This is a genomic window from Williamsia muralis (assembly GCF_051487485.1).
GTDB lineage: Bacteria > Actinomycetota > Actinomycetes > Mycobacteriales > Mycobacteriaceae > Williamsia > Williamsia muralis_B.
Genome location: NZ_JAHVCV010000004.1, coordinates 169,542 through 400,227, shown reverse-complemented (window position 1 = coordinate 400,227; position 230,686 = coordinate 169,542). Strand labels below are relative to the sequence as shown.

The window sequence follows — 230,686 nt, the reverse complement described above, 5'->3', positions numbered from 1 at the left end:
CGCTCGGTGTTCTGGCGGTTGCTCGCTCCGTAGACCGAGCGTGTGCGGGTTTCCCGAGCCGACCCCAGCCTCGCGTGCGAGTCTCGTTGTTGCGCGGTCTGTAGACCGAGCGTTTGCGAGGTTCCTGAGCAACCCCGCAACCCGGCGTACGATTCTCGTCGTTGCTCGGTCTGTAGCGCGAGCGTCTGCGGGTTTCGCCAGCCGTCTATCGGCCCCGTGCGCGACTCTCGTGGTTGCTCGGTCTGTAGTGCGAGCGTAGGCGGGTTTGCTGAGCGGCCCGCCGGCCTCGCTCGGTGTTCTCGTCGTTGCTCGTCCTGCAGCCCGAGGGTTCTCGAGTTTCCCGAGCCGACCCGCAACCCGGCGTGCGACTCTCGTCGTTCCTCGGTCTGTAGCGCGAGCATCGACGAGTTTCCTGAGCTGCCCCTCGGCCCGTGCGCGACTCTCGTCCTTGCTCGCTCCGCAGACCGAGCGTTCGCGAGTTTCCCGAGCCACCATGTCACTTCGCTCGGTGTCCCGGCCGTTGCTCGGTCTGTAGCGCGAGCGTCTGCGGGTTTCCTGAGCCGACCCGCGGCCCGGTGTACGAAGTTCGTCGTGGCTCGCTCCGCAGACCGAGCGTCTACCAGAACCCCGATCAGCCACCCAGCGGATCAGAGGTCACGTTCAGCCTGGAGTGCTTGCGGCCGTAGATGAGGTAGTAGCAGATCACCACCGACACCCACAGTCCGAAGAAGACGAAGGTGTACCAGTGCAGTCCCCACAGGATGTACATGCACGCCGCGATGGCCAGAACAGGGGTGACGGGATAGAACGGGACCTTGAACGGTCGTTCCAGGTTCGGCTCGCGGCGCCGCAGGATGATCACGCCGAGACTGACGACGGTGAAAGCGGTGAGGGTGCCGATCGACACCATGTCGATCAGGTAATCCAAGGGGATGAAACCGGCCATCAGAGCCACGACGACGGCCACCACAACCGTGTTGTTCACGGGCGTCAACGTCGTGGCGTTTACCCGCGTGAAGAACTTCGGGAGCATGCCGTCGCGGCCCATCGCGAACAGGATGCGGGTCTGTCCGTACAAGGTGACCAAGGTGACCGAGAAGATGGAGATGACGGCGCCCGCCGACAACACAATGGACGGCCAGGTCGACCCGGTCACGTCCTCGAGGATCTGGGCCAGGCCGGCTTCCTGCCCCTTGAACTTGTCCGCCTGTTGCGCACCGACCGCGGCCAGTGCGACCAACACATACACAACGATGACGGTGATCAACGCGGCCATCAGTGCCCGAGGCATGGTGCGCTGCGGGTCCTTCACCTCTTCGCCCGCTGTGGACACGGCGTCGAGTCCGATGAACGAGAAGAAGATGACGCCTGCTGCGGCGGTCACGCCGTGGGCGCCGTTGAGGAAAAACGGGCTCATGTTGTCGGTGTTGAAGGCGGAGAATGCGACCGCTACGAACAGGGCCAGCACCGACAACTTGATGGCCACCATGATCGTGTTGGCACGTGCGGACTCGCTGGCTCCCCGGATGAGCAGAATCGCGCAGAGGCCCACCAGGATGATCGCGGGCAGATTGACCACGCCGGGGTTCTCGTCCCACGGTGCGGCGCTGAGCGCATGCGGGATCGCTGGTAGGTGGAGGTAACCGAGGAGTGCGTTGAGGTACTGACTCCAACCGACGGCGACCGCGGCGGTCGCCACCCCGTACTCGAGCAGCAGACAACCCGCGACAGCCATCGCGACGACCTCGCCGAGCGTGGCGTACGCGTAGGAATACGTCGACCCCGACACCGGCACCGATGACGCCATCTCGGCGTAGCAGATCACCGCGAGACCGGCGGCGATGCCGGCGATGAGGAATGAGATCACCACGGAGGGCCCGGCATCGGGCACCGCGTCGCTCATCACGAAGAAGATGCCGGTGCCGACGGTGGATCCGATACCGAAGCACGCCAGCTGTGTGGTGGTGATGGTGCGCTTGAGGCCGGTGTCCGCTTCTACGAGGTACCCGGTGGGAACGGGTTTTCGCCGGAACAGGGTGGAGACGTTCAGTGGTGCTTCGCCGGCGGAGGCCGGCTCCTTGTTGACATCCATGGTGGGTACCTCAGCCGGGGAAGATGATCGTGGGAACGGTCGCGGCAGCGATGATCTTCGCCGCCGTGGACCCGAGGAATACGCGTTTGACGGAGTCGCGAGGGGTCGTGCCGATGGCGAGGATCTCACCCTGCGGCCAGTCGATGCCGTCGAAGGCCGCGTCCCAGTTGTCGCCGGTGCTCACCGACGTCCGGACGCTGTCGTCGATCACGTTGCGGTGCACCAGCTCTTGCATCGACGCTGCCATCTGCTCGCGCCAGGCCTGCATGACGCCGCGTTCGGCATCGAATCCGACCTCGGGCGGGAACATGTCCGCCGGCCGCACCCCGAACGTCGCCACACGTAGCGGGACGGACAGTCGCCCGGCGAGATCACGTGCCGAGACGACCACGTCTTTGCCTCGTGAGTCGCCGGAGTACGCGCAGGTGACACCGGTGATGGCGGTGCAACGGTAGCCCCTCGGAGCGAGCGCAAGCGGTACGGAGCTGGAGTGCATCAGACGGCTGGTGGTGGCACCGAGCGACATTCGGCCGCCGTCGTCGCCGTGGGTTGTTCCGAGCACGAGGACGTCCGCGTCCAGGTCGTCGAGCGCCGCGTGCAGTGACTTGGAGACCGAGCCTTCACTGACGCGGCGAAAGCTCACGCTGGTGCCCGGTGCGCGGCTCTGTAGGTGAGCTCGGGCGGCGGCCTCGGCGTCGTCGCCGTAACGCTGTGCGTATTCGGCGAACTCGGCATCGACCCGGGCCATCGATGGCGTCTTCCAAGGCTTGGGGGTGGCGATCACCAGTACCAGGCTGGTGCCGAGCGCATCGGCCAGGCCGCACCCGAGCTCGATCGCCTCATCGCCTCCGCGGCCGGGCTGATATCCGACGACAACGGTCACGGCAGGGGCCGCGCTGGGTTCATACGTCCGCCTCTTCCGATGATCTCCACGTTCACCCCCGCAAGAAATGTAACCGACCCCGGCGCACCCTGTCGGAATGTCGGGCGGGCCGTTCTCGCCGACCGACACGCGCCCGGCCGCCAGAAGCAGGACCCGTACGGCGGCCGGGTCTCTAGGATGAACCGGTGCTCAACGCCCGCGCACTGCTGTCCGCCACTCCGGCGGAAGAGCGTGCCCTCATCGCGAAGGACCGTGCTGCACGGGCAGATCTACGCGCGGCGGAGTCGGCCCTGGCCGCGCTGGAGGCGGAACTCGGCGAGCGTGACCCGGTTCGATCGCCGGTGTGGTTCCGGATTCTCGTCGCTGCGGTCGCGTTGGCGGCCGTGGCAGCCATTGCCGGTGGATACCGATACGTCACCGCAGACGGCGGGTTCAGCGATGCCGACTACCAGCAGGCCGCGCGTGAACGCGTCGAGCTGCTGCTGACTCCGGCTGCCGACGATGCCGCCGGACGTAGCCGGAAGATCATCGCCGGGTCCACGGGGACATTCCGGGACGAGTTCGCCCAATCCGCCGATGCGTATACGAGGTTTGTGCAACAGATCGGCGCCCAGGCGACGGGAACCGTTGACGGCGTGGGTGTCTCATCGCGATCGGGTGACCGGGCGACTCTGCTGGTCACGGCTGCCATCGCCACCCGTACCGAGGTCACCGACGATCCCGCCAACACCGAGCCGGGCGGCGGACCGGACGATCGGCGGTTCCGCATCCAGGTGGACGTGGTTCCCGAGAACGGGTCCCTGAAGATCTCGGACCTGGAGTTCTTCCCGTGAGCGTTGATGCGAAGCGCAGTTCGCCCACCGGCGTCTGGGGCGGGCTGGCGGTCGCGGTGCTCGTGATGGTCGTGTGCGCCGGTGCTCTCACCTGGGCCTGGCAGGTCGACGACGACGACGACCTGCTCGCCGCCAATCGCAGCCAGGCGCAGCAACAGGCCGGACCGTTGGTGGCTCAGGTGTTCTCGTTCGCAACCGACACCTACGCGCAGGACCGTGAACGGGCGCGCTCGCTGGTGACCGATGAGTTCGCCGAGCAATATGCGACGTCACTCGATCCGGCGGCGGTGCCCGACTACTCGGTGAGCTGGACTCCGATCGAGACCGGGATCTCCGACGTCGGTACCGATCATGCCGAGCTCGTGGTGTCGGCCGAGGTGGCCCAGACACGCACGGGCACGGAACCGGCAAGGTACGTCAAGGCAGTCGACGTTCGGCTGGAGAAGGTCGGCGGCGACTGGAAACTCGCCAGGGCGGACGAGGTGCTGTGAGCGCGCGGACCACAGCCGGCAGTGGGGAGGAGACGGGCGGGAGCTCCACTCGGCTGCGCTTGGCGCGCGAGCGTGTCGCGGACGCGCGGGCGACCGCTCGCAGCGCTCGGTCTGCAGCGGCGCCCGCATACGCCGCCCGAGACCGACGCCGCCGTGGCCGGCTCGCTCTCGCCGGCGGGTGCGCGGCCGTCGTCGCTGTCGTACTGCTGATCGCAGCGATCGTTCTCGCCGTGCAGCACCGTGCCGCCGAGCAGGACCGTGCCCGCGACTCCGCAGTCCTCGACGACACCCGATCGGCGATTGCGACCCTGCTGACCATCGATCCCGCAGAGCCTCAGCGGTTTCTCGATGAGGCGCTCGCCGTGACGTCCGGTGAACAACATCAGCGGCTCGTGGACGCACGGCCCCAGGTACTCGAACTCGTCGGTCAACTCGAGGCACCCAGTACCGGCCAGGTGCTCGCCGCCGGCATCACCGGTGACGTCGACGACGACACCGCCCGTGTGTATGTGGTTGCCGAGGGCACGAACCCGGCACTGCTCGGTGCCGGTGCGGGACAGAATCGGGTGGCTCTGGTGGTCACCATGAAGGCCGACGACGGCCGCTGGAAGATCGATCGGACACAGCTGCAATGACAGAGCACGACCCGACCGAGCGCGACATGACCGGGCCCGGCCGCACCCCGCCGGCGTCTCGCCCCGAGCACCTGGGGCAGCGAAGAAAAACGATTGCGGCGATTCTGGGTATCGCCCTCATCGTGTTCGTCACCATCGCCGTGGTGGGGTTCATCGGCCCGCAGACACGAGGTGACGAACGCGAGGGACAACGACGCGAGGTCCAAGCCGCCACGTCGGACGCGGTCAGTGCGTTGATGACGTTTACTCCGCAGACGCTCGCCGATCAGCAACAAAGGGTGGGACCGCGGCTCACCGGCAGGCTGCTGCTCGATTTCCGTAGTAGAGGGCCTGCGGTGGTCCTGCCGGCGGCCGTGGACCTCGGTGCCCAGATGTCGGCCCAGGTGATGGCGACGGCGGTGAACCGGATGGACTCCGACAGCGCGCGGGTACTGGTGTTCGTCAACCAGGACATCACCGTGCCGACCGCCGACCCCGCTCAGCAGGTGGTGGCTGTCTCGCGGTGGGCCGACATGCGTAAGGTCGACGGCAATTGGCTGCTCGCCGGGCTGCAACCGGTGGGACCGGGCTGAAGATGTCAAATCAATGTGCATGCCGTATCCAGGATGTGAGGTGGCGATGAGCGCCGCGATCGTGATTGTCGGAGCCGGGCTCGGGGGAGCCCGACTGGTCGAAGATCTCCGTAATGAGGGATACGACGGGGACCTCGTACTGATCGGCCAGGAAGAGCATCCGCCCTACGACCGTCCGCCGCTGTCGAAGTCGGTGCTCATCGGCGACCAGGACCGGGTCGACCTCAAGCCGGCCGAGTTCTACGACGACAAGAAGGTGGACCTGCGCACCGGAACCCGGGTCATCGCAGTCGATCCCACGTCGCACACCGTCACCACCGAACCGGTCGGCGGCGGCGCGCCGGAGACCCTGTCCTACGGCACGCTCGTGCTGGCGACCGGTTTGAACCCGCGCACCCTGCCGTTCGCCCGCGGGAAGGCGGGCGCGCACGTGCTGCGCACGGTCGACGACGCGCTGGCACTGCGTTCGGAGATCGACGGCGCCCGCACCGCGGTGGTGGTCGGTGCCGGCTTCATCGGCTGTGAGGTCGCCGCCAGTCTGCACACCCGAGGTCTCGACGTCACCGTGGTGGAACCGGCCCTCGCGCCCCTCGCGGTTGCGCTGGGTGAGCAGGTGGGCGCGATGGTCGGCCGAATTCACGCCGAACGCGGTGTGAAGATCAAGACCGGGATCGGCGTCTCCGACATCGTCGGCGATGACAAGGTCACCGCCGTCACTCTGGCCGACGGCACCGAACTACCCGCCGACATCGTCGTTCTCGGCATCGGTTCGACGCCGGTGATCGACTACCTCGAAGGTTCGGGTATCGCGTTCGCCGACGGCGGCGACGGTGGGGGCATCGCGTGTGACGAGACCGGACGAACCAGTGCCCCCGACGTGTACGCCATCGGCGATGTTGCCAATTGGCGTGACGCACAGGGCAAACCGTCGCGGGTCGAGCACTGGAACAACGTCATCGAGCAGGCGGCAAAGGTGGCGTACACGATCCTCGGCACCGAAGCCGATAACCCGCGGCCCTTCGTGCCCTACTTCTGGAGCGACCAGTTCGACATCAAGGTCCAGGCACTGGGCCACCCCTCGCCGGGCGACGACGTGCACGTGATCTCCGACGACGGAACCAAGTTCGTGGTCTATTACAGCCGGGACGGGCTGCTCACCGCCGTGGTCGGGGCAGGCAAAGCCGGAGCGGTGATGAAGATGCGTAACAAGCTGCTCGCCCACGCGCCGATCTCGGACGTACTGGAGTGAGTGGACTGAGGTGATGGATGCCGCCGGCACCGCCGAAACCCTCTCGGCCGCAGCGGTGATGGCGGCCATCGACGAGGCCGGGGATCCGGATCGAGCCGCGAGCTCGGCGAAGTTCTTCCGGACGGGGCCGGGTGAATACGGCGAGGGCGACCGCTTTGCCGGCGTTCCCGTCCCACAGCAACGGAAGATCGCCAAGCGATTCCGTGGCCTCGACCGCAGTCAGGTGAATGTCCTGCTGGACAGCGACATTCACGAACACCGGCTCACCGGATTGTTCCTCTTGCGCTCGGGGTTCGAGAAAGCGCAGAGCGACCAGGACCGCCGCGGCTGGGTGGACCTCTATCTGTCCGCGGTGGACCGGGGCCGGGTGAACAACTGGGATCTTGTCGACTCGTCTGCGGAATACATCCTGGGACAATGGCTTCTGCGCTGCGACCGGGAGAGGGGCGAGCAGGACCACACGCTGCTCCTCGGGCTCGCCGCCGAGACAGACCTCTGGCGTCGGCGGGTGGCCGTGCTGGCCACCTTCGCATTCATCAGAGCCGGTGACGGCGCAACGCTTCTCGCGTTGGCCCCCACACTGCTCGACGATCGTCGTGACCTGATCCAGAAAGCGGTCGGTTGGATGTTGCGGGAGACGGGAAAACGCGTCGACCGTCGGCTGCTGATCGACTTCCTCGACCAGCACGCCGCCGAGATGGGCCGTACCGCACTGAGTTACGCCACCGAACACCTCACCGCGCAGGAGCGGGCACACTACCGGTCACTGCGGTGACGCTTCCGGAGGCGTGGGTCAGAACTCGATCTTGAGGGTGTCGGACGTGGGACGGGCCTGACATCCGAGGATGTACCCGTCTTCGATGTCCTCTTCGTCGAGAGCCCCGACGTTCTCCATCGCCACGGTGCCTTCGGTGACCGTGCACGCGCACGACCCGCATTCGCCTTCACGGCAGGAGTACGGAACGTCCAGCCCGGCCGACAACATGATGTCCACCAGGGTCCGGCTACGGGGCCACGACAACTCGTGCACCTCGCCGTCGAGCTCGACCTCCACCGATGCGGCGTCGGCGATCTGTTCCTCGGTGAGTTCTTCGGGCTCGGAGTCTTCGAACGGGTCACCGGAGAGCGAGGAGAACACCTCGGCATGCACCTGGTGGTGCGACATCCCGACCTCGGCAAGGGCCTTGTGCACCACGTCCATGAACGGACCCGGGCCGCACATGTATGCGTTGTAGGCCTTCAGTGGACGCAAGAGTGTTGCCAGCTTCTGCATCGTCGGGAGGCCCTGGACCGTCTCCAGCCAATGCACCACGGTGAGCCGTTCGGGGAACTGTTCTTGCAGCGCACGAAGTTCCGCGGCGAAGATCACGTCGTTCTCGCTGCGGTTGGCGTAACAGAGGTACACGCGCCCGGTGCCCTTGAGCAGAGCGGACTTGAGGATCGACATCACGGGCGTGATCCCGCTGCCTGCGGCGAGGAGCAGGATCGGCGCGCCGAGATCGGCCGGGGTGAACACACCTGAGGGCGGCAGCACCTCGATCTGATCTCCGGCGGACACGTTGTCGCAGACCCAGTTCGACCCGTAGCCATCTGCGGTGCGCTTGACGGTCACCTTGGGCTTCTCCGAGGCGAACGGGCTCGAGGCGAGTGAGTAGCAGCGAGCCACCGATCCCGTCTGATCACTCGGTATGCGCAACGTGAGGAACTGACCCGGCTTGTAGCGGAATCGTTCGGCCGACTCTTCCGGTACGTCGAAGACCAGGGACTTGGCGTCGCCGGTCTCGTCGATCACCTCGGCCACGGTCAGCACAATGCTGCGGGTGCTGTGCGGGGACACGGTCACCGGCCTACCTCCTCGCCTCACGGCATAGCGGACGCCACGGACAAAACTGGAACACGTTCTAGTCGAGATTACCAGTGCGTCCGAGCGGCCCCAACTCGCTCGTGAGGCCCACGCTCAGGATATGGCTACCGCGCGTGAGCAGGTCGCCCAGATCGGAGTCGGGCCGGTCCAGCCACTGCTGGTACGCGGCGAGCGCCACGGCGAGAAGCATCCAGGCGACCGTCTGGGGGCCGTGATCGGAGGCATCTGTGCCGGTGCGCATCGCGACGAACTCGGCGACCACATCACGCCATCCGGTGTACATCAGCATCGAATGCGCCTGCAGGGCCGGAACGCTCAGCAGCAGGTGCATGCGTCGACGGTGATGGTCGAGGTGCTCGTCCGGGATCTCGTTGAAGGCGAGCAGTGCGGTGCGCAGCGCGTCGGCGACGGGCATGTCCGCGGGAAGGTCGGCAAGCAACCTGCGCATGTCCTGCAGGTGCTCGTCGAAGTCACCCCACGCGATCGCGTTCTTGGAGGGGTAGTAGCGAAACAGGGTTCGCCGCGCGATCCCGGCGGCGGCTGCGACGTCGTCGACACTGGTCTCGTCGAACCCGACCTCGGTGAACAGGTCGATCGCGGCGTCGGTGATCTTCGCCTTGGTGGTGCTCGGCCGCCGCCCGATCTGAGCGGTCACGCCGATCGCCGTCCACTGGGCACGGCTTCACCTCCGGTGCGTCTCGCGGTCGCCGGCGTGCGACATCGCCCATGGTAGATGTCGCGCAGCGGCCTGGCCCTGTTGCCTCAAAAGGCTCGCCCCAATGCCTCAAAACGATCTGGCACCTGGTGCCGATCAACTACGATTGCCCCACTTGCCGGGGCATGAAGTGAACGAGCGTTCCCTCACCTCGACGGCGTGGCCGGGGCACATCGATGCCGCTCCGGACAGACGGTGATCAGACGTGAATGACGTTGAGAGGGAACACGATGCGTAGAACAGTATTCGAGACCGAGCACGATCAGCTCAGGGAGACAACCCGCCAGTTCATTGAACGGGAGATCGCACCTCATGCCGAGCAGTGGGAACGGGACGGCCAGGTCGACCGGTCGGCGTATCTCGCCGCCGGCAAGTACGGGCTGATCGGGTTCAATCTGCCGGAGGAGTTCGGTGGTGGCGGGATGGAGGATTTCCGCTTCAACGCCGTCATCGTCGAAGAGCTGGCGAAGTTCGGATCCGCGACGCCTGCATTGAGTCTGCAGAACGATGTGGTCGGGCCCTATATGGCCAAACTGACCAACGACGAACAAAAGCAACGCTGGCTTCCGGGCTTTGCCTCCGGCGAGCTGATCGGCGCCATCGCGATGAGCGAGCCCGGCGCAGGCAGCGACCTCGCCGGCATCAAGACGTCCGCAGTCCTCGACGGCGACCACTGGGTGCTCAACGGCTCCAAGACCTTCATCTCGGCAGGCATCAACTCCGACCTGGTCATCGTTGTCACCAGGACTGATCCGAACGGCGGGCACAAGGGGTTCACCCTGCTGGTCGTCGAACGTGGAATGGCCGGATTCGAACGCGGCCGCAAGCTGGACAAGATGGGCCAGCACGCGCAGGACACCGCCGAACTGCACTTCACCGACGTCCGGGTGCCGGTCGAGAACGTTCTGGGTGAGGTGAACAAGGGTTTCTACCACCTGATGCACAACCTGCCGTCCGAGCGGCTGTCGATAGCCATCGGTGCCATCGCCGGAGCGCGCCAGGTCTTCACCGACACGCTGCAATACACCAAGGACCGCAAGGCCTTCGGGCAGCCGATCGGAACGTTCCAGCACAACCGGTTCGTCCTTGCGGAGATGAGCACCGAGCTCGACATCGCAGAGCAGTACATCGATCGGTGCCTGGCCGCGGTGGTCGCGGGAGAGCTGACGGCGGTGGACGCGGCGAAGGCCAAGTGGTGGACCACAGAACTCGCCAAGCGAGTGATCGACCACTGTGTCCAGCTGCACGGTGGGTACGGCTACATGAACGAATATCCCGTGGCCAAGGCCTATGTCGACTCGCGGATCCAGACGATTTTCGGTGGCACCACCGAGATCATGAAGGACATCATCGGCCGCGACATGGGGCTGTAGTACCTGTCCTTTCGGACGATTTTCGCCGAATTCTCGTGTTGATTCGACTCAACCTCTGGCGTTTGTGCACTGAGTGCCATTATGGTGGTCGTCACACCCACAACAGGAGGTAATCCCCATGACAGCTCAGAATCCTTCGCAGTCGGACGCCACCACCGAGACCGAACTGGTCACCGAATCCCTGGTCGAAGAGGTGTCGATCGACGGCATGTGCGGCGTGTACTGACGTGACTGTCACCGACTTTGGCACGGTCACGGGTCGAGCTCCGGCTTCGCCTTCGTCTCCGTCGGGTCGAGCAACCGCGTTCGATACCGATCGCGCGTGGGTGCTGAACTCGTCGGTGGCACTGCGCCCCGAGCCTTTCGGAGCGCTGTTGTACCACTTCGGCACTCGTAAGCTGTCGTTCCTCAAGAACCTGACGGTGGTCGAGGTCGTGCAGTCGCTCGGTGATCACGCGAGTGCTGACGACGCGCTGGCCGCTGCCGGCATCGGCGATGTCGACCGGCACCTGTACGTCAGTGCGCTTTCTGCGCTGGCTGTTTCGGGAATGATCGTCCCCAACTCCTAAGTCCGGCATGACCGCACGCGTCGCAGCCCGGCGCGTGCGGTCCGGCAAATCCCTGCCGCCGTACGTGTTCTGTGAGGAACCCCCATGACTTCTGTTCTCGATCGCCCCTCGGCATCGCGTCAGCCCGTCGGCCGTCTGGTCGATCAATTCGAAAAAGGTCTCGATGCTCCGATCTGCCTGACGTGGGAGCTGACCTACGCGTGCAACCTGTCGTGTGTGCACTGCCTGTCCTCCTCGGGCAAGCGTGACCCACGGGAACTCGACACCGCGCAGTGTAAGGCCATCATCGACGAGCTGCAGCGCATGCAGGTGTTCTACGTCAACATCGGTGGCGGCGAGCCGACGGTGCGGCCCGACTTCTGGGAATTGGTCGACTACGCCACCGATCACCAAGTGGGAGTGAAGTTCTCCACCAACGGCCTCAAGATCGACAAGAAAGTCGCCCAGCGTCTCGCGGCCAGCGACTACGTCGACGTGCAGATCTCACTCGATGGCGCGACCGCCGAGGTGAACGACGCGGTGCGTGGCCCGGGGTCGTATGCGATGGCGATCAAGGCGCTCGAGAACCTGCACGAGGCGGGCTTCGCCGACGCCAAGATCAGCGTGGTGGTGACACGGCAGAACGTCACCCAGCTCGATGAGTTCAAGGCGCTCGCGGACCGTTACGGCGCAACCCTGCGTATCACCAGGATGCGGCCGTCCGGTCGGGGCGCCGACGTCTGGGACGACCTGCACCCGCTACCCGAGCAGCAGCGCGATCTGTACAACTGGCTCGTCGCACACGGTGAAGGGGTACTGACCGGCGACTCGTTCTTCCATCTGTCCGCGTTCGCCGAGTCGGGCCAGGGCGCGCTGCCCGGCCTGAACCTCTGTGGCGCCGGCCGTGTGGTGTGCCTGATCGACCCCGTCGGTGATGTGTACGCCTGCCCGTTCGCCATCCACGAGAACTTCCTCGCCGGAAACATCCTGTCCGACGGCGGGTTCAAGACCATCTGGCAGCAGTCCGACCTGTTCCTCGAACTCCGCGAACCCCAGAACGCGGGCGCCTGCACCAAGTGCCAGCATTTCGACGCATGCCGCGGAGGATGCATGGCCGCCAAGTTCTTCACGGGTCTGCCGCTGGCCGGACCCGACCCCGAATGTGTTCAGGGTTATGGCGAGGAATTGCTGGCGGGCGACCGCAGCGTGCCCTCGGCCAACAAGGACCACTCGCGTGGTGTGCCGCTGACCCTGATGACCCGCCCGCCCTCGCGTGACTGCGACGAGAACCCGCTGGCCGGATTCACGCCGGCGGCCGCCTCGGCCTGCCACTGAACGGCGCGGCTTCACCCGGAGTTGCCTTCGAGACCGAAGGCGAACTCCCACACCACAACCCGGCAAAGTCGCCGGTGAGCAAAGGAATCAACACCCCATGGTCAATCCCTGGTTCGAGAGTGTCGCCGAAGCCCAGCGGCGAGCGAAGAAGCGACTTCCCAAGTCGGTGTACTCGTCGCTGATCGCCGGAAGTGAGAAGGGCATCACGGTCAACGACAACGTGGATGCGTTTGCCGAACTCGGGTTCGCGCCCCACGTCGTCGGCGCGCACGCCGAGCGGGAACTGTCGACAACCGTGATGGGTCAAGACATCTCGATGCCGGTGATGATCTCGCCGACCGGTGTCCAGGCCGTCGACAAAGAAGGCGAGGTCGCCGTCGCTCGGGCAGCCGCCGCCCGCGGTACCGCCATGGGTCTGTCGAGTTTCGCCTCCAAACCGATCGAAGAAGTCACCGCAGTCAACGACAAGATCTTCTTCCAGGCCTACTGGCTCAACTCTCGCGAGGACATCCTCAAGCGCGCAGAACGGGCCCGGGAGGCCGGCGCGAAAGGTCTGATCGTCACCACCGACTGGTCGTTCTCGATGGGACGTGACTGGGGAAGCCCCGAGATCCCGGAGAAGGTCGATCTCAAGGCCCTGCTGAAACTGGCCCCCGAGATCGCGATGCGACCGCGTTATGCCTGGGACTGGTTCAACAAGGGCAAGCCCATCATCCCCGACCTCACCGCCCCGAACGTGGTGGACAAGGCACAGCAGGCACCGACCTTCTTCGGCGCATACGGCCAGTGGATGCAGACCGCGCCGCCGCGGTGGGAAGACCTGCAGTGGCTGCGCGAGGAGTGGGGCGGGCCGTTCATGGTCAAGGGCATCACCCGAATCGACGACGCCAAACGCGCCGTGGACATCGGGGCCACCGCCATCTCGGTCTCGAACCACGGGGGCAACAATCTCGACGGCACCCCGGCCACCATCCGCATGCTCGGTCCGATCGCCGACGCCGTCGGCAAGGACATCGAGGTACTCCTCGACGGCGGGGTGCGGCGCGGCAGCGACGTCGTCAAGGCCCTCGCCCTCGGTGCCGATGCGGTGATGATCGGCCGCGCCTACCTCTGGGGCCTGGCCGCCAACGGTCAGACCGGTGTCGAGAACGTCCTCGACATCATGCGCGGCGGAATCGACTCGGCTCTGATGGGACTGGGCCGCCGCAGTATTCACGACCTCACCCGCGACGACATCATCATCCCCGAAGGCTTCGAGAAGCGATTCGGCGAGACCACCTCGTAGGGCCCGGCGCCTCCGCGGGTTGATTCGACTAGAACACGTTACAGTTTGTTGTAACGTGGCGTGGTACTCAACCCACGTTCAGATCGACGGAGGCAGTGGCCGATATGGGAGATTTCGACGGCAAGGTCGTCTACATCACGGGCATCGCCCGCGGGCAGGGCCGCAGTCACGCGATCCGATTCGCCGAGGAAGGCGCATCGGTCATCGGGCTCGACGTGTGTGGTGAGGTCACCAAGATCGGTTATCCGGTGGCCACCGCCGAAGACATGGAAGAGACCGTGCGCCAGGTCAAGGCCGCGGGGGGCAATATTCTTGCCCGCCAGCTCGATACCCGTGACCTGGCGGGCCAGCAGCAGCTCGTTGCCGACGGCGTCGCCCAGTTCGGCCGACTCGACTACGTCATCGTCAATGCCGGTGTGCTCACCTGGGGCAGCGTCCACGAGATGACCGAGAGTCAGTTCATGGACGTCATCGATGTCAACGTGAACGGATCCTGGAAGACGCTCAAGGCGACCATCCCGGCGATGCTCGAGGCGGGCAACGGGGGCTCGATCGTGATCATCAGCTCCGTTGCCGGAATCAAGTCGATGCCGATGCAGGCGTCCTACTCGGCGTCCAAACATGCCCTGGTCGGGCTGGCGCACACAACCGCAAAAGAGCTGGGCCGCAGCAAGATCAGGGTCAACACGGTTCACCCCTACGGCGTCGAGACCCCGATGTGCATCGAGGACGCCGATGCCTTCAAGGTGTTCGAGATGCCCGAGTACAAGGCGCACTTCGAGCCGATCCTGCCCGGTATGGCCAAGTCCGGCGACATCACCGACGCGGTGATGTACCTGTGCTCCACACGCGCCAAGTTCATCACCGCCTCCTCCATCGAGGTGGACATGGGCGCCACCAAGGTCTAGTCGGCCACACAGCCGGCGGTTACGCCAACGGCCCACCCCGCACGCGGGGTGGGCCGTCGTTTCGTGCGTGCGGTCGGTCAGTCCTGCCAGAGCGTGGCGGGGTCGGCCGCGGTGCGGGCCGGTGCGGCGGGTGTGTCGGGCACTGTCCGCGAAAAGCGCGGTGCCACAGAGGCTTGCATGACGCCGTCGATCTCCACCAGGGATCCACGACTGGCCAGATGCTTGTTCTGCGGCGCCTCTTCCCAATCGAGTACCGGCGTGGCGCACGCGTCCGTTCCGTCGAAGATCGCGGTCCACTCGTCGCGGGTCTTGGACTTGAACACCTCGGCGAAGCGGATCTTCATGGCCGGCCACTGAGGCATGTCGAGCTGGTCGGGGAGTGTCTTGTCATCGGCGAGTCCCATCCCGTCGAGCAGGAGGGCATAGAACTGAGGCTCGATGGCGCCCACGGCGAAGTACTTTCCATCGGAGGTCTCGTAGACGTCGTAGAACGGGGCGCCGGTGTCGAGCAGGTTGGCTCCGCGCTCATTGCCCCACAGGCCCGTCCCGCGGAACGCCCACATCATCTGGCCGAGCACCGATGCGCCGTCAACCATTGCGGCGTCGATGGTTTGGCCCTTGCCCGACTTCTCGCGCTCCACGAGCGCAGCCAGGATTCCCTGCACGAGGAACATGGATCCGCCGCCGAAATCGCCGAACAGATTGAGCGGTGGGGTGGGCACCTCGTCGGCCCGGCCGACGGCATGCAGCAGGCCGGTCAGCGAGATGTAGTTGATGTCGTGGCCGGCCACCTGCGACAGCGGGCCGTCCTGGCCCCACCCTGTCATCCGTCCGTAGACCACACGGGGATTGACGGCTGCGACATCATCGGGACCGAAACCGAGGCGTTCGGTGACGCCGGGACGGAAGCCTTCGATGACCACATCGGCCCTGGCGATCAAATTCATGATCGCCTCTTTGTCCGTAGGATCTTTCAAGTTCGCCTCGACCACCGTGCGGTTGCGCAGGAGCTGATCGGCGACCTGTCCTTCTTTGGGAAGCTTGCCGGGGCGCTCGATCCGCACGACGTCTGCGCCCAGATCTCCCAGCATCATCGCAGCGTGCGGCCCGGGGCCGATGCCTGCGAACTCGATCACGCGTATTCCGCTCAGCGGTCCGTTCTTTGCCATGTATCGCACCTCATCGTCGAGTGGTCCACCACGCACGCCACCCGGCGGGCGCAGAGCGTCACATCCAAATACTGTCGGGTGCCAAGTAAACCAGGTGCCGAGCGAATGCTCGGGCGGCAAAGCCCTTCGGGGCGAAGCGGCAACGGTCTACCATTGTCCGAATGACACCTTCGGGCGGGCTCGGCTTCCGAAGCTGGACCGAGTTGGATGATCGGTCGGCCACGGTCCTCGTCCCGTTGGGTTCCATCGAACAACATGGGCCACACCTGCCACTCGACACCGATGTGCGGATAGCGACTGCCGTTGCCGATGCCGCAACCGGATCGGGCCCGGAGCCGTGGGCTCAGGGGGTCGACCTGATGGTTGCGCCACCACTCAATTACGGCGCGGCCGGGGAGCACGAGGGATTTCCCGGAACCATCTCCATCGGGCACGAGGTGCTGCACTCGGTGCTTGTCGAGTACGGTCGCAGCGCCTGCCGATGGGCGGCGCGCCTGGTGTTCGTGAACGCTCACGGCGGCAACGGGAGAACGTTGTTGTCGGCGGTGTCGCAACTGCGCACCGAGGGTCGGGAAGTGGCATGGTTCGGATGCGCCTCACCGGGCGCCGACGCTCATGCCGGTTACACGGAAACGTCGCTGTTGCTGCACATCTCGCCGATGGCCGTACGCGTCGAAGAGATGGTCAGCGGCAACGTGACTCCGGTGTCCGAATTGATGGCATCGATGCGCGCAGGGGGAGTGGCAGCTGTGAGTGACAACGGGATACTCGGCGATCCGATGGCGGCTTCGGCCGCCGAAGGGAGGCGAATGCTCAGCGACATGGCCGTACGGCTGGCCGACGCTGTCGGTCGGTGGGAGCCTGACTCGAACGGAATGCTCAGGTGATCGCCGGAAGTCGGCAGGACGAGCGCGAAGACGAAGGTGGCGATCCGGACGGATCGCAGGTCGACGTCCCGGTCGATCCCGATGTCGCGGTCCCGCCGCCCGGATTCCAGGTGCAGCTCGATCCACGCTGCATGATCTCCGACGATCGTCGCCACATCATCGGGGGATCGCCGACCCGGCTCCTGAACCTGTCCGAGTTGGCCGGCGACCTGCTCGACGCCGACGGCCGGCTCACGGTGCACGACCGCACCACCTCGCAACTGGCCAGGAAGTTGCTCGACGCCGGCGTCGGTCACCCACGGCCGATGTTCGGCCCTACCGACACCGACGTCACCGTCGTGGTCCCGGTGCGCGACAACCAGTCCGGAATCGACCGGCTGCTACCGGGTCTGGCCGGGCACAAGGTCATCGTCGTCGACGACGGGTCGGCCGTACCGATCGAGGCGCCAGGCGCCCAGGTGATCCGCCTCGAGCAAAGTCGTGGACCCGCAGCGGCGCGTAACAGGGGAGCCGCCCACGCGGACACCGAGTTGCTCGCCTTCCTCGACTCCGACGTCGTGCCAGAGCATGATTGGCTCACCAAGTTGCTCGGCCACTTCTCGGACCCGAAGGTCGCCCTGGCAGCGCCACGAATCGTCGCGCTCGAGCCGGGCGGCGGCGCCACATCCCGGTACGAAGCCCTGTGTTCTTCCCTCGACATGGGCCGCCGAGAAGGTCCGGTGGCGCCCCGGTCGCGCATTCCTTACGTCCCCAGCGCCGCAATGATCGTGCGCCGCAACTGTTTTCGCGGATTCGACGAGTCGATGGAGGTCGCCGAGGACGTGGACCTGTGCTGGCGGCTGCATGCGGACGGGTGGTCGCTGCGATACGACCCCATCGCAACCGTCGCCCACGACCACCGGCATCGTCTCTCCAAGAGCCTCGACCGCAAGCGGTACTACGGCACCGGCGCGGCGCTGCTTTCGGGCCGCCATCCGGGTATGGGTGCTCCCTTGGCCCTCACTGTTCCCATGGCGGCTGCGATGGCGGCTCTGGTCACGGGGACGGTCTGGGGGGTCATGGCCGCCCTCGCTGTCTTCGGGGTGATCGGCGGGCGGCTGCACCGTCGGGTGTCGTCCATGCCCGATGCCGCCCGCACGGCCGCCAAACTGACAGCGCAGTCGGTGGGATTCGGGGTGTTGCAGTCGGCGTCTGCGATGTGTCGCCACTACTGGCCACTGTCGATTCTCCTTGCCTTGGTGTCCAAGCGTTTTCGGCTGTTGCTGCTCACTGTTGCGGTGGGGGAGGCAGCATACGAGTGGGTCCGGTTGGAGCTGGTGAATCCCGAGCCCGGTGCTCGCGTCGGCTGGTGGCGGTTCATGGTGCTCAAACGGCTCGACGATCTGGCCTATGGCGCAGGTCTGTGGCAGGGGGCGCTCGCCGGCCGCAGCATCGACGCACTCTATCCGCGGATCAGTAATACGGTGTCGACCGAAGCGCGCCCCCGCGTCGCCCCTCGATGACCTGATGAGCGGAGCTGCCGATTTCGGCGCGGACGTCATCGTTGTCGGCGCGGGCAGCAGCGGGAGTGTTGTCGCCGAGCGCCTTTCCCGAGATCCGGATCGGCGGGTCCTGTGGCTCGAGGCCGGGCCCGGTTCACCGGGCTCATCCGCGCTGCGCCTGGATCGACTTCCCATCGGACCGGGTTCGGACCGGGTGGCGCGGTATCGGAGCAGGCAGGGGTTCGACCTACCCCGAGGGCGCGGTGTGGGTGGCTCGTCGGTGGTCAACGGCGGATACTTTCTGCGTTGGCATCGTTCGGATTTCACCGGTTGGTCCGAGGAGATCTGGCCGCTGTCGGTCATCGCCGACACCTACGACCACCTTGATGGTGGCGCGCAGGGCGGCGGCTCGATGCATGTCTCGGCATTTGCCGACGGTGAGATCCGCGGGTATGCCGAGGCATTCGAGAGTCATTGGGAAGCAAAGGGTTTTGCGCGTATCGATGCGCCGTGGACCGATGTGGGAATCAACCGGGTGCGTTCGAATCGCGATGGCCCCCTCCGTCGGTCGGCAGCGCACTGGATGGATGACGATGGCGGCCGGCGTGGCCTGCGTCTGCTCACCGGCGCTGCGGCCACCGAGCTCGTGGTGCGGGGAGGGCGCGTCACGGGAGTCGCCGTCGGTGACGACGTGTTCACTGCTGACGAGGTGATCGTCTGCGCGGGGACCCTGGGAACTGCAGAGCTGCTGATCCGGTCACCGGATGTGCAGATGCAGAGCCTGGATGTGTGGGAGCACCGCGAGGTGCTCGTACGGTTCGCCCCCTCGACATCACCGGTCGCGAAACCCCCGGCGTTGCTGCAGTCTGTGGTGCACACATCCGACGGTGTCGAGTTGCGTTGTTATGGAAGCGACTTCGCCGACTTCATCGACGGGCTGCCGGCAACGGGACCGGCTTTCGGGGCCGCCCCGATGCGCCCGCACCGCGCCGGATCCCTTTCGTGGGATGCGACGCGCGGGCTGCAGGTCGACCTCGGTGAGCTCGACGACGCTGACACGCGCACCCTGGGCGTGTGGGCGGAGCGACTGCGGGCGATGCTCGAAGGTGATCACTTCTCTGCGTCCGTGGAGAAGGGGAGTGCTCTGATCGATCCGGTGCTCAGGACTTCACAGCACGCCTGGGGCACACTGCCGATGGGTGGGGCCACGGACTGGGCCGGAGCAGTGCACGGGGTCGATGGTCTGAGGGTGATCGATGCCTCCATCTTGCCGACGGCCGGCTCGTCCGGGCCGCACGCGACGGTCATGATGGTCGCGACCCGGATCATGGATCTGATCTACTGATTTACCCATGTGAATGTCCGGTTGTCTTCCGTCAACGCCGGTGGCTACGGTAGGGCCATGGACGAATCTCGGTTGACCGTCGTGATCCCGGCCTACAACGAGGCCGAGACTCTCAGGGGTTGCCTCGACAGCTTGGTACCGCAACTGAACCACCTGTACGAGATCGTGGTGGTGGACAACAACTCGACGGATGAAACCGCTTCGCTTGTTGAGGAATTCGCTTCGAAGTATGGCAAGTTCCGGTCGGTGGTGGCCGCCGAACAGGGCGTGATCCACGCCCGCACAGTCGGTTTCGACAATGCCCGGGGGGATGTGATCGCTCGCATCGATGCTGATTCGCGCGTCGGTCCCGGGTGGGCGCAGTCGATCAACAAGTTCTTCGACCAGCACGGTGACGTTTACGAAGCGGGCACCGGGTTGTGCACTTCCTATGATCTGCCGTTCCAGGATCGCTTTCGCCGATCACACATGGGCATCACCGACGATGCGCGGGCCAAGCTGGCGGCGATGTCGGAGCGACAGGGGTCCGAGGGGCCAGATCTTCAGCGGTTGTTCGGGTCGAACATGGCAATGTCAAAAAAGGCGTGGGAGCAGGCGCGCTCGTGCAGTTGCATGCGCTCGGATGTGTTCGAGGATCTTGATCTGACCCTGTGCCTGAAGCGGAACGGTGTCCGGATCGGCCTGATCCCCGGCGCCGACGCAGCAATCTCTGGCCGGCGATACCTCACCTCGCCCCCGGCATACTTCCGGTACTGCCTGCGAGATCAGCGGACCTTCAAGGTGCATGGGTTGCCCAAGGAGCGAGCGAAGGCAGTGGTGCAGATGCTTGTTGTGGCCATGCCCTTTTATCTCATCAACTGGGTGCCCTTTCGGGCGTACGATCCAGCCTCGCAGCGATTCGCGATTCGGAACCTGATCCGTCCGCCACAGACTCGGCTCACTCCCCGCGCCCACCGCTGACCGCCGTCGAGCGTTCGAGGCCCGAAGGACTCACAAGCAGAGCACGCGGTGGGTGATCCCGCCGCGGATCTTGCCCGCCTCGTGAGCGACGTGATAAATCCAGCGACCTGTGTTCATGCGGGTGACCGCCTGCGGCAGAAGGGGATTGCGAAGTGCGAGCGACGTCACCACCAGCGGGAACAGCAGCGGCCGATTGTATTGGGTGAACCCCATCTCGCGGTAGCGGGCATGTATCTGCGCCGCTCCCCGGCCATAGATGTAGATCTGTTTCCACAGCGACCGGTAGGTGCTGCGCAGTCGGTATTCGAGCAAGGCTTCAGGGCTGTGAACAAGCACGTACCCAGCCAGTTGTGCGCGCCATACGTAGTCGTTGTCCTCGGCCGTGTGGACAAAGGTCTCGTCGAAGCCGCCGATTCGGTCGTGGACATCGCGCCACACCCCCATGTTCGCGCCGATGGCGGTCGGATACCAGCCCGGTACCGGCCAACCGTCTTCGGGCAAGGGGATAGGCCGCCACGCACGAACCTGAGGGGAGTTGAGCGCCTCCGTGTCGAGGGATCCTGACACCAGGTCGGCGGCTTCTGCGGTGGCCGCCATGCTGCTGAGCCAGTGCGGACGTACCCGGTCATCACTGTCGACGAACGCGAGGAAGTCACCTCGCGCGGCCACGGCGCCTGCATTGCGCGCACGCGACGCCCCGGGGACCGCAGAACTGTCGACGTAGACGACGTGAAGACCGTCGGGGCTCGCCGGGCCGTCGATGAACTCCCGTAATCCGTCGGTCGACCCGTTGTCGCTGATCACCACCTCCCAGTCGCCTTGATAGTCCTGGGCGGCAAGAGCTTTCACTTGCTCGATCAGGTACGGCATGCCGTTCCTGACCGGGATGATCACCGAGACACATGACGGTCGTCGGCGCTGCGCTCGTTGCGGGGGCATTGTCGCTGACCTCAGATGATGGCGGCGCGGTGCGCCTCGAACGACTCGCGGACGATCTGACAGTATTCGCCGATGTCGGGCATCACTGTGGAGTCGACCGTGATCGACATGGCGATGTGGTCACCCCGGTCGGAGATCGCGTGTGCCAGAGTCGCACCCGAGCCGACCGGCTGCATGGTGAAGCTGTCCACGATGTCCATCCCGCAGAAACTACCGTGTCTCGCGATCCCGGGCAGGTTGGTGATCACCACGTTGAAACGGGGCGGCGCGACAGACTTCTTGCGGCGCGGCCGCCCGGATCCGAGCAGTCGGAGCACCGGTGCGGGCACGATGTCGACGAAACCTGTCGTCTGTTCAGCCAAGCTCTGTTTGACCTTGCTCTTCTTGCGTGCGGTCTCCGCGGCGATCAGCGGTATCCGCACCCGGGGATCCGCTTCGGTGGTCACCAGATCCACCACCACCGGCACGAACTGGTTGGCCGCATCCGCTTCCCGCATTCCCCTCGTGGACACCGGCACCAGAGCAGACAGCGACGATGTCGGGGTCTCGTTCCTGCGGCCGAGATAGTCGTGAACAGCCTGTCCGACAATGGACAACATGAGGTCGTTGACCGTGGCGCCACCCAACGAGGCCTTCATCTCGAGCACATCGTCGCGGTCGAAGAGGATGTGGCCTGCCGTGCGGGGGCCGCGGAAGTCGTGATTGAACCGGGTGACCGGCCACACCGGGTGACCGGCCACACCCGGTGGTGGGGCCGACCACCGCCCGCCTGTGCTCGCCTCCGCTGTCTCGACGCCCGCACGATCCCGATGCCCTCTTTTGCGAACCGGGTCCAGAGCGCGGGTCCACGCCGGAGCTCCCAACGGGTCAGCGCTGCGCGAGAGGCGGTGCCCGTCCCGACGACCCGGCCTTCTGCACGTGTTGCGTCGCTCACGACACCGTCGTCGAACACCTTCTCGCCCAAAGTTGCCGAGGTGACGCCATCGAAGGCGATGTGATGGAACCGGAACACCACAAGACTGCACAGGCCGGCGTGGCCTGGCACGCCGGTGACGTCGGGGATGACGTGCATGAGCCAGGGGGCGTGGGACAGATCCATCGGCGTCTCTCCGAATTGCTCCACGAGGTCGATCGCCGACGCCCACGTGCCGACGTCGCGGTGCACCTGCAGGTGGGCGGCCGCGGAGAAATCCGGATCAGGAACCCAATAGGGGTAACCGATGTCTGCGGGTAGCCGGATCAGCTTGCTGGTGAACAGGTCCGAGATCCAGATCCGTTCGCTGATCCACTCCAGGAGGCGATCCTCGGTGAGCTCGAGCGGTCGGTCGCCAGGGTTGACGACGACCTGGCAGCTGACCACCGTGGCTGTCGCGACTCCGTCCCCGAGATAGAGGTATGCGGCGTCACGCGCGGTGACCTGTTTCATTCGGTGATCTCCGGTGATGTGCAGAGCCGTCCCACGCAATCCCCTGTGGCGCTGCGGGACCGCGATCTGGACGGGCGGGGACGAACAGTGGGTTGGTCGGCCGACAGTCTCAACCGACCTCGGCCTGGTGGGTCTTGAACGATTGCTCGATGATGCGGCAGTACTCGGTGATGTCGGGAAGGGACGCACGATCGGCCGTGATGGACACCGCGAGCTTGTCGGCCCGGTTTGTCATCACGTGAGCCAGTGTCGATCCACTGGCCACGGTCTGGACTCCTAAACCGCCCACCACTTCCAGTCCGAAGATCTTGCGTCGCATCTGGACACCGTTCACGTTGGTCACCACGATGTTGAACGCCGGGGACGTGGAGCCCGACTTCGATTGCCGCCGTGTGAGAACTCCGAGGAGGCGCAGCAATGGTGCGGGCATCGCGTCCACCACCGCGACGTCTGCCCGGGTCGCCTCCTCGGCGATGCGCTTCTTCTCGCGGCTCGTCTCGGCGGAGATCAACCGGACTCGCGTGGTGAGATCGGATTCGGCCGTCTGCAGATCGACCACCATCGGGACGAACTGGTTCGCCGAAGCGGACTCACGCATCGCCCGCGTCGACATCGGCACAAGCGCGGACATCGAGGACTCGGGGCGCTCGCCCACCTGGGTGAGGTAACGATTGGTCGCCTCTCCGATGACGGACAGCATCAGGTCGTTGAGGGTGGCGCCGGGCACCCGGGACCTCAGCTCGAGCACGTCTTGTAGATCGAGCATCACGCCGTCGGCGATCCGTGGCCCGCGGAACGGCGCGTTGAACCGGATGACCGGCCAGATGCGACGCTTCCCGGGCTCTGATGTCTTCGCCTGTTCCCGCGTCCGGCGAATCGTCGTTCCGCAGACACGGGCGAAACGCCAGAAATGACCGGGCAGGCCGATCAGCTCTCTCCGCGCCGCCACCGCACGTGTTTCTTCGGCATCCCCGACAACCCGGCCTGCTGCGCGGATCTCGTCGGTGACCTCCAGGTCGCTGAACATGGTGGCGGTCAGGGTGCTGAACAACATCCCGTCGAACGCGGCGTGGTGGTAGTGGAGCGCCACGAGCGTCGACAATCCGGTTTGATCCGGTGCATCGGGGATGTCGGTGATGACGTGCATCATCCACAGCGGACGGGACGGGTCGAGTGGTGTGGCCGCGATGTCCGCCACCAGGTCTCGGGCCGCGGACCAATCCGCCACGGCATGGAACCGGACGTGGGCCGCGGGGTCGAAATCCGGATCCGGCACCCAGTAAGGCAATCCGATGTCACCGGGTAGCCGCATCAGTTTGCTGGTGAACAGATCCGACACATCGAGGCGTCCGCGTAGCCAATCCACTGCGGCGGTGTGATCGATCGTCAGCGGTAGCCCGTCGGGGTTGGGCATCAGATACGACGACACAATGGTCGACGAGTTCACATCGCCGAGATACAAGTAGGCGGCGTCGCGTCCCGCGATCTGTTTCATCGCGTCGGTTTCTGGGGCATAGGTGTAGATCGTAGGCAACAACACCCCAACTCGGCGGTTTTCGAACAGGCCAGACCGGCCAAGAGGACGGTCAGGTCCGCGAGGCCGCGGCTCGTCGGTACCCGCGCAGTGCCGGGTACGCGAAGATCACGATCGCCCCCACCGCCCAGGCGATCGTCTTGATCAGACTCTCGGCCACCGGTCCACCGATGGCCAACGCACGCATGGTCTCGATGGCGCACGTCATGGGCTGATTGCGGACCAGAGGCTGCAGGATCTCCGGGTAGGCCTCGATCGGAGAGAACCCCGAATTGAAGAACATCATCAAGCTCGTGATGAGCGACATGATGGGCACCAGGGGCAGGTTCGACGCCGAAACCGCCAGTGTCAGAACAATCGTCGAGTACGCCGCACCGTAGAGGAGCGCGACCCCGAAGATGCCGATGGCCGGCAGAACCCCTTGGTTGAAGCGCCATCCGATGGCCAGGCCCGCGGTTGTGAGGATCGCTGTACTGACCAGGATCCGGATCATCTCGACATTGACACGCGACGTCAGATCCGCAGCCCGATGTACCGGTAGTACATACAGGCGCGTCAGCAGTCCTGTTCGCCGTTCGCTGATGAGACGGGTGCCCACGGCGAGCGATCCGAACATCGCCCCGACCAGGACAACCAGGGGCACAGTGCCATAGGCACTGTTCTGACCCGTGGCCTGTCCGACGGCGTCTCCGAGCACAACCTTGAACATGACCATGCTCAGCAAGGGGAACAGCATGCTCTGCATGAGGGTGAGTCGGTCCCGCGTGACGACGAGCAACTGCCGACCGGTGAGGATGCGGGCGTGCCGCAGGAACGCCTTGACACCGCGTTCACTGGCCTCGGGGTGATCGGCAAACGCTGTCGCGAGGTCCTTGCGGTGGTCGCCGGCCGACTCCTGCTCGGCCGCGTCGACGGCAGCAGCAGCGGCGGCGATCTTCTGCACGTCCAGACGAACGGTCTGGGCCTGCTGGAGTTCGGCCGATACGTGGCTGGTGTCCAGAGCGCCCGGATCGGTGAACTGGGTGAGCTGCTGACCCCGGTATGCGGTGGCTCCCGCACGTCCTGAAGGGCGTAGGACTGCTTGCTCGGCGGTCCAGTCCGCGGCTGCGGCCCCAGGGGAGAGGAGTGTCCACGGGCCGACGAATGTCCGGTTGGTGGCAGTGACGGGGGCTTCGTAACCGGTCTGGTCCGCGTCGCCGCGGTCGAGTCGCTCGAAGCGTGTGGTCGGGAGGTCGTCGGGACGGCTTCGGCGTCGTCCGGACGGGGGCTGCTCGGTGCGCCACCAGTGCTGGAGTCCGGCGGCGTCGCCGTCACCCCGGTGTCGGGGGCGACGCGGCACCACCGGTACCTGTGCCTCCTGCGGCGGACGTTTGTCTTCGTTCAACGTCGGCTGCTCCGAATCATCACCCAGGCCCCGCCGATGATGGCGGCGACAACAACCCCTGTGGCCCACAAGATCGAGGGCAACGCGAGACGCAGGGTCACCTCACCGCCGTCGAATCCCCGCATCAGTTCGGTGAATTGTGAGATCGGCTGGTTGCGTGCGAATGGTCTGATCCACTCGGGGAATCGTTCTTCCGGAACAAATCCGGTGGAGAGCATTCCGAGGATCAACTGCGGAAGGGCGAGGGCCTGGCTGGTGGCCTGCGGGTTCCGGGACAGGGCGCCGATCGTGTCGGCGCCGAACGCCAGGATGATGCCGACGACAAGGGCGACGCCGAGGAAGCCTGCGAAATTGAGCAGACCCGACTCCGGTCTCCACCCGATCACCAGCCCCGAGATGATGGCCCAGCACAACGAGATGATGAGCAGTACGACGTTCGCGGCCAGCCTGGCCATGAGTGGTACCAGGATGTTCACCGGCATGCTCCGCAGCCGGTTGCTCAACCCGAGGCTGCCGTCGGTGGCGGCCCGCATGGCAGCGGAGGTGGCCACAAATCCCACGGACTGCAAGCAGATCACCGGCATCAGGAACTGGGCGTAGTCCATCCCGGGGTACAGATCCATGATCGTCCGCAGCGGGACGTAGAAGCAGACGGTCAGCAGTACCGGGGAGACGATGCACAGAAGGAACTGTCCTTCGCGCGCCATCCCTCGGAGCGACCGGTTGGTGAGGGCCAGCCACTGCTGGCCGGCATGCACCGAACGATCGCTCCCGGAGGACACGACCCGATCTGGGGTCAGCGTCGTCATCGGCGGTCCCGGTCTGCCGTGGAACTGTTGGCCGGAGACGACGCGGGGGAGCCGCCGGTCGGCGACTCGGTCAGCTTCAGGAACACGTCGTCCAGCGACGGACGACGGAGGCCGACGTCGGTGAGTTCGATGCGGGCGGCGTCGGTGCGGCGCACGATCTCCACGAGTGTCTGCGTCGCGTTGATCGCGGGCATCGTCAACGAGGTCCGGGACATGTCGATGCGGATCTGGTCCGGTGGAACCATGTCGGCCAAGAGCTGCTTGAGCTTCTTGAGGTCGTCGGGATAACTGGGGATCACCTCGCAGAAGGTGCCACCGACCTCTTCCTTCAACGCAGAAGCCGTGCCCTCGGCGATTACGCGCCCCTTGTCGATGACAACGATCCGGTCACTGAGGAGGTCGGCCTCTTCCAGATACTGAGTGGTCAGCAGCGTGGTGATGCCCTGATCGCGCAGCGACGTCACGATGTTCCAGACATCCTGACGGCTTCGCGGGTCCAGGCCGGTGGTCGGTTCGTCGAGGAAGACCACCTCCGGCCGGACCACCAGACCGCAGGCGATGTCGATACGCCGCCGCATTCCGCCGGAGAACTTACCCACCCGCCTCGACGCAGCCTCCACCAGATTGAACGCCTCGAGGAGTTCATCGGCGCGGCCGTTCGCCTCGCGTTTGCGCAGACCCATCAACCTGCCGAACAAGATGAGGTTCTCGCGTCCGGTGAGAGATTCGTCGAGCGCAGCGAACTGCCCGGTCAGCATGATCGACTTGCGGACCGACGCGCGATCCTTGACCACGTCGAAGCCGGCGATCGAGGCGCTGCCGCCGTCGGGGGTCAGCAGGGTCGCCAGCATGTTGACGGTTGTGGTCTTCCCGGCGCCGTTCGGTCCCAGGAGTCCGAGCACCGTCCCGGTCGGCACCTGGAAACTGATGCCGTCCACGGCGGTGAAATCACCGAATGTCTTGACCAGGTTGTTTGCCACCACAGCGTGCTGAATCCGGCCGCCGCCGAGGGGCTGCTGGCAGGTGGAGGGGGCGCCCGAGGAGGCTCGTACGCCGTCCTGGTCGTCGCTGTTCTGCGTAACTCGGCCCCGCCTCGCCTGCATGTCCGTCCCGTCATCGTCATGGTCGCCATGGCGACGCGATCACACCTGATGATTCGTTACGAACCTATCGCACCCAACGGGCCGTAACGCTACGGCTCGACGCAGCGATATCGTCCGTATGAATGGAATGTTGGGCAATTGGTATTCAATGGTCTGACAATGGCTATGCTTTGGTGACCTGGACGGGGCTATTGCAGGGATCCGACGAATTGCACGAGAAGAACGCATTCGGCGCACGTTTTGAGAGGGAGGGCGTTGTGGTACTGCAGCTCCGCCGTTATGGCAAGGGGCCGTCGGCCCGATCCGACGCACGCGGCTCTCGTAACCGAGAGGATCGCACACTCACGCAGCTCGTGATGGCTGCTGCCGATATCGGCCGTGATCGGCCGGCGGTGGTCGGTCAGGGTTACGCGGTGAACTTCGGCGAACTCAAGGGGCGCGCACAGGGTGCCGCCATCGCGATGGCGAGCGATGCGGTGGATGATTCCGCCCTCACCGTCGCGCTCATGACTTCCGTACCCGGGCTGGCGGTGTCGGGCCCGCGCGGCCTCGCCGATACGCTTGCCGGGATACGCATACAGGCAATGATGGTTCTCGCGGAAGCCGAACTGGTCTGATCCGCTGTCCGCCGGCAGTCTGTGCACCCGATGCGGGGTACGGACCGCCGGCGGTGGTGTGTGTCGACCGTGGTGCACGCGTAACCGAAACTGGAGAAGGGTCCGCTCATGAGCAATCCATTCGATGACGAAGACGGCCGATTCTTTGTGCTGGTCAACGACGAGAATCAGCATTCGCTGTGGCCGACATTCGCCGACATCCCGGCCGGGTGGAACAAGGTCTTCGGCGAGGCATCGCGCGCCGAGTGCCTCGACTACGTGAACGAACACTGGACAGACCTGCGCCCGAAGAGTCTGATCGAGGCCATGGAAGCCGATTCTCAGCAGTAAGTGCCCGGCCGCGGGCCTGCGGGACACACCGCCGTAAAGGTCATGGCGTCTGTCCGAAACACGCGGTGACAATGACACGAATTCGCATCGAATGTTTCATTTTCGATGCGTGCTGCGCGCTTGTTCGCGCAGGTCAGAGGCTGTGCACTCAAAGTGTGTCATAGATCACACCCCGATCTTGTAACAGCTGGAATACTTCTCTTCCCTTACCGCCCGGGTACTGTGAATATTAGCTACGCCGACCCACTTAGGGTCGAGGCAGATGCACAGGGTTGGTGAGCAGATGGCTATTTCAACGATTCGGCCGCAACAGCGGGCTATGGCGCCTTCATCTCAGAGGGTGGACCTGCCTGCCGCGGTGGGCGAGATCACTCGAGTGACCCCCGACCGGGTGGTCGTCCGGTACAGATCGCGTGCGCTGACGTACCGCGACCTCACCGGTGCGATCAATCTCATGATGCCGGTGACCCGCAACCAGTACATGGACGACCGGTCTGCGGTCGTTGCCGCCATCTTCGCGGGCATCCCGGCTCTCGGTGCCGAAACCGACGGCTCGGTTGTCGCCGGAATCGTCGACGATGCACTTGCTCAGATCCGCGGCGACTTCGACGAACTGCACACCGCGACCGCACCGCCCCAGCAGCGCGTCACTGCCGGTCGGACGAGTGAGATCGACCTCCGTGTGATCGCCAGCAGGCTCGCCGGCGGATAGTTCACCCGTCACCGGCCCTCGCGCCGCCCGATATTTGACACCCGGCCCCCTCGGACGCACACCGCGTACGAGGGGGCCGGACTCGTCGGTCCTGGTGACAGCCACCGATCGAACGTCAGCGATGGTGCGCAAGGCCTGGTCTATACTTGACTGCGCTGCCGGAGACGCCCGATGGACTCGCCAGAACCGCGATGTCGAGCTGATCCGGGCCGCCGAAGCGACGGTGTAACGGCTATGACAATCTGGTCGATAGGTCACAGAAAGGCATGCCATTCGAGTGGCAGATATCTGCGACTCGCCTGCGTGGTTACTGTCTAAATGACCACTTGCGGGTTGAATGTGAACAACGAAGACACCGCCATTACATTCGCAGATACAAGTATTCATCGTCACTGAGGCCGAGGCGAGCAAGCGTTCGAGATTGGAGCGGCAAACTTTGAGTGCTGGCCGTTCAGACGTACCAGCAGAAGCGCCCGGCGACCCATTTGAGCTGTCGGCGGCGCAGCGTGGGATCTGGTTCGCCCAGCAAAGTCTGGGCGAGGTCGCGATCAACATCGCCCAGTACGTGGAGCTGGTCGGCCCGGTAGATCTCGATACCCTCACCCGGGCATCGCAGTTCGTCGGCCGCGAGATGGGATCGGGATACCTCGGTCTCGTCGAAACCGACGGCCTGCCCTTGCAGCGTGTGGACGGCAGCATCGACGACACCATCGAGTTCGTCGACCTGGTCGATTCCCCCGACGCCGAGACCGCGGCGCAGACGTGGATGCGCGACGAGTACCGCCGCCCGATTGATCTTCTCCGGGACCGGCTGACCGTCAGCGCCCTGCTGCGCATCAGCACCGACCACTACTACTGGTACATCCGCACCCATCACATCGCGCTCGACGGCTTCGGCGCGATGGCGATGGTGACGCGCATCGCCGAGGTGTACACAGCCCTCGCATCAGGTGCCGAGATCCCGCCCGCCAAGGGTGCGGCCTTGCCCGAAATCATCGCCGATGAACGGCGCTACCGGGAATCGGACCGATTCATCAAGGACCGCGAATACTGGGCGGAGCGAACGGCGGATCTGCCTGCCGCGCTCTCGTTGTCGCAGCAGCGCGCGGTCCCGGGTGAGTTCTCGCGACTCGCCTCGTCCACGCTCCCCGACGACACCGCTGCGCTTCTCGACGAGGCGGCCCGCGACGCGTCGGGCAGTTCGGCTCCCGCGGTCATCGCGGCATTTGCGGCGTACCTCGCGCGGATGACCGACAGCGAAGACGTTGTCCTGAGTCTGCCGGTCTCCGCTCGCAACACGGCCAAGCTCCGGCGGGCCGGGGGAATGGTGTCCAACATCGTTCCGATGCGTCTGACCGTCACACCGTCGACCCCTATCGCCGATCTGGTCCGCACCGTCCAGACCGAGCTGACCGGCGCTCTCCGGCGGCAGTTGTACCGGCACGAAGACATGCGCCGCGACATCGGCCAGGGCACCGGGCAACGCGGCCTGTTCGGGCCGTCGGTGAACCTCATGATGTTCCACCCGGTGTTGCAGCTCGGCGACGTCGTCGGTCATCTGCACGTCCTGACCACCGGACCAGTCGAAGACCTGTCCATGAACCTCTATCCGGGGGTTCAGGGATCGAATCTGCGTGTCGACTTCGAAGCCAACCCGCAGACGTACGCCGACGAGGAACTGCAGCGGCACCACCGCAGGTTCACCGATTTCCTCGCCCAGATGCTGCGGGCCGCCCCTGAGACCCCCGTCGGTGCGCTCAATCTCGGTTCACCGGCCGAGATCGCCGCCACGATGGTCCAGTGGAACTCCACCGAACATCCGGTGGCATCGCACGACCTCTTCGAGATGTGGAAACGGCAACTCGCTGCACGCCCTGACGCGATCGCGGTGGTCGACGGCGATCGCCGCTTCACCTTCGCCGAGTTCGATGCGTGGACGAACAAGCTCGCTCGTCATCTGATCGGCGCCGGTGTCGGACCGGAGGTCCGCGTGGGCGTTGCGCTCCGGCGCTCCGCCGAGATGTTGGCCGCGCTCTACGCCGTCCTCAAGGCCGGCGGCGCCTACGTGCCGATCGACCCCGACCATCCCAGCTCGCGCATCTCCGATGTCCTGCAGACCGCCGAGCCACTCTGTGTCTTCATCGCGGACTCCGATCGTGCCGTCGTAGATCTCGGCTCGATCGCCACGGTGGATCTGCATCACTTGGATCTGGATTCGCTGGCCGACGGCCAGGTCGACGACGCCGAGCGCATCGCGCCGCTGCGTCCTTCCTCGCTGGCGTACGTACTGTTCACCTCGGGGTCCACGGGCAAGCCCAAGGGTGTGGCCGTACCCCATCACAGCGTTGCCAACCAGTTGGATTGGCTCGCAGGGCATTACGAGATCGGGTCGAACGACGTCATCCTACAGAAGACGCCGACCACCTTTGATGTGTCGGTGTGGGAGCTGTTCGCCCCCACGGTCGGTGCCAGACTTGTCATCGCCGAGCCGGACGGCCACCTCGATCCCGAGTACCTTGCCGGTGTGATCGCGTCCGAGGGTGTCACGGCCACCTCGTTCGTTCCTTCCATGCTCCAGCTCTTCCTCGGCGAGATCGGCCGGATCGAGCCCGGCTCACTGCGTTTGCTCCTGGTCGCCGGTGAGGCGTTCCCGGCCAAGCTTGCGGCTCAGTCACACCAGGCGCTGCCTGGTGTGCAGATCGAAAATCTCTACGGCCCAACCGAATTCACTGTGCACGCGACGTATTCGGCGGTCGACGCCGAGTCGGTGCACACCGTGCCGATCGGACGCGCGGTGTGGAATTGCCGAGCATGGGTTCTCGACCGCAGGTTGCGGCCCTGTGTGATCGGTGCCGTCGGTGAGCTGTACCTGTCCGGCGCGCAGGTCGCCCGCGGGTACCTCGGGCGTCCGGACCTGACTGCCGAACGTTTTGTTCCGTGTGTGTTCGGCCCGGACGGATCAGTCATGTACCGGACCGGAGATCTCGTGCGCTGGTCGGCAGACGGGTCACTGGAGTATGTGGGCCGCAGCGACTTCCAGGTCAAGGTCCGCGGCCTCAGGATCGAGCTCGGCGAGATCGAATCCGCTGTGCTGGCTGACGATTCGGTTCGCGAGACCGTGGTCGTGGTGCACCGCAGTACGCATGGTCAGCGTCTTGTCGCGTACGTGGTGGGCAGTGGTGTCGACACCGCGCAGTTGATGAACACCGTGCGGGCCCGGGTACCCGAGTACATGGTTCCCGACGCGATCGTCGAACTCCCGCAGATGCCGCTCGGTGCCAGCGGAAAGATCGACCGAAAAGCACTGCCGGAACCCGACTTCAGTGCTCAGAGTGTGACGTTCCGTCCGCCGACGACCGACAAGGAACGTGCGATCACCGACCTGGTCGCCGACCTGCTGGGTCAGCCCCGTGTCGGACTCGACGACTCGTTCTTCGGTCTCGGCGGCGACAGCATCATGTCGATCCAGTTGGTGTCGCGTGCGCGGGCGATCGGTCTGCACTTCTCGTCGCGAGAGGTGTTCGAGCACAAGACGATCGGTGAACTGGCCGAGGTCGCCCGGGAAGAGAGCTCGACCCTGGTCGCCGAGGAGCTCGACGGCGGCGGGGTGGGCGAGGTCGCCCTGACTCCGATCATGAGCTGGATGGCCCAGGAACCGGCGGCCGTCGGTCCCTACTCGCAGTCGGTTGTGGTCTCCGCTCCAGAGCCTTTCGACGTCGATGTTCTCCGTGCGGCTCTTGCAGGCGTCCGTCGGCACCACGATGTGCTGCGGTCGCGACTGACGTTCGGCGACAACGGGTTACACCATGTGATTGCACCGGCGGACGACTCGTCCGAGGTGCTCGTAGACGAGATCACCGTCGCCGCGTCCAGGGGTTCGTCGGCGTTCGACGATGCGATGGAGTCGGCGGCAACCGCCGCGACCGATGCCCTCGACCCCGAGTCCGGCCGCGTCATGTCCGTCACGGTGGTCGAGGCGCCCTCTGGCGCAGACTCCGAGCGGCGACTGCTGATCGTCCTGCATCACCTCGCGGTCGACGGCGTCTCGTGGCGCATCCTGCTACCCGATCTCGCCACGGCGTGGGCCCAGATCTCCTCGGGGGAGCCGGTTGCGCTCGATCCCGTGGGCACATCGATGCGCCGATGGGCACATGGTCTGAAGGAGCTGGCGGGCGATCCTGCGCTTCTCGACGAACTCGATCACTGGCGGTCGGTGGCGTCGGCAATCGACAACCCCAGCCTGGCGGTTCAGCCCGACCGGGATCTGGTCCGAACACTCAAGCATCGGGAGCTCGTGCTCTCGCCCAAGTTGACCGACACGTTGCTGACCCGGGTGCCCCAGGCATTCCACGGTGGTGTGAACGACGGACTGCTTGCCGCGTTCGCGTTGGCAGCCACCCACTGGCTGCGGGAAAGGGGCGAGTCGGCGACCTCTCTCGTCGTCGCACTGGAAGGCCACGGCCGAGAGGAAGAGCTGCTGCCCGGCGCCGATCTGTCGCGCACGGTCGGCTGGTTCACCACCCTGTATCCGGTGCTTCTGACCACCGCCGGAATCGACGTCGACGACGCGCTTGCAGGTGGGCAATCCGCGGGCAGTCTGGTGAAGGCGGTGAAGGAGCAGCTCGCCACCGTCCCGCGGCGCGGCGTTGGTTACGGATTGCTCCGCTACCTCAACGACCAAGGCGCAGAAGTTCTCTCGGACGCGCCCGACCCTGCGATCACGTTCAACTACCTCGGACGCTTGGCAGGAACCGACGGATCTGGCCCGTGGGTCCCCGACGGCGAGAAGGCCATCCGCGGCACCCGTGGTGCGGCCGTGCCGGTGCGCACGGCTCTCGACGTCAACGCCATGGTGACCGAGTCGGCGTCTGGACCGCAACTGTCGGCAACCATCGACTACCCCGCGTCGGTTCTCGACGACGAGTCGGTGGACCGCCTCATCGAGTTGTGGCACCGTGCTCTGGAATCCATTGCACTGCACTCGGTCTCACCGGGCGCGGGTGGTCTGACACCTTCAGACCTCGAGCTGGTGGACGTGCGGCAGGGTCAGATCGATGAGATAGAGCGGCGATTCGACGACATCGCCGACATCTGGCCGCTCACCCCGTTGCAGAACGGGCTGCTGTTCCACGCCGAATTGGCCGCAGGTGATGTGGATGTCTATGCGGCACAGATGGTCCTGGATCTGACGGGAGTGGATCCCGAACGCATGCGGCGCAGTGCCGAGTCGTTGATCGCGCGACACCCGAACCTGCGCAGTGCATTCATGACCGACTCCGAGGGCGCCGCGGTGGCGGTCATCCCGTCGGAAGCGCCGACACCCTGGACCGACCACGATCTGACCGGACTAAACCCGGCCGACCGTGAGGCCCGGCTGACCGAGCTCACCCACGCCGAGCGCATCATGCCGTTCGCGATGGATCGGCCGCCGCTGATCCGCTTCACGCTGATCCGGCAGAGCGAATCGGTCCACCGGTTCGTGGTGACGCTGCACCACATCCTGCTCGACGGCTGGTCGATGCCGATCTTCATGACTGATCTGTTGGCCATCTATCAGGCCGGCGGCAGTGCGCAGACCCTGATCTCGCCGCGCCCGTACCGAAATTACCTGGCGTGGCTGCAATCTCAGTCGCCGCAGGAGTCGCTGGCTGCATGGTCGCGCGCTCTCGACGGTATCGAGGAACCGACGTTGCTCTTCCCCGGTGCCGACACCCACGGCGCAGGCCAGGTGCCGCGTCAGGTGGACGTCGTGCTCGACGAGACGTTGTCGACGAGGTTGACCGAGTTCGTCCGTGAGTCCGGGGTGACCGTCAACAATGTCCTCCAGACCGCCTGGGCGCTGGTGCTCGCCCGCCTGACCGGCCGCGACGACATCGTCTTCGGGACCACCGTGTCGGGACGGCCTCCGCAGGTCACCGGCATCGAATCGATGCTCGGCCTGTTCATCAACACACTGCCCGTGCGGATCCAGCTCGAGGCGGCCGCCGACCTTGGTGGGCTGATCAAACGTGTTGCGCAGGAACAGGCCGAGCTGCTCGACCATCACACGGTCGGCCTCGCCGAGATCCTGGGCGAGACAGACGTCGATTCGTTGTTCGACACCATGATGGTCTACGAGTCCTACCCACTCGACCGGACTGCGCTGACCGCGGCGGCGGACATCGACGGGATGCGCGTCGACCACGCAGATGTCCTCGACGCCACGCACTACCCGCTGACCCTGATCGCCATGTCCGATCCGGGCCTGCGACTGTCGGCGAAATACCTCCCGGGCATCGTGGAGCGCGAGCAGGCCGAAGCGATCCTGGACATGATGGTCCGGGTGCTCGGACAGGTTGCTGCCGACACCGGCGTGCGTGTCGCCGATGTCGACATCCTCGATGCCGACCAGCGTGCCGAACTGCTGGGTCAGAGCGGTGTCGGGACCACCGGCCTCGCGACGTTGCCTGAGCTCCTCGACGCGGCGGTAGCAGCGGCGGGTGAACGCGATGCCGCGGTCTCTCCGGCCGGGTCGATCACCTACCGCGAGCTGGACGAGCGATCGAATGCCCTTGCGCGTCTTCTGATCTCCCGGGGGATCGGGCCGGAAAAGATCGTCGCTCTCGGCATGGGCCGCTCCATCGACTTCATGGTGGGTCTGTGGGCGGTCGCCAAGACCGGCGCGGGTTACCTGCCGGTGGACATGCGCTACCCGGCCGAACGCATCGAGCACATGCTGCGTGACTCGGCGGCGGTGTACGGCCTATCCACGTCGGCGTGGCGTGCAGAACGTCCCGACACCGTCGAGTGGCTGGAGCTCGACTCGGACGAGGCCATCGCGGTGGTCGCAGAACAGTCGACTGCCGTGTTGAGCGACGGCGAACGCATCGCACCGATCCGCGTGGCCAACACCGCGTACATGATCTACACCTCGGGAACCACGGGAGTGCCCAAGGGTGTGACCGTCACCCACGGTGGTCTGTCGAACCTGCTGCACGAACAAGCGGATCGCTTTGTCCTGACCGAGCACTCGCGCACACTGCACTTCGCGTCGCCGAGCTTCGACGCCTCAGTGCTGGAGGTGCTGCTCGCGCTCGCCAACGGCTCGACCATGGTGATCGCGCCCACCGAGGTGTACGGCGGCGACGAACTGCACGACTTCCTGGCGCAGTACGGGGTGACCCACGGCTTCATCACCCCGGCAGCACTGGCCTCGGTGGATCCGGCCGGGCTCGACGCATTCGAATCGGTGGTCGTCGGCGGCGAGGCGTGCCCGCCTGAGCTGGTCGATCGCTGGGCACCGGGCCGCCGCATGTTCAACGGCTACGGCCCCACCGAGACAACATGTTTCGCTGACATAGCCGGACCCATGCAGCCGGGTGAACGCATCACCATCGGTTCGCCGGTCCGCGGCCTGACGTCGCTGATCCTCGACAACCGCTTGCAGCCGGTTCCCGTCGGAGTCGACGGCGAGCTCTACCTCAGCGGTCCGGCGATGGCGCGTGGGTATCACCGCAGGCCGTCCCTGACCGCTGACCGGTTCATCGCCAACCCCCACGGCGAGCCGGGTGCGCGGATGTACCGCACCGGCGACGTCGTCCGGTGGGTCCGGCGTGACGACCGACTCGAGGTCGAGTACATCGGCCGCAGCGACTTCCAGGTGAAGGTTCGTGGCTTCCGCATCGAGCTGGGTGAGATAGATGCAGCGCTTGCTGCGCATCCGGGAATCGACTTCGCGGCGACCTCGGGCGCCGAACTGCCCTCCGGTGTGACGGCGCTGGTCTCACACGTGCTTGCCTCACAACCGTTGGACGCCAGGGAGGTTCGCGAGTTCGTCGGGCAGCGGTTGCCGTCGCACATGGTGCCGAGCGCAATTGTGTTCCTCGACGAGATCCCGTTGACCCGTTCGGGAAAGCTCGATCGTGCCGCCCTGCCGGAAGCCGACCTCGAGGCGTTGATCGGTGGCGGGGCCGAGCCGTCCACGGACACCGAGCGCGCCCTGGTGGACATCTTCGCCGAGGTCCTGGGGTTGCCCTCGATCGGTGTCGGTGACTCCTTCTTCGATCTCGGTGGTAACTCACTCGTAGCCACCAAGGCGGTCGCCCGCATCAGCAGCCTCGTCGGTCGGCGTGTTGCGGTGCGCGAGATCTTCGAGAACCCCACCGTCGAGTCGCTGGCCGCACGACTCGACCAGACCGACCCGGGTAGTGCGGGCCAGGACGCCACGCCTGCGCTGGTGCCGGGGATCGCCGGCGAACGGCCGCCACTGTCGCTGTCGCAGCAGGCCATGTGGTTGCTCAACCGCATGGATGCAGGTTCGCCCGCGTACAACATCGTGCTGCCCCTCACGCTGAAGGGCGCGCTGGACATCGGCGCGCTGCGCGCCGCGATGGGCGATGTACTCGAACGCCAGCAGTCGCTGCGGACGATCTTCCCGGATACGCCGGACGGTCCGTACCAGCGAGTGCTGCCACTGTCAGAGGCAACAGTCGATCTCGAGCCCGTCGACGTGGCCGACACCGATGCGATGTTCGCTGCCGCAACCGAGTTCGCAGGCAACGGCTTCGACGTCACCACCGAGCCGCCTGTGCGCGCGCGTTTGCTCCGGTCCGGCGACGACCACCTGCTCATCGTGATCGTCCATCACATCGTTGCCGACGGCGCGTCGATGGCACCACTGGCCCGTGACCTGGTCATCGCCTATGCAGCCCGAAGCTCGGGATCCGAACCTCACTTCGACGCACTGCCGTTGCAGTACACCGACTTCGCCGCATGGCAACGCGGTGTCCTCGGTTCGCCTGACGATCCGGCGACAACGGCAGGCAAGCAGCTCGAGTTCTGGCGGTCGGCGCTGGCCGGTGTTCCAGAGGTCATCGAACTGCCACTGGACCGCCCGCGCCCGATGCGCCGGGAGATGCAGGGTGGCGCTGTGCCACTGGAGATCCCGGCGGACATCGTGGGATCCCTCAACGAGCTGGCCCAACGCAACCAGGCGTCGTTGTTCATGGTGGTGCACTCGCTCGTCGCCACACTGCTTGCCCGGCTGTCCAATTCAGACGACATCACGGTCGGTACCCCCGTCGGGGGCCGCGACCACGCCGACCTCGAACCGCTGGTGGGAATGTTCGTCAACACTGTCGTCCTGCGCACCCGGGTCGACGCCGGCGACCGCTTCGACGACCTCTTGTCGCGCGTTCGCACCGCCGATCTGGATGCGTTCGCCAACGACGACATCCCGTTCGAGAACGTTGTCGGTTCCCTCGTGCCCAAGCGGCAGAGCTCGCATTCGCCGTTGTTCCAGGTGCTGCTCTCGTTCGAGAACAACGAAACAGCGCGGGTGGATCTGCCCGGACTGAGCGTCGGTGTCGTCTCGGACATGGCCACCGGTGCGAAGTTCGACCTCACCTTCACCCTCGACGACAAGACCGTCGGTGAAACCGGTGAACGTACCCTGACGGGCCGGATCACCTATGCCAGTGACGTTTTCGATCACGACACCGTTGCGACCATCGCCGAGCGCTTGGTGATCCTCGCTCGCGCCGTCGCAGAGGACTCTGCTGCAGTGATCGGCGATGTGGACATCCTCACCGACGCCGAGCGGCTGGACTCCGAACCCGCTTTCGACTCGGAACCCGAGCCGACGAAGTACACGGCGCGCGACCTCGCAGCGCTCCTCGCTGCGGCTGTCGACATCGACCCCGATGCGGTTGCCGTGGATCACGACGGCACACGGATCACCTACCGCGACTTCAACGAACGCTTCTCGCAGCTGTCGGGGCCGCTGTCCGAGCGGGGTATGGATTCCGATGCCATCGCCTCGGTGGTGCTCAGTGGGCTGGTTCCGACGATCATGCTGGCGCCCGAGGGCTTTGCCACCGTCTTGGACACCGTCATAGCCGACGCCGCGCGGTTGGTGGGCGGCCGCTCGCTCGAGCGTTACCGCACGACCACGGCGCCAGCCGCAGACAGCACGGCCGCGCCGGAGCAGGGTGTGGTCGCCACGCCGCTCACCGAGTGGGACGAGCGTGTTCGCGAACATCCGGGTGCACTTGCCGTGCGCAGCCCCGAGGCGTCGTACACCCGTTTCGAACTCGACCAGAGTGCCAATCGTCTTGCCCGCGAACTGATGTCACGAGGCATCGGTCCCGACGACGTGGTGGGCCTGCTCACCCCACGGTCGGCGAACTGGGTGCTGGGCATGCTCGCCTCCTGGAAGGCGGGCGCGGCATACCTGCCTCTGGACCCGGGCGCGCCTGCTGAACGGGCCGGATCGGTCATCGAGGACACCGGCGCCACGGTGGTGGTCGCCAGTCAGAACGCCATCACGGACGAATTCCGCACCCGGATCGCGGCGACCGGTGCGCTCCTGATCGAACTGGGCGACAGCGCGACCGAGGAGCGGCTGCGGCGACTGGATGCCACAGCGCTACCGGATCGCTGGACCGAACCCGGTGCCGGCAGTCGACTGGGTTACGTCATCACCACGTCTGGTTCGACCGGCAGGCCCAAGCCGACTCTCGTACCCGCGGCCGGACTGCTCAACATGTGGAACTGGTATCGCGGCCAGGTCACGTTCGGCGACGGTGACACCGTCCTGATCGCTTCATCGCCGCGATTCGACATGACGCAGAAGAACATCTGGCTCGCATTGCGGGTCGGTGGTGTCATCCGCCTGGCCACAGAGGGATTCGATCCCGAGGAGATCCTCGGCATCATCGCGTCCGAAAAGATCGACCTGTTCAACGTCGCCCCCAGCGCACTCGAGCTCCTGGTGGAGCTCGACGAGCACCGGGTCGTCACCAGCATTGCCAACGTCACCGCCGGTGGTGAGGTCCTGCCGCCGCGGGCCTACCGAACCTTGCTGGGCACCGACACGCACCTGCTGTCCACATACGGGCCGACCGAGACGGCGGCCACCAGCTCGGCGACGGCCGTCGAGATGGCCGACCACGCACCGAATGTCGGCGACGAGGCCCGCGACATCGGGCCGATCACACTGGGACGTTCCATCCCGAACGTGACCCACAAGGTTCTCGACGGGCGGCTGCGCCCCGTCCCGGTCGGAGTGGTCGGCGAGCTGTACATCGGCGGGATAGCTCCCGCCCGCGGGTACGGCGGCATGTTCGACACCACCGCAGCGCGTTTCGTCGCCGATCCCTACGGCAAACCCGGCGCGCGGATGTACCGCACCGGTGACCTGGTCCGCCGGCTACCGAACGGCGACGCACAGTTCATCGGCCGCAGCGACTTCCAGGTGAAGGTGCGCGGACTGCGTATCGAGCTGGGGGAGATCGAGTCCGCACTGACAGCGATCCCGGGAATCCGGCAGGCCGTGGTGTCCGCCCACGGCGCGTCATCCGACCGCCGACTCGCGGCCCACATCGCAGGCTCTGCCGACCTCGATGCCGGCGAGATCAGGGCCGCCCTCGGCAAGGTGCTGCCCGACTACATGGTCCCCGAGGCCATCGTGATCCTGGATGCGCTGCCGCTGAACCCGAACGGCAAGGTGGACCGAAAGGCTTTGCCCGAACCCGAATTCGGGCAAACCCCCGAAGAGTCGTTCGTCGCGCCGCGCACGCCGCTGGAGGAGATCATCGCCGGGGTGTTCGCCGACGCGGTCGGTGCCGAACGGATCAGCGCAACGGCATCCTTCTTCGAACAGGGCGGCAACTCGCTGAGCGCAGCCCGGCTCGCCACCCGACTCTCCGATGCCCTCGGCACGGCCGTCGGTCTGCGCGACGTCTTCGAGAAGCAGAGTCCCGCAGAACTCGCAGAGTTGATCGAACAGCGCCGCACCGACGGTGTGGTCGCGACCGGCCGAGCGCCGGCCCGATTCGTGAAGCCCGAAGGCCCCACGCCCGAACGCATTCCGTTGTCCTTGGCGCAGCAACGGCTCTGGTTCATCAACCGCTACGACCAGGAGTCGGGCGCCTACAACATCCCGATGACGTTGTTGCTCACCGGAGATCTCGATGTGGAGGCGATGGGCGCCGCCCTCGTCGACCTCGTCGAACGGCAGCAGGTCATCCGGACGATCTACCCCGAGAGCCCCGAGGGACCGGAACAGCGCATCATCCCGATCATGGACGCGCTGCCGCCGTTGCGTCTCGATTCGATTCCGCAGGGCGAGGTGTGGGAGCGACTACAGGCGTTCGCCCGTATCGGTTTCGACGTCACCAAGACCGTCCCGTTCCGGGCGGCTCTCTGGCGGATCGAACCGGAGTCGCCGAAACCGGGTGCGGCCGAAGAACACCTGCTGGTGATCGTCGTGCACCACATCGCCTCGGACGGTCTGTCGATGCGACCTCTGGCCACCGACCTGCTGACCGCCTACCAGGCTCGCCGGGAAGGTCGCGCGCCCGGTTGGGCGCCGCTGGAGGTCCAGTACGCCGACTTCGCGATCTGGCAGCAACAGAACTTCGGCAGCGGTGCCGCGCCGGGAAGTCTGGCGACGACCCAGCTCGATTTCTGGCGGGAGAACCTCGCCGGGCTGCCCGAGGTCATCGGGCTGCCCACCGACCGCCCGCGTGCCAACACCCGTACCGGCGTCGGGGCCAGCCATCTGTTCTTCGTCCCGCCGGGCCTGCACAAGCGGGTCGTGGCGCTCGCCGGTGCCCACGGCCTCTCGAACTTCATGGTCATCCACGCCGCTCTCGCGGTGATGCTCGCCCGTTCCGGCGCGGACAACGACGTCGCCTTGGGTACTCCGATCGGCGGGCGCGGAGCCCCCGAGCTCGACGCGCTGGTCGGCATGTTCGTCAACACACTCGTGTTGCGGACGCAGGTACCGCTGGATCGATCAGTCGCGGACTTCCTGACCGAGGTGCGCACTCGGGACCTCGACGCGTTTGTCCACAGCGATGTGCCCTTCGAGCAGATCGTCGACGCGCTCACACCGCACCGGTCGACGGCCCACACCCCGCTCATCCAGGTCATCTTCGGGCTGAACAACAATGCGCGGCCGATCCTGGACGTGGAAGGCCTCACGGTGACCCCCGGTGCGGTGGACACCGAGTTCAGCAAGTTCGACCTCGCCTTCGAGTTCACCGAGCAGTGGGATGACGACGGGAAACCTGCGGGCATGGCGGGCTTCCTCGGCTACGCCACCGACATCTTCGACGGCTCCACGGCCGCCTCGCTGACCGAACGTCTCGTGCGGGTGCTGGAGGGAATGGTCGCCGATCCCGGTGCGGTACTGGGCGAGATCCCCTTGCTCGACGACAAGGCGATGTCCGACCTGGTGCCGGTCCGAGGTGTCGATCCGGTGCCGCCCGCCACGCTCAGCGAGCTGCTCGACGCCGCGGTGGACCTCAACCCCGACGGGGTCGCGCTCGTCTGCGGCGGACAGAGCATGACCTACCGCGACCTCGACGATCGTTCCAATCGGCTTGCCCGCGAGCTGATCTCGCGTGGTCTGGGACCGGAAGACGTGGTTGCGCTGGGCATCACCCGCAGCATCGAATCGGTGCTCGCGGTCTGGGCGGTGGCTCGTTCGGGTGCCACCTTTGTCCCCGTCGACCCGAATTACCCGGCCGATCGTGTCGAGCACATGCTGACCGATTCGGGTGCGACGATCGGCCTCACCAGGCGGGTCGATGCCGTCAGGTTGCCGCAGACGATTGCCTGGCTCGACATCGACGACCCGGTCCTGCATCGCCATCCGGCCGGCCGTATCAGCGCCGACGAGCGCCGCGCCCCGGTCCTCACGGCCAATTGCGCGTACATCATCTACACCTCGGGTACCACCGGAAAACCCAAGGGTGTCGAGGTGACCCACGGCGGCCTGGCGGCGTTCAACGCCGAGCAGCATCGTCGTTACAACACCGACAGCAACTCGCGCACACTGCATTTCGCCTCGCCGAGCTTCGATGCATCGATCCTCGAGTTGCTGCTGGCAGCCGGGGCCGGCGCCACGATGGTGATCGTGCCTGCCGGTGTCTACGGCGGCGAAGAACTGCGAGAGCTGCTCGCCGACAACCGCGTCACACACGCCTTCATCACCCCGTCCGCGCTGGCGTCGGTGGACCCGACCGAGCTGCCGCACTTCTCCGACGTGGTCGCAGGCGGCGAAGCCGTCCCGAGTGACCTGGTGGACCGTTGGGCTCCCGGCCGTCGCCTCTACAACGGTTACGGTCCGACCGAGACCACGATCATGACGAACATCAGCGATCCGATGGTGCCGGGTGAACCGGTCACCATCGGCGGCCCCGTCGCCGGTGTCGAAGCGCTTGTTCTCGACGGTCGCCTACGTCCTGTCCCCGCCGGCGTGCCGGGGGAGCTGTACATCAGTGGTCCGGGTGTCTCGCGTGCCTACCGCGGTCGACCCGATCTCACCTCGCATCGGTTCGTGGCCAATCCCTATGCCGGCGAAGGCGTCCGGATGTACCGCACCGGCGACGTGGTGCGGTGGGTCGAGGTGGCCAAGCCCGACGGCCGGACCGTTTTCGAGATCGCCTACATGGGTCGATCCGATCAGCAGGTCAAGGTCCGCGGCTTCCGGATCGAACTGGGCGAGATCGACGCGGTACTGGCGGGACACCCGGCAGTGGACTTCGCAGTGACGATCGGTGTGGACGGACCGAGTGGTGACACGGCTCTGGCGGCATACGTCAAACCGACCTCGGGCAGCACCATCGATGCCCGCGACCTGGCCGACTACGCCGGGGGATTCCTGCCGAAGTTCATGGTGCCGTCGTCGATCGTGATCCTCGACGAGGTCCCGCTGACGCCGGTCGGAAAACTGGACAAACGTGCACTTCCCGCACCCGAGTTCCGCGGTGCCACAGGCGAACATCGTGAACCCTCGACTCCGATGGAGCACGCTGTGGCGGCTGCGTTCGCAGACGTCCTGGGAGTGGACACCGTCGGCGCCGACGACTCCTTCTTCGAACTCGGCGGTAATTCGCTGGCCGCCACCCGTGCCATCGCCAGGATCAACGAGATCCTGGGTGTGCGCCTGGGCGTACGGATCCTGTTCGATTCGCCGGTGGTGGCGGATCTCGCCGAAGCGATCGGTGCCTCGCCCGATCTCGACGGCATGCCGATCCGACCGCTCACCCCGCAGAAACGGCCGGACCGGATCCCGCTGTCACTTGCGCAGCAACGGATGTGGTTCGTCAACCGACTCAACCCCGATGCGGCCGACTACAACATCCCGCTCGGTCTGCGGCTGCGGGGCTCTCTCGACGAGAGCTCTCTGACCGCTGCCCTGATGGATGTGATCGAGCGCCAGGAGATCCTGCGTACGGTCTACCCCGACTCGGTGCAGGGCCCGTATCAGAAGATCCTTCCCGTCTCCGAGGCTGTGCCGCAGTTGATCACCCGCACGGTGGGGTCCGAAGACGAGCTGCTCGAGATGTGCGTCGAACTCGCCACCGAGGGATTCGACGTCACCGCGGCGCCACCGTTGCGGGCGATGTTGCTCGAGATCGCCCCCGACGACCATGTGGTGCTGCTGGTCATCCACCACATCGCAGCAGACGGTTCGTCCCTGGTCCCGCTGGCCACCGACCTGATGACCGCGTACACGGCGCGGGTTGCCGGTGCGGCTCCTGCCTTCCGGCCGCTGAGTGTGCAGTACGCCGACTACGCGATCTGGCAACGCGGCGTGATGGGCTCCGAGGACGACCCGGATTCGCTTGCGTCCCGGCAGATCTCGTTCTGGCGTGAGCACCTCGCGGGAATGCCCGAGCTGCTCGACCTGCCGACCGACCGGCCCCGCACCGACAAGCGGTCGGTTGCCGGTGGCGAGGTCACGTTCACCATTCCCGCCGAGCTCCAGGCGCAGCTACAGGCGCTGGCTCGCGAGAACGACACCACCATGTTCATGGTGGTGCACGCCGCGTACTCGATCCTGCTCGCCCGGTTGAGCGGCTCGGACGACGTCGCCGTCGGCACGCCGACCGCCGGCCGGAATGCCTCGGCGGTCGATGGACTGGTCGGCATGTTCGTCAACACGCTCGTGTTGCGCAGCACCGTCGACATGTCTTCGTCTTTCGTGTCCACCCTCGCCGCGGCGAAGTCGGCCGACCTCGCCGCGTTCAACAACGCCGACCTGCCGTTCGAGCAGGTTGTCGAGGCCGTGGCCCCCACCCGTTCGCGCAAGTACGCGCCGCTGGTCCAGGCGATGCTCACCATGCAGAACATCGAGGTGCCGACGGTGACCCTGCCGGGTCTCGAGGTGAGTGGGCTCGACTCACCGATCCGATACGTCAAATCCGATCTGGGCCTGACGGTGTCGGAGAACGTCGGCGCCGACGGCCGCGGCCGCGGGATCGACGCGATCCTCGACTTCGCCGTGGACATCTTCGACGAGTCGACCGTGCAGACGATGGCCGAGCGGTTCCTCGCCGTGCTGACCGCCATCACCGAGGACCCCGAGGTCCCGGTCGGCGACATCGAGATCCTGACCGAAGCCGAGCGTTCGGCGATGGGTGGATCAACATCGGCAGACGAGGCGGCAGGGTTCGGTTCGGCACTGTCGGACCTGAAGGGCAAGTCACTCGCCGAGCTGCTCGCCACCGCAGCGCGGATCAACCCTGATGGCATCGCGTTGTCGCACAACGGGACCGATGTGACCTACGGCGCGTTGCATGCGAAGTCGACCGAACTGGTCGCAACGCTGGCGGCCGTGGGCGTGGGGCCCGAAGCCGCCGTCACGGTCGCTTTGTCCACACTGCTTCCGGGGCTGCTCGAAGGCGCGGCAGCAGAAGGTTTCGCCGAGCAGTTCGCGGGCATGCTCGCCTCGGTGATCGCCGAGTCGGGCTCAGCCGCCGATCAGGGCGAGCCCACGCTGGCACGGTTGTTCGAAGCGCAGGTCGAACGCACCCCCGACGCCAGAGCACTGGTGTTCGAGGACGCGACGCTGAGCTATGCGGAATTCTCCGGACGGGTCAGTGCCCTGGCGCGCCATCTGATCGCGGCCGGGGTGGGTCCGGAAGTGTATGTCGCACTGGCGATGCCGCGTTCGTTCGAGCTCTTGATCGGGATGTACGCCGTCATGGAGGCCGGCGCATCGTACGTGCCGATCGACCTGGCGAACCCGGTCGACCGGATCGCCTACGTGCTCGACAGCAGCAAGCCGAAGATGGTGCTCACCACCTCCGGTACCGGGTTCGAGATCCCCGAGGGGACAGCGGCCGATCCCGACATCCTCGTGATCGACGCCCTCGAACTCGATGGCTACGCCACCGGACCCATCACCGACGAGGAACGGACCGCACCGCTTCGAGGCGACAACACCGCCTACGTCATCTACACCTCGGGATCCACCGGACGTCCCAAGGGCGTGGCGGTCAGCCATCGCTCGATCGTCAACCGCCTACTGTGGATGCAGGCCGAGTACTCCCTGACGGCCGACGACGTGGTGATGCAGAAGACGCCTGCGACCTTCGACGTGTCGGTGTGGGAGTTCTTCTGGCCCTTGCAGGTCGGCGCCACACTTGTCATCGCCATCCCCGACGGCCACCGCGACCCCGAATACCTGCGGCGGCTGATCGCCGAATGTGGCGTCACCACACTGCATTTCGTGCCGTCGATGCTCTCGGTGTTCCTCGCCGAGGCCGACAGCGCCTCGCTGGCGGGTCTCACGCGGGTCTTCGCCAGCGGTGAAGCGCTGCCGCCGGCCACCGCGGCGCGGTTCGCCAAGCTCACCGACGCCGGGCTGCACAACCTCTACGGACCGACCGAGGCAGCAGTCGACGTCACCTATCACCAGTACACAGCCGACGACGTGAACGTGGTCCCCATCGGGCGTCCGGTGGCGAACACCGGCGTGCACGTTCTCGACGCCCGTCTGCGGCCGGTGCCACCGAACGTCTCCGGCGAGCTGTACCTCACCGGTGTCCAGCTGGCCCGCGGCTATGTGGGACGGCCGGATCTGAGCGCAGACCGTTTCGTGGCGGACCCGATGGCCCGCGGCGAGCGGATGTACCGGACGGGCGACCTCGTCCGCAGGCGCACCGACGGCGAACTCGAGTACATCGGCCGTACCGACTTCCAGGTGAAGCTGCGCGGCCTGCGCATCGAGCTGCCCGAGATCGAAGCCGCACTGACCGACCACGAGTCGATCGCCGACGCCGTTGTGGTGGTGGTCGACGTGGCCGACGACAAACACCTCGTCGCCTACGTGGTCGCCGAACCCGGGCAGCCCGTCGACAACACCGACCTGCTGCGGCTACTGCGTGACCGGTTGCCCGCCTACATGGTGCCCAGCGCCATCATGGAATTGGACTCGTTCCCGCTCACCGCCAACGGCAAGCTCGACCGCAAGGCACTGCCCGAGCCCGAGTTCATGGACAGTGCAGCGGAATACATCGCTCCGCGCACGGCGGCCGAAGAAGCCGTCGCCAAGGTCTTCGGCGACATCGCCAAGCGATCACAGGTCAGTGCCACCGACTCGTTCTTCGACATCGGCGGAACCTCGCTGGGCGCCACCCGCGTGGCCGCCCGGGTGCAGGCGGCACTCGGCATCGAGATCAGCGTGCGAGACATCTTCGACCACCCGACGGTCGCCGAGCTGGCAGAGCTGACCACCTCGCGTTCCGGTGGAGCGCAGGCACGGCCCGAGCTGGCCCCGAGGCCGCGCCCCGAGCGGATCCCGCTGTCGCTCGCGCAGTCGCGGATGTGGTTCATCAACCAGTTCGACACCAGCTCGCCCGCATACAATCTGCCGCTCCCTCTGCGGTTGTCCGGCGAACTCGATGTCGACGCACTGCGCACCGCGATCGTCGACGTCGCCGAACGTCACGAGTCGCTGCGCACCACGTTCCCCGACACCGCCGACGGTCCGTACCAGCTCATCCATCCTGTGGACGAGGCGGTCACCGGGATCTTCCACGAGGTGGAGGTGCGGTCGGATCCAGAGGCGATCGCCGATGAACTGAGGCGCCACGCGATCGCCGGGTTCGATGTGACAACCGAACTCCCGATGCGAATCGTGTTGCTGCACATCAGCGAAACCGAACACATCCTGATGCTCGTCGCCCATCACATCGCCGCAGACGGTGCGTCGATGGCTCCGCTCTTCGGCGATCTGGTGCTCGCCTACGAGGCGCGGCGGGCAGGGGAGGCCCCGGACTACACCCCGTTGGCCGTTCAGTACGCGGACTTCTCGATCTGGCAGCGCGAAGTTCTCGGAGACGAAAAGGACGCAGGCTCGGTCGCCGCGGAACAGATCGGCTACTGGCGAAAGACGCTGTCCGGCTTGCCGGAATCGGTGGAACTCCCCACCGACAGGCAACGCCCGGCCATGCAGTCGCTGCGCGGCGCCGCACTGCCGTTCACCGTCGCGCCGTCGGTCAGGGAATCGCTGCAGCGCGTCGCGCGGTCTCACGACGTCAGCATGTTCATGCTGATGCACGCCGCCCTGGCGGTGCTCATCGAGCGGTTGACCGGTGAGGCCGACATCGCCATCGGTACCCCGATCGCCGGTCGAGGCGAAGAAGCCCTCGATCCGCTGGTCGGCATGTTCGTCAACACCGTCGTGCTGCGGGCCGAGGTCGATCCCGAGGTCCGTTTCGTCGATCTGCTGGCGCAGGTCCGAACCGCCGACATCGACGCGATGGCCCACGGCGACATCCCGTTCGAGCGTCTCGTCGAGGTGCTCGACGTCCACCGCTCCACCGCTCACCACCCGCTGTTCCAGATCGCGCTGTCGTTCGACAACAACGAGGCACCAGAACTCACCTTGCCGGGTCTGAAGGTGTCGCCCGTCCGCGCCGACTTCGACGTCGCCAAGTTCGACCTGCAGTTGTCGATCGGCGACAACGACGAGCCGGGTGCGCCGATCAACGCCGTCTTCACCTACGCGACGGACCTTTTCGACGAGTCGTCGATCAACACGTTCGCCGAGCGGTTCGTGCGCATCCTCGAAGCTATCGCCGTCGACCCCGACGTGGTCGTCAGTGACGTCGACGTGTTGAGCGAGACCGAACTCGCCGATCTGACCTCCGTCTGCGGCCCTGAAGGTGTCGAACCGCAGACCCTGCCCGACCTCCTCGCACGAGGGGTCGAGGCCAACCCGGCGGGCGTCGCGGTGTCCTACCGTGGCCAGACGCTCACTTACCAGGCGCTCGACCAGCTCACCAACAGGCTCGCCCGGCGGCTCATCGAACTCGGAGCCGGCCCGGAAACCGTGGTGGCACTCGGTGTCCGCCGGTCGATGAGCTCGATCATCGGCACGTGGGCGATCGCGAAGACCGGCGCGGCGTATCTGCCGATCAACCTCGACTACCCGCTCGAACGGATCATGGAGATGATCCAGGACTCGGGTACGGCCTTCGGTCTGACCGTGCTCGGCGACGACGAGGCGCTGCCCGCCTCCGTCGACTGGTATGACCTCGACGAACTCGACGCGCAGACCGGAGACCGCTCCAAAGCCGTTGTCACCGATGCCGATCGGATGTCACCGCTTCGCATCGACCACCCCGCTTACCTCATCTATACGTCGGGTTCGACCGGAAAGCCGAAGGCCGTGGTGGTGACCCACCACGGGCTCGCCAACCTCGCCACCGACGTGCGCGAGCACTACGACGTCACCACCTCGTCGCGCTTCCTGCACGTGGCCTCACCGAGCTTCGACACATCGGTCGGCGAATTGCTGGCGGCATTCACCGCCGGCGCGACACTGATCGTGTCGCCGCAGGACGTGTTCGGCGGTAGCGAGCTGGCCGAACTGATCCACACCGAACGCATCACCAATGTGGTGATGACCCCGACCGCTCTGATGACCGTCGACCCGGCGGGGCTCGACACGGTGCATTCGGTGGTGGTCGGCGGAGACATCTGTCCGCCAGAGCTCACCGAACGCTGGTCCGGTGCGCTGCGAAATGCCTACGGCCCCACCGAGGCCACGGTCATCGTCACGATCACCGCGCCGTTGTCCGCGGGCTCCAAGGTCACCATCGGGTCGCCGTTGCGTGGCGTGACCACCCGCATCCTCGACTCGCGGTTGCGTGTGGTTCCCCGCGGTGTCGTCGGCGAGCTGTATCTGGCCGGCCCGGGTGTCGCCCGCGGGTACCACGATCGTCCGCAGATCACCGCACAGCGGTTTGTCCCGGATCCGTACGGTGAGCCGGGCTCGCGGCTCTACCGCACCGGCGACCTCGTGCGTTACAGCATGGACCCCGGCAGGAACGGGCACTCGCTCGAATACGTCGGGCGCAGTGACTTCCAGGTGAAGGTGCGCGGGTTCCGTGTGGAGCTGGGCGAGATCGACAAGTTGCTCGATTCGCACCCCGACGTCGATTTCGCGGTCACGGTCGGTACCGCCGGACCCGGTGGCGACACCGTGCTGGCGTCGTACGTCCTGCCCAAGCCCGGACACGAGGTGGATCCGGAAGCGCTCAAACGTAATGTGGGCGAACATCTTCCACAGCACATGGTGCCGTCGGCGGTGACCGTCCTCGACGCCATCCCGCTCACCCCGATCGGCAAACTCGACCGTCGTGCGCTGCCCGAACCCGTCTTCACCGTGGGCGACCGCGTGTTCCGCGCTCCGCGCAATCCGGTGGAGACCACCCTCGCCGAGGTGTTCGCAGAGGTGCTCGATCTGCCCGAGGTGAGCATCGACGAGAGCTTCTTCGACCTCGGTGGCAACTCACTGAGTGCCACCAAGGTCGTCGGCCGCGCAGGGGCCGCCCTGGGCGGGAAGATCGGGGTGCGTGAGCTGTTCGCCGCTCCGACCGTTGCCGAACTCGCCGAGCGACTGGCCTCCGGGACCGGTGTACGTGCCCACCGCCCGCCGCTGGTGGCACGACCACGCCCGGTCCGGATCCCGTTGTCGCTGGCCCAGACCCGCATGTGGTTCCTCAACCGCTTCGACCCGGAATCGGTTGCCTACAACATCCCCGCCGCGGTGACGCTGGTCGGCGATCTCGACGTTGCAGCCCTGCGGCGCGCGATCAACGACGTGGTCGCGCGACACGAATCGCTCCGGACCATCTACCCGGACTCGCCGACCGGACCGCATCAGGTGATCCTGACGGCGGAGCAGGCCGCTCCGGAGATGGAGATGGTCGATGCCACCGAGGACACGCTCTTCGATGAGCTGACCCGGTTCGTGGCACGGGGCTTCGACGTCACCACCACCGTGCCCGTGCGAATCGCGTTGATGCGACTGGACGAACAGCGCCATGTGCTGTCGATGGTTGTGCATCACGTCGCGGCCGACGGTCAGTCGATGGTGCCGTTCGTCGGCGATCTCGCGGTCGCCTACGACGCGCGTTCGGCCGGACGGGCTCCGGAGTGGACGCCGCTGCCGGTGCAGTACGCCGACTACTCCATCTGGCAGCGTGAGTTGCTCGGTGACGAGTCGGATCCGACCAGCGTGCTGGCCACCCAGGTGGAGTTCTGGAAGAAGAACCTCGCGGACATCCCCGACCAGCTGGAGCTGCCCACCGACCGGCCGCGTCCTCCGGTGCAGTCGCTGCGCGGACGCCAGATGTCGTTCTCGATCTCTGCCGAGGCCCATCGCGGCCTGGCCGACCTGGCACGCGCAAGGGGAGCCAGTGCGTTCATGGCCTTCCACGGCGCCTTCGCGCTGCTGCTCGCGCGTCTGAGCGGCAACCCCGACATCACCGTCGGTACGCCGGTGAGCGGAAGGGTCGAGAGCGAGGTCGAAGGTGTCATCGGCATGTTCGTCAACACCCTCGCCATGCGCACCGAGATCGATCTCGGCCGTGGTTTCGGTGCGCTGCTGGACACCGTCCGCGACCGTGACGCCGAAGCGTTCTCCCACGCCGATGTGCCGTTCGAACGCCTCGTCGAGGTTCTCAATCCGGTGCGTTCGACCGCCCACCATCCGATCTTCCAGGTCGGCCTGTCGTTCCAGAACATCGAGCGCGCCAGCCTCGACCTCGCCGGCCTGCGCATCGAACCCGTCGAGATGCCCGAGGGCGTCGCACAATTCGACCTGCATCTGATCCTGTCGGACAACTACGACGACGACGGACTGCCGGCCGGACTCGACGCGGTGTTCACGTACGCCGACGACCTGTTCGACCCGGAGACGGTGAGCGCGATCGCCGACCGCTTCGTCACGTTGATCGACGAGATCATCGACGAGCCGCTCGTTGCCGTCGGTGACCTGCCGATGCTCACCGGTCGACAGCAGCGTGAACTTGTCCGTGGTCGCAACAACACCGCTGTGGTGCTGTCGCCGGGCACGCTCGCGACCCGACTGTCGGAGTCGATGCGAGACAACGCAGAAGACGTCGCGCTCGAGGCCGATGACGGCACCGCGCTGACGTACGGCGACCTGGCTGTTCGGGTGAACGCGTTGGCCCGGATCCTGATCGACCGTGGGGTCGGACCGGAAACCACTGTCGGACTTGCGATGCCGCGGTCGATCGACCTGGTGGTGGCGATGTACGCGGTCACCGTTGCCGGTGGCGCCTACCTGCCCATCGACCCGGACCATCCGCTGGACCGCATCTCCTACATAGTCGACAACGCCCGGCCCGTGCTGATTCTGGTGGCAGGCGAGCGACCGGCGGGGCTGCCCGAGACGACCCAGACGCTCGATGTCTGTGGCCTCGATCTGACCGGAGTCTCCTCGGCGCCGGTGGAAGAGGGCGACCGCCTGGCTCCGCTGCGACCGCACAACACGGCGTACATCATCTACACGTCCGGGTCCACGGGTCGACCCAAAGGCGTTGCGGTGCCTCACGTCGCGATCGTCAACCAACTCGACTGGATCGCCGCGCAGTACCGCCTGGACGCCGATGACGCGGTGCTCCTGCGCACGCAGGTCACCTTCGACCTCTCGGTGTGGGAGTTCTGGTGGGCCGTGACCGCGGGCGCCCGCCTGGTGATCGCCTCGCCGCAGGGACATCGCGACCCGGCGTACCTGGCCGAACTGATCCGGCGAACCGCGATCACCACAGTGACCTTCGTGCCGTCACTGCTGAACGCCTTCCTGCAGGAGGCGCGGGCCGACCAGCTCACCACACTGCGGCACGTCCTGTGTATCGGCGAGGCATTGACCCCGGACGTCGTCTCGCGATTCCGGGTCTTGACTGCCCAAACGTCATCGGGCGTGGAGATCCACAACCTGTACGGGCCCACCGAGGCCGCGGTCAGCATCACCCACCAGGAGGTGCCGTCCGAACTGGGTTCGGCGGTACCGATCGGCCGGCCGGAATGGAACAGCCAGGTCTTCGTGCTCGACAACCGGCTGCATCCGGTACCCGACGGGGTGACCGGCGAGCTGTACCTTGCCGGTGCGCAATTGGCCCGCGGCTACCACCAGCGCAGTGACCTCTCGGCCGAGCGGTTCGTCGCCAACCCGTTCGGCACGCCGGGCAGCCGGATGTACCGCACCGGCGACCTCGCGCGCTGGACCACTGTCGCCGGTGACACCAGGCCGACCCTGACATACATGGGCCGCAGCGACTTCCAGGTGAAGGTTCGCGGGTTCCGCATCGAACTCGGCGAGATCGAACGCGTCCTCACCATGTCGCCACAGGTGGATTCCGCGGTGGTCACCGTCCACAGCGACCCCCACGTCGGTGAGCAGCTGGTGGCGTACCTGGTGCCGTCCGCAGGCGCGGCTCTCGACACCCGCGCGGTGCTGTCGACCGCTGCCGAGGAACTACCCGCGTACATGGTGCCCGCGCTCGTGGTGCCGATCGAGCGGCTCCCGCTCAGTGTGAACGGCAAACTCGACCGTAAAGCGTTGCCGCAGCCCGAGTTCGGATCGTCGGACAACTATCAGCCGCCGAGCAGTCCGGTGGAGGAGATCGTCGCCGGCATCTTCGCCGACGTTGTCGGGGCCACGATGGTCGGTGCCGGGGACAGCTTCTTCTCGCTCGGTGGCAACTCGCTGTCGGCCACCCGTGTGGTCGCGCAGATCAACGCTGCAGTGGGCTCGAACCTGGCTGTGCGCGACCTGTTCACCGAGCCGACCGTCGCCGGACTCGCCCTGCTGGCCGAACGCGCCGACGGGGACCGGGCGCGTCCTGCGCTGCTGGCGACCGAGCGTCCGGCGTTCCTGCCCCTGTCGCCCGCGCAGAGCCGCATGTGGTTCATCAACCAGTTCGACACCAGCTCACCGGCTTACAACATCCCGGCCGTGATCGCGATGTCCGGCGACCTCGACGTGGACGCACTGCGCGAGGCCGTGACCGATGTGATCAGCCGGCACGAGGTGCTGCGTACCCGCTACCCGGATGACGGCGACGGACCGCGCCAGTTGATCCTCGACGTGGACGAATTGCCCTCCGCGGGGCTCTCGTTGGACGTGCGTGAGGTGTCGGGCGACGACGAGTTGCATGCGCAGCTCGGTGTGTTGATCGGCGAGGGGTTCGACGTGACCGCTGCCGTGCCGGTCCGCATCGCACTGCTTCGACGGTCACCGTCCGAGCATGTCCTGGTGGTGGTGATCCACCACATCAGTGGCGACGGCGCATCGATCGCACCGTTGGCGCGTGACGTCATGGTGGCCTACACCGCGCGTACCGGGGGCAGTGAGCCCGGCTGGTCGCCGCTGGCGGTGCAGTACGCCGACTACGCCCTCTGGCAGCACGAGGTACTCGGCGACGAGAACGACCCCGAGAGTCTGGCCGCGCGTCAGATCGACTTCTGGACCCGTCAACTCGACGGCATCCCGGATGTCATCGATCTACCGATCGACCGTCCGCGACCGCCGGTGCAGTCGACCGCTGGTGCGTCGTACGAGTTCTCGCTCGATCCTGAATTGCGCAAGGGCCTCGCGCGCGTGGCATCCGGCCATCACGCCACGATGTTCATGGTCTGTCACGCGGCGCTGGCCGTGCTGCTCGCACGGTCGGGCACCACGGACGACATCGCCGTCGGGACCGCGATCGCCGGGCGCGGCGAGGCCGAACTCGACGACCTCGTGGGCATGTTCGTCAACACACTCGTGCTGCGTACCGAGGTCAGGCCCGGTGAGCCGTTCAGTGAATTGCTAGCCCGGACACGCGCCACCGACATCGCCGCCTTCACACACACGGAGGTGCCGTTCGAGCGTCTGGTCGAGCACCTCGCGCCCGAGCGTGAGACCTCGTACGCGCCGTTGTTCCAGGTGGCTCTGGCGTTCCAGAACAACGAGCGGGCCGAGCTCGAGCTGCCGGGCATGCACGTGTCCGGACTCGAATCACCGATCACGACAACCAAGTTCGATCTCCAACTGACCCTTGCCGACGAGGTCGACGACAACGGCGACACGGGTCTGACGGCGCTGTTCACCTACGCGACCGCGCTGTTCGACCAGTCGACCATCGCCGCGCTGGCCGAGCGTTTCAGCGCGATCGCGACCGCCATCGTCGCCGACGCGGACGTACGGATCGGTGACATCGATCTGCTGACGCCCGCGGAGCGGTCCGAATTGTCGCCGGTCGCCGGCCCGCCGGATGTCCCATCGCGCACCATGATGGAGATCTTCGACGCCGCGGTGCAGAGCAACCCCGACGGTGTGGCGCTCGTGTGCGGCTCCGAATCGCTGACCTACCGTGAACTCGACTTCCGGTCGGGTGTGTACGCCGAACTGCTCGTCGACCGAGGTGTGCGACCCGGGATGCCCGTTGCCCTGGCGATCAGCCGATCGGTGAACTCGATGGTCGCGTTCTGGGCCATCGTCAAGTCGGGCGGCGCGGTGTTGCCGATCGATCCGAACTACCCGGCAGACCGCATCGAGCACATGGTCGCCGACGCCGACGTGACCATCGGTCTGACGACCGACGAGATCGTGGACCGCCTCCCTCAATTGGTCAAGTGGCTACCGGTGTCCGACGAGACCATGGACCGATACGGCCGCCGCACAGTTGAGACCGGCGGGGATGTACCTGCCTCGTTCCCGGCGCACGCGCCCGTCCTCGACGACCTCGCGTACGTGATCTTCACCTCCGGTTCGACGGGCCGACCCAAGGGTGTCGGTGTCACCCATCGGGGTCTGGCCAACCTGTTGGCCGAGATGGGTCCCCGGTTCTCGCTGACCTCGTCGTCACGGGTCCTGCACTTCGCGTCCCCGAGCTTCGACGCATCGATCTTCGAGATCATGATGGCGATCAACGCCGCATCCACACAGGTGATCGCGCCGGCATCGATCTTCGGTGGCGAGGACCTGGCAAGGCTGCTCGCCGAACAGCGGGTCACCCACGCGTTCGTGACACCCGCCGCGCTGGCCACCGTGCCCCCGGACGGTCTCGGAAGTGTCGAGATGATTGCTGTCGCCGGCGACGTCTGCCCGCCCGAACTGGTGCGGCGCTGGGCTCCGGACCGTGCGATGTTCAACCTCTACGGCCCGTCGGAGGCGACCATCTGGTCGACGTCCACGGACGCCATGGACCCGTCCCAGCCGGTCACGATCGGTGGCCCGATCACCGGTGTCCGTGCGCTGGTGGCGGATTCACGCCTGCAGCCCGTGCCGCCGGGTGTCGCCGGTGAGCTCTACGTGTCCGGGTCCGCCGTCGCGCGCGGATACCTCGGCAGGTTCGATCTGACAGCTCAACGTTTTGTGGCCGATCCGTTCGGCGAACCCGGTTCTCGGATGTACCGCACCGGCGATGTCGTCCGGTGGAAGCGGACCGCTGACGAGCGCCTGGAACTGGAGTTCCTCGGCCGGACCGACTACCAGGTGAAGGTCCGCGGCTTCCGCATCGAACTGGGCGAGATCGACTCCGCCCTCGGCGAGCATCCCGACATCGACTTCGCTATCACGATCGGGCACACGCATCCCCACACCGGCCAGACCGTGCTGGTCGCCTACGTGTACCCACGGCCCGGCCGGAGTGTCCAGGCGACCGAGATCAGTGCCCGGCTGGGTGAGCGGTTGCCCTCGCACATGGTCCCGTCATCGATCACCGTGCTCGACTCGGTGCCGCTGACCCCCGCCGGCAAGCTCGATCGACGCGCACTGCCAGAGCCGGTGTTCGACGGCAACTCCGGCGCCTACCGGGCCCCGAGCACTCCGATGGAGCAGCGGCTGGCCGACCTCTTCACCGAGGTACTCGGTGTGGAGCGGATCGGTGTCGACGACTCCTTCTTCGCCCTGGGCGGCGACAGCATCGTCTCCATCCAGCTCGTGTCCAGGGCCCGCGCCGCCGGCATCGTGCTGACACCGCGCGACGTGTTCGATCGGCGCACCGTGGCGGAGCTGGCCGAGGTGGCCAAGCTCGCCGCCGACGCCGAGGTTCGCATGCTGGCCGAACTGCCCGGTGGCGCAGTCGGTCCCGTACCGCTGACCCCGATCATGCGGTGGCTTGTCGACACCCGCCGCCACTACAAGCAGTTCTCGCAGGCGAGCTTCCTCACCCTGCCCGCCGATCCAGGACATGAGCGACTGCTCTCGGCTGTCGGTGCCGTCCTGGACCGCCACGATGCCTTGCGCGCGCGGCTGCTCGTCGACGACACGAACCCGGAATCGTCCAGCCTGGTCGTCCCGCCGGCCGGCACCATCGATCCGGCCACGGTGCTGACCCGCGTGGAGTTCTCCGAGACGCCCGGGACGCCGGAGTTCAAGGCGATGGTCGCAGCCACCACCGCGGCGGCGGTCGACCGCCTCGACCCGACCGCAGGCGTCATGATGCAGGTCGTCTGGTTCGATCCCGTCGACCGCACCGCCACCGGCCGGCTGTACGTGCTCGTCCACCACCTGGTGGTGGACGGCGTGTCGTGGCGGATCCTCCTGCCCGACCTCGCCATCGCCTGGGGGCAGAGCGAGAACGGCGGCACCCCCGACCTCCCAGCTGTGGGAACCTCGTTGCGTGCGTGGGCAACTGCGCTCACCGAGACCGCCACACACCGCGACGACGAGCTCGACCACTGGTCTGCGGTTGTCGCCACCGACGATCCCGCTCTGGGTGATCGCCGGATCGATCCCGACCGCGACACGGCGTCCACGGTCGAACGCCTGGACGTCGAGTTCCCGAACGACGTGACCGAGTCGATGCTGACCGGCGTCACCTCTGCCTACCGGGGCGGTGTCAACGATGCGCTGCTGACGGCACTCGCTCTGGCCGTGCGGCAATGGCGCGCGCGTCGGGGGGTGCACTCGGACACGCTGCTCATCGATCTGGAAGGCCACGGGCGCGAAGAAGAAGCCGTCGGTGGAGCCGACCTGTCTCGCACGGTCGGCTGGTTCACCAGTATGTACCCGCTGGCCATCGACCTCGCCGGCATCGACCAGGGCGACGCGTTCGCCGGTGGCCCTGCTGCGGGCTCGGCCTTCAAGGCCGTCAAGGAGCAACTGCTCGCAGTGCCCGGCAACGGCATCGGATTCGGCGTCCTCGCTCACGGTGGAATGCGTTCGGTTCCCGCGCTCGCCGCCTACGAGGGCGCCCAGATCGGCTTCAACTACCTCGGCCGCGTCAGCGCCGGGAACGACGACACGGACCCGGTCGCAGACGCCAACGGGTGGCAGCGAGCCACCGACGGTGGGGGATCGGTTGCGGGCGCACAGGATCCAGGCATGGTGGTGCCCGCGGTCCTGAGCATCAACGCGGTCACCACCGACCACGCCGACGGTGCCCGGCTATCGGCCTCCTTCGGCTACGCGGGGGAAATCCTCGGCCACGACGATGTCCAGGAACTCGCCGACCTCTGGGTGTCTGCGGCGACCGCGCTCGCCACCCACGAGCGCAGTGGCCGGGCCGGCGGACTGACCCCGTCCGATGTTCCGCTGGTTCAGATCAGCCAGCGTGAGATCGAGGAACTAGAGCGCGATTACCCCGTCGTGCACGACATCTGGCCGCTCTCGCCGCTGCAGATCGGTATGCTCTTCCACGCCGAGGTGGCCGGTCACTACGTCACGGACGTCTACACCGCCCAGGTTGTCCTCGAACTGCGCGGGATCGTCGACGAACAGCGCCTGCGTGCGGCGATGGCTACTCTCGTGCGACGAAACCCCAACCTGCGCGCAGGATTCCGGCACATCGGCGACGGTTCGGTTGTCCAGGTGATCGCCGGTGGTGTCGACATCGCCTGGGAGGTCGTCGATCTCACCGACAATTACCGGACCGACAGCGCAGCCGCCGACCACGAGGTCGACCGGCTGCTCAGGGCTCACCGCAGCGACCGGTTCGACATGGCCGCTCCGCCGCTGATGCGCGCGCTGCTCCTGCGTATCGCCCCGGATGCCGACGGAACCCCTCGCTACCGGATGTCGCTCACCAATCACCACATCCTGCTGGACGGGTGGTCCGGGCCGCTTCTGATGGAACAGCTGTTCACGCTGTACGCCACCGGCGGCGACGACTCCTACCTGCCCCGCACCCGTTCGTACCGCGACTTCCTGGCCTGGCTGGACCAGCGCGACATGGCCACGGCCGTCGGATCGTGGCAACACGCCCTCGACGGCCTCGACTCGGCGACCCTGCTGGTCGATGAGCCGGCCGTGGAAAGCGCCGGAGATCAGATCCCCATCGAGTTGGGACTGGACCTCGGTCGTCGGACCGCCGAAGGGCTCGCGGATCTCTCGCGGGACCGCGGCATCACGATGAACACCTTGGTGCAGGCCGCATGGGGTCTGGTGCTGGCACGCACCCTGGGCAGTGACGACGTGGTGTTCGGTGCCACGGTCTCGGGTCGACCACCCGAGATCCCAGGTGTGGAGTCGATACTCGGACTGTTCATCAACACCATCCCGGTGCGGATCAGGCTCGACGAGAGGGAGACCGTTCTCGCACTTCTCGAACGGATCCAGTCCGAACAGGCAGGCCTCCTCGACGCCCACCACGTCGGGCTGCCCACGATCCAGCGTTCTGCGGGACTGCCGATCCTGTTCGACACGCTCACCGTCTTCGAGTCGTACCCGGTGGACCGCGGCAAGCTCGACGCGCAGTCGGACATCGACGGGATGTCGATCGCGGGCGCACAGATCAACGACGCGTCGCACTACCCGGCAACACTTCTGGCACAGGCGGATCCAGATCTGTCGCTGAAGTTGAAGTACCTGCCGTCCCTGGTGCCGGACGACCGCGCACAGGTGCTGGCCGATCGACTGGTCAGGGTCCTGGACACGTTCGCGCAGGCAAGCCTGACGCCGGTTCGCGAACTCGACCTCCTCGACGCGGACGAACTGCACGCGCAACTGGACACCTGGAACTCCACCCGTAAAGAGATCGCCGACCGCACCGCCATGGAACTGTTCGCCGAGCAGGTGGCGGCAACTCCAGACGCCGTCGCGTTCATCGAGGGCGAGCGGTCGCTGACCTACGCGCAGTTCGACGCTCTCGGCAACAAACGGGCGCGGGCTCTGATCGCCCGTGGTGTCGGACCCGATGCCGTTGTGGCCGTGGCAATGTCGCGCAGCCTCGAGCAGGTCGCGACCGTCTACGGGATCCTCAAGGCGGGTGGCGCCTACCTGCCGCTCGATGTGGAGGCGCCCGACGACCGGTTGCGCACGATCGTCTCGGACGCCGACGTCACCTGCGTGGTGGCCGATTCGGCACAGCTCGGCCGGCTGCGTTCGGCGCTGCCCGGCGTCAACTGCCTGGACCCGACCGTGCCGGATCTGCAGTCCATCGACGACAGCCCGATACGTCCCGGCGAACGCAGGGGCAGGGTGCGTCCACGTTCGCTGGCGTACGTCTTGTTCACCTCCGGATCCACCGGCCGGCCCAAGGGTGTCCAGATCTCCCAGCGGGCATTGGTCAACCAGCTCCAGTGGATGGCGTCCGAACACGGATTCGGAGCGGACGACGTGGTCCTGCTCAAGACGCCGTTCACCTTCGACGCCTCGGTCTGGGAGATGTTCGCGCCCACCATCGTCGGTGCCACCACCGTGATCGCGGGTCCGCAGGCACATCGCGAAGCCGATGAACTGGTGTCGCTGGTACAGCAGCACGACGTGACCGTGGTGCAGTTCGTGCCGTCGGTGCTGGCCGTGTTCGCGGAGTCGGCAGAACCCGGATCGTTGAAGTCGTTGCGCACGGTGTTCAGTGGTGGCGAGGCCCTCCCGGTGTCGCTTGCCCAACGTGTGGCCGACCTCGCCGACGCGCAGGTGGTGAATCTCTACGGGCCCACCGAGGTCACCGTCGATGCCACCTCGCAGGTTGTCGCCGTACCGGGGACGGACCTGAACGGGCACGCAACCCGTGCCGATGCGGCGCCGATCGGCCGGCCTGTCTGGAACACCCGCAGCTTTGTCCTCGACCGGTGGCTTCGGCCCTGCGCGGTGGGTGCGGTGGGTGAGCTGTACCTCGCCGGTGACCAGCTGGCACGCGGGTACCTCGGCCGTCCCGACCTGACTGCCGAACGCTTTGTCCCGAGTGTGTTCGGACCTGCCGGGTCCCTGATGTACCGCACCGGCGACCGGGTGCGGCGCCTCGCGGACGGCACACTCCAGTACCTCGGCCGAGTCGACTTTCAGGTGAAGGTCCGCGGTCTGCGCATCGAGCTCGAAGAGATCGAATCCGCGTTGGCACAGCATGACTCGGTGGCCCAGGCCGCCGTGGTGATGCACGAGGACGGCGGACGGCAGCGTCTGGTCGGGTACGTCACCGGACACGACGCAGATCCACAGGCGGTCCGTGCACACGCCGCTCGCACACTCGCGCCGTACATGGTGCCCGAGGTGATCGTCCCGCTGGAGGAGTTCCCGCGCAGCCGGTCGGGCAAGATCGCACGACGTGAACTGCCACTACCCGAGGCCACTTTGGCTGCGGGCCGGGCACCGTCGACCCCGACCGAGGAAGTGCTCTGCCGCATCGTCGGCGAGCTGGTGGGTGCCGACACGGTGGGTGCCGACGACTCGTTCTTCGAACTCGGCGGCGACAGCATCCTCGCGATGCAGCTCGTCAGCCGGGCGCGGTCGGCCGGAGTTCACTTCACCGCCCGGGATGTGCTGGAGCACCGCACCATCGTCGCGCTCGCTGCTGCGGTGGATCGCGCAGCCGCCTCTGACACTGATGAGACGGCTGCCGCGAGCGTCGAACCCGTTGGCGCGCCCGGTGACCCGACGCTGGCCCCGCTCAGCCCCGCCGCAGCGCGCATGATCGAACGCGGCGGAGACACCCGCAGGTTTGTGATGCCGATGGTGGTCAACCTTCCTACCGACGTCACGGCAGACCAGATCGCGGCCACCATGGGCGCGGTCATCGACACCCACGTCATCCTGCGGTCGCGGCTCGATCGCGACGCCGGGGCACTGCTCATCGGTGCACCAGGATCTGTGGACGTGCACTCGTTGCTGCGCCGCGTGACTCTGGCGGACGACAGCCGTCCGGGTACGCCTGGATACCAGAACGCCTTGCGTGAGGTGTTGTTCGAAGAGATGGACCGGCTCGCTCCTGAGGACGGCGTCATGCTGCGGCTCGCCTGGCTGGATGCGGGACCGGATGCCGCCGGCAGGCTGCTGATCGTTGCGCACCACCTCGTGGTGGATGCGGTGTCGTGGCGAATCCTGGTGGCGGACATCGCCACCGCGGGTTCGCAGGTCTCCGCAGGCGCTCCCGTCGAGCTTCCCGACGCGGGAACGACGTGGCGGGACTGGACTGCCGGCCAGCATGAGCGGGTCGCGGACCGGCGAGGTGAGCTCGAGTACTGGACGTCGATCCTCGACGGTGATGACCCGGATCTGGGCAGTCGCCGGCTCGACCTCGACCGCGACCGGACCGACCTGCTCACCAGGACGTCCATCGAGATCCCGGCCGACATCGTCGAGCCACTGATGAGCGCCACCGGCGACGGGACGACAATGGCCGACCAGCTGGTTGCCGGCCTGTCTGCTGCGGTGGTCGGATGGCGACGGGACCGCGGCATCGAGGTGCCCAGTGCGCTGCTGACCCTCGAGGGTCACGGACGTCAGGAAGACGTGGTGCCGGGTGCGGACCTGTCCCGGACGGTCGGCTGGTTCACGTCGATGTTCCCCGCGAGGATCGACCTGTCCGGCATCGACATGGCCGCGCTGTTCGAACGGCCCGACATCGCCCGCGAGGTGTTGAACCGGACCAGCGAGGCGATGGCGGCGAACCCGGACCGGGGCATCGGTTACGGCATGCTGCGCTATCTGGACCCGGAATCGGCTGCAACCCTGGCCGCGCTGCCCGAGCCCCAGATCGTGTTCAACTACATCGGGACGGTCCCGGGCGGCGACATCGCCGACGAGATCGCGGCGGCGCCGTGGTTCCCGGACGTGCGTGGGCCGCAGTTGGGCAGCACGGACAGCGATGTGATGGCACGAGGGAACCGGATGCCGGCCCAGGCCGAGATCGACATCCAGTCGATGGCCACCGACACACCGGACGGGCCGGTCGTGCGCGCCTTCGTCACGTATATCGCAGATGCCGTCGACCCCGAGGACCTCGACGAGTTGATGGAGCATTGGCTGTTGGCTCTTCGGAGCCTGGCCGGTCGCTGAGCCACGCTCGCTCTGTCGGTAGACCGAGCTTGTGCCGGTATGGCGAGCGCAGTTTGAGCCCCGGTCGGGAAACTCGCGCTAGCTCGGTCTGTAGACCGAGCGTTGGCCAGTACCGCGAGCGCCTTCGATGGCCCGCTCGCGACACTCGCGCGCGCTCGGTCTGCAGCCCGAGCGTGTGCCGGTACTGCGAGCAAGCTCGAGCCCCGCTCGGGAAACTCGCGCTAGCTCGGTCTGTAGACCGAGCGTTGGCCGGTACTGCGAGCGAAGCTTGAACCCCGCTCGTGAAACTCGCGCTAGCTCGGTCTGTAGCCCGAGCTTGTGCCGGTACCGCGAGCGCTTCTGACGGCCCGCTGCCAAAAGTGGGCGTCGCGTCGTTTGCAGGCAGGTACCGCGAGCGCTCCCGGTGGCTTTCTTGTGAAACTTGCGCTAGCTCGGTCTGTAGACCGAGCGTCGGCCGGTACTGCGAGCGAGGCTCAAGGTCCGCTCGGGAATCTCGCGCGCGCTCGGTCTGCAGGCTGAGCTTGTGCCGGTATCGCGAGCGCAGCTCGCGGCCCGCTCGTGAAACTCGCGCGCGCTCGGTCTGCAGCCCGAGCTTGTGCCGTACTGCGAGCGAAGCTCAAGCCCGCTCGATCCAGCGACTGAGTCGATATTTCGCGCGTTCATACGAGCGACAAGCGAAATGCAGGGCAATTACACGTGCATCCTCTAATCTCGTAAAGTGAGTGACGGCGCATTGTTTTGCGCGCCGCTTTTCATGAGATATGTGGCATGTGGAGCATTGAGCAGCCAATTGTCCACCCAGGTCGTCGAGGCGAGGGGGAGCTGTGTCCATTTCAGTGGTCATACCAGCATTCAACGAAGAAGTTTCGATCGGTCGGTGTCTCGATAATCTCGTCGAACAAATCGACGACATCGCAGAGATAGTTGTGGTCAATAACAATTCGACCGATAAAACGGCAGATATAGTCGCCGCTCATCAAGCGACGGTCCAGAAGATACGACTGCTCGACGAGAGTCGCCAGGGAATCGTGCCCGCTCGCAATCGTGGCCTGGCGTCGGCCACGAGCGACGTCATCGCACGGATCGACGCGGACACCATCGTCGCGCCGGGTTGGGCCGCCGCGATCGACAGATTCTTCTCGTCCGCGGGCCCCGAGTTCGGCGCGGCCGTGGGCCCGTTCACCCAGTACGACATGCCTCTTCAAGGGGTGCACCGCGCTCTGATGCGGATCGCGACCACGTCGCGAAACGGCCAGACTGACGAGGTCAAGCAATCGCCTGGCGTGTACGGGGCCAACATGGCGCTTCGGCGCGAGGTGTGGGAGCAGATCGAGTCGTTGACCCACGACGAGCCGGGAATCTGGGAGGATCTGGACATCTCGATCGCGTTGCGGGCTGTCGGTCGGAAGATCGCCGTGGTCGAGGGCATGCGGGTGCAGGTGTCCGGCCGGCGGATGCTGACGAGCCGAAAGTTGTACTGGCAGTTCACCCGGGGCGTTCCCCGCACATGGGAGTTGCACGGCGACCGGTCACGAGCTCGGGCGTCGTGGATCAATGTGTGGATCGCGCGTGCGATGTACCTCGCGTTCTGGGTACCCACCCGTACGTACGATCCGATGACGCGGAAGCACAGCATCAGGCGACTGTTCGCCGACCGAGAAGACCGGCCGATCGCCTGATCCCGAACCGTCCACTCGGGCGCCGGCCGATGGGCAGGCCCCTCACAGAAGGATGTACGCGTGACGACAGCTGTAGACCAGATCGAACAGGAGACCGCAGACATCCTGCGGGCGGAGATCCCGGGGGATCGGGTGGCCGTTCTGGACTACCCCAACCACTTCAATTCCGGTGACCTCCTCATCTATCGCGGACAACTGGCGTACCTCGACCGGCTGGGGATCGACCCCGCATATGTCTGTGCGACCCATACATATGACCGCGCAGCCCTTTCGCGTCGACTGCCGACGGGCCCCCTGTTGTTGCAGGGTGGTGGCAATTTCGGTGATCGATATGACCGATTTCAGCTTTTTCGTGAACGGGTGATAGAGGAGAATCCGAACCGGAAAATCATCCAGATGCCGCAGACGATCGATTTTCTCGACAAGTCTGCGCTGGAGCGTGCGCAGGCCGTTTACTCGCGGCATCCGGATCTGACTCTGATGATCCGCGACAGGGCGGGCTGCGAGATGACCCGCGAATTGTTTCCCGACAATCGGGTGGTCTACTGTCCGGACCTGGCATTCGGAGCCCGTCCATTGCCACCGGTAGGGGAACCGAGCCGCGACGTGGTGATGCTCAAACGCCGGGATCAAGAATCGATGCACGAAAAGGACGATGTGGGCCGGGCGTTCCCGGGCGTGCCGCGGACCGAATGGCATGCATCGGTGGCGGACAACTTCAAGTGGTGGCCTGTCAGCCTGGTGAACTCGGCGATGCACAAGGTGCCGCGGGTCCGGGTGCGGGCCTACCCGTACGCCCGGTGGGCGTTCGATTACCAGTGCGACCTGATCATCCGCAACGCGGTGGACATCCTGTCCGAGGGCAAGGTTGTGGTCACCGACCGACTCCACGCAGCGGTCTTCTCGGTTCTGCTCGACAAGCCGGTGGTGATGGTGGATAACGCCAACAAGAAGATCTCGGCCATCTACCGGGACTATCTCGGATCTGCTCCCGGCACCCATCTCGCCGGGGACTTCGACGAGGCCGCGCGGATCGTCAAAACCCTGCTCTGACGTTCCTCCCGGCCCGAGTCAGTCTGGCGTCAAGGGCACGGTGCCGGATGTGTCCGCGCATATCCCGGGTCGAGGGCAGCGAGGGTGATCCACACCGAACGTGGGCTGCTGGTGACCTCCATGTGGTTGGCCTCAGCGCCCTCGCAACCGTCTTGCACCCACACGTTCTTCACGGTCGCGCCCGGAACCGGATTGAGGAACGAGTGCTCCGGTGGCGTCACCATCGTGTCCTGCTTGGTACCGACCGCCACGTAATCGACCCCGGGACGGGTGTCCCCGCCGGCGGCCAGCTCGCGAAGGAACGGGGAGCCCGCCATCTGCTCGATGTACGAGGGCCCCACCGTTGCGGCGGCAAGCGTGACCACGGGGATACCGAGCATCTCGGCGATCGCACCGAGCTGCTGGTTGATGTTGAAGCTGGTTCCTTGATTGGTGCCGGCAAGGCTGACCAGGGTGCGGACGATGTTGCGCTCAGGACGAAGGGCATCCGAGCCGCCGCCCGTCTTCAGGTACGACCGGGCGACAAGCGCTCCTTGAGAGTGCCCGACCACATCGACCTGCGGCGCCCCGGTCGCTGTGCGGACGCGCGACACGAAATCGCCGAGACTGCGGGCCGACCGCTCGATGGTGTCGCCGCCGACGAGGTCGAGGAGGTTCTGGAGCGTGCCGGGCGCCCTCGTTCCGTAGTTGAGAGCGAAGACGCAATACCCCTCGGCCTTGAGCGCCGGAGAGAGCGTTTTCCATGTGGTGGCCATGTCGGCCCATGTCCCGTGGACCAGGACAACCGGGCGGGGATGTGCCGGGCTGGGGATGCAGGACCAGTCATTGGCGCCCTCCGGTGACTCGTCAGCCGCTGTCGGTGCAGGTGCCGCCGTCGCAGGCGCCGCGAGTGCGGTCAATCCCAGGCACATCACCGCCATGCATACCAGGACGGTTCGTCCCGTGAGCCATCGTCGATCCAGCGTTCGCAGCAAACCTTGCCCCTCATCCGATCACAAACTGTAAACCTCTCGTTGAGAGTTTACGGGATGATGCCGGGGCGCCACCAATCGCCGTGACGTGGTCAGGACGACGCGTACGGAAGTACCCGCGTCTTGTGTTTGGAGAACAGCTGTTTCAGCGAGTACCGGCCCTTGACCGGGTCCCACGCACGTGACGGCAGCCAGAAAATGCGATGGAGCACCCGCATCGTCCGGACGTTGGCCACGGACCTGCGAGCTTGCTCGTGCATGCCGCGCGCCTCATACGTGGCGGGCATGTAGTCGGTGAACTTGCGGTACACCTCCACGCTCGAGAGCATGCGGCGTCCCGAGGCGCTGATGTCCATGCCTGGGATGAACACACTTCGCTGGCCGACCTCGGTCACACACAACGTGATGTCGAGGTCGTCGAAGATGCCGTTCTGATCGAGCAGGATCGGGCGGATCTGTTCCCAGGTCGTTCGGCGGATCGCCATGTTCGCGCCGAACAGCGACGGAAGGTCGCCGCCCTTCTTGTCGGCCGACTTCAGCGCAACCGTCAGCAACTGCCTGTGCACCCATTGCAGGGGCATGTCGTATTGGTCGAAGAAGCCGGTGCCCGCACCGATTGTCTCGTCGGCAGTTGCGAAGAACTCGCGGACCGCGCGGGCCCAACCGGGCTTCGCCCTGGCGTCGGCGTCGATCCTTCCGATGATGTCGCCGGTCGCGCTGTCGAAACCTGCATTGCGCGCGGCGATGACTCCTGGCCGCTTCTCGGTGACAACGCGCAATTGGGCGATGCGATCGGTGAACCCGGCGACGATCTGCGGCGTCTCATCTGTGGAGTTGTTGTCGACGACGATGATCTCGTCGAGCTGGTCCAATTCGGTCATCAGGGACTCGAGTAGCCAACCGATCGAATCGGCTTCGTTGTACGCGGGAATGACCAGCGACAAGGTGGGGGAGGTCATGAATCAGGAGTATTTCACGTCAAACCGGCGGCGGCGTCTGTTCATTCGCGAATGCAAACAAAAAGCAAAGAGCGAAATTGACCGTGACGCTCACTTATTTCGATCTGCGCGAATGTCGGCGGCAACTCTGTCACCTGCAGTGATCAACGTCATAAATAGACAGGGTGCCCGCGCAATCAACAGCCCATCCGACATTTCTGTACGTGTGGCACCCTTAATCCACCTCGCCACCGGCGAGAGAAGAGCGAAAGCGGAGATCCTCGTGAGCGATACGATTTCGGCGTCCGAACGTCCGGCGGAAGCGGGTGTTCCGGCACTCTCCGTCATCGCGAAGACCGCGGCAAGTGAGCCGGATCGAGTGGCCGCGCAATACGGTGGCAGCCTTGTCACCTACGGACGCCTGCACATGATCATCGAAAAATATCGCATTTTGATCGCTGAGCTCGGTCTCGACGACAACGCGGCGGTGTACGCGGCCGTGATGCACACTCTTCCCGGCCTCGGCGTGATCGACGATCCCTATGAGATGGCGGGTGTGGTCACCGCATTGCTCTCGCGCATCGTCGACACGGACCTCACGCCGTCGGTCAACTGATCGCACCTCGCCCGAAAGGCTCGAGCAGGCCGCGATAGACCTTCGGGATCGGCGGTGCGAGCTCGCCTGTGTTCCGGGGTCGCAGACCCATGGTGACCAACGACTGAACCAGTAAGGTGCCCGCGGCGACTCCGTCGACCACAGGAATGCCGATCTTGGCGCTGATCACCTGTGCAAGATCGGCCATACCGGCGCAACCCAGGACGATCGCGTCGCTGCCGTCCGCCTCGGCGGCCGAACGGCACGCGTCCACCAGGATGCCTGCGGTGTCGGGGTTCGTCTCGAGTTCGAGCACCGGGATCTCACACGCGTGGATGCCGCGGCAGCGGCCCGCCAGTCCGTACCGTTCGGCGAGCTCTTCGGCACGACCGATCGTTCTGCCCAGCGTTGTCACCACCGAGAAGGTGCGGCCGAGCAAGGACGCGGCGTGCATAGCGGCTTCGGCGATACCGACCACAGGAACCGAGGCCACTTCGCGGGCTGCATCGAGTCCGGGGTCGCCGAAGCAGGCCAGTACGTAGGCGTCGGCGGGATGCTCGCTGCGCTCACTGCGGGCAATTGCTTCGATCACGCCGGGAACGGACAAGGCCTCGTCGTAGTGCGACTCGATCGAGGCAGGCCCCATCGAGGAGGTGACGCCGACGATCTCGGTTCCCGGCGCCGCCACCGACCGCGCCGCGGCCGCGATCTGCTCGGTCATCGACACGGTCGTATTGGGGTTTATGACGCTGATACGCACGACAACCAGTATTCCTGTCCCGGCACGAGAACCGCCCGGGTGACCGGCTGCAGACGCAGCCGGCCACCCGCTGTCGGAGAAATGATCGGGTTGATCCGGTCAGATGGCCGGTGCCTCGGACGGCTCGTCGGTCCGGGTCCGGGTGCCATAGATCAGCTCGGTGGGAAGCAACTTCATACCCAGCATGTAGATGACGAATCCGATTGCCGCACCGATGAACCAGGTGAAGCTGGCCTGGTAGCTGGTGCCCCAGATGACCACACCGATGGGGACCAGCGCCGCGACGATGGTCGCCACCACTGCAACCGGGTTCACGCCTCCGCGGAAGTAGTACATCGAGTTCTCGTTCATCGTGAACAGGTCATCGACCTCGATCTTCTGCTTCTTGATGAGGTAGAAGTCGGCGATCAGGATCCCGAACAGTGGCCCGATGACCGCACCCAGCGTGTCGAGTGTGTAGTGGATGGCGTCGGGATTGTTGTACAGGTTCCACGGGGTGATGAGGATGGAACCGACCGCCGCGATCATTCCGCCTGCGCGCCAGGTGATCTTGGTCGGTGCCACATTCGAGAAGTCGAATGCGGGGGAGACGAAGTTGGCGACGATGTTGATCCCGATGGTCGCGATGGCGAATGTCAGGACACCCAGGACGGCAGCAGTGGTGTTGTCGATCTTGTCGACGATGTGCACCGGATCGGTGATGATGTTGCCCGCCTCGTCCGTACCGATCACCGTGGCGCCCGCGGACACCGTGCACACCACCAGGATCGAGAAGAACAAGAAGTTGACCGGCAATCCCCAGAAGTTGCCCTTCTTGACCTCGCTGTAGGACTTGCCGTAGCGGGAGAAGTCGCCGAAGTTGAGCATCGGGCCCGAGAAGTACGACACCACAAGGGCAATGGCACTGATCAAAGCGGTGATCGATGCCCACCCGGTTTTGCTGGGGCCGACCGACAGATCGAAACTGACGTTGTCCCAGCCGGCCTTCCAGATGAGGTAACCGGCGAGGATGACCATGACCACGTAGACCGCCGGTCCGCAGAAGTCGATGAACTTACGGATGGTCTCCATGCCGTTCCAGAAGACGATCGCCTGCAGGACCCACATGAGCATGAAGCCGGCCCAGCCGAGCGGTGACAGACCGAGGAAGGCCATGTCGCCACTCTCGCTGTAATTCTCGAGTGAGGGCCAGAACTTGAGAGCGAGGAGACCGAACGCCACCGAGGCGAGATAGGTCTGGATCCCGTACCAGGCCACCGCGATCAGACCGCGGATGATGGCCGGGATGTTGGCGCCGCGGACACCGAAGGCGACGCGGGTTGTCACCGGGTAGGGCACACCCGCCTGCTGGGACGGTTTTGCGACGAGGTTGCAGAGCAGGTTGACGATCACGATGCCGATCACCAGGGCGACCAAGACCTGCCAGGCGGCGATGCCCAGCGCAAAGAGGCTGCCCGCGAAGACATATCCACCGACGCTGTGCACATCGGACATCCAGAACGCGAAGATGTTGTACCAGGTCCACGTCTGGTGGCGCAGTGGCGCGAGATCCTCATTGGTGAGGCGCTGGTCGTAGCCGAGCTTGATGACGCTCTCGCCCGCTGCATTGTTGTGATTGGTCGGTATCTCGGGTTCAGAACCTGGAGTCTTGACGTTTGTCATGGGCGGCATCCTCGAGTCGTTTCGAACCGTTTCGGAGTTCCTTTGCGGCTGAGAAAAACCTAAGTTCGCTGTGTTGCACCCTGATTACGTACGTGACAAATCGCCTGGGACAACGCCAGGGAATGCGATATATTCTGCGAGCGCCGACCAGAAACCCTCTGGTAGAGCGGGGATTGCGGGCTGATCAGCGAGGCGGCGGCTGATCCTCACGAGCCACGTTCAGCTCTGCGGCGGTCTCGATGATCACCGATTCGAGCCGGCGATGGTGGGCCTGTGCGATCGAGATCAAGTCGCCCGCGTCACGCCTGGCCATTGCGTCGATCATCTTTTCGTGGTCGCTATGCAGTTGCAGCTGGGTGGGCCCGGTCGCCCGCTGCATCACTTGGAACGGTTCGGTGATGTCCCACGTGGAGTCGAACATGTTGAGCAGGCGAAGCATGCCGCACGGCGCCGCGAGTGCGCGATGGAACAGACGCGAATGCACGTGGTACGCGCGTCTGTCGCCGGCGATGGTGGCTTCCTGCAGTGCCTCGTGCTGTCTGCGCGCGCGGTCCAGGTCGTCGTCGGTGGCCAGCTCGCATGCTCGGCTCAAGGCGGCCTGCTCGAGGACACCCCGGACGAAGTAGATCTCTTTCAACTCCGTGAGGGTGAGCTGCGCGACGAAGTAGCCCCCGCCGGTCTGATGGCCTACCAGGCCTTCGCCGATCAAGGTCTTGAGCGCCTCTCGCACCGGGATCGCGCTGATACCGAAGAGATCTGCCACCTCACCGACCGGGATGGCGGTACCGGGCGCCGCGCTGCCGTCGAGGATCACCCGCCGCAGATCACCCAGCACACTTGCCTGCGCCGACCCCGAGCGCTCGCCGCTCAGGTACGAGACCAACGGCGGCTGCGACTGGTGTGTGGACACGTTTTCCTCTGTGATGGGTTGCTATCGACTACTGGCTATCGGTGCCGGGGTGAGCCGGCTGTGGCGAAGGCGTCGAGCACCCAGTCTCGCAGGGCCTCGGTGAGCACACGCTGATTGTCCCGTTTCACGATTTCGTGCCCCTCGTCGGGGAAGAGGATCAGATCGGCCTTCTGCCCGTGTGCGCGGGCGGACTCGACGACCTGCTCGGATTCACTGACCGGGACGTTGGTGTCGTGTCGGCCGTGGATCACCAACAGCGGTGCCCGTAGCTCAGAGATGCGATGGATGGGTGACAGGTCGCGCAACAGTTCCCGGTCGGCGTCGGGATGTCCGTACTTTGTGTAGGCGGCCACCGCGATCCATGGTTCGGTGTTCTCGTAGAACGACTGAAGGTCGCTCATCCCGCAGATCGCCACGCCGGCTGCGAACGTCTCGGCGTGGAAGGTCAGACATGCCAACGTGAGGTACCCGCCGTACGACCTTCCTGCACAAGCGATCCGGCCGGGATCGGCATAACCTTCGCGGACGAGGAAGGCCGCGCAGTCGGCGGCATCGTTGATCCCGGCATATCTGCCGTACCGGTCGTCGGCGTGGGCGAACAGCCGGCCGGAACCTCCCGAGCCGCGCACGTTCGCCGCGAGGACGGTGATGCCTGCCTCGAGGAGGGCGGGGAAAAGGAAGCTGTAGTCGGGCCGGGCCTGGGCTTCGGGTCCGCCGTGGAAGTAGATGAGTGCCGGTTGCGCGCCGGAGCCCCCACCCTGACCCGCCCGCCGCGCACGAGCGGCCCTGGATGCCGATTCGTCCGGGTGATAGAGCCAGCCCGACAACGGCATCCCGTCGCGGGCGAAGAACTCGACGTGGTCGGGCTCGTTTGTTCCGCGGCGACCCGTGGTGCTGCCGTCGATGGCATCGGGGTGGTCGAGGGGAGTCCAGTGGGCCTCACGCCAGTTCACCAGGCCCACCTCGGGAGGGACGTCGGGTCCCTGCACGGTCATCGCGATCAAGGAGCCCGTTGTGCTGATCGACAGTTCGCTGACGACCGCACCGGGCAACTCGATCGGTGGGTGCTGCGTGCGGTCTGGCAGTGTCATTACCTGTAACTCGCTGCGTCCCTTGTTGTTCCACAGGATGGCCAGGGTGCTCTGGTCGTAGCTGAGCGCGAACTCGTCCAAGCCGCAGTCCGGCCGCTCGGCGATGACCGCGAATCGGATGCCCTCCCGCGCGGACTCGATACCGAGCAGTCGGGGGAACTTGGCGTCGAAGTCGCTGCGCACCAGGGCCTGCACACTGTCGAGGTCCTTGTGCAGCTTCGGCAGGCCGAGGCCGGGAAAGAGCAGAGACGAGTGCTGGTAGCCCTGGTCGAGGATCACACCCTGGTCGGTCGTCGCCCCGGTGTCGTTGGGGAGCAGTGGGGTGATTGTCGTGGCGTGCGGATCGGACTGCGCCGAACGACGACTGTCTCTGCGCAGCAGCAACATGTCGCGATAACCACGTGGCCCGACCCGCAGCAGGGCGGCGTCCTTCCACGAATCGACCAAGTGCCCACCCACCCGGGCATCGAGGTCGATGACGTACTGCGACAGGGGATCGGCGATGAGAGCATGGGCGGTTCCGTCGGCCTCGGTTGCGGTGAGCTGCACCCGGTTCACGTCCCACCCGATCAGCTCGACCGTGGCGTAGTCATCGGCGGCGGCCACCCGGTGGGCGGCGGTGTCGTGGGGATCGGTGGTCACCACCCACACTTGATGGTGTTCGCCGCCTCCGGGCGCGACCTCGCATGCCAGCCAGTGCCCGTCCGCCGAGTGGATCAGCTTGCGTACAGGCCCGGTGCACGGCAGATCGACCATCCGCAGCGGTCCGGCGCCCGCCCTGCTGAGAGATCGCTGCACTGCCCGCGGGTACCCCGTGCCATCGTCCAGGATGTAGGCGAGCGCCTTTCCTCCCGGCGACACCGACGCACCGTAGCTGTGGCGCTGACGGGTGTTGTCCGAGGTCGTCGCGGCCGACGTGCGCTGCGCAGAGCTGCCTGTGACCGCCGGTGTCACCTCGACCCCGGCGCGCCTGTCATCGACTCCATGCTTTGTAGCCACATCTCCAGCATGGCGACCTGCCACAGTGCGTTGGAGCCCAGGGTGGTGCGAGTCCGATTCGGGGCGGCCAGCAGTGCGGCGATGGCATCGTCTTCGTACAACGCGCGCCGACGCGCCGACTCGGCTCGCAAGGTGTCGTTGACCAGGTCGAGGACTCCGCCGTCCAGGTGGCGGATGCCGGGGACGGGGAAATATCCCTTCGTGCGGTCGATGACCTCAGCAGGCAACAGGGCGCGGCTGGCCTCCTTGAGTACCCCTTTGCCGCCGTGCGCGAGTTTGAGCCCCGGCGGGCACGTGGCCGCGAGTTCGACGAACTCGTGATCGAGGAAGGGGACGCGACCTTCCAGACCCCACGCCATGGTCATCGAGTCGACGCGTTTGACTGGGTCGTCCACCAGCATCACGGTGGTGTCGAGTCGCAGGGCCGCGTCGACGGCGGTGGCGGCACCCGGCGCGTTCTGGTGCTCGGAGGCGAACTGCCAACTGGGGTCGTGATCCAGGCGATAGTCGTTGCGCAACAACGTGTTCAGCTCGTGGTGCGAACGGTCGAAGAACACCGAGGCGTATGCCTTCGTGACATCTTCGCGCGGAGTGTTCTCCAGGGGCGGATACCAGTCGTAGCCGCCGAGGATCTCGTCGGCGCCCTGTCCCGACTGCACCACCTTGATCGACTTGCTGACCTCCTGGGACAACAGGTAGAACGCCACGCAGTCGTGGCTGACCATCGGCTCGCTCATCGCCGCGACGGTGCCCGGAATGGCGGGGAGCAGACGGTCGGTACCGATGTGGATCTTGTGGTGGTCGGTTTTGAACGTGCTCGCGATGAGGTCGGAGTACTCGTATTCGTCGCCGGATTCTCCACCGGCCGAGTCGAATCCGATGCTGAACGTCGCGAGGTCGCGTTGTCCCTGCTCGGCGAGCAGCGCGACGACCAGGGACGAGTCGATACCGCCCGAGAGCAGCACACCGACCGGGACGTCGGCGACCATCCGCCGGCGTACCGCCACCCGCAGGGAGTCGATCAGGGCTTCGCCCCATTGCGTCTCGTTCCAGTCCAGACGATCGGGATGAGGCTCGAAAACCGGTTCCCAGTAACGCTTCTCGGTGGAGGTGCCGTCGGCCCTGATGGTGCGGACTGTGGCGGGCGGCAACTTGCGGACACCGGCATACATGGTGTGCGGCGCGGGCACCACCGAATGGAACGTGAAGTAGTGGTGCAACGCGACGCGGTCGATCGAGGTGTCGACGCCACCGGCTCGCAGCAGTGCCGGGATGGACGATGCGAAGCGCAGCCGAGACGCCGTCTCGCTGATGTACAGGGGTTTGATGCCGAGGCGGTCGCGAGCCAGCGTCAGCTCACCGGTGTCGGTGTTGACGATCGCGAACGCGAACATGCCCTTGAAATGCTGGACGCAGTCGGCGCCCCAGCGGTGGAACGACTTGAGGATCACCTCACTGTCGGCGGTCGAGAAGAAGGAGTAGCCGTGGCCCGCGAGTTCATCACGCAGCTCGCGATAGTTGTAGATGCAGCCGTTGAACACCAGCGACAAACCGAGAGCGGTGTCGACCATGGGTTGTGCACCTCGGCCGGACAGGTCGATGATCTCCAGTCGCCGGTGTCCGAGGGCCACGTTGCGGTGGAGGTAGACACCCTCGCCGTCGGGTCCGCGGGCGGTCATCGTCTCGGTCATGGCTGCGACGGCCGCGAGATCGGGCCGCTCGCCGCCCCAGGTGATCTCCCCGCTGATGCCGCACATGCGCTACCGCCTTTCGGGAGGGGTCTGCGGGCAGGCATGGTCCCGCGACGATCCGCTGAGAATCCACGTGTCCTTGCCGCCTCCGCCACGGGAAGAGTTGACGATCATGCTGCCCGAGGGCGCGACCCTGGTGAGGGCCGCGGGCGCCATGTGAGCCGAGACGTTGCCCTCCCCGTCGGCCCGTAGGTGAACAAATGCACGTAGGTCCACGTGGTGTGGGTAGAGCCCCTGACCGTCGAACGTCGGGTGGGTGGACAACCGGACAACGTCTTGGGCGACAAACCGTTCCGGGTGCCCGATCAGGTCTTTGCGTCGCTCGGCCAGCTCCTGCTCGGTGGCCTCGGGTCCGATCATGACCCCTGAGCCGCCGAGGCCGTCGATCGGTTTGACGACCATCTCGTCCAGGCGGGAGAGCACGTGGTCGCGCTGATCGCGCTCGGCACACAGCCAGGTGGGGATCTGGTCGATCGCCGGCTCCTCACCCAGGTAGTACCGGATCATCGCCGGGACGAATGCGTACACGGCCTTGTCGTCGGCGATCCCGTTTCCGAGAGCGTTGGCGATCGCGAGCGTTCCGGCTCCGAGCGCGCGGAGGAACGGATGCCGCAGGGGTGCACCATCTGATCCTGTCGACGAGAGCAGCATGTCCTCGTCCATGCGGGCGTAGATGACGCTGAGCGGCACGTCCTTGCCGTGGATCCGCGCCACGATCCGGTTACCGTCTCCACGAAGGTCGCCGGTGTCCACCACGGCCAGCCCGGCGCGTTCGGCGATCATCGTGTGTTCGAACCACGCCGAGTCCTCCCACCCGGCGCTCAGGACCACGATCGCGCCGTTCGGGTCGCCGCGCGGTGGACGCGCGGCGACGAGTGTCTCGGCGATCATCTGCGGCATGGTGTCGACCGGCAGGATCTCGTCGGGACACCTGATCTCGCCGAGGAACCGGGTCATCAGGGCACGGTTGGAGATCGCGTAGGCGACGCCCGAGGGCACCCGCAGGTTGTCCTCCAGGACACAGAACTCGCCGGGTCCCGTCGACACCAGATCGGTACCGCAGATGTGGGTCCGAACCTGTTGCCACCGTGGGGCATTGCCGGCGCTGCGGTACCCGGGGGCCCGGTCCAGGATCTCAGGCGGGATCACGCCTTCGGAGATGATCTCCTGGTCGCCGTAGACGTCCAGGAGGAAGGCGTTGAGGGCGAGGGCGCGCTGTCTCAGCCCCTTCGAGACCCGGCCCCAGGTGTCGGCCTCGATGATCCGTGGCACGGCGTCGAGGGAGAAGATCTGTGCCCGGTCCTGGCCGCTGACACGGAAGGTCATCCCGCCCGCGCTCTGCTCGCTTTCCATGTGGTGTTGCCGGTTGCGCAGGGTGACCGGGCCCAGGGTGGTCAGCGTGTCGATGACCCCGCGGTAGGCACCGCGTACGTGGCCGTCGGCGTCGAACACCTCGTCGTAGAGGTCGGGTTGTGGATGGTCGTGGCGGGTGTTGTAGCTGTGGAGCATCGGGTTGGCGGGATCGGCGACGGTCGGCGGGGGTGGGGCAGCGCCGGCGGTCTCGGTGATCAGACTGTCCACGACGTCCGACAGATGTCCACGCCGCCGCAGCGCACGTCGTTGCCTTGCCGACGAGCTGCCGACACCGATCGCCTGGTCGATGAGCTCGGTGACGGTCTCCCAGTCGCCGCAGGACTCCAGTTCCGGCTGCAGCATCGACGCCAGTTCGCGCACCATGTCCTCGGCCGGACGCGGTTTGGCGGCGACCATGTCGACGAGGTCTGCCTCCAAGCCCGATCGCGCAGCCTGCCACAACGCCGCCCGATAGATCGTGGGTGACACCTCGACGCCGGGTTCGCCGTGGGCCATGGCGGTGATCTCGTGTTGCACCAGTGCGCGGAACAGGCCAGCGACGAGTGCGACGGTGTCGACGGAGGGACAGCTGTCGCAGACCCGGAGTTCGAGTGTCGGCTGCCTCGCCGAGGGCCGCACGTCGTAATAGACCATTCCCGGGTCGGTGATGACCCCGGTGTCGATCAGGCGTTGGATCTCGGCGTCGTAGTGAGCGGCGGACTCGAGTCGGAGGAAGGGTCCGGTGGTGGGCCACCGTTGCCAGACGAGTGTGCGTGAGCTGGCATAGCCGGTGTCGGTGCCGTCGGCCCAGAACGGGGAACTCGCGGACAGCGCCAGTAAGGTCGGCACGTAAGGCGACAGTCGCCACGCGACCTGGACCGCCTGGTCGCGATCAGCGACATCGACGTGGACCTGGGTTCCGCAGATGAGCTGTTCCCGGGCGAGGAGTTGGTAGTCGGCCAGCATCTGGCGGTAGCGCGGGGTCTCGGTGACCTGGAGTTCGGTGGGGACCGCCAGTGGCATGGCGCCCGCGGCGACCACCCCGATCCCGAGTTCGCGGGCAGTGTCCGCCAAGACCGCACGATGCTCACGCAGATCGTCACGCAACGACGAGAGCCTGCTGAACACAGCACTGTTCACCTCGATGACGCAGCGTTGCAATTCCTCCACGTAGCCACCCGTATGCGGCAGGGCCTCGAGCAGTTCAGGTGCCCGTGGGGTCAGCCGGCGGGTGCGGAGATCGACGAGGTGGAACTCTTCTTCCACCCCGATATTTCTCGGCTGACCGTTCATTTGAGAAGCCTAAGACCAAATTCGGCAGTCGGCACGGCGACGAAGCGCCCGAGGTGGTCACCCGAGGTTCATGACGGCGTCACCCAGGTGGTGATGGTGCAGTGGACCACTTCGACGCCGTCGCGGTCGGTGATCGTGATGTCCACCGGCACCTCGCATCCCTCGGTCACTGCCGCGAAGTCGACCGGCTCGGACAGCGTCGCGACCGCATGCAGACCGGTGGTGGCCTTGGCGAGGTAGCGACTCTCCATCCCCTTCGGGATCCAGCGGTGCGTGCTGGGCACGGTGGCCTCCATCAGCATCCCCATCGCGACCTCGGCGAGATTGCACGCCGCGATGGCGTGGAACGTGCCGAGGTGATTGTGGACGCCGAACCACTTCGGCGCGACGACCTCGCACCTGCCGGGTTCCATCGTCTTCACGAACGGGACGATGGTCGCGAAGTAGGGGACTCGCACACACATCCCGATCGAGAACAGCACCGAGCCCAGCCGGCCTGCTGGGAGTTTCTGACGGAAACGATGGGTGGGGCTGCTTCGAGGGGGCTGGACGGAAGATGTCATGACGGCATCTTACCGGCGAGTAAGTTAGCGCGGCGCGCAGCTGACCGGGGCGGCGGAGGAACCTGGTTCGCGGCCGTCGAGTGCTTCGCGCGCCTCGTGTCGTCCCACATTGAATGCCGTGGGTCCGTGTTCGTCCGCAAGGTCGCGCTCGATGCCAACCAGGACACATTCGTGAAGGTCGACGGGTAGCCCCAGCAGCGCTTCGGTTGCGTCGGGGGACAGGCTCGCCAGATAGATCAGATCGACCTTGCCGGTTCGCTCGAAGCGGTCGACGTTGGCCTGGGCAATTCGTTCGTCCGGGTTGTAGACCGCAAACGACAAAGCGGCGACCATGGTGAGAAACCCCAGAGCTCTTGGCAATTGGCGGGTGCCGAGTCCGGCGCCGGCGATGATGAGGGCGACGAGGACGGCTCCAAGCCACAGCTCTGTCGCCATCACACCGACGCGCAGCCGGGTGGCGCCGAAGGTGTCCATGTAGAGGTCCATCCGGTGCAGCGCCGAAGCCACGACGGCCAGCGCCGCGATGCAGAGCCCGCCGAGGATCGTCCGCGTCAGTACCCGCCCGACCGACGTGCTGCGGTCCGCGCGTTGCCAGGCGATCGACACCACCAGGATGGTCAGCGCCGTGACGGCGAAGAGTTGCCAGAATCCGGTGCGCGCATAGTCGGCGTACGTCAGACCCGCCGTCTCCTGCACGTAGTCGTCACCGCCGAACATCGCCCGTGCCTGGGTGATCAGGAAGGCGATGTACAAGACGAGCACGGTGCCGGTGGGAACTGCCCACATCCACGGTTCGGCCGACATGCGCGGTGACCGGTCGGCCAGGCGTGGCCGGGCGTAGCGCAGGTAGATCCCGATCGCGGTGGCTCCTCCGATGACAAGACCGAGGACAACACTGGGGCCCACCTCGGTGTCGCCGACGTCCGGCAACACCGTGCTCAGCAACGACTCGAACGTCGCGTCGGCGCCGGCGAACAGGGCGCCGAACACCACCAGCAGCACCACGGTCACCACCGCCACCTGGAGTACGGCCCCCAGATTCTTCACCGGACGGTCCCGTGCGCCGTCGGCGATCCCGCGCCCCAACCACGCGGCGGCCGGGACGAAGGCGACGATCGGCGCGACGACGGCTGCGGCCATCTCGCGAATGGTCCGCGCGCCGACAATAAGCGTCCCCGTGGCCAGGATCGCGAGGGCTGTACAGACTGTGGCCAGCCATTCGGCGCTGCGCCAACCCGAGACGAGCAGTAGTGCAACGATGCAGGTGGCGGTGATCAGCTCGGGCACGGTGGGGCGCTCGGGCGATGCGGCGAAGACGGCCGCCAGCACCGCGACACCGGTCAGCGCGATGCCGATCCCGATCGCGTCGGTCGGCACCAACGCCATCGCCAGTACTGTGGTGACAGTAGCTGCCACAACGACTTTCGTGGGTGCGACCCCAGGCAACGACGTGGACAGGGTGACCCGGCGGACCTTGACCGGTTCCTTGGTGAGCACCACCGATTGGTAAGCCTGCGGAGCATCCGAACTGTCTGTTTTCGGCATGGGTGTAGCACCTCTCGGAGACGTTGGAGCAAAAATGGCGCCGCGATCTGCGGCCTGTGGTGTGTTCGTTCGAGCAGTCGTCAGTCGGCAGGCACGAGCGGTAGGCGGATCCGGATCCGGCATCCCCTCGGATCGTCGACCACACCGATGTCGCCGGCGTGCAGTGTGATCACCCACTGGGCGATGGCAAGGCCCAAACCTGTTCCGCCGTCGCGAGATCCGCCACGGCTGAACCGCTCGAAGATGCGCAGCCGCTCGGCGGGCGCGATACCCGGGCCCTGGTCGGCCACGTCGATGACAACCACCTCGCCGTCGGGCCAGGCACTGACCTCCACGACGCCGCCGGGAGGGGAGTGGCGAGCCGCGTTGTCGAGGAGATTGGCGAGCACCTGATGCAGACGGCCCTCGTCGGCGTGGACGTGGAGTGCCGCCGCGACGTCTATCGCAAACGAGATGTCGCCCGGTGAGCGGAGCCGGCATTCGGCGACGGCGGTCTCGGCGAAGCATGCGAGATCGATGCGCTGGTGGTCGAGCTGGGCGACCCCGCCTTCGATCCGGGACAGGTCCAGCAACTCGGTGATCAGCCGCCCCAGCCGGTCCGTCTGTGAGAGCGCCAGTTCGAGGGTCTCCTGGTCCGGCGTCCGCACGCCGTCGACCATGTTCTCCAGCACCGCGTGCAGTGCGGCGACCGGCGTCCGCAACTCGTGGGCGACATTCCCGATGACCTCACGGCGATACTGGTCCTCGCCGGCGAGGTCATCGGCCATCTGATTGAATGCCGTTGCCAGCGTGCCGATCTCGTCGCGGGACGTCGCTCGGACGCGCGCGGTGTAGTCGCCGCGGGACATCCGGCGCACCGCTCCCGTCATCTCGCGCAGCGGAGACGTCATCCCGTGGGCGAGCACAAACGTGACGACGATCGCGACCAGCAGTGCCATCAGCAGGGCGTACCGGAACTGCCACTGCGCGGTGATCCAGAACGACACGCTGGAGGTGAACAGTGCGCAACCGACCACAACCGCGGTCTTGAACTTGAACGAGTGCAGCGGGTCCAGCGGTCGGGGCAGCATCATGGCGATCCCTCGGTTCCCGACACTTCGCGGACCTCGAGCGCGTAGCCGATGCCGTGCACGGTCCGGATCCGAGACGAACCCACCTTCTTGCGGAGGGAACGAATGTGGCTGTCGACCGTCCGGGTCTCTCCGGCGGCGGGCCAGTGCCAGACCGCGTCGAGCAACTGTTCACGACTGAGCACCGCGCCGGGGTGGCGGACCAGGAACGCCAGGAGGTCGAACTCGGTGCGGGTGAGATGTACCTCTTGCCCTTCGACCGTCACCTGCCGGGCAGCGTCGTCGATGCGCAGACCGTCCCTCACCTCGTCGACCGGATCGGCCGCCGCAGACTGGGCGGCGGAGTCGGTGAACGGGCCGTAGCGTTCGGCACGTCGGAGCAGGGCGCGGGTGCGCGCCACCAGCTCGCGCATCGAGAACGGCTTGGCCAGGTAGTCGTCGGCGCCCACTCCCAGTCCGATGACGAGGTCGGTCTCGCCGGAGCGGGCGGTGAGCATCAGTACCGGGGTCGCCGAATGTGCCTGGATGCGCCGGCAGACCTCGAGGCCGTCCATCCCCGGAAGCATCAGATCGAGGATCACCGCGTCCGGATTGGTGCTGCGATGAGCTTCGATCGCAGCAGGCCCGGTGTCGGCCGTGGTCACCGCGAAGCCCTCCGCGCCCAGGCGGTCCGCGATCGACTGCCGGATCAGCGGCTCGTCGTCGACGACCAGCACCGATGGCGTCTGCGGGTGTGGGGTCATGACTGCGACGGTAGTGCTCCGATGTCCGCACCCTGCGCAGATGTTGTGAAGAGTCTGCGAAGGTTTTGTGCGGAGAATGCGCGGTCGCGGCGGCAGGGTCGTGACCTGGGCCGGGGCAATTTGGACCTGGGCCGGATCTATTGCATACTTGTCGGGTTGCCTTGATCGGCAGCGCGGCCCTGTATGTCTGTCGTCTGAGCGTGCGAACGTCCAGACCAGGTGGCAGGCCCCCGTCGATCAGAGAGCATCACCGGACGAACTAAGCGGTCACGAACTGGTTCGAGCTTCCGTTGTGGTGCACAACAAGCAAGTACGACCCGCGTCCACCTGGACGCACACCGGCACCACGGGTTCTGCGCATGCGCAGAGGTATGTGTAGCGATTGCGACACGCCCGACTGCGTGGACCGGACGGGCCTGCGGAAGCAGGCACTGAACAACGACAGATGAACAGCGTCGATCACCACCGCAAGGTTCTGGTCACGGGGATGCGACTACACAGTTGCGTCGTTCGAGGTGTTCATCTGTGCAGCCGAAATTGACGGAAGAGGACACAGCGTGGCGGGACAAAAGATCCGCATCCGGCTCAAGGCCTACGACCATGAGGCGATCGACGCGTCGGCGCGCAAGATCGTGGAGACCGTGACCCGTACGGGTGCACGTGTGGTCGGCCCTGTGCCGTTGCCCACCGAAAAGAACGTGTATTGCGTCATCCGCTCGCCGCACAAGTACAAGGACTCGCGCGAGCATTTCGAGATGCGTACACACAAGCGACTGATCGACATCCTCGACCCGACGCCGAAGACCGTTGACGCCTTGATGCGTATCGATCTGCCGGCGAGCGTCGACGTCAACATCCAGTGAGTGGCGGGAATCATCAGATGACTCAAAGAAATGTGAAGGGAATCCTGGGCACGAAGCTCGGGATGACCCAGGTCTTCGACGAAGACAACCGGGTGATCCCGGTGACCGTCGTCAAGGCCGGACCCAACGTGGTCACCCAGATCCGCACCGAAGAGACCGACGGTTACACCGCCGTGCAGCTCGCCTACGGTGCCATCGACCCACGCAAGGTCACCAAGCCTGTCGCCGGTCAGTTCGCCAAGGCCGGGGTCACCCCGCGCAGGCACCTGACCGAGATCCGCGTCCACGACGTGTCCGACTACACCGTCGGACAGGAACTGACCGCCGAGATCTTCGCCGACGGAGCACTGGTCGACGTGACCGGGACCTCCAAGGGCAAGGGCTTCGCCGGTGTCATGAAGCGCCACGGCTTCAAGGGCCTGGGCGCCAGCCACGGCGTGCACCGCGTGCACCGCTCGCCGGGATCCATCGGCGGTTGCGCCACCCCCGGTCGCGTGTTCAAGGGCATGCGGATGGCCGGCCGGATGGGCAACGACAAGGTCACCACTCAGAACCTCAAGGTTCACAAGGTGGATGCCGAATCAGGCCTGCTGCTGATCAAGGGAGCAATCCCCGGTCGCAAGGGCGCTGTTGTCATCGTTCGTGACGCAATGAAGGGCGGTGCGTAGCCGATGAGTGTCAACACTGAAAAGCAGCAGACCCGCACGGTTGACGTGAAGGCCTTCGGTGGCAAGACCGACGGCACCGTCGAGTTGCCGGCCGAGATCTTCGATGCTCCGGCGAACATCTCGCTGATGCACCAGGTCGTCGTCGCGCAACAGGGTGCCGCCCGTCAGGGCACGCACTCCACCAAGACTCGTGCCGAGGTTCGCGGTGGTGGCGCAAAGCCGTACCGCCAGAAGGGAACCGGCCGGGCTCGTCAGGGTTCGACCCGGGCGCCGCAGTTCGTCGGTGGTGGAACCGTTCACGGACCACAGCCGCGTGACTACAGCCAGCGCACCCCCAAGAAGATGAAGGCCGCCGCCCTGCGCGGAGCCCTCTCGGACCGGGCCCGCAACGAGCGCATCCACGTGATCACCGAATTGGTCGCCGGACAGGATCCGTCGACCAAGACGGCTCGTCAGTTCCTCGCGGAACTGTCGGATCGCCGCAAGTTCCTGTTGGTCGTCGGACGTGAAGACGTCGCCGCATGGAAGAGCGTGCAGAACCTGCAGCATGTTCTGCCCATCGCACCCGACCAGCTGAACACTTACGACGTGCTCGATGCCGACGAGGTCGTGTTCAGCCGTGAGGCACTCGGCGTCTTCATCGACGGCGCCAAAAAAGATGAGAAGGAGGCCTGAGGAACATGACAGTTCAGGCAAACCCCCGCGACATCATCCTGGCGCCGGTCATCTCCGAGAAGTCCTACGGACTGATCGAGGACAACGTGTACACGTTCTTCGTGCATCCGGAGTCGAACAAGACCCAGATCAAGATCGCCATCGAAGAGATCTTCGGCGTGCAGGTCTCGAGCGTGAACACCGCCAACCGTCAGGGCAAGCGCAAGCGCACCCGCTTCGGCTACGGCAAGCGCAAGGACACCAAGCGCGCGATCGTGACACTGACCGCAGACAGCAAGCCCATCGAGATCTTCGGAGGCCCGGTCGGCTGACGCCGCTCGGACTCCACCGAAGAAGTAGAGGACAAGAAGACTCATGGCTATTCGTAAGTACAAGCCGACGACCCCCGGTCGTCGTGGCGCTTCCGGCGCGGACTTCTCCGAAGTCACTCGTGACACCCCGGAGAAGTCGCTGGTTCGTCCGCTGCATGGTCGCGGTGGACGAAATGCCCACGGCCGCATCACAACCCGTCACAAGGGTGGTGGCCACAAGCGTGCCTACCGTCTGATCGACTTCCGTCGCCACGACAAGGACGGCATCAACGCCAAGGTCGCTCACATCGAGTACGACCCGAACCGCACTGCGCGGATCGCGTTGCTGCACTACGTCGACGGCGAGAAGCGGTACATCATCGCGCCCAAGGGACTCAAGCAGCACGACGTGGTGGAAAGCGGTCCGACCGCCGACATCAAGCCGGGCAACAACCTCCCGATGCGCAACATCCCGACCGGTACCCAGATCCACGCTGTGGAGCTGCGACCCGGTGGCGGCGCCAAGATGGCTCGTAGCGCCGGTGCCTCGATCCAGTTGCTCGGTAAGGAAGGCCCCTACGCCACGCTGCGTATGCCTTCCGGTGAAATCCGTCGTGTCGACGTGCGCTGCCGCGCAACCGTCGGCGAGGTGGGCAACGCCGAGCAGAGCAACATCAACTGGGGCAAGGCCGGCCGTATGCGTTGGAAGGGCAAGCGCCCGACCGTCCGTGGTGTCGTGATGAACCCGGTCGACCACCCGCACGGTGGCGGCGAGGGCAAGACCTCCGGTGGTCGCCACCCGGTCAGCCCGTGGGGTAAGCCCGAGGGCCGTACCCGCAAGAACAAGGCCAGCGACAAGCTGATCGTCCGTCGCCGGCGCACCGGCAAGAACAAGCGATAACAGGAGGGAGTTAGAGAATGCCACGCAGCCTCAAGAAGGGCCCCTTCGTCGACGACCACCTGTTGAGCAAGGTCGACGTTCAGAACGAAAAGGGCACCAAGCAGGTCATCAAGACCTGGTCCCGTCGGTCCACCATCATTCCGGACTTCATCGGTCACACCTTCGCCGTCCACGACGGCCGCAAGCATGTGCCGGTGTTCGTCTCGGAGTCCATGGTCGGTCACAAGCTCGGCGAGTTCGCGCCGACGCGCACCTTCAAGGGACACATCAAAGACGACCGGAAAGCGAAGCGTCGGTAGATGAGTACTGAAACAACCAATCCGACCGCCAAGGCGACCGCGAAGTTCGTGCGTGTCACGCCGATGAAGGCGCGTCGTGTCATCGACCTGGTCCGCGGCAAGAACGTGGACGAGGCCCTCGACATCCTGCAGTTCGCGCCCCAGGCTGCGAGCGAGCCGGTTGCCAAGGTGCTCGCCAGCGCCGTGGCCAACGCGGAGAACAACCTCGACCTCGACCGTCGCACCCTCGTGGTGTCGCAGGCGTTCGCCGACGAGGGTCCGACCATGAAGCGGTTCCGTCCGCGCGCCCAGGGGCGTGCTTTCCGGATCCGTAAGCGGACCAGCCACATCACCGTCGTGGTGGAAAGCATCGCCAGGAGCGACGCGGCCGCCGGCCGCAATCGCCGGAAGGGAGCTCAGTAGTGGGCCAGAAGATCAACCCGCATGGCTTCCGTCTCGGTATCACCACGGACTGGAAGTCCCGGTGGTACGCAGACAAGCAGTATGCGGAATACGTCAAAGAGGATGTCGCCATCCGCAAGCTCCTGGCCACTGGCCTCGAGCGCGCCGGCATCGCCAAGGTGGAGATCGAGCGCACCCGTGACCGGGTTCGCGTCGACATCCACACCGCCCGTCCGGGCATCGTCATCGGTCGCCGCGGCGCCGAGGCCGACCGGATCCGTGGCGACCTGGAGAAGCTGACCGGCAAGCAGGTCCAGCTGAACATCCTCGAGGTCAAGAACGCCGAGTCGGAAGCTCAGCTGGTGGCACAGGGTGTCGCCGAGCAGCTCAGCAACCGCGTGGCTTTCCGCCGGGCGATGCGTAAGGCCATCCAGTCGGCCATGCGTCAGCCCAACGTCAAGGGAATCCGGGTCCAGTGCTCGGGTCGCCTCGGCGGTGCGGAGATGAGCCGCAGCGAGTTCTACCGCGAAGGTCGGGTGCCGCTGCACACGCTGCGCGCAGACATCGACTACGGCCTCTACGAGGCCAAGACAACCTTCGGCCGTATCGGCGTGAAGGTGTGGATCTACAAGGGCGACATCGTCGGTGGCAAGCGCGAGGCACTGTCCTCGTCGGCTGCTCCGGCTGAAGATCGTCGTCCGCGTCGTCCGGCCCGCCCGAAGCGGAGCGGTTCGTCGGGTACCACAGCGACCAGCACCGAAGCTGGACGCGCGGCCACCGCGACCGCAGATGCGCCTGCGGCTGTCGACGCTCCAGCGACAACGCCTGCCCCCGCGCAGGCCGAGAACCAGGAGGGCTGAGGCATGTTGATCCCTCGTCGGGTCAAACACCGCAAGCAGCACCACCCCAGCCTGAAAGGTCAGGCCACGGGCGGCACCAAGGTGACGTTCGGTGACTACGGCATCCAGGCTCTGGAAGCTGCCTACATCACCAACCGTCAGATCGAGTCAGCTCGTATTGCCATCAACCGGCACATCAAGCGTGGCGGCAAGGTGTGGATCAACATCTTCCCCGACCGCCCGCTGACGAAGAAGCCTGCCGAGACCCGCATGGGTTCCGGTAAGGGTTCGCCCGAGTGGTGGGTTGCCCCGGTCAAGCCCGGTCGCATCCTGTTCGAGATGAGCTACCCCAGTGAGGAGACTGCTCGCGAGGCCCTGCGCCGCGCGCAGCACAAGCTCCCGATCAAGACCCGCATCGTGACCAGAGAGGAGCTGTTCTGATGTCAGTCGGAATCGCCGCCGCTGAGCTCCGTGAGCTCAGTGACGAAGAACTGGTCGAACGTTTGCGTGAGTCGAAGGAAGAGCTGTTCAACCTTCGGTTCCAGATGGCCACCGGTCAGCTCGACAACAACCGCCGGCTGCGTACCGTGCGTCGCGAGATCGCGCGCGTGTACACCGTCATGCGGGAGCGCGAGCTCGGCCTGGCCTCAGGACCCGAAGCCGAGAGCGGTGACGACGCATGAGCGAGGACCAAAAAGTGACTGAAACGTCCACCACCGAGGAGCGTGCACGCCGCAAAGAGCGGATCGGATACGTCGTCTCGGACAAGATGCAGAAGACCATCGTGGTCGAGCTGGAAGATCGTGTGAAGCACCCGCTTTACGGCAAGATCATCCGCACCACCAGCAAGGTCAAGGCTCACGACGAGAACGAGACCGCCGGCATCGGCGACCGCGTTCGGCTGATGGAGACCCGCCCGACCAGTGCCACCAAGCGCTGGCGTCTGGTCGAGGTCCTCGAGAAGGCCAAGTAAGCCAAGCAGTTTCACGAAAGCGGCCCGTCCCTTTGTTGGGGCGGGCCGCTTTTGCTGTCAGCCACCGAAAACGTCCCCGTGACCGTGTGCCGAGGGAGTATTGCCCTCCGTGCATGTCGGCGGGGACGATCTTGGTGGCCCGGCGCGAGCTACTTGCCGCCGATCACCACCGGCAGCAGGTTCCACGGGCGATCGGTGAGCCAGTCGATGACATTGGAGAGCCCAGGTGCCTCGTCGGCATCGAGGTCGTCGAGAAGCGGATCCCGTGCGGGGTCGTCTTCGGACACACCGGCATTGGGTGAGGGTTCGTCGCACACGATCATCGTGTTGTCGGCTTCGCCCCATGCCTCCTCGAACTCGTCGAGTGGTACTTCCATGCGGTCGCCGTCGGGATGGCCTGGGTCGCTGAGGTAGACCACACCCTTGTCGGTGTCGATCTCGCTGATCACCACGCAGTGATCACCTCCCTGGTCGCGACCCCTGGCTTCGTCGCTCTCCTCCTGTTCTGGATCCCAGTACTCCCCGGAGTCGACGTACAGCATGACGCCGCGGCCCTCCTCCAGAGCCGTCGCGAGGTCGTCCATCGTGCCCGTCTCGACGGTGGCCGGGATGCCGTTCTGTTCGAGGAGGTCTGCCGCGGCGTAGATGGGCATGCCGTTCTCGATCTCGCCGTCGAGGAAGTAGCCGTTGTCCTGGGCCATCTCGACAAAGGCTTCCTCGCTCTGGATGTCTTCGCCGCTGTACTCCGCGACGATCTGGGCGACACTCGCCGGCACGCAGGTGCCGTTCACGGCTTGCTGGAACCAGTGTTCGGAGTATTCGTCGGCGTTGCCGCCGCCGACCCCGTCAGACGGTTCCGCAGGCTCGTCCGGCGGGGCTGCATCCTGATCGGGCCAGAGTTCGGTCAGCACGGACTCGAGCTCATCGAGTGCGCCGGTGTCGTCGGCCGCCGACGCTGTCGAGCTGTCCTGCGTGCTGTATTCGGCATCGCCTTCACCCATGGCTGTTCCCTTCGATCAGATCCGATGTCGATTGGATCGGAGTGAGGGCTCGAATGTTCCCGTGATGACCAAACCCGGAACGTCGAGCGTCCAGGAAGCTCACAGCCAGGTGCCAGAGTTCTACGAGTTCGCGTTTCTACCTTGTGAGGAGTCGGCCCGTGCACATCCGGGTCGGGCTTCAGGAAGGGAGGACACCATGCAGGTCAAGAAGGCATTGACGCGGACGGTCGCGACGGGAGCGATCGGCCTGGCTTCGCTGGGGGTCGGCGGGACAGTGGCCGAGGCGACAGCAGCGCCGGCGGCGACGTCATCCGCAACGACGCAGGAGGGCCCCACCCGGTCGACCACCTCGTCCCCGGGTGCGGTCAAACGCCCGGATCTTGCGACATTCACCTTCCGTGGGCACGAGGTCACCCCCACCTACGACCGGTTCAAGCGTGGTTGGGGCTTCTGGTTCTTCGGCTTCTGGGTCCCGGTCGTTCTCTGACAACTGATCGGCAGCCTCGGTCGGCGAGACGAAATAATTCGGACCACGGTCCGGTTATGATGATCGTAGCTTCTACCGAGGAGGTAGCCATGCAGTTCGGAATCTTCACCGTCGGCGATGTCACCGTCGACCCCACCACCGGTGTGGAACCCACCGAGAACGACCGGATCAAGGCAATGGTCGCGATCGCCAAGAAGGCCGAAGACGTCGGGCTCGACGTCTTTGCCACCGGTGAGCACCACAACAAGCCGTTCGTGCCATCGTCTCCCACAACGATGCTGGGCTACATCGCAGCCCAGACCAAGACACTTCAGCTCTCGACGTCGACCACACTGATCACCACCAACGATCCGGTGAAGATCGCCGAGGATTTCGCGATGTTGCAGCACCTGGCCGACGGTCGTGTCGATCTGATGCTGGGCCGCGGCAACACAGGCCCGGTCTATCCGTGGTTCGGCAAGGACATTCGGCAGGGCATCCCGCTCGCGATCGAGAATTACCATCTGCTGCACAGACTCTGGACCGAGGAGGTGGTGGACTGGCAGGGCAAGTTCCGCACGCCGCTCACCTCGTTCACCTCCACGCCGCGACCGCTCGACGGCGTCGCCCCATTCGTCTGGCACGGGTCGATCCGTAGCCCGGAGATCGCCGAGCAGGCCGCCTATTACGGGGACGGCTTCTTCGCCAACCACATCTTCTGGCCCAAGGAGCACTTCCAGCAGCTGATCGGCTTCTACCGCGAGCGCTACGAGCACTACGGCCACGGCACCGCGTCTCAGGCCATCGTGGGACTGGGCGGACAGTTCTTCATCCGCCCCAAGTCGCAGGATGCGGTCAACGAGTTCCGGCCGTACTTCGACAACGCGCCGGTCTACGGCCATGGCCCCTCGCTCGAGGAGTTCACCGAGGACACACCACTCACCGTCGGCAGTCCACAGCAGTTCGTGGACAAGACGCTTGGCTTCCGCGAGCACTTCGGCGACTACCAGCGCCAGCTGTTCCTGGTCGACCATGCCGGACTGCCACTGAAGACCGTCCTCGAACAACTCGACCAACTCGGTGAGGTACTGCCGCAACTCCGGGCGGGATTCGCCGAGGGGCGCCCCTCGGACGTTCCGGACGCGCCCACCCACGCATCGCTGGTGGCCGCACGAAGCTTTGCGGTCAATAGGGAAGACACAGCCGAGGTGGGGGTCAGTCGATGAACCGGACTCGTGTGGTTGTGGTGAGTGCCGGAGCCGGCGAACCGTCGTCGACCCGGCTACTCGCCGACCGGCTCGCCGCTTCGGTTGAGTCGCAGCTTGATTCGGCTGTTGTCGACACCGTCGATCTGCGGGGGATCGCGGTGGACATCGCCCGGAGCATGATCGCCGGTTTCCCGGTGGGTGCTGCGGGTCCGGCAGTGAAGGCGGTCGTGGAGGCCGATGCCGTCATCGCCGCGACGCCGGTGTTCAACGCCTCCTACAGCGGATTGTTCAAGTCGTTCTTCGACATCATCGACAAGGACAGTTTTGCCGGGAAGCCAGTGCTGATCGCTGCCACCGGTGGCAGCCCGCGACACTCGATGGTGCTCGATCACGCTGTGCGACCGATGTTCTCGTATCTGCGCGCTGTGGTTGTCCCGACCGGTGTGTACGCCGCGTCCGAGGACTGGGCGGGCACCTCTGGGGACACCGCCACGCTTGCCGACCGGGTGGACCGTGCCGCCGGGGAACTGGTGGCGCTGTTGGGCGGGAGTTCCACGACGGCAGCGCCGGTCGACGGAGATGAAGCCGGGATCGCCAACTTCGCTCGGTTGCTGGGGGAGTCGTCGGGCCGATAGGCCACATGTGGTGATCAGTGCGTGTCACGCCGAGATCTGTCGATCGGCCTCCGTTTTCGTTGCCTGCGCATATGTTGTGCCGGAGCAGTCGGCGAGGTTGTTCCTCACGCGCGGTCCTAGGGGAAATGTTGGGATCGGTAGCGCGGGCAGCAGCCTTTACTTCTCTCATGACGGCGTCAAAGAACGGCGCCGCACAACGAAAGGGAAGACCAATGAAACGAGTCCTCACAGCCACCCTCGGACTGATCGCCAGCGCAACCCTGCTGATGGCCTGCTCGGACGACAGCAGCAGCAACGCAGACAGCAGCCCCGCGGCCAACCCGGTCGCAACCAGCCAGTCGAACGGAACAGAGGTTTCCACCGGCGGCGACACCGAGGTCAAGGTAGAGGGCAAGGATCTCGCCGGCGTGGACCTCAACTCTGTGAGCTGCGTGAAGCAGGCCGGCAAGATCACCGTCGGCAGCGGCTCCACCGGTGGCCAGCAGGGCCTCGGCATCGTGATGACGGATGAGGCCACCCCGAAGGTCGAGTCGCTGGGACTGGTGGTCGACGGCAACGCACTGGCAGTGACCAACGGGATGGGGATGTCAGTCGGTTCGGCGAAGGTCTCGGTAGACGGTGACACGTACACCATCACCGGTGAGGCCGAAGGCGCCGACATGAAGAACCCGACGGCCGGAATGATCAAGAAGGAGTTCAGCATCAAGGTGAGCTGCAGCTGATCTGAGCCGAGGAGAATGCGGCGGACGTGCATCGCACGTCCGCCGCTTTCGTGTGTGGTGCCCGTGTATGCGGTTGCCCGCTGGTCCGCGATCAATATGATGCAGCCATGTCGGTGGCCGGTGATCTGGAGCGTGCGCGCGACCTCGCCTGCGCCGACGACCACGCTGCGGCGCGCGATCTGTTGATGTCGCTGATACCGAGAATCGAACAGCTCGACCGTGACGATCTGATGCTCGAGGTGCTTGCCCAGCTCGGCGCGATCTACCTGACCCGCGGCGCTCACGACGGCGTCGTCGAGTGTGTCCACAGAATCCGCGATTGCGTTCGCATCTATTCGGAGATCCTCGCCGGAAGGATGCCCGAAGCCGCAGCGCAGGTGACGATGTCATTCGACGACATGACACGGATGGTCCACCGCTACGCCGGGCGTGCGGATGTCCTCGACATCGGCCTGGCATCAGCCCGCGGTGACCACGACCAAGCGGCGCGGCAGCTTGTGCATCTGACCGGCAACGCAGTGGGCGAGTCCGAGTCGGACCCGGACCGAGCGTTCAATGTCGCACACGCACGCATCCTCTGCGCCATCGCGCTCGGTGATGTCGACGAGCACGTCGCTGCCGCGCCCCTGTGGGAACTCGGTCTCGAAGAGTTGCACGTCGCGAGACGAATCGCGCCGGAACCTGGCCCGCCCTCGTCGTCCGATGCCTGGAGTCGGCCGGGTTCGGTAGGTGTCGACCGGCTTGCGGTGGACGCTGGGCTCGGTTACGGCAGATTCTGTGTGCAGACCGGACGGCTCGACGAGGCGGGCTCGCATCTTCGGCGTGCGGGTGCGCTTGCCTCACAACGCAGCTGGCCTCTGGCGTCGGCGCGCAGCGAACTCGAACGTGCGGCCCTCGCCTGGGCTCGGTCCGACCATGAGGACACCGAGCGCCTGGCCCAGGCGGCGTACCCGGTGTTGGCCACGTATGCGATCGCGCATGACGTCTCGAGATGCTGGTTGTATCTGGGGCTCACCCGGATGGCCGCGGGCGAACTACAGGCAGCCGACCACTGCTGGGAACAGGCCCAGCGGCACTGGGACGATTTGGGTATACCCCTGCATCGTCACCGGATCATGATGCAGCGCAGTTGGATACCGGTGTTCCGCGGACAATTCGACCGCGCCCGGGAGATGGTCGGGCAGGCCCGGATGCTCCTCGACGCGACCACCCATGCGACCTGGCTGCACCACGCCCGCCTCGATGACCTCATGGGATCGATCTGGCGAGCAGAGGCCCTCGCCGACATGGGATTCGACGGCATAGGTGATCCGCTCGCCGACTGGAATGCGGTGGAGGCGCGCGTTGCGATGTCGGAGGGCATCACCACGGCGGCCGACGGGTCGGCCGGCCATCTCCTGGCCCAGCCCAAGTTCGAACAGGCCGCCGCGTTGAAGATACCCGCGGCGCTTGCGGTCGACAGCGTGCGGCATTCGATGCCTGACGCCGACGCTCGTTCGCGCTGGGCCCAGTCGGTCTCGGCCCCGGTGATGGCCGGCGCATTCGCCGTGGCGTGGGAATGGGACAACACGTCATTGGTCGCCGAGATGATCGAATATGTCAGTGCGCGGGGAACATTCGGCCTCGCCCCGAGAGTGTCCGATGCTGTCGGCGGTGAGTGGGCACTGACCGCGACCGGGGCCACGCCGTTGCACTCCGTCGCCGATGTCGTCGCCGATGCCGATGCCGACATCGACGAGAACCGGGCGGTGGCTGCCGGGGCCACGACCACTGCGGTCACCGGCGGTCTGACCCGGTTGGGTCCGTTGCCCCCGCTGCAGATGGACCGCGGCGCCGGCGCAATCCTGGCAGAGTATCGACGGCTTGCCGCCGAACGCTACGGACGCAAGGTCACGAGTGACGAGCCGATGTGGCCCACGTGGAGATGACCACCGCGCCACCAACCAGATTGGTCCTGCGGTTTGCCGACGTGGGGGTTGCGACATACGCCAGTCTGCGGGTGGTGGGCGAGCCCGCACGCACCGTCACCTGGGTGGTGGAGGAGCCTTTTGTGTTGGCCGCGATCGAGCAGGTGGCCGATGAACTGCCCTCGCCGCGCGACGCCGAGACGATGGTGGATGCCCTTCAGCGGTCACTCCTGTCGGGCCCGTTTGCCGATCCGTCGACCGAGTTGCGTGCCTCATACCATCTCGGACTGCTGTTGCTCTCACAACAGGCATGGTCTCTGTTGCTCGAATGTGTGGCGGCCGTTCGTCCCGTCCTGCATCTCACTCCCACCGCGCGGCTGGCACAGATCCCGTTCGCCCTGCTCGCGTTGCCATCGGTATATCCGACCGCCGACCAGCTGGTGCGTGCCAAGGCCGGCGCCGTGTTGGCCACCGGGGAGGTGCTAGCGCGATTGCCTTGGAAGGCAGACGATCTCACCGCGTACACCGAGGGTTATCGGTTGATGGAACTGGTGGATCTCGTGATGTCGCCCCCGGCGAACATCGTGAACGCCCCGAGGCGCCCGGCGCGCTGGGAGGAGCGCCGCACGTCACCTCCGGTTCTCATCCTCGATCCCCGCGTGCCCGGGCAAACGGCTTCCTCGCCTCTGGGTTCGGTGTTGGGAAGACCGTCGCCGGACAGCCTGGTGTCAGAACACTTCTCAGGCGCACTGGCGCGCCATACCGTGTATCCGCCGGTGTCAGGCCCGGTGGAGTTGTTCAGGCGCCGCGACACGGACCGGAACTGGTTGTCGGTTGTGTTGCAGGACAAGCCGAGCAGGATGCTGTTCGTCGGTCACGCCAGTGCGGCCTCGAGCGAGGTGGGCTACGCCGAGCGGTCGGCGTTGCACCTGTCGTGTACAGCTCTGCAGCCCGGACTGGCGGATCCGGTGGGCAGCCATCGACCGTGGACGGCCGCCGATCTCCTCGCCGATACCGGGCGCTGGCCGATGCCGCCGCGAGTGGCTCTGGTGGCGTGCGCCTCCGGGACCGATCACCGTTTCGACGAGCCGAACGGTTTGGTCGCGGCCATGATCTTGGCCGGGTCAGAGCTGGTGACGGCAACGCTGTGGTCGTTGCCGACAACGGCCGGATATCGAAGCCTTGCCGAAGGCGATGCCGCCATCGATCCCATGGGGGAGTTGATCGCTGCTGTGGACAGCGCTCACGAGAGCGATGACCCGGTGGTGGTACTCGGTCGGTGGCAGCGTGCGCAGATGAGACGCTGGCGATCGGGGGATGTCACTGCGCACCCGGTGTTCTGGGCATCCTTGGTCACCTTCGCAGTGGCCGATCGCGGAGCGTGAGGTCGGCGCCGTGCCGGCTCAACTGCGCGGGACGCAGACCGCGACATGGGAGGAATCATCGGGGCGGTAGTAGGTGTCGATGATGCTGCCGGGCTCGACCTTCGCCACGGAGGTGGCCGGGATGAACGTCACCTCGTGTGCGGGGAACTGGCCACCTTCGGGGCGGTTGACGATCACGTCGAGCTGGACCTGACGGTAGTCCTCGCACACCCGGCCGGTCGGCTTCATGGCCGTCACCACCGCATGTGACTTGACGCCGCGCCGGATGAGGTCGAGTTTGTTTGCCGTGGTCAAGCCCTTACGGATCAGCATGGTGTCGAAAGCTGCTCGCGCTGCGGTCATGTCGTCGGCCAGTGTGACTTCGGACGGTCGCTCCGGGTCGAACCGGACGGCGAGCACCACACCCGGCCTCAGGGTGACACGTGAGCCCTCGGCATCGAATCCGTGATGATTCAGGTGTCCCCGAAAGTGCTGCCCGGACACCGTTTCGACATCGACGATGACTGAGGGTACTGCGGCCCCTGTCGCCAACCCGAGCCCTGTCACCGACCGGCGGCGTTTCCTCGACGGCACGGACTGTTGCGATGCCGATACCCGGTTCGTTGATAGGCATGGACTTCGGTTCGTGGTGGGAGCAACGGCTCGTGCGGGACGACGGTCGCATGTCGCCGACCGACACCAGAGCCGCACCGGCGAGGGCAACGGCCCCCACCACGAACACCGCGGCGCTCGGCAGGAGGAATGCAACGGTCGCGACCAGCGCGACCGTCGCGCATGACGCCACGGTCGCCACTGCGGGTGTCGAGGTCGGACCAATCAGGGGATGGGGTGCTTGTTTCATGGATCAAGGGTCACTGCAGGTGCCGGCTACCGAACCCAACTTGTCGGGCTACGCGGCTCTGGTCGAGCGCACAGTGCCTCGTCTAGCATCACCTGGTGACTACCGGGTACGACGAGGCGACGGAGGTCGCCCTCGCCCGCCCGCGTCGGGCGGTCATCGACGATGCCTGGCGCCGGCTCGGTCCCGGTGTGGAGGTGCTCAGCGGCAGCGACGGTGGCCCTCTGCGCCGGACCGTGAAACGTATTCTCGATCCGCTCGTGTTGCGGCTACGTGCGAATCCTCAGTTCTCGGCCGCGATCCTCACCCCCGACGTGGCGCGCGATCTACATGACGTGATCATTGCGCACGGCGATCAATTGCTCTGCACGGCACAGTGGTTCGAGGTGCTCAAGATGGGTCGCAGGCGGCTGCGCATCACCACCGGTAACGCCCAGGAACTCTATTTCCCGGTCTCGTACGAGCTGGCCGTCACCCGTGGCGCGCCGACGGGGGACGTGGAGGCCGTCGCCGATGCCGTCCTACGTGACGTTCATTCGGATCGGGACCGTACCGCGACCGCAGCTCTGGACAAGCATCTGGCTGCCTCCCAGACCATCTCGATCCTCACACGACAACTGGAGAGGAGCTGGCGCGACGTGCGTCCCGGTGGGGCAATCTCCGGGCCGTTCCTGTCGGGATTGAGCACCGTACTGGCGGAGACGGGCGACCATCGGGCGCGGGCGGCCCGGCAACGGGTGTGGACGGCCCTGGTCGCCGACGACACGCCGTTCAACTTGGGGGCGGGCGCACGGGTCGATCCTTCGGCGTTGCCCTGGCGGCTGGTGGACCTCGGTCTGACATCAACTGAGCCACAACGACGTCCGCATCTGACGGAGAGGTCCTCCGGGGAGCGGCCGCTCGACCGGGCCGTGGTGGACCGTGTCCGCGCCACACTGCGTCGCGCGCTTGACCGCGAAGAGCTCCCCGACATCCCGCTGTTGTGTGCCGAAGAGGTGGACCGTGCGTGTTCCCCCTGGGGTCTGCTGGCAGAGGACATCCAGGCAACTCTTGTCGCCGGCATCGAGGTGGCTGTGGAATTGATGCCGTTGGACGAAAAACACAGCGCCCGATACGGATTGGCGGCGCTGATCCAGGCCCGGCTGCGCAAGGAGGCCTACGTGTTGCACGCCCGCCGGTGCCTTGCCGCAGGCGCCCCGGTTCATCCGCGTCAGCAGCGGGTCGTCGACGACCTACGTGCGTTTCGCCGCCCGTATCTCAGCCGGCTGTGGGCCCGGCTGCACGGCCGTGATGTCTGGCAGGAGTCCTGCGACGATGTCGAGGACATCCGCTCACTGCTCGACGGGGTCGCCCGGTCGGCGAGTCTGGATCAGCGGCAGCGGATCAAGGCCATGCTTGCGAATGTGAGCGGGTCCGAGATCGAGGTGTCCCGGTGAGGGTCGTGCCATGAAAATCGGAGTCGAGTCGGGGCTGTGGACCACCGGCAATGTGGAGCGTGCACTACCGCTGGTGACGGTGCTCGAGGTGAGCGGCGCGGTGATGTCCTGGACGCTCGACGAGCCGAACTCGCCGCAGATCGAGTTCATCGATGCATCGCGTGCCGACTGGCTGTGGCGGGTGGTCGGTGAACGCGGCCATGTCGCGGTCGCGGCGGTCACCGACGGCCCGACCGACTCCGCGGTGGCGATCGAACTCGACGGCATCGACGTGGACACAGAGGCCGTCGAGATCCCCCGACGACTCGCCTTGGGACATTGGTTGCGCAGATGGTGGCCAGCCGGTGTCGGCGATGGCATCACCGCTCTCGACCTGCCTCTGCTCGACGCGGAGATCGCGATCCTCACCTCCGCTGCGGAGGTCTTCTTCACCGACGACACCATCGATTCCGGTGTCGCCGAACTGCTCTCGCCGCACGCGGCGGCGCTCACCGAACATGTGCGTTCGGGCGATCCACGTGTGGTCGAGATGGTGCGTCAATGCGTTGATTTGGTGGAGGAGGTGGGAATCGGCGATCCGGTCCACCGATCCGAATGGGCGGAGCTCTCGGCAGTCACTGCGCACATGGACGCACTCGATACGCCGCCTCGAGGACGTCAGGATGATTACGCCCTGGCAGCGGGAAGTGATTCGGCGCCTCGTACCGATGCGATCGCCACCGGCACCGACACGATTCGCTGGGGTGGTGTGCCTGCGGGCATCTTTGATGCTGCCGAAGACACCGTCAACTGGCACGTGCGAGCCGACCCGGCTGCCGCCGTGATCGTCGCGGCGGCGGTGGTACCCGGCGCCGACCCTGCAGGCATCAATGTGTCGGTACGCGCAGGCAGCGTCGGCGGTTCGGCGGTCCTGGGATCAGATGGCCGGGCACATGTCCCGCTGGTGGACACCGACGGTGAGCCGATGAACGACGACCAGGCGTGGTCTCACGACTGGTCGTCCACGTCGGTCACCGTCGGGGTCCCCGTCGATGAGACACGCGAAATCAGGGACCGGGTGCGGGCATTCGCGCGCCGCCGGCTCGGTGAGCCAGGGCCGGACGCGTTCCTGGCGGAGATCCTGGCCGCAGAGGCCGACTACTGACAGTCGTTCACCGGTCAGCGGCTGGCGACGGTCCGGTAGCGCCACAGCGACAGCGGGACGAACACCAGCAGGATTGCACAACAGGTCGCCAGCGAGTACCCGACGGCATGGTCGGCCACCCATCCTGTGGCCTGCGGGAAGTCCGGGGGAGCGGAGTTGCCGAGCAGATCACGAGCTGCCGTGGCCACCGCGGTGATCGGGTTCCATTCGGCGATCGCCTTGAGCGGTCCGGGCAGGCTCTGAGCCGAGATGAACGCACTCGAAAGGAACGTCGCCGGGAACATCCACACGAAGCCGATACTCTGTGCCACCTCGACGTTGCGGGCCATCAAGCCGGTGAAGGCGCCGACCCATGACATGGCGAAGGCCAGCAGAAGGATCAGACCGAGCGCGAGCAGGGCGTCGGCGAAGCTGCCGCGGATCCGCCAACCGATCACCAGTCCGGTGATGGCCATCACCGCAACACTGACGATGCTGACCACGAGATCGGAGAGGGTTCGGCCGAGGACCACCGCCAGCGACCACATGGGCAGGGTCCTTAACCGATCGACCAAGCCCGACTGCAGATCGCCCGCCAGTCCGACGGTGGTGAAGGCCGAGTTGAAAACGACTGTCTGCGTGAAGATGCCGGCCATCAGGAACTCACGATACGAGGCCCCGCCCAGCGTTGCGCCGAAGACGTACGCGAAGAGGAACACGAACATGAACGGCTGAACGGTCGCGGAGACCAGCAGGGTCGGGACGCGGCGGATGGTGAGCAGGTTGCGTCCGGCCATCACCGAACTGTCGGAGAAGAGTCCGCCACCGGACATCGTCGGTGCGGACTTCGAGGAGGCGGCTCGCGGTGCGCCGGTCTTGGCAGATCGGGCCTCGGTGGTCGCGGTCATGCGGCGTTCTCCTCGGGATCGGGCGTGGGGTTCGACGTGAGGGACAGGAACACGTCGTCGAGCGTCGGTGCTTCCACGGAGAAGTCGTGCACCGTGACACCGGCCTCGGACAGGGCCTGGATGATCGTTGCCGCGCTGGCAGTTCCGTCACTCACGGCAACCTGCCACTCGGTGGAGTGTGCGGTTCCGTGCGGTTCTGAGGATCCGTGCTGGGACAAGACGCGGTGCACCAGATCCCGGTCGATGTCGAGTCCGACCTCCACGGTCAGCAACGTCGACTGGCTCGCGGCCTTCAGCTCGGCGGCCGAGCCCATCGCAACCACTTCGCCGTGATCGATGACGGTGATGGTGTCGGCCAGTGCGTCGGCTTCTTCCAGGTACTGGGTCGTCAGGAGCACCGTGGTGCCGCCGCGCACGAGCTGATTGATCAGAGCCCACATCTCGCGTCGACCGCGCGGGTCGAGTCCGGTCGTCGGCTCGTCCAGGATCACCACACCGGGCTGCGCGATCAGGGCGCCGGCCAGGTCGAGACGGCGACGCATGCCGCCGGAGTAGGTGCGCGCCGGACGGTCGCGCGCGGACTCGAGCCGGAAGTCGTTGATCAGTTCGTCGGCACGGGTGCCGGCTGCACGCTTGGTCATCCCGTAGAGACGCGCGACCATCCGGAGGTTCTCCCAGCCGGTGAGGTTGCCGTCGACGGCCGCGTACTGACCGGATACGCCGATGCTGCGGCGCACCTGTGCCGGATGCGCGAGCGCGTCGATGCCGAGTACGTGGGCCGAGCCTGCGTCCGGCTTGAGCAGGGTGGAGATGATGCGCACGGTGGTGGTCTTGCCCGCGCCGTTGGGACCGAGCAGCGCGTGCACGGTTCCCCGACGCACCTTCAGATCCACACCGCCGAGTGCCTGATGGGATGCGCCGCGGCCGAAGCGGCTCCCGAATGTCTTGAACAGGCCCGACACCTCGATCGCGAACTCGGACCCGTCATTCACCGTGTTCTCGGGCGCCTCAACGCCGGGCCCTTCGTTCACCGGGTGGTCGAGATGCGTCTGCGTCTCCTCATCCATTGATCCACCACTCGCCGTCGCGAGCCGAAGCGGCGACGGCCTTGCGTTCTGGCATGGATCGCTTCAAGCTCGCCGGCGCGATGTCGCGCCAGTTCTGCTCGACGAACTGCAGGCAGTCCTCGCGTCCGGACGGCCCGTGCTGCGAGGTCCACCCGCCGGGGACGGGAGCGAAATCGGGCCACAGCGAATGCTGGCCCTCGTGATTGACCAGCACGCGGAAGGTACCCCGCTCGTCATCGAATGGATTGATCATCATTGGTCCTTTCATCAAGTGTTGCAAGGTGATCGCCGAGTGCCCCGGCGACTGGATGGACGTGATCACCGTCGAGTAGCTGGCTGTGCCGGCAGTAGGCGACGGTGTGCCCGATGTCGCCGGTGACGTGGTGACGCCAGTCATCGACAGCGGGCCGTCCGGGTGGTGGGTCCTCGGACGCGGTGACGAACAGGGCTGCGCCGTCGTACACCCGCGGTGTCCACTCGCGGGCCACCGCAGTGGCAGCGACATAGGCGTCGTACAACGACTCGAGATCGGTGACCGACAGATGCGCCAACGGGCCCTCGGAGGCGCGGATGATCTCGGTCGCCTCGTCGATGCCGATGTCGCCGCCCACATCGCCGGTCAGCTCACCGTCGCCGAAGCCGAACTCCGTCAACAGTTCTCCGACCGACGGTGTTACATCGAGTTCGGGTCGGCCGGGGATCACATACGAATCGAGCAGCATCAATGTCTCGACCTGGTGGCCTTGCTCCCGTAGTTGCACCGCCATCTCATGCGCGATGGAACCGCCCAGCGACCAGCCGATCAGGTGATACGGACCTTCGGGTTGCACGGCCCGGATCTGCTGCAGGTAGTACGCGGCGAGGTCGGGTACCGACCGAAGTCGGGGACCGCCCGACAGCGCCGGGTTCTGCAGCCCGTACAAGGGCCGGTCGGAGTCGAGATGCGGTAGCAGTGCGGTGTAGCTCCACGCGACACCGAGCGCCGGATGCACCGCGAAGAGCGGAGCCCGGGTTCCCTGCGCCCGCAGGCCGATCAGCGGAGCAAGCGCCGGGTCGATACCCGCCGCGGCCCCGGTATCAGCGGGGTCGCTGTCGGCGCCCTGCTCGTCGATCCGTGCCGCGAGCTCCTCCGGGGACGAGTCGCTGAACATCCAGCCGACCGGAACCGTGATACCGGCCTCGTCGCGGAGCGTCGCGATCACCTTGGTGGCCAGGAGCGAGTTGCCCCCGAGATCGAAGAACCCGTCGACGGCGCTGACCGATTCGATATCGAGGGCCTTGGCGAAGGCCTGCGCCACAATGGTTTCCGTTCCCGGCGCCGGTTCGCGTCCGGGCTCGGAGGAGAACTCCGGCTTGGGAAGCGCCTTCTTGTCGAGCTTGCCCACCGGTGTCAGGGGCATCGCGTCGATGACGGTGATCGCCGACGGCACCATGTGACGAGGCAACTTGTGGGCCAGCTTGTCGCGGAGAGCGGCGGTGTCGATGTCCGCACCGTCATCGGCCACCACATAACTGAGCAGCCGGGCGGAATGGCCTGCCTCCTCACCGTTGTCCACGACGGTCACCGAATGCTGTACCTGCTCGAGGCCGGACAAGACGGCGTCGATCTCGCCGAGCTCGATGCGGAACCCGCGCACCTGAACCTGATCGTCACTGCGGCCGACGTACTGCAGTGTGCGCGTTGCCGTCCAGCGCACCACGTCACCGGTGCGGTACATCCGCTCGCCACCGACACCGGTCGGATTGGCAACGAACCGGGCCGATGTGAGGTCGGGGCGCCCGAAGTAACCGCGGGTCACCTGATCCCCGATGAGGTAGAGCTCACCGGCCACCCCCACCGGGGTGGGGTGCAGGCGGGAGTCGAGCACAAGCGCCCGGACGCCGCGATTGGGCGCGCCGATCGTGATCGGGGTGTCGGGCGACATCGGTTCACTGCTGGTGGTGATGATGGTGGTCTCGGTGGGGCCGTACACATTCAGCATCAACCGGTCAGCGGACCAGCGGCGGACGAGATCGCTGCCGAAGGCCTCGCCACCCACCGCGATGGTGCGCAGTCCGCGAACCCGTCGGTGATCCAGGCTCGCCAGTGCCGCGGGGGTGATGAAGGCGTGGGTGACCGCGCCGAGCTCGAGGAAGTCGGCGAGCTGATCGCCACCGAAGACATCGGTCGGGCTGACCACGAGCGCGGAGCGCCCCGAGATGGCCAGCAACATCTCGAGGATCGACGCGTCGAAACTCGGCGATGCGAAATGCAGTACCCGCGAGGCCGATTCGGGCGACATCTTCGCCTTCAGCTCGTCGTGCACGGCCGCCAGACCTCGATGGGGCACCATCACACCCTTGGGCCTCCCGGTGGAACCGGAGGTGTAGATGATGTACGCCAGCTGATCGTGCCGCGTCCCGTGCCCGACCTCGGCCGGGGTGAGAGGCAGTGCGGACATCGAGACGGTCGCCCCCTGAACCGCGGAGTCGTCGAGAACGAACCAGTCCACCGCAGGTGGCATCGACTGTGCGTACTGCTCGATGGTGATACCCACGCGCACCCGGCTGTCGGCGAGCATGTGCTCGATGCGACCTGCCGGGTAGGTGGGGTCAACCGGCAGGAATGCCGCGCCGGTCTTGCTGATGGCGATGGTGGCGATGATCGCGTCCACCGACCGCGGAATCGCCATGGCCACCAACGAATCCGGGCCGAGCCCGCGTCGCAGCAACAGCCTGGCCAGTTTGTTCGATCGGGTGTCGACCTGCCGGTAGCTCACACTCGTGTGAGCGTCGATCAGCGCGGTGCCGTCGGGGTTGTCGTTGACCGCCGCGGTGAACAGCTCCACCAGTGACCTCGGCTTCGGGGCGGGCAGACCACGCACCGGGGCCAGGGTGGCTTCCTCGACGAAATCGGTGACGGGTGTGTCGCCGACGGGCATCGTCGGTGAGTCGGTGACCGCTCGGAGAACACGGATCAATCGCGCCGAGATCGCCTCGGCGGTCCGCTGGTCGTAACGTGCCCGCGCGTAGGTCATCTTGATCCGCGCCTGACCTTCGGCGCCGGGATTGATGCCGGTGACGGTGAACTGCAGGTCGAACTTCACCGACTCCGTGTCGACCTCGGTGACCTGGGCCAGAAGGCCTGCACCTGCGTCGAGGTTTCCGCCGAGGGTGGTCTCGGACCAGTCGTGAACGGACAGGGCGATCTGGAAGAGGGGATGGCGTCCGGGCACACGCTGAGGGTTGACGGCGCTTACGACGTCATCAAACGGTACGTCGACGTGTGCGAGTGCTTCGAGATCGCTCTCGCGGATCGACGACAACAGCTCGGTGAACGACGCGGCGGGATCGAGTGTGCTGCGCAGTGCGAGGGTGTTAACGAACATGCCCACGACTCTTTGCAATTCGGGTTCGAACCGGCCGGCCACCGGGGTGCCGATCAGCACATCGGACCCCGATCCCATGCGGTACATCAGAACCGCGAGCGCGGCGTGCATCAGCATGAACGGGCTGACACCTTCTCGGCGTGCGAGTTCCGCGATGGCGCCGCGCAGGTCGTCGTCGATGGTCAGCACCGTGTGTCCGCCACTGTGTGCGGCGGCAGCATCGAGGCCTGCGGTTGTCTCTCCCTGCGAAGGGATCGTGGAATCGACGGGGGCATCGGCGAGTACACCCCGCCAGTAGTCGATCTGCCGGGCCGCGGCGCTGCCGGGATCGTCGGGTGAACCCACGGTGGTGTGTTGCCACAGGGTGTGGTCGATGTAGCTGACCGGCAACGGGTCGAACTGCGGTGCCTCGTCTGCGCTGCGCGCGCGGTAGGCAAGCATCAGATCACCGAGCAGCGTCGGCAACGACCATCCGTCCGCGGCGATGTGGTGCAGCACCACCACCAGCGTGTGACTCAGCGGTCCGGTACGCAGCAACCGGACGCGAATGGGCGGCTGGTTCGACAGGTCGAAACCCTGTGCGGCGGTGGTCAAGACCAGGCTGTCCAGGTCTGCGGTGTCGTGGTTCTCCACCAGCAACCGGTGACCGATCACCTTCGCTGCGTCGGGCTCGGGCACCTGGGTGGCCTCCCCGTCGACCTCGGGGAACAGCGTCCGCAGACTCTCGTGACGCTCGACCAGATCGATCAGCGCCGAATGCAGTGCTTCGACGGACAATTCGCCGTGGAACTCCACCGCGAAGGGCACGTTGTACGCCGCCGACTCCGGATCGGTGCGGGACAGGAACCACAGGCGCCGCTGAGCCAGCGACAGCGGTGCCGACGTGGCGTGGTCGCGATGGCTCAGCGTCGCTCGCTCACCTCGGTCCGCAACCACGTCGCCTGCCGCAGCGAACCGGGCGAGGTCGGAGACCGTCGGATGGTCGAAGACCACCCTCACCGGCAGTTCGGTACCCAGTGCCCGGTTGATCCGGCTGATCAACTGAGTGGCGGTCAGCGAGGTGCCGCCGAGTTCGAAGAAGTCGTCGTCTGCCCCGATCTGGTCGGCCGGAACACCGAGCACCTCGGCGAACAGCGTGGCAAGCGTCTCCTGGGCATCGCCGGCCACGGGGCGGCGCTCGCTGTCGGTCCCGCCCACCACAGGTTCGGGGAGGGCGGCGCTGTTCAATTTGCCGTTGGGGGTCAGCGGGATCGAGTCGATCGGGGTGATCGAGGCAGGCACCTGATGGCGCGGCAGTCGGGCCTGCAGGTGGCGCCTCACGTCGTCGAGATCCACATCGCCGTCGACGGGGACGACATAGCTCGCCAGCGTGGCACCCTCTCCGCGACCGCGCACCACCGTCACCGCGAAGCGGATGTCGGGTCGTGCGGTGAGTGCGGTGTTGATCTCACCGAGCTCGATCCGGAACCCGCGGAGCTTGACCTGGTTGTCACTGCGTGAGAGGTAGGTGATCACGCCGTCCGGGTCCACCGCCACCACATCGCCTGTGCGGTAGAGCAATCCGCCCGGTTCACCGTAGGGGTTCGCGACGAACCGGGTGGCAGTCAGACCCGCACGCCGGACGTATCCACGTGCGAGACCCGCCCCGCTGAGATACAGCTCGCCGGGTACACCCGCCGGCACCGGTCGCAGTGCGGCATCGAGAACCACTGCGCCCTCACCGCGTACGGGCGTGCCGATCGGGATGGGTCCGCGCGGCAGCGACCGGTTGTCGTCGCCGTTGATCGTGGCCATCACGGACACGACAGTGGTCTCGGTGGGGCCGTAGGCATTGAGGAACGTGCGTCCGGGAGCCCAGGTACGGACGAGGTCGGGACCGCATGCCTCGCCGCCCACAGCCAGCGTGCGGAGATCAGGCAGATCTGCGCTCGGAACGGTGGCTAGGGCCGCGGGTGTGATGAACGCATGCGTGATGCGCTGCGAACGCAGGAACTGCTCGAGTTCGGACCCACCATAGATTCGTGGGGCGATGACCATGGTGGCACCGGCCGAGACGGCCAGCAGCAGTTCGAGCATCGAGGCATCGAAACTCGGGGACGCGAAATGCAAGGTGCGCGACTCGCTGTCGATCCCGTACCGCTCACGTTGTTCGGCCGCCAGCGGTGCCAGACCACGGTGGGTGACCGCCACCCCTTTGGGCACTCCCGTGGAGCCCGACGTGTAGATCACGTACGCGATGTTGTCCGGCTGGGCCCACCTGTGACGGGTGAGTCGACGACCACTCATGGTGTCGACGGCCGCACCGAGTAGGCCGTCCAGGCTGATCCACCGCACACCGACGGGGAGATCATGCGCGGTCGCCTGATCGGTCAGTCCCACAACGGCTTTGCTGTCGGTCACCATGTGTTCGATGCGCTCAGCCGGATAGCCCGGGTCCACCGGCAAGAAAGCAGCGCCGGTCTTGGTGATCGCCCACATCGCGGCCACCGAGGTGGCGCCGCGCTGCAGGGCGATGGGAACGATGTCCTCGGGCCCGATCTCCAGGCTGAGAAGGTAACGGGCCCAACGGTTCGACCATTCGTCGAGTTCCCGGTAGGTGAGCATCTGACGACCGTCGTCGGTCAGCGTGCCCGGACCGGCTTCCGAAGCCGGCCACTGGCCCGCGTCGAAGACGATTGCCGGCGCGTCCGGGTTGCGGCTCACGGCATCGGCGAGCAGATCGGGCAACAGGGTCTGCTGGTCCGACCAGGCGTCGCCCGCCTCGTCGGTTCCAGCGGCTACGCCCTCGGGCCACTCGTCCTCGGTCAGCACATCGAGGTCGCCGATGGTGATCTCGGGGTCTGCGGCGACGCTCTCGAGGACGCGGACGAAGCGCTGCGCCATCGCTTCGATGATCGCTGCCGGGAACTTGTCCCGCGCGTAGGTCAACCGCATCATGTGCCCGGTGACCCGGAGTTCCAGTTCGAAACGCGTTCCTGCGGTGTCGATCTCGGCGATGTCCGCGATCAGCTCACCGAGCTGGAGGGCAGGGCCGGATTCGTCGGCGAACGCCAGGGCGACCCGGACGAGGGGATCCTGCTGGCGGCGGTCGTCGGCGACCGCGGTGGCCAATTGGTCATAGGGGACGTCGGCGTGAGAGAACGCGTCGATGTCGGTGTCGCGAACCCGGTCGATGAGCTCGGTGAACTGCGCACCGGATGTCACCGGCGTGCGCAGCACAACGGTGTTCACGAACATACCGACCAGGTCGGCGAGATCGGGGTGGTCGCGTCCGGCGACCGGGCTGCCGATCACCACATCGGAATCGGCCCCCTCGAGATGGACGTCGGCGTGGGTGCTCAGGCGGTGAAGTAGCGCGGCGAACGCGCTGTGCATCACCATGAACAGGCTGGCGTCACGCGAGCGGGCGACGCCGGACAATCCATCCAGCACCTCGGGGGCGATCTCGAAGTCGACTGTTCCACTGCCGTGTTCACCGGTAGCGGTGTGGGCGAGGATCGACTCCCGGCTCACCCCTGACAGGGTGTCGCGCCACCAGGTCAGCAAACCGCTGATCCGGCTGCTCGGATCCTGGTCGTCTCCGAGTGCAGCCCGCTGCCACTCGGCGAAGTCGCGGAAACGAACGGGCAGCGGGGCCAGGTCGGGTGTTCGTCCCGCGCACCGCGCTTCGTAGGCGATGGCGAGATCGGTTGCGAGGGGACGCAACGACCAGCCATCGGCGGCGATGTGGTGGATCACCATCGTCAGCACGTGGGTGTCGACATCGGTGCGGACGAGTTCGGCCCTGATCGGCGGGGAAGTGCGCAGATCGAACCCTTCGGCGCCCAATGCTGTTTGCCGCTCGGCCAGCTGATCGCCTGCCGATTCGGCAACCGGCAACTCGAACCGCGGGGCTTGGAGCACCTCGACCTGTGGCCTGCCGTCGTCCTCGGGGTAGATGGTGCGCAGCGGTTCATGGCGGGCGACCACGTCGGTGAGTGCGAGTTCGAGCGCCGCCACATTCAGTGCGCCCCGCAAGGTGACGGCGAAAGCGATGTTGTACGCGCCGGATTCGGGTTCGAGTCGATTGAGGAACCAGAGTCGTGAGGCGGCGAGCGCGGGCACGGAGTCACGCCCGAACGCCGGGCGTTCACGGGCGACGAGTTCGGGGAGAGGCGCGGCCGCGTCGTCGCCGGGCTCTGCTGCGCAGGCCCGGGCGAGGCGCGCGATGGTGGGGTTGTCGAAGAGGGTGCGGACCGGGACGCGACGTCCCCGCAAGGCCTCGAGACGCGCGACCACCTGAGTGGCCATCAGCGAGTTGCCGCCCATCTCGAAGAAGTCTTCGCTGCGGCCGATGGTGGCGACGTCGCGGCCGGTCACCTGCGCGAACATGGCGGCGATCTGCTGCTCGAGAAGCCCGCGCGGTCCACCGCCGTTGTCGGTCGGGCTGTCCGCGGAACGCGACGGCTCGGGAAGCGCGCGGTAGTCGATCTTCCCGCTGGGGGTCACCGGCAGCCGATCGATCACCATGATGGACCGCGGCACCATGTGGCCCGGGAGTTGAGCTGACAACCGTTCGCGCAGCGAATCGGCCTGCAAGGTGTGGGCGGTCACCGGGCTGACGTACGACACCAATTCCGTGGTGCCGTCGCGGCCCGGCCGGGCGACCGTGACGGCCTCGGCCACCAGGTCGTCACGAATGAGGGCGGCATCGATCTCGCCGAGCTCGATGCGGAAGCCACGCACCTTGACCTGGCTGTCGGCACGCCCGAGGAACTCCAGTTCACCGGCCGATGTCCACCGCACGAGGTCACCGGTGCGGTACATGCGGTCACCGTCGCGCCCGAATGGGTTGGCCAGGAACGACTCCGACGTGCGCCGTACCCGTCGGTGATATCCGCGCGCCAGGTGTCCGCCGGCGAGGTACAGCTCGCCAACGGCGCCGGTCGGTACCGGCTGAAGCCGTTCGTCCAGGACCAACAGATCCATGCCACGTACCGGCCCGCCGATGCTCAGGGTCTCATCGGGTGCGATCGGGTCGGTGATGGTGGCGGCCACGGTGGCTTCGGTGGGACCGTACGCGTTGAACAGGCGACGACCACGGGCCCATCGTGAGATGACCTCGGGGTTGGGATGCTCGCCGCCGACGATCACCGTGGACAGGGCGGGCAGGGCGTCCGATTCCATGGTGGCCAGCACCGACGGCGTGACAAACGCGTGCGTGACCGACTGGTCGGCCAGCACGTCTTGGAGTTCGTTGCCGCCGAGAACATGTGGGGGCGCGATCACCATGGTCGCGGCCCCGCCGACCGCCATGAGGACCTCGAGAACGGAGGCATCGAAGCTCGGCGATGCGAAATGCAGGGTGACGCTGTCGGTCTCGACACCGAACCGCTGCACCTGTTCGGACGTGAAGTCGACCAGGCCGTGATGGCTGACCACTACACCCTTCGGCACGCCGGTGGTCCCGGAGGTGTAGATGAGATACGCGGGGTTGTCCAGTGTCAGTGGGGCGACCCGGTGGTGTGACCGGACCGGGTTGTCCGGGGCTGTGCGCAGTTGCTCGAGCAGTTCGGGGTGGTCGACCGCGATCGCAGGGGTACCCAGCGGCGCCACCGGCGAATTCCGCACGGTGAGGCACAGTTTCGCCCCGGAATCAGCCAGGATGTGGTCGATGCGCTCGGCCGGATACCGCGGATCCACCGGCACCCAGGCAGCGCCTGTCTTGGCGGTGGCCCACAGCGCGATGATCCATTCGAGCGAACGGGGTACCGCAATGGCCACGAAATCTTCCGGGCCGATGCCCTCCGCGATGAGGAGGTGTGCGAGGGCGTCCGAGCGGGTGTCGAGTTCGACGTAGGTGAGTTCGCGGCCGGCTTCGCGGACCGCGACCGCGTCGGGATTCACCGAGACCGCCTCGGCGAGGATGTCCGGCAGCACCCGCGCGCGACGTGGGGTGGGACCGGTGGCCGGTACAAGCGCCATCTCCTCCGCGCGACCGAGGATGTTGATGTCGCCGATCGGCCGGGTGGGGTCGGCGATCACACCACGGGCGACCTGCTGCAGTCGCTTGCCCAGTGTGCGGATCGTCGCGTGGTCGAACAATTCTGCGGCGTAATCGATCTCGACATCGAGGCCGGCCGGCTCGCCGTTCGCCGCGTACTGCTCGGTGACGGTGAACTGCAGGTCGAACTTGATGACCCCGGCGCTGATCGGTGCGGCCGACACGGTGAGACCCGGCAGTTCGAGGGAGATGTCGGTGTTCTCGTTGAGAGCGATACTCACCTGGAACAGCGGGTGTGCCGGATTGGAACGGTCGGGATTGACTGCCTGCACCACCTGTTCGAACGGGGCATCGGCGTGTGCCAGTGCATCGACCGTGATGGCCTGCAGACGGGATACGAGATCGCCGAAACTGTCCGACTTGCTGATCGATGCGCGCAATACGACGGTGTTGACGAACATGCCGACCAGCTGGTCGAGGGCGTCGTCGCCGCGGCCACCCACCGGTGTGCCCACTGCGACGTCGTCGTCGTTGGCCATCCGGCGCAACAACGTCGCGACCAAAGCGTGGACAACGGTGAACAGCGTCTGCTCACCCGGCGCCTGTGCGGCGGCGAGTAGTCCACGATGCACGTCGGCATCGAGTTCGACGGTGTGGCCGCCGGCGCGCATGGTTGGGTTCGCCGGCCGCGGCCGGTCCGTCGGCAGATCGGTCTGCGCCGGCATGTCCGCGAGTGTGAGCGACCAGTAACGAAGTTGCGCCGCAATGGAATCGGGGCTGCTGTCATCGGCCAGTTGCTCGGCCTGCCAGATGCTGAAGTCGCTGTACTGCACGGGCAGCGGCTGCCAGCCGGGTTGGTGACCGGCCGAGCGGGCGGTGTAGGCGATGGACAGGTCGCCGGCGAGCGGGGCGAGTGAGAGGCCGTCGGCCGCGATGTGGTGCAGGACGACGACCAGCACGTGTTCGGTGTCGGACATGCGCAGCAATCGCGCACGGATCGGGATCTGCTCACCGAGGTCGAAGCCCTCACCGGCCACCTCGCGGCTCACGCGTTCGATGTCCGATCGACCGACGTCGGTCTCGGCGAGGTCGAGACCCACCTCCTCCACCGGCAGAATGCGCTGGAACGGTCCGTCGTCGTCGAGTGGGAACACCGTCCGCAACACCTGCTGACGTTCGGCGACATCGAGCAGTGCCTGTGCCAGTGCCTCGTGGTCGAGCGTGCCACGCAGCGTCAGGCGGAACGGGATGTTGTAGGCGCCGGATTCCGGATCTGACCGGTTGATGAACCACACCCGCTGCTGAGCCGCCGAGAGTGGGATCCGGGTGTGAGCGGTGGTGACCGCCTCGATGGTGGTGACGGCTCGATCGGGTCGGATCAGCGCCTCGTCGACGCCCATGTCGCGCAACGCCTCCGCCAGATCCGAGGGGGTGGGCGCCGCGAACAGGGTCTTGATGCCGATGCGCCGGCCGGCCAGCGCGGTCAACCGGGCGACGATCTTGGTGGCGAGCAGTGAATTGCCCCCGAGATCGAAGAAGGATGCCTCGGCGCTGACGGTCTCTCGGCCGAGTATGCCCGAGAACAGTTGACACAGTGCGAGTTCGAGGTCGTCGCGAGGGGCGACAGTCGTGTCCTGGGTGGGGACGAACACCGGTTCCGGCAACGCTCGGCTGTCGAGCTTGCCGTTCGACGTGGTGGGGATCTGGTCGAGTTCCACGATCACCGACGGGATCATGAACTCGGGCAACGTCTTTCGGAGCGCCCGGCGGATGTCGGCCGTGTCGGGGGATGCCCCGCCCGACGGCGTGATGTAGCCGACGAGCATGGGATCGCCTGTGCCCGGATCCACGCGGACGACCACCACGGCTTCGCCGACGCCTCCGGCGGAGGTCAGCGCTGCCTGGACCTCGCCGAGTTCGATGCGCTGACCGCGGATCTTCACCTGGAAGTCGCTGCGCCCGATGTAGTCGAGCGTGCCATCTGCGCGCCAGCGGACGAGGTCGCCGGTGCGGTACATCCGTCGACCCGGCTGATGGGGATCGGCCACGAACCGATCGGCCGTCAGGTCCGGGCGTCCGACGTATCCACGGGCCAATTGCGTTCCGGCCAAGTACAGTTCGCCGACTGCGCCGACAGGCTGGGGGCGAAGCTGCTGGTCGAGTACATACACAGCGGTGTTCCACACCGGGCGGCCGATCGGCACGGAGGCGCCGGTGCTCGAGGCGCTGTCGTTCTCGAAGGTGACGTCGACGGCGGCTTCGGTGGGTCCGTAGAGATTGTTGACCGGAGCGTTGCTGACGCTGCGGAACCGCACAGCCGTCGCCGTGGCGAGGGCCTCTCCACTGGTGAAGACCAGCCTCAGGTTGTCGAGCCCATCGCGACCTTCTGCGGTCTGCCGATCGGACTCGAACGCGGAGACGAAGGCCGCGAGCATCGACGGAACGAAGTGAGCGACCGTCACGGCATGCGCCGACATGACGTCGCGCAAGTACCACGGATCCCGATGTCCGTCAGGGGTGGGCACGATGAGATGCGCGCCTGCCACCAGAGGCCAGAAGAATTCCCACACCGATACGTCGAAGGTGGCCGGGGTCTTCTGGATGACGCGGTCGTTCTGGTCGATGTGATATTCGTGCTGCATCCACTGCAGCCGGTTTGTGATCGCTCGATGACTGACGGTGACGCCCTTCGGTTTACCGGTTGAACCCGAGGTGAAGATCACGTATGCGGGGTGCTCCGGTCGCAGGGGTGCGCGGCGGTCGGTGTCGGTGATCGTCCGGTGGTCGACGTCCGAGGTGTCGTCGAGGCCGATGTCGAGAACGGTCGCGGCGGTCTCGGGAGCCTGCTGATCGGTGGCGACCAGCACGATCGACGGAGCGGCCGTGCCAAGGATGTGCTCGATGCGGTCCGCTGGGTCGTCAGGATTGATCGGCAGATACGCGGCACCCGATTTGATGACCGCATGGATGGCGACCACTTGTTCGACGCTGCGGGGCAACATCACCGCCACCACCGACTCCGGCCCCGCACCCTCCGCGATCAGACGTCGTGCCAGGCGGTTCGTATGCCGTGCCAGGTCTGCGTAGGTGAGCGGGTGCGCGGCGGTCTCGGCCTCCTGAAGGGCGGGTCGGTCGGCGTGGAGTTCTGCTGCCGCATCCAGGAGTTCCGTCAGCGTCTGCGCCGGCAACTCCCGGTAGGTGTCGTTCCAGACGTGCAGAAGTTGTCTGCGCTCGTCGGCGGGTACGGTGCTGACCTGCGCAATGGTGCGGTCGAGGTCGCCGCGGACGATGTCGGTGAGCAAGGCCTCGATACGCCGGTGGTGATCATGGACCTCGTCGGGCGAGTACCGATTGGGATTCGCTTCGAGGTCGAGCATGATGTGCTGATTGCCGAAGTTCTCGTAGACGTTGAACGACAGATCTTCGACAGGTCCGGTGGACAGCAGGTGCACCTCACCGCTGACGGATCCGAAGTCGATGTGGCTGAAGAACAGCATGACGTTGACCATCGGCCCGTAGAAGTCCCGCTCGGTGCCGGTGTCGCCGAGCAGCTCCCTGTTGATGTCCTCGTGGCGGAACCGCTGGTGCTTGAGGCCGTGTTTGATGTGCAGGTTCGCCTGGGCGAAGAGTTCACGGATCGTCATGGCCGGGTCGGTGGGGACCTCGATGGGCAGAACGTTGGACGTCATCCCGGCGCTCACACGCAGCATGTCCGAGGTGCGAGCGGCCACGGGGAGACTGATGACGGTCTCATTCCGGCCGGTCAGTCCGGAAAGGTACAGGGCCACAATGGCAGTGATCGCGGAGGCCGGCCGAACACCACAGGCTTTCGCCGCGGCACGCAGGTCTGCCGCGAGTTCCTCGCTGAGTTCAGAAGAGGCGATGGTGGCGGTGAGCGCGGCAGTCAGGTCGTCGGTCTCGGCGCCACGCCGCAGCACCTCGCTGCGGGTGAGTGACGCGCGCGCGGTCGCCGCGACGTCAGGGTCGATGCTGTCGAGCTGGTCTTTCCAGTACTGGCGGTCGGTCTCGAACCGCTCTGATGCGCGGTACTCGCGGTCCATCTCGGAGATGTGCAGCATCGACGCGGAGGTCGGGGGTGTGTAGTCGCGTCCTTCGACGATCGCCCCGTAGTGCGCGGCGACGGCGGTGAGCATGAACATGGCCCCGTAGCCGTCGAAGGCCAGGTGATGGCCCCAGCAGTACCAGATCACATGCTCGTCGGCGAGCTGGAGTACGTAGGTCTCGAGCAGGTGGTCGGTGACCAGATCCACCGGTTTGAGCCGATGGGTCTTCATCCAATTCAGAGCTGCCGCATGGGGATCGGCATCGTCTCGTAGATCGACGTAGCCGAGTTCGACCTCACGGTCACGATCGACGGTCAGTACCGGCTCGTCGTCGGTCTCGATCACGCGAAGCAGCGCGGACTCGGTGTCACGGGCGGTCTTGTGCACGGCGTCGGCGAGGACGTCGAGGTCGACGGGCCCGCGCAGTTCCACATAGGCCGAGACCGACAGCGGAACCTCGGAATCGAACTGGTGGGCGTACCAGATCCCGCGCTGAGCGGCGGTCATCGGGAAAGAGGGCTGTGTACGTGCCTCGTCCGCCTGCCTGTCCTCGTTGCCCAAGGTGAACTCTGCGACGACCAGGTCCTGGTCGGTGCCGATGGTTTCAGGCATGCTTGTACCGCTAAAGGCTCGCTTCACAACGCCCCTCCCGTAAGTTGGTCGCTCGTTGTGCAGTGTCTTGCGTAGTTGTTCGGTACCGACGCTGCAATAGATTGGTCAGACTGACTATTAGTCTCGCCCCGATGGAGTCCGGCCTGGTGACAGCCCTATCGCTGTCCGGAAATACTTTGTTACACCGGGGGTTACAGGCACGGCGGGCTAGATACCCACGGTCGCAACGCAATAAACGGAAAGATTCGTCAGATGGTCACCCGGTGTTTGCGCACAGCCGTTATCGAATGATCTTCGCGGTCACGATTGCCGTTAGCATATCTATGATTTCGTCAGGTTCGGAGTCCGATTGCATGCCGGCTTCGGTACGCCGCTCGTAGTCGGCGATCAACGCGAACATCGTCGTCGCGACGGCTGCGACCCGTCGGTTACGTGCTGCTCGATCGGCGTCGATCGATTTGGTCAGTCGTTCAAGTACTTTGGGCCATTCCGTATCGTGGCGCTGCAGTGTCTCGTCCGGCCAGGCCGTCCTGATGACCTCGAGAAACCGTGCGTAGTGGGTGCCCTTCATCTGGAGAATGGGCAAGACCAGGACGCTGATCAGGTCGCGAATGCTGGGCTCTTTGTTCTGTGCGGCAAGCTCTTTCAGCATCTGTGATCGCACGAGTTCCATGGGTCCGAGACGTCGGGCGACGATCGCGGCGATCAATCCCTCGCGGTTCCCGAAGTGATACTGCACGGCTGAGTTGTTGCGATGTCCGGCTTCGATCGCGATGTCGCGGAGGGGGACCTCGTAGCCGCGGGTGGCGATCAATCTCTCGGCGGCGTCGAGCAATTCTCGCTTGCCGCGGTCGGTTCCGGTGTCCGTCACTGTGGCCCCTCCCGTCTCATTCCGCCGAGTCGGCCCGAATGAAGTTCGTAAGCCACATCACCGTTAAGCGGCCATGCTTATATTGAACGATGATTACCGACCCGCTGCACAAGAAAGTGGTCTTTGTCACTGGCGCCTCGTCCGGTCTGGGATCCGCTGTGGTCGAACTGTTTTCTGCGCGCGGCGCAGAAGTGTTCGGCTTTGCCCGTGATGCCGATCGGCTGGCGGCCGTGTTCGACGGCGTGCCGGACGGCCGATTCCAGATCGGCGACCTCGTCGATGCCCAGCAGTGCCGGCAAGCGATCGAGGCCTGTGTTGATCGGTTCGGCAGGATCGACGCACTCGTGAACGTCGCGGGCGCACACACCATGCGTCACACCACGGAGGTGACCGACGACGACTGGCAGCGCGATCTCGCTGTCAATTTGAGTGGTCCTTTTCATCTGATCCAGGCGGCATTGCCTCAGCTGATCGAGAACCGGGGGAGCATCGTCAACGTCTCGTCGGTGGCGGGGGTCCAGGGTCAGGCGTACTCGGCCGGATACTGCGCGGCCAAGCACGGCCTCGTCGGCCTCACCCGAGCGCTCGCTGTGGAGTATGCCCACACGGGACTGCGGGTCAATGCGGTGTGTCCTGGAGGAATGTTGACCCCGCAGGTGACAAACTTCGCACCGCCCTCGAACGCCGACTTCGATCTGGTGATGCGAGCGGCGTCGCCGCGAGGGTTCGCCGATACCGCGGATGTGGCGAAACTGATCGCCTTCCTCGCCAGTGACGACGCCGCGGCCGTGCACGGCGCGGTCTACGCGGCCGACAACGGCCGGTCGGCGGACTGACTCCGTTGTCGGTCTGACTCAGTTGTCGGTCGGCCGCCATGGATTGGTGTAGCCGTCGGGGATCAACCCGTCGAACATCGCACGCATGTCGTCGGACAGTTTCATCAGTTCGACGTAGGACCCGATCGGACCGCCGCCGATGTAGGCGAACTCCATACCGACGCCCTCGAACACGCCGTCCTGGAGGATCTGTGTGCCCGCAGCCTTCAGGTCGGCGATGGCCGCATCGAAATCATCTGGTAGCCAGGCGATGTGGTGAAGGCCCGGCCCGTGCGCATCGAGGAATTCGGTGTAGAGATTGACTCCTGAGACGGGCTGGATCAATTCGAGCTGCTGACCGCCGGCGTATCCCAGTGATACGTGAATCGAGTAGTCGGCGGGTGCGCCGCGGTAGGAGCACGCGCCTGGGCCGAACGCCACGTCCGGGATGCGTAACCACGATCGGACGCCGTAGCGGTCGGTGAATTCCTTTTCGGCGGCGTCGATGTCGGCCACCACCCACGCGACCTGAAAGATCGGCCCGCCGGCCACGTTCACCTCAGGAACCGATCGCCAGCGCGAGTGCCATGAAAAGCATGAGGACAAATGACGTCATGAGGCCGCCGATGGCAATGCCCGTCCATGCCTGGGCCTCGCCTGTCTCCCCGGTGTTCTTCATCTGACCCAAGCCCACGAATCCCATGATCACCGCCGCGGGGGCGAGCAGCGCACCCAGGCAGATGAACGTGGCGGGAACGGAGATGAGGGCGCAGATCATGGCCGCGTTGGCCATCGAGTTCGTCCGGGGGCGGGCAGTCGCATACGGATTGACCGGGTACGCGTAGAGGCCGGGTGAACCGCCCGGATACGTCAGTGGCGGGTAGGCCCCGGGGTACGGGGGATACGCGGGGTCGAGGCTCGCGAGGGGGTCTCGGAATCCACCCGATCCTTCGGGGTCGTACGGCGGCCAAGGGCCGGATGACCATGAGGCGGTGGCGATGGGCTCTGTGCTGTGCGTTCGACCGGCGGGCGTGGGCTTGGTGAGATCAGGCCGTTGACGATCGGAATCCTGGCCTTGTGTCATCGGTGCGCTCCGCTCATTCGGCTGTCCATCGCCTGCTCGTGCCAGCTTATGCGCCGCCCAACAGGAGTCGGCGGAAACTGTGGCGCATTCGGTGGCCACGGCGGTCGCCTGAGACAACGAAGCGCGGTGCCCGGCCACCGAGGTGACCCGGCACCGCGCATCGGCTCCGATCAGGTTGCGGTCGCGTCAGCCGCCGTGCGTGGACCCCATGGAGGCGAGGTCGGTGACGGACGATCCTGCAAGCTTCCAGGTGCCGTCGGTGTAGACGTAGTCGATGGGCATGGCCACCGGCTGCGGGGTGTGCGGGCTCGCCACCTCGACGTTCGCGGTGGCCTTGTTCTCTCCGTTCACCGTCACCGTGGTGACCGTGAACTTGTCCGGTGTGTAACCGGCGGCGGTGAAGCCGCGCGACAATCCGGTCAGCTGCGCGCCGATGGACGGATCCGTCGAGTCGACCAACTTCGCCGAGTCGGCAGGCGCGGTCTCGGGCGTGAGGACCGTGCGCAAGATCTCCTGTGCCGTGGAGCTCTCGAGGGTCGACCCCGACTCGGTGGCCGTGCCGGACGTGTCCGCAGAGCTCTGGGATGTCGCCGAGGCCGTGGTCGAGGACGCGGATTCGGACTCGCTGTCGTCGCTGCACGCGGCGACTCCGAAGACGGTCAGGCCGACCAGGGCGAAGCCGGCCACACTCTTGCGAAAGTTCATATGCACTCCTAGAACCGATTAAGTAAGCCAACACTAACCTAGGTGCGCGCGACGTGTCCGACGAGGTCAGGTGCCCGTCCGCCGGATTTCGATGCCTCGATCGGCAGTACGGGTGCTTCATCGGCAAGGTTGGTCTGAGCGGTGCGGACGACTAGTGACCCTTGCGAAAGATGTTGTGATTGAGCCTTTTACGGCATCAAGCGCTAGATTTGCGGTGCCGGTCGCCATCCGAGGAGGGGGTTGCGGTCGGTGCAGTGCACACCATCGCGGCGGGTCGTCGTCGACACGGCGTGTGCTGCGACGGTCATCACGGAAGGGGGAGCGAAGTCCATGACAGTCGAAGATGTGCATCCGGGGCGCACTCCCGGCGCGGGGGGCCAGGCGGATTCGGTGGCCGTACCCACCCTGTCGCCGCGGGAGGTAGAGGTGCTCCTGGCCTGGTTTGCGGCCGACTCCAAAGTCGAGGCGGCAGCATCGCTGTTCATCACGCCGGCCACAGTCAGCACCCACATCACCCGGATCCGGGGCAAGTACGATCTCGTCGGACGACCGGCCCGTACAAAAGCGCAGCTTCTCGCGCGGGCCATCCAAGACGGGTACACGCACCTCGATGACTGGTGAAAACCCGACGTCACTGTTGTGTCTCCGGTCCTTCTCGCAGCAATTTGGTTTCCACCTGCTGGTTCTCTACACTTGAGCGGTTGCCTGGGCACAGTTGTGCCCGGGCGGCGAGACCGCGTGCGTCGGGTCGGAAATTCGGCGTGCAAGAAGTAAACCAGGTCAAGGAGACTACAAAGTGATCCAGCAGGAGTCACGCCTGCGGGTCGCCGACAACACGGGTGCCAAGGAAATCTTGTGCATTCGCGTGCTCGGAGGCTCGTCACGGCGCTACGCCGGCATCGGTGACGTCATCGTCGCCACTGTCAAAGACGCCATCCCCGGCGGAAACGTCAAGCGGGGAGAGGTTGTCAAAGCGGTCATCGTGCGCACCACCAAGGAGCGCCGCCGTCCGGATGGTTCGTACATCCGTTTCGACGAGAATGCCGCCGTCATCATCAAGAACGAAAGCGATCCTCGCGGAACCCGCATCTTCGGCCCGGTCGGCCGTGAGCTGCGTGAGAAGAAGTTCATGAAGATCGTCTCGCTGGCTCCGGAGGTGCTCTGACATGAAGATCCACAAGGGCGACACCGTGATCGTCGTCTCCGGTAAGGACAAGGGCGCCAAGGGCAAGGTCATCGAGTCCTACCCGCAGCGCAGCCGAATCCTCGTCGAAGGCGTCAACCGCATCAAGAAGCACACCTCGGCCTCGCAGAATGAGCGCGGCGCATCCTCGGGCGGCATCGTCACCCAGGAAGCCCCCATCCACGTCTCGAACGTGATGGTCGTCGATTCCGACGGCACCCCGACGCGCATCGGCTACCGCACCGACGACAACGGCAAGCGCGTGCGCATTTCCCGCAAGAACGGGAAGGACATCTGACATGAGCACAACTGAGAAGATCCAGCCGCGACTGAAGCTCCGCTACCGCGAAGAGATCAAAGACGCGCTGAACAAAGAGTTCGCCTACGACAACGTCATGCAGATCCCCGGCGTCGTCAAGGTCGTGGTCAACATGGGTGTCGGCGACGCCGCCCGTGACGCCAAGCTGATCAACGGCGCCATCAAGGACCTGGAACTGATCACCGGTCAGAAGCCAGAAGTTCGTCGGGCCCGCAAGTCGATCGCACAGTTCAAGCTGCGTGAAGGCATGCCCATCGGCGCTCGCGTCACCCTGCGTGGCGACCGCATGTGGGAGTTCCTCGACCGCCTCGTGTCGATCGCACTTCCGCGTATCCGTGACTTCCGCGGCCTGAGCGATCGCCAGTTCGACGGCAACGGCAACTACACCTTCGGTCTCAACGAGCAGTCGATGTTCCACGAGATCAACATCGACAACATCGACCGTCCGCGTGGTATGGACATCACCGTCGTCACCACCGCGACCAACGATGACGAAGGTCGGGCACTGCTGCGTCAGCTCGGCTTCCCGTTCAAAGACCCCAACGTGAAGGACAACTGACATGGCAAAGAAGGCTCTGGTCAACAAGGCCAACAAGAAGCCCAAGTTCGCCGTGCGTGGCTACACCCGCTGCAACCGTTGCGGTCGCCCGCACTCGGTGTTCCGCAAGTTCGGCCTGTGCCGAATCTGCTTGCGCGAGATGGCACACGCGGGCGAGCTGCCCGGCGTGCAGAAGAGCAGCTGGTGATCTGGTAGCCACCAGGCTCACCGTCAGGCTTTGACGAAAGGCGCTCCACCTTCGGGTGGGGCGCCTTTCGCGTCGGCGGGGAGCGCGTGGTCAAGGTCTGTTCTTGCGTCGCTGCGTGTGACGACGCTGGGCTCGGTTCGGTCCGGCGTGTGGGGTGATGACTCGCGGGCCCCTCGGACGGTTGTCAGCGCTCGGCAGGACGCCCTTGAGCAGCTGATGTTCGGGACGCAGAGCGTAACCCTCCTCCCACGGGTGCTGCCCATACTCATCCGGCCAAACGACCTGCAGCGCAGGCGAATCGGGGAACAATTCGTTTGTGATGATCAGATCGTCCTTGTCGATCAGTTCGATGAGGCGGACAGGGACATCGATCGATTGCAGTGGTACGTCGACACTCTGGTCGACGATGTCGGTCCACTCGTAGCGGTGGAGCACGTTGCCGAGCTCGTTCAGGACCGAGCCGCTTGTCCTGGCGTCGAGCCCGTACACGACGAGCTCCGGTAATGAATGCAGGCCGAGGCCGGTCGTGTAGGCGAACGAGCAGTCGGGCGGCTCGCACTCGGGCGAGTTGCACTCGCACTCCTCGCTCACGGCTGTGACAGCCCAGCCGTGGGCACGGATCCTCGAAATGGTCGCGTTCACCCGCGGATCGCGGTGCCAGCGTGGAAGTCCTCGGATGGCTGCAGCGTGGTCGGACATGTTCACTCCTTCGTTCGGTTGCGACCACTAGAGCAGTGGGGTCGGACAAGTCACCGCGATCAGCCCGCTGCGTCGCCATCGAAGGAAATATGCCCTTCGCTGCAGGTCAGGGGGATGATCCTGGTGCGACTGGGGCCGTCGACCTTGTTGGTGCGTCTGATCGCCATGGAGATCGGTGTCTACAGTCGTCCGGAGCTGCAGCAGCAGGGGCTGGACGGGTGGCAGCTGCGAAAACAGGTTCGCGACGGTTCGCTGATCAGGCTGCGCGCTGGCTGGTACGCAACTGCGACGGCCAATGCTGTTGTTGCCGAGGCTGTTCGACGCGGCGGCGCGCTCAGCTGCGTGTCGGCCCTGCGCCATCACGGACTGTGGGTGCCGCCGGGCTACGACCGCGTTCACGTGCGGGCCAGTAAGCACAACAAAACGCACGGCACGCGTTCGTGTCAGGGCCACGGGCGGCCGATGCCGGTCACCACCGCGGTCGACTCGATTCCGGTGGCGCTCGACTGCGCTGCGCGCTGCATGGGTGCGGAGGACTGGATTGTCGTCTGCGACTCGGCGCTGAACTCGGGCGGCCTGACGATCGCCGGGCTCAAGATGTCGATGGGCGCTGTGACACAACGGGTTTCGGATCTGATGGACAAGTGCGAACCGCAAGCTCAGTCGGGGACCGAATCGATCACGCGCCTGCGGCTTCGTGCGGCGGGGTTCACCGTGATTGTGCAACCGGTGGTCCTCGGGATCGGTCGAGTCGACATGCGGGTGGGCCGGCTGCTGATCGAGTGCGACAGCCAGAGCCACCACACGAGCCTGGAGAACTACCGCAATGACCGTCGTCGCGACCGAAAGGCTCTGCTGGACAGGTGGCTGACGATGCGGATCACCTACGACGACGTCCTGTACGGCTGGGAGGATGTCCTCGCCGACATCCGGTCCATCACCCGGACCGACCGCCATCGAATTCGCACCCCGATCGTCCCCGTCAGCGGTGGCTAAGGGCTATCTGCCCTCGGTGGCCTTGCTGCGGGATGAAGGTGTTGGGTCAGCGCCCCAGTATCCGCCCGAGCCCGCCCCGAACCCTGGATTGCTGCCCACCGCCGGATCCCACCCCGATCGTCCCCGTCAGTGGTGGTGAAGGGCTATCTGCCCTTGGTGACCTTGCTGCGGGATGAAGGTGGTGGGTCAGCGCCCCAGTATCCGCCCGAGCCCAGCCGAACCCTGGATTGCTGCCCACCGCCGGATCCCACCCCGATCGTCCCCGTCAGCGGTGGCTAAGGGCTATCTGCCCTCGGTGACCTTGCTCCGGGATGAAGGTGGTGGATCAGCGCCCTAGTAGTCCGCCGAGCCCGCCCTGGACACCGGATTGCTGCCCACCGCCGGTTCCACCGATGAGTCCACCCGGCGGCATCTCGGACGGCTGGACGACCACAAAGCCCTGGCCGCTGAACGCGAGCGTGAAGCGCTCGCCGGTGCTGCGTCCCATCAGGGTTCCGAGGTTGAACGAATCGTTGCGCTTGACGCTGGTCTGCAGGCTCGACGACCACGCGACCGCGGCATTCGGGTCGGCATAGGTCTGCTGATCGACGGTCAGCACTACCGGGTTGCCGTCGGTGGTGATGGCAATCCGGCCGCGGCCGGTGAAGACGCAGTTGAACAGACCGGCATTGCTCTGCGCGGCTGCGCCCTGCATCCGTTTGACGTCATAGCGCAGCGTGGAGTCGAAGGCGAGAACGTTGGCGCCGTTGATGGTCAGGCCGTCGGTGCCGTCGAGGTCGATCAGATGGACGTCGCTCGCGGCATCGGCAAGGAACAGATCGCCGCGTCCGGTGACCTTCATCAGCGGGACGCCCTCGCCCGTGAGGGTGTTGCGGATGGCCCGGCCGATACCGCCGGATCCGAGGGCCTCGAACTTCAGGTCGCCCTGGTAGGCAACCATCGACCCGGATCGGGCCATCACTTCGCCGTTCATACCGACCCGGCACATCTTGCTGCCTTGTTTCTGGATTCCGGTGCCCGACACCTCGGCATGTGCCGGTGCGAAAAGGTCACTGTTCATGGCGTGGACTCCCTGGTTCTGGGGTGATGGCATGTTCGTCGGCTGTGACACCGGTTGCGTCGGGGTGTACGACGATGCAGCCGGGGGCTGCGTGGGCTGTCCGGCCGGGGGCCAGGGCATGGGGTCGGGCGCCGGGGGAGTGGTCACCGGATCGTCGTCGACCTGGATGCCGAAGGCTTTCGCGAGTCCGGCGAGTCCGTCGTCGTATCCCTGGCCGACGGCCCGGACCTTCCATGTGTCGCCGCGTCGGTACACCTCCATGCACACCACCGCGGCCTCGGTGGTCAGACGTGCCGGGGTGAACGACACGGACGGCACACCCGCGCCATCGCTCAATTCGGCGCGCAGCGTTCCCGCGGTGGCGAAGGTGGTCGGACCGTTGCCGTCGAGACTGGCGGTGATGGCGATGGTCTCGATGTCGGCGGGCACCCGGCCGGTGTCGATGCTGATGACGTCGGAGGCGCCGGCGTCGCGATAGCTGACACCGGGCCCTGACGCCTGGTTGTAGAAGATCAGGTCGTCGTCCGAACGCACCCGGCCGTCGCGGCCCAGCATGACCGCCGACGTGTTCACCGGAGATGCGCAGGTCACCGACACGTTGATCTGCGGCGACGGGATCGCGGTGTTCTCTCCTGGAGCGAGTTCTCTCATGGTGTGTGCCATTGTTCCAGGTACGTGCTCGTCCTAGCCGTCACCGACGGATACGCACCGAAATGGTGTGGGTGCCGACGGCTGGCGAGAAGGTCGACAATTTGGCCTGAGCAGCGCCGTTCCCTACACTAGAACGGTTGCCTCGGCTGACCCGTGCCTTCGGTCGGTCAGAAACGCCCAGGTGACCACTTTTTCTTGGCTTCCGGCTTTGAAAACTCCCGAGTGCATCCGTGCATTCGGGGGAGCACTACCCCCGACTGGCTTGCCAGTCGGACTGAACTGCCCTGACCGGCAACGGTCGGTCAGGGACACGTAACTCACTTCGTAGTAGGCCCACGATGTGACGTGCAAGGCCCGCGACGGCCAGGCGATCGCCTGGAGGTCAACGGAACCGGTATGCGCATGCTGCATGGGAACCGCCGCGAGAAAGGTTGACGGTCTGATATGACCATGACTGATCCGATCGCAGACTTCTTGACCCGTCTGCGCAACGCCAACTCGGCGTTTCACGATGAGGTGAGCCTGCCGCATTCGAAGATCAAGGCCAACATCGCCGAGATCCTCAAGCGCGAGGGCTACATCACGGACTACCGCAGCGAAGATGCCGAGGTCGGCAAGAACCTCGTCGTCACGCTGAAGTACGGCCCCACCCGCGAGCGGAGCATCGCCGGTCTCCGGCGCGTCTCCAAGCCGGGTCTGCGCGTGTACGCGAAGTCCACCAATCTGCCAAAGGTGCTCGGCGGCCTGGGCGTGGCGATCATCTCCACTTCCTCGGGTCTGCTGACCGACCGCCAAGCCGCCAACCAGGGCGTGGGCGGCGAAGTCCTCGCGTACGTCTGGTAAGGGGCAAAACTAATGTCGCGTATTGGAAAGAACCCGGTCGCAATCCCGGCCGGAGTAGACGTGAAGATCGACGGCCAGACCGTCAACGTCAAGGGCCCCAAGGGGCAACTGTCAGTTGACATCTCGGAGCCGATCAGTGTCGCAGTCGAAGATGGCACCGTTGTGGTGACCCGTCCCAACGACGAGCGACGTAACCGTGCACTGCACGGCCTGAGCCGCAGCCTGGTGGCCAACCTGGTCACCGGAGTCACCGAGGGCTACACCCGCAAGATGGAAATCTTCGGTGTCGGTTACCGCGTGGCACTCAAGGGCAGCGACCTCGAGTTCGCGCTCGGTTACAGCCACCCGGTGCCCATCAAGGCGCCCGAGGGCATCACCTTCGCGGTGGAATCGCCCACCAAGTTCTCGGTATCGGGAATCGACAAGCAACAAGTCGGACAGATCTCGGCGAACATCCGCCGCCTGCGCCGTCCGGACCCCTACAAGGGCAAGGGCGTTCGCTTCGAGGGTGAGCAGATCCGTCGCAAGGTCGGAAAGACGGGTAAGTGACATGAGTGAAACTGTGAAGACCAAGCGTCTGCCCCTGGGCAAGGACGTGTCCACCCGTCGTCGTGTCTCCAACGCCCGCCGGCACTTCCGGCTGCGTAAGAAGATCAGCGGCACTCCCGAACGGCCGCGGCTCGTGGTGAAGCGCTCCTCGCGCCACATCCACGTGCAGCTGGTCGACGATCTCGCCGGCAACACCGTGGCCGCAGCCTCGACCATCGAGGCCGACGTCCGCAGTGCCGGTGGCGACAAGTCGGCACAGAGCAAGAAGGTCGGCGAACTGATCGCCGCCCGCGCCAAGGCTGCCGGTGTGCAGGCCGTGGTGTTCGACCACGGTGGCCACGGCTACCACGGTCGTATCGCTGCTCTGGCGGATGCCGCCCGTGAGGGAGGGCTCGAGTTCTGATGATTGATACGAATACTTGCAACGGAAGGACCATCTGATGCCGGGACGTCAGCGTCGTGACGGCGGTACCGGAAGCGGACCCGCCGGAAGTACCAGCAATGACCCCAACGCCAACAACGCGGGCGGCGACCGCCGCGGTGGCGGCGGCAACCGTGATCGTCGCGACAACCAGCGCGGTGGCGGCCGGGAAGACAAGAACCAGCTCGAGCGCGTCGTAGCCATCAACCGCGTCTCCAAGGTGGTCAAGGGTGGACGTCGGTTCTCCTTCACCGCTCTGGTGGTCGTCGGTGACGGCAACGGCCTGGTCGGTGTCGGTTACGGCAAGGCCAAGGAAGTTCCCGCGGCGATCCAGAAGGGTGTCGAAGAGGCTCGTAAGAACTTCTTCCGCGTCCCGATGATCGGCGCGACCATCACCCACCCGGTTCAGGGTGAGGCTGCGGCCGGAGTCGTGATGCTCCGTCCGGCCAGCCCCGGTACCGGTGTGATCGCCGGTGGCGCGGTGCGTGCCGTGCTCGAGTGCGCGGGTGTCCACGACATCCTCGGCAAGAGCCTGGGCAGCGACAACGCCATCAACGTCGTGCACGCAACCGTGGCAGCGCTCAAGCTGCTGCAGCGTCCCGAAGAGGTGGCTGCGCGTCGTGGCCTGCCGATCGAAGACGTCGCACCGGCCGGTATGTTGCGAGCCCGAGCAGGACAGGGAGCGTAGTGAAATGGCAGAACTGAAGATCACCCAGGTGAAGAGCACCATCGGTTCCAAGCGCAACCAGCGTGACAGCCTGCGGACCCTCGGACTCCGGGGCATCCGCAAGACCGTCACCCGCGAGGACAATGCCCAGAACCGCGGCCTGATCAATGCGGTCCGGCACCTCGTGACCGTCGAAGAGGTTTAGTTCCATGACAATCAAACTGCATCATCTGCGGCCCGCCCCCGGGTCGAAGACAGAGAAGACCCGCCTGGGTCGCGGTGAGGGTTCCAAGGGTAAGACCTCGGGACGTGGCACCAAGGGCACCAAGGCACGCAAGAACGTGCCTGCTCGCTTCGAGGGCGGGCAGATGCCCATCCACATGCGGCTGCCCAAGCTCAAGGGTTTCAAGAACCGCAACCGGGTCGAGTACCAGGTTGTCAACATCGGCGACATCGCCCGGCTGTTCCCCGAAGGGGGCACCGTGGGTGTCGACGAGTTGGTCGCCAAGGGTGCCGTTCGCAAGAACGAGCTGGTGAAGGTTCTCGGCGAGGGCGAATTGTCGGTGGCCGTGCAGGTCTCCGCCAACAAGTTCTCGTCGTCCGCGAGCGAGAAAATCGCTGCCGCGGGCGGGTCCACGACTGTCCTGTAGGGCAGACGTCGATCACCCACCACCCAGGACTCGCTACAGTGGCGGGCGGTGCGTTTGCAATTGCGCGCGCCGCCCGCCACTTCAGTGGTCGCACGCCGGATCCCCGGCGCGTGACTGTTAGAGTCCAAGAGTTGTTTGTAGCCCGGTGCAACGCTGCTGCCGGAGCGACATTGCCCAGGAGGAGTTAGTGCGTTCCGCCGTCATATCGGCCTTCAGGACACCCGACCTGAGGCGGAAGATTCTCTTCGTACTGGGAATCATCATTCTTTATCGTCTCGGCGCGACCATTCCGTCGCCCGGCGTGGATTACAAGCAGGTTCAGCAGTGTCTGGACGCGGCGTCTCAGGGCGACTCGGCCGGCATCTACTCCCTGATCAACATGTTCTCCGGTGGAGCCCTGCTCCAGCTGTCGGTGTTCGCGATCGGCATCATGCCGTTCATCACCGCCAGCATCATCGTTCAGCTGTTGACCGTGGTGATCCCACGTTTCGAGCAGTTGCGTAAAGAGGGCCAGTCCGGCCAGGCGAAGATGACGCAATACACGCGGTATCTGACGCTCGCCCTGGCCCTGTTGCAGTCCACCGGCATCGTCGCTCTCGCCGACCGAGGCGATCTGCTCCCCGAGTGTGAGAACGGCGACCAGATCCTGCGGGATCAATCGATCTTCGGGTTGTTCATCATCGTCCTCGTGATGACTGCGGGCGCGCTCGTGGTGATGTGGTTCGGTGAATTGATCACCGAGCGCGGCATCGGTAACGGTATGTCGCTGATGATCTTCGCCGGTATCGCCGCCCGCATCCCGGCCGAGGGCAAGACGATCCTCGACACCCGTGGTGGCCTGGTCTTCTTCCTCGTGTTGCTGGCCGCACTGGCCATCGTCGCGGGTGTGGTGTTCATCGAACAGGGGCAGCGCCGGATCCCGGTGCAATATGCCAAGCGGATGGTCGGCCGCAAGATGTACGGCGGTTCCTCCACCTACCTCCCGCTGAAGGTGAACCAGGCCGGCGTCATCCCCGTCATCTTCGCGTCGTCGTTGCTGTACCTGCCGAACCTGATCCTCCAGCTGACGCAGAGTTCCACCGAGGAACCCTCGTGGTGGCAGCGTCAGATCCAGACGTATCTCGTGGATCCGAGCAATCCGGTCTACATCCTCGTCTACTTCATGATGATCATCTTCTTCACGTACTTCTATGTGGCGATCACGTTCAACCCACAAGAGCGTGCGGACGAGATGAAGAAGTACGGCGGCTTCATCCCGGGCATCCGCCCGGGCCAGCCGACCGCGGACTACCTCGGCTACGTGTTGAGCCGGATCACTCTGCCCGGCTCCATTTATCTCGGCACCATCGCCGTGTTGCCCAACCTCTTCCTCGAGATCGGCAATTCGGGATCGGTGCAGAACATTCCGTTTGGCGGCACCGCGGTGCTGATCATGGTCGGCGTCGGGTTGGACACCGTCAAACAGGTCAATTCGCAGCTCATGCAGCGCAAGTATGAAGGGTTCCTCAAGTGAGACTGGTGATTCTCGGCCCGCCCGGCGCCGGCAAGGGTACGCAGGCAGAACTCATCTCGGAAAGCCTGGGAATCCCGCACATCTCCACCGGAGACCTGTTCCGCGCCAACATCTCGCAGGGCACCCCGATCGGGCTCGAAGCGAAGAAGTATCTTGACGCCGGCAACCTGGTGCCGTCGGAGATCACGATCGACATGGTTCGCGCTCGTGTTGCCGAGCCGGACGCCGCCAAGGGGTTCATCCTCGACGGGTTCCCCCGATCGACCGACCAGGCCGATGCACTCACACACATCCTCGACGAGCTCGACACCAAGCTCGATGCAGTGCTGTCGTTCGGCGTCGACGAAGATGTTGTGGTCAAGCGGATGCTGGCTCGCGGGCGTGCGGACGACACCGAAGAAGTGATCCGCAACCGTATGCAGGTCTACCTCACGGAGACGGCGCCGTTGCTCGAGTACTACGCCGACACGGTCAAGACCATCGACGCCATGGGCGACGTCAACGAGGTACACCAGCGCGTGTTGCGGGCCATCGGCGCCTGAACATCTGAGAGTTGTAGGTTCTGATGGGGTTTCGTAAACCCAAGCCCGTTCCGTTCCGTTCGGCGGGCGAGGTGGATGCGATGGCCGCTGCCGGTGAGGTTGTCGGCCGTGCGCTGGTCGCCGTACGCGAAGCCGCCAAGGCAGGTGTCTCCACCCTGGAACTGGACGAGGTCGCCGAGACGGTGATCCGCGAGGCGGGGGCCGTCCCATCGTTCCTGGGTTACCACGGGTTCACCGGGTCCATCTGTTCGTCGGTCAACGACGTTGTGGTGCACGGCATCCCGTCCAAGGACGTGGTGCTCGCCGAGCACGACCTGGTGTCCATCGACTGTGGTGCGATTCTCGACGGCTGGCACGGTGACTCCGCATGGACCTTCGGGGTGGGTGACCTGTCGGCGGCCGATCAGGACCTCAACGACGCGACCCGCCTGGCCATGGAGGCCGGTATCGCGGCGATGGTCGACGGCGGCCGGCTCACCGACATCTCGCATGCGATCGAGACGGCCACGCGTGCTGCGGAGAAGACCTACGGCCGGACCTTCGGCATCGTGGACGGTTACGGCGGTCACGGTATCGGACGGGAGATGCATCTGGACCCGTTCCTGCCCAATGAGGGTAGGGCGGGCCGGGGCCCGCAGCTGGTGATCGGATCCACGCTCGCGATCGAGCCCATGCTCACCCTCGGCACGGTGGAAACCACTGTGCTCGACGACGGTTGGACCGTCATCACCAACGACGGCACCCGTGCCTCGCATTGGGAGCACACCGTTGTTGTCACTTCCGACGGTCCTCGCATCCTCACCGTCCGCCCGTAATCCCATAGTGGTGGGTTCGGGTGGGTAAACCTGCAGGTCGGGTTCACCGGAACCCACTAAAATCGGGGCTCAGACCTCGAGCATGATGGTCACCGGGCCGTCGTTGACCAGGCTGACCTGCATATGCGCCCCGAACCGTCCGGTCGCAACTTCGGCACCCGACGACCGCAGGGCTGCGACCACCTCGGCCACGAGTGGTTCTGCCACCGAACCCGGTGCTGCCGCATTCCACGACGGGCGACGTCCCTTGGCGGTGTTGGCGTACAGGGTGAACTGACTGATGACGAGAATCGGTGCGCCGAGATCGGCTGCAGACTTCTCTCCGTCGAGGATGCGGAGCCGCCAGATCTTGCCGCCCAGGGTCCTGGCGTCGTCGACGCCATCGGTGTGTGTCACCCCGATGAGCGCGACCAGGCCATGGCGACCGTCACCGGGTTCGATCCGGCCGACCACCTCACCTTCGACCTCGACCGACGCTTCGGTGACCCTCTGCAGAAGTGCTCTCACCCGGCCAACTTAGCGGGTCACCGGGCCTACTCGCCGGAGGCGACCATTCCCGATGACGCGGTCAGCCGGTCGCGGATGGAGTCGGACGTGCGGTCGAGGGCGGCAACCTGGATCGGCACGCCGGTCATGTTGGCCATCCCTGCCAGGCGCTCGAGATCCTCGGGGTCCGACGAGATGAGCTTGTTGACGTTGACCCCGCCGGTGCCGAGGTCGTTGCTCGCTGCGTCGTTCGCCTTGGTCCACCCGCCGTTCCCGTTGTGACCCCAGCCGTGTGGGATGGCGACGACACCCTGTTTGATGTCGTCCGTCAGCGTGACCGGAAGCGCGATCTGACCGTGCCGCGAGGCCACACTGATCAGCTCGCCCTCCGCGATTCCTCGGTCGGCGGCATCGGTGGGGTGCATGCGGGCCGCATGAGTTCTGCCGCCGCGCAACAACATCGGGGCGTTGTGCTGCCAGCTGTTCTCCGAACGGATCTCGCGCATGCCGATGAGCCGTAGAGGGTAGCCGGGGTCGGTGTCACGCTCGAGTCGGTCGATCTCGGCGAGCAACTCGGGCGCGTCCAACCGGATCTTGCGCGCCCGATGGGTGACGATCTTGCGCAACTGGCCGGGTTGGAGATTGTCCGCGACTATCTTGCCGTGTGGGAACTTGTTGATCAGCTTCTCGAAGGTGAGGCCACCGCGGCGAAGACCGAAACGGTCACCGCCGAGCCCGATGCGCACCACCAGATCGGAGAGCGTCGTCGGGGTCCACGGCTTGCCGACCAGATCGGCGAACTTGTTGAACAGGTGCAGCCCGCCCAACAGCGGTGCCTGTTTGGCAAGCGACGCCACGAGTTCGTTGATGATCTCCCACTCCTCGCGTGCTTCCCCGCGGGGCGGGATGACGGCTTCGGTGGCCTGTTTGAACGGCGTGGTGAACAGGGCCTGGAAGGGGAGGAGGAAATCGGACCGCTCGTACATCGTGGTGGTGGGCAGGATGTAGTCGGCGTGAGCGTTGGTCTCGTTCTGATAGAAGTCGAGGGACACCATCAACTCCAGGTCGCCGAGCGCCTTGGACAGTTCGTCGCCGTTGGGCACCGACAGGACCGGATTGCCCGCACTCACGAACAGGGCCTTGAGTTGTCCTTTGCCCGGGGTGAGCATCTCCTTGGCCATCACCGAGGCCGGGGCGGTGCCCAGAACCTGCGGCAGATCGCCGATCCTGCTGCGCCGTCCGTTCCACGCGAACCGCGAGACATGTTGCAGCGCCGCCACTCCCAGGCGTTGTCCGGGTATGCCCAGATCGCCGAACATCGATCCGCCTGCGACGTCGAGGTTGCCTGCGACGAGGTTGACGATGTCGAGCAACGCGGTGGTGAGGGTGCCTGCGCGTCCCAGCGACGTGCCGATCCGGCCATAGATCGCGGCGCGGTCGGTGACCACCAGGGTGCGGGCCAGCTCGCGCACGGTCTGGGGATCGATGCCCGTGCGATCGGCGGTCACCTCGGGTGCGAATCCGGCTGCCAGTTGTTTGATCGACTCGATGCCGGTGGATTGCTCGGCCAGCTGATCCTCGTCGGCGAGCTTCTCGGCGAACATGACCTGCAGGAGCGACAGGAGCAGCAGTGCGTCGGTATCCGGGACGATCGGCTGCCATTCGAACTCGCGGGCGGTCTCGGTGCGGCGAGGGTCGATCACCAGCACGCGTCCACCGCGGTGGGTGATTGCCTGCAGGTTTTCCCGGATACGCGGTGAACTCATCACACTGCCATGGGAGACAACAGGGTTGGCGCCGATGATCACGAGGAACTGCACCCGGTTGATGTCGGGGATCGGTGCGGCCACCGGGGTGCCGTAGAGGAAGTGGCTTGCCACGAATCGGTTGTTGACGTCTTGTGACCCGGCCGAGTAGACGTGCGGTGTGCCCAGCAGTGTCGTGAAGTTGGCCACCCAGAGTGTGTGGCCGGTGGAGAATGTTGCCGGATTGCCGAAATACCATCCGATGCTGCCGGCACCGTCACGGCGGTGGATGGCGCCGAGGCGAGAGGTGATGTCGGACATCGCGGTGTCCCAGGAGACCTCTTCGAACTCGCCGAACTCGTTCTTGCGCAAGGGGTGCAGGACGCGGTCGGGATCGTTGACGATCTCCGTGAAGGCGATGCCCTTGGGGCAGGCGAAGCCTTTGGACAACGGGTTCTGCTTGTCTGGCCGTAGCGAGAGCAGCTTCCCGTCCTCGACGGTGGCGATCATCCCGCAGAGCGGTTCGCAGATCCGGCAATAGGTGGTTTTCTCTTCTTGCACGCGCTGCCTCCTTGTGACCCCGTTCACATCTGACAACGAGTGTTTCACGATTGCGGGGCGTGCGCCAGCGGTGTCAGATGTCGGTGGCCTGATCGCTCGGTGTGGCGCCCACGGTGGAGGCCCGCGCGACCAGTTCCGGCTGGAAGAGAATGTGCTCGGGACCGGTGCCCGGCGCCCGGTCCGTCTCGGCGAGCAGCAGGTCCACGGCGTGAGTCCCGAGCTGGCCACTGGGTTGACGGATCGACGAGAGGGGAACGACGGCGGACTGTGCGAAGTCGATGTCGTCGTACCCGATCAGAGCGATGTCTCCGGGAACCGACACGTCTCCGAGCATCGTCAGTGCTTGCAGTACGCCGATGGCCAACAGGTCGTTGGCGCAGAAGATGGCGTCGGGACGGTCGGCCGCCGGTCGCGAGCGGATGGCCTCGCCGGCCGCGCGGCCCGCGAGCACGCTCAACGCGCCCGTCGTGATGACCTCGAGATGGGCGCCCTGGACCTCGGCCACCGCCTCGCGTGCACCGCGTAACCGGTCGGCGACCTGGTGAAGACCTGCCGGTCCGCCGATGAAGGCGATGCGCCGGCGATCGATGGCGCAGAGATGTTCGCAGGCGAGTCTGCCGCCGGCGACGTCGTCGACTGCCACCGACGAAAACGGGCTCCCCTCGCCGCGGCGATCCACCAGAACCACCGGGGTCCCGCGTCGGTGGAGCTCGGCGAGACGGCTCAGGTCGTCTCCGACGGGGGAGACCAGGACGCCGTAAACGCGTTGTTCGTCAAAGGTTTCGACGTATGCGCGTTCTCGTGCCGGGTCATCGTCGGAGGTGCCGAGGAGTACGGTGAGCCGGTTCTCGGCGGCCCTGCGTTCGGCCGCTCGCGCCAGGTCGGTGAAGAACGGGTTGCCGACGTCGAGGACGATCAACCCGACACATCGTGACCGGCCCGCCTTGAGCTGACGGGCAGCGTCATTGCGGACGAATCCGAGGTCGGCGATGGCTCGATGGACCCGCTCGACGGTGGTCGGGGCAACCTTCTCCGGTGCGTTGAGGACATTGGAGACCGTCCCGACGGACACCTCTGCCGCAGCGGCGACGTCGCGAACGCTCACCGCCATCGCCGCACGCTCCTCTCGCCGCCGCCCAGGGGACCGTAGACCGGGTGATCGGTCGAACGGGGATCTGTCCGAAAGGCTATCGGGTCGTCACCGCCGAGGGGCCGTGTGCGGGCATCGGGGCGAGTCGGACGAGTTGGGTGACGTGCCCAGGGTTGAGCTCTTCGAGACAGGTGACTCCGAGCAGTCGCATGGTGCGTTCGATCTGCTCGGTGAGGATGTCGAGGGCGCGGTTGACGCCGGCCTCGCCGCCCGCCATCAACCCGTACAGGTAGGCCCGGCCGATGAGGGTGAACCGGGCGCCGAGCGCAATGGCCGCCACGATGTCAGCGCCCGACATGATGCCGGTGTCGAGGATGATCTCGGTGTCGCGGCCGACCTCGGCTGCGACGTGGGGCAACAGGTGGAACGGGATCGGGGCCCGATCGAGTTGCCTGCCTCCGTGATTGGAGAGCACCAGCCCGTCGACCCCGAGGTCGACGACGGCTTTGGCGTCGGCCACCGTCTGGATGCCTTTGACGACAAGCTTGCCGGGCCACTGGGCGCGGATCCAGGCCAGGTCGTCGAAGGTGACCGTGGGGTCGAACATCGTGTCCAGCAGTTCCGCGACCGTCCCCGACCAGCGGTCCAGGGACGCGAAGGCCAAGGGTTCGGTGGTCAGGAAGTCGATCCACCATTGGGGGCGGGGCAGTGCGTTGATGACCGTGCCCGGTGTCAGGGCCGGCGGTATCGACATCCCGTTGCGCTTGTCACGCAGTCGGGCCCCGGCGACCGGGACGTCCACGGTGACCAGCAGGGTGTCGTACCCGGCCTTGGCTGCGCGGTCGACAAGCGCCATCGAGCGCTCGCGTTCCTTCCACATGTAGAGCTGGAACCAGTTGCGGCCGAGCGGGTTTGCAGCCTTCACATCCTCGATGGATGCAGTCCCCATGGTGGACAGCGAGAACGGGATGCCTGCGCGCGCGGCGGCGTGGGCGCCGGCGATCTCGCCTTCGGTCTGCATCATCCGGGTGAAACCGGTGGGTGCGATACCGAACGGCAGCTGCACCGGGCCGCCGAGCACGTCCCAGCCGGTGGAGACCTTGGACACGTCTCGCAGGATCGCCGGATGGAACTCGATGTCGGCGAAGGCCTGACGGGCCCGGGCGATCGACAGCTCGGCCTCGGCCGACCCGTCCGTGTAGTCGAATGCTGCGCGCGGGGTCCGGCGTTTGGCGATGGCGCGCAGGTCCTCGATGGTCAGCGCGGCCTCGAGACGTCGCTTCTTGCCGTTGAACTCGGGCTTCTTGAACTGCATCAAGGGGGCGAGGTCGTGGGGCTTGGGAATCTGCCGCTTCATCGTCATGCCTTTCTCAGAGCCGCTGGTCGCGGATCATACTGCTGTGGGGGGAAGGCCGCCGCGACCATCGCGCGAGCAGCGGCGAGATCGGCGCCGATCAGTTGTTGGGTGCGAGCCGAGATCAATACGTTGCCGATGGCGGTGGCCTCCACCGGACCGGCGAGCACCGGCAGACCCAGCCGGTCGGCGGTCAGCTGACACAGCAGACGGTTCTGGGCTCCACCGCCGACCATGTGCACGGTGCGTACCTCGGTCGCCGAAAGTTGCGCGGCCTGTTGCACGCGTTCGGCAAAAGCGGCGGCCAGACTCTCCAAGATGGCGCGCACCATCTCCGCATGCCCGTTCGGGGCCGGTAGGCCCCGCTGGGTGTACCACCTCGAGATACGCGAAGGCATGTCGCCGGGGGTCAGGAACTCGTCGGCGTCGGTGTCGAAGACCTGGGCCGGAGGGTGGGCGAAGGTGGCCCCGTCGATCAGGTCGGGGAGGTCGATCACGGTGCCCTCACGTTCCCACTGCCGTACCGATTCGCTTAGCAACCACAAACCCATGACGTTGCGCAGGAAGCGGATACGACCGTCGGCACCGACCTCGTTGGTGAAGTTCGCCGAGCGGGCGGCCTGATCCACCACCCGGTGGGCCAGTTCCACACCGACCAGGCCCCACGTTCCGCAGGAGATGTAGGCGGCGGTGTCGGGGTTCATCGGTACAGCGGCGACGGCCGATGCGGTGTCGTGGGATGCGACCGCGTTCACTGTCACACCCTCTGGCACACCCAGACCCGAACCGACCGACGGCAACACCTGCCCGAGTTCGCAACCGGGCTCGATCAGCGGACCGAACAGGTCTGTCGGGAAGCCCAGGGTCGACATCAGGTCGTCGTCCCAGTGCCCGTGGATGTCGAGTAGACCGGTTGTCGAGGCGTTTGTGCGCTCGGTACGCATCTGACCGGTCAGCCAGTATCCGATGAGGTCGGGGATGAGCAGTGCGTGGTCGGCCAACTCGAGGGTGCCGCACGCCTTCTCCGCGGCCAGCTGATACACCGTGTTGAACGGCAGGAACTGAAGTCCGTTGCGCGAGTACAGGATTTCCGGCGACACGGCGTTGTGCACGATCTCCGTGCCGGCGGAGGATCGGTCGTCGCGGTAGTGGTACGGCAGACCGAGCAGGCGGCCATCGCGGAGCAGGCCGTAGTCCACCGCCCACGAGTCGATCCCGATGCCCGCCAGATCGGGCGCCCGCCTCGCCGCCAGTGCCAGCCCCTCTCGGATGTGCGCAAAGAGTCCGGGCACATCCCAGTGCAGGCCCGTCCGGGTCCCGTCCCAGATCGGTAGGGGCCCGTTGGCGAACCGGGTGAGTTGCTCGATGCGCAGTTGCCCGCCACCGACCTCGGCGAGCATGACCCGGCCGCTGGTGGCGCCGAGATCCACCGCCACCAGCTGCCGTGTCGGCCCTGACCTCGTCATCGCAGGAAGGCCGCCGCCACACCGGCGTCGACCGGCACGTGCAGGCCGGTCGTGTGCGACATGTCCGCGCTGCACAGGACAAACGCCGCGTTGGCGATGTTCTCCGGCAGCACTTCACGTTTGAGCAAGGTGCGCTGTGCGTAGAACTCGCCGAGTTCTTCCTCTGGCACTCCGTACACCGCGGCGCGTTTGGCGCCCCATCCACCGGCGAAGATCCCCGAGCCACGGACGACGCCGTCGGGGTTGATGCCGTTGACCTTCACCCCGTGTTCGCCGAGCTCTGCAGCGAGCAGGCGAACCTGATGTGCCTGGTCGGCCTTGGTCGCCGAGTAGGCGATGTTGTTCGGGCCGGCGAACACCGAGTTCTTCGACGAGATGTAGAGGATGTCGCCGCCCATCTGCTGCTCGATGAGGGCCTTGGCGGCCGCCTTCGACACCAGGAAGGAGCCACGGGCCATCACGTTGTGCTGCAGGTCCCAGTCCGCGGCAGTGGTGTCCAGCAACGACTTCGACAGGGAGAGGCCGGCATTGTTCACCACCAGGTCGATACCGCCGAAGGCAAGCACACACGCGTCGACCGCTGCTTGCACCTGCTCTTCGTCGGTGACGTCGGCACGGATACCGATTGCCACGTCGGACGAACCGATCTCCTCGGCGGCTGCCTGTGCCTTGTCGGCGTCGAGATCGGCGATCACCACGCAGGCACCCTCGGCGGCCAGACGCTGCGCGATGGCCTTGCCGATACCCGAAGCTGCCCCGGTGACAAGCGCGATGCGCGTCGCCAGTGGCTTCGGTTTCGGCATCCGGGCCAGTTTGGCCTCTTCCAGCGCCCAGTATTCGATCCGGAACTTCTCGGCCTCGTCGATCGGGCTGTAGTGCGAGATGGCTTCGGCGCCGCGCATCACGTTGATGGCGTTGAGGTAGAACTCGCCGGCGACCCGTGCGGTCTGCTTGTCCTTCCCGTAGCTGAACATCCCGACCCCTGGGATCAACACGATCGCCGGATCGGCACCGCGCATGGCGGGGGAGTCGGGTGTGGCGTGCCGCTCGTAGTAGGCCGTGTAGTCCTTGCGGTACGCGGCGTGGAGCTCCTTCAGTCGGGCGATGCAGTCGTCCACGGATGCGTCGGCAGGCAGATCGAGCACCATCGGCTTCACCTTGGTGCGCAGGAAGTGATCGGGGCAGGAGGTGCCGAGGGCTGCCAGCTGCGGATGCTCTGCAGCGGAAAGGAATTCGAGGACAGGATCGGTGTCGGTGAAGTGACCGACCTGAGGGTTGTCGGTGCTCACCAGACCGCGCAGTGTTGGTGCCAACGCGGCCGCCTTGGCGCGCCTCTCCTTGTCGGGCAACGGCCCGAACCCACGCAGCGCCGGGCCGAAAGGCTGTGGTCGCCCGTTACGGGCGATGTACTCTTCGGCCGCCCTGATGATCTCCAGTGAGTTCGCCTCGGCTTCTTCGGACGTCTCACCCCATGCTGTGATGCCGTGTCCACCGAGGATGGTCCCGATGGCCTGCGGATTGCGGCGCTTGTGTTCGGCGATGTCGAGGCCGAGCTGAAAACCTGGTCGCTGCCACGGGATCCAGATCACCCGGTCGCCGTAGATCTGCTTGGTGATGGCCTCACCGTCCGCAGCGGTGGCGATGGCGATCCCGGAGTCGGGGTGCAGATGGTCGACATGCGCGGCGTCGACGAGGCCGTGCATGGCGGTGTCGATCGAGGGCGCGGCGCCGCCGCGTCCGTGCAGCGTGTAGTCGAATGCGGCGACCATCTCGTCTTCGCGCTCGACACCTGGGTAGACGTCGACCAGCGACCGGAGCCGATCCAGACGCAGGACGGCCAAGCCCTTCTCGGTCAACGTACCGAGGTCGCCGCCGGACCCCTTGACCCACATCAAGTCGACGTCGGCGCCGGTGACAGGGTCGATGTCGGTGCCTTTGGCAGAGGTGTTGCCGCCGGCGTAATTGGTGTTCTTGGGGTCGGAACCGAGTCGGTTGGACCGTTCGATCAGCGCGCTGACGGTGGGGTTGGTACTCGGAGGTGCCTGGGTTGTGGCTGCTTTGTCGGTCATTCGAATCTCCTTCGGTGAGCTCATGCGTTCCAGGACGACTGGGTGCCCGAAGCCCGCTCGGTCGCCATTTGTTCTCGATAGCCCGACGCCGCGAACGCGGCCATCGGGTCGGCGGGCAGTCCGCGTTCGGTGCGCCACTGGGCCAGCATCGGCCTCACGTCCGTGTAGAAGGCGTCCATCACGATTCCGTTGGCACCCAACACGTCTCCCGCTTCTTGTGCGGCGGCCAGTGCGTCGGTGTCGACGAGCAGAGCTCTTGCTGTCATCTCCTGCACGTTGAGCACGGAGCGGATCTGCCCGGGGATCTTCTCTTCGACGTTGTGGCATTGGTCGAGCATGAGGGCCACCGGGGAGTCGGCGTCGAGACCGCCGCCGCGGATCACCTCGCACATGATGCGGAACAGCTGGAACGGGTCAGCCGCCCCGACGATCAGGTCGTCGTCTGCGTAGAAACGCGAGTTGAAATCGAACGACCCGAGCTTCCCCAGTCGCAGCAACTGGGCCACGATGAACTCGATGTTGGTGCCGGGTGCGTGATGCCCGGTGTCGAGGCAGACCATCGCTCGCTCGCCGAGAGCACTGACCTGCGTGTAGGAGGTACCCCAGTCCGGCACGTCGGTCATGTACATCGCCGGCTCGAAGAACTTGTATTCGAGCACGAGTCGCTGACTCTCACCGATGTGCTGGTAGATGGTTGCCAGCGACTCTGCGAGGCGATCCTGCCGGCCCCGGATGTCGCCCTGCCCGGGGTAGTTGGTGCCGTCGGCGAGCCAGATCTTGAGGTCCCGCGACCCGGTCTGGTTCATCACCTCGATGCATCGCAGGTGGTGGTCGATCGCCTTCTGGCGCACGGTCTTGTCGATGTGGGTGAGGCTGCCGAACTTGTAGTCGTCGTCCTGGAAGGTGTTGGAGTTGATGGTGCCGAGCCGCACGCCCTGGTCGGCGGCGTACCGCCCCAGCGCCGAGAAGTCGTCGGTCATGTCCCAGGGGATGTGCAACGCAACCGAGGGTGCCAACCCGGTGAGGCGGTTGACGACGGCGGCGTCGGCGATCTTCTCCTCGACGGTGCGAGGCGTGCCGGGCGTACCGAAGACCTTGAAGCGGGTCCCGGAGTTCCCGAATGCCCAGGACGGCAACTCGATCGCGAGGTTCTCCAGAAGGGACCCGGGTGCGTTCACAGCTGTCATCGGTGTGGCGTCCTTGAGATCGTCGGGTCGTTGAAACGTTTCAATACTGGCATGTCGAGGTGACGCCATCGCTACAGACCCCCACCCGTGGGCACGGAGGCGGGCGCCGCTCGGTCAGCGGTCTCGGACTGGACTGCATGATCCGCAGTCACATTCGAGGCGGTCGCCAGTTCCGGACTGAGGGGTTCGCCGTAACGCTCGATCTCGATCTGCTGCAATGTCTTGCCGCGGGTGTTCGGGGCGGCGATTGCACCGATGATGAGGGCGACCGTCAGCAGGGTCACGAGCAACAGGCCGACCCAGGCCAGTCCGACGGCAGCGAGCAGGGTGGGGAAGAAGTAGCTCAGTGCCCCGGTCGCCGTGCGGACCACGAAGAACATGAACCCTTGTGCACTCGCGCGGTACGGGGTGGCGAACAACTCACTGGCCCAGAGACTGTAGAAGGCCTGCGCGCCGATACCGCTGGAGATGCCCCAGCAGATGGCGAAGATGAGCAAGGTGGGCAGACCGCCGTCGGTGAACAACACCAGCACGCCCCATCCGATGATGCCGGGGACGGCGCCGGCCACATACAGCGTGCGCTGCGACACGCGATCGCCGTAACGCATGAACCCGAAATAGGTTGCCAGAACGGTCATTCCCCACACCAGGACCTGCAGTAGGTTCTGCTGCACCTCGCTGTCGAGGCCTGCGGTCTCGTACACCCGGGGCATGAAGATGCCGGCCTGGCCCGCCACGGTGTTCCAGAACCCGTAGATGCCGATCAGGACGAGGAGTGCGGTGATGTTCTTCTTGCGCGAGAACAATCCGCGCAGACCGTTGCCGCCGCTGACGCGCTGTGCCTGGTCTGTGGTGGTGTCATGGCCCTCTTCGGTCCAGATCTTCGATTCGACGAGGCCTTGCCGGATCCACCAGACGATGGCCGCGACGACAAACAGATGCAGGAAGATCAACCGCGAACCCAGCAACTCCAGCGGCGCCAGTGCGGCGGCCAGGGCGAAGCCGATCAGTGGCCCGACGGACCACGCCAACTGTGCCGTTCCCACATGGCGGGCCCGCGCATTGGAGGGCGCCTGTTCGGCGATGTACGTCCACGATGCCGGGACTCCCGCACCGACTGCCAGGCCGGTCACGACAAATGCCAGTAGCAGCATGGTGAAGTTCATCGCGAACGCGGCGATGAGCACGCCGACCATGTACAGCAGCAGGTCGTAGGTGTAGATCGCCTTGCGGCCGTACCGGTCACACAGAGGCCCGCCGACTGCTGCGCCGACGGCTGCACCAAAGGCGTTGGCGCTCAGTGCGGCGAGAAGGCCCACCGCGAAGTTGCTGATCCCGAACTCGTCTTGCCAGAATCCGAGGCTCGTGGCGATCGCGATGATCGAGCCGGCCTCGATGTAGTTGGACATGGCCACAGAGATGGTTGCTTTCCATCCCGTGGTCTTCTTGGCCCCCAATTTCATGGGTACTCCTTGTGGGGTGAGTCTTGTGCAGGGTAATTGGTCGATGCGATCTGGCGGCTGCCGATGAGACGCAGCCGCAGCGGGATGGGCAGGGGATCTCCCCTCAGTCGAGGTGGAAGTAATCGGTGAGTCGTTCGAGCGTCTGATCGGGTCCGCGACCGGCGGGATCGGTGAAGTACTCGGCCATCGAGGACTGCCAGCGGGCGTTGATGTCTGTCGCGTCCATCTCGGCCACCGCGCGGTCGAAGTCGTCGGTCTCGAGGTAGCCGACGACCAGTCCGTCGCCGCGTCGCAGGAAGAGCGAGTAGTTGTGCCAGCCGGCGGTGCGCAGGGCATCGAGCATCTCGGGCCAGACGTGCTCGTGCGCCGCGAGGTAGTCGTCCACGCGTTCGGGTCGCAGGTTCATGGTGAAGCACACTCGCCGGCGTGCCGGTGGTCCATCTCCAGCCCGGGAGTCCGTGAGATGAGTGGTCGGGGTGGGAGCCATCGTGGGTCCTTGAACTGATCGGGCATCCGGTCGGGGAGCCGGCGGATGAGGCGGGGGTGAACGTCTTTGAAACGTTTCAAATCGATGTGATTGGAGTCACCGTAAACTGACGGGGGACGGCCGTCAAGAGGTGATTTTGTGGTCCTTCGGAATCCGACCCGCCGCACCTGCGGGTAAAAGGCGCCGCGACAAGGTGCCGAAAACGCCCGGTCGGCGGGGATTCGAGCGGCCCGAACTGGGCGTATTTGTCCTGAGCTGCGCGAACGCGTACCGTAGATCAACGGTGCGCCCGCGCGCCGGGTTGTTTTTGTGCCCAGATCCGCAGAGCTCGTTCGAGTCCCCTGCAAACTGAGACTCGAAAGCCCGGGACAAGTGCGTGCCAAGAAGGTAACCGAACAGAACTGTTCAGGTGTGGTCAACACACCAGAATCGTGGAGGCTATGGCCAAAGAAGGCGCGATCGAGGTCGAGGGCCGTGTTGTCGAACCCTTGCCCAATGCGATGTTCCGCATTGAGCTGGAGAACGGTCACAAGGTGCTTGCCCATATCAGCGGCAAGATGCGGCAGCACTACATCCGCATCCTGCCCGAGGACCGCGTGGTCGTGGAGCTCTCGCCTTATGACCTGACCCGCGGCCGCATCGTTTACCGCTACAAGTAAATCGACCGGTACCTCGGCCCGCTGATGCGGGCGAGAGGGCCAGTGCAACATGCCCGGTACCGCCGGGTGTGAACACCAACGACAGGCGTGGCCCCAGGGCCACGCCGCAGGCTTTGAAGGAGATCACTGACGTGAAGGTTCAGCCGAGCGTCAAGCCGATCTGCGAAAAGTGCAAAGTGATCCGGCGTAACGGCCGAGTCATGGTGATCTGCGAAAACCTGCGCCACAAGCAGCGCCAGGGCTGATCAGCACTTGTAGGAGATCGCTTGTGAGAGCGACACAACTCAATACAGGCACGACAGAAGACCTTCCAGCACCAGCGGCCATAAACGGATGACCGCCTACCCCCGGCACGGAGGCCGGGGCCCCTCGCAGAGTAGGGGACGGACTGGGAGCAGACCTCCGAGAACCAAAGGAAACGCCACATGGCACGTGTTGCTGGTGTTGATCTTCCGCGCGAGAAGCGCCTGGAGATCGCACTGACCTACATCTACGGAGTTGGCCGCACCACCTCCAAGGAAATCCTCGACGCCACCGGGCTCAGCCCGGATCTGCGCGCCAAGGACCTCACCGACGAAGACGTCTTGAAGCTTCGCGAGTACCTCGAAGCCTCGGTCAAGGTCGAAGGTGACCTGCGCCGCGAGGTCCAGGCCGATATCCGTCGCAAGATCGAAATCGGTTGCTACCAGGGCCTGCGCCACCGTCGTGGCCTGCCCGTCCGCGGACAGCGCACCAAGACCAACGCTCGGACCCGCAAGGGCCCGAAGAAGACCATCGCCGGGAAGAAGAAGTAATCCATGCCTCCTAAGTCACGTAGCGCTGGCCCGAAGAAGGGCACTCGCCGTCGCGAGAAGAAGAACGTCCCGCACGGCAGCGCGCACATCAAGAGCACGTTCAACAACACCATCGTCTCGATCACCGACCCCGCCGGGAACGTCATCGCGTGGGCATCCTCGGGCCACGTCGGCTTCAAGGGCTCACGTAAGAGCACCCCGTTCGCCGCGCAGCTCGCTGCCGAGAACGCTGCCCGCAAGGCGCAGGAGCACGGCGTCAAGAAGGTCGACGTGTTCGTCAAGGGACCGGGCTCCGGTCGTGAGACCGCGATCCGCTCACTGCAGGCCGCCGGCCTCGAGGTCGGCACGATTTCCGATGTCACCCCGCAGCCGCACAACGGCTGCCGCCCGCCCAAGCGGCGCCGGGTCTAACGGGAAAGAGAGAACTAGAAAATGGCTCGTTATACCGGACCCGTCACCCGTAAATCCCGTCGCCTCCGCGTCGACCTCGTCGGCGGAGACCAGGCGTTCGAACGTCGCCCTTACCCGCCCGGCCAGCACGGCCGCGCGCGGATCAAGGAGAGCGAATACCTGCTGCAGCTCCAGGAGAAGCAGAAGGCGCGCTTCACCTATGGAGTGATGGAGAAGCAGTTCCGTCGCTACTACGAAGAGGCCAACCGTCGCAACGGCAAGACCGGTGACGAGTTGCTGAAGATGCTGGAGACCCGTCTCGACAACGTGGTGTACCGCGCAGGCCTGGCCCGCACGCGTCGCCAGTCGCGTCAGATGGTCAGCCACGGCCACTTCACCGTCAACGGTGTGAAGGTCGATGTGCCCAGCTACCGCGTCTCTCGTTTCGACATCATCGATGTCCGCCCGAAGTCGCTGCAGACCACCCCGTTCCAGATCGCCCGGGAGATCCAGGCCGATCGCAAGGCGCCGGGCTGGCTGCAGGTTGTCCCTGACACGCTGCGCATCCTGGTGCACTCGGAGCCTGAGCGCGCGCAGATCGATGTGCCGCTCACCGAGCAGCTCATCGTCGAGTTCTACTCGAAGTAACCGCCGTTCGTCGCTGGGCAGGGTTTCGCCCTGCCCAGCGTCTGGCCGGCCCCTGGCAGCAGACACAAGGGTCTGCTGCCGCAGTCGAGCGTCATATAGCGGACGTTCACACAGGAGGAAAAATCTATGCTCATTTCACAGCGACCCACACTCTCCGAAGAGGTCATCTCCGGCGATCGCTCGAAGTTCGTCATCGAGCCGCTCGAGCCGGGTTTCGGGTACACGCTCGGCAACTCGCTTCGCCGCACCTTGCTCTCGTCGATCCCCGGCGCTGCTGTCACCAGCATCCGCATCGACGGTGTGCTGCATGAGTTCACCACCGTCCCCGGGGTCAAGGAAGACGTCACCGACATCATCCTGAACCTCAAGGGCCTGGTCGTGAGCTCCGAAGAGGACGAGCCGGTCACCATGTACGTGCGCAAGCAGGGACCGGGTGCAGTCACCGGTGCCGACATCGTGCCTCCGGCCGGTGTCACCGTGCACAATCCCGATCTGCACATCGCCACCCTGAACGACAAGGGCAAGCTGGAGATCGAGCTCGTGGTCGAGCGCGGTCGCGGTTACGTCCCGGCCGTGCAGAACAAGGCCTCGGGCGCCGAGATCGGCCGTATCCCGGTCGACTCGATCTACTCGCCGGTCCTCAAGGTCACCTACAAGGTGGAGGCCACCCGCGTCGAGCAGCGCACCGACTTCGACCGTCTGGTCCTGGACGTCGAGACCAAGAACTCGATCACCGCGCGGGATGCGCTGGCCTCGGCCGGCAAGACCCTCGTCGAGCTGTTCGGGCTCGCTCGTGAGCTGAACATCGAAGCAGAAGGTGTCGAGATCGGACCCTCGCCCGCCGAGGCCGATCACATCGCATCGTTCAGCCTGCCGATCGAGGATCTCGAGCTCACCGTCCGCTCGTACAACTGCCTCAAGCGCGAGGGAGTGCACACGGTCGGCGAACTGGTGGCCCGCACCGAGTCGGATCTTCTCGACATCCGCAACTTCGGTCAGAAGTCGATCGACGAGGTCAAGGTCAAGCTGCACGCACTCGGCCTGGCACTCAAGGACAGCCCGGCCAGCTTCGATCCGTCCCAGGTGGCCGGATACGACGTGGCCACCGGCACGTGGTCAGATGACGCCGCTTTCTCCGATGCCGATGCCGGCGAGGATTTCGCGGAAACCGAACAGCTTTAATCGCAACCCAGCTCACGGCCGAGAGGCCGAGAGTTAACCCTAGGAGTTCGAAATGCCCAAGCCCACAAAGGGTACCCGCCTCGGTGGGTCGGCTTCGCACCAGAAAGCGATGCTGGCGAACCTCGCCACCTCGCTCTTCGAGCACGGCCGGATCACCACCACCGAAGCCAAGGCGAAGAAGCTGCGTCCCTACGCGGAGAAGCTGATCACGCACGCGAAGGCCGGTAACCTCGCCCACCGTCGCGAGGTCCTCAAGGACATTCGCAACAAGGACGTCGTGCACGCCCTGTTCGCGGAGATCGGCCCGTTCTTCGCCGACCGCAACGGTGGCTACACCCGCATCATCAAGACCCTGCCGCGCAAGGGCGACAACGCCCCCATGGCAGTGATCGAGCTGGTCCGGGAGAAGACGGCTTCGTCGGAGGCCGATCGGGCCACCCGCGCAGCTGCCTCGAAGAAGGCTTCCGAGCCTGTCGCCGAGGTTCCCGCCGAGGTGACCGAGGGCGACAACGTCGTCGAGGCCACCCTGGATGAGGCCACCGACGCGCAGGTCGAGAACGCCGACGCTGTCGCCGAGGGCTTCACCGAGGAGACGACCGCGGAGAGCGCCACCGAGATCGTCGACGAAGGCAAGGCCGAAGGCTCCGACGACAAGAAGTCGGACGCCTGAGCGAGAACATGTCTGACGAGCCCGCCACCGGAGTTTCCGGTGGCGGGCTTCGTCATTTCACCTCGCCGGTCCGGCTGCGTATGCAGATCGGCTATGACGGAACAGATTTCGTCGGATGGGCCAGACAGCCCGGGCAGCGCACGGTGTGCGGGGTTCTGGAGCAGACACTGTCCACCATCGTTCGCGAGCCTGTCACCCTGACGGTCGCCGGACGGACCGACGCCGGCGTGCACGCCACCGGTCAGGTCGCCCACTTCGACGTGTCCGGCGAGGCGTTGCAGACCAGGTCGATCGCCGGTGAACCCGCGAACCTCGTTCGACGGCTGGCCAAGATGTTGCCGCCCGACGTTCGGGTGAAGGATGTCGAGACCGCACCTGCCGAGTTCGACGCTCGATTCTCGGCGTTTCGTCGGCACTACGAATACCGACTGGCCGATGATCCCTGGGGTGCCGAGCCGGTGGCTGCCCGCACCACCGCGGCATGGACACGGCCCCTCAACGTGGACAGGATGCAGCAGGCATCAGCAGAACTGCTGGGTCTGAACGATTTCGCCGCTTTCTGTCGCCGGCGTGACGGCGCGACCACCGTTCGTGACCTACAGCGATTCGAATGGGTGCGTGACGACTATGGCGTGCTCGTGGCCCAGGTGAGTGCCGACGCTTTCTGTTGGTCGATGGTGCGCTCACTCGTGGGTGCGGTCGCCGTGGTGGGGGAGGGCCGACGCACACCCGAATGGTGCGCCGGACTACTCCGACAACGGGTTCGCTCCAGTGAGGTGCCCGTTGCACCGGCGTGCGGGCTGAGTCTCGTCGGTGTGGACTACCCTCCCGATGAGGAAGTCGCCGAACGCAATTCCGTGACCCGTGAGGTCAGGTCGGCGATCGACCCGGCCGGGTGTTGCGGCGACTGACCGGCTTCGCCGGCAACAAACAATTCCCGGCCCGACAATGGTCAGGGACGCAGCTTGAATCCCCGCGGGTCTCGCACCGCGCCGGTGAACATCATGATCGCATCGATGATCACCCAGATGCCGAGGCCGAACAACACAAGCCAGCCGACCAGGACGAGGGTCAGCAGCCATCCGACGAAGAGCGTGATGAGCTGGGTGACGGCGATACCGTTCGAGCCGAGGTAGAAGCGGCCGGCGCCGAAGCCTCCCAGAAAGAGCTGCAGTAGGCCGGCCGTCGCTTTCGACCTGTCGGACAACGGTTCTCCGGTGAACGGGTCACGACCGAACGGCGCGCCCGGGTCGCCGCCGAACCCATACCCGGGCCCGTGGGGCTGGTTGTAGAACGGTTGCGGAGCGAACTGCGGCGCTGGAAACGGTTGCTGCTGATGATGCGTCTGGTCCCAGGGCTGCGACGGGCGCGCCGGCCGCGTCGGATCGTATGGATCAGGAAGTCCCGAATCGTCGTATGGCATGGGGTAATTCATTCTGGTACCTCGCTGGTCGACCGGATGGGTCAGGAGTTGTAGAAGGGCTCGCCCCGTCGCGATGCGGTGGTCGAGAAGTCCTCGGCGACCGTGGCCGCCAACTCGACAAATGCCCTGCGGGTCGACTTCCCGAGAAGATCGAGGTCGACCTCCGCGCCTTCGGCGAGGTGGTCGTCGAACGGGATCTGCTGCACCGCGCGACAACGGGTGAGGAAGTGGGCGCTGAGCTGGCCGGTGTCGATGGTGGACGCCCCGGGGCGCGACGAGCTGAGTACCACCACCGCGCCGGAGACCAGGTGCCCGAAGCCGTGCGCCTGCAACCAGTCCAGGGTGGCGCCCGCGCTGCGGGCACCGTCGATGGCGGGCGAGGTGACGAGGATGAGTGAATTCGCCATGTCGAGCACACCGTTCATCGCCGAGTGGCTCAACCCGGTGCCGCAGTCGGTGATGATGATGTTGTAAAACCGCTGCAGCACCGTCATCACGCCGCGATAGTCGGTCTCGCTGAACGCTTCGGCGACGGCGGGATCACGTTCGGAAGCAAGGACTTCCAATCGGCTCGGGGCCTGGGAGGTATGAGCGCGCACATCCGAGTACCTGTAGATCGATTCATCGGAGAGCAGGTCGCGCACGGTTGACCGCGTCTGCTGCGGAATGCGCTGAGCAAGCGTGCCGAGGTCGGGGTTCGCGTCCACCGCGATCACGCGATCGCCGCGCAGAGAAGCGAAGGTCGATCCCAAACCGACTGTTGCGGTTGTCTTTCCCACGCCTCCCTTGAGGGAGAGAACCGCTATGCGGTAGTCGCCGCGCACCGGCTGGTTCACCCGATCGAGGAGTTGCTTGTAGATCAGGTCATCCGGGGACTCGCCTGGGTTGATGGCCCCAGCGGACAACTTGTGGACGGTGCGTCGCCATCCACTGGCCGGGGCACGCCGTGCCTTGCGGAGTAGCGCCACCTCGTCGAGGGTGGCCGGCCCCGACACCGGGGGTTGGGATGCGAATCCCGCCGGGCCGGGATAAGTATGTGGCGCATGGTGCTGGGGAGTCATGTGCTGGGCCGGGCCGGAGCCGGTCTGCGATGCCGGTGGCGGGGTGTGCGGTGGCGGCATCGTCGAAAAGTGTTGAGAGGGTGCGGGGCCCGGTCCGGTGACGAACGGCGGAGTGGCGAAGTGCTGGGCGGCCTGCTGATCCGGGGTCGGGTACTGCGGCGGGCCGGGATGGTGCGGCGGACCGGAATGTGGTGGTCCGGGTTGCGGTGGGCCGGGTTGCGGTGCCGGGGCCGACGAATTGCTCTGCGACATAGGAGGATCGAATGCCGTGGGCGCGGGCCCGTCATGCGCGGCGCTGAAGTGTTGCTGCGGAACTGCTGTCGGCACCACGTTCGGCGTTGGGCGGTTGTGCGGCGTGGGCGTCGGGTGTCCGTCGCGAGTTGATTGTCGTTCATCTGTCGGAGGTTCGGAACCGCTCGCGGGTGCCTGCCCGTGCCTGCCCGGTGCGTGTTCGGTCGACGGTTCCTGCAAACGGGTGTCGGAAACCGGTGACGAATCATGCTGTGGGACTGCGGGATCGGTGGCTCGAGGCGCGCCGAACGCGGCGACATCCACCTCTGCGGCGTCCTGCAGCCATGGCGGAGCCGCCGGCACGTCGGCATTGTCGAAACTCAAAGTACTGCCCCCTGTTGCACGATCGAACCCCCGGACACAGTTCTTCGATCTCCCCGAACTGCCCCGCACCCCGGCGTGCTCACGGCGCCGGCGACATCGCCGGCCCTGTCTTGCACACCGCCTGCACGGACTATAGACCAACGGGCGGTTCGCCGGATGTTCTGGACTGGCGTTGTCGGCGCTTGTGGGTACTATCTGCAACCACAGGGGAGAAGAAATCTAGGGGGGAACGTGGCTGCCGCGACTTCGCGTACCGGGAACATTGCTGTTTTGACCACTGATCAGGGGTTGCCCACATCGGTGAAGATCGAGCCTGCTGAGCTCCGGAAAGACCCAGGGCTGTTGGCCGCCGAGGTGCTCAGGCTGTGTCAGCAGGCCGCGATGAAAGCCGGTGTCGCGCGGCGTGACGAACTGCGTGCCGGCGGGGTGAGTAACGAGATCATCGATGCGATGAACCTGCCGCGCCCCGACGACCTCGCCCGGGCCGAGTACGAGGACGACGCGGTCGCCGGTGCTCCCGGTAGCTGGATGAGGTCGGTATGAGTTCGGCCATGGACGAACTCGAGGCGCGGGCGCGGGCCCAGCTCGACGGACTCCGCGAGGTCAACGAGAAGCTCGCTGCCATCTCGGTACGGGAGACCTCACCCGATGATCGGGTCACGGCCGAGGTCGACGGGGTCGGTGCGCTGACCGGCTTGTGGTTCAGCCCCACTGCACACGCCATCGGCGCGACAGAGCTGGGTGATCTCGTGGTCGCCACCGCGTCCACCGCTGCCGCTCAGGCTTTTGCCCGGCGTGCTGCTGTGCTCGAGGACTTCAACGAGTCCTTCACCGAGCTCGTCGCCAGCCGACCCGGCGCCGCGCGTCCCCGGTCGCCGATCGGAACCACACCGCATTCGTCGGCGTCCTAGTTCACGACGCAGTCACTAGCACGACCGGCCTCGGCCGGTCCGCTTCTGCAAGTACATGCTTCACCATTCACATCAACGGGGGTTCGATGTCCGAGATCACTGCTGTTCCTGCTGCCATCGAGGCGTTCGGTGACACGGCGGCACTCATGTCCGCTGCCGTGGCCAGCGCGGGATCCATCAACGCCGCGGCGAACATCGCGCAGATGGTGCCGGTCTTCGGTTTGATCGGCCAGGAGTTCCTCCTGGCGTTCGCCGGGGCCCAGGCCAGCCACCTGCTCGGGGTCGGTCAGCTTGCAGCGGTGCATGCGGGGACGGCAGCCGCTGCGCTGGCAACGGCATCGGAGTTCACGGACACCGATGATGGGGCCGGCCGAGAGTTCACAGCCATCCAGTCGGCGCTGTGAGACAGCGCGACCAATGACCGAATCCGAGCCTGCCCCGCTGGCTTCATCTCCTCCTGTCGACCCCACCATCAATGACCTCCTGCAGGCGAGTCCGCTGGGTCCGATCCTGGACACCCCGGTCAGTCAGGTGCTCAAAGACCTGGGAATAACCGGTCTTCCGCAGCTTCCGCCTGCTCCGCCGATGCCTGGACTGCCGCCGCTTCCGCCGCTTGATCTGGACGTCCTCGTCAAGCCGCTCACCGACCTGCTCGGTGGTTTCGGAACGGGGAACCTCGGCGGTGGGGACTTCGATCCGACCTCGATACTCCAAGGGCTCTCCCAGATCCTCGACCTGTCGATGTCCATGGGTTCGGGGGCGCTCAAGGCGCTCGACCAGGTCTGGACGGGCCAGGCGGCCACTGCCACCGCAGCCAAAAGTGTGCAGACAAGCGCTGATACGGCCGCTCTGTCCGCGCAGGGAACCACGATGACGGCCGACACCCAGGGTGCCGCGGCGATCGTCGGCACCGGACTGGCGCTGGTACAGGGCATCATCGCGAAAACTGTTGCGATCATTGCCGCTTCGGCCCCTTTCCTGGTGACGCCTCCGGGTCAGGCAGTGGCACTGGGTGCCGCTGCCGATGGTCTCGCCGAGGCCACGGCCGTTGTCGCGGCCACGCGGGCAGAGCTGTTGGCGCCGACGGGGCACATGGTCGTCAACGGACAACCGGTGCCGGTGACCGGGGCACCGATGGCGGGTCCATCGCCGTTCTCCATCGCCGGGACGGTGCTCGACAGTGTCGGCAAACCCATGGTCGCGGGCGTCGGGCAACTCGGCGGGATGGCAGGTCCGGCGGGCACTCAACTACTCAGAACCCATGAGGCACAACTGAAGAACTCGGCTAGCGGTCCATCGATGAATCCCGCAGGAACCATGCCTGCCGGCCTTGCGGGTGGCCTGGGCGGCGGCGGTGGTGGCGGAGGCGGCGGTGGCCTGGGTCCAGGCGGCGGGCCCAGTGCGCTGAGCGCCCGTACCACCCCAGGACTGATGAGCGGCGCCGGGCCGGAAGGTGTTCCGGCAACGAACAATCGCAATCAAAGCACGGTGGTCCCGGCTGCGATGGGAAGCCCGATGGCGCCGATGGGTGCGATGGGAGCCGGTCGCGGAGCTGGTGCGTCAGACGACCAGCACGAGACCGCGGACTACCTCGTGACCGAGCTCAACGGGACCCAGATCATCGGGGACATACCGAACGTCGCGCCCCCTGTGCTGGGAGAAGTGCAGACCGAAGACCGTGAGTCCACACCTGACGTGCGGTTGCGCCTGGGACCGTCGGGCAGAGACCAGGAGATATGACACCGATGAACAACGGAGAAACGATGACCGGCTCGCAATTGAAGGTCGACCCCGACGAATTGATCCGCGCGGCAACGGATCTCGACCGGCTGGCCGATCAGCTGGGCAGTGCCCTGACACAGCATCTGCCGACGCTGTCCGTCGCTCCGGCCGGCCGCGACGAAGTGTCGACCGTCGCCGCACAGACCCTGACAGCAGTGGGGGCCGAGTTCGCGGCGACCACCTCGGCCGGAGTGCACGAACTACGAAAGATCGCGGCCGTGCTGCGGGCTCAGGCCGGGGGCTACCGCGGTGCCGAAGAGAGTGTCGAGGAGGCTTTCCGGCTGTGACCGGGTTCACGGGTGTGGTCTGGGAGGCGCGGCCCGCGCAGCGGCTCGCCGCGGATCTCGTCGAAGGCGGCGCCGGGTCGACACCGTCTGCGCAAGCGGCGCTCGCCTGGGGCTGCGTCGCGGGGGTGCTCGCCGATGCGGGACTGGACTACGCGGCAATTCTGACGCGCCTCGGAACCGGTTGGGAATCTGCGACGTCCGACCACGCGTTCGCCAGGCTCGCTGATTTCGCGACCTGGTTCACCGAGGTTTCCGCGGCCGCCGTGGAGAACGCGGGGAAGGCCACGGCTCAATGCGCCGCCACCACCGTTGCTCATGCCAACATGCCCAATCTGCCCGAGATCGCTGTGACCAAAGGTATTCGAGACACAGCGGCTACCGTGGGTGCCGCACTGGGCGCGCCGATCGGTGGCGTTGCGGCAGATGCCGAACGCGCTCTGCACGACCAGAAGCAGCGTGCTGCCCGGGTCATGGACACGTACGAGGCCGCCAGTGCACCCCTTGCCGAACCGTGGCTTCCGCCGCGTCTGACGGAGGTCGTCTCGCCCACCGCGCTGGCCGGCGAACAGGTGTCACGTCAGCCTGCGCATGTCGCGCCGGTATCGGCACCCGCCTCGACGACATCCACCGGGCCACTGGTCTTGGGCGGATTCGCGCCGGTGCCACAGACTTCGCGCGAGAAGACGCGTTTTGCCACAACGGTTCTGGCCGGTACCACAACTCCGTCCGCAGTGGCCGAGGCTGCGGGCCAGCCGACACCTCAGCGGTCGGCAACTGCGATGACGCCTGCGCCCCCGGTCTCGCCGCTCGCGACGGTCGGCCAGGAGCCGGCACGTGCGGCCCGGTCGCCGCAGGGCGCGGGTATCGACGCAGCGGCCGTCACCCAGGACCCGACCGGTCGGTTCGGTGACGAATCGGGCCCGGCAACCGAGGTCATCGACGCTCGATACCGAACGGGTGCACTCGATTTGCCGCCGGCGACGTCGGTCCCGGCAGTCCTCGGTGCCCCGGACACAGGACGATGACAACGATGTGGACCAAGGACACCGCACCGGAGTACCACGTGACTCTCAGTGATATCGACTTTCTCGCACAGGTTCTCGACATACAGACGTGGCCGACGGTGCTCGATGTGACGCCGATTCACGACACCGCAGTGCAGCGAGCCGCGGCGCATGCCTCCGCGTCACGAAAGCTGCTGGATGCCGGGATCATGAGCAGGGATGCCTGTTCGACAGCCGGCGTGACCGAGCCGCTGGCGGACGCGCTGGCCGTCCTCGCCAACCCCGAGGCCGTTGTGGAGCTCCGGCGATACGGCATCGAGATGTCGGCGCGCATGTGTCTGGCCCGGAGCGGCGGCAGACATGTTGTGGCACATCGACGTCCGGACGGACTCACCATCCGAATGCTCGGGACGGTCGACGCGAGCGAGGTCGGGCCGCTGATCGCCGCTGAACTCGGTGCGATGTCGGCGGCGGACGTGCAGTCGATCAGCGCGCCCGCGGCCGAACTCCGCGAACGACTCGATCGCGCGGCCACGGCGGCCGACTATGCGGATGCGCTCTACGCCGTCGGTGCGACGCACGCTGACGCAGCCAGGTATGCGGCGGCATTCGAATCGTGTGTCGGCCATGCCGAGATTATTGCGCGGGAGGCAGGCCCGGGCACAAATCTACGAACGTCAGGCGCGGTCGCGGTGTACGACACCGCCCGTGGCCGGATCGTGGCGAGTCCGACCATGTCGCCCGATGGCCGGATCTGGACGACGCTGTCCGCGGGTTCACCGCACCGCATCGCGCAGGCAACCGACCTGTTGATGGAGACGTTGCCGACCGGCAGATGGATGCCGTGATCGGGGGGAATCGAGAGGGGGAGGAGATCCCGGCCGTCGAGGCTGATCGACGAACGGGAGTCAGTCGCTGTACACGCGGACGTCATCTGATTCCGCGGCAATCACACACAAAAGGGGAAGCATCATGAGCACCGGAACCAACGGTCTCGATCTCGACGTCGCGGCCGGTTTGGCCTCGACGAAATCGGTGGGGGACATCGTCGACGACATGGGCACCGTCCTGGCTCGCATCACCGCAGACGCCGAAGAGGCGCTTGCACTGTGGAAAGGCAACGCGAGCGGGGCCTTCCAGGGCGCGGTGACCGCTTGGAAGGACGAGGCGACGCAGTTGCAAACAGCTCTCGACACACTCAAGACGTCGCTGTCCACCGGCTTCAACGGCTACGACGCCGACGACCAAGACAACGCCGGCATCTTCAACAACGTCGCCGGATCCGGACCCGCGCTCAAGCTCTGAGCGCTCACACTTCCACCGAGTCAGAAAGCAGACCAACCATGAGCATCATCCAGTACAACTACCCGCGGATGGAAGAGCTGGCATCTCAGCTCAACAGCAACTTCAACCAGCTCGAACACCTCGCCACCACCTTGAAGTCCGAGGTGTCCCGGCTGCACGAGAACTGGCAGTCGCAGCAGGCATCGCAGGCGTATGGCGCTGCTCAGCAGTCGTGGGACACCAGCTTCACCGACTCCCGCGCGCTGCTGACCGCGCTGTCGTCCAAGGTCACCGAGGCATCGAGCAACATGCAGGCTGCCGACCAGCGGACGGCCGGCTACTTCAGCTGATCGTCGAACACCTCGAACATCCCGAAGCCCGCCGGCCACCTGAGTCGGCGGGTTTCGGCGTCTGGCAGGTGGGGTCTTATTTGCGACGCACTTCCTCCGACTGCGGTGAGTTCCTCCGGTTGCAGCCGGAGGTTGTGGCGGGAGTCGGAGGGTTTGCCGACCACACCACGCCGATCGACCGGGTGCCTCGGAGCCGCCAATTTCGTTGCCGTAAGAATCTTCGTGTGCATCGCGGCGGATTGGGCAATCTACGCCGGTTGCGTCCGATAGTTTGCAGACAGGCTGCACGCTGGGGCACGCCGCGTTCGAGTGAGGGAGTTCCTGCATGGGTAATCCGCTGACACGGACAAAGTCCGTAGAGCAATCGATGGCTGACACCGAAGAACCCGGTTCGCAGCTGAAGAAGAGTTTGACCTGGTGGGACCTCACGGTCTTCGGTGTATCGGTCGTCATCGGTGCCGGCATCTTCACGATCACCGCGTCCACCGCGGGTAACAAGGCCGGACCGGCGATCTCGCTGTCATTTGTGATGGCCGCAGTGGCGTGCGCACTGGCGGCCCTGTGTTACGCCGAGTTCGCTTCCACGGTTCCGGTCGCCGGGTCTGCCTACACCTTCGGATATGCCACCTTCGGTGAGTTCCTGGCCTGGATCCTCGGCTGGGACCTCATCCTCGAGTTCGCGGTCGGCGCCGCGGTGGTGTCGAAGGGGTGGTCGAGCTATCTCGGCACAGTCTTCGGATTCGCGGGTGGCACAACGGAAATAGCCGGGCACACCGTCGACTGGGGTGCCTTGGTGATCGTTTCGGTGATCACCGTCCTGCTGGTGCTCGGCACCAAACTGTCGTCGACGTTCAGTGCAGTGATCACGGCCATCAAGGTGACGGTTGTGCTGCTGGTCATCGTGGTGGGCTTCTTCTACATCAAGGCCGACAACTACAAGCCGTTCATCCCGGAGTCGCAGCCATCGGAATCGGGTGGCAAGTCCGTTGACTCGACGCTCTTTTCGTTGATCACCGGTGGTGGTGACTCGAGCTACGGCTGGTATGGCGTGTTGGCGGCGGCGTCGATCGTGTTCTTCGCGTTCATCGGATTCGACGTGGTGGCAACAACTGCCGAGGAGACCAAGAACCCCAAGAAGGATGTTCCGCGAGGCATCCTCGGTTCCCTGGCCATCGTGACGGTGCTGTACATCCTGGTCACGATCGTGGTGACCGGCATGTTGAGCTACAAGGAACTGGCGACATCGGCGGGTAACGGCGAACCGAAGAACCTGGCGTACGCGTTCGGCCAGAACGGCGTCACCTGGGCAGAGAAGGCAATCTCGATCGGTGCCCTGGCCGGACTGACAACCGTTGTGATGGTGTTGATGCTGGGCCAGTCCCGGGTGTTGTTCGCGATGGCCCGAGACGGACTCCTGCCGCGCTCGTTGTCGAAGACGAGCAAGTTCGGCACACCGGCCCGAATCCAGATCATCGTGGGCGTCGCGGTCGCCGTTGTCGCGGCATTCTTCCCGATCGAGAAGCTCGAGGAGATGGTCAACGTCGGCACGCTGTTCGCCTTTGTTGTGGTCGCGGCCGGAGTCATCGTTCTCCGACGCACCCGCCCGGATCTGCCCCGCGGCTTCAAGGTGCCGTTGATGCCGTTCCTGCCGATCGCGGCAATCGTGGCCTGCCTCTGGCTGATGTTGAATCTGTCGGCGCTGACGTGGATCCGATTCCTGATCTGGATGGTCATCGGCGTAGCGGTCTACTTCCTCTACAGCCAGCGTCATTCCATGGTGGGCAAGCGCCAGCGTGGCGAGATAGACGACGCAGTCGGTGACGCGGCATTGGCCGCGGAAGCGAAGAGAGCGGGACCGAACCGGCCGTAACGGCTGACTCGCACAGAGCCCCGGTCGAGAGTCCAACTCTCGATCGGGGCTCTTTTGTGAACTGGGGCACTTTACAAATTACCTCGAATGTATAGACAACGGACGTGACACTGGTTATTGTCAAACTCATCACGTTCTACTCGACGAGGAGGTAGTTGATGAGCACCGATCTCACGGCACAAGGTGGCCAGGGGGTGTCGCCGGCTCTCGAGTGGAGAGACCGCAAGCGATACCTGTGGTTGCTCGGCCTGATCCCCCCGACGGCACTGTTTCTCGCGGCCGGTCTGATCGCCGGCTTCAACGCACTCGGATGGAGCGCGGTGTCACCGGTGTGGTGGTGGATCGGACCTCTGCTCGTCTACGGTCTGCTACCCGTCCTCGACATCTTCTTCGGACCGGACGGTCAGAACCCTCCCGAAGAGCTGATGGAGCAACTGGAGAACGACAAGTACTACCGGTATTGCACCTACGTCTACATCCCGTTCCAGTTCGCGAGCCTGATCTTCGCCTGCTACCTGTGGACAACCAGCGAACTGAGCTGGCTGGGTGTCGACGGCGGACTGGGCATCGTCTCCAAGATCGGTGTCGCGCTGTCGATCGGTGTCATGGGTGGCATCGGCATCAACACCGCTCACGAACTGGGCCACAAGAAGGATTCGCTCGAACGCTGGCTCTCGAAGATCACCCTCGCGCAGACGTTCTACGGTCACTTCTACATCGAGCACAACCGGGGCCATCACGTCCGTGTCGCGACACCCGAGGATCCGGCCAGTGCCAAGTTCGGTGAGACGTTCTGGGCGTTCCTGCCACGCAGCGTCTGGGGTTCGCTCACCTCGGCGTGGAAGCTTGAACGCACCCGGATGAACCGCCTGGAGCACTCGGTCTGGAACATCCGCAACGACGTGCTCAACGCCTGGCTGATGTCGGTGGTGCTCTGGGGCGCGCTGACGATCATCTTCGGCTGGGAGATATTGCCGTTTATGGTGATTCAGGCGGTGTACGGGTTCAGCCTGCTCGAGACGGTCAACTACCTGGAGCACTACGGGCTGATGCGCCAGAAGCTTCCGAGCGGCCGATACGTACGCGCGGCACCCGAGCACAGCTGGAACTCCGACCACATCTGCACCAACATCTTCCTCTATCACCTGCAGCGTCACAGCGACCATCACGCCAATCCGACCAGGCGCTACCAGGTCCTGCGGAGCTTCGACGACGCCCCGAATCTGCCCAGCGGCTACGCGAGCATGATCACGCTGGCGTACTTCCCTCCGCTCTGGCGCAAGGTGATGGACCACAGGGTGATCGACCACTACGACGGCGACCTCGCCAAGCTCAACGTCGTACCCGGCAAGCGGGAGAAGGTGCTCGCCCGAGCGGCTGGGAGCAAGCAGAAATGAGCGCTTACCGATGCCCGGTGTGCGACTACGTCTACGACGAGTCGGCCGGGGCGCCGCGCGAGGGTTTCCGGCCGGGCACAGCGTGGAACGACGTGCCGGACGACTGGCCGTGCCCCGATTGCGGGGTCCGCGAGAAGGTCGACTTCGAACCCGCTCCAGGGCGCTGACCGCAGCGGCCGAATATCACCGATGACATCGCCACAACAGACATCACCACCAAGGACATCACCATGAACTACAAGCTGTACGTCTGTATGCAATGCGGGTTCGAGTACGACGAGGAAAAGGGTTGGCCTGAAGACGGAATCGCGCCGGGAACCCGCTGGGACGACATTCCGGACGACTGGAGTTGCCCGGACTGCGGTGCCGCCAAGGCTGATTTCTACATGGAGGAAGTAACCCGGTCTTGACCGCCGATACGGTGGAGCCGTTGCGGCCCGGTGTCGCGGTGCGTGCGGGCACGCGCACACGGGCCGTCGGGCACACTGCCGCCGACCGATATCCTGGCCGCATGTCTGAACCCCCTGTCGAACCGGCGTCGGCACGCCACGCACCACGGGGTACGGCACCAACGGACGTCGGTTCGGTCCCGGCGCCGCAGACCCCCTTCGCGCAGGCGAGCAAGAAGCTGTTGCGGGACAGCCTTCTCGACGGGATGCGTGATCTCCTCCGCACCCGCGACTGGTCGGCTGTCACCATGGCCGATGTTGCGGCGGCCTCCGGGGTCAGCAGGCAGACCGTCTACAACGAGTTCCGTTCGCGACAGGGCCTTGCCTCGGCGTACGCACTGCGGTTGGCCGACGAACTCGTGGACCTGGTGTCAGCCGCGATCCTGGCGCACGAGGGGGAGGCGAAAGTCGCCTTGGCCGAGGGGTTCTCGGACTTCTTCGCGACTGCGGCCGACGACCCACTCATCCAGTCGCTGCTCACCGGGCAGGCGAAACCGGACCTGCTCCGGCTGATCACCACCGATGCGGGGCCGTTGATCACGCAGGCCAGTTCCCGGGTCGTGGGCCTGTTACAGACGAGCTGGGTCCAGGCGGACGAGACGGCGGCGGTGAGAATCGCCCGTGCCATCGTCCGGATGGCGCTGAGCTATGTGTCGATGCCTCCCGAGGCCGACCGCGACGTCGCAGACGATCTGGCCGAGATCTTTGGGCCGGTGGTGGATGCCGCAGCCGGGGGCCGAGTCGGTTCATCCACCCGTTAGCCTGGTACCCATCATCCAAGTTGGACTTGAGGAGTGGTTAATGACATCGGTCCAGACCGGTTCGCTCACGGCGGACACCCGCAACGGTATCGACTTCAAGGTCGCCGACCTTTCGCTTGCAGAATACGGGCGTAAAGAGATCGGCCTGGCCGAACACGAGATGCCGGGCTTGATGGCACTCCGACGCGAATACGCAGATGTGTTGCCGCTCAAGGGAGCTCGGATCTCCGGGTCTCTCCACATGACCGTGCAGACCGCTGTGCTGATCGAAACCCTGGTGGCTCTCGGCGCTGAAGTGCGTTGGGCCTCCTGCAACATCTTCTCCACCCAGGACGAGGCCGCCGCGGCCATCGTCGTCGGACCTCACGGCACCGTGGACGAGCCCAAGGGCGTCCCCGTGTTCGCGTGGAAGGGCGAGAGCCTCGAGGAGTACTGGTGGGCTGCCGAGCAGATGCTCACCTGGCCCGGTGAACCGGCCAACATGATCCTCGACGATGGCGGCGACGCCACCATGCTGGTGCTGCGTGGCGCTCAGTTCGAGAAGGCCGGGACCGTGCCACCCACCGACGACGACACCGATTCGGCCGAGTACAAGGTGTTCCTGTCTCTGCTGCGCGAGCGGTTCGAAACCGACAAGGGCAAGTGGTCGGCGATCGCGAAGTCGGTCCAGGGCGTCACCGAAGAGACCACCACCGGTGTGCTGCGCCTGTACCAGTTCGCCGCTGCCGGCGAGCTGACCTTCCCCGCCATCAACGTCAACGACTCGGTCACCAAGAGCAAGTTCGACAACAAGTACGGCACCCGCCACTCGTTGATCGACGGCATCAACCGCGGCACCGATGTCCTGATCGGCGGCAAGAAGGTGCTGATCTGTGGCTACGGCGACGTGGGCAAGGGCTGCGCCGAGTCCCTCGCAGGCCAGGGGGCACGCGTGCAGGTCACCGAGATCGACCCGATCAATGCCCTACAGGCGTTGATGGACGGATACGACGTCGTCACGGTCGAGGACGCGATCGGCTCCGCCGACATCATCATCACCTCCACCGGCAACCTCGGCATCATCACCTTCGAGCACATGAGGCAGATGAAGCACCACGCCATCCTCGGCAATATCGGTCACTTCGACAACGAGATCGACATGGCCGGCCTGGAAGCGTCGAAGGACATGACCCGGATCAACATCAAGCCGCAGGTCGACCAGTGGATCTTCCCCGACGGCAAGGCAATCATCGTTCTGTCCGAGGGTCGTCTGCTCAACCTGGGTAACGCCACCGGCCATCCATCGTTCGTGATGAGCAACAGCTTCTCGAACCAGGTCATCGCCCAGATCGAACTGTGGACCAAGAACGACGAGTACGACAACGAGGTCTACCGGCTGCCGAAGGCCCTCGATGAGAAGGTCGCGAAGATCCACGTCGAAGCGCTCGGCGGCAAGCTCACCAAGCTCACCAAAGAGCAGGCCGAGTACATCAACGTCGACGTCGAAGGGCCGTACAAGCCCGAGCACTACCGGTACTGATCCACATCTGAACAGGTAACGACAGAGCACCACCGAAATGGTGGGTCCAGCGGCATCACTCGGTGATCGCCTCGGGGCCCACCATTTTGGTGTCGGGGCTGCGATGGGCGATCAGCCGGTGATGATCCCGCCGCCTTCTGGTTCGTCGGAGGTTGAACGCTCGGACAGGCTGGGGCAGAAGCGCCACTGATCCTCTTCGTTCCGGAATGCCCAATGCACCTCGCCCGTCTCGGACTCGATGGTCATCACGCCGTCGATCTTGCCGACGATGCCGCTGACCGTGACGTCCTGGATGTCGATGCGGGCGGTGATCGACCCGTTGCGGTCGAAGAGATCCTGATACCCGGCCACGGACTCGGTTCGTGAGTCCGCGGCGCAGGCCATGTCGTGCAGCCCGATCGCGTCCTGGTCGTTGATGAGCTGAACGCGCTTCTCCGCAGCGGCCTGGACGGCGTTCTCCTCGGCCGTACCGTCCAGTCGGCCGGTTGTGGTGACCGGGCCCTGGGTGGATGAGGACGGTGCTGCGAACGGGTCGCTGTTGTTGCCGCCGTTGAACGAGAGGACGGCGGCCAACCCCACGGCCAGCACGACCACCACGCCGATGACTCCGGCGACGATCAGTCCGGTGTGTGAACCTTGTGGAGGTGGAGGTGGAGGTGGAGGCGATCCCCATGGAGCCGGCCGGCCGAACGGCTGTGCCGACGGGGGAGACGGGTTCCATTGACCGGACGGTGCGGGCCCCCACTGCCTCGGCCCCGGCGCCTGCCATTGACCGTTCTGTCCTGGCACGTTGCCGGCACCATGCCGGCCGCTCGGTGGGCCGGGCTGTTGTGAGCCGCCTTGACCGGGCTGCGGCTGACCGTGTGTGCCGGGCCGTCCGTGCGGGTCCGACGAACCTGGGTCACGCCAGGGCGACGAGCCCGGTGGTGGGTGGGTCAAGGAGTCCTTCCCGAGGACCGCTCAGATTTCTCGGGTCGAGCAGATCAGCCAGTCCCCGGAGCGGTTCTCCATGTCGAAGGTATAGCGATTGGTGTCGAGGTCGGATTGGTTGTCCGGGTCGACGAAGGTCAGTGACACCGTTGCCTGCGCGCTGTCCCCGGTGACATCGATACCGGTGACCGAGTTCAGCTTCATTCCGACGGTGGCGGTGTCCTTGGCCTGGATGTCCTCGATCGTCGCCTCCTCGGCGCCACAGGTGACCGCGATCGCCGCGTCCCAGTCGCGGGCGGTGAACGCCGTCGTGTACTCGCGCACGGCCGCCTCGATCTGCTCCTCGGCGTCGGCGGTCGAGGTCTGTGAACTGTCGGTGGTGTCCGACGATCCGGTGGATTCCGAGGTTTCCGTCGAGCTCGTCGGCGAGGCTTTCGGGTCGTCGTCGTCGCCGCCGAGAACCAGGAACAGCACAACGCCCAGGGCGATGACCACGGCCGCTGCGATCCCGATCCCGATGATCCAGGGCGTCTTCGACGGCTTCGGCCCGGAGGGAGGACCGTAACCCGGCCCGCCGGGGCCGCCTCCCGGTGGCGGCGGGGTGGCGCCGTACGGCTGCTGGTAGCCGCCGTACTGGCCGGAGTTGTACTCACCCGGGCGGTACTCGCTTGTCGGTTCGTACTGCGGTTGTCCGCCGCCGGGCGACGAGGGTTGTCCCCAGCCGGGCTGTTGTCCGGCCTGACCGCCCCAAGTGGGTTCGCCGGGTTGGCCCCAATTCGGCTGCTGTCCCGGTTGTCCGCCCCAGGTCGGTTCACCCGGACCGGAACCCCACCGAGGGTCCCCCTGGTTGTCGCCCGAGCCGTAGGGGCCTTGCGGTGGTTGCGTCATCGGGGCCTCCGGGCGAGTTCGTGAGTGGCTGGGGTGTCAGCTCGGTGTGTGGTGAATAGCGTTTGCGCAGCGGCGGTTTGCTGTGTTCGAACATTACTGGGGATACCGGCACCCACCAACAGGGGAGTCGACCACACGCCGGGTCGTTGCCGACATGTGATGGTGGTGACAGGCGGTTTCCGTGAAATCAAAGATAATGGATAGGCGATTCACTATCGCTTGGTTGGCACATCTTCCAGCCGGTTTGCTCGCGACTGAAGTGGGTGAGTTCGGCAGGCCGGGCGGAGATGGCCCCGTTCGTGGGCCCGGCGATCGCCAGCGTTACGTGTGCGGTTGCCATCTGGTTGTCGCCCGATCCGATGAACTGGATGTCGGCTATGCGGGTGACACGGACGAGCGCCCCTTGCGAAGGCGGCCCGAGGGCCTGGACGATCTGGTGTGCGACAACGCCCTGCTGATCGCAGTATGTGAGCGAGAGCGCGGCCGGGTCGCGGCGATTGAGCGCGTCGATCTGCTGGTGGACCAGTTCGCGGATCTGGCTTTCGTCGTCGGCTGCGGCAGGTCGCAGGGCAAGACCGGACCACACCAGCGCGATGTTGAGGACCAGGACAACCAGGGCGAGCAGGGCTGCGGTGCGGACGGGTACGTACTGAGTCGGGTGGGGCAGCGTAAGGCTCATGCGCTGACCTCCCTCCACCCGGATGGTCCAGCGCGGATGCTCCTCGGGGACGACCTAGGTCTCTGGTCGAGAGGCTAGTGATGCGACGGTATGCGGCAGCGGACATAACGGCTGTCGTTGCAGTGTCTTGACCGAGTTGTGATCGCTGGTCGGGATTTGGCTATCGCGCAACCCGGGGAGGTCGTCGCTAGATGGCGATCAACCGGTCCGCGAGCTCGGGATCTGCCTCGGTGCCGAGCCGCGACCACGGCGACATCCAGCCCATCTCGGCGAGCGCGCGGTAGACGAGCCCGGTGCGTTCCTGGAGCTCGTGGTCGCGCTCGTAGTGGTCGCGCAGGCGTGAGGCATCCAATTCGGCGCGCGACTTTGCTCGGCCGATCGCGACATCGGTCGGAACGTCGAGCAACAGATGATGATCGGGTACCGGTAGCCCGAACCTGCTGAACTCCAGAGTCGTCACCCACTGCACCACTTCGCCATCGGCGTCCTGCCCCAAACGGGCTGCGCTGTATGCGGCGTTCGACGCCACGTAGCGGTCCAGGATCACCGCATCGTTGGCAGCCAACAACTTTCGCAAATACTCCGCGGCGTCGCGGCGATCGAGGGCGAACAGGATCGCCATGGCGTGCACGCTCGAACGCAGATCGCCGTGTTCTCCGTGCAGTGCCTCGGCGGCGATGTCGGCGGTGACGGACTCGCTGTACCTCGGGAACGTCAACGTCTGCACCCGATAACCCTGTGTGGCCCAACGGTTGACGAGTCCGGTGACCAACGTGTGTTTGCCGGCGCCGTCGAGACCTTCCACCGCTATCAATACGCCCACTCCTGCAGGGTAGCCGCGTTCGGCGGCCAAACGCCGCAGCCCGGTGGGATGGGCCGGTCGGCGCGTCAACCACAAATAAGGGCCATTCGGTGACACGATGAGACGATGAAACCCAGGATTCTGGTTGTCGATGATGATGCGGCATTGGCGGAGATGCTCACCATCGTGCTGCGCGGAGAGGGCTTCGAGCCCTTCGTGGTCGGCGACGGCACTCAGGCGCTCACGGCGGTTCGCGAGATCCGGCCGGATCTGGTGTTGCTGGACCTGATGTTGCCTGGGATGAACGGGATCGACGTGTGCCGGGTGCTCCGGGCGGATTCGGGAGTCCCGATCGTGATGCTGACCGCCAAGTCGGACACCGTCGACGTGGTCCTCGGGCTCGAATCCGGCGCCGACGACTACATGATCAAGCCGTTCAAACCCAAGGAACTGGTCGCCCGGGTACGCGCCCGCCTACGCCGTACCGAGGACGAACCGGCCGAATTGCTTTCGATCGGTCCGGTCGAGATCGACGTTCCCGCACACAAGGTGACGCGTGAGGGCGTGCCCATCTCGCTGACCCCGCTGGAGTTCGATCTCCTCGTGGCGCTCGCTCGCAAACCCCGTCAGGTCTTCACCCGGGACGTGCTGCTCGAACAGGTGTGGGGCTACCGGCACCCGGCCGACACTAGGCTGGTCAACGTGCACGTACAGCGCCTGCGGGCCAAGGTCGAACACGATCCGGAAAACCCAGAAGTGGTTCTCACGGTGAGGGGGGTCGGCTACAAGGCCGGACCACCGTGATCGGACGCCCTCGGCGCCGCATCAATGGTTCGTTCGGGCCGTGGATGCGTCGGGTGGGCGCGGTCGGAAGGATCGTCGGACAGCTGTGGCGGCGTTCGCTGCAGCTGCGTGTTGTCGTGTCCACGCTCGCTCTGTCGTTTGTGGTGCTCCTCATCCTGGCGTTTGTGCTGACCAGTCAGATCACCGATCGGCTGCTCGACCTCAAGTTGCAGGCGGCCACCGAAGAACTCGACCGCACCCGGGTCGCCGTCGAACGCGACCTCTCCGGCGCCGATCCGAACACCTCACTGGTCAACCGGCTGCGGCAGACCCGGTCGATCCTCACCGACCGCGATGTCGACTCGGGCGATTCGTCGGGTGTGGTGGGTACCTTCGACACGGTGTTGCTCGCACCAGGCTCCGGACCCACCGAACCGACAGGTGTCGGCCCGGTGGGGGAGATCCCGGAGAACCTCCGCCAGATGGTGCAGGGCGGCCAGATCGCCTACCGATACTCGTCGGTGACGGGGTCGAGTGGGCACCAGAGTCCAGCGCTGATCATCGGCAGCCCCACGAACTCCGACATCCCGGGCCTCGAGCTGTATCTGGTCTTCCCGCTCACCAATGAAGAGAACACCGTCTCGCTGGTGCGGGGCACGATCTTCACCGGTGGAATCGTTCTGCTCGGGCTCCTCGCGGCCATCGCGATCCTGGTGTCGCGGCAGGTGGTGATCCCGGTCCGATCGGCGTCGAGGATCGCGGTGAGGTTCGCGGACGGACGTCTCAAGGAACGTATGCCGGTGCGCGGTGAGGACGACATGGCCGAGAGCCTGTCGAAGCAGATCACCCACCTCGAAGAGTTCGGCGGTCTGCAGCGGCAGTTCACCTCGGACGTCTCCCACGAACTGCGCACCCCGTTGACCACCGTGCGGATGGCTGCCGACGTGCTCTACGAGAGTCGCGAACAGCTCGAACCGGTCCTCAAGCGGTCGGTGGAACTGCTGGACAAAGAGCTCGATCGATTCGAGACGCTGCTCAGCGAGTTGCTCGAGATCTCCCGCCACGACGCCGGAGTGGCGGAACTCGCCGCCGACAGGCTGAACATGTCGATCCCGATCGATGCCGCGGTCAGGACCGTGCAGCATCTCGCCGACGAGACGGACACCGAACTGATCCTCGATCTCCCCGACGAACCCGTGATCGCGGAGATCGACCCACGAAGAGTGGAACGTATTCTGCGAAATCTGTTGGCCAACGCCATCGACCACGGCGAACAGCGACCGGTGACGCTGACGATGCGCAGCGACGGCGATGCCGTCGCCGTGACGGTACGAGACCAGGGAATCGGTCTACGACCAGGTGAAGAGAAACTGGTGTTCAACCGATTCTGGCGATCCGACCCCTCGCGGTTCCGAAGGTCGGGCGGCACCGGCCTCGGGTTGGCCATCAGCGTCGAAGATGCGCGACTGCACCAGGGCCGGCTCGAGGCCTGGGGAGAGCCGGGGCAGGGCGCCTGCTTCAGGCTCACGCTTCCGCTGGTCCGTGGACACAAGGTGCTCGGCAGTCCGCTACCGCTCAAGCCGGCTTCGATGCGACGCAGCCGGGATTCGGGGCAGACCCATGTATGAGCGATCGAGGACCCTCCGGACCGGGATCGTACTGGCGGTGGTCATCGCGGCCGCGGCCCTGCTGTCGTCGTGCGTGTCGATCCCGAACAACTCCAGTCCACAGCCGCTGGGGTCGCTCGAACGGCATCAGCCCACCCGCAACGTCCCCACACCGCGCCCGGACATGGACCCCGAGGCGTTGGTGCGCGACTTCCTGAAGGCGTCGGTGCAGCCGGGATCGGGCCATCTCGCGGCTCGTCAGTTCCTCACCCAGGAGGCGTCGAACTCCTGGGACGACCAGGGTGGGGCACTGCTGCTCGACGAGATCAACGTGCTCAGTGACAACCGCACCGACGACACCATCACGGTGCGGGTGAACGGCGAGAACACGGGTGAACTACAGCCCAGCGGCCAACTGATCCCGAGCTCGGGACGGATCGAGACCCGATTGTCGCTGCGCAAGGTGGACGGGCAGTGGCGCATCGACGGTCCGCTCCCGGTCGGGGTGGTGATGGACCGCGAACAGTTCGAGGCGTCGTACCGGCCGCACGTGCTCTATTACCCGAGCACCGACGACCAGCACCTGGTGGCCGATCCCCGGTGGATGTACTCCGGCGGCGACCAACTCGCCGACCAGCTCATCGGTCTGTTGATCGCCGGACCGGTCGACGACCTACGAGGCGCCGTCACCAACGAATTCCCGGCCCGGTCGTCGTTGCACGGCTCGATCGAGTCGCTGCCGACGGGCGGGATCAGACTCGATCTCGCCGGCCTGAACGGCGTGGGTGACGCCGAACGTAATCGCCTTGCGGCGCAGATCATCTGGACGCTCAGCGAGTCCGACATCACCGGGCCGTACGTGATCGACGCCGACGGCGCACCGCTCGACGAACGACACTCGGGCGGATGGCAGACCAGCGATGTGGAGTCGCTCGATCCCAGCCCGGCACCGGACACACCCATGGGACTGCACATCATCCGCGGCGGATCGCTGTCGCTGGTGGCCGACAACGCGGTCACGCCGGTGCCCGGGGCGCTCGGGTCGACGCGCAGTCTGCTGTCGGCCGACATTTCGGCCAACGGCAGGCGGGTGGCGGTGGTGTCGCAGAACACGGCACCGGGTCCGGCGCCGCGCCTGGCGCTCGCGGTCGGGGACTACGGCGCCGCCGTCACCCCGGTACTCGAGGGCGAGATGATCACCCGACCGTCGTTCGCGGGTGACGACCAGACGATGTGGGCAGTTGTCGACGAAACCCGTGTCACGCAGGTCACCCAGGGTGCCGGTGGTGGACAGATCACCGAGACGGAGGTCGACTCGTCGGCCATCAGGGCGGTGGCCCAGGGGCCGATCACCGAACTACAGGTGTCGCAGGACGGTGCCAGGGCCGCGATGATCGTGAACGGTCAGGTGGTGCTCGCCGTCATCGAGGACCGGGCCGACGGCAGGCCGGTGCTTACGAACGCGCAGGGCGCCGCGGCGCTCAACATCTCGGGTGCGGTGTCGCTCGACTGGTTGAGCAGCGAGATGCTCGTCATCGCGAGGAACGCATCCGACGGCCCCGTGGTGCAGTTGCGGATCGACGGCACGCCACCTGGGGCGCTGCCGAGCGGCAACCTCAGTCCGCCGGTGACTGCGGTGGTGGCCGGCCAATCGACCATCTACGCCGCGGACAGTCGCGGAGTGCTCAGGCTCGGGAGCACCAACGATGAACCCGACCAGTACTGGAGTGAGGTCACCCCGACGATGGGGTCGGGCGCAATCCCCGTCCTACCGCACTGAGCCCTGCTGTGGACAACCACCGGGCTGTGGACAGCCCCTTCTGGCACAGTCGCGCACCGCTGTGCGAGTGGATGTCGCCGCGATGATGGCGGCATGGTCAGACGTGTGGTCGACGCCCTCACCGACCTGGTGGTGCCGCGACTGTGCGGCGGCTGTGGGCGTCCCGGCCTGAACTGGTGTGCGCAGTGCGCATGCCTTCTCGCCGATGCACCCACGGCTGTGCAGACCCGCGTGCCACTGGCGGTGCCGGTCTATGCCGTGGGCCCCTACACCGGGCCGCGCCGCCGGGCCATCCTCGAACTCAAGGAACACGGCCGCGTCGATCTCGCCGCGCCGCTGGGACGGGCGCTCGCCGATGCACTCCGGATTCTCGATGGTTGGTCGGAGTTACCGATGGCCACGCGCCTGGTCCTGATCCCGGCTCCGACGAGGAAGCTCTCGGCACGTCGGCGCGGTGGCGATCCTGTGACCGCGATCTGCCGGTCCGCCGCGGCGCACCTGGGCTCGGCGGTGGCGGTCCTCCCGGTCCTGACGACGTCGCCGTGGGCCCGGGATTCGGCCGGACTGTCGGCGTCCGCTCGCAGCGCGAACCTGGCCGGCGCGATAGGCATCGGCGGGCGCGCCCTCCGCGACGTCGCGACCGCGCGGGCCGGCGGCACCGCTGTCGTCTTGGTGGATGACGTGGTGACCACCGGAGCCACGGCGGCCGAATCGATCAGAGTTCTCGATCGAGCAGGAATCGGCGTACATCTCGTGCTGGTGATCGCAGCAGTATGACGGGGTTCCTCGTGCTTGTCATCCGTTGGCGCCGAACATGTTTCGTGGCACGGGGGTAGGGGTGCCGAAGCCGGCCGGCGCGCCGCCGGAGGTGAACACCTGTTGACGAAACTGTGGCGAACACCTGCCGGGCGGACTAACGTCAGGGGTGCGATCTGATTGCCAGACCCAAGGCCACCGACGGTGGCGACGGGGGGAGGTGATGCCGAACATTCAGACCGGTACCAGGTCGCTTGCGGCCGCGGTACCGGAAGTCCTGTTCACCGATCCAGGAGGTATCGCAAGTGACGACAAGTGTCGGCAGGAATGCCGTTTCCGAATCCAGCGTCGACAAGCAAGCCAGTGTCGACCCCGAAGCCGCAGGTGCCCCCGAATCCGCCGCGCACGATCCGTTTGATCCCGGCATATACATACGAACCGAATCCTCCGACGCGCCGTCGCGACCTGATGCCGAAGTCCAGGTCAGCGGCCGCAACGTCGAGATCCCCGACCACTTCCGCATCCATGTGATGGACAAACTCTCCCGGGTGGAACGTTTCGATCCCACGATCTTCCGCTTCGACGTGGAACTGCACCACGAACGCAACCGGCGTCAGTCGAAGATCTGTCAACGACTCGAGATCACCGCACGCGGCAAGGGCCCCGTGGTTCGAGGCGAAGCCTGCGCCGACAACTTCTACGCCGCCCTGGACGCAGCGCTCACCAAGCTGCAATCCCGTCTACGTCGCACCAAGGACCGGCGCAAGGTCCACCACGGCCTGCGCACCCCGATCTCCGTCGCCGAAGCGACTGCGGCCGCCGATCCGCTCCTCAACGGCAATGCGCCCGCACCGGCCGGCGAGGTCGACGACGACCGATGGGCCGACCACAGTCCCGAGGCCGCGGGCCCCGGTCAGATCGTCCGCATCAAGGAACACGACGCGGTGCCGATGACCGTGGACGACGCGCTCTACGAGATGGAACTGGTCGGTCACGACTTCTTTTTGTTCCATGACAAGGAAACGGACAAACCCACGGTTGTGTACCGGCGGCATGCGTTCGACTACGGATTGATCCGTCTGTCCTGACCATCAAGAGGCACCTGATCTGCCTCGCGTGACCGCGATGGCGCTGACCGTGGCTACCATGGAATCCGACCTGCTCCGAATCTGCAGGTCGGATTTCGTGTGTAGTCAATTGGATCGAGGATAAAACCAGTGCTCAACAAGCTGCTGCGCGTCGGCGAAGGCCGGATGGTCAAACGCCTGGATGCCATCGCTTCGCATGTGGAGACGCTCGACAACGAGACCGAGGCGCTGACCGACGAGCAGCTGCGGGCCAAGACCGACGAGTTCAAGGAGCGCTACGCCGGTGGCGAGGCGCTCGACGATCTCTTGCCGGAGGCGTTCGCGGTCGCCCGGGAGGCCGCCTGGCGGGTGCTCTCGCAGAAACACTTCCACGTTCAGATTATGGGCGGCGCCGCCCTTCATTTCGGCAACATCGCCGAGATGAAGACCGGTGAGGGCAAGACCCTTACCTGTGTGCTGCCCGCCTATCTCAACGCGTTGGCCGGCGACGGCGTGCACGTGGTGACCGTCAACGACTACCTCGCCAAACGTGACTCCGAGTGGATGGGCCGCGTGCACCGCTTCCTCGGGCTCGAGACGGCCGTCATCCTGACCGGGATGACGTCGGATCAGCGCCGCGAGGCCTACAACGCCGACATCACCTACGGAACCAACAACGAGTTCGGTTTCGACTATCTCCGCGACAACATGGCGCACTCGCTGAACGACCTGGTGCAGCGCGGGCATCCGTTTGCCATCGTCGACGAGGTCGACTCGATCCTCATCGACGAGGCCAGGACACCGCTGATCATCTCCGGGCCCGCCGACTCGTCGAGCAAGTGGTACGCCGAATTCGCCCGCATCGCGCCGCTGCTCAAGAAAGACGTGCACTACGAGGTCGACATCCGTAAGCGCACCATCGGTGTGCACGAGGAGGGCGTCGAGTTCGTCGAGGACCAGCTGGGCATCGACAACCTGTACGAGGCGGCCAACTCGCCGCTGGTGAGCTACTTGAACAATGCGCTCAAGGTCAAAGAACTCTTCGAGCGTGACAAGGACTACATCGTCCGCAACGGCGAGGTCCTGATCGTCGACGAGTTCACCGGCCGCGTGCTCGAGGGCAGGCGTTTCAACGAAGGTCTCCACCAGGCGATCGAGGCCAAAGAGCGGGTGGAGATCAAGGCCGAGAACCAGACCCTGGCCACGATCACCCTGCAGAACTACTTCCGCATGTACGACAAGTTGTCGGGCATGACGGGTACGGCGCAAACCGAGGCCGCCGAGCTCGACCAGATCTACAAACTCGGTGTGCTGCCCATCCCGACGAACAAGCCGATGGTGCGCGCGGATCAGACGGACTTGATCTACAAGACCGAAGAGGCCAAGTTCGACGCGGTGGTCGACGACATCCTCGAGCGTCACCAGAAGGGCCAGCCGGTCCTGATCGGTACCACCAGCGTCGAGCGGTCCGAGTACCTCGCCCGGCAGCTCAAGAAGCGTGGCGTTCCGCACAACGTGCTCAACGCCAAGTTCCACGAGCAGGAAGCCCAGATCATCGCCGAGGCCGGCCGCAGCGGTGCGGTCACCGTGGCCACCAACATGGCCGGCCGTGGTACCGACGTCGTACTCGGCGGCAACCCCGACATCCTGGCCGACATCCGCCTGCGCAAGGCGGGGCTGGATCCGGTGGACACTCCCGAGGAGTACGAGGCCGCGTGGGACGAGATGATCGAGCTCGTCAAGAGCGAGGTCGCCGACGACGCGGAGAAGGTCCGGCAGGCCGGCGGGCTCTACGTACTGGGTACCGAGCGGCACGAGTCCCGCCGTATCGACGACCAGCTTCGTGGTCGTTCAGGTCGTCAGGGCGATCCCGGCGAATCCCGTTTCTACCTGTCGCTCGGTGACGAGCTGATGCGCCGATTCAACGGCGCAGCCCTCGAGGCGATCATGAACCGGGTCAACCTCCCGGACGACGTGCCCATCGAGGCCAAGATGGTCACCAAGGCCATCCGCAGCGCACAGACGCAGGTCGAGCAGCAGAACTTCGAGGTCCGTAAGAACGTCCTCAAGTACGACGAGGTGATGAACCAGCAGCGCAAGGTGATCTACGCCGAGCGTCGCACCATCCTCGAGGGCGAAGACCACCGCGAGCAGGTCCAGCGGATGATCGACGACGTCGTGGGCGCCTATGTCGATGCCGCCACGGCCGAGGGTTACGTCGAGGACTGGGACTTCGAGCAGCTGTGGACCGCGATCAAGACGCTGTACCCGATCGAGATCGACTACAAGGAACTGGTCGAGGAGAACGAGTTCGGCGAGCGCAAGGAGATCAGCGCGCAGGAACTGCGGGACATGCTGATCGCCGACGCGCACGCGGCGTACGAGAAGCGTGAGAAGGAGATCGAGTCGATCGCCGGCGAGAACGCTATGCGCCAGCTCGAGCGAACCATCCTGCTCAGTGTCCTCGACCGCAAGTGGCGGGACCACCTCTACGAGATGGACTACCTGCGCGAAGGTATCCACCTGCGCTCGATGGCGCAGCGTGACCCCGTGGTCGAGTACCAGCGCGAGGGTTACGACATGTTCACCGGCATGCTCGAAGGCCTCAAAGAGGAGTCGATCGGCTTCCTGTTCAACGTGGCTGTCGAGGCGACACCTGCACAACCGGCCGCCGCAGTTGCACCGGCTGCCCCCGCAGCGCCTGCTGCTCCCACGGCACCGGCACCCCTGCCGACCGAACAGCCGGTCCCGGCGCGTAAGCCTGCTCCGGCAGCCTTGCGCGCCAAGGGGATCGACGACTCGGCCGATACTGCGCTGACCTACAGCGGTCCGTCGGAGACCGGTGGCACCGCAGTCCGCCAGACCGGTTCGTCGAACGGCCAGGCGTCCGGTACCCGCAAGGAGCGGCGCGCTGCCGCACGCGCAGGCACCAAGACAGGTGGGCCCAAGCCGGCCAAATCGCGCAAGAAGCGGTGATACTGACGGCGATCTGAGGTCGCCGTCAGCGTCACCTCTCGGGACAAAGGAACCCGGATACCGCAGGGCACGTCGTACTGCTGGTATCCGGGTTCCCCGGTTTACCGGGCCGGCCACCAGCGCCGGTCGTGTGCCGATGGGTCCGGGGGGACCATGACAACAACAACGCTCGGGCCGGCCACGGAGCTCGCCCCGATCTCAGAGTCGAGCTCACCCGCACAAGAGGGTCCGCTCGTTGGTTCTCGGTCGATGGGGGCGACCGATTCGTTCGCCGCGGAGGTCGTGGATCGCGCATGTCTCCGGGTGACCGCCGCACCCCGATACGAACCGGAACCGGTTGATCCGAGTCACCCGCGGGTGATTCCACTCGGCCGGTCGGCTCCGCGCCGTCGATCTCCGGTACCCGTGGTGTCCGACGGTGTCGACCTCGAGATGCGGCAATTCGCCATCGGGGCAATCAAACTCGTGCTCGAGGTGATGAACCGTCGCCGTCCCGTGACGCAGTTGTCGGCGGTGGCGATCCCGCATATCGCCGACCAGTTCCGAACGCTGCTGTCCTCGGGATCCGACCGGGGTGGCCCGCCCGCGGCGTTGCTACGCCTGCATACGCAGAGCATCCGGCCCGACGTCGCGGAGATCACCGTCGTCTACGGACGGGGCGACAGAGTGTTCGCGATGGGTGCTCGTGTGGAGCGCCGCCGGGTCGTGACGCGCGCAGCCGAGCCGGGGGGAGCACGCCGGCGAACGCAGCGCTGTCTCCTGACCGCTGTGACCGTCGGATGATCGGCGACCATGCGCTCGCCTGCCACGAGGCCGCAACGCCGGGGTGGCGGACAGGTGGGCCCGTTCGGCCACCGACGGCTAGCATCGAACTGTGAATCGGCTGTCGCCCCAGGACTCGATGTACTACTACCTCGATGAGCGCGGCACCACCACGCAGGTCGGATCGCTCCTGATCCTGGAACGTCGCCCTGGGGGACTGGACTACGCGAGTCTGCTGACGACGGTCGAGTGCCGCCTGCAACTGGTACCCCGATATCGGCAGAAGATCCGCGAGGTGACGCTGGGGTTGGCGCGGCCGGTGTGGGTCGACGACCGCGACTTCGACATCACCTATCACGTGCGACGTTCGGCGCTGCCGAGTCCCGGCGCCGACGACCAGCTGCACGATCTCGTGGCGCGCCTGATGTCGCGACCGCTAGAGCGCAGTCGGCCACTCTGGGAGATGTACCTCGTGGAGGGCCTCGCGGACGACCGGATGGCCATCCTCACCAAGACCCACCGGGCGCTCGTCGACGGGCACGAAGCGCTCGAAATCAATCAGGTGATCGTCGACGACACCCGTGAACCCGCCCAGATGCCCGAAGACCTCTGGCTTCCCGACCGGGAGCCGAGCAACAGCGAGCTGGTGGTCGGGGCGATCACCGACGTCATCACCCGGCCCTGGGAGATGGTCGACCAGGTGCGAGCCGCCACCAACCAGGTGACCTGGTTGGGCCAGGCCGTCACGGCGACGGCACGCAGGGTGGAGACGGTGATGAAGATGGCGGCCAGCACCGCGCCCGCGAGTCCACTCAACGGTGCGACGGCGCCCACCCGTCGATTCACGGTCGCCTCGTTCGCGGTCGAGGACTGCGTGGACATCGCCGAGCGGTACAGCTGCCAACCCAACGACGTGATCCTCGCTGCCATCGCGGGGGCCATCAGACGATGGCTGCTCTCGCGCGAGCAAGCTGTGGGCCAGGTCGAGACCATCCGCGCCATGGTCCCCCTCTCGGCGTACCCGGTCGACAACGACGCGGCGGAGTCCGAGGCCGACATCGAGGCCCGCGGCATGGCCACTTCGGCCGAATGGATGGCAGGCGGTCTACACGGGTTTGTCACCGATCTCCCTGTGGGAGAAGCAAATCCGGCTGTCCGCCTCTCACAGGTCGCGCAACTGGCCGAACGGCACTCGCAGTCCAACCGACGGGGATCGGTGGGCGTGGAACCCTGGATGCCCGAGATCGGGCCGGCAACCTTCCATGCGATGAGCGCTCGCGCGACAGCCTCGCTGTCGCGTCGGTCGTTCAATCTGCCCATCACGATCGCCCGGGGTCCGAGGGCTGCGCAGTACCTTGGTGGCAACGAGATCCTCGCGATCTACCCGGTTCCGGTTCTGGTGCGCAACCGCGCGCTGGCCGTCGGCCTCACGTCGTACAACGGCAGGATCTACTTCGGCCTCAATGCCGACCGCGGTGTGATGTGGGATCTGGGCGCGATGGCGGAGTACCTCACCGACTCGTTCGACGAATTGCTTTCCGGCGCGCGCTGAGCCCGTGCCGGTCCCTCGAGAAAGGTCACATGAGAATCTATCTGCCCGCCACACTGTCGATGCTGTTCGAACTCAACCAGTCCGGTGAGTTCCGGCCGGTCGGCGGTACGGCATTCGCGCTGACTCCGGCGCTCCGAGAGGCGTACCACGACGGTGACGACGAGGAACTCGCCGAAGCAGCCATCCGTGAAGCAGCCAGGGCGTCGCTGCGGTTGCTGGCCGCAGAGGACGACGATCGGTCCGACGAAGACGGGCAGTCGCAGCTACCTGCCAGGCGTGTGGTGATCGCCGCCGATGTCGACGAGGTCAAGTTGCGACCCGACCTCGACGTGGCGGTGGTCAAGGTTCCACCGGTGGTGGACCGCTCGGCGATCGCGTCGGTTCTCATCGACGGTGGTGATGCCGAGGACAAGGTGGTCCGAGCTGTCGGGCTGGTGGACTCGGCCGACCTCGGCGACGAGGACTCCGAGCTGGCGATCGGTGACATCGAAGATTTCGACTTGGGTTGGTATGCAACGCAAGAGCTTCCATTCCTGTTGGAGCTGCTCTAGGCGCGCGGGCGCCGACCTCCCTGTGCGCCCGTTCGACGCGTAACCTACGGTTGCGTAAGTTTGCGCCCGAGAAATGACGGCGGCAGTTGAATGGAGGCACTGGAGATGGGTTGGCGAGAACGTTTCGAGGCACCGGTGCGGGGCATCGCCAGCAGCAACCGGGCGGCCAACACCGTCCGTGCGGTGGCGGCAAGGATCACCACCCCGTTGTTGCCGGACGACTATCTGCACCTTGCGAATCCGCTGTGGTCGGCGCGTGAGCTGCGCGGCAAGATCGTCGAGGTCCGGCCGGAGACGCCGGACTCGGCGACCATCGTCATCAAACCGGGGTGGGGGTTCTCGTTCAATTACCTCCCGGGCCAGTACATGGGGATCGGGGTGCTCGTCGAGGGGCGCTGGACCTGGCGTTCGTATTCGCTGACGTCGGTGCCGCAGACCTCGGGCGGTGCCCGTAGCCGAGTGGTCACGATCACCGTCAAGGCGATGGCCGAGGGCTTCCTCTCCGGGCACCTGGTTCGGGGTTTGGCACCGGGCACCGTGGTCCGGCTCGCGCCGCCCCAGGGTGAGTTCGTCCTTCCCGCGGACCTGCCCGAGAAGCTGCTGTTCGTGACCGCCGGTAGCGGCATCACCCCGATCATGTCGATGCTGCGCACGATGGAGTCGCGCCATCAGCACACCGATGTGCGACTGATCCATTCGGTGCCGACGGCGGATGACCTGATGTTCGGCTCGGAACTCGAAGCGGTGCAGGCGAGCGGGCTGCTCGACGCCCACATCCAGTTCACTCGCAGCGAGGGCAAGGTGGACATCGAGCGTCTCGATGATCTGTGCCCGGATTGGGCGTCCCGACAGACCTGGGCCTGTGGTCCGGCCGCGCTGCTGGATTCGCTGACCCACAAGTGGACCCAGGCGGGTCTGCGGGACCACCTGCACATCGAGCGGTTCGCGTTGGAGCGTGGCGAGGTCGGTGCCGAGGGCGGCACGGTGACCTTTTCTCGGACCGGCAAGACGGCGACCGTGGACGGTGCCACCACACTTATGACGGCCGGTGAGGATGCCGGCGTGCAGATGCCGTTCGGCTGCCGGATGGGTATCTGCCAGAGCTGTGTGGTGATGCTCGAGAAGGGTTGCGTGCGAGATCTGCGCAGCGGCGCCGAACACGTAGAGGGAGAACGGGTTCAGACCTGCGTCAGCGTCGCGGCAGGGGATTGCACCCTCGAGGTCTGACACACCGACCCCCGATGATGTGTTGTTCTGGCGGAACTCACCTGGAGGTTTGTTCGCCAGAAGGGCACATCATCGGGGGTCGGGACGTGTAGCGGCCTCTAGCGTGCGGAGCCGGTCCGGCTTGAGGTGCTGCTGCGACGGCTGCCACCCTGGCCGGTGTGGCCGCGGGTACGGCCGTTCTCGGCGCGGCCACCTTCGGATCGCGCGCTCTGTCCACGGCCACGACCCTCATACGGCGCGGAGCCGTTGGCGGTCGGACGGGCGGGGCGACGGCCACCGGCGGAGCGGCTGCTGCCGGGCGCCTTCGCCGTCCGGTTCGGGACGTTGCTCACGGCAGGCGGCGCAACCAGGTCGGCCGGTTCGCCGACCAGTGTCTTGAGCTGCTCGGAATCGGCGGTCACCCGGATCGGGGTGGCCTTGATCGCGGCCTTGCGCAGCAGTTGCGACATGTCGCGACGCTGTTCGGGAAGGGTCAGGGTCACCACGTCGCCGGCACTGCCCGCGCGAGCTGTGCGGCCCGAACGGTGGAGGTATGCCTTGTGCTCGGTGGGCGGGTCCACGTGCACAACCAATTCGACGTCGTCCACGTGCACGCCGCGTGCCGCGACGTCGGTGGCGACCAGCACACGGGCCTTACCGCTGGAGAAGGCGAGCAGGTTGCGATCGCGGGCCCCCTGCGACAGGTTGCCGTGCAGGTCGACGCTGGGGATGCCGGCGTCGGTCAGCTGCTTGGCGAGCTTGCGGGCCTGATGCTTGGTGCGCATGAACAGGATCCGGCGACCACGCCCCGAGGCGAGTGCGAAGACGACGCCCTTCTTGGAGTCCTGTCCGGAGACCTCGAAGATGTGGTGGGTCATCGCGGAGACATGCGAGGTGGCCTCGTCGACCGAGTGCATGACCGGCTGGTTCAGGAAACGCTTGACCAGCTTGTCGACACCGTTGTCGAGGGTGGCCGAGAACAGCAGTCGCTGTCCGCCTTCGGGGGTGGCGGTCAGGATGCGGGTGACGCCGGGGAGGAAGCCGAGGTCCGCCATGTGGTCGGCCTCGTCGAGGATGGAGATCTCGACGCGGTCCAAACGCACCAGACGCTGGCGCATGAGGTCTTCGAGGCGGCCCGGGCAAGCCACGACGATGTCCACTCCGGCGCGCAACGCCGAGGCCTGACGGCCCTGCGGGACGCCACCGAAAATGGTCGTCACGGTGAGTCCGAGGGCCGCGGCCATCGGCTGCACGACAGCGGTGATCTGGGTTGCCAGTTCGCGGGTGGGCGCCAGGATCAGGCCGCGCGGGCGGCCGGCTCCTGCGGGGCTTCCCGCGGACAGGCGGGCGACCAGCGGAATGGCGAAAGCGAGGGTCTTGCCACTACCGGTCTTTCCGCGACCGAGTACATCGCGGCCGGCGAGACTGTCGGGCAGCGTGTCGGCCTGGATGGGGAACGGGGCGGTGATGCCGCCGGCGGTGAGCACCTTGACCAGGCGCGGGGGAACGCCGAGGTCGGCGAAAGTCGTTGAGGCAGGACTGGATACAGAAGTCATCAAAAAATCACGTTTTCCGTGTTACGCGGTGCTCCGAGCTCGATTCACCGCTGGTTGGCGCGACTGCCGCTGATCAGGGCCGAATATTTCGGCCACCATTCGGTGGGCAGTAACGATCGCCGTGTGAAAGCTCGGTGGGGTTGATCAACTCGCACATGATGCGCATCGAATCTCTTCGGGTGCGACGGTGCGAGGAAGCAGTTCCACGACGGTTCCGCGCATATGGCGCGGAGTACCCGTCAACTATAGCCCGCGATCGCCGCGTTCCGGGTATTTGCGCCTGCGTGACCTGAGTCTCACCGCACTGGACAGCCTCGGAATCGGAACCTACGATTGCGTAAGTTACGTTCCCGTAGGTTGCTCTCTCGATCCGGTTCGGCCTCCCCCAATCCTCGAGAAGAGAGGTTTGATTCAGATGGCAATAGCTGACATCCCCGAATACGCCCACCTGACCGACGCCGATGTCGAAGCCCTCGGCGCGGAACTCGACGCGATCCGCCGCGACATCGAATCCGTCCGTGGCGAGAAGGATGCCAAGTACCTCCGCAACACCATCCGCTTTCAGCGCGGCATGGAGCTGACGGGCCGCGCGCTGCTGTTCGGCGCCCGCGACCGCAAGCTGTGGGCACTCGGTGCCGGCGCCCTGGGCGTCTCCAAGATCGTCGAGAACATGGAACTCGGCCACAACGTGATGCACGGTCAATGGGACTGGATGAACGATCCGGAAGTGCATTCGACCAGCTGGGAATGGGACAACACCGGCCCATCCGCCCACTGGAAGCACACGCACAACTTCATCCACCACAAGTACACAAACGTGCTGGGGATGGACGACGACGTGGGCTACGGATTGATCCGGGTGACCCGGGATCAGCGGTGGAAGCCGTTCAACCTGGGCAACCTCGCCTACAACACGCTGCTCATGCTGTTCTTCCAGTACGGCGTCGCCGTCCAGCACCTCGAGCTCGGCCGGGTCGCCGCGGGCAAACACCCCAACCCCGACGAGTTCAAGAAGGACCTCAAGGACGTCGGCATCAAGGTGGGCCGGCAGATCAGCAAGGACTACGTGGTCTACCCGGCGCTGGCCGGCGCGGCCAACCGCTCGTGGACGAGCTGGGGGCGGGCGATGACCGCCACGCTCGCCGGCAACACCATCCGCAACATCTGGACCAACGCAGTGATCTTCTGCGGCCACTTTCCCGATGGGGCCGAGAAGTTCACCAAGCAGGACATGGAGAACGAGACGCAGGCCCAGTGGTACCTGCGGCAGATGCTGGGCAGCGCCAACTTCCATGCGGGCAAGCCACTCGCCTTCATGAGCGGCAATCTCTGCTACCAGATCGAGCACCACCTGTTCCCCGATCTGCCGAGCAATCGGCTCGCGGAGATCTCCGTGCGGGTTCGCGAACTGTGCGAGAAGTACGACCTGCCGTACACCACGGGCCCGTTCCTGGTGCAGTACGCGAAGTCCTGGCGCACCATTGCCAAGTTGTCGCTACCGAACAAGTACCTCAAGGCGACCACCGACGACGCACCTGAAACGGCATCTGAACGGCGCTTCAAGTCGCATCCCGAGCAGCGACTCGTTGCCGAGATCGACCCGACGACAGGCCGCCGCCGCGGATTGCGCAGTGCGATCAACAGTCTTCGTGGTCGCCGCTCACCGGTGATCTCCATCCGTAAACGCACTCAGACCGACGGCGTCAGGGCTGCCTGAACGTACCGGGTCGCCCCCGACAACCCCGGCGTGGACAATGGTGGAACCACCAAAGTCCACGCCGGCTTCATCCGGTGGACAACGCCGACAAGGAGTTACAAGGCGCGATGGCAATCACTGACATCAACGCGTATGCGCATCTGACCGAAGCCGACGTCGAGGCTCTCGGCAACGAGCTCGATGCACTGCGACGCGAGATCGAATCCGACCGCGGCGAGCGCGATGCCAAGTATCTGCGGCGCACCATCGCCGCGCAGCGATTCCTGGAGGTCGGCGGTCGGCTGACACTGCTGGGAAGCCGCAACCGGCTCCTGTGGCTCGGTGGCACGGCCATGCTCTCGGTCGCCAAGATCATCGAGAACATGGAACTCGGCCACAACGTCATGCACGGCCAATGGGATTGGATGAACGATCCCGAGGTGCACTCCACGTCGTGGGAGTGGGACATGGTGTGCGCTTCAACCCACTGGAAGCACTCGCACAACTACATCCATCACAAGTACACGAATGTGGTCGGCATGGATCACGACGTGGGCTACCGGGTGCTGCGAGTGACGCGCGACGAACCGTGGCAGTGGAAGCACCTGCCCCAACCGTTCATCAACCTGTTCCTCGCGGCCACCTTCGAGTGGGGAATCGGTCTGCACGACTTGGAGATCCGCGAGTATCTGGCGGGGAACAAGCCGAAAGAGATTGCGGTCCCGCAGATCAAGGACTTCTCGAAGAAGGTCGCCAAGCAGCTGGCCAAGGACTACGTGATCTTCCCGCTGCTGTCGGGCAAGGCTGCTCGTCGTACCCTCACCGCCAACCTGACGGCCAACCTGGTTCGTAACTTCTGGGCGTACCTCGTCATCTTCTGCGGTCACTTCCCCGATGGCGCAGAGAAGTTCAACGAGGAAACGCTGATCGACGAGACGCACGGCCAGTGGTACCTGCGTCAGATGCTCGGCACCGCCAATTTCAATGCCGGCCCGGCGATGGCGTTCATGAGCGGCAACCTCTGCTACCAGATCGAACACCACCTCTTTCCTGATCTGCCGTCGAATCGCTACGCAGAGATCGGTGTCCGGATCCGTGAGCTGTGCGAGAAGTACGACCTGCCGTACACCACGGGGTCGTTGCCGAATCAGTACTGGCTGACGTTCCGGACCATCTGCAAGCTGGCACTACCTGACGGTCTGCTTGTCGACACCGCCGATGATGCTCCGGAAACCGCATCGGAGAAGAAGTTCTCGGGCCTGCGTGGCGCCGCTGCGGTCAGTGGCCGACGGCTCGCCGCCGACAAGCGCGAAGGCCTCAAAACCGCTCTCGTCGAGGCACGTTCACGGCGCAAGGCCCGCACAAAGCAGTTGCGCGCCTAGTCCCAGTGGTTGGCCACGCTCAGCGCCGCCAGTAGTTCGCGCACAGCCATGGCGCGTCGATGGTGCTGGCCCTCGAGTGCGTCCAGAGCGCACTCGGGGTCCGCGGGTGGCCCCAGGTGGGTGCAACCACGGGGACAGGCCTCGATGGCGACGGCCAGGTCGTCGAAAGCCTTGATGACGTCCTCAGGGCCGATGTGGGCGAGCCCGAACGAGCGGATGCCGGGTGTGTCGACCACCCATCCGCCGCCGGGTAACGGCAACACCACCGACTGTGTCGAGGTGTGCCGGCCCTTGCCCACACCTGACACCACCGCGGTTGCGCGGTATGCGTCGGGAACCAGTCTGTTCACAAGCGTGGATTTGCCGACGCCGCTGTGCCCGATCAAGGCGGTCAGCTTGCCCTGCAACAGTTCCTGCGCGGGTTCGATGGGATCGTCCCGCCCGGCGATCAGAACCGGCAGGTCGAGGTCGGCGAACGCCGCGCGAAAGGATTCCGGGTCGGCCAGGTCCCCTTTGGTCAGGCACAGTACCGGGGTGAGACCGCCGACATAGGCTGCGGCCAAAGCTCGTTCGACGAACCCGGTGCGTGGGGGTGGGTCGGCGAGTGCGGTGACGATCAGCAGTTGCTCGGCGTTGGCCACCACGATGCGCTCGTATGGGTCGGTGTCATCGGCCGTGCGCCGCAACACAGTTCGTCGCGGCGCCACCCGGACGATGCGTGCCAGGGTGTCTGCTTTGCCGGACAGGTCGCCCACCACCGAGACGTCGTCACCGACCACGATGGGGGTGCGGCCGAGTTCGCGGGCGCGCATGCAGACAACTCTGGTGTCGGGGTCGTCGGCGAGTACGCATCCCCACCGTCCGCGATCGACGGAGACCACCATGGCCGTCTCGGCATCTTCATGTGTCGGACGGGTTTTGGTGCGTGGCCGAGTGCCCCGGCCCGGGCGTACCCGGACATCGGTCTCGTCGTACTGCCGCTTGCTCAAGCGTTGATCATCCTCACCCACATCGCCGGGAAGTCGGGGAGTGTCTTGGCGGTGGTGCCGATGTCGTCCACCGAGACGCCCTCCGTGACCAGTCCGACAAGAGCGCCTGCGGTGGCCATCCGGTGATCGGCGTACGCACGCCAGGTCCCGCCGTGCAGGGTTCTGGGCTCGATGACAAGACCGTCCGGGGTTTCGCTGCACCGCCCACCCAGCCGGTTGATCTCGGCGGTCAACGCCGCGAGGCGGTCGGTCTCGTGGCCCCGCAGATGGGCGATGCCGGAGAGTGTCGACGGTCCTTCCGCGAGGGCGCACAGTGCGGCGACGGTCGGGGTCAGTTCGCCGACGGCGCTCATGTCCCACGAGATGCCTTGCAGCCCAGTGGGTCCGGTGATCGAGAGAACGCCGTCCTCGTTCCGGCTGCGGCACCCCATCGCCTCGAGGATCTGGACGATCACCGCCCCTGGCTGAGTGGTCGTCACCGGCCACCGGGGAACCGAGATCGTGCCGCCGGTGGCTGCCGCGGCGGCCAGGAAGGCCGCGGCGTTCGACAGGTCGGGCTCGATCCGCCAATCGACGGCACGGACCGTACCCGGCGCCACCTGCCAACGGTTCGCGGTCGAGACGTCCACCGCGACACCGGCTGTGGCCAGCATGTCGATCGTCATCGTGATGTGGGGGGTCGACGGGACGGGGTCACCGACGTGGATGATCGAGAGTCCATTGTCGAAGCGGGCCGCACTGAGCAGCAGGCCCGAGACGAACTGCGATGACGCCGACGCGTCGATGGTGACCTCGCCCCCGCGCACCCCACCCGACCCGGTGATGGTGAACGGGAGGGAATCGCCCTCGACCTCGACACCGATGTCGCGTAGTGCCCCGAGGATGGTGTGCAACGGCCGGCTGCGGGCCTGTTCGTCACCGTCGAACTCCACGACGCCGTCGGCCTGGGCAGCCAGCGGAGGAACAAATCGCATGACCGTGCCGGCCAGCCCGCAATCGACTTTTCCGCTGTGCAGGGGCCCGGGGGTGATGGTGACGGTGGCGGGATCGTCGGGATCGATGTCGACCCCCACACCGAGCTCGGCCAGCGCATCGAGCATCAGGTCGCTGTCACGGCTGCGGAGTGTGCCGGTCAGTGTCGACGGACCGTCGGCCTGCGCCGCCAGCACCAGTGCCCGGTTGGTGATCGACTTGCTGCCGGGGAGGCTGACAACGGCGTCGACGGGCGCGGGAGCGTGGGGGGCGTTCCATGCATTCACCCAGACAGTCTTTCATGCCTTCGCAGCAGGTCCGATGGTCCGAGGCGGCCTCGGGGCGCCGTGGGGCGAGGGTGGTCTGCCGAATAGCTGACAAGACGGGAATTTGTGGCTGTTCGCCCGCTATGTTCTTTCCATGAACCTTCGCCCAACTCGCCCCGCCGCGCTCGTCGCACTATGTGCCGCAGCCGTTTTGACCCTCTCGGCGTGCTCCGACGACTCATCGGACAGTGCGGATCCGTCCGCGAGCGCGCAAACGTCCTCGAGTTCGGAGCCCACGGCCGCCGAACTCGACGCCCGTGCCGAAGACCTGATGCTCCCCGAGTCGGAGTTCCCTGGCGGCGGCACGTATGTGGTGATGGACAAAGCCGCGATCGAGGCCGACAACGAGTCAGATCCCGAGGTGACGCCGACGGGCTGCGCGAACATCGCCGATGAGACCGATGCCAGCAAGCAATTCGACCGGGCGAAGGTCAAGTACGACCTCGAAGACGGCAGCACCATCGAAACCCAGGTCATCCTCGGTCAGGACGGATCCTTCGAGGAGCTGGAGAACGACATCGCGTCCTGTCCTGCGATGACCATGCGCGACGACCTCCCGGACGGTTCGCAGCTGGTTGCCGAGATGGAGAACTCGCTCGAAGACCCCCAGGGCACCACCGTCCCGGCGAAGACCGTCGTGAGTACCGGCACCGCAACCGTGGGTGCCGACACCTTGCCGCTGACCATCCGGTCCACCGGGGCCTACGTCGACGGCGTCACCGTGAGCGTCGACGTGACGCTCATCGGAGACGACGCCGGCAGTTGGGGCAGCGCTGACGAGGCAGCAGTGGTCGACCTCCTCAACAAGCAGATCGCCATCGTCCAGGACGCAGCCAACGCCTGATACCGACCGAACCGGCGCCCTCTCGACCTGTCGAGGGGGCGCCGGCGTTCGTGTGTGCATGCGTCACTGCCGCGGTCGGCGCTCGCGCCGGGGATAATGGGCGGCATGTGTGGGCGATACGCCACGACGGCGAGTACATCAGATCTGGTTGCCGCGTTCGACGCTGCTCTGGCCGCCGAGGACGCGGCCAAACTCGACAATCCGTCCTACAACGTGGCCCCGACGACAACGGTCCCGACCGTTCTCGAACGGGCGGAGCGATCTGAGTCGGACCATGTCACCGATGGCGAGCCCGCCGTGCAGCGGCAGTTGCGGGCACTGCGCTGGGGACTGGTGCCGAGTTGGGCCAAGGACCCGTCCATCGGCAGTCGGATGATCAACGCGCGATCGGAGACGCTGACCGAGAAGCCCTCGTTCAAACGGGCCGCCGCGAAACGCCGCTGCATCTTGCCGGCGGCAGGCTTCTTCGAGTGGACCAAGGGAGAGGACGGCAAGAAGCTGCCGTTCTTTCTGCACGACCCCGACACCCCCATCCTCGGTTTCGCGGGTCTCTACGAACTGTGGCCCGGCCCGGGCAAGGCCAAGGATGATCCGGACCGTTGGTTGTGGACCACCACGGTGATCACCCGTCCCGCGGCGGATGCACTGGGCCACATCCACGACCGCACGCCGGTCATCGTGACCCCGGACATGCGCGACGAGTGGCTGGATTGCTCGAGCGGCAAGGTCGATGTGGCCCGAGACCTGCTGGCGGCCCTGCCCGAGCCGCACCTGGTGCCGTACCGGGTGTCCACCGACGTGAACAACGTCCGCAACAACCGCGCGGATCTGATCCAGCCGCTCTGAGGGTCCGCGCAGCACGGTTCCTCAGCGCTTCAGCAGTCCCGACGCCTTCAGGAAGTGACGTCTGCGACGACGGCGTCGGTGACGGCGATCAGATCGGCGGGGGACAGCTCGATCTCGAGGCCGCGTTTGCCCGCACTGCAGAACACCACCGGCCACAGCTCGGCTGTCTCGTCGACGACGGTGGGCAGCGGCCTGCGCTGACCGATCGGTGACACCCCGCCCAAGACGTAGCCGGTGACCCGCATGACGTCCTTCGGCTCGGCCATCGCCGCCTTGCCACCGAGCCCGAGCGCGGCAGCGGCAGCTTTGAGCGAGAGCCGGGTGGGAACGGGGATGACCGCCACGGCCAGCGCCCCGGCCACATCGAACACCAGCGTCTTGAAGATCTGGTCGGGTTCGGCACCCACCGCGTCGGTCATGAACGTGACGGCCTCAGGACCCCAGGCCCCGTCCGAACTCGTCGAGTATTTGTGAACCCGGTGGTCGATGCCTGCCGTCTGCAGGGCAAGCAATGCCGAAGTCGCTGCCATGGATATCCATTGTCCTGCCCGAGATGGTTGTTCGGTCCGGCCACCCCGTTGTCGGGACGTGCACGGCACCTCGCGGAAGCCACTGATAAAGCCCAGGGTGGGCAAAACCTGACGTCTTCCGGAACAAGGTGCGCGGCGATGGTGTTCTTTACTGCGAAGGAGGTGTGGTGTGCACAGCAACTCAGCAGATACCGGGTCGGTAGGCTTGCTCGACAGACCTGATTTTCCCGCAGGTCTCGAAGGGATTGTCGTGACCGAAGCCGAAACACCGGAAGAGCACCCAGAGACCCCGGAAGAGCAGTACGCGCGATTCGAGCGCGACGCTCTGCCGTTGCTCGATCAGATGTACGGGGCCGCGTTGCGGATGACCCGTAATCCGGCCGATGCCGAAGATCTGGTGCAGGAAACGTATGTGAAGGCGTTCACCGCGTTCAAGTCGTTCCGTGCCGGGACCAACCTGAAGGCGTGGCTGTACCGGATTCTCACCAACACGTACATCAACGGCTACCGCAAGAAGCAGCGACAGCCCGCGCAGTACCCGACCGACGAGATCACCGATTGGCAGCTGGCGGCAACCGCCGAGCACACGTCGGCAGGTCTGCGGTCGGCCGAGATCGAGGCGCTGGACGCCCTCCCGGACGACGACATCAAGGCAGCTCTGCAGGAGCTGCCCGAGGACTTCCGGATGGCCGTGTACTACGCCGACGTCGAAGGTCTGCCCTACAAGGAGATCGCCGAGATCATGGACACCCCGATCGGGACCGTGATGTCGCGACTGCACCGGGGTCGTAAGCAATTGCGCGACCTGCTCGGCGACGTCGCTCGCGAGCGAGGATTCAACAGAGGAACTGGCGGCCGATCGGCCGGTGGCCGCAAAGGTCACGAACAGGAGGTTGCCGGATGAGTACCGGGAATGCAGGCGATGGAGTGGGACGCGACGCGCGTGCCGACGAGGCCATCGACGAAAACGACCGGCTCGACTGTTCGGCGGTGATCGCCGACGTCTGGCTGCTGCTCGACAACGAGTGCGACCAGAACGCGCGGGCGCGGCTGCAGACGCACATCGATTCGTGCGCGCCATGCCTCGAGCACTACGGGATCGAGAAGCAGCTCAAGAGTCTGGTGAGCCGCAAATGCGGTGGAGATCAGGCACCTGAAGGCCTGCGCGAACGCCTGACGCTGGAGATCCGCAAGACGGTCATCGTCCGCGAGACCCGCGGGTAGTTCCTACAGACAGCCCCTCAAGCAAACGATCCACTTATCTGAAGACAGTCCGCCGTGCAAGCGGATCGTCCTCGGATAAGTGGATCGATTGTTTTTTCGGGCACTCTTCGATGAAGCGCCCAACGCTCAGGCGTTGGGGCGCTTACCGTGGTTGGCCGCGTTCTTCTTGCGGGCCCGCTTCTTACGTCCACGTTTTCCCATGACAGTCTCCTTTCGACAGCGCTCCATTGTGACACGAAGGGGGTCGCCGCCGAGAATCGCGGACGCTCTTCGTGCGATAGGTTGATACCGCAGAACATCAACTTGGGAGGACGGCATGGCAGAAGAGGTCGTGGCAGAGATTGTGGCGAGCGTTCTCGAAGTGGTCGTCACCCCTGGTCAGGCGGTGGAAGCCGGTGACACCATCGTCCTCTTGGAGTCGATGAAGATGGAGATCCCGGTACTCGCCGAAGAGGCGGGCACGGTGACCGAGGTCAAGGTCAATGTCGGCGACGTGATCCAGGCCGGGCACCTCATCGCGGTCATCGACAACTGACCGCCCAGCTCGCGGTCGTGATGTCGACCAACACTGACGTGCGCGCCGCTCACACTCTGAACAAGCGGGGTCTGTCCTGATGTCGACGCTGTCCGAGCTGCTCGCCGAACACACCGAGCTCTCCGGCGCCGCAGGCGGCCATCTCCAGCGTGTGGTCGCCGAGTGGCAGTTGCTGGCCGACCTGTCGTTCGCCGACCTGCAGATGTGGGTTCATTCGCAGCGGACCCACGACAACTCAGACGACGATACGGCCGGGGACACCACCCACATGGTCTGTGTCGCCCAGTGCCGTCCCAACACAGCGCCCACCGTCTTTCCGGCCGACGTGGTCGGTACATCGATCACCGTCGACGAGAATCCTCAGGTGTTCGGTGCACTGGTCAGTGGCCGTATCTTGCGGGAAGAGGATCCGACGTGGGTGGGATCGGTCGCGATCCGGCGTGAAGCGGTGCCCGTCAGGTTCGAGGGATCGGTTGTCGGAGTGCTCGCCCGAGCCATCAATCTGACGCAGCCGAGGCTGCCGTCACCGCTGGAGCTCTCATACCAGGACTGCGCAAATGACTTGTGCCAGATGGTGTCTGAAGGCACGTTCCCGCAAAATGAGGGCAACCCGAGGGGCTTGTCCACGCCGCGCGCCGGCGACGGTTTCATTCGCGTCGACGAACACTGCGCCGTGCAGTACGCCAGTCCCAACGCACTGTCGGCATATCACCGGATGGGGTGGACGTCCGAGCTCGGCGGCAACAATCTCGCCGATGTGACCGTGTCACTGCTGACCGATCCGTTCGAATCCGAAGAAGCCGCTGCGATGTTGCGCGCCGCCGCCGAAGGGCACGCCGGCATGCGGATCGAGGCGGACGCGCACCGTGCCACGGTGCTGATCCGCGCTGTCCCACTCCGGCCCCGCGGCGAACTGGTCGGCGCCGTGATCCTCGTGCGCGACGTCACCGAGGTCAAGCGCCGGGACCTGGCCTTGATCAGTAAAGACGCGACCATCCGCGAGATCCATCACCGGGTGAAGAACAATCTCCAGAGTGTATCGGCGTTGCTGCGTCTGCAGGCCCGCCGTACCCCCAACGAAGAGGCCCGGCAAGCGCTCGGCGAGGCGGTACGCCGGGTCGCCTCGATCGCGCTGGTTCACGAATTGCTCTCGGGCAGCGTGGATGAGGAGGTCGATCTCGACGTCGCCATCGACCAGCTCGTCCCGGTGATGGCGGATGTAGCGTCCGGCGGCAGTGACGTCGTTGTGCGACGGGTCGGAAAGATCGGCGTGGTGAAGAGTGATCTCGCTATGCCGATGGTGATGGTGCTCACCGAGCTGATCCAGAATGCGGTCGAGCACGGCTTCGCTCCCGAACAGTCGGGTCTGGTCTTGATCGAGACCTCCCGAACCACCCGCGAACTCGTGATCACGGTGCACGACAACGGGATCGGGTTGCCGCCGGACTTCGATCCGCAGAAGTCCGATCGACTGGGGTTGCAGATCGTGCACACGCTGGTGCAGATCGAGCTGTCCGGAACATTGGAACTGCGCAGCGGAACCGATGGTGGTACCGATGCCGTGCTCACCGTTCCGTTGCGCTGAAAAGCGCTGACGCTCTTGAACTTTGAGCCTGAAACAACACAAACCCGGTGGCTGGTGTGCCACCGGGTTGGGTTGTCTGTTGTCGGGTGATCAGTGGGCTGTGATCACCCAGGTCGGGCTATACGGAACTGCGTGTGCGACTGCGTGCGTTGCGCCGCTTGAGCGCACGCCGCTCGTCTTCGCTCATTCCGCCCCAAACGCCTGCGTCCTGTCCGGACTCCAATGCCCAAGTGAGGCAATCAGCTGTAACCGGGCAGCGGTTGCAGACGAGCTTCGCATCAGCAATCTGCGCGATGGCCGGGCCACTGTTTCCCACCGGGAAGAACAGCTCCGGATCCTCGTCGCGACAAATTGCGTTGTGACGCCAGTCCATCCCTCTGCTCCTTCAGGCGCTTCTTCGCGCCGCTCGTAACCGTCAGTTCATGCGTGCGTAGTTATTGTTTCCGCACTGTTGCTTGTGAATACTTTCACGAATCCAGATGAAGTCAATGGTGTTGCGTTAACACGTGTGCAATATCACTGTGTAGGGGGTGCCTTCATTGGTCCACCTCCCGTTGTACTACTGTGCAGACGGTTTTGCCTGTGATTTATCAGGCAAACATGGTGTGACCTCGGACTCTTTACAGATGTCCAACGATCAGCTAACACGCGGACGAGAGGCACATCACTCGGGCGGAGCGACCACTTCCAACGCACCGGGCTTGCAGCCGAACGTCAGGGCGGTCCGCGTCCCGAGGTATTCGCCGTCCATCTGCATGTCTATCGGTGTCGTGCTGCTGACCACCACGGATGGGACGTCGTCGGCCCTGAGCAGGTGGCGTGCGCTCGGCTGCGCCGCGCGCGAGAGCAGTTGGCGGGCGAGCGGCAGATTCCGCAGCGGACTCATCGATCTCGACGCGAACACGCCCAGCTGTCCATCGAAGCTGGTGTCCGGATTGGTCTCGATGGGCCGCGCGCCCAAATAGGTCCAGGGCCGGGAGTTGGAGACGAACAGATAGTGGACGCCGTCTACAGGTTCGGCGCCGGGGAGGGTGACGGTCAGGGTCGGCTGGTGGCCCGCGGCCCCGATGAAGGTGCGCACTGCGGTCCACAGATATCTCGTGGCGGAGGCCCGGTGACCGGCCACGCGCTGTTCGTCGATCGACTTCACCACTTGAGCGTCGAGACCCAGGCCCGCGTTGAACAGAAACCAGCGGTCATCGGTGTGCCCGAGACTGACTCGGCGCCGTGCCCCGCCGGCGAGCAGATCCACGAGCTGGCCGGTGGCCTTGAGCGGATCGGGGTCGATACCCAACGCCCTGGCGAAAACGTTTGCGCTGCCTCCCGGAACCACCGCCACGGCAGGTGAGGGCAGACCGCTCGACTGAGCCGATCCGGGCGGGTCGATGACGCCGTTGACCACCTCGTTCACGCTGCCGTCGCCGCCGTGGACCACAACGACGTCGTAACCCTCGAGCCGAGCCTTCGACGCCAGTTCGCCGGCATGTCCACGGTGCGTGGTGTGTTCGACGGTGATCTCGACAAACGGGGTCCGGTGGTCCCCGGGTCGGCGCAGTGATGCAGTCAGGGTGCCCACCAGCGCATCCCGGCCCGCCTCGGTGGTCGAGGTGGCGAAGGGGTTGACGATCAGCATCGCGCGCACGAGAAGTGAGCCTAGCGGGATGTGGGGATCCACCGCCGACGCGATCCTCCACCGTCCGGCCGATCGCGGACCACTAGGCTGGTCCGGTGCCGGAATCAACTCCTCCGATCAACGTTCGCCGGGCAGGCGCCATCGTGGCGCTCGAGGGCGCCGCCTTCATCGTCTATGCGGTTGTCGCCGTCGTCCGCGGCCTGATGGGCCACGAAGAGGAGGCGATCAGTGGGTACGGCACCGCAGCGTGGTTCGCGATCCTCGGCGGTGGCATCTTCGCCGGTGGGCTCGCGCTGCTGATGGGCCGGCGGTGGGGGAGGGCGATCGCGGTCATCGCCCAGGTCCTGCTGCTGCCGTTCGCCTTTGCGCTGATCACCGACAGTGACCTCCCGGTTCTCGGTACGCCGATCCTGATCGCACTGGTGGCCGCACTGGTGTTCCTCTTCAGTCCGTCCTCGATGACGTGGTTCGCTGCCGCGTACGCGATCGACGGTCCGGACGACAACGCGGAAGGGGCTGTGGCAGACAAGGAATCGGCTCCGAAACGCGCGCAGTCACGCAAGAAGAAGCGTCGCCGGTAGCGGCGCCGCGCTCGGTCCCACCCTTGGTCGATGTTGGGGGTGGCTGTTGGTCAGGACACGCCGGAGGCGGTCACGTGACGGTTCGCACATGGGCCGGACGGCCCGCATCCACGTAGTCGGCGCTGCGATAGCCGGTGATCCCGAGGGACTGGATCTGATGGGTCTCACCGTCGAAGCCGAGAACCGCCAGCGACGCGGGCAGCATTGCAAAATGAGCGCCGAATCGGACCGGCGCACCGATCCACCGCGCGAGCAGCGACCGCGAGAAGTGTCCGTGGCCGATGACCACCACCGATCGATCGCGTAGATACTGCACGAGATCGGCGATCACACCGTCCATACGGTCACTCATCTGCTGGGGTGACTCACCATCGGGTCCGCCGCGATTCCAGACCGTCCAACCCGGGTCGGTCTCGCGGATCTCCGGTGTGGTGAGTCCTTCGTATCGGCCGTAGTCCCACTCCGCGAACTCCTCGCCCGTACGGGTGATGGTCAATCCGGCCAGATCTGCGGTGTGGCGGGCGCGCAGCCTCGGCGACGACAGCACCAGCGGATCGGTCAGGAGCAGCTCATCGAGCGGCGCCCGCAGGCTCTCGGCCTGCTGTTCACCGAGCTCTGTCAGCGCGATATCGCTCGACCCGGTGTGCTTTCCCACCTTCGACCACTCCGTCTCACCGTGGCGGATGAGGATGAGGCGATGGATTGCCGAAACTGCAGCGTTCTCTGCGGACAAATTGCTCGGTGGGCGCATAGGGTCAAGGGAACACAGGCTGCGACGGCACCGCAAGCCATCTTCTGTTCCTGACCGGCGAACAGAACATGTAATTGTAGGCGCTGTCGGAGACAGAGCAGGGCGAAGCTCGATCAGCTCTTCCAAATGCGTGGCCGGAGGGAGTCAAGCAATGAGCAAGGTACTTGCCGTGGCGAATCAAAAGGGTGGCGTCGCCAAGACGACAACCGTGATCTCGCTGGGGGCGGCGTTGGCGAGCATGGACGTGTCGGTCTTGGTCGTGGACCTCGATCCTCAAGGCAGCCTTACGTTTTCGTTGGGCCACGACCCTGACAAGTTGCCCATCTCGGTACATGACGTGTTGCTCGGTGAAGCGGAGATCGCCGACGTACTGCTCGACACCGAAGACAAGATGACATTGTTGCCGGCCACCATCGACCTCGCCGGCGCCGAGGCCCTGTTGCTGATGCGGCCGGGGCGCGAGTACGCGCTCAAACGTGTGCTGGCCAAGGTGGCCGACGACTATGACGTGATCATCATCGACTGCCCGCCGTCCCTCGGCGTGCTCACCTTGAACGGACTCACCGCGGCGGACGAGGTGATCGTGCCCCTACAGTGCGAGACGCTGGCGCATCGGGGTGTCGGTCAGCTGCTGCGCACGGTCACCGAGATCCAGCAGATCACGAACCCTGATCTTGCGCTGCTCGGCGCGTTGCCGACTCTGTACGACGCCCGCACCACCCACAGTCGCGATGTGCTCGCCGACGTCTCCGACCGGTACGACCTCCCTGTGCTGGCTCCTGCGATCCCGCGCACGGTGCGCTTTGCCGAGGCGTCCGCGACCGGGGTCAGTGTGCTCGGGGGTCGCAAGAACAAGGGGTCGGAGGCGTACCGCGAACTCGCGGAGAACCTGTGGAAGCACTGGCAGGTGGGAGCCGACCTGGTGACGATCGATGCGGAGTGATCTCCGCTCGGCCTAGGCCGCGGAAGGTTTCAGTACCGAGATCGTCGATCCCCATTGCTGGACGACGTTGTCGCCGATCAGTCCGAGTGTGATGATGCCGCCGCCGTAGCCGCTGCGCTGCACCGGGATCGACCGTATCGGCCTGCCGTCGACGATGTTGTGTTCGCTGATGCCCGACGCACTGGGCAGCAGCAGAGAACCTGCCATCACCACGCCGGGTCCCAGAGTTGCCGGCACCTGGAATCGGGCTTGCAACGTGCTCGCGTCCAGGACCACCGTGGCCTCGCCGGTCCAGAAGGTGATGAGTCCGCCGCTACTGATCGGTTTGCTCTCGACACCCACCGCACGCCCCAGCAAAGTGGTGCGGCCCCGCAGGGTGCCGTCGAGTGCGTAGGTCTCGAGCATGGGGCTCGGCGACGAGACGTAGACGGCCACGCCGTTCGCGCCGACCGCAATCACGCGGGGTGGTGAACCGAGATCAGCGGTGATCAACGTCGACCCTTGCTCGTCCAGCTTCTCGTCTTTGTCCAGCGTCGCACCGAGAACCGTCAATCGGTACCCGGGTTCGATCCCGCACCGCTCGACGACTGCCACTCGGCCGGAACCGATTGCGCTGGAGAGCATCTCGCAGCCGGACCGGGGTTGCGCGCCGGGGTTCACGGGTGCGTCCACGCGACCGTATTCGATGGTGCGCACCAGATCGCTGCGCCACGTCTCCAACCGGGTGTCGCCCCGTGCCAGGAAGTAGTCCTTCTCGACGCTGAAGTCGAGAGTGCTGTCGGCGTCGCTGCTACGGGACGCCGCGCGCTGCCCGGTCGCGGAGTAGAGAGCTGTCACCTCGCTGCAGCCGCGGGCATTGCGATACACCGCGATGACGTAGTCGCGTCCCGACCCGGGCCAGCCGGCGATCCCGCACAGCGGCAGGTCGCGGCGATAAGACCAGAGTTCCCGACCCGTCGACGGGTCGTGTCCGATGACGGTCCCGCCGTCGCCGGTGACCACCACCGGGCCGATCACCACGGGCACCGTGGTCGCGTTGCTGGCAGCGCGCCAGGCCTCGGTGAGACCTGACGGCACCGACGATGCCGAAGGTGGCACAGGTACCGAGTTCTGAGCGGGGTCCGAGCTGGTCCCGCGCACGGCGCTGGTGGACCAGATGGCCACGCCTGCAACGACGATCACCACAACGATGACCGCGGCCACCGCGAGATCGACCCGTGTCCGCCGCTCAGGCTTTGGCACCGTCAGTTACTCCGAGGTGCTGCTCACGGTCTCGCCGTTACCTTCGGCGCCGCCCGAGGTCTGCCCGCCACGGCGACGTCGACGACGCCGCGGACGGTCGCCGCCCTCGGTGCCCGGCGCGGACGTCTCCGACGGTGCGGTCGGGGCGGCCGGCCCGGTGCTCGCGGACTCGGTGGTGGTGGTTGCCTCGCCGGACCCACCGGCGCCGTCGCCCGGTGTGCCGCCGCGGGTGCGACGACGCTGACGAGAGGGGCGCTGTCCTCCCTCTCGCTGGCCGGACTCGCGGCCTGCGGATTCGCGGCCGCCGGTGTCCCGGCTTCCGGATTCGCGGCGACCCGCGCCCGAGGAACGTCCACCCGAGCGGGGTTCACGTTCTTTGCGGTCTTCGCGCGCCGGGCCGCCTGATCCGATCCGGCCGTTGGCCGTCTCCGGGATGTTGAGGTCGGAGCGCAGATGCGGTGAGCTGGAATAGGTTTCGGCGGGCTCGTCCTTGGCCAGGTCGAGCGCCTTGCTGATCATCTCCCAGCGGTGCAGTTCGTCCCAGTCGACCAGCGTCACGGCGATTCCGGTCCGCCCGGCGCGCCCGGTGCGGCCGATGCGGTGCACGTAGGTCTTCTCGTCGTCGGGGCACTGATAGTTGATGACGTGGGTGACGTCGTCGATGTCAATTCCTCGGGCGGCGACATCGGTGGCCACGAGTACGTTGATGCGCCCTTCGCGGAAGGCCGTCAGGGCCTTTTCGCGCGCAACCTGTCCGAGGTCTCCGTGAACGGCACCGACGGCGAACCCGCGCTCTGCGAGGTCATCGGCGACCTTCTGGGCTGTGCGCTTGGTTCGGGTGAAAACCATTGTGGCGCCGCGCCCCTCGGCCTGCAGGATGCGGGCGACGAGCTCGGCCTTGTCGAGGGCGTGGGCGCGGTACACGTACTGGGTGGTGCGCTCGTGGATCGCCGAATCGTTGGCGTGCTCGGCGCGGATGTGCGTCGGCTTGGTCAGGAATGTGCGGGCCAGGGTCACGATCGGTCCGGGCATCGTTGCCGAGAAGAGCATGGTCTGACGGGCGTCCGGCAGCGAGCTCATGATTCGTTCGATGTCGGGGAGGAATCCCAGGTCGAGCATCTCGTCGGCCTCGTCGAGAACCAGAACCTGCACCTTGCCCAGGATCAGGTGGCCCTGGCGGGCGAGGTCGAGCAGACGCCCGGGAGTGCCCACCACGACGTCGATGCCGATCTTCAGCTCGCTGATCTGGTGCTCGAACGGCCGGCCGCCGAAGATCGAGAGCAGGCGGATGGGCCGGTTCTGCCCATCCGCGGTGTCGACGTGCAGGCCCTTGGCAGCGACTTCGAGGTCGTCGGTCACCTGGATGCACAGCTCGCGCGTGGGCACGATGATCAGCGCGCGGGGAGTGCCGTCGAGCTTGCGGATGCCGGGCTCGCCGGCGTCCGCGGTGGCCTGCGACACCCGCTGCAACAGCGGGACGCCGAAGCCGAGGGTCTTGCCCATGCCGGTCCGTGCCTGACCGATGAGGTCGTCGCCCGCCATGGCCAGGGGAAGCGTGAGCTCCTGGATCGCGAAGGTGTTCGTGATGCCGTCGGCGGCGAGGGCGTCGACGATCTCCTGCCGGACGCCGAGCTCGGCGAAGGTGGGGGAGACGTGGTCCTCGGCGACGATGACGTGCTCTTCGGCCTCGACGACGTCGTCCAGGGAGACTGCAGTCTCGGTGTTTGTATCTGAGGTGTGATTGTCGGTGTTCAGTTGATTGCCTTCCGCAAAGTGCTGTCCCGCGCGCACTGCAAGAATCAACCAACAGGTCAGCTCTGGATCCTCGATCTGGCCGAGGACTCGCATGACCGGTATCGGGCGAATCGGGCCGATCTTGTTCAATCGGGCTGCCGTCGGTGCGCGCACAATGTCCGTGTGAGCCAGCTAAGGCGCTTGGCTTACTCCTCGCAGTGTACGTGTCCTCGGCATATTGCCAACATCGAGTCAGCGAGCCGCCGGATGTCCGTGCAGCTTGCCCGCATGCTGAGTCGCCGCGGACGGTGAGCTGCTGACTACACTGGGGACCATGTCGTCTGGTTCACAAACCGAACCGCCGGTGTCGGATGTCGCCACCTCGGTTCCCTTCGATCACCCTGGAATCACCGAACTCTTCGGGGTTCTGGCGTGCGGTGAACTGGCCGCGTTCTACCGCCTGACCTCCGAGGCCGTGATGGCCCCGGGAATCCGGGGACGCGTGGCGATGGCCAGCATGGCCGCCGCGGAGATGGCCCACTTCGAGATCCTGCAAGACGAACTGCGGGCGCGTGGGGTGGACGTGTACAACGCGATCGAGAAGTACGAGGCCGTTCTCGAGCGGTACCACGCCTCGACCGTTCCGAGCAGTTGGCAGGAGTCGCTGGTCAAGGCCTACGTCGGCGATGGTCTGGCCGCGGATTTCTATCTCGAGATCGCCGGCACCCTGCCGTCGGAGGCCGAGGCGGTGGTCCGCAAGGTGATGTCGGAGACCGGGCACTCGGACTTCGCCGCCACCGCCGTCCGTGACGCGGTCGCCGCAGACCCCGACCTGAAGTCGCCCCTCACCCTCTGGGGACGCCGGCTTCTCGGGGAGGCGATCACCCAGACGCAGTACGTGCTGGCGGGCCAGGAGGAATTGACTGAGCTGCTGTTCTCGGTCCAGTCCGATCTGAACCGGATCGTGACGTTCTTCGATTCCATCCAGGAGCGGCACGCTCGCCGGATGTCCGACATGGGCCTGGGCTGAGCCGCCGCCTCTGGGCTGGCGTCGTCGGCACTCGTGAGTGCGGCTAGCCTTGGAACGAGAGTCGGGACCTGTTCACCGAGCTCGACCTGTGAGATCCAATCGTGAAGACCTGTGGAGGATTCTGTGGCCGTTGATGTGAAGATCGGGATCACCGACAGTGCACGCGAGATCGTGGTGCACACCGATCAGAGCAGTGATGACGCCCATGCCGCGGTGGAGTCCGCGCTGGCCGGCGGCGATCAGCTGCTGCGTCTGCAGGACGACAAGGGCGCACGTTTTCTGATCCCGGTCACCAAGATCGCCTATGTCGAGGTCGGCATCTCCGATGCACGCAAGGTCGGTTTCGGCGCCATCTAGCGCTCGTCCGACGGGCCGGGCTAGTTCTCGAGAATGCCGGAGGATTGCTGAAGCGGCACTCGGGACAGCCCGCCCCAGAGCATCGTCACCGTGATGTCCACGGCCTCTTCCTTGGTCACCGGACGCTTGGCGTCCAGCCAGTGCCGGGCGTTGACCTGGCTGGTCCCCACCAGGCCGGCCGCCAGCATCCTCGACCGGTGCGGATCGAGTCCCGAGTCGTGCATCACCAGTCCGTAGACGGCGTCGACGCACGCTTCGGTTGCGCCTTCGACACGCCTGATCGCGGCCGGATCGAGGGCGTCCGAGCGGAAGATGAGCCGGTATCCCTGGCTGTCCTCGTCGATGAAATCGAAGAACGCCTGCACGGCGGCACGCACCCGATGACGGTTGTCGGTGGAACTGAGCAGCGCCCCGGTGACACGGTTGACCATCGACTCGGCGTGCGAATCGAGGACGGCGAGATACAGGTCGAGCTTGCTCGGAAAGTGTTGGTAGAGAACAGGTTTGCTGACCCCGGCGTGTACGGCGATCTCGTCCATCCCCGCCGAGTGGTAGCCGCGTTCGACGAAGATCTCGCTGGCGGCGTCCAGCAGTTGTAGACGCCGCGCGCTGCGCGGCATCCGGACGCTTCGACGTCCGCCACCGGCGGTGGTCGAGTTCGTTCCGGTGCCTGCGGCAGCCGATTCAGTCATGGTCTGAGGGTATATCCGCCCGCGATGTGCGCCACCGGTGGTTGCCTACAGATGAATCGTGGATGCCTGTGAGAAGGTTTAACGGTGACTGGTGCGGGCGGCTCGGGACCGACGGAAACGCGGCGTACGCCGCGCGACACCGCCGATCCCGAACGGACCCGTCGGACCGCCGGCTCCGACCGGAAGCGGCGAAGCGCCGACCCCGATCAGACCAGCAGGACCGTCGATCGGGCGCGCCGCGCCGCCAGGCGTGCGGCGGAGGCCGACGCCCACCTCGCGAACCAGGAAACCGACGTACACCGTCCCGTCTCCGGTCGGCCCGCCCCTGACCAGCCGTTACGTGCCCGCTGGGATCCCATCGATGAACCGGGCAGGCCGCGTGCGGACCGCGCGAAGGACCGTAAGAAGCAGTCGGCGGTCGGTCGATTCGTCACCACCTACGGGTGGCGGGCGTACGCCATCCCCGTCCTCGTCGTGCTGACGATCGTGATGATCGTGCTCACCGTCCAGTCCCACCAGGACGGCGGTTCCGACCGGGTTGTCGACTCCGATCCCGATGCCGTCCGCAACACCAACGTGCGGGATCAGACCACCGCCATCGGTGCACCCCCGAAGTCCGTGCCCCTGGAGCAACTGCCTGCCGGTGTCCTGCCAGCCGGCGGCCCGTTCACGGAGAAGGGCGCGGCCGGGTATCACGTGGTGCCCGGGACCACGACTCGCGTGGGCACCGGGGGACAGGAGTACACCTACACCGTCGAGGTCGAGAACGGCCTGGCGTCGGGCGACTTCGGCGGCGACCCCACGTTCGCCAAGCTGATCGACACGACACTGGCCAACCCGAAGAGCTGGATCGGCGACGGCACCGTGTCGTTCCGTCGGATCGACAACGGCGATCCCGATTTCCGGGTGACGCTCACGTCTCCCGACACCACCCGGCAGCTGTGCGGATACGAGATCAAGCTCGAGACCTCGTGCTACTACCCACCCGAATCCCGGGTCACGCTCAACGAGGCCCGATGGGTGCGCGGCGCGACGTCGTACCAGGGAGACGACCTCGGCTACCGGCAATATCTGATCAATCACGAGATCGGGCATGCGATCGGGTTCGAGGCGCATGAGCCCTGCAAGATGAACGGCTCCCTGGCGCCGATCATGATGCAGCAGACCTTCGGCACCGCGAACAGCGAGATCATGGCCCTCGATCCGGACATGAAGGCCAACCGCGACTACGTCTGCAATCCCAACCCCTGGCCTTTCCCCGAACGCTGAGCTCGGCCACCGCACAAGCCGAGGCTGCCGGAATCTTCCCGGGCAAATGCTCGTTGCACCTACGTGGGGTGGTCGGACCGACGACCATCACCGTCACGCGCACTTCGTGAGGAGCCCGAGATGTCAACGTTGCCGCCACTGGTCGAACCCGCCGCAGAGCTGACCCGCGACGAGGTCGCCAGATACAGCAGGCACCTGATCATCCCCGACCTCGGGGTCGACGGGCAGAAACGTCTGAAGAATGCCAAGGTGCTGGTGATCGGCGCGGGTGGACTGGGTTCCCCGGCGTTGCTCTATCTCGCGGCAGCCGGGGTCGGAACGATCGGCATCGTCGAGTTCGACGAGGTGGACGAATCGAATCTCCAGCGTCAGGTGATCCACGGGCAGGCCGATGTCGGCCGGCCGAAAGCCGATTCGGCGCGCGATTCCATCCTCGAGATCAATCCGCTCGTCACGGTGAACACCCACAAGGTGCGACTGGACAACGACAACGCGATCGAACTGTTCAGCGCCTACGACCTGATCGTGGACGGTACCGACAACTTCGCGACGCGCTACCTGGTGAACGATGCGGCTGTCCTGGCCGGCAAACCTTATGTGTGGGGTTCAATCTACCGGTTCGAGGGCCAGGCCTCGGTGTTCTGGGAAGATGCGCCGGATGGCCTCGGTCTCAACTACCGCGATCTCTACCCCGAGGCCCCGCCGCCCGGGATGGTGCCGTCGTGCGCCGAGGGCGGCGTGCTCGGAATCCTGTGCGCATCGATCGGGTCGATCATGGGAACCGAGGCGATCAAGCTCATCACCGGTATCGGCGAGACGCTGCTCGGCCGGTTGATGGTGTACGACGCGCTGGACATGCGGTACCGCACCATCAAGCTCCGCAAGGACCCGGAGGCGCCGAAGATCACCGAACTGATCGATTACGACGCATTCTGCGGTGTCGTGTCGGATGCGGGTGTCTCGGCTGCGGCCGACTCGACGCTGACGGCCGTCGAACTCAAGCAGCGGCTGGACTCCGGCGAGAAGATTGCCCTGATCGACGTGCGTGAGCCGGTGGAGTGGGACATCGTCCGGATCGACGGCGCCACCCTGATCCCCAAGGGCGACATCGAATCGGGCGAGGGGTTGGCCCAGCTGCCACAGGACCGGCCGGCGGTGCTCTATTGCAAGACCGGTATCCGGTCTGCAGAGGCGCTGGCCGCGGTCAAGAAGGCCGGTTTCGCCGACGCCACCCATCTCCAGGGCGGGATCACCGCGTGGGCGAAGCAGGTCGATCCGGCATTGCCGGTCTACTGACGTCATCGCCACCTGCGGCAGGTACGGGCGCTGGTGCGGCGACACCTGCGCTGCCTGCTCTGAATCTCGCGGTCACGCCGGTAACGTTTGACGGGTGACCTCTGACTTGACCTCCGTCGAGCCTCCGGAGCATGTGCTGCAGACCTTCGGGCTGACGCAACATCCCGTGGTGGCTCTCGGTGAGGGCTGGGAAGGTGGTTGGCGGATCGGGGAGACGGTGTTGTCGCTGGTTCCCGACCACGCCCGGGCCGCCTGGTCGGCCAAGGTCAGAGAAACCCTGTACGTCGAAGGCGTGCGCATCGCGCGCCCTGTGCGATCGTCCGACGGCCGGTACGTGGTGTCGGGCTGGCGCGCGGACACGTACATCGCCGGAACTCCGGAACCGCGTTACGACGAGGTCGTCTCGCTGGCCGACCGGCTGCACGAGGCGACCGCCGAGCTCGAACGCCCGAGATTCCTGATGCAGCCACCCGCGCCGCCCTACAACGACGTCGACGTGTTCACCGCCGCCGACCGCGCCGCCTGGGACGATGTGCCGTTGCGTTCGGCAAAGGCCGCGGGGATGGGCGACCCCACATCACCCGACGGGGTCACCAGTCTGGAGATCCTGCACACGCTCGCAAAGCTGCGCACCAAGGTGTCGTCGCCGTCCCAACTTGTCCACGGTGACCTGTTCGGCACGGTTCTGTTCGCCGGCGCCGCGGCCCCCGGGATCACGGACATCACCCCGTATTGGCGACCCGCCGCGTGGGCGGCCGCCGTCGTGGTGGTCGATGCGCTTGCCTGGGGCGGCGCAGACGATGGTCTCGTGGACCGCTGGGAAGACCTTCCCGAGTGGCCGCAGATGATGTTGCGTGCCGTCATGTTCCGTCTTGCGGTGCACGCGTTACATCCGCGATCCACCGCTGGAGCCCTTCCCGGCCTGCAGCGCGTAGCCGACATGGTGCGCTTTCTCGTCTGACAGCACCCTCTGAGCTGGGAATACTCAGTTCGGCCCGACATCTGGCGGGTTTTCGAGCTCCAGCCTTCTCACGTCCGGTGACGAACCGAAGTGAGAACACTGTGATTGTTCGGTCATTGAATGCAAAATTGCGGCAACACCCGTTTCCTACCGTTCTCCTCAGGCACCCGCCAATTCGCGCCGGACCCCTGAGGAGGGCCTAGTGACCGTTACTGGCACCAAACGAAAGCACTACATCACCGACTGGGATCCAGAGGATGTAGAGGCTTGGGACAACGGCAACGCTGCCATCGCCAAGCGCAATCTGATCTGGTCTGTGATCTGCGAACACGTCGGATTCTCGATCTGGTCCATGTTCTCGGCTCTGGCCCTGCTCCTCGGACCGGAATACGGCATCAGCCTCGACCAGAAGTTTGTCATCGGCGCCACCGCGACATTCGTCGGTTCGTGTCTGCGGATTCCCTACACCCAGGCAACCGCCATCTTCGGCGGCCGCAACTGGGCGATCTTCTCCGCGGTTGTCCTGATGATCCCCACGGGCCTGACGTTGATGCTGGTGTTGAACCCCGGTGACTTCGGGTTCGGATGGTTCCTCTTCGTCGCCGCACTCACCGGCTTCGGTGGCGGCAACTTCGCCTCCTCGATGACCAACATCAACGCCTTCTACCCCCAGCGGCTCAAGGGCTGGGCCCTCGGCCTCAACGCCGGTGGCGGCAACATCGGTGTCCCCGCGATCCAGCTGGTCGGCCTGTTCGTGATCTGGGTGGCCTCGGACAAGCCCGAGATCCTCTGCGCCATCTACCTGGTGCTTCTCGCGGTCGCCGGTGTGGGTGCAGCGCTCTACATGGACAACCTCGACCACCAGACCTCGAGCGGCAAGGCGATGCTCGAGACGCTGAAGTACAAGGACACCTGGATCATCTCGCTGCTCTACGTCGGAACATTCGGTTCGTTCATCGGATTCGGATTCGCATTCAGCCAGGTGCTCAACATCTCGTTCACCGCCAACGGCGCCACCAAGCCGGCCCTCGCCGCAGCCCAGATCGCCTGGATCGGACCACTTCTCGGGTCGATCAGCCGGCCTTACGGCGGCAAGCTCGCCGACAAGATCGGTGGCGGCAAGATCACGATGTACTGCTTCATCTCGATGGTGGCCGCGTCGTCCATCCTCGTGGCTGCCAGCGCCCTGTCCGATGCCAACGACAAGAAGATCACCGGTGGCACCCTCACCGCATTTGTCATCGGCTTCGTGTTGCTCTTTGTCATCTCGGGTATCGCCAACGGTTCGGTATACAAGATCATCCCGGCCATCTGGGAACACAAGGCCAAGGTCAACCCTGCGCTCAATCCGCTCGGCAAGGCCAACTGGTCGCGGTCGATGTCCGGAGCCCTGATCGGTATCGCCGGAGCGTTCGGTGGACTCGGCGGCGTGGCCATCAACCTGGTGCTGCGAGACAGCTACAAGTCGAATCAGTCTGCCACCCAGGCATTCTGGATCTTCCTGGCCTTCTATGTGGTGGCCGCCGGCATCACCTACTGGTTCTACGTCCGCCGGTCGATCGAATCGACCGACAAGACCCGCGCACTCGAGGACTCGTCCACCACCACACCGGTCACCGCCTGATCATGACTGCTGAAGCCGTGTCCATCGATCTGCCCCTCGGCGAGCCGGGCAACCGCTCCGCCGGCGAGTTCGCCGCGGGGTCGGTCGGGACCGCCACACACTGCCCGTATTGCGGTCTGCAGTGTGCGATGAACATCAGCGGCAACGGAGCCGCCGATGCCGTGGTCACGCCGCGGCAGTTCCCCACCAATCGGGGCGGTCTGTGCCAGAAGGGTTGGACCGCTGCCGATGTGCTGCGCAACCCCAACCGCCTGACCGCTCCGTTGGTGCGGCGCAACGGAGTCCTGACACCGACCACGTGGGAGGACGCGCTCGACGTCGTCGCGTCCGGATTTGCCCGGGCCCGTAGCGAGTACGGCGCTGACGCGGTTGGGATCTTCGGTGGCGGTGGACTGACGAACGAAAAGGCTTACCAGCTGGGCAAGTTCGCCCGGGTGGCACTGGGGACGTCGAACATCGACTACAACGGCCGCTTCTGCATGAGCTCGGCCGCGGCCGCGGGTATCAAGTCGTTCGGACTGGATCGGGGATTGCCCTTCCCGCTCGCCGACCTCGGTTCGGCCGAGTGCATCGTCATCCTCGGCGGCAACGTCGCCGAGACGATGCCGCCGATGGTCGGTCATCTGATGACCGCCGCACGAGCCGGCGGACTGGTCGTCGCAGACCCACGCCGGACGGCCACGGTGGAACGGGCGGTTGCCGACGGCGGCGTTCATCTGCAACTGTCGCCGGGCACGGATCTGCCTCTGGCACTGGGGCTCGCGCACATCGCCGTCACCGAGGGTTATGCCGATCTCGACTACGTCGCCGACCGGACCAATGGCTTCGACGACTTCTGGCGCGCGGCTGCGCAATGGTGGCCCGAACGTACCGAGCGTGTCACCGGGGTTCCGGTGAGTGCGTTGCGGCGCACGGTTGCGATGCTCGCCGACGCCCGCGCGGCGGGCAAAGGGGCGTATGTGCTGACAGCACGTGGCGCCGAACAACATTCGAGCGGAACGGACACGGTCAGTGCTGTCATCGGCCTGTCCCTGATCCTCGGCCTGTGCGGTCGTGAGGGCAGCGGCTACGGCTGCATCACGGGTCAGGGGAACGGGCAGGGTGGCCGCGAACACGGCCAGAAAGCCGATCAACTGCCGGGTTACCGCAAGATCACCGATCCCGCCGCCCGCGCGCATGTCGCCGAGGTGTGGGGCATCGACCCGGACGATCTACCCGGCCCGGGCAAGAGTGCCTACGAACTGCTCGAATCGCTCGGACAGCCCGGCGGACCCAAGATGCTGATGGTGCACGGCGCGAACCTGGCCGTCTCGGCGCCGCGGGCGGGACACGTGGTCGAGCGCCTCGAGTCGCTGGAGATGTTGGTGGTCAACGACTTCTTGCTGTCGGAGACAGCGCAATTGGCCGACGTGGTGCTGCCGGTTCTGCAGTGGGCAGAAGAAGACGGCACCATGACCTCCCTGGAGGGCCGGATCCTTCGTCGTCGCCAGGCGGTCCCCGTTCCCGACGGGCCCCGCAGCGAGCTCGAGGTCCTGTCCGAACTCGCGGTCCGCCTCGGTCAACCGGCACACCGCTTCAAGACCGACCCTCGCGAGGTGTTCGACGAACTGCGCGCGGCGTCGGCGGGTGGCGCGGCCGACTACACCGGGATCACCTACGAACGACTCGACGACGACGAGGCGCTCCACTGGCCGTGTCCCACGATCGGCCATCCCGGCACCCCGAGGATCTTCCTCGACCGGTTCGCCACCGATGACGGCCGCGCGAAGTTCATCGCGGTCGACTACCGCGGACCGACGGAACCAGTGAACGCGCAATACCCGCTGGTCTGCACCACGGGCCGGGTACTGACGCACTACCAGTCCGGTGCGCAGACCCGGTACGTCAAAGACCTCGCCGACGCAGCCGGTCCGATGTTCGTCGAGGTGAACACCGACACCGCAGAACGCCTCGGGATCGCTGACGGTCAGCAGGTGCGCGTGACCTCGCGGCGGGGGACGATGACCGCCGCGGCACGCTGCGTCGAGTCCCTGCGACCGGACACGGTGTTCCTGCCCTTCCACTATGCGGGTGACCAGCGGGCCAACCTGCTCACCAATCCCGAGTTGGACCCCACCAGCCGTATGCCCGAGTTCAAGGCGTGTGCGGTGCGGTTGGAGCCGTTGGAGTTGCCGGTTCGACCAGGTGCGGGGGAGACGCAGCGCAGCGGAGCTCGAGCAGGTGCGGGGGAGACGCAGCGCAGCGGAGCTCGACCAGGTGCGGGGGAGACGCAGCGCAGCGGAGCTCGACCAATCGTCGGGGAGGTGTCATGACCAGGCGTGTGGTGATCATCGGAAACGGAATGGCCGGCGCCCGATTGCAGGAAGAACTGCATCGGCGGGATCCCGCGGGCGAGCACGTCACCAGCGTGGTCATCGGCGACGAGCCCGGGTCGGCGTACAACCGCATCCTGATGTCGAACGTGGTGGCCGGCCGGATCACACCCGCCGACACCAGGCTTCGCGCCGACAACTGGTATTCCGAACGGAACCTGCAGACGCACACCGGTGTTCGGGTCGAGCGTGTGGACCGCGACACCAAGACCGTGCACTGCGACGACGGCACGGTCCATGGCTACGACAGTCTGGTGTTCGCCACCGGCAGCCGTGCTTTCATCCCGCCGATCGACGGTGCGCTCGCGCAATCGGGTCGCCCGATCGAAGGTGTGATCGCGTTCCGTAACCTGGCCGACTGCGAATCGATCGTGTCCTCGCTCCGCGAGGGAACACGAGTGGTTGTTGTCGGTGGCGGCCTTCTCGGACTCGAGGCCGCACGCGGCGCGCTGCTGCGTGGGGCCCAGGTGACGGTTGTCCATCCACGGAGCTTCCCGATGGAGAAGCAGATGGACTCTGCCGGCGGCGCAGTGCTGACCCGCGTGCTGCGTGAGATCGGGATGGACGTGGTGCTCGGCAGCCGGGTCACCGCGGTCCGCGACGAGCCGGGAACAGGCCGGGAAGTGGTGCTGACCGACGGCTCCACCCTGGGCGCCGACCTCGTGATCGTCACCGCCGGCATCGCTCCCAACGTCGAGCTCGCCACCGCTGCGGACCTCGCCGTCGAACGCGGCATCAAGGTCGACGATCATCTGCGCACAAACGATCCGTCGATCTACGCGATCGGCGAATGCGCCCAGCACCGCGACATCGTCTACGGCCTGGTGCAACCGGGCTGGGAGATGGCCGAGACGGTGGCACAGAACCTGCTCGGTGATCATCAGGCCGCCTATGAGGGGACACAGCAGATCCTGCGTCTGAAGGCTCACGACGTGGATCTCGCATCGATGGGGGAGGTCGATACCGACCCCAACGACCTCGAAGCGGAGGTGCTGACCCTGTCCGACCCTCATCGCGGGCGGTACGCGAAAGTGGTTGTGCGCAAGGACCGTTTGGTCGGCGCGGTACTGCTCGGCAATCCCGAGGTCGTGGGCACCATCACGCAGTTGTTCGATTCCGGCGCGCCGGTGCCCAGCGATCGAATGCGCCTGCTGCTCGGCCACCTCATCGGTGGCGCAACCGAATCGGCGAGTCCGGCTCAGATGCCGGGCGACGCGATCATCTGCCGGTGCAACTCGGTGTCCAAGAAGAACCTGACCGATGCGTGGCGCAAAGGTGCGCGCAGCCCTATGGCGATGGCCGATGCCACACGGGCCACAACAGGTTGCGGCAGTTGTGAGTCCGTTGTCGAGGGACTTTGTGAATGGCTGGCAACAGCCGATGCCTGAGAGACCAACAGAAGTACTAGGAGGGGTACCAGTGCCCAGCAAAACAGTTGTGGTGGTAGGCCATGGGATGGTCGGCCATCGGTTCGTTCAGGAACTCCGCGAACGTGACGTCACCGACCAATGGCGTGTGGTCGTCGTCTGTGACGAACCCAGCCCTGCCTACGACCGCGTTGGACTCTCGTCCTATGTGAACAGTTGGGATCCCGACGCGCTGGCGCTCGAGGGCAACACCTACCCGGGCGATCCGCTGGTGACCTTGCTGGTGGGCCGGTCGGTCACCTCCGTCAACCGGGTGGCGCGTACGGCGGTCCTCGACGACAACTCGAGCATCGTGTTCGACGCCCTGGTGCTCGCGACCGGCTCGTACCCGTTTGTGCCGCCGGTACAGGGCGCTGATTCGCCGAACTGTTTCGTCTATCGCACACTCGACGACCTCGACAAGATCCGTGCCACCGCAGAGGCGGCACCGGCGGGGGCCAACGCGGTGGTTGTCGGTGGCGGCCTGCTCGGGCTCGAGGCGGCCAACGCGCTCAAGCTGCTCGGCCTCAAACCACATGTGGTTGAGTTCGCACCGCGGCTCATGCCGCTGCAGGTGGACGAGGGTGGCGGCGCGCTACTCGCCGGCCTCGTCACCGAGCTCGGGGTGAGTGTGCACACCGGTGTCGGGACCACGGCCATCGAACCGGCCGGCGACAACACGTTGCACGTCACCCTCTCCGACGGCAGCAGCATCGACAACGCTGCCCTGCTGGTGTTCTCGGCCGGCATCCGGCCCCGCGACCAGCTTGCACGCGATGCGGGGCTCGACGTCGGCGAGCGCGGTGGGGTCCTGGTGGACGACGGATGCCGCACAGTCGATCCGGACATCTACGCCATCGGCGAGGTCGCCGCGGTCAACGGTGTCTGCTACGGGCTGGTCGCCCCGGGCTACAGCACCGCCGAAGTCGTGGCCGACCGGCTCCTGGGTGGCAAATCCGAGTTCCCGGGCGCGGATCTGTCCACCAAGCTCAAGGCGCTCGGCGTGGATGTGGCGAGTTTCGGCGACGCGATGGGTGCCTCCGAAGGCGCACTCGAGGTGGTCTTCAACGACCCCGTTGCCGGCACCTACGCCAAAGTTGTTGTCTCCGATGATGCCAAGACCCTCCTGGGTGGAGTGCTCGTCGGCGATGCCGGCCAGTACGCACTACTCAAACCGATGGTCGGTGGCCCGTTGCCCGGCGATCCCGCAGCGCTGATCGCGCCGGCCGCCGGCGAAGGTGTGGGTCTGTCTGCCCTTCCGGATTCTGCCGAGATCTGCTCGTGCAACGGGGTCAGCAAAGGCGACATCTGCGACGCGATCGCTCATGGCGCCCAGGACGTCACCGCGGTGAAGACGTGCACCAAGGCGGGCACCACCTGTGGCGGCTGTATCCCGTCGATCAACCGCTTGCTGGCAGATTCCGGTGTCGCGGTGTCGAAGTCGTTGTGCGATCACTTCCACCAGTCGCGCAGTGAACTCTTCGAGATCGTCCAGGCGACCGGTATCCGGACCTTCACCGACCTCGTGGCACGGTACGGCAAGGGCGGGGGATGCGAGATCTGCAAGCCGACGGTGGCCTCCATCCTCGCCTCCACCTCGAGCGACCACATCCTGTCGGGAGAGCAGGCCGCTCTGCAGGACACCAACGACCACTTCTTGGCCAACATGCAGAAGAACGGCACGTATTCGGTGGTGCCACGGATGCCCGGTGGTGAGGTCACCGCCGAGCAGCTGATCGTGATCGGCGAGGTGGCCAAGGAGTTCGGGCTTTACATCAAGGTCACCGGCGGCCAGCGGATCGACATGTTCGGGGCCAGGGTGGAGCAGTTGCCGCTGATCTGGCGCAAGCTCGTCGACGCGGGGATGGAGTCCGGTCAGGCCTACGGCAAGAGCCTGCGCACGGTGAAGAGTTGTGTCGGTACGAGCTGGTGCCGCTACGGCGTGCAGGATTCGGTGGGCATGGCCGTCGACCTCGAAAAGCGTTACCGCGGTCTGCGTTCGCCCCACAAGATCAAGTTCGGGGTGTCGGGTTGTGCCCGAGAGTGTGCCGAGGCCCGCGGTAAAGACGTGGGTGTCATCGCCACCGAACACGGGTGGAACCTGTATGTGGGTGGCAACGGTGGTCAAAGCCCCGCGCACGCACAGCTTTTGGCGTCCGGCATCGATGACAGGACGCTTGTCGCCTACATCGACCGGTTCCTGATGTTCTACATCCGCACCGCGGACCGGCTGCAGCGCACGGCGCCGTGGATCGATTCGCTCGAGGGTGGTCTCGATCACCTCAAGGCCGTCGTGTGTGATGACAGCCTGGGAATCGCAGCCGAACTCGAAACGGCGATGGAATCGCATGTCGCCGGCTACAAGGATGAATGGTCCGGAGTCCTCGAAGACGAGGAGAAGCTCTCCCGGTTCGTGTCGTTTGTCAACGCACCTGCCCAGCCGGACCCCACCATCGAGTTCTCGGAAGGTAGCGGACGCAAGGTACCGGTACTCTTGGGAACACCGCAGCCCGGCGTACGCCCGCCGGCGAACGGAGGAAGCTGACCATGAGTCTCGTTGATGACACTCGGGTTGATGAAGTCGCAGCCACATGGACTGCGGCGTGCCCGTTCGACCAGCTCGTACCAGGGAGGGGAGTGGCCGTGCTCCTGCCCGGGGACGAACAGGTGGCCTTGTTCCGACTCACCGACGACACCCTTCATGCCGTGGGGAACATCGACCCCTTCGGACGTGCCGCGGTGATGTCTCGCGGCCTGGTCGGGGACCGCGCCGGTGAGCCCACCGTGGCCTCACCGTTGCTCAAACAAGTTTTCTCGCTGGTCGACGGACGTTGCCTCAGCGACGAATCCGTTGTCCTGCCGGTGTACGACGTACGGATCAAGGCCGGTCTCGTCCAGGTCAGGCCCCGTCGAGTGCAAACGTCGATCGCGTGAGACATGGAGGTCTAGTGAAAGCGGGTGATCGAATCGCCGACTGCGAATCCGGTCCATTGACCGGATTCACGATCGGCATCACGGCGGCCCGGCGTGCCAACGAGTTCGCCGCGTTGCTGGAACGACGCGGCGCGCAGGTGGAGCACGCCCCGGCGATCGAGATCATCCCGCTGGCCGACGACGCAGAGTTGCGGTCGGTCACCGACCAGATCATCGCCAACGCGCCGGAAATCGTTGTCGCCACAACCGGTATCGGGTTCCGCGGTTGGATGGAGGCGGCCGAGGACTGGGGTGTTGCGGAGCGCTTGGTCGCCGCGCTCGAACCCACCCGGCTGCTGGCGCGGGGGCCGAAAGCGAAGGGCGCGATCCGCGCCGCCGGTTTGCGGGAGGAATGGTCGCCACCCAACGAATCGTCGAGTGAAGTTCTCGAGCACCTGCTCGACGAGGGTGTCGAGGGCACCCGGGTGGGCGTGCAGCTGCACGGCGCCACCACCGAGTGGGAGCCGCTTCCCGACTTCTGCGAGGTGTTGCGCGAGGCGGGTGCAGAGGTGCTGCCGATCCCGGTCTACCGGTGGCTACCGCCGCAGGACACCACTGCGATGGACCAGATGATCTCGGCCATCGTGGGCGGTGAGATGGACGCGGTGTCGTTCACCAGTGCCCCGGCCGTCGCATCGATGCTCGGTCGCGCGCAAGACACGGGGCGGCTCGACGCGCTTCTGGACGCTCTGCGAACCGACGTCCACGTCATGTGTGTGGGTTCGGTCACCGCTGGGCCCCTCGCGGCGTTGCGAGTGCCCACCTCGCGGCCGAATCGCTTTCGCCTCGGTGCTCTTGCCCGGCACATCGCCGAAGAGTTGCCCCGTCGGGTGCCGACTCTGCGCGTCGCCGGTCACGACATGTCGATCCGCAGCCGCTCGGTGATGGTCGACGGCGAGCTCCGGCCGCTGTCGCCGGCAGGTCTGACCCTGCTCAAAGCACTGGCGCGTCGCCCCGGCAGGGTGGTGTCACGGCATGCGCTGCTCACCGAACTCCCCGGAGGCGGCGGCGACACCCACGCCGTGGAGACCGCCATGGCACGCCTGCGAGCGGGCCTCGGTGACCCCCGGATGATCCAGACCGTTGTCAAACGTGGCTACCGCCTCTCTGTCGATGTCGAGTACGAGGAAGGGGAAAACGCATGAGAATCAAGGGAATCGACGCGCAACCCATCCTGGTCGCACATGGGACCCGCTCCGAACACGGTGTATCGATGATCGCCGACCTCGCGGACAAGGTCTCGGCCCAGATCGGCACTACGCGCGTCGCGTTCGTGGACGTACTCGGCCCTTCGCCGTCAGAGGTGCTACGCGGGATCGACGGGCCCGCTGTGGTCGTCCCGGCGTTCCTGGCCTCGGGCTACCACGTCCGCAAAGATCTCCCCGAGCACATCGAGGCCAGCGGTCATCAGGGCGTCTCGGTCTCGCGGTCGCTGGGTCCAGATCCCGAACTGGCGCGGGTCTTGGCGTTGCGTCTGTCCGAAAGTGGCTGGCGCCGAGGTGATTCCGTTGTGCTCGCCGCAGCGGGATCTTCCGATCTGTTCGCGCTCGGCCAGGTCCGGCGTGCCGCCAACCTGTTGGGCACGATGATCGGTGAGCCGGTTCCCGTCGGGTATGTGGCCACTGCCCAGCCGCGCATCGCGGACGTCGTTGCCGACACCAGGGCTCGCACCGGGCGCCGCGTGTTCATCGCCTCATACCTGTTGGCGCACGGGTTGTTCCACGATCGGCTCCACGACGCAGGCGCCGATGGTGTGGCTCAGCCCCTGGGTACCGACCCCCGTGTCGTCGATCTGGTCGTGCGCCGGATGAGGTCAGTGCGGCCTGTGGTCGCCGCCGGTCTCTGAGCCACTTTACAATCACAGAATTCGCGCCACCTACCGACATCCGCGCCGGCTACAACCGGCGCGAACCTCGGTAGGTGGCGCGAATTTTGTGGTTGCTGGGTGGGGTAGGGGTGCGGGTCAGGCGAGGTCGGCTCGGGCGGCCTTCATGTCGACTCGGCCGTCGAACACCGGAACACCCTCGGCGCGAAGGTTTTCGAGCTGACGGTCACGCAGGTGCGGGGCCGGTGTCCCGGCGGCGCTGATCACCCGGTGCCACGGTAGGTCAGCCGAGTCGGTCCGCATGATCCATCCGACGATGCGGGGGCTCGACAGGCCCGCGGCCGCTGCCACGTCACCGTAGGTGGTCACCTTGCCGGCAGGTACCGAGGCGACGATCGCGCGTACCCGTTCCACCTGATCGTCGGTGATCTTCGCCATCAGCTCTCGGATCGTGGACGCGCCAGGGCGTCCGCGACCAGGCGTGCGGTCAGTTCGGGGCGTGCGAAGGGAACCATGTGGTCGCAGTCCTCCTCGTACAGCGAGAAGAGCTCTCCCTGTTGTGCCGCAAGAGCTTCGAGTAGATCGGCGGTGACGTACGGCGGTTGCACGCGCAGGGCCTGAACCAGATCGACCGGCATGTGCGGTGGGGGCAGCACAAAGGGCCGGGCCAATTCGCTCCATGTGGTGACGACGGTCCCCGGGTGGACGCGCCAGCTCATCCGGTCACCTGCTGTGATCAGGTGGTCGGCGACCTCTCGATCCAGCAGTTCCGGAGGTAGCTCGGCCCACGACTCGCCCAGCTTCGCCGCACGTGCGGCTGCTTCATCCGGGTAGTCGTGATGGGTGATGTAGCTGGTCGCGATGTCCATGAGCCGGGCGGGTTCGAGGCCGATGGCCGGGTCGAGCAACACCAGTGACCGGATGCGGTCGGGGACCAGTCGTGACAGATGTAGGGCTAGTGCTCCGCCGAAGGAATGACCCACCAGGACCACAGGGGACGACGCGTGGGCCTCGACCACCTCGGCCAGGGCAGCCACGTGTGCGTCGATGGACCACGGAGGTTCCCAGGTCGAGAATCCGTGTCCGAGCAGGTCGGGGGCGATGATCCTGGCGTCGGGCAGCGCTGCGGCGAGGTCCGCCCACCGCTTGCCGTGGCCGGTGACGCCATGCAATGCGAGGACGGGGTCGCCGTCTGCGGGGCCGTACAGTTCCACGTTCACACCAGCCATGGGACCAATCGTGCCCGACCGTGGTCGGGCACGCAGTACCGACCCGGCGCGGGTGGGCGGTGGTGGCGCGGTCGACATGTCGGTCACCCGTGACACCATCGTGGAGGAACCAGAGGAAGGAGACCGTGTGCCAGCCATGACGACGCGACTGGTGTCGGCGACCATCCCTCCGGCGCAGCCGCGTACTTGGCCAGAGCGGGTTCAGTCGCTGATCGACCGTCCCGGCGGCGCCGCGTCACCGGGTTTCCACCCACTGCGGGTTCACGGGGGCCCGGGCACGGGAAAGACGTCGCTGATCGTGGACATCGCGGTGGCCCGTCTCGCCGACCCAGCGATTGATCCGGAGTCGCTGCTGGTCCTGGCCGCTGGACGCCGGGCAGCCACCGAGTTGCGTGAGCAGATCACCGCCCGCCTGCTGGCTCAGCGCGCCGGGGGAGCGGGCCGCGCTCCGCGGGCCACCCGCGAACCGATCGTCCGCACCGTGCACTCCTATGCGTTCGCGGTGCTTCGACTGCAGGCGGCCGCACACGACAATCCGCCGCCGCGCCTGATCACCGGCGCCGAGCAGGATGCGGTGTTGCGGGAACTCCTGGCCGGCGACATCGAGGACGGCGCCGGCTACTGGCCGCCGCGATTGCGGCCGGCTGTGGGCACCAACGGGTTTGCGCAGGCATTGCGGGACATGATGATGCGGGCCGCCGAACGCGGTGTGGGGCCCGAGGACCTGATGGCGCTCGGCCGCAGGCACAAGCGTCCGGAGTGGGAGGCGGTCGGCAAGGCCTACCGTCAGTACGAGCAGAGCGGTCTGCTGCGCGGAGCGGTCGGGTTGGAGGCACCTCAGGCGACCGCGCCCGCAGTCGACGCCGCAGAGCTGGTGGGCTCTGCTCTCACGGCATTCGCGACCGACCCCGATCTGCTGCGGCGCGAGCGAGCGCGGGTGCGGTATCTGCTGGTGGACGACGCCCAGCACCTCGATCCGCAGGCGGCCACCCTCGTCGAGCTGATCGGGGCGGGAACACACCAGACGGTGGTCGCCGGAGACGGCGACCAGGCGATCTACGGCTTCCGCGGGGCCAGTTCGCGGTTTCTCGACGAACTCGACGACCCGGAGCGAGACATCTTGCTCGACAACAACTTCCGGTCGAGCAAGCCCATCAGCGACCTGGGCGCGGCGATCGCCGCGCGGCTCCCGGGTCCCCGTCGGCGCCGAGCCGAGGCCGCCGACCGGGGTGGGCCGGTGCCCGTGGTCAAGATCTACGGATCGGCTGCCAAAGAGGCCACGGCCATCGCCGACATGATGCGCCGGGCGCACCTCTACGACGATGTCCCCTGGTCGGAGATGGCGGTCATCGTCCGATCGGTGCCCCGCGCGATGGCGCCACTGCGGCGCGCGCTGCGCTCGGCCGGTGTGCCGGTGATGACACCGGCCAGTGAGATCCCACTCGCGCGTCAACGCTCGGTGGCGGCGATATTGCTGGCTCTGCGCGCGGTGTCGGAACCGCTGGAGCCGGAGGAAGCGCTGGAACTGCTTGCGGGACCCATCGGCGGAGCCGACCCGGCAGCGCTGCGGCGCCTGCGGCGTGGACTGCGTCGTATCGAGACCGAATCCGGCGGGGACCGCGACTCAGCGTCGGTCATCGCCGAACTGGTCACCGGCCACCGGGTGCGGGTCGAGCATGACCCCATCGATGTCGACCACTACCTCGACGGGCTGACCGACGCCGAGAAGCAGCCGCTGACAAGGGTTCTCGCGGTCATCGGCGCAGCTCGTGTGGCATACGAAAACCGCCGCGGTATCGAAGAGATTCTCTGGGAGGCGTGGCAGGCCACCGGACTCGGCCCGCGCTGGTCGAATCAGGTGATGCGCCGTGACCACGGACCCGGTGGTGCCCAGGCCGATCGCGACCTCGATGCGATGGTGGCGCTGTTCGACGCCGCGGCGAGTTTCACCGACAGCCTGCCTGCCGCGACACTCGGTGGGTTCCTGGATTATCTCGGCGCATTGCAGATCCCCACCGAATCCCGCATGGCACAGGCGTCATCGGACGCCGTCACGGTGTTGTCCGCGCATGCGGCCACCGGTCGCGAGTGGGATGTCGTGGCGGTCGCGGGTGTTCAGGACGGTTTGTGGCCGAGCCTGCGCAGCCGGGGGAGCATTCTCGGTACCGGACAATTGGTTGATCTTCTCGATGGCGTGGACGCCGATGCGCTGGACACCATTTCGCGCACCGCAATGGCTCTCGCCGAAGAGCGTCGACTGCTGCTGGTGGCATGCACGCGGGCTCGCGATCGACTGATGGTCACTGCTGTCGACGATGGAAGCGGAGATGCCGCGCCCTCACGGTTCGTCGGCGAATTGGCCGCGATCGTCGAGAAGGGCGCCGTGGACGACGACGAGATCGAACTGGAGCTCCCGGTGGAGCCCGGTCTGCGACGGGTGCTGTCGCTGTCGTCGCTGGTTGCCGAGTTGCGCGCCGAGGTGTGCGCAGCCACCGATACGCCTACGGAGCGGGCGAAAGCCGCCGCAGACATGCTCGCCGAGCTCGCCGACGCCGGTGTTCCGGGTGCGCATCCCGACCAGTGGTACGGCCTTGCTGCTCCCAGTTCGGAGATCCCTCTGTGGTCGGAGTCGGCTGGGCCGCTGACCCTTTCGCCGTCCAGTGTCGAGGCTCTGGGAACCTGCTCGCTCCGCTGGATGCTGGAGCGGTACGGCGGCCGCGACGGCGATTCGCGTCCGGCCGTCGCCGGAACGCTTGTCCATACGCTTGTGCAGGCCGTCGCCGGAGAGATCCCACCCGACGATGTCACCGCTGCGCTGCGGCGGGTCTGGGACCAGGTGGATGTCGGGGCACCATGGTTTTCGCGCCGCGAACTCGAACGCACCGAGGAGATGCTCACCAACTTCCAGCGCTGGCTGAAGGTGTCCCGCGAGACGCTCACCGAGGTGGGTGTCGAGGTGGACGTGGATGCGCGTATCGAACCCGCCACGGTCCAGGACGCCGACGGTGAGACCGTCGACATGCCCGAGGTGCGGTTGCGTGGGCGCATCGACCGGCTCGAACAGGACAGCGCCGGACGCCCGGTGGTGGTGGATGTGAAGACCGGCAAGACCACGCTGTCGGTGCAGGCCGCCCAGGAGCACGCGCAGCTGGCCACCTATCAGCTCGCCCTGCGGCTCGGTGGTGTGCAGGCTGTCGGACCGGTCGAGCCGGGTGGTGGGTCGCTCGTCTACGTCAACAATTCGAACAACAAAACCGGTGCGGCGCAACGTGATCAGCCGCCCCTGTCGGACGAGCAGGTGGAGCAGTGGCTCGCCGTGGTGCGGGCGGCCGCCCATCGCAGTATCGGACCGCAGTTCGTGGCCACCCCGAACGACGGATGCGGGCACTGTCCACTCACCGCGAGCTGTCCGGCACAACTCGACGGCAGGACGGTGACCGATGGCTGACACCGGAACGATGACGAGGATCTCGGCCCGGGTCCTGTCGGCGGCGCTCGGTCTGCCCTCGCCCACCGATGAGCAGGTCGAGGTGATCGAGGCGCCGATGGAGCCCGTGCTGGTGGTCGCGGGGGCGGGTGCAGGCAAAACCGAGACCATGGCTTCTCGGGTGGTGTGGCTGGTGGCCAACCGTCTGGTCGAGCCGGATGCAGTGCTGGGCCTGACATTCACCCGTAAGGCGGCCCAAGAACTAGCCGCGCGCATCCGCCGGCGGTTGTCGATGCTCGCGGGATCGCCTGCGATGCAGAACTGGGACCCCGACGGCACGTTGCGTGGCCGGCTTCGGTCGGCAGACCCGCAGGTGAGTACCTACCACGCCTACGCCGGCCGGCTGATCGCCGACTACGGCTTGCTCCTGCCTGTCGAGCCCTCGGCCACCTTGCTCAGCGAAACGGAACTGTGGCAACTGGCGTTCTCGGTGGTGGCGGGGTGGACCGATGACCTCGAGACCACCAAAACCCCTGGCGGCGTGACCGAATCGGTGCTGAAGCTCTACAGCGAGCTCGCCGAGCACCTGGTGGATCTCGACCAGCTCGCCACCGCGGGCGACTCGCTCTACGAGCTGATCGACACCTTGCCCCCGACCGGCAGGCAACGCCCTGAGCCGCCTCAGAAGCTGCGGTCCATCCAATCCGTCATCGATGAGCGGCGCGCGTTGATGCCGCTGGTGGCCGCGTTGGACGCCGCGATGCGCGAGGCGAACGTGCTCGACTTCGGTAGCCAGATGTCGCTGGCTGCCCAACTCGTCGCCCGTCACCCCGAGGTGGGTGAGTCCGAACGCGCTGCCATCGGCGCGGTGTTGCTCGACGAATACCAGGACACCGGACATTCGCAGCGCGTGCTGCTGTCGGAGCTGTTCGGAACGCCGCCCGGGGTGACGCGGGGCGCCGGGATCGCGGTGACCGCGGTCGGTGACCCGATCCAGTCGATCTATGGCTGGCGCGGCGCATCGGCTGCCAATCTGCCTCGTTTCACCACCGATTTCCGTTGCAGTGACGGAACTCCCGCGCAACGCCTGGAGTTGCTGACCAGCTGGCGCAACGCCCGCCACGCCCTCGACATGGCCAACGCCGCGTCCGAGGAGCTGCGACGGCGGGGCGTGCCGGTGAGCATCTTGCGGCCGCGTGACGATGCCCCGACCGGGACCATCACCATGGCTCTGACCGAGACCGTGGTGCAGGAGCGTGAGTGGATCGTTGACCAGATCGAAGACGAGTACAACCGTGCCGAGGGTCCACCGCCGACGGTGGCGATCCTGGTGCGCCGCAACGAGGATTCGGCGCCGCTCGCGGCCGAACTCACCGATCGTGGCATCGCGGCGGAAGTGGTCGGCATCGGCGGCCTGCTAGGTGTACCGGAGGTCCAGGACGTAGTGGCGATGCTTCGTCTGATGGCTGATCCCATGGCGGGGACGGCTGCCGTGCGACTTCTCACCGGACCGCGGTGGCGGCTCGGGGCGCGTGACATCGCCGCGCTGTGGGCGCGTGCGCGGGACCTCGCCGCCGGTACCAACATCGTCACCGGCACGATGACGAGCCTGGAAGAACTCGACAGCGCACTCGATTCGGCAGTGCCGACCGAGGTGGTGGATCAGGCCGGTCTCGGTGATGCACTGGCCGACCCCGGTCCGGCGCAACGGTATTCACCCGACGGGTACCGCAGGATCAAATCATTCGGCCACCAGCTGACCATCTTGCGGGCTCGGATGGGGCAACCATTGCCCGAGTTGGTCGCCGAGGTGGAGAGGGTCATCGGCGTCGATGTCGAGGCGCAGATCCGGGCACGGGGTTTACGAGGCAACATCACGGGTCGCGAACACCTCGACGCCTTTGCCGAGTACGTGGCCGACTACACCGAGCGGTCGGCTGCCACCCTGCCTGGACTGCTCGCCTTTCTCGAGTCCGCAGCCGACATCGAGAAGGGCCTGGAACCGGGCAAGGTCGAGATCGCCGAGGACCGCGTCCAGATCCTCACCGTGCACGCGGCCAAGGGCCTCGAATGGGATGTGGTGGTGATCGCGCATCTGTGTACGAACATCTTCCCGGGTGGAAAGGCCGACGGGACCTGGCTCGGTAGTGCGCGGGAACTCCCCGCGGAGTTGCGGGGCGACCTTGCCGAGACTCTGGGCGCCGAGGGCTTCCCACCGCTCGAGCTGGCCGAACTCGACAACCGCAAAGAACTCGAGGACGCAATTGAGGCCCACAAGGACGCTTTGCGCAACCGCAAGCTCGAAGAGGACCGGCGATTGCTGTACGTGGCCTTGACGCGGACCAAGAGGGCATTGGTCATCTCAGGGCATCACTGGTCCGACGGCGGCGACAAACCTCGTGGACCCTCGATCTTCTTGACCGAGTTGCACGACATCGCTTCTCGTCTGATCGAGACCTCGACCGACGGCGCACCGGGCTTGACCATCGCGGGCTGGGCAGCGACTCCCGAAGACAACGCAGACAATCCCTTGGCGGCGTTGACCGCCGGCGTGCCGTGGCCTGCTGATCCGCTCGGTCCCCGCCGTCCTGGCGTCGAACGTGGCGCCGATCTCGTGCGCGCCGCGTTGCGAGCCCGCGGCGAGCCGGCCCTCTTTGACATGGGCGCTGAGCCCGAACCCGACCTGTCGGCCGACGACCCGCAGGTCCGCGATTGGGCCAACGACCTCGCGGTGCTGCTCACCGAACGGGAAAGTGGCCTTGGCACTGACATCGAGGTGACGATGCCGCAGCATCTGTCCGTCAGCCAGCTCGTCGAACTGGACAAGGACGAGGAGACGTTTGCCCGGCGCCTGCGCAGGCCGCTGCCGTTCAAACCGAATCCACTGGCCCGCCGCGGCACCGCCTTCCATGCCTGGGTGGAACGCAGGTTCGGCGCCACCCGACTTCTCGACATCGACGAGTTGCCGGGTGCGGCCGATGCCGAAGGGGGCTCGGATGCCGACCTCGAGGTGCTGCGGGAGCAGTTCCTCCGGTCCCGGTGGGCTGCGCGGAACCCCATCGAGGTCGAGGTGCCGTTCGAGACGGTCATCGCCGACACCATCGTCCGGGGCCGGATCGATGCGGTGTTCTCTGAACCGGACGGCGGCTTCACCGTGGTGGATTGGAAGACCGGTGCCCGACCCACTGCGGCGCAGGAGAAGTCGGTGTTCGTCCAGCTCGCCGCCTACCGGGTGGCCTGGGCGGAACTGACCGGCGTCGACCTCGAGAAGGTTCGGGCAGCATTCCACTACGTACGGTCGAACACCACGCTCGAGCCCACGAACCTGCCCGACCGCACCGGTCTGGCCGACCTCATCAGGCGCGATAAGAGAGAACGACCCTGAACCGGTCAGACCTTTGGTGCGGTTTTCCAGACTCGCCAGCCCGCCCACACCATGGGGAACTGGAAGGGCAGGCGAGCCCACGCCACCAGCCGGTAGGGCAGCGGTTTGTTGCGGTAGATGCGCACCATGTTGATGTTCCCGGGGTACACGCCGATGAACAGCAGAACCGAGAACAGTCCGGCGTAGCGACGGGTCTGGGGAGCGAGGAGGGCGCCACCGACCGCAAGTTCCACCAAGCCGGAGCCGTATGTGTACACCCGCGGATCACCGGGAAGTTCTTCGGGAATCAGGTCGTCGAAAGGTTTCGGTGCGAGGAAATGCAGCGCGCCGATTCCCAACAGACCGATGCCCATCCGTTTCGCCAACGTCGCATCATCGGGAAACATCAACTGCCGCAACTTGTGCTCGCCACTGTTCATGCGTCCACCATGCCTGATCGCGACGAGATCGGTGATGATTACCACCGGTGCGGAAAAGGACTACAGTCCCCACTTGTGCGTATGCAATTTTCCCGGCGCCGTGTCGGCGCCTTCGTCGGGAGGCGTTGATGCCCGCGGGCAGGCTCCGCCGGCGGTTCAAGAGCGAAGAGCTGACCGACATGCCCGACCACGCGCTGGTCGGTGTCGTCCGCATCCCCGAGATGCAGTCCAGCCCGGGTCGGGCGATCTCTCGGCGGGTCATCTTCGCCCTGGTCGCCCTCTTCGCCGCCGTCTTCATCGTCTACCTCGACCGCGATGGTTATCGAGACGTCCAGGACAGCGAACTCTCGTTCCTCGACTGTCTGTACTACGCCACTGTGTCGCTCTCGACCACTGGCTACGGCGACATCACCCCGTTCACCCCGGAGGCGCGACTGATCAACGTGCTGGTGATCACGCCGCTACGCGTCATGTTCCTGATCGTGTTGGTCGGCACCACGTTGGAAGTGCTGACCGAGCGATCCCGTCAAGCTCTCAAAATCCAGCGTTGGAGGAACAAGGTGCGTAATCACACCGTGGTGATCGGGTACGGGACCAAGGGAAAGACAGCAGTCAAGGCGATGATCGCCGACGGCCTGAAGCCCTCGGAAATCGTTGTGGTGGACGGTGACCAGACGGTGCTCGACAACGCTGCCGCCAAGGGGCTGGTGACCGTGCGCGGTGACGCGACCCGATCCGACGTGCTGCGACTCGCGGGCGCGCAACATGCGTCCTCCATCATCGTGGCCGCGAACCGCGACGACACGGCAGTCCTGGCGACGTTGACCGCCCGCGAACTCGCGCCGAACGCGAAGATCGTCGCGTCCATCCGCGAAGCGGAGAACACCCACCTGATCCGTCAATCGGGAGCCAACTCGGTGGTGGTGAGTTCGGAGACCGCCGGGCGCCTGCTGGGGTTGGCCACCAGCACTCCCACCGTCGTGCAGGTGATCGAGGACCTCCTGACTCCTGACGAGGGGTTCGCGATCGCCGAGCGGGACGTGGAACCCGACGAGGTCGGTGGGTCGCCTCGGCACCTGCCCGAGATCGTCCTCGGCGTGGTGCGCGACGGCACGCTGCACCGTATCGACGACAGCAAGGTCGACGCAATCGAACACGGTGATCGATTGCTCTACGTGCGGCAGGGCCAGGGATGACCGGACCAACCGGCCGAGACGAGATCGATCCGAGGCGAGAGGTGAATCCGCTTGCGGCGATTTGAGTTCGACAAGCCACCGATGTTGTCGCGCGCGGTGTACAACCGTGCCGACGAGATCAGGCACGACATGCAACGGCTGACAGAAGGATGGCCGCACGCTCTGCTCCTGCAGATCGACCCGTCGGGCCGGTATCCGGTGGGCGAGGACGGTCTGGGCTGGATCATGGCGGTGGATGTCGGAGACGAACCTCCGCCGGAGGCGGTGTTCCTCGGCCTGCATCCCGAAGAGGGCAGCGACATGTGGGCCATGCGTTTCGATGTCATCGACGGGCCGAAAGACGACCCACGGCGTGGCGCGCAACTCCTCGGCGCCGACGAGGCCGGAATCCTGTCCACCGCGCTGGGAGTGCTCAATTGGCATGACTCAGCCCGTTTTTCACCGGTCGACGGCAATCCGACCGAGCCTGCGAAAGGCGGCTGGGTTCGCCGCAACACCATCAGTGGCCGCGAGGAGTTCCCTCGAACGGATCCGGCGATCATCACGGTGGTCCACGATGGCGCCGACCGGATACTGCTCGGCAGACAGTCGCAGTGGCCCGAGCGCTGGTTCTCGACGCTGGCCGGATTTGTCGAGCCCGGCGAATCGCTGGAGCAATGTGTGGTGCGCGAGGTGCACGAAGAGGTGGGGCTGGACTGCTGGGACCCGCAGTACGTGGGGTCGCAACCGTGGCCCTTTCCCCGGTCCCTGATGGTGGGATTCGAGGTCACGGCAGACCCGGATCAGGCTCTCGACTTCATCGACGGAGAGATCGCGGACGCCGAGTGGTTCAGCCGCTCAGAGGTGCTCGAAGCGCTCGAAGCCCAGCAGGATTGGATAGGGGCCGACGGAAAGCCGATCATCGACGACGCCCGGCTCAGATTGCCGGGATCGATCTCGATCGCGAGTGCGCTCATTCGCGCCTGGGCGACCACACCCGCAGACACAGACCACCCGGCATCCCGCGTCGGGGGAGCCGGGCAGTCGGAGCCGGGTCGGTTGGTGCCACCGCCCGATACATCTGACGGGGTCTAGACCCCGAGCTTCTTGCGGACGTCGGCGACCGTCGGGTTCGTCGCGGTGCTGCCGTCGGCGAACTTCACGGTGGGAACCACATGGTTGCCGCCGTTCACGCTGCCGACGAAGTCTGCGGCACCGGGGTCCTGCTCGATGTCGATTTCCACCCACTCGATGCCCTGACTGCGCAGGCCCATCTTGAGGCGCTTGCAGTACCCGCACCAGGTGGTGGTGTACATGGTCAAAGTCGCGTTCTCGGTAGTCACGCCTACATAACACCACGACCGCCGCAGCTGTTCCCGTCCGCTGCGGCGGGCGGACGCAGTGGTGTCGGCCCTCGTTGGAATACTGAGCACATGGACTCACTGGACCCCGAACAGCAAGCGGCGGTGCTCGCCCCTCGCGGCCCGGTGTGTGTGCTCGCAGGCGCCGGCACGGGCAAGACGCGCACGATCACCCGGCGGATCGCGCATCTGGTCGGCGACGGTCATGTGCGGGGCAGTCAGGTGCTGGCGGTCACGTTCACCGCGCGCGCTGCCGGAGAGATGCGGACCCGGCTCCGTTCATTGGGGATCGCCGGGTCGGGTAACGCCGTGCAGGCGTTGACCTTTCACGCCGCGGCCATGCGGCAACTCAGGTATTTCTGGCCGCAGGCGATCGGCGAGAACCAGTGGGAACTGCTCGACAACAAGTTTCCCGTGGTGTCCCGCGCGGCCCGGTCGGCGGGGGCGCCCACCACCACCGACTCTCTCCGTGACCTGATCTCGGAGATCGAATGGGCAAAAGGCTCGTTGATCGGCCCGGACCAGTACGCGGTGGAGGTGTCCAAGTCGCGGCGAGAGGCGCCGATGCCGGCGGAACAGGTCGCACTGGTCTACGAGCGCTACGAGCAACTCAAGGTGTCGCCCTCGGGAGATCAGCTCCTCGACTTCGACGACCTGTTGCTGATGACGCGGGCCATCCTCGACGATCATCCGGTGGTCGCCGAGGAGTTCCGCGACCGGTATCGCTGTTTTGTGGTCGACGAGTATCAGGACGTCACGCCTGCGCAGCAGGCGCTGCTCAATGCCTGGCTGGGTGAGCGTGACGACCTCACGGTGGTGGGCGACGCCAACCAGACGATCTACTCGTTCACCGGCGCGACCCCGAGTTATCTTCTCGACTTCTCCCGGCGGTTCCCGGAGGCGATGGTGGTCCGGCTCGAGCGCGACTACCGGTCCACCCCGCAGGTGGTCGGTCTGGCCAATCGGGTGATCGGGGCCGCGCGGGGTCGCATCGCGGGTACCCGCCTGCAGCTCATCGGGCAACGACCGCCCGGGCCCGCGCCGGACTTCGCCGAGTACGACGACGAGCCGGCCGAGGCCGCTGCGGTCGCGAAGGCGATCAAACGGTTGATGGCCCAGGGTGTTCCCGGATCCGAGATCGCGATCCTGTATCGCATCAACGCCCAGTCCGAAGCCCATGAGCAGGCGCTGACGGCGGCAGGCATCCCGTACCAGGTACGGGGAGGCGAGGCGTTCTTCGCTCGGTCAGAGATCCGGCAGGCGATGCGGGCCGTGCAGCAGACCGCCGGCCGCGACGACCTGCCGGCTGAGGCAGATGTGGTCACCCTGCTGCGGGCCATCCTCGTCCCGCTGGGTCTGAGCGACGAACCGCCGGCCGGTGCCCAAGCGCGAGAGCGCTGGGAGTCGTTGCGGGCCTTGATGAATCTGACCGAGGAGATGGTGCATGAGAACGAGCACCTGACCCTGACCGAGTTGTCCCGCGAGCTGGCGGCCCGTGCTGAAGCGCGGCATCCACCGACCGTGCAGGGCGTCACTCTGTCGTCGCTGCACGCCGCCAAGGGGCTCGAATGGGATGCCGTGTTCCTGGTGGGCATGGTGGATGGCTCCGTGCCGATCAGCCAGGCCATCAACGCCGGCGATGTGGCGATCGAAGAAGAGAGGCGGCTGCTGTACGTCGGGATCACCCGGGCCCGCGAACACCTGCAGCTGTCGTGGGCGCTCGCGCGCAATGAGGGTGGCAGGCGTTCGCGACGGCGGTCGAGATTTCTTGCCGATCTCGTCCCGGACGACTCGCCCGCCTCCCGGATCGCCGAACCGAAACGAAAACGATCGGGGCCGCGGTGTCGAGTCTGCGGGAAAGCGCTTCTCGGCAAGACCGCCTCGCTGTTGGGTCGATGCGAGAGTTGTCCGTCCGACCTCGACGAGGGCTTGCTGGTCGCTCTCAAGGAGTGGCGCAGCGGCCGGGCCAAGGAGCAGAAGGTTCCGGCCTACGTGGTGTTCTCCGACAACACCCTGATCGCCATTGCCGAACAGCAACCCGGGGATGTGCCTGCGCTCGTTGCCATACCGGGGATCGGTGCCAAGAAGTTGGACCAGTACGGCGAGGATTTGCTCGCACTGGTCCGCGACAACGGCGCGGGCTGACCGGTCGGCGATCCTTGGCCTGACATTTCGGAAAAACTGCAGGTCAAAAATAGGTTGTGCAATCTCGGCGTCGCCGTTTAGGCTGTTCCACATCACCAAGGCGAGGGCTTACTCGATGTGTTCGAGTGATCACCGAGCCACCACATCGCACCGAATGTGCATCTCGAACGAGCAGGAAAGGACAGGAACCGTGAACGATTTCATCAGCGCCGCCGGCGTGTGCGAGTCGTGGCATCTGCCTGTCCAAGGCCTGCGTCCGCGACCCGGACATACCCCCGCAATCGCCGCCATGAAGCCGGAACTCCTGGCTCCCTATGCAGCGATTCCGGCGGTAAACCGCTCAGCGCTTCCCGTGCGACCCCGACGAACGTCGATCTGACACAGATCAATTCATTCGAGGCCACGGCGAGTCGCAACAGCGAACCCGTGGCCTCACTTGTGTGAACTGGAACTTTTGTAGTTCCCCCACTGTGAGCCCGGGTTTTCAAGACAAATCCGAGAGCACATTCGACAGTGGAGGAACTGATGACCGAGTTACTCGAGTCATATATAGGCGGCGGGCTCGCACTGGACATATCCAAGACCGAGTTGCCATGCCAGTACGCCGATGCGGACCTGTGGTTTTCCGAGAACCCGAGTCAGCTCGAGCAGGCAAAGGCGTTGTGCGCCGATTGCCCACTACGACGAGAATGCCTGGCCGAGGCACTCGAACGCGGTGAGCCGTGGGGCGTGTGGGGTGGAGAGATCTTCGATCAGGGTGTGGTGATCGCCCGTAAGCGTCCCCGTGGACGGCCACGTAAGAATCAGACGGCGGCATGAGCTCGCCGGCGCGACGACAGAGCGGGCGGTCTGTGAGAAATACACAGACCGCCCGCTCGTGTGCCTGAATCTTGCCGGTGCCCTTCTACTCGGCCAGCCCGTCGACCCACTTCTCCATGATCGCCCGATAGGGGGCCTCTGCGTCGAGCTGGGCCGCGATACCCACGCAGCCACCGAGAACCCGGAACACCATCACATATTCCTTGGGACAGTTAAGGTTTCGTGATGTGCGGTATACGTCGCCACGTGGATCCGAGGCTGCGCCCGCCGCCCGCTGCAGCCATTTGCGGGTGAAGTGGAACGACTCGCTGTAGAGCGGGTCGACGTACGGACGCAGGTACGCCTCGAGGTCACTCGGGGTGACCTTGTCCTGATGTGAGCGCTGAATGAAGTTGGCTCGCACCATTTCTTCTTTGAGCTCGTCGTACTTGTTGTCGCGGCACAGCCGGAGGATCGGCCCGGTCGCCGCGGGCAGGCCGTTCGGGTAGATGCCCACGGCGCCGAAGTCGAGAATCGCCATCCGGCCATCGGCGAGGAACTGGAAGTTACCCGGGTGGGGATCGCCATGGACCAGTCCTACCCGCTTCGGTGAGCTGACCTCGAACTCGGTCATCTTCGCCGCGGCGTCGTTTCGCTCCTCCTGGGTGCCGTTCTTGATCACCTTCGACATGGGTGTTCCGGTGATCCATTCCGACACAACAACTTTGGGGGCCGAAGCGACCACCCGGGGCACCACGAAATTGGGGTCGTCGGCAAATCCCTTTGCGAAGGCCCGCTGGTTGTTGGCTTCCTTCGTGTAGTTCAATTCGTCTTCGGTGCGCTCGATGAGCTCGTCCATCATCGACTTGACGTCGGTACCGGGGGACAGGCGTTTGAGCAGCCCGGTCATCCGCGACATCGTCTTGAGATCGGCCTTGAGGGCGTGGTCGGCGCCGGGGTACTGCACTTTCACAGCGACGTCGCGGCCGTCGTGCCACACCGCCTTGTGTACCTGGCCGATGGACGCCGATGCGGCCGGTTCGTCGGAGAACTCCTGGAATCGGTCACGCCACTTGGTGCCCAGCTGGTTGTCGAGCACGCCGTGCACCTTGGCTGCGGGCAGTGGTGGAGCTTCTGCCTGGAGCTTGGTGAGAGCCTCACGGAAGGGTTCGCCGAACTCCTCGGGGATCGCCGCCTCCATGATCGACAGCGCCTGACCCACCTTCATGGCGCCGCCCTTCAGCTCGCCCAGGACGGCGAACAGCTGCTCGGCGGTCTTCTCGAGCATGTCTGCGGCGATCTCATCACGGTCCCCACCTGCCAACCGCCTGCCGAACCCCGTAGCCGCCCGTCCTGCCACCCCGAGCGGAAGCGAGGCGAGCTTGGCATTGCGCCGTGCTCCACCTCGTGTGATCTCAGCCATTGAGTGTTCCCCTTTCCCGATTCTTCGAGCTTAGATCACGCCGGCACGCCGCAACCGCATAGCGGGTGCGGCGTCCACTGTCTGATCTGCAGAGATGTTGCATTCGGTCGCAACTCGATCGTCGCGTTCACAGTGGTGGGTGGATCGTGTTCCGGCGATGGCGACGCCGACGCCGCAGCGCTGGTGACAGCCGTGATGTGTTCGATCTGTGCCACGGTGAGGGCCACGGTGCCCGCGATGGTCGCCGGGCTGGCCCACCCGCGTTGACCGAACAGCTGGGCACAGACGATGGGCCACTCGGCGTCGCGGTCGCGCCGGTGGTGGTCAGCGCACACGAGGCAGCTCGTGAGCCCGGGCAACACCAGTGGCCCGATCACTCCGGACCCGTCGCGCAGACGGACGGTCAGGTGCGGAACCCGCGACTTCATCAGATCCGATATCAGCCAGGGGTCGTGCGTGAGGAAGTCGGTCAGCACAACAAGATCGGCCGACCAGGTCGCGAAGGCCTTCTCCGTGTCCGGGTGGTCAGGTGCGAGTCGAGGTCGCCGAACCGATTGCCGAACGCGGTGGCCCCCGGCGCCGACCGCTTTGGCAACTGCGCTCGCCAGTGGTCCCGAGCCGTGCACACGGATGGTCAGTGGGCGGTGGGAACTCACGTGTGCGGCGTGGTGTCCGATCCCGTCAGCAACCAAACGGTCGAGAATGCCGCGGACCTCGTCGAGGTCGAGCCCGATGTCCGCCGCTGCGGCCGTCACCTCGGTGACCGACCGGGGCCCGGTCATCCACCGCAGCAGTCCGGCCAGACGGGCTGGGGAAACGTGAACCGGCGGTTCGAGCACAACCGCGGTCTCCGGGTCGCATCCGACCTGCACCCGGCCGCCCGGGCGCAGCACGATCACCGTCTCCGGCCGTAGCCGGGGCAAAGACATCACAACAGCCATGCCGCCACTCAACCACCGCGACATGGGGACCGACGCCTGCTGACGTCAGTTATCCACAGGGCAAAATGCAGCTTGAGCAGGACGTATGTGGGCCGGTGGAACTCAGGCGCCCGGGGACTTCTGATCGCCCTCGTCGTCGGTGGGCGGGCGCTTCTCGGCGCGTTTGGCCTCGTCCGCAATGGTCTTCTCGAGTTGGGCGATCGGGTCGTCGAAGGCGTCTACTCCGCCACCGATCACCCGGTCGATGAACGCCGCCGGATGGTCGAGGTCGTCGGCGTCGGGAACCAGGTCGGGGTGCGCCCACACGCCATCGCGCGTCGTGACGTCCGACGATTCCAGCAGTTTGCGCCAGAGGTCGGCGGCTTCGCGCAGCTTGCGCGGACGTAGTTCGAGTCCGATGAGGGTGGCGAAGGTCTCCTCGGCCGGTCCACCGGTGGCCCGTCGCCTGCGCATCGTCTCGGTGAGCGCACCCACCGACGGGATGCGGTCGTGGAGAGCTTGCGAGACAACGGTTTCGACCCATCCCTCGATAAGCGCCAACAGTGTCTCCAGGCGGGCCAGGGCGTGCTCCTGAGCGGGGCTGGTCTTCGGCTCGAACGCCGCGCCACCACCGAGGAGGTCCTGAAGCTTGCTCGGATCGGACAACAGTTGGGCCGGATCGATGCCCGCTGCGGCGTCCTGGATGCCGGAGAAGTCGATGGAGATCCCGCGCGCGTACTCCTCGACGGTGGCAAGCAGGCGTTGGCGGAGCCAGGGCACGTGCGAGAACAAGCGCACATGGGCGGCCTCGCGCGCCGCCAGGAACACGATGATCTCCTGGCTGGGCTGTTCCAGGCCCTCGCTGAACGCGGCGATCGCCTCGGGGAGCAGCACAGCCGTTCCGGTGGGAGCCAGCGGCAATCCGACATCGCTGGAGGTCAGTACTTCCTTCGCGAGCTGGCCCAGACCCTGCCCGAGCTGGGTTCCGAAGGCCATTCCACCCATCTGGGTGACCATACCGAGCATGGGGCCGGCAAAATCTCGAGCTTCTTCAGGCAAGTTCTTGGACCAGGTGGTTGCCATCTGCTCGGCGACCGGATTGCACAACGTCTTCCACACCGGCAGGGTCTTCTCGAGCCAGTCCACGGGGGTCCATGCCTCGGTGGTGGTGACTCCAGCGGGCAGTGTGGTCACGGCATCGAGCCACACCTCGGCCAACCGGACCGAATCGGTGACCGCAGACTTCTCGCGGTCGCTGACCGGGGTGTGTTTGCCGATCTGCTGGCGGGCCAGCGAGGTCGCCACCTGGTAGTTGACCGGCTCTCCACCGCCGCCCGTGCCCATACCGGCTCCCATGCCGGACAACATCTGACCGAGCTGCGAGAGCATCTGCCCGAGCTGATTGGGATCGAAATCGCCGGGTTTCTTGCCGCG

188 protein-coding genes (1 of these 188 running past the window's edge) are annotated in these 230,686 nt (G+C 65.7%); 119 read left to right on the top strand and 69 right to left on the bottom strand.

Annotated elements, in window-relative coordinates:
* Positions 1 to 631: 631 nt before the first annotated feature.
* Both KXR83_RS13180 and KXR83_RS13175 read right to left on the bottom strand, forming a co-directional pair.
* Positions 632 to 2,092 carry an amino acid permease gene (locus tag KXR83_RS13180; protein ID WP_437425199.1) on the bottom strand — a complete coding sequence of 487 codons (1,461 nt, stop codon included), beginning with the start codon at positions 2,090 to 2,092 and terminating at the stop codon, positions 632 to 634.
* A gap of 10 nt (positions 2,093 to 2,102) precedes the next feature.
* Entirely contained in the window at positions 2,103 to 2,975 is an 873-nt protein-coding gene (locus KXR83_RS13175; RefSeq protein WP_437425198.1) for a universal stress protein, read from the bottom strand.
* A 185-nt stretch (positions 2,976 to 3,160) separates the two neighbouring features.
* On the opposite strand from KXR83_RS13175, the gene KXR83_RS13170 reads away from it, so the two are divergent.
* Genes KXR83_RS13170 through KXR83_RS13145 form a run of 6 tightly spaced genes read left to right on the top strand, consistent with a single transcriptional unit; the run spans position 3,161 to position 7,530 of the window.
* Positions 3,161 to 3,808 carry a hypothetical protein gene (locus tag KXR83_RS13170; protein ID WP_437425197.1) on the top strand — a complete coding sequence of 216 codons (648 nt, stop codon included), beginning with the start codon at positions 3,161 to 3,163 and terminating at the stop codon, positions 3,806 to 3,808.
* Entirely contained in the window at positions 3,805 to 4,299 is a 495-nt protein-coding gene (locus tag KXR83_RS13165) for a hypothetical protein (protein WP_437425196.1), read from the top strand. The genes KXR83_RS13170 and KXR83_RS13165 overlap by 4 nt, the downstream gene beginning before the upstream one ends.
* Complete coding sequence (locus KXR83_RS13160; RefSeq protein WP_437425195.1) at positions 4,296 to 4,934, top strand: hypothetical protein; 639 nt, start codon at positions 4,296 to 4,298, stop codon at positions 4,932 to 4,934. Before KXR83_RS13165 ends, KXR83_RS13160 begins: the two co-directional genes overlap by 4 nt.
* Positions 4,931 to 5,506, top strand: coding sequence for a hypothetical protein (locus tag KXR83_RS13155; protein ID WP_437425194.1), 576 nt, complete (start codon positions 4,931 to 4,933; stop codon positions 5,504 to 5,506). The genes KXR83_RS13160 and KXR83_RS13155 overlap by 4 nt, the downstream gene beginning before the upstream one ends.
* Before the next feature lie 46 nt (positions 5,507 to 5,552).
* Entirely contained in the window at positions 5,553 to 6,755 is a 1,203-nt protein-coding gene (locus KXR83_RS13150) for an NAD(P)/FAD-dependent oxidoreductase (RefSeq protein WP_437425193.1), read from the top strand.
* Between the two features lie 58 nt (positions 6,756 to 6,813).
* Complete coding sequence (locus tag KXR83_RS13145) at positions 6,814 to 7,530, top strand: DNA alkylation repair protein (protein WP_437425375.1); 717 nt, start codon at positions 6,814 to 6,816, stop codon at positions 7,528 to 7,530.
* Between the two features lie 18 nt (positions 7,531 to 7,548).
* Here KXR83_RS13145 and KXR83_RS13140 read toward each other — a convergent pair whose 3' ends face one another.
* Entirely contained in the window at positions 7,549 to 8,598 is a 1,050-nt protein-coding gene (locus KXR83_RS13140) for a ferredoxin--NADP reductase (RefSeq protein ID WP_099383922.1), read from the bottom strand.
* Between the two features lie 58 nt (positions 8,599 to 8,656).
* Positions 8,657 to 9,274, bottom strand: coding sequence for a mycofactocin system transcriptional regulator (gene mftR / locus KXR83_RS13135; protein ID WP_437425192.1), 618 nt, complete (start codon positions 9,272 to 9,274; stop codon positions 8,657 to 8,659).
* Positions 9,275 to 9,564: 290 nt separating this feature from the next.
* Between mftR and KXR83_RS13130 the strand changes: the two genes are divergently transcribed.
* From KXR83_RS13130 to KXR83_RS13105, 6 genes are all read left to right on the top strand, one after another.
* Entirely contained in the window at positions 9,565 to 10,707 is a 1,143-nt protein-coding gene (locus KXR83_RS13130) for an acyl-CoA dehydrogenase family protein (protein WP_437425191.1), read from the top strand.
* Positions 10,708 to 10,825: 118 nt separating this feature from the next.
* Positions 10,826 to 10,933 (top strand): mycofactocin precursor MftA, encoded by a 108-nt coding sequence (gene mftA / locus KXR83_RS13125; RefSeq protein WP_023956102.1) that lies wholly within the window; start codon positions 10,826 to 10,828, stop codon positions 10,931 to 10,933.
* A 1-nt stretch (position 10,934) separates the two neighbouring features.
* On the top strand, positions 10,935 to 11,276 hold the full coding sequence (gene mftB / locus KXR83_RS13120; protein WP_437425190.1) for a mycofactocin biosynthesis chaperone MftB: 342 nt from the start codon (positions 10,935 to 10,937) through the stop codon (positions 11,274 to 11,276).
* Between the two features lie 84 nt (positions 11,277 to 11,360).
* Positions 11,361 to 12,590, top strand: a complete 1,230-nt coding sequence (gene mftC, locus KXR83_RS13115) for a mycofactocin radical SAM maturase (protein WP_099383925.1) — start codon at positions 11,361 to 11,363, stop codon at positions 12,588 to 12,590.
* 97 nt (positions 12,591 to 12,687) lie between these two features.
* Positions 12,688 to 13,875, top strand: coding sequence for a pre-mycofactocin synthase MftD (gene mftD / locus KXR83_RS13110; RefSeq protein WP_030164868.1), 1,188 nt, complete (start codon positions 12,688 to 12,690; stop codon positions 13,873 to 13,875).
* 104 nt (positions 13,876 to 13,979) lie between these two features.
* Positions 13,980 to 14,783 carry a mycofactocin-coupled SDR family oxidoreductase gene (locus KXR83_RS13105; protein ID WP_023956246.1) on the top strand — a complete coding sequence of 268 codons (804 nt, stop codon included), beginning with the start codon at positions 13,980 to 13,982 and terminating at the stop codon, positions 14,781 to 14,783.
* Between the two features lie 77 nt (positions 14,784 to 14,860).
* Here KXR83_RS13105 and KXR83_RS13100 read toward each other — a convergent pair whose 3' ends face one another.
* Positions 14,861 to 15,952, bottom strand: coding sequence for a CaiB/BaiF CoA transferase family protein (locus KXR83_RS13100; RefSeq protein ID WP_437425189.1), 1,092 nt, complete (start codon positions 15,950 to 15,952; stop codon positions 14,861 to 14,863).
* Between the two features lie 161 nt (positions 15,953 to 16,113).
* Here KXR83_RS13100 and mftE point away from each other — a divergent pair, with 161 nt between their 5' ends.
* The 4 genes from mftE to KXR83_RS13080 all read left to right on the top strand — a co-directional run bounded on the left by mftE (position 16,114) and on the right by KXR83_RS13080 (position 20,625).
* Positions 16,114 to 16,839 (top strand): mycofactocin biosynthesis peptidyl-dipeptidase MftE, encoded by a 726-nt coding sequence (mftE, locus tag KXR83_RS13095; protein ID WP_437425188.1) that lies wholly within the window; start codon positions 16,114 to 16,116, stop codon positions 16,837 to 16,839.
* A gap of 110 nt (positions 16,840 to 16,949) precedes the next feature.
* On the top strand, positions 16,950 to 18,341 hold the full coding sequence (gene mftF, locus KXR83_RS13090; RefSeq protein ID WP_437425374.1) for a mycofactocin biosynthesis glycosyltransferase MftF: 1,392 nt from the start codon (positions 16,950 to 16,952) through the stop codon (positions 18,339 to 18,341).
* Between the two features lie 4 nt (positions 18,342 to 18,345).
* Positions 18,346 to 19,665 (top strand): mycofactocin system GMC family oxidoreductase MftG, encoded by a 1,320-nt coding sequence (mftG, locus tag KXR83_RS13085; RefSeq protein WP_437425187.1) that lies wholly within the window; start codon positions 18,346 to 18,348, stop codon positions 19,663 to 19,665.
* 57 nt (positions 19,666 to 19,722) lie between these two features.
* On the top strand, positions 19,723 to 20,625 hold the full coding sequence (locus KXR83_RS13080; protein ID WP_437425186.1) for a glycosyltransferase: 903 nt from the start codon (positions 19,723 to 19,725) through the stop codon (positions 20,623 to 20,625).
* A 30-nt stretch (positions 20,626 to 20,655) separates the two neighbouring features.
* Here the strand turns inward: KXR83_RS13080 and KXR83_RS13075 are convergent, their stop codons facing one another.
* The 7 genes from KXR83_RS13075 to KXR83_RS13045 all read right to left on the bottom strand — a co-directional run bounded on the left by KXR83_RS13075 (position 20,656) and on the right by KXR83_RS13045 (position 27,820).
* Positions 20,656 to 21,564: a glycosyltransferase gene (locus tag KXR83_RS13075; RefSeq protein ID WP_437425185.1), complete on the bottom strand. Its 909-nt coding sequence runs from the start codon at positions 21,562 to 21,564 to the stop codon at positions 20,656 to 20,658.
* Positions 21,565 to 21,575: 11 nt separating this feature from the next.
* Positions 21,576 to 22,202, bottom strand: coding sequence for a WS/DGAT domain-containing protein (locus tag KXR83_RS13070; protein WP_437425184.1), 627 nt, complete (start codon positions 22,200 to 22,202; stop codon positions 21,576 to 21,578).
* On the bottom strand, positions 22,199 to 22,990 hold the full coding sequence (locus KXR83_RS13065; RefSeq protein ID WP_437425183.1) for a wax ester/triacylglycerol synthase domain-containing protein: 792 nt from the start codon (positions 22,988 to 22,990) through the stop codon (positions 22,199 to 22,201). Before KXR83_RS13065 ends, KXR83_RS13070 begins: the two co-directional genes overlap by 4 nt.
* 109 nt (positions 22,991 to 23,099) lie before the next feature.
* Positions 23,100 to 24,485, bottom strand: a complete 1,386-nt coding sequence (locus tag KXR83_RS13060; RefSeq protein WP_437425182.1) for a wax ester/triacylglycerol synthase domain-containing protein — start codon at positions 24,483 to 24,485, stop codon at positions 23,100 to 23,102.
* A gap of 91 nt (positions 24,486 to 24,576) precedes the next feature.
* Positions 24,577 to 25,458 (bottom strand): ABC transporter permease, encoded by an 882-nt coding sequence (locus tag KXR83_RS13055; protein WP_437425373.1) that lies wholly within the window; start codon positions 25,456 to 25,458, stop codon positions 24,577 to 24,579.
* A gap of 446 nt (positions 25,459 to 25,904) precedes the next feature.
* Complete coding sequence (locus KXR83_RS13050; RefSeq protein WP_023956078.1) at positions 25,905 to 26,717, bottom strand: ABC transporter permease; 813 nt, start codon at positions 26,715 to 26,717, stop codon at positions 25,905 to 25,907.
* On the bottom strand, positions 26,714 to 27,820 hold the full coding sequence (locus KXR83_RS13045) for an ATP-binding cassette domain-containing protein (RefSeq protein WP_437425181.1): 1,107 nt from the start codon (positions 27,818 to 27,820) through the stop codon (positions 26,714 to 26,716). Before KXR83_RS13045 ends, KXR83_RS13050 begins: the two co-directional genes overlap by 4 nt.
* A 173-nt stretch (positions 27,821 to 27,993) precedes the next feature.
* Between KXR83_RS13045 and KXR83_RS13040 the strand changes: the two genes are divergently transcribed.
* The 6 genes from KXR83_RS13040 to KXR83_RS13015 all read left to right on the top strand — a co-directional run bounded on the left by KXR83_RS13040 (position 27,994) and on the right by KXR83_RS13015 (position 66,508).
* Entirely contained in the window at positions 27,994 to 28,437 is a 444-nt protein-coding gene (locus KXR83_RS13040; RefSeq protein ID WP_437425180.1) for a hypothetical protein, read from the top strand.
* 108 nt (positions 28,438 to 28,545) lie between these two features.
* Complete coding sequence (locus KXR83_RS13035; protein WP_023956070.1) at positions 28,546 to 28,767, top strand: MbtH family protein; 222 nt, start codon at positions 28,546 to 28,548, stop codon at positions 28,765 to 28,767.
* Between the two features lie 283 nt (positions 28,768 to 29,050).
* Positions 29,051 to 29,479 (top strand): hypothetical protein, encoded by a 429-nt coding sequence (locus tag KXR83_RS13030; protein ID WP_437425179.1) that lies wholly within the window; start codon positions 29,051 to 29,053, stop codon positions 29,477 to 29,479.
* 436 nt (positions 29,480 to 29,915) lie between these two features.
* Positions 29,916 to 63,776: a non-ribosomal peptide synthase/polyketide synthase gene (locus KXR83_RS13025; protein WP_437425178.1), complete on the top strand. Its 33,861-nt coding sequence runs from the start codon at positions 29,916 to 29,918 to the stop codon at positions 63,774 to 63,776.
* A gap of 824 nt (positions 63,777 to 64,600) precedes the next feature.
* Positions 64,601 to 65,455, top strand: a complete 855-nt coding sequence (locus KXR83_RS13020; protein ID WP_437425177.1) for a glycosyltransferase — start codon at positions 64,601 to 64,603, stop codon at positions 65,453 to 65,455.
* Between the two features lie 60 nt (positions 65,456 to 65,515).
* The gene (locus KXR83_RS13015; RefSeq protein WP_437425176.1) at positions 65,516 to 66,508 is read left to right on the top strand and encodes a polysaccharide pyruvyl transferase family protein; all 993 of its coding nucleotides are present in this window, start codon (positions 65,516 to 65,518) and stop codon (positions 66,506 to 66,508) included.
* Positions 66,509 to 66,537: 29 nt separating this feature from the next.
* Here KXR83_RS13015 and KXR83_RS13010 read toward each other — a convergent pair whose 3' ends face one another.
* Positions 66,538 to 67,482 (bottom strand): esterase/lipase family protein, encoded by a 945-nt coding sequence (locus KXR83_RS13010; RefSeq protein WP_437425175.1) that lies wholly within the window; start codon positions 67,480 to 67,482, stop codon positions 66,538 to 66,540.
* Positions 67,483 to 67,571: 89 nt separating this feature from the next.
* Positions 67,572 to 68,438 carry a glycosyltransferase gene (locus tag KXR83_RS13005; RefSeq protein ID WP_437425174.1) on the bottom strand — a complete coding sequence of 289 codons (867 nt, stop codon included), beginning with the start codon at positions 68,436 to 68,438 and terminating at the stop codon, positions 67,572 to 67,574.
* On the opposite strand from KXR83_RS13005, the gene KXR83_RS13000 reads away from it, so the two are divergent.
* Complete coding sequence (locus tag KXR83_RS13000) at positions 68,437 to 69,033, top strand: hypothetical protein (RefSeq protein WP_437425173.1); 597 nt, start codon at positions 68,437 to 68,439, stop codon at positions 69,031 to 69,033. The genes KXR83_RS13005 and KXR83_RS13000 overlap by 2 nt on opposite strands.
* On the opposite strand, the gene KXR83_RS12995 is transcribed toward KXR83_RS13000, so the two are convergent.
* From KXR83_RS12995 to KXR83_RS12950, 10 genes are all read right to left on the bottom strand, one after another.
* Positions 69,026 to 69,772, bottom strand: coding sequence for an aspartate/glutamate racemase family protein (locus tag KXR83_RS12995; RefSeq protein ID WP_437425172.1), 747 nt, complete (start codon positions 69,770 to 69,772; stop codon positions 69,026 to 69,028). The two genes, KXR83_RS13000 and KXR83_RS12995, sit on opposite strands and share 8 nt — an antisense overlap.
* A gap of 99 nt (positions 69,773 to 69,871) precedes the next feature.
* Positions 69,872 to 71,434, bottom strand: coding sequence for an NCS1 family nucleobase:cation symporter-1 (locus KXR83_RS12990; protein ID WP_437425171.1), 1,563 nt, complete (start codon positions 71,432 to 71,434; stop codon positions 69,872 to 69,874).
* Positions 71,435 to 71,618: 184 nt separating this feature from the next.
* Positions 71,619 to 72,344, bottom strand: a complete 726-nt coding sequence (locus KXR83_RS12985) for a GntR family transcriptional regulator (RefSeq protein ID WP_116915061.1) — start codon at positions 72,342 to 72,344, stop codon at positions 71,619 to 71,621.
* Positions 72,345 to 72,379: 35 nt separating this feature from the next.
* Complete coding sequence (locus KXR83_RS12980; RefSeq protein WP_437425372.1) at positions 72,380 to 74,296, bottom strand: alpha/beta hydrolase family protein; 1,917 nt, start codon at positions 74,294 to 74,296, stop codon at positions 72,380 to 72,382.
* A gap of 89 nt (positions 74,297 to 74,385) precedes the next feature.
* Complete coding sequence (locus KXR83_RS12975; RefSeq protein ID WP_437425170.1) at positions 74,386 to 76,191, bottom strand: N-acetylglutaminylglutamine amidotransferase; 1,806 nt, start codon at positions 76,189 to 76,191, stop codon at positions 74,386 to 74,388.
* A 3-nt stretch (positions 76,192 to 76,194) separates the two neighbouring features.
* Positions 76,195 to 78,831, bottom strand: a complete 2,637-nt coding sequence (locus KXR83_RS12970; protein ID WP_437425169.1) for a glutamate--cysteine ligase — start codon at positions 78,829 to 78,831, stop codon at positions 76,195 to 76,197.
* A gap of 68 nt (positions 78,832 to 78,899) precedes the next feature.
* Complete coding sequence (locus tag KXR83_RS12965; protein ID WP_437425168.1) at positions 78,900 to 79,394, bottom strand: hotdog fold domain-containing protein; 495 nt, start codon at positions 79,392 to 79,394, stop codon at positions 78,900 to 78,902.
* Positions 79,395 to 79,418: 24 nt separating this feature from the next.
* Positions 79,419 to 80,939 carry a DUF4153 domain-containing protein gene (locus tag KXR83_RS12960; protein ID WP_437425167.1) on the bottom strand — a complete coding sequence of 507 codons (1,521 nt, stop codon included), beginning with the start codon at positions 80,937 to 80,939 and terminating at the stop codon, positions 79,419 to 79,421.
* Positions 80,940 to 81,019: 80 nt separating this feature from the next.
* Positions 81,020 to 82,012, bottom strand: coding sequence for a HAMP domain-containing sensor histidine kinase (locus tag KXR83_RS12955; protein WP_437425166.1), 993 nt, complete (start codon positions 82,010 to 82,012; stop codon positions 81,020 to 81,022).
* Positions 82,009 to 82,752 carry a response regulator transcription factor gene (locus KXR83_RS12950; protein WP_437425165.1) on the bottom strand — a complete coding sequence of 248 codons (744 nt, stop codon included), beginning with the start codon at positions 82,750 to 82,752 and terminating at the stop codon, positions 82,009 to 82,011. Before KXR83_RS12950 ends, KXR83_RS12955 begins: the two co-directional genes overlap by 4 nt.
* A 557-nt stretch (positions 82,753 to 83,309) precedes the next feature.
* Here KXR83_RS12950 and rpsJ point away from each other — a divergent pair.
* The 11 genes from rpsJ to rpsQ are packed head-to-tail and all read left to right on the top strand — an operon-like array spanning position 83,310 to position 88,641.
* Entirely contained in the window at positions 83,310 to 83,615 is a 306-nt protein-coding gene (rpsJ, locus tag KXR83_RS12945) for a 30S ribosomal protein S10 (protein ID WP_003938093.1), read from the top strand.
* 17 nt (positions 83,616 to 83,632) lie between these two features.
* Entirely contained in the window at positions 83,633 to 84,283 is a 651-nt protein-coding gene (gene rplC / locus KXR83_RS12940; protein WP_031331700.1) for a 50S ribosomal protein L3, read from the top strand.
* Positions 84,284 to 84,286: 3 nt separating this feature from the next.
* Positions 84,287 to 84,958 (top strand): 50S ribosomal protein L4, encoded by a 672-nt coding sequence (gene rplD / locus KXR83_RS12935; RefSeq protein ID WP_030164772.1) that lies wholly within the window; start codon positions 84,287 to 84,289, stop codon positions 84,956 to 84,958.
* 5 nt (positions 84,959 to 84,963) lie between these two features.
* Positions 84,964 to 85,269 carry a 50S ribosomal protein L23 gene (rplW, locus tag KXR83_RS12930; protein WP_023956032.1) on the top strand — a complete coding sequence of 102 codons (306 nt, stop codon included), beginning with the start codon at positions 84,964 to 84,966 and terminating at the stop codon, positions 85,267 to 85,269.
* A 43-nt stretch (positions 85,270 to 85,312) separates the two neighbouring features.
* Positions 85,313 to 86,149, top strand: coding sequence for a 50S ribosomal protein L2 (gene rplB / locus KXR83_RS12925; protein WP_023956030.1), 837 nt, complete (start codon positions 85,313 to 85,315; stop codon positions 86,147 to 86,149).
* A gap of 17 nt (positions 86,150 to 86,166) precedes the next feature.
* Positions 86,167 to 86,448 carry a 30S ribosomal protein S19 gene (gene rpsS, locus KXR83_RS12920; protein WP_030164768.1) on the top strand — a complete coding sequence of 94 codons (282 nt, stop codon included), beginning with the start codon at positions 86,167 to 86,169 and terminating at the stop codon, positions 86,446 to 86,448.
* A complete protein-coding gene (gene rplV, locus KXR83_RS12915; protein ID WP_023956024.1) occupies positions 86,449 to 86,850 on the top strand; it encodes a 50S ribosomal protein L22 in 402 nt (133 codons plus the stop codon).
* Positions 86,850 to 87,689 carry a 30S ribosomal protein S3 gene (gene rpsC, locus KXR83_RS12910; protein WP_023956022.1) on the top strand — a complete coding sequence of 280 codons (840 nt, stop codon included), beginning with the start codon at positions 86,850 to 86,852 and terminating at the stop codon, positions 87,687 to 87,689. The genes rplV and rpsC overlap by 1 nt, the downstream gene beginning before the upstream one ends.
* A 3-nt stretch (positions 87,690 to 87,692) precedes the next feature.
* Positions 87,693 to 88,109: a 50S ribosomal protein L16 gene (gene rplP, locus KXR83_RS12905; protein WP_084835383.1), complete on the top strand. Its 417-nt coding sequence runs from the start codon at positions 87,693 to 87,695 to the stop codon at positions 88,107 to 88,109.
* Positions 88,109 to 88,351: a 50S ribosomal protein L29 gene (gene rpmC / locus KXR83_RS12900; protein ID WP_023956018.1), complete on the top strand. Its 243-nt coding sequence runs from the start codon at positions 88,109 to 88,111 to the stop codon at positions 88,349 to 88,351. The genes rplP and rpmC overlap by 1 nt, the downstream gene beginning before the upstream one ends.
* Positions 88,348 to 88,641: a 30S ribosomal protein S17 gene (gene rpsQ / locus KXR83_RS12895; RefSeq protein ID WP_023956016.1), complete on the top strand. Its 294-nt coding sequence runs from the start codon at positions 88,348 to 88,350 to the stop codon at positions 88,639 to 88,641. The genes rpmC and rpsQ overlap by 4 nt, the downstream gene beginning before the upstream one ends.
* A 149-nt stretch (positions 88,642 to 88,790) precedes the next feature.
* Here rpsQ and KXR83_RS12890 read toward each other — a convergent pair whose 3' ends face one another.
* Positions 88,791 to 89,642 carry a C39 family peptidase gene (locus KXR83_RS12890; protein WP_437425164.1) on the bottom strand — a complete coding sequence of 284 codons (852 nt, stop codon included), beginning with the start codon at positions 89,640 to 89,642 and terminating at the stop codon, positions 88,791 to 88,793.
* 196 nt (positions 89,643 to 89,838) lie between these two features.
* Between KXR83_RS12890 and KXR83_RS12885 the strand changes: the two genes are divergently transcribed.
* The 6 genes from KXR83_RS12885 to KXR83_RS12860 all read left to right on the top strand — a co-directional run bounded on the left by KXR83_RS12885 (position 89,839) and on the right by KXR83_RS12860 (position 95,965).
* Positions 89,839 to 90,129, top strand: coding sequence for a hypothetical protein (locus KXR83_RS12885; protein WP_437425163.1), 291 nt, complete (start codon positions 89,839 to 89,841; stop codon positions 90,127 to 90,129).
* An 89-nt stretch (positions 90,130 to 90,218) separates the two neighbouring features.
* Positions 90,219 to 91,334: an LLM class flavin-dependent oxidoreductase gene (locus KXR83_RS12880; RefSeq protein ID WP_437425162.1), complete on the top strand. Its 1,116-nt coding sequence runs from the start codon at positions 90,219 to 90,221 to the stop codon at positions 91,332 to 91,334.
* Positions 91,331 to 91,951 (top strand): CE1759 family FMN reductase, encoded by a 621-nt coding sequence (locus tag KXR83_RS12875; protein WP_437425161.1) that lies wholly within the window; start codon positions 91,331 to 91,333, stop codon positions 91,949 to 91,951. The genes KXR83_RS12880 and KXR83_RS12875 overlap by 4 nt, the downstream gene beginning before the upstream one ends.
* A gap of 212 nt (positions 91,952 to 92,163) precedes the next feature.
* Entirely contained in the window at positions 92,164 to 92,673 is a 510-nt protein-coding gene (locus KXR83_RS12870) for a lipoprotein LpqH (RefSeq protein WP_437425160.1), read from the top strand.
* 107 nt (positions 92,674 to 92,780) lie between these two features.
* Positions 92,781 to 94,601 (top strand): hypothetical protein, encoded by a 1,821-nt coding sequence (locus KXR83_RS12865; RefSeq protein WP_437425159.1) that lies wholly within the window; start codon positions 92,781 to 92,783, stop codon positions 94,599 to 94,601.
* Positions 94,598 to 95,965 (top strand): CHAT domain-containing protein, encoded by a 1,368-nt coding sequence (locus tag KXR83_RS12860; protein ID WP_437425371.1) that lies wholly within the window; start codon positions 94,598 to 94,600, stop codon positions 95,963 to 95,965. Before KXR83_RS12865 ends, KXR83_RS12860 begins: the two co-directional genes overlap by 4 nt.
* A gap of 18 nt (positions 95,966 to 95,983) precedes the next feature.
* Here KXR83_RS12860 and KXR83_RS12855 read toward each other — a convergent pair whose 3' ends face one another.
* Entirely contained in the window at positions 95,984 to 96,511 is a 528-nt protein-coding gene (locus tag KXR83_RS12855; protein ID WP_437425158.1) for a hypothetical protein, read from the bottom strand.
* Positions 96,512 to 96,901: 390 nt separating this feature from the next.
* On the opposite strand from KXR83_RS12855, the gene KXR83_RS12850 reads away from it, so the two are divergent.
* Together KXR83_RS12850 and KXR83_RS12845 are read left to right on the top strand one after the other, a co-directional pair.
* A complete protein-coding gene (locus tag KXR83_RS12850) occupies positions 96,902 to 98,239 on the top strand; it encodes a hypothetical protein (protein ID WP_437425157.1) in 1,338 nt (445 codons plus the stop codon).
* 10 nt (positions 98,240 to 98,249) lie between these two features.
* On the top strand, positions 98,250 to 99,383 hold the full coding sequence (locus tag KXR83_RS12845; protein WP_437425156.1) for a hypothetical protein: 1,134 nt from the start codon (positions 98,250 to 98,252) through the stop codon (positions 99,381 to 99,383).
* Between the two features lie 14 nt (positions 99,384 to 99,397).
* Here the strand turns inward: KXR83_RS12845 and KXR83_RS12840 are convergent, their stop codons facing one another.
* The 5 genes from KXR83_RS12840 to KXR83_RS12820 form a co-directional block, all read right to left on the bottom strand.
* Complete coding sequence (locus KXR83_RS12840) at positions 99,398 to 100,195, bottom strand: ABC transporter permease (protein WP_437425370.1); 798 nt, start codon at positions 100,193 to 100,195, stop codon at positions 99,398 to 99,400.
* 71 nt (positions 100,196 to 100,266) lie between these two features.
* Entirely contained in the window at positions 100,267 to 101,337 is a 1,071-nt protein-coding gene (locus KXR83_RS12835; RefSeq protein ID WP_437425155.1) for an ATP-binding cassette domain-containing protein, read from the bottom strand.
* Positions 101,330 to 101,590, bottom strand: coding sequence for an MbtH family protein (locus tag KXR83_RS12830; protein ID WP_030164721.1), 261 nt, complete (start codon positions 101,588 to 101,590; stop codon positions 101,330 to 101,332). Before KXR83_RS12830 ends, KXR83_RS12835 begins: the two co-directional genes overlap by 8 nt.
* Positions 101,571 to 115,364 (bottom strand): amino acid adenylation domain-containing protein, encoded by a 13,794-nt coding sequence (locus KXR83_RS12825; protein WP_437425154.1) that lies wholly within the window; start codon positions 115,362 to 115,364, stop codon positions 101,571 to 101,573. Before KXR83_RS12825 ends, KXR83_RS12830 begins: the two co-directional genes overlap by 20 nt.
* A gap of 280 nt (positions 115,365 to 115,644) precedes the next feature.
* Positions 115,645 to 116,235 carry a TetR/AcrR family transcriptional regulator gene (locus KXR83_RS12820; RefSeq protein ID WP_437425153.1) on the bottom strand — a complete coding sequence of 197 codons (591 nt, stop codon included), beginning with the start codon at positions 116,233 to 116,235 and terminating at the stop codon, positions 115,645 to 115,647.
* A gap of 89 nt (positions 116,236 to 116,324) precedes the next feature.
* On the opposite strand from KXR83_RS12820, the gene KXR83_RS12815 reads away from it, so the two are divergent.
* The gene (locus KXR83_RS12815; RefSeq protein ID WP_437425152.1) at positions 116,325 to 117,071 is read left to right on the top strand and encodes an SDR family NAD(P)-dependent oxidoreductase; all 747 of its coding nucleotides are present in this window, start codon (positions 116,325 to 116,327) and stop codon (positions 117,069 to 117,071) included.
* An 18-nt stretch (positions 117,072 to 117,089) separates the two neighbouring features.
* On the opposite strand, the gene KXR83_RS12810 is transcribed toward KXR83_RS12815, so the two are convergent.
* From KXR83_RS12810 to KXR83_RS12800, 3 genes are all read right to left on the bottom strand, one after another.
* A complete protein-coding gene (locus KXR83_RS12810; protein ID WP_437425151.1) occupies positions 117,090 to 117,608 on the bottom strand; it encodes a VOC family protein in 519 nt (172 codons plus the stop codon).
* A gap of 1 nt (position 117,609) precedes the next feature.
* On the bottom strand, positions 117,610 to 118,134 hold the full coding sequence (locus KXR83_RS12805) for a DUF4190 domain-containing protein (RefSeq protein ID WP_437425150.1): 525 nt from the start codon (positions 118,132 to 118,134) through the stop codon (positions 117,610 to 117,612).
* Positions 118,135 to 118,320: 186 nt separating this feature from the next.
* On the bottom strand, positions 118,321 to 118,839 hold the full coding sequence (locus KXR83_RS12800; RefSeq protein ID WP_437425149.1) for a DUF4878 domain-containing protein: 519 nt from the start codon (positions 118,837 to 118,839) through the stop codon (positions 118,321 to 118,323).
* Positions 118,840 to 119,169: 330 nt separating this feature from the next.
* Between KXR83_RS12800 and KXR83_RS12795 the strand changes: the two genes are divergently transcribed.
* The 5 genes from KXR83_RS12795 to KXR83_RS12775 all read left to right on the top strand — a co-directional run bounded on the left by KXR83_RS12795 (position 119,170) and on the right by KXR83_RS12775 (position 121,087).
* Positions 119,170 to 119,460: a helix-turn-helix domain-containing protein gene (locus KXR83_RS12795; RefSeq protein WP_081906635.1), complete on the top strand. Its 291-nt coding sequence runs from the start codon at positions 119,170 to 119,172 to the stop codon at positions 119,458 to 119,460.
* 175 nt (positions 119,461 to 119,635) lie between these two features.
* A complete protein-coding gene (rplN, locus tag KXR83_RS12790; protein ID WP_023955972.1) occupies positions 119,636 to 120,004 on the top strand; it encodes a 50S ribosomal protein L14 in 369 nt (122 codons plus the stop codon).
* 1 nt (position 120,005) lies between these two features.
* Positions 120,006 to 120,320, top strand: a complete 315-nt coding sequence (rplX, locus tag KXR83_RS12785) for a 50S ribosomal protein L24 (RefSeq protein ID WP_023955970.1) — start codon at positions 120,006 to 120,008, stop codon at positions 120,318 to 120,320.
* A gap of 1 nt (position 120,321) precedes the next feature.
* Positions 120,322 to 120,900: a 50S ribosomal protein L5 gene (rplE, locus tag KXR83_RS12780; protein ID WP_023955968.1), complete on the top strand. Its 579-nt coding sequence runs from the start codon at positions 120,322 to 120,324 to the stop codon at positions 120,898 to 120,900.
* Between the two features lies 1 nt (position 120,901).
* Positions 120,902 to 121,087, top strand: a complete 186-nt coding sequence (locus KXR83_RS12775) for a type Z 30S ribosomal protein S14 (protein ID WP_023955966.1) — start codon at positions 120,902 to 120,904, stop codon at positions 121,085 to 121,087.
* A gap of 90 nt (positions 121,088 to 121,177) precedes the next feature.
* Here the strand turns inward: KXR83_RS12775 and KXR83_RS12770 are convergent, their stop codons facing one another.
* Positions 121,178 to 121,786, bottom strand: a complete 609-nt coding sequence (locus KXR83_RS12770; protein ID WP_437425148.1) for a DUF4262 domain-containing protein — start codon at positions 121,784 to 121,786, stop codon at positions 121,178 to 121,180.
* Between the two features lie 114 nt (positions 121,787 to 121,900).
* On the opposite strand from KXR83_RS12770, the gene KXR83_RS12765 reads away from it, so the two are divergent.
* On the top strand, positions 121,901 to 122,782 hold the full coding sequence (locus tag KXR83_RS12765) for a hypothetical protein (RefSeq protein ID WP_437425147.1): 882 nt from the start codon (positions 121,901 to 121,903) through the stop codon (positions 122,780 to 122,782).
* Between the two features lie 325 nt (positions 122,783 to 123,107).
* Here the strand turns inward: KXR83_RS12765 and KXR83_RS12760 are convergent, their stop codons facing one another.
* Positions 123,108 to 124,493, bottom strand: a complete 1,386-nt coding sequence (locus KXR83_RS12760) for an AIM24 family protein (protein ID WP_437425146.1) — start codon at positions 124,491 to 124,493, stop codon at positions 123,108 to 123,110.
* A gap of 444 nt (positions 124,494 to 124,937) precedes the next feature.
* Here KXR83_RS12760 and rpsH point away from each other — a divergent pair, with 444 nt between their 5' ends.
* The 9 genes from rpsH to map all read left to right on the top strand — a co-directional run bounded on the left by rpsH (position 124,938) and on the right by map (position 130,493).
* Entirely contained in the window at positions 124,938 to 125,336 is a 399-nt protein-coding gene (gene rpsH, locus KXR83_RS12755) for a 30S ribosomal protein S8 (protein WP_023955959.1), read from the top strand.
* A 12-nt stretch (positions 125,337 to 125,348) separates the two neighbouring features.
* A complete protein-coding gene (gene rplF / locus KXR83_RS12750; protein WP_023955957.1) occupies positions 125,349 to 125,885 on the top strand; it encodes a 50S ribosomal protein L6 in 537 nt (178 codons plus the stop codon).
* Position 125,886: 1 nt separating this feature from the next.
* The gene (gene rplR / locus KXR83_RS12745) at positions 125,887 to 126,288 is read left to right on the top strand and encodes a 50S ribosomal protein L18 (protein ID WP_030164684.1); all 402 of its coding nucleotides are present in this window, start codon (positions 125,887 to 125,889) and stop codon (positions 126,286 to 126,288) included.
* 37 nt (positions 126,289 to 126,325) lie between these two features.
* A complete protein-coding gene (gene rpsE, locus KXR83_RS12740) occupies positions 126,326 to 126,994 on the top strand; it encodes a 30S ribosomal protein S5 (RefSeq protein WP_023955953.1) in 669 nt (222 codons plus the stop codon).
* A gap of 4 nt (positions 126,995 to 126,998) precedes the next feature.
* Complete coding sequence (rpmD, locus tag KXR83_RS12735) at positions 126,999 to 127,178, top strand: 50S ribosomal protein L30 (RefSeq protein ID WP_023955951.1); 180 nt, start codon at positions 126,999 to 127,001, stop codon at positions 127,176 to 127,178.
* A gap of 4 nt (positions 127,179 to 127,182) precedes the next feature.
* A complete protein-coding gene (gene rplO / locus KXR83_RS12730; RefSeq protein WP_023955949.1) occupies positions 127,183 to 127,623 on the top strand; it encodes a 50S ribosomal protein L15 in 441 nt (146 codons plus the stop codon).
* Between the two features lie 187 nt (positions 127,624 to 127,810).
* On the top strand, positions 127,811 to 129,136 hold the full coding sequence (gene secY, locus KXR83_RS12725) for a preprotein translocase subunit SecY (RefSeq protein ID WP_437425145.1): 1,326 nt from the start codon (positions 127,811 to 127,813) through the stop codon (positions 129,134 to 129,136).
* Complete coding sequence (locus KXR83_RS12720) at positions 129,133 to 129,678, top strand: adenylate kinase (RefSeq protein ID WP_023955945.1); 546 nt, start codon at positions 129,133 to 129,135, stop codon at positions 129,676 to 129,678. The genes secY and KXR83_RS12720 overlap by 4 nt, the downstream gene beginning before the upstream one ends.
* Positions 129,679 to 129,701: 23 nt before the next feature.
* A complete protein-coding gene (gene map / locus KXR83_RS12715; RefSeq protein WP_437425144.1) occupies positions 129,702 to 130,493 on the top strand; it encodes a type I methionyl aminopeptidase in 792 nt (263 codons plus the stop codon).
* 69 nt (positions 130,494 to 130,562) lie between these two features.
* Here the strand turns inward: map and dtd are convergent, their stop codons facing one another.
* From dtd to KXR83_RS12670, 9 genes are all read right to left on the bottom strand, one after another.
* Positions 130,563 to 131,000, bottom strand: a complete 438-nt coding sequence (dtd, locus tag KXR83_RS12710) for a D-aminoacyl-tRNA deacylase (protein WP_437425143.1) — start codon at positions 130,998 to 131,000, stop codon at positions 130,563 to 130,565.
* Positions 131,001 to 131,026: 26 nt separating this feature from the next.
* Positions 131,027 to 133,285 carry a molybdopterin-dependent oxidoreductase gene (locus KXR83_RS12705; RefSeq protein ID WP_437425142.1) on the bottom strand — a complete coding sequence of 753 codons (2,259 nt, stop codon included), beginning with the start codon at positions 133,283 to 133,285 and terminating at the stop codon, positions 131,027 to 131,029.
* Positions 133,286 to 133,358: 73 nt separating this feature from the next.
* Complete coding sequence (locus KXR83_RS12700) at positions 133,359 to 134,396, bottom strand: LacI family DNA-binding transcriptional regulator (RefSeq protein WP_437425141.1); 1,038 nt, start codon at positions 134,394 to 134,396, stop codon at positions 133,359 to 133,361.
* 76 nt (positions 134,397 to 134,472) lie between these two features.
* Positions 134,473 to 135,732, bottom strand: a complete 1,260-nt coding sequence (locus KXR83_RS12695; RefSeq protein WP_437425140.1) for an alpha-hydroxy acid oxidase — start codon at positions 135,730 to 135,732, stop codon at positions 134,473 to 134,475.
* 2 nt (positions 135,733 to 135,734) lie between these two features.
* A complete protein-coding gene (locus tag KXR83_RS12690) occupies positions 135,735 to 137,195 on the bottom strand; it encodes a rhamnulokinase (protein WP_437425139.1) in 1,461 nt (486 codons plus the stop codon).
* Positions 137,192 to 139,264 carry a bifunctional aldolase/short-chain dehydrogenase gene (locus KXR83_RS12685; RefSeq protein WP_437425138.1) on the bottom strand — a complete coding sequence of 691 codons (2,073 nt, stop codon included), beginning with the start codon at positions 139,262 to 139,264 and terminating at the stop codon, positions 137,192 to 137,194. The genes KXR83_RS12690 and KXR83_RS12685 overlap by 4 nt, the downstream gene beginning before the upstream one ends.
* 20 nt (positions 139,265 to 139,284) lie before the next feature.
* The gene (gene rhaI / locus KXR83_RS12680) at positions 139,285 to 140,451 is read right to left on the bottom strand and encodes an L-rhamnose isomerase (RefSeq protein ID WP_437425137.1); all 1,167 of its coding nucleotides are present in this window, start codon (positions 140,449 to 140,451) and stop codon (positions 139,285 to 139,287) included.
* Between the two features lie 71 nt (positions 140,452 to 140,522).
* A complete protein-coding gene (locus KXR83_RS12675; protein WP_437425136.1) occupies positions 140,523 to 141,914 on the bottom strand; it encodes an MFS transporter in 1,392 nt (463 codons plus the stop codon).
* A gap of 103 nt (positions 141,915 to 142,017) precedes the next feature.
* Positions 142,018 to 142,401, bottom strand: a complete 384-nt coding sequence (locus KXR83_RS12670) for an L-rhamnose mutarotase (RefSeq protein WP_437425135.1) — start codon at positions 142,399 to 142,401, stop codon at positions 142,018 to 142,020.
* A 440-nt stretch (positions 142,402 to 142,841) separates the two neighbouring features.
* Between KXR83_RS12670 and infA the strand changes: the two genes are divergently transcribed.
* The 8 genes from infA to truA all read left to right on the top strand — a co-directional run bounded on the left by infA (position 142,842) and on the right by truA (position 147,655).
* On the top strand, positions 142,842 to 143,060 hold the full coding sequence (infA, locus tag KXR83_RS12665; RefSeq protein WP_020109371.1) for a translation initiation factor IF-1: 219 nt from the start codon (positions 142,842 to 142,844) through the stop codon (positions 143,058 to 143,060).
* Between the two features lie 131 nt (positions 143,061 to 143,191).
* Complete coding sequence (rpmJ, locus tag KXR83_RS12660) at positions 143,192 to 143,305, top strand: 50S ribosomal protein L36 (protein WP_005207978.1); 114 nt, start codon at positions 143,192 to 143,194, stop codon at positions 143,303 to 143,305.
* 180 nt (positions 143,306 to 143,485) lie between these two features.
* On the top strand, positions 143,486 to 143,854 hold the full coding sequence (gene rpsM, locus KXR83_RS12655) for a 30S ribosomal protein S13 (RefSeq protein ID WP_023955920.1): 369 nt from the start codon (positions 143,486 to 143,488) through the stop codon (positions 143,852 to 143,854).
* Positions 143,855 to 143,857: 3 nt separating this feature from the next.
* Entirely contained in the window at positions 143,858 to 144,265 is a 408-nt protein-coding gene (rpsK, locus tag KXR83_RS12650) for a 30S ribosomal protein S11 (RefSeq protein WP_023955919.1), read from the top strand.
* Between the two features lie 21 nt (positions 144,266 to 144,286).
* A complete protein-coding gene (gene rpsD / locus KXR83_RS12645) occupies positions 144,287 to 144,892 on the top strand; it encodes a 30S ribosomal protein S4 (protein ID WP_023955918.1) in 606 nt (201 codons plus the stop codon).
* Between the two features lie 126 nt (positions 144,893 to 145,018).
* Positions 145,019 to 146,074, top strand: a complete 1,056-nt coding sequence (locus KXR83_RS12640; RefSeq protein WP_030164647.1) for a DNA-directed RNA polymerase subunit alpha — start codon at positions 145,019 to 145,021, stop codon at positions 146,072 to 146,074.
* Positions 146,075 to 146,126: 52 nt separating this feature from the next.
* Complete coding sequence (rplQ, locus tag KXR83_RS12635) at positions 146,127 to 146,744, top strand: 50S ribosomal protein L17 (RefSeq protein WP_437425134.1); 618 nt, start codon at positions 146,127 to 146,129, stop codon at positions 146,742 to 146,744.
* Positions 146,745 to 146,752: 8 nt separating this feature from the next.
* Complete coding sequence (gene truA / locus KXR83_RS12630; RefSeq protein ID WP_437425133.1) at positions 146,753 to 147,655, top strand: tRNA pseudouridine(38-40) synthase TruA; 903 nt, start codon at positions 146,753 to 146,755, stop codon at positions 147,653 to 147,655.
* Between the two features lie 41 nt (positions 147,656 to 147,696).
* On the opposite strand, the gene KXR83_RS12625 is transcribed toward truA, so the two are convergent.
* Entirely contained in the window at positions 147,697 to 148,179 is a 483-nt protein-coding gene (locus tag KXR83_RS12625) for a TM2 domain-containing protein (protein WP_437425132.1), read from the bottom strand.
* Between the two features lie 29 nt (positions 148,180 to 148,208).
* Positions 148,209 to 149,480 (bottom strand): MinD/ParA family ATP-binding protein, encoded by a 1,272-nt coding sequence (locus KXR83_RS12620; protein WP_437425369.1) that lies wholly within the window; start codon positions 149,478 to 149,480, stop codon positions 148,209 to 148,211.
* Between the two features lie 633 nt (positions 149,481 to 150,113).
* On the opposite strand from KXR83_RS12620, the gene KXR83_RS12615 reads away from it, so the two are divergent.
* From KXR83_RS12615 to ahcY, 15 genes are all read left to right on the top strand, one after another.
* Entirely contained in the window at positions 150,114 to 150,386 is a 273-nt protein-coding gene (locus KXR83_RS12615) for a hypothetical protein (RefSeq protein ID WP_437425131.1), read from the top strand.
* The gene (locus tag KXR83_RS12610) at positions 150,383 to 150,754 is read left to right on the top strand and encodes a YbaB/EbfC family nucleoid-associated protein (protein ID WP_437425130.1); all 372 of its coding nucleotides are present in this window, start codon (positions 150,383 to 150,385) and stop codon (positions 150,752 to 150,754) included. The genes KXR83_RS12615 and KXR83_RS12610 overlap by 4 nt, the downstream gene beginning before the upstream one ends.
* Before the next feature lie 86 nt (positions 150,755 to 150,840).
* Complete coding sequence (locus KXR83_RS12605; RefSeq protein WP_023955911.1) at positions 150,841 to 151,158, top strand: type VII secretion target; 318 nt, start codon at positions 150,841 to 150,843, stop codon at positions 151,156 to 151,158.
* A 13-nt stretch (positions 151,159 to 151,171) separates the two neighbouring features.
* Positions 151,172 to 152,494, top strand: a complete 1,323-nt coding sequence (locus KXR83_RS12600) for a hypothetical protein (RefSeq protein WP_437425129.1) — start codon at positions 151,172 to 151,174, stop codon at positions 152,492 to 152,494.
* A 5-nt stretch (positions 152,495 to 152,499) separates the two neighbouring features.
* Entirely contained in the window at positions 152,500 to 152,823 is a 324-nt protein-coding gene (locus tag KXR83_RS12595) for a PE family protein (RefSeq protein WP_437425128.1), read from the top strand.
* Positions 152,820 to 153,848, top strand: a complete 1,029-nt coding sequence (locus KXR83_RS12590; RefSeq protein ID WP_437425127.1) for a PPE domain-containing protein — start codon at positions 152,820 to 152,822, stop codon at positions 153,846 to 153,848. Before KXR83_RS12595 ends, KXR83_RS12590 begins: the two co-directional genes overlap by 4 nt.
* Positions 153,849 to 153,853: 5 nt before the next feature.
* Complete coding sequence (locus KXR83_RS12585) at positions 153,854 to 154,675, top strand: ESX secretion-associated protein EspG (RefSeq protein WP_437425126.1); 822 nt, start codon at positions 153,854 to 153,856, stop codon at positions 154,673 to 154,675.
* Positions 154,676 to 154,799: 124 nt separating this feature from the next.
* Entirely contained in the window at positions 154,800 to 155,132 is a 333-nt protein-coding gene (locus tag KXR83_RS12580) for a WXG100 family type VII secretion target (RefSeq protein WP_023955907.1), read from the top strand.
* Positions 155,133 to 155,170: 38 nt separating this feature from the next.
* Positions 155,171 to 155,461, top strand: coding sequence for a WXG100 family type VII secretion target (locus tag KXR83_RS12575; protein ID WP_023955906.1), 291 nt, complete (start codon positions 155,171 to 155,173; stop codon positions 155,459 to 155,461).
* A 325-nt stretch (positions 155,462 to 155,786) separates the two neighbouring features.
* Positions 155,787 to 157,331 (top strand): APC family permease, encoded by a 1,545-nt coding sequence (locus tag KXR83_RS12570; protein WP_062798823.1) that lies wholly within the window; start codon positions 155,787 to 155,789, stop codon positions 157,329 to 157,331.
* 158 nt (positions 157,332 to 157,489) lie between these two features.
* On the top strand, positions 157,490 to 158,728 hold the full coding sequence (locus KXR83_RS12565; RefSeq protein WP_437425125.1) for an alkane 1-monooxygenase: 1,239 nt from the start codon (positions 157,490 to 157,492) through the stop codon (positions 158,726 to 158,728).
* A complete protein-coding gene (locus KXR83_RS12560) occupies positions 158,725 to 158,895 on the top strand; it encodes a rubredoxin (protein ID WP_023955903.1) in 171 nt (56 codons plus the stop codon). Before KXR83_RS12565 ends, KXR83_RS12560 begins: the two co-directional genes overlap by 4 nt.
* 63 nt (positions 158,896 to 158,958) lie before the next feature.
* Positions 158,959 to 159,138, top strand: coding sequence for a rubredoxin (locus tag KXR83_RS12555; RefSeq protein WP_030164608.1), 180 nt, complete (start codon positions 158,959 to 158,961; stop codon positions 159,136 to 159,138).
* 101 nt (positions 159,139 to 159,239) lie between these two features.
* Positions 159,240 to 159,938, top strand: coding sequence for a TetR family transcriptional regulator (locus tag KXR83_RS12550; RefSeq protein ID WP_437425124.1), 699 nt, complete (start codon positions 159,240 to 159,242; stop codon positions 159,936 to 159,938).
* 40 nt (positions 159,939 to 159,978) lie between these two features.
* A complete protein-coding gene (gene ahcY, locus KXR83_RS12545) occupies positions 159,979 to 161,457 on the top strand; it encodes an adenosylhomocysteinase (RefSeq protein WP_437425123.1) in 1,479 nt (492 codons plus the stop codon).
* Positions 161,458 to 161,568: 111 nt separating this feature from the next.
* Here ahcY and KXR83_RS12540 read toward each other — a convergent pair whose 3' ends face one another.
* The 4 genes from KXR83_RS12540 to KXR83_RS12525 form a co-directional block, all read right to left on the bottom strand.
* The gene (locus KXR83_RS12540) at positions 161,569 to 162,246 is read right to left on the bottom strand and encodes a hypothetical protein (protein WP_437425122.1); all 678 of its coding nucleotides are present in this window, start codon (positions 162,244 to 162,246) and stop codon (positions 161,569 to 161,571) included.
* Between the two features lie 171 nt (positions 162,247 to 162,417).
* Positions 162,418 to 163,275, bottom strand: a complete 858-nt coding sequence (locus KXR83_RS12535) for an Rv0361 family membrane protein (protein WP_437425121.1) — start codon at positions 163,273 to 163,275, stop codon at positions 162,418 to 162,420.
* Between the two features lie 187 nt (positions 163,276 to 163,462).
* A complete protein-coding gene (locus KXR83_RS12530) occupies positions 163,463 to 163,954 on the bottom strand; it encodes an Rv0361 family membrane protein (RefSeq protein WP_437425120.1) in 492 nt (163 codons plus the stop codon).
* Between the two features lie 187 nt (positions 163,955 to 164,141).
* Positions 164,142 to 164,777: a dTMP kinase gene (locus KXR83_RS12525; RefSeq protein ID WP_062798812.1), complete on the bottom strand. Its 636-nt coding sequence runs from the start codon at positions 164,775 to 164,777 to the stop codon at positions 164,142 to 164,144.
* Positions 164,778 to 164,882: 105 nt separating this feature from the next.
* Here KXR83_RS12525 and mtrA point away from each other — a divergent pair, with 105 nt between their 5' ends.
* From mtrA to KXR83_RS12475, 10 genes are all read left to right on the top strand, one after another.
* Positions 164,883 to 165,560 (top strand): MtrAB system response regulator MtrA, encoded by a 678-nt coding sequence (gene mtrA, locus KXR83_RS12520; RefSeq protein WP_023955897.1) that lies wholly within the window; start codon positions 164,883 to 164,885, stop codon positions 165,558 to 165,560.
* Positions 165,557 to 167,167: an MtrAB system histidine kinase MtrB gene (gene mtrB / locus KXR83_RS12515; protein WP_437425119.1), complete on the top strand. Its 1,611-nt coding sequence runs from the start codon at positions 165,557 to 165,559 to the stop codon at positions 167,165 to 167,167. The genes mtrA and mtrB overlap by 4 nt, the downstream gene beginning before the upstream one ends.
* Positions 167,160 to 168,926 carry an MtrAB system accessory lipoprotein LpqB gene (gene lpqB / locus KXR83_RS12510; RefSeq protein ID WP_437425118.1) on the top strand — a complete coding sequence of 589 codons (1,767 nt, stop codon included), beginning with the start codon at positions 167,160 to 167,162 and terminating at the stop codon, positions 168,924 to 168,926. Before mtrB ends, lpqB begins: the two co-directional genes overlap by 8 nt.
* 93 nt (positions 168,927 to 169,019) lie before the next feature.
* Positions 169,020 to 169,703: a ComF family protein gene (locus KXR83_RS12505; RefSeq protein ID WP_437425117.1), complete on the top strand. Its 684-nt coding sequence runs from the start codon at positions 169,020 to 169,022 to the stop codon at positions 169,701 to 169,703.
* 284 nt (positions 169,704 to 169,987) lie between these two features.
* Entirely contained in the window at positions 169,988 to 170,770 is a 783-nt protein-coding gene (gene hpf / locus KXR83_RS12500; RefSeq protein WP_030164580.1) for a ribosome hibernation-promoting factor, HPF/YfiA family, read from the top strand.
* A 129-nt stretch (positions 170,771 to 170,899) separates the two neighbouring features.
* The gene (secA, locus tag KXR83_RS12495) at positions 170,900 to 173,725 is read left to right on the top strand and encodes a preprotein translocase subunit SecA (protein WP_437425116.1); all 2,826 of its coding nucleotides are present in this window, start codon (positions 170,900 to 170,902) and stop codon (positions 173,723 to 173,725) included.
* 249 nt (positions 173,726 to 173,974) lie between these two features.
* Entirely contained in the window at positions 173,975 to 174,508 is a 534-nt protein-coding gene (locus tag KXR83_RS12490) for an Rv3235 family protein (protein ID WP_437425115.1), read from the top strand.
* 91 nt (positions 174,509 to 174,599) lie between these two features.
* Positions 174,600 to 176,039, top strand: a complete 1,440-nt coding sequence (locus KXR83_RS12485; RefSeq protein WP_437425114.1) for a WS/DGAT/MGAT family O-acyltransferase — start codon at positions 174,600 to 174,602, stop codon at positions 176,037 to 176,039.
* Positions 176,040 to 176,068: 29 nt separating this feature from the next.
* Positions 176,069 to 176,590 (top strand): DUF6912 family protein, encoded by a 522-nt coding sequence (locus KXR83_RS12480; RefSeq protein WP_437425113.1) that lies wholly within the window; start codon positions 176,069 to 176,071, stop codon positions 176,588 to 176,590.
* Between the two features lie 105 nt (positions 176,591 to 176,695).
* Positions 176,696 to 177,817 (top strand): ferredoxin reductase, encoded by a 1,122-nt coding sequence (locus KXR83_RS12475; protein WP_437425368.1) that lies wholly within the window; start codon positions 176,696 to 176,698, stop codon positions 177,815 to 177,817.
* A 98-nt stretch (positions 177,818 to 177,915) separates the two neighbouring features.
* Here KXR83_RS12475 and KXR83_RS12470 read toward each other — a convergent pair whose 3' ends face one another.
* The gene (locus tag KXR83_RS12470; protein ID WP_437425112.1) at positions 177,916 to 179,352 is read right to left on the bottom strand and encodes a DEAD/DEAH box helicase; all 1,437 of its coding nucleotides are present in this window, start codon (positions 179,350 to 179,352) and stop codon (positions 177,916 to 177,918) included.
* 415 nt (positions 179,353 to 179,767) lie between these two features.
* On the opposite strand from KXR83_RS12470, the gene KXR83_RS12465 reads away from it, so the two are divergent.
* Both KXR83_RS12465 and KXR83_RS12460 read left to right on the top strand, forming a co-directional pair.
* Positions 179,768 to 181,069, top strand: coding sequence for a fatty acid desaturase family protein (locus KXR83_RS12465; RefSeq protein WP_437425111.1), 1,302 nt, complete (start codon positions 179,768 to 179,770; stop codon positions 181,067 to 181,069).
* A gap of 107 nt (positions 181,070 to 181,176) precedes the next feature.
* Positions 181,177 to 182,430, top strand: coding sequence for a fatty acid desaturase family protein (locus KXR83_RS12460; protein ID WP_437425110.1), 1,254 nt, complete (start codon positions 181,177 to 181,179; stop codon positions 182,428 to 182,430).
* Here KXR83_RS12460 and rsgA read toward each other — a convergent pair.
* Positions 182,427 to 183,419 (bottom strand): ribosome small subunit-dependent GTPase A, encoded by a 993-nt coding sequence (gene rsgA / locus KXR83_RS12455; protein ID WP_116915013.1) that lies wholly within the window; start codon positions 183,417 to 183,419, stop codon positions 182,427 to 182,429. The genes KXR83_RS12460 and rsgA overlap by 4 nt on opposite strands.
* Positions 183,416 to 184,678 (bottom strand): 3-phosphoshikimate 1-carboxyvinyltransferase, encoded by a 1,263-nt coding sequence (gene aroA / locus KXR83_RS12450; protein ID WP_437425109.1) that lies wholly within the window; start codon positions 184,676 to 184,678, stop codon positions 183,416 to 183,418. The genes rsgA and aroA overlap by 4 nt, the downstream gene beginning before the upstream one ends.
* A 133-nt stretch (positions 184,679 to 184,811) precedes the next feature.
* Between aroA and KXR83_RS12445 the strand changes: the two genes are divergently transcribed.
* The gene (locus KXR83_RS12445) at positions 184,812 to 185,561 is read left to right on the top strand and encodes a hypothetical protein (protein WP_437425108.1); all 750 of its coding nucleotides are present in this window, start codon (positions 184,812 to 184,814) and stop codon (positions 185,559 to 185,561) included.
* A 105-nt stretch (positions 185,562 to 185,666) separates the two neighbouring features.
* A complete protein-coding gene (locus KXR83_RS12440; protein WP_437425107.1) occupies positions 185,667 to 186,407 on the top strand; it encodes an SOS response-associated peptidase in 741 nt (246 codons plus the stop codon).
* A gap of 47 nt (positions 186,408 to 186,454) precedes the next feature.
* On the opposite strand, the gene KXR83_RS12435 is transcribed toward KXR83_RS12440, so the two are convergent.
* Positions 186,455 to 186,937: a YbaK/EbsC family protein gene (locus tag KXR83_RS12435; RefSeq protein WP_437425106.1), complete on the bottom strand. Its 483-nt coding sequence runs from the start codon at positions 186,935 to 186,937 to the stop codon at positions 186,455 to 186,457.
* Between the two features lie 244 nt (positions 186,938 to 187,181).
* Here KXR83_RS12435 and KXR83_RS12430 point away from each other — a divergent pair, with 244 nt between their 5' ends.
* Together KXR83_RS12430 and rsrA are read left to right on the top strand one after the other, a co-directional pair.
* Positions 187,182 to 187,841 carry a sigma-70 family RNA polymerase sigma factor gene (locus KXR83_RS12430; protein WP_165842425.1) on the top strand — a complete coding sequence of 220 codons (660 nt, stop codon included), beginning with the start codon at positions 187,182 to 187,184 and terminating at the stop codon, positions 187,839 to 187,841.
* On the top strand, positions 187,838 to 188,161 hold the full coding sequence (rsrA, locus tag KXR83_RS12425; RefSeq protein WP_081906631.1) for a mycothiol system anti-sigma-R factor: 324 nt from the start codon (positions 187,838 to 187,840) through the stop codon (positions 188,159 to 188,161). The genes KXR83_RS12430 and rsrA overlap by 4 nt, the downstream gene beginning before the upstream one ends.
* Before the next feature lie 126 nt (positions 188,162 to 188,287).
* On the opposite strand, the gene KXR83_RS12420 is transcribed toward rsrA, so the two are convergent.
* Positions 188,288 to 188,362 carry a 50S ribosomal protein bL37 gene (locus tag KXR83_RS12420; RefSeq protein WP_369758845.1) on the bottom strand — a complete coding sequence of 25 codons (75 nt, stop codon included), beginning with the start codon at positions 188,360 to 188,362 and terminating at the stop codon, positions 188,288 to 188,290.
* A 115-nt stretch (positions 188,363 to 188,477) separates the two neighbouring features.
* Between KXR83_RS12420 and KXR83_RS12415 the strand changes: the two genes are divergently transcribed.
* Both KXR83_RS12415 and KXR83_RS12410 read left to right on the top strand, forming a co-directional pair.
* Entirely contained in the window at positions 188,478 to 188,696 is a 219-nt protein-coding gene (locus KXR83_RS12415; protein ID WP_030164534.1) for a biotin/lipoyl-binding carrier protein, read from the top strand.
* 79 nt (positions 188,697 to 188,775) lie between these two features.
* Entirely contained in the window at positions 188,776 to 190,281 is a 1,506-nt protein-coding gene (locus KXR83_RS12410) for a sensor histidine kinase (protein WP_437425105.1), read from the top strand.
* A gap of 118 nt (positions 190,282 to 190,399) precedes the next feature.
* On the opposite strand, the gene KXR83_RS12405 is transcribed toward KXR83_RS12410, so the two are convergent.
* Entirely contained in the window at positions 190,400 to 190,654 is a 255-nt protein-coding gene (locus tag KXR83_RS12405) for a WhiB family transcriptional regulator (protein WP_023955875.1), read from the bottom strand.
* Between the two features lie 291 nt (positions 190,655 to 190,945).
* Positions 190,946 to 191,923: a diacylglycerol/lipid kinase family protein gene (locus KXR83_RS12400; protein WP_437425367.1), complete on the bottom strand. Its 978-nt coding sequence runs from the start codon at positions 191,921 to 191,923 to the stop codon at positions 190,946 to 190,948.
* An 86-nt stretch (positions 191,924 to 192,009) separates the two neighbouring features.
* Between KXR83_RS12400 and KXR83_RS12395 the strand changes: the two genes are divergently transcribed.
* Positions 192,010 to 192,495 (top strand): hypothetical protein, encoded by a 486-nt coding sequence (locus tag KXR83_RS12395; protein WP_437425104.1) that lies wholly within the window; start codon positions 192,010 to 192,012, stop codon positions 192,493 to 192,495.
* A 70-nt stretch (positions 192,496 to 192,565) separates the two neighbouring features.
* On the opposite strand, the gene KXR83_RS12390 is transcribed toward KXR83_RS12395, so the two are convergent.
* On the bottom strand, positions 192,566 to 193,246 hold the full coding sequence (locus KXR83_RS12390) for an acid phosphatase (protein ID WP_437425103.1): 681 nt from the start codon (positions 193,244 to 193,246) through the stop codon (positions 192,566 to 192,568).
* 151 nt (positions 193,247 to 193,397) lie between these two features.
* Here KXR83_RS12390 and KXR83_RS12385 point away from each other — a divergent pair, with 151 nt between their 5' ends.
* Positions 193,398 to 194,189 (top strand): ParA family protein, encoded by a 792-nt coding sequence (locus KXR83_RS12385; RefSeq protein WP_437425102.1) that lies wholly within the window; start codon positions 193,398 to 193,400, stop codon positions 194,187 to 194,189.
* A 12-nt stretch (positions 194,190 to 194,201) separates the two neighbouring features.
* On the opposite strand, the gene KXR83_RS12380 is transcribed toward KXR83_RS12385, so the two are convergent.
* Together KXR83_RS12380 and KXR83_RS12375 are read right to left on the bottom strand one after the other, a co-directional pair.
* Entirely contained in the window at positions 194,202 to 195,431 is a 1,230-nt protein-coding gene (locus KXR83_RS12380; protein ID WP_437425101.1) for an Rv3212 family protein, read from the bottom strand.
* A 6-nt stretch (positions 195,432 to 195,437) separates the two neighbouring features.
* The gene (locus KXR83_RS12375) at positions 195,438 to 197,279 is read right to left on the bottom strand and encodes a DEAD/DEAH box helicase (RefSeq protein ID WP_437425366.1); all 1,842 of its coding nucleotides are present in this window, start codon (positions 197,277 to 197,279) and stop codon (positions 195,438 to 195,440) included.
* A gap of 220 nt (positions 197,280 to 197,499) precedes the next feature.
* On the opposite strand from KXR83_RS12375, the gene KXR83_RS12370 reads away from it, so the two are divergent.
* Positions 197,500 to 198,195 (top strand): ferritin-like fold-containing protein, encoded by a 696-nt coding sequence (locus tag KXR83_RS12370; RefSeq protein WP_437425100.1) that lies wholly within the window; start codon positions 197,500 to 197,502, stop codon positions 198,193 to 198,195.
* A gap of 123 nt (positions 198,196 to 198,318) precedes the next feature.
* Entirely contained in the window at positions 198,319 to 198,552 is a 234-nt protein-coding gene (locus KXR83_RS12365) for a DUF3107 domain-containing protein (RefSeq protein WP_030164509.1), read from the top strand.
* Between the two features lie 20 nt (positions 198,553 to 198,572).
* On the opposite strand, the gene KXR83_RS12360 is transcribed toward KXR83_RS12365, so the two are convergent.
* On the bottom strand, positions 198,573 to 199,244 hold the full coding sequence (locus KXR83_RS12360; RefSeq protein ID WP_030164506.1) for a TetR/AcrR family transcriptional regulator: 672 nt from the start codon (positions 199,242 to 199,244) through the stop codon (positions 198,573 to 198,575).
* Between the two features lie 84 nt (positions 199,245 to 199,328).
* On the opposite strand from KXR83_RS12360, the gene KXR83_RS12355 reads away from it, so the two are divergent.
* From KXR83_RS12355 to KXR83_RS12310, 10 genes are all read left to right on the top strand, one after another.
* Entirely contained in the window at positions 199,329 to 200,513 is a 1,185-nt protein-coding gene (locus tag KXR83_RS12355) for a DUF3152 domain-containing protein (RefSeq protein WP_437425099.1), read from the top strand.
* Positions 200,514 to 200,633: 120 nt separating this feature from the next.
* Positions 200,634 to 201,809, top strand: a complete 1,176-nt coding sequence (moeZ, locus tag KXR83_RS12350) for an adenylyltransferase/sulfurtransferase MoeZ (protein WP_437425098.1) — start codon at positions 200,634 to 200,636, stop codon at positions 201,807 to 201,809.
* A gap of 106 nt (positions 201,810 to 201,915) precedes the next feature.
* The gene (locus tag KXR83_RS12345; protein ID WP_030164497.1) at positions 201,916 to 202,770 is read left to right on the top strand and encodes a TIGR02569 family protein; all 855 of its coding nucleotides are present in this window, start codon (positions 201,916 to 201,918) and stop codon (positions 202,768 to 202,770) included.
* A gap of 202 nt (positions 202,771 to 202,972) precedes the next feature.
* Positions 202,973 to 204,394 carry a nitrate/nitrite transporter gene (locus tag KXR83_RS12340; protein ID WP_062798779.1) on the top strand — a complete coding sequence of 474 codons (1,422 nt, stop codon included), beginning with the start codon at positions 202,973 to 202,975 and terminating at the stop codon, positions 204,392 to 204,394.
* A gap of 2 nt (positions 204,395 to 204,396) precedes the next feature.
* Positions 204,397 to 206,706: a molybdopterin oxidoreductase family protein gene (locus KXR83_RS12335; RefSeq protein WP_437425097.1), complete on the top strand. Its 2,310-nt coding sequence runs from the start codon at positions 204,397 to 204,399 to the stop codon at positions 206,704 to 206,706.
* Positions 206,703 to 208,154, top strand: coding sequence for an FAD-dependent oxidoreductase (locus KXR83_RS12330; protein ID WP_437425096.1), 1,452 nt, complete (start codon positions 206,703 to 206,705; stop codon positions 208,152 to 208,154). Before KXR83_RS12335 ends, KXR83_RS12330 begins: the two co-directional genes overlap by 4 nt.
* Positions 208,147 to 210,717 (top strand): nitrite reductase large subunit NirB, encoded by a 2,571-nt coding sequence (gene nirB / locus KXR83_RS12325; protein WP_437425095.1) that lies wholly within the window; start codon positions 208,147 to 208,149, stop codon positions 210,715 to 210,717. Before KXR83_RS12330 ends, nirB begins: the two co-directional genes overlap by 8 nt.
* 2 nt (positions 210,718 to 210,719) lie before the next feature.
* Positions 210,720 to 211,106 carry a nitrite reductase small subunit NirD gene (gene nirD / locus KXR83_RS12320; RefSeq protein WP_437425094.1) on the top strand — a complete coding sequence of 129 codons (387 nt, stop codon included), beginning with the start codon at positions 210,720 to 210,722 and terminating at the stop codon, positions 211,104 to 211,106.
* Positions 211,107 to 211,120: 14 nt separating this feature from the next.
* On the top strand, positions 211,121 to 212,290 hold the full coding sequence (locus KXR83_RS12315) for a uroporphyrinogen-III synthase (protein ID WP_023958874.1): 1,170 nt from the start codon (positions 211,121 to 211,123) through the stop codon (positions 212,288 to 212,290).
* Positions 212,287 to 212,991: a sirohydrochlorin chelatase gene (locus KXR83_RS12310; protein WP_437425093.1), complete on the top strand. Its 705-nt coding sequence runs from the start codon at positions 212,287 to 212,289 to the stop codon at positions 212,989 to 212,991. The genes KXR83_RS12315 and KXR83_RS12310 overlap by 4 nt, the downstream gene beginning before the upstream one ends.
* A gap of 117 nt (positions 212,992 to 213,108) precedes the next feature.
* Here KXR83_RS12310 and KXR83_RS12305 read toward each other — a convergent pair whose 3' ends face one another.
* Together KXR83_RS12305 and KXR83_RS12300 are read right to left on the bottom strand one after the other, a co-directional pair.
* Positions 213,109 to 213,408: an MGMT family protein gene (locus KXR83_RS12305; RefSeq protein ID WP_437425092.1), complete on the bottom strand. Its 300-nt coding sequence runs from the start codon at positions 213,406 to 213,408 to the stop codon at positions 213,109 to 213,111.
* Entirely contained in the window at positions 213,408 to 214,199 is a 792-nt protein-coding gene (locus tag KXR83_RS12300; protein ID WP_437425091.1) for an alpha/beta fold hydrolase, read from the bottom strand. Before KXR83_RS12300 ends, KXR83_RS12305 begins: the two co-directional genes overlap by 1 nt.
* 76 nt (positions 214,200 to 214,275) lie before the next feature.
* On the opposite strand from KXR83_RS12300, the gene KXR83_RS12295 reads away from it, so the two are divergent.
* Both KXR83_RS12295 and KXR83_RS12290 read left to right on the top strand, forming a co-directional pair.
* Positions 214,276 to 217,647, top strand: coding sequence for an ATP-dependent helicase (locus KXR83_RS12295; RefSeq protein WP_437425365.1), 3,372 nt, complete (start codon positions 214,276 to 214,278; stop codon positions 217,645 to 217,647).
* Entirely contained in the window at positions 217,640 to 221,011 is a 3,372-nt protein-coding gene (locus KXR83_RS12290; protein ID WP_437425090.1) for an ATP-dependent helicase, read from the top strand. Before KXR83_RS12295 ends, KXR83_RS12290 begins: the two co-directional genes overlap by 8 nt.
* Before the next feature lie 5 nt (positions 221,012 to 221,016).
* Here KXR83_RS12290 and KXR83_RS12285 read toward each other — a convergent pair whose 3' ends face one another.
* On the bottom strand, positions 221,017 to 221,430 hold the full coding sequence (locus tag KXR83_RS12285) for a DoxX family protein (protein WP_437425089.1): 414 nt from the start codon (positions 221,428 to 221,430) through the stop codon (positions 221,017 to 221,019).
* Between the two features lie 128 nt (positions 221,431 to 221,558).
* Between KXR83_RS12285 and KXR83_RS12280 the strand changes: the two genes are divergently transcribed.
* On the top strand, positions 221,559 to 222,626 hold the full coding sequence (locus KXR83_RS12280; RefSeq protein WP_437425088.1) for a potassium channel family protein: 1,068 nt from the start codon (positions 221,559 to 221,561) through the stop codon (positions 222,624 to 222,626).
* A 51-nt stretch (positions 222,627 to 222,677) separates the two neighbouring features.
* Positions 222,678 to 223,700, top strand: a complete 1,023-nt coding sequence (gene nudC, locus KXR83_RS12275) for an NAD(+) diphosphatase (RefSeq protein WP_437425087.1) — start codon at positions 222,678 to 222,680, stop codon at positions 223,698 to 223,700.
* On the opposite strand, the gene KXR83_RS12270 is transcribed toward nudC, so the two are convergent.
* Entirely contained in the window at positions 223,697 to 223,921 is a 225-nt protein-coding gene (locus KXR83_RS12270; RefSeq protein ID WP_099384030.1) for a mycoredoxin, read from the bottom strand. The two genes, nudC and KXR83_RS12270, sit on opposite strands and share 4 nt — an antisense overlap.
* 117 nt (positions 223,922 to 224,038) lie before the next feature.
* Here KXR83_RS12270 and KXR83_RS12265 point away from each other — a divergent pair, with 117 nt between their 5' ends.
* Both KXR83_RS12265 and KXR83_RS12260 read left to right on the top strand, forming a co-directional pair.
* Positions 224,039 to 226,111: an ATP-dependent DNA helicase UvrD2 gene (locus tag KXR83_RS12265; protein WP_437425086.1), complete on the top strand. Its 2,073-nt coding sequence runs from the start codon at positions 224,039 to 224,041 to the stop codon at positions 226,109 to 226,111.
* A 525-nt stretch (positions 226,112 to 226,636) separates the two neighbouring features.
* The gene (locus KXR83_RS12260) at positions 226,637 to 226,930 is read left to right on the top strand and encodes a WhiB family transcriptional regulator (RefSeq protein WP_051406386.1); all 294 of its coding nucleotides are present in this window, start codon (positions 226,637 to 226,639) and stop codon (positions 226,928 to 226,930) included.
* An 85-nt stretch (positions 226,931 to 227,015) separates the two neighbouring features.
* On the opposite strand, the gene KXR83_RS12255 is transcribed toward KXR83_RS12260, so the two are convergent.
* The 3 genes from KXR83_RS12255 to KXR83_RS12245 form a co-directional block, all read right to left on the bottom strand.
* The gene (locus KXR83_RS12255) at positions 227,016 to 228,332 is read right to left on the bottom strand and encodes an ABC1 kinase family protein (protein ID WP_437425085.1); all 1,317 of its coding nucleotides are present in this window, start codon (positions 228,330 to 228,332) and stop codon (positions 227,016 to 227,018) included.
* A gap of 35 nt (positions 228,333 to 228,367) precedes the next feature.
* Positions 228,368 to 229,273 (bottom strand): hypothetical protein, encoded by a 906-nt coding sequence (locus KXR83_RS12250; protein ID WP_437425084.1) that lies wholly within the window; start codon positions 229,271 to 229,273, stop codon positions 228,368 to 228,370.
* Between the two features lie 102 nt (positions 229,274 to 229,375).
* Positions 229,376 to 230,686 carry the 3' portion of a zinc-dependent metalloprotease gene (locus KXR83_RS12245; RefSeq protein WP_033335711.1) on the bottom strand. 60 nt of this gene lie beyond the right edge of the window, so the window shows 1,311 of its 1,371 coding nt (coding positions 61-1,371); its start codon lies off the right edge, out of view — the gene reads right to left on this strand; it ends in the stop codon at positions 229,376 to 229,378.

Bases quoted from the DNA above. Each gene is read 5' to 3' on its own strand.
- KXR83_RS13180 (WP_437425199.1), bottom strand. From the start codon at position 2,092: ATGGATGTCAACAAGGAGCCGGCCTCCGCCGGCGAAGCACCACTGAAC.
- KXR83_RS13155 (WP_437425194.1), top strand. From the start codon at position 4,931: ATGACAGAGCACGACCCGACCGAGCGCGACATGACCGGGCCCGGCCGC.
- KXR83_RS13150 (WP_437425193.1), top strand. From the start codon at position 5,553: ATGAGCGCCGCGATCGTGATTGTCGGAGCCGGGCTCGGGGGAGCCCGA.
- KXR83_RS13145 (WP_437425375.1), top strand. From the start codon at position 6,814: ATGGCGGCCATCGACGAGGCCGGGGATCCGGATCGAGCCGCGAGCTCG.
- KXR83_RS13130 (WP_437425191.1), top strand. From the start codon at position 9,565: ATGCGTAGAACAGTATTCGAGACCGAGCACGATCAGCTCAGGGAGACA.
- mftA (WP_023956102.1), top strand. From the start codon at position 10,826: ATGACAGCTCAGAATCCTTCGCAGTCGGACGCCACCACCGAGACCGAA.
- mftC (WP_099383925.1), top strand. From the start codon at position 11,361: ATGACTTCTGTTCTCGATCGCCCCTCGGCATCGCGTCAGCCCGTCGGC.
- mftD (WP_030164868.1), top strand. From the start codon at position 12,688: ATGGTCAATCCCTGGTTCGAGAGTGTCGCCGAAGCCCAGCGGCGAGCG.
- KXR83_RS13105 (WP_023956246.1), top strand. From the start codon at position 13,980: ATGGGAGATTTCGACGGCAAGGTCGTCTACATCACGGGCATCGCCCGC.
- KXR83_RS13100 (WP_437425189.1), bottom strand. From the start codon at position 15,952: ATGGCAAAGAACGGACCGCTGAGCGGAATACGCGTGATCGAGTTCGCA.
- mftE (WP_437425188.1), top strand. From the start codon at position 16,114: ATGACACCTTCGGGCGGGCTCGGCTTCCGAAGCTGGACCGAGTTGGAT.
- mftG (WP_437425187.1), top strand. From the start codon at position 18,346: ATGAGCGGAGCTGCCGATTTCGGCGCGGACGTCATCGTTGTCGGCGCG.
- KXR83_RS13080 (WP_437425186.1), top strand. From the start codon at position 19,723: ATGGACGAATCTCGGTTGACCGTCGTGATCCCGGCCTACAACGAGGCC.
- KXR83_RS13075 (WP_437425185.1), bottom strand. From the start codon at position 21,564: ATGCCCCCGCAACGAGCGCAGCGCCGACGACCGTCATGTGTCTCGGTG.
- KXR83_RS13070 (WP_437425184.1), bottom strand. From the start codon at position 22,202: ATGAAGGCCTCGTTGGGTGGCGCCACGGTCAACGACCTCATGTTGTCC.
- KXR83_RS13065 (WP_437425183.1), bottom strand. From the start codon at position 22,990: ATGAAACAGGTCACCGCGCGTGACGCCGCATACCTCTATCTCGGGGAC.
- KXR83_RS13060 (WP_437425182.1), bottom strand. From the start codon at position 24,485: ATGAAACAGATCGCGGGACGCGACGCCGCCTACTTGTATCTCGGCGAT.
- KXR83_RS13050 (WP_023956078.1), bottom strand. From the start codon at position 26,717: ATGACGACGCTGACCCCAGATCGGGTCGTGTCCTCCGGGAGCGATCGT.
- KXR83_RS13045 (WP_437425181.1), bottom strand. From the start codon at position 27,820: ATGCAGGCGAGGCGGGGCCGAGTTACGCAGAACAGCGACGACCAGGAC.
- KXR83_RS13035 (WP_023956070.1), top strand. From the start codon at position 28,546: ATGAGCAATCCATTCGATGACGAAGACGGCCGATTCTTTGTGCTGGTC.
- KXR83_RS13030 (WP_437425179.1), top strand. From the start codon at position 29,051: ATGGCTATTTCAACGATTCGGCCGCAACAGCGGGCTATGGCGCCTTCA.
- KXR83_RS13000 (WP_437425173.1), top strand. From the start codon at position 68,437: ATGAATCAGGAGTATTTCACGTCAAACCGGCGGCGGCGTCTGTTCATT.
- KXR83_RS13005 (WP_437425174.1), bottom strand. From the start codon at position 68,438: ATGACCTCCCCCACCTTGTCGCTGGTCATTCCCGCGTACAACGAAGCC.
- KXR83_RS12990 (WP_437425171.1), bottom strand. From the start codon at position 71,434: ATGACAAACGTCAAGACTCCAGGTTCTGAACCCGAGATACCGACCAAT.
- KXR83_RS12975 (WP_437425170.1), bottom strand. From the start codon at position 76,191: ATGTGCGGCATCAGCGGGGAGATCACCTGGGGCGGCGAGCGGCCCGAT.
- KXR83_RS12970 (WP_437425169.1), bottom strand. From the start codon at position 78,831: ATGAACGGTCAGCCGAGAAATATCGGGGTGGAAGAAGAGTTCCACCTC.
- KXR83_RS12965 (WP_437425168.1), bottom strand. From the start codon at position 79,394: ATGACATCTTCCGTCCAGCCCCCTCGAAGCAGCCCCACCCATCGTTTC.
- KXR83_RS12960 (WP_437425167.1), bottom strand. From the start codon at position 80,939: ATGCCGAAAACAGACAGTTCGGATGCTCCGCAGGCTTACCAATCGGTG.
- KXR83_RS12955 (WP_437425166.1), bottom strand. From the start codon at position 82,012: ATGATGCTGCCCCGACCGCTGGACCCGCTGCACTCGTTCAAGTTCAAG.
- KXR83_RS12950 (WP_437425165.1), bottom strand. From the start codon at position 82,752: ATGACCCCACACCCGCAGACGCCATCGGTGCTGGTCGTCGACGACGAG.
- rplC (WP_031331700.1), top strand. From the start codon at position 83,633: ATGACTCAAAGAAATGTGAAGGGAATCCTGGGCACGAAGCTCGGGATG.
- rplD (WP_030164772.1), top strand. From the start codon at position 84,287: ATGAGTGTCAACACTGAAAAGCAGCAGACCCGCACGGTTGACGTGAAG.
- rplW (WP_023956032.1), top strand. From the start codon at position 84,964: ATGACAGTTCAGGCAAACCCCCGCGACATCATCCTGGCGCCGGTCATC.
- rplB (WP_023956030.1), top strand. From the start codon at position 85,313: ATGGCTATTCGTAAGTACAAGCCGACGACCCCCGGTCGTCGTGGCGCT.
- rpsS (WP_030164768.1), top strand. From the start codon at position 86,167: ATGCCACGCAGCCTCAAGAAGGGCCCCTTCGTCGACGACCACCTGTTG.
- rplV (WP_023956024.1), top strand. From the start codon at position 86,449: ATGAGTACTGAAACAACCAATCCGACCGCCAAGGCGACCGCGAAGTTC.
- rplP (WP_084835383.1), top strand. From the start codon at position 87,693: ATGTTGATCCCTCGTCGGGTCAAACACCGCAAGCAGCACCACCCCAGC.
- rpmC (WP_023956018.1), top strand. From the start codon at position 88,109: ATGTCAGTCGGAATCGCCGCCGCTGAGCTCCGTGAGCTCAGTGACGAA.
- rpsQ (WP_023956016.1), top strand. From the start codon at position 88,348: ATGAGCGAGGACCAAAAAGTGACTGAAACGTCCACCACCGAGGAGCGT.
- KXR83_RS12890 (WP_437425164.1), bottom strand. From the start codon at position 89,642: ATGGGTGAAGGCGATGCCGAATACAGCACGCAGGACAGCTCGACAGCG.
- KXR83_RS12885 (WP_437425163.1), top strand. From the start codon at position 89,839: ATGCAGGTCAAGAAGGCATTGACGCGGACGGTCGCGACGGGAGCGATC.
- KXR83_RS12880 (WP_437425162.1), top strand. From the start codon at position 90,219: ATGCAGTTCGGAATCTTCACCGTCGGCGATGTCACCGTCGACCCCACC.
- KXR83_RS12875 (WP_437425161.1), top strand. From the start codon at position 91,331: ATGAACCGGACTCGTGTGGTTGTGGTGAGTGCCGGAGCCGGCGAACCG.
- KXR83_RS12870 (WP_437425160.1), top strand. From the start codon at position 92,164: ATGAAACGAGTCCTCACAGCCACCCTCGGACTGATCGCCAGCGCAACC.
- KXR83_RS12865 (WP_437425159.1), top strand. From the start codon at position 92,781: ATGTCGGTGGCCGGTGATCTGGAGCGTGCGCGCGACCTCGCCTGCGCC.
- KXR83_RS12860 (WP_437425371.1), top strand. From the start codon at position 94,598: ATGACCACCGCGCCACCAACCAGATTGGTCCTGCGGTTTGCCGACGTG.
- KXR83_RS12845 (WP_437425156.1), top strand. From the start codon at position 98,250: ATGAAAATCGGAGTCGAGTCGGGGCTGTGGACCACCGGCAATGTGGAG.
- KXR83_RS12840 (WP_437425370.1), bottom strand. From the start codon at position 100,195: ATGTCCGGTGGCGGACTCTTCTCCGACAGTTCGGTGATGGCCGGACGC.
- KXR83_RS12835 (WP_437425155.1), bottom strand. From the start codon at position 101,337: ATGGATGAGGAGACGCAGACGCATCTCGACCACCCGGTGAACGAAGGG.
- KXR83_RS12830 (WP_030164721.1), bottom strand. From the start codon at position 101,590: ATGATCAATCCATTCGATGACGAGCGGGGTACCTTCCGCGTGCTGGTC.
- KXR83_RS12825 (WP_437425154.1), bottom strand. From the start codon at position 115,364: ATGCCTGAAACCATCGGCACCGACCAGGACCTGGTCGTCGCAGAGTTC.
- KXR83_RS12815 (WP_437425152.1), top strand. From the start codon at position 116,325: ATGATTACCGACCCGCTGCACAAGAAAGTGGTCTTTGTCACTGGCGCC.
- KXR83_RS12805 (WP_437425150.1), bottom strand. From the start codon at position 118,134: ATGACACAAGGCCAGGATTCCGATCGTCAACGGCCTGATCTCACCAAG.
- KXR83_RS12800 (WP_437425149.1), bottom strand. From the start codon at position 118,839: ATGAACTTTCGCAAGAGTGTGGCCGGCTTCGCCCTGGTCGGCCTGACC.
- KXR83_RS12795 (WP_081906635.1), top strand. From the start codon at position 119,170: ATGACAGTCGAAGATGTGCATCCGGGGCGCACTCCCGGCGCGGGGGGC.
- rplX (WP_023955970.1), top strand. From the start codon at position 120,006: ATGAAGATCCACAAGGGCGACACCGTGATCGTCGTCTCCGGTAAGGAC.
- rplE (WP_023955968.1), top strand. From the start codon at position 120,322: ATGAGCACAACTGAGAAGATCCAGCCGCGACTGAAGCTCCGCTACCGC.
- KXR83_RS12775 (WP_023955966.1), top strand. From the start codon at position 120,902: ATGGCAAAGAAGGCTCTGGTCAACAAGGCCAACAAGAAGCCCAAGTTC.
- KXR83_RS12770 (WP_437425148.1), bottom strand. From the start codon at position 121,786: ATGTCCGACCACGCTGCAGCCATCCGAGGACTTCCACGCTGGCACCGC.
- KXR83_RS12765 (WP_437425147.1), top strand. From the start codon at position 121,901: ATGATCCTGGTGCGACTGGGGCCGTCGACCTTGTTGGTGCGTCTGATC.
- KXR83_RS12760 (WP_437425146.1), bottom strand. From the start codon at position 124,493: ATGAGAGAACTCGCTCCAGGAGAGAACACCGCGATCCCGTCGCCGCAG.
- rpsH (WP_023955959.1), top strand. From the start codon at position 124,938: ATGACCATGACTGATCCGATCGCAGACTTCTTGACCCGTCTGCGCAAC.
- rplF (WP_023955957.1), top strand. From the start codon at position 125,349: ATGTCGCGTATTGGAAAGAACCCGGTCGCAATCCCGGCCGGAGTAGAC.
- rplR (WP_030164684.1), top strand. From the start codon at position 125,887: ATGAGTGAAACTGTGAAGACCAAGCGTCTGCCCCTGGGCAAGGACGTG.
- rpsE (WP_023955953.1), top strand. From the start codon at position 126,326: ATGCCGGGACGTCAGCGTCGTGACGGCGGTACCGGAAGCGGACCCGCC.
- rpmD (WP_023955951.1), top strand. From the start codon at position 126,999: ATGGCAGAACTGAAGATCACCCAGGTGAAGAGCACCATCGGTTCCAAG.
- rplO (WP_023955949.1), top strand. From the start codon at position 127,183: ATGACAATCAAACTGCATCATCTGCGGCCCGCCCCCGGGTCGAAGACA.
- map (WP_437425144.1), top strand. From the start codon at position 129,702: ATGGGGTTTCGTAAACCCAAGCCCGTTCCGTTCCGTTCGGCGGGCGAG.
- KXR83_RS12700 (WP_437425141.1), bottom strand. From the start codon at position 134,396: ATGGCGGTGAGCGTTCGCGACGTCGCCGCTGCGGCAGAGGTGTCCGTC.
- KXR83_RS12695 (WP_437425140.1), bottom strand. From the start codon at position 135,732: ATGAAGCGGCAGATTCCCAAGCCCCACGACCTCGCCCCCTTGATGCAG.
- KXR83_RS12690 (WP_437425139.1), bottom strand. From the start codon at position 137,195: ATGACGAGGTCAGGGCCGACACGGCAGCTGGTGGCGGTGGATCTCGGC.
- KXR83_RS12685 (WP_437425138.1), bottom strand. From the start codon at position 139,264: ATGACCGACAAAGCAGCCACAACCCAGGCACCTCCGAGTACCAACCCC.
- rhaI (WP_437425137.1), bottom strand. From the start codon at position 140,451: ATGACAGCTGTGAACGCACCCGGGTCCCTTCTGGAGAACCTCGCGATC.
- KXR83_RS12675 (WP_437425136.1), bottom strand. From the start codon at position 141,914: ATGAAATTGGGGGCCAAGAAGACCACGGGATGGAAAGCAACCATCTCT.
- KXR83_RS12670 (WP_437425135.1), bottom strand. From the start codon at position 142,401: ATGGCTCCCACCCCGACCACTCATCTCACGGACTCCCGGGCTGGAGAT.
- infA (WP_020109371.1), top strand. From the start codon at position 142,842: ATGGCCAAAGAAGGCGCGATCGAGGTCGAGGGCCGTGTTGTCGAACCC.
- rpsM (WP_023955920.1), top strand. From the start codon at position 143,486: ATGGCACGTGTTGCTGGTGTTGATCTTCCGCGCGAGAAGCGCCTGGAG.
- rpsK (WP_023955919.1), top strand. From the start codon at position 143,858: ATGCCTCCTAAGTCACGTAGCGCTGGCCCGAAGAAGGGCACTCGCCGT.
- rpsD (WP_023955918.1), top strand. From the start codon at position 144,287: ATGGCTCGTTATACCGGACCCGTCACCCGTAAATCCCGTCGCCTCCGC.
- KXR83_RS12640 (WP_030164647.1), top strand. From the start codon at position 145,019: ATGCTCATTTCACAGCGACCCACACTCTCCGAAGAGGTCATCTCCGGC.
- rplQ (WP_437425134.1), top strand. From the start codon at position 146,127: ATGCCCAAGCCCACAAAGGGTACCCGCCTCGGTGGGTCGGCTTCGCAC.
- truA (WP_437425133.1), top strand. From the start codon at position 146,753: ATGTCTGACGAGCCCGCCACCGGAGTTTCCGGTGGCGGGCTTCGTCAT.
- KXR83_RS12625 (WP_437425132.1), bottom strand. From the start codon at position 148,179: ATGAATTACCCCATGCCATACGACGATTCGGGACTTCCTGATCCATAC.
- KXR83_RS12620 (WP_437425369.1), bottom strand. From the start codon at position 149,480: ATGTCGCAGAGCAATTCGTCGGCCCCGGCACCGCAACCCGGCCCACCG.
- KXR83_RS12610 (WP_437425130.1), top strand. From the start codon at position 150,383: ATGAGTTCGGCCATGGACGAACTCGAGGCGCGGGCGCGGGCCCAGCTC.
- KXR83_RS12605 (WP_023955911.1), top strand. From the start codon at position 150,841: ATGTCCGAGATCACTGCTGTTCCTGCTGCCATCGAGGCGTTCGGTGAC.
- KXR83_RS12600 (WP_437425129.1), top strand. From the start codon at position 151,172: ATGACCGAATCCGAGCCTGCCCCGCTGGCTTCATCTCCTCCTGTCGAC.
- KXR83_RS12595 (WP_437425128.1), top strand. From the start codon at position 152,500: ATGAACAACGGAGAAACGATGACCGGCTCGCAATTGAAGGTCGACCCC.
- KXR83_RS12585 (WP_437425126.1), top strand. From the start codon at position 153,854: ATGTGGACCAAGGACACCGCACCGGAGTACCACGTGACTCTCAGTGAT.
- KXR83_RS12580 (WP_023955907.1), top strand. From the start codon at position 154,800: ATGAGCACCGGAACCAACGGTCTCGATCTCGACGTCGCGGCCGGTTTG.
- KXR83_RS12575 (WP_023955906.1), top strand. From the start codon at position 155,171: ATGAGCATCATCCAGTACAACTACCCGCGGATGGAAGAGCTGGCATCT.
- KXR83_RS12570 (WP_062798823.1), top strand. From the start codon at position 155,787: ATGGGTAATCCGCTGACACGGACAAAGTCCGTAGAGCAATCGATGGCT.
- KXR83_RS12565 (WP_437425125.1), top strand. From the start codon at position 157,490: ATGAGCACCGATCTCACGGCACAAGGTGGCCAGGGGGTGTCGCCGGCT.
- KXR83_RS12560 (WP_023955903.1), top strand. From the start codon at position 158,725: ATGAGCGCTTACCGATGCCCGGTGTGCGACTACGTCTACGACGAGTCG.
- KXR83_RS12555 (WP_030164608.1), top strand. From the start codon at position 158,959: ATGAACTACAAGCTGTACGTCTGTATGCAATGCGGGTTCGAGTACGAC.
- KXR83_RS12550 (WP_437425124.1), top strand. From the start codon at position 159,240: ATGTCTGAACCCCCTGTCGAACCGGCGTCGGCACGCCACGCACCACGG.
- ahcY (WP_437425123.1), top strand. From the start codon at position 159,979: ATGACATCGGTCCAGACCGGTTCGCTCACGGCGGACACCCGCAACGGT.
- KXR83_RS12535 (WP_437425121.1), bottom strand. From the start codon at position 163,275: ATGACGCAACCACCGCAAGGCCCCTACGGCTCGGGCGACAACCAGGGG.
- KXR83_RS12530 (WP_437425120.1), bottom strand. From the start codon at position 163,954: ATGAGCCTTACGCTGCCCCACCCGACTCAGTACGTACCCGTCCGCACC.
- mtrA (WP_023955897.1), top strand. From the start codon at position 164,883: ATGAAACCCAGGATTCTGGTTGTCGATGATGATGCGGCATTGGCGGAG.
- lpqB (WP_437425118.1), top strand. From the start codon at position 167,160: ATGTATGAGCGATCGAGGACCCTCCGGACCGGGATCGTACTGGCGGTG.
- KXR83_RS12505 (WP_437425117.1), top strand. From the start codon at position 169,020: ATGGTCAGACGTGTGGTCGACGCCCTCACCGACCTGGTGGTGCCGCGA.
- KXR83_RS12490 (WP_437425115.1), top strand. From the start codon at position 173,975: ATGGGGGCGACCGATTCGTTCGCCGCGGAGGTCGTGGATCGCGCATGT.
- KXR83_RS12480 (WP_437425113.1), top strand. From the start codon at position 176,069: ATGAGAATCTATCTGCCCGCCACACTGTCGATGCTGTTCGAACTCAAC.
- KXR83_RS12475 (WP_437425368.1), top strand. From the start codon at position 176,696: ATGGGTTGGCGAGAACGTTTCGAGGCACCGGTGCGGGGCATCGCCAGC.
- KXR83_RS12470 (WP_437425112.1), bottom strand. From the start codon at position 179,352: ATGACTTCTGTATCCAGTCCTGCCTCAACGACTTTCGCCGACCTCGGC.
- KXR83_RS12465 (WP_437425111.1), top strand. From the start codon at position 179,768: ATGGCAATAGCTGACATCCCCGAATACGCCCACCTGACCGACGCCGAT.
- KXR83_RS12460 (WP_437425110.1), top strand. From the start codon at position 181,177: ATGGCAATCACTGACATCAACGCGTATGCGCATCTGACCGAAGCCGAC.
- KXR83_RS12445 (WP_437425108.1), top strand. From the start codon at position 184,812: ATGAACCTTCGCCCAACTCGCCCCGCCGCGCTCGTCGCACTATGTGCC.
- KXR83_RS12440 (WP_437425107.1), top strand. From the start codon at position 185,667: ATGTGTGGGCGATACGCCACGACGGCGAGTACATCAGATCTGGTTGCC.
- KXR83_RS12435 (WP_437425106.1), bottom strand. From the start codon at position 186,937: ATGGCAGCGACTTCGGCATTGCTTGCCCTGCAGACGGCAGGCATCGAC.
- rsrA (WP_081906631.1), top strand. From the start codon at position 187,838: ATGAGTACCGGGAATGCAGGCGATGGAGTGGGACGCGACGCGCGTGCC.
- KXR83_RS12415 (WP_030164534.1), top strand. From the start codon at position 188,478: ATGGCAGAAGAGGTCGTGGCAGAGATTGTGGCGAGCGTTCTCGAAGTG.
- KXR83_RS12410 (WP_437425105.1), top strand. From the start codon at position 188,776: ATGTCGACGCTGTCCGAGCTGCTCGCCGAACACACCGAGCTCTCCGGC.
- KXR83_RS12405 (WP_023955875.1), bottom strand. From the start codon at position 190,654: ATGGACTGGCGTCACAACGCAATTTGTCGCGACGAGGATCCGGAGCTG.
- KXR83_RS12390 (WP_437425103.1), bottom strand. From the start codon at position 193,246: ATGCGCCCACCGAGCAATTTGTCCGCAGAGAACGCTGCAGTTTCGGCA.
- KXR83_RS12385 (WP_437425102.1), top strand. From the start codon at position 193,398: ATGAGCAAGGTACTTGCCGTGGCGAATCAAAAGGGTGGCGTCGCCAAG.
- KXR83_RS12375 (WP_437425366.1), bottom strand. From the start codon at position 197,279: ATGCGAGTCCTCGGCCAGATCGAGGATCCAGAGCTGACCTGTTGGTTG.
- KXR83_RS12370 (WP_437425100.1), top strand. From the start codon at position 197,500: ATGTCGTCTGGTTCACAAACCGAACCGCCGGTGTCGGATGTCGCCACC.
- KXR83_RS12360 (WP_030164506.1), bottom strand. From the start codon at position 199,244: ATGACTGAATCGGCTGCCGCAGGCACCGGAACGAACTCGACCACCGCC.
- moeZ (WP_437425098.1), top strand. From the start codon at position 200,634: ATGTCAACGTTGCCGCCACTGGTCGAACCCGCCGCAGAGCTGACCCGC.
- KXR83_RS12335 (WP_437425097.1), top strand. From the start codon at position 204,397: ATGACTGCTGAAGCCGTGTCCATCGATCTGCCCCTCGGCGAGCCGGGC.
- KXR83_RS12330 (WP_437425096.1), top strand. From the start codon at position 206,703: ATGACCAGGCGTGTGGTGATCATCGGAAACGGAATGGCCGGCGCCCGA.
- nirB (WP_437425095.1), top strand. From the start codon at position 208,147: ATGCCTGAGAGACCAACAGAAGTACTAGGAGGGGTACCAGTGCCCAGC.
- nirD (WP_437425094.1), top strand. From the start codon at position 210,720: ATGAGTCTCGTTGATGACACTCGGGTTGATGAAGTCGCAGCCACATGG.
- KXR83_RS12310 (WP_437425093.1), top strand. From the start codon at position 212,287: ATGAGAATCAAGGGAATCGACGCGCAACCCATCCTGGTCGCACATGGG.
- KXR83_RS12305 (WP_437425092.1), bottom strand. From the start codon at position 213,408: ATGGCGAAGATCACCGACGATCAGGTGGAACGGGTACGCGCGATCGTC.
- KXR83_RS12300 (WP_437425091.1), bottom strand. From the start codon at position 214,199: ATGGCTGGTGTGAACGTGGAACTGTACGGCCCCGCAGACGGCGACCCC.
- KXR83_RS12295 (WP_437425365.1), top strand. From the start codon at position 214,276: ATGTCGGTCACCCGTGACACCATCGTGGAGGAACCAGAGGAAGGAGAC.
- KXR83_RS12290 (WP_437425090.1), top strand. From the start codon at position 217,640: ATGGCTGACACCGGAACGATGACGAGGATCTCGGCCCGGGTCCTGTCG.
- KXR83_RS12285 (WP_437425089.1), bottom strand. From the start codon at position 221,430: ATGAACAGTGGCGAGCACAAGTTGCGGCAGTTGATGTTTCCCGATGAT.
- KXR83_RS12280 (WP_437425088.1), top strand. From the start codon at position 221,559: ATGCCCGCGGGCAGGCTCCGCCGGCGGTTCAAGAGCGAAGAGCTGACC.
- KXR83_RS12270 (WP_099384030.1), bottom strand. From the start codon at position 223,921: ATGTACACCACCACCTGGTGCGGGTACTGCAAGCGCCTCAAGATGGGC.
- KXR83_RS12265 (WP_437425086.1), top strand. From the start codon at position 224,039: ATGGACTCACTGGACCCCGAACAGCAAGCGGCGGTGCTCGCCCCTCGC.
- KXR83_RS12260 (WP_051406386.1), top strand. From the start codon at position 226,637: ATGACCGAGTTACTCGAGTCATATATAGGCGGCGGGCTCGCACTGGAC.
- KXR83_RS12255 (WP_437425085.1), bottom strand. From the start codon at position 228,332: ATGGCTGAGATCACACGAGGTGGAGCACGGCGCAATGCCAAGCTCGCC.
- KXR83_RS12250 (WP_437425084.1), bottom strand. From the start codon at position 229,273: ATGGCTGTTGTGATGTCTTTGCCCCGGCTACGGCCGGAGACGGTGATC.